Source organism: Erwinia amylovora (genome assembly GCF_017161565.1).
Classification (GTDB): domain Bacteria; phylum Pseudomonadota; class Gammaproteobacteria; order Enterobacterales; family Enterobacteriaceae; genus Erwinia; species Erwinia amylovora.
The window spans coordinates 1,491,755-1,722,440 of sequence record NZ_CP066796.1 but is presented as its reverse complement, the minus strand read 5'-3'; the positions used below and the strand labels follow the sequence as shown (position 1 = coordinate 1,722,440).

Below are 230,686 nucleotides of genomic sequence, written 5' to 3'. Positions count from 1 at the left end.
ACAGCCAAGGCGACGCAGAATATCACTCACCTCTGCGTCTGCAATCACATGCCCGATAAGACGATCCAGCTTTTCACGACGAAGGGTGATGGTGCTGCGCTGCGGTAAGGTGGATTCATCAGTCACGTCAATTACCGGGCCGGCTGCGCCGCCGCAGATATCCAGCAACAGGCGGGTAGCACGTTCGATAGCTTTGAATTGCAGCGCCGGATCAACGCCACGTTCGTAGCGATGAGAGGCATCGGTATGCAGGCCATGCCGGCGTGCGCGTCCGGCAATGGACAGCGGGCTGAAGAACGCGCATTCGAAAAGCACGTTCTGCGTCTGCGGGTTGACGCCAGAGTCTTCACCACCGAATATGCCCGCCATCGCCAGCGCTTTATGTTCATCGGCAATCACCAGCGTATCAACACTCAGTTTGGCTTCGCTACCGTCCAGCAGCTTCAGCGTTTCACCTTCTTCAGCATGGCGCACCACGATACCGCCAGCAATGCGGTCGAGGTCGAAAGCATGCATCGGCTGGCCAAGCTCCAGTAAAACATAGTTGGTGATGTCTACAACCGGATCGATCGAACGAATGCCGCAGCGGCGCAGTTTTTCCTGCATCCACAACGGGGTTTGCGCCTGCACATTAACGCCTTTGACTACCCGTCCAAGGTAACGCGGACAGGCATCAGGCGCATCGACGCGGATTGGAAAAGTGTCCGGCAACGTCGCGACAACCGGTGTAATATCCACTTCATTCAACGGCAGCCTGTTCAGCACCGCGACATCACGAGCAACGCCGATAATCCCCAGGCAGTCTGCACGGTTTGGCGTAACGCTGATCTCAATGGTGTTATCATCCAGCTGAAGATACTGACGAATATCCGTGCCGATTGTCGCGTCCTGCGGCAGCTCAATGATCCCGTCCTGTTCGACGGCAATACCCAGTTCTGAAAACGAGCACAGCATGCCTTCGGACGGCTCGCCGCGCAGTTTGGCGGCTTTGATTTTAAAGTCACCGGGCAGAACGGCACCCACTGTCGCCACGGCTACTTTCAGCCCCTGGCGGCAGTTAGGCGCGCCACAAACGATATCCAACAGGCGATCGCCGCCCACGTTGATTTTAGTCACGCGCAGTTTGTCGGCATTGGGATGCTGAGCGCATTCGACCACGTCACCAACTACCACGCCATGAAAAGCACCGGCAACCGCATCCACGCCATCCACTTCCAGACCGGCCATAGTGATTTGTTCGCAAAGCGCTGCACTGTCAATGGCCGGGCTGACCCATTCACGTAACCAGAGTTCACTGAATTTCATTGATTTACCCGCCCTTATTTAAACTGTTTGAGGAAACGCAGATCGTTTTCGAAGAAAGCACGCAGATCCGTTACGCCATAACGCAGCATGGTCAGACGCTCCATTCCCATACCAAACGCGAAGCCGGAGTAAACTTCCGGGTCAATACCCACATTACGCAGCACATTCGGATGGACCATTCCGCAGCCCAGTACTTCCAGCCATTTGCCGTTTTTACCCATCACATCCACTTCGGCGGAGGGTTCGGTAAACGGGAAGTAGGATGGACGGAAGCGCACCTGCAATTCTTCTTCAAAGAAGTTGTTCAGGAAATCATGCAGAGTGCCTTTAAGATTGGTAAAGCTGATGTGCTTATCAACAATCAGGCCTTCCATCTGGTGGAACATTGGCGTATGGGTTTGATCGTAATCGTTACGATATACGCGGCCGGGGGCGATGACGCGGATCGGGGGTTGCTGATTTTTCATCGTGCGGATCTGTACACCAGAGGTCTGAGTGCGTAGCAGGCGTGTGGCGTCAAACCAGAAAGTATCGTGATCGGCACGCGCCGGATGGTGCCCGGGAATATTTAACGCATCAAAGTTATGGTAGTCATCTTCAATTTCCGGGCCGGTTTCTACTGAGAATCCCAACTCGCCAAAAAAGGTCTCAATACGATCGATGGTTCGGGTTACCGGGTGCAGCCCCCCATTCTCTATCCGGCGTCCGGGTAGCGAAACGTCGATTGTTTCCTGCGCCAAACGCGCATTCATTACCGCAGACTCCAGCGCGTTTTTCTGCGCATTTAGCGCATCCTGTACCTGCTGTTTAGCTTCGTTGATCACCGCACCTGCCGCCGGGCGTTGTTCAGCAGGCAGTTCACGCAAGGTGGTCATCTGGAGCGTGAGATGCCCTTTTTTTCCCAGGTATTCGACGCGAACGTTATCTAACGCGGCGACATCCTGAGCATGGTTGATGGCGGCTAGCGCGCTCGCCACCAGGTCTGCGAGATGTGACATGCTTTCCTCTTCTTCCAGCCACGCGGCCGGTCTGTTTTGTGTCAGGACGTATGGTCGCCCGGTAATCACTGTGTTTCATTGGCGCTAAAACGAAAAAAGCCTCCACGAGGGAGGCTTTCAGCGCGATTTTTCGTTTCTTTTCTAAGCGCAAAGCCCCGGAGATCAGGTGCTAAAGTAAAAAAAGAAACGAAAAAGAGCAGCATTCATGCTTGCATTACCTTGTTGCAGTCTCGTTATCGGCATGGTCTATTGGAAAGCCGGCGGATAAAAATGTCAATCTTTTGCTGAAGTTGCATGAATAAAATCGATAAACATAAAAAAGAGGGGGCCAGGCCCCCTCTTCAATCTGGCTTACGCCAGTGCCGATTTCGCTTTTTCTACCAGAGCAGCGAATACTGCTTTGTCGAATACTGCGATGTCAGCCAGAATCTTACGGTCGATTTCGATCGAAGCCTTTTTCAGACCATTGATGAAACGGCTGTAAGAGATTCCGTTAGTGCGGGCTGCAGCGTTGATACGTGCGATCCACAGCTGACGGAACTGACGCTTACGTTGACGACGGTCACGGTAAGCATACTGACCAGCTTTGATAACAGCCTGGAAAGCAACGCGGTAAACGCGTGAACGCGCACCGTAGTAGCCTTTAGCTTGTTTTAAGATTTTCTTGTGACGTGCGCGAGCAACTACACCACGTTTTACACGAGCCATTTAGCTCTCCTGTTTAATATTCTGTTTTACCCTTCATCGTTCGTAACGAATTCTGTTGGGTACTAAAAAAGGGTTACTTATGCGTACGGCAGGCAGGCGATAACCAGACCCAGATCGCCTTTAGACACCATACCTTTAGGACGCAGGTGGCGTTTACGCTTAGTAGATTTTTTAGTCAGAATATGACGCAGGTTAGCGTGCTTGCGCTTGAAGCCGCCAGAAGCGGTCTTCTTGAAGCGCTTGGCCGCGCCACGTACAGTTTTAATCTTTGGCATTTAAAAAATATCCACTTCGCATTGTTGATAAAATGAACCAGACAGGCGAACCACACCGCGCACCGAAGCACGCGGGGTGATGACTTTAGGGCCTACTGCTTCTTCTTGGGAGCGAGCACCATAATCATCTGACGGCCTTCGATCTTCGTAGGGAAGGATTCGACAACTGCCAGATCGATGTCTTCACACAGATCTTTACGGACGCGGTTAAGCACTTCCATGCCGATCTGCTGGTGCGCCATCTCACGGCCACGGAAACGCAGCGTGATTTTGGCTTTATCGCCATCTTCCAGAAAGCGAATCAGGTTGCGTAGTTTTACCTGATAGTCGCCATCATCGGTACCAGGACGGAATTTGATTTCCTTAACCTGGATAACTTTTTGCTTTTTCTTCTGTTCCTTAGAAGATTTGCTTTTTTCATAAAGGAACTTGCCGTAATCCATAATACGACAAACGGGCGGTTCGGCGTTAGGGCTGATCTCTACAAGATCAACACCTGCTTCTTCAGCTTTTTCTAAAGCTTCATTCAGACTGACAATACCAATCTGTTCGCCATCGACGCCAGTCAGACGAACCTCAGTAGCGCGAATTTCTCTGTTTATGCGATTAGGACGCGCCGGTTGAACTCGTTTTCCGCCTTTAATACTTTATTCCTCCAATTGATGAAGATTGCGACTGCGGATTTCATCCTGCAGCTTCGCGATCGCTTCGTTTACGTCAATGCTGCCTAAGTCTTTACCGCGGCGGGTGCGAACGGCCACTTTGCCAGCTTCCACCTCTTTATCTCCACAGACCAACATATAAGGCACACGACGTAATGTATGCTCGCGGATTTTAAAGCCAATCTTCTCGTTTCTCAAGTCCGCTTTTGCTCGAATGCCCGCATTTTGCAGTTTTCGGGTTAATTCTGCAACATATTCGGACTGACCATCGGTGATATTCATCACCACAACTTGTAGCGGAGCCAGCCAGGTTGGGAAGAAACCGGCATACTCTTCGGTTAATATCCCGATAAAGCGCTCCATGGACCCCAGTATGGCACGGTGAATCATCACCGGCACCTGGCGCTCATTACTTTCACCCACATAGGACGCACTTAAACGGCCCGGCAGTGAGAAGTCCAGCTGTACGGTACCACACTGCCACGCACGGTCGAGACAGTCATGTAGGGTAAATTCAATTTTCGGGCCGTAGAATGCGCCTTCGCCCGGCTGATATTCGAACGGAATGCCATTTTCTTTGAGCGCAGCGGCCAGATCGGTTTCTGATCGATCCCAAAGCTCGTCGCTACCAATGCGCTTCTCCGGGCGCGTGGAAAGCTTCACCACGATCTTTTCAAAGCCGAAGGTGCTGTACATGTCGTACACCATCTTGATACAGCTGTTAACCTCATCGCGCACCTGCTCTTCAGTACAGAAGATATGCGCATCATCCTGGGTGAAGCCACGCACGCGCATCAGTCCGTGTAGGGCACCAGATGGCTCATTGCGATGGCAGCTACCAAATTCAGCCATACGCAGCGGCAGGTCACGATATGATTTTAGACCCTGATTGAAAATCTGCACGTGTCCCGGGCAGTTCATCGGTTTGATGCAATATTCACGGTTCTCTGAAGAGGTGGTAAACATCGCCTCTTTGTAGTTTTCCCAGTGGCCGGTTTTTTCCCACAGCACACGGTCCATCATAAATGGCCCTTTCACTTCCTGGTACTCATACTCTTTCAGCTTGGTGCGTACAAAGACTTCCAGTTCACGGAAAATGGTCCAACCATCATTGTGCCAGAACACCATGCCCGGCGCTTCTTCCTGCATATGATACAGGTCAAGCTGCTTACCGATTTTGCGGTGGTCGCGTTTCGCCGCTTCTTCCAGGCGCAGCAGATAGGCCGCCAGCTGCTTTTTATCGGCCCACGCGGTGCCGTAGATACGCTGCAGCATCTTGTTATTGCTGTCGCCACGCCAGTATGCGCCGGAAATTTTCTGCAATTTGAAATGATGGCAGAATCGCATATTCGGCACATGCGGACCGCGGCACATATCAACGTATTCCTGATGATGATACAGGCCAGGGCGATCGTCATGACTGATGTTTTCATCAAGAATGGTCATTTTGTAGTTTTCACCACGTGCGGCGAAAGCATCGTGTGCTTCCTGCCAGCTGACAGTCTTCTTGATCACGTCATAATTCGTCTCTGCCAGCTGGTGCATGCGTTTTTCCAGCAGTTCGATATCTTCCTGGGTCAGCGTGCGATCGAGATCAACGTCATAATAGAACCCGTTGTCGATAACCGGACCGATAGCCATTTTTGTATCGGGCCACAGTTGTTTGATCGCATGCCCCAGCAGGTGTGCACAGGAGTGACGGATAATTTCCAGACCGACTTCGTCTTTAGCAGTGATAATCGCCACGCTGGCATCTGCCGTGATCGGGTCAACGGCATCAACCAGCTCACCATTGACACGCCCGGCGATACAGGCTTTTGCCAGCCCGGGGCCAATATCCAGGGCAATATCCATCACGCTGACAGCGTGGTCAAACGAGCGCTGACTTCCATCAGGAAGCGTAATTACAGGCATGAAACATCCTTAATTGCAGTGGTAACCCACACGAAAGGCTACATACATCATGAGTTTTTGTTTATACATCAAACAGTGTTACTTGAAACCGACTCACAGTTGCCCGTTTGGTAAGCTGTTTGGTACACATAACCTGACAGTGTGCATTTGCTTAACACTTATCAAGGGGGGCTTATCTTACACTTCAGAGAGGTGAATTGCACGGGTGGGTGTTTCACTGCACCGAAGTAAAATAAGGGCAATATGATGCTTACGGCAGCTGAAATCAGGTCACATAATGATTTCCCCTCTCACTGATTAACAGGTTGCTGGCATAACGTCTGTTGTCACATTGTCGCCCCTCCCCGACAAAATGTAATACATGCTGTCAGGATGGCGTCAAAAGCGGGATATATCACCTCGCTGGCAAGAATAAATCAATCAGCTGTTAAAAATCGCCTGTACGATGTGCATTGCAAATCTTTCTTCAGCATTACCAGAACTGTTTATAGCACTTATTCTCATAAATACGCGCCATCTGTATTGCTTTGGTGACAGGTGGCTTATTTAAAAATGTTACAACTCGCTTTTATAAGACAGCAATGCAGGCTGCTGCTAGCGATAATAAATGGCTACCGGTTTATTTTGACCCCATAAGGAGTAAACGGAAGTCTTCCGTAAGCGGGAAAACACTTTGAACCCCTACTGCCGGGACATTTCTCCAGGAATAAGCTAAAATTAAGGGCCCTGAACAACCTGCTGATAAGGAATACATGTCTACGTTCAGGCGGCGTTAACGGACGTAATTATGGTAAACAGTGAGATAAGTGACCTGTCAGATACCGGTTTAAAAAAGCCAACGCGCAAAGAATAATTGAACTCGAAAATATTGCAGGGTTATTAAATAACAGATATAAACCATTACGTTCTGGCACTGGAGAAATAACTTCTCCCGTTCGGCATCCGGCATCTTAACGTATTGTATCGGAACGGAAAAAATCGAAAACGCAATATACCCCTCAAACAGTTTTGACTGCATTGATATTGACAACGCTACATCGTAACGCATTCGAGGAAGATCCCTGCATAAGGCAAAAAATATCGGCAGCTTTATTTTCAGGCCGGAAATGAGCACGTCAGGTACGACTTAATAGCTTCCTTTAGAGCTCGCCATTAACGCATGAAGCCGGAAGAAATAAAAACGGGCCGAAATGGCCCGTCATGACATTACAGCGCGTAAGAGAGCGTAATGGTGGTTTTGGTATCGGTACGATCTGGTGCTGATTCGGGTGGACTCTGGTTCCAGGTGACGTTGTAAGCCATTTTCAATGCAAAGTGGTCGTTAATACCAACCTGCAAGCCGGTTTCGGAGTTCAACGTGGTATCGTCGCTACCCAATACGGAAATACCCTGAATAAATTTCGTATTGTCGGTCAGCTGCCACTGATAGCTCAGTGCGCCATAGGCCAGTGCTTGTGTTTCATGCCCGCCTTGATGATATTCGTCATAGCGCACACCCGGACCGGCTTCCACTCGCAGCGAGTGTACCGGGCCATTCAGTAGCTGACGGCCGTAACCGGCGGCCAGTATCGAACGACCGTCGTATCCGTTGAAACGATCGCTCAGCCAGCTTGCCTGTCCAAACAGATAATCAGCACTGTTGAGGTTATAGCGAGTACGCGCGCCAACCTGGTAAGTTTCTGATGAACGCTCATCGTTTGAAGAGGTATTGCTGGCGTTACCCCACAAGCTGTAAGCAAAGCTCGGGGTATACCAGGTCAGGTTTGTATTAGCCGTAGCAGATGAACTGGTCGTATTCCCGGACTGAGCCAGGTAACCCGCAGCGGCATTACCTTCAAAATCTTTTTTGGCGGTGGAGGGATCATCCATAACGGTGAAGACATTGGTATCCGCTAAAGCTTGTTGACAAAATGCTCCCCCGGAGAGCAGTAAGACGACAGTGAGTTTGTTAAGCGCTTTCATTAGAATGTGACCCGTACGACGTTTAAAAGGAGTGAGTGTGAAGCGTTTTAAGGGACGATCATTGCTCTTCACGCTAAAAATCGCAACAAATAGTTAATTCGCTTTTATCCATTAGCATCCCGGCCAGGCAGCCCGTTTCACCGGGGATCTTCCCGTAGCGGCGCGCATTATAAGGGGGAAACTGCGAGAAAACACCAGGAAAGCGATGAGAATTACTGCTTTTAATCCGTTATCCCTTACGCGACCTCTGCTCACTGCAAGAAATGTCACGGTGATGCAGCGATTACTTTACCGCGGATAATTTCTGCAAGCCGCACTTTCACCTGATTTTATTCCAACCTGACGTTATCTTGCGGGCCACACCTTATTCAGGCTTACGCGATGCGAGCAGCAACGCAACATCCGCAATGAGCTACGCTAAACAAAGCGTTCACTTGAGGAGGCTGGAGATGAGCAATGATGAAATAAAGCAATATGTGGTGTCATTTCGATACCAGGAGAAAGGATTATCAGACCTGTTGCAACTGGGTAGCATACTGGCGAGCGCCGGGTTCACCACCACCCTGAACGATGCCAGGGGCCAACCGCATGAGTTGGGAAGCAACAGCTTTGGTTTCGTCAGTACCTTGCCTGAAGACAAGGTGCGTCAGCTGGCCAGGGGCTTAGGGGAAAAGGGACTTGGCATTTTACCTGAGGTTGACGTGGAAATTTGGCAGCCGCACACCCCCCCTCTCACCTGAATTTGGATAAAAGTTGAAGCGGTGTGTGCGCTATCGCTAATTTTGGTTATGCTTTAATCATTCAACGTCAAATCACAGATGAATAGGAGTGTCCTGTGTGGTCATCTATCGGTCGTCTGTTGAGTGAGCAACTGGGTTCGTCAGCCATCACCTCCCGCCGTAAGCTGGCTGGCGGTGAAGTCCATCCAACGTGGTATCTGCGCTATGGCGAGCACGACGTGTTCGTAAAATGTAATCATCGGGACATGCTGGATATGTTCACCTGGGAAGCCGATCAGCTCCAGCTGCTGGCCCGCAGCCAGACAGTGCGCATACCAGCGGTGTATGGCGTTGGAAGCGATCGCGATACCAGTTTCTTGCTGCTGGAGTACATACAGCCGCAACCGCTGGATGCACAGGGCGCTTTCAAGTTGGGACAACAGCTGGCGAGGCTGCATCAGTGGAGCGAACAGCCACAGTTTGGCCTCGATTTTGACAACAATATTACCACTTCCGTGCAACCCAACAGCTGGCTGCGGCGCTGGTCGGCATTTTTTGCTGAACAACGCATCGGCTGGCAGTTGCAGCTTGCCGCAGAGAAAGGCATTCAGTACGGAGATATGGAACTGATCATCCAATGTGCTCAGGCTGCGTTGCATACGCATCATCCACAACCTTCGTTACTGCATGGCGATTTGTGGCCGGCAAACTGTGCCGGAAGTGACAGCGGCCCGTGGCTCTTCGATCCTGCCTGCTACTGGGGAGACCGGGAGTGCGATCTGGCGATGCTGCCCTGGTTCCCGTTTTTTCCCGGGCAGGTTTCCGACGGCTATCAGTCAGTCTGGCCCCTGCCTGAAGACTTCCAACAACGTCAGCCGGTCTATCAACTCTATTATCTGTTAAACCGGGCCAATGTCTTTGGCGGCAGCTGGCTGACAGAAGCCCAGCGGGCGGTAGGCTTACTGCTTGAGGTTCAGGAAGGAATAGTGCACCACGCGCGGCCGGCCTGATGCCGACCTGCGCGCGTGGAGTTCTTTAACCGATAAACCCGGCCAGCTTGAGCACAAAAAATCCGGCTACCGCTACCATCGCCGGGAGGATGTATAAAGGAAAAATCTGTAAAAGGAAGGTGTGGCGCGGCACCACTATCTTCTCTTCCAGCTGCGCGCGGGTATGCCCTTCAGCACCCCGTGCTTGTTCGATAATCATCTGGTCTTCAATCCCTTCGCGCAGAAAACGCGCCTGCCGCCACATCCGTGCACCGGAAGCCTGCATCGCCAGCCCGACAAATATCAGCATATAGATCCCCCAGAACATCAAATTACTGCCATTGTTGAAGTCTGGTACCGGCGAGTTCTGCCAGAATGCAGAGAGAAATTGGGTGTTGAAGTGGATCATATTGATCATCACATGAGCAAAATCCTGCATCACTGCGTTAATGCCGCTGCGCTGTTCACGGCTTTTTTCCAGAAAAACCATCAGGGATATCAATGTAGAGATGAGCGCCGGAATAAAGATGATCCAGCCAAGGATCCGTTTACCGATCGCAACCCTGCCAGCCTGTTGATAAGTCATGCCTTCTCCTGTCTATCAGTTAGTGTCTGTCAGTTTACAGTGAGTTTAACAAAAGCGCCTGTCACAATATTTTCACCCCCTTCCTGATACTAAGGCGGCATAATCGGTCTCGCTCCTGCTTTACCGCTGTCTGTGCGGGTAGCGGGTAAAAGAATTGTTTAACCTTGCCGACCGTTCCGCGGTGCTGCTCTCTGCCGAGTCGCTTCCTCACTGAAGCCTCATCCCCAGGTTTCCCCTGATACGGCGAGGCGTTTAGCGGGAGATCCCCTCAGGCGCGTAACGCTTGAGGGCGGGTTTAACGGCATGATCGCCATCAAAACTGCGCGCAGGCGTTCCAATGTGGTAGCTGACAGCGCCCCGGCGGTCGACAGGCGCTGGCTTTTGGCAGCGGTCAAACCGGGCAGCCCGGAACAACTCACGCCTCATCATTTACAGGTCGCCAGCCGAACGGGATGGGCTGGATCGCTAACCAAATGCCATAGCACAAAGATGCAGGATGACTGCGGACGCAAACGGTTAATCAGCCTCACTTCCCAGGCGTGGTAACCCGCCAATTGCGCCGAGTTAATCTCTCAAACTGGCACAGCACGCACACTTTTACCGGCTATTTATCTTTGGTTACAGCGTCACATATTTATTCTACTGTATATATTCCCTATACTGGATGCATTGACAGTTATGTAGCCAGGTGTTCCCATGACGGCCGAAGGCCATCTTATTTTTGCCATTGCCAGCGCGGTATTTGCCAAACGCGCCGAACTGACCCCAATACTGGCCAGCGCTGACTGGTGGCATATTATTCCCGCCACGCTCCTCACCTGTTTATTGCCAGACATTGACCATCCGAAGTCCTTCCTCGGGCAGAGGCTCAGATGGCTTTCCTGGCCTGTCGCGCGGGTTTTCGGCCACAGGGGCTTTACTCACAGCCTGCTGGCCGTGGGCGGCGGTGTTGCCCTGCTCCAGCTGAAATTACCCTCAGACTGGCTGTTCCCGGCAGACGTTTTACAAGGCATGGTGCTGGGCTATCTGAGCCATATTGTTGCAGATATGCTTACCCCTGCCGGCGTTCCCTTGCTGTGGCCCTGCCGCTGGCGCTTTCGCCTGCCGCTACTGAGAAGCCAAAAAGGCAACCAGCTTGAGCGCCTGCTGTGTCTGGTGCTGGTCGGTTGTGCCATCTGGTTGCCACCCGGTATGCCGCCGTTTGGTGCATCAGGGTGGACTACCCGGGCCATCAGCGATGTGCAAAAAGGCTTCACCCAAATCATTGAGCGTTATCAAGCCCCTGAAAAGGGATAAAGCACTAAAAGTTATAAGTTATTCTTTTTGGGTATAAAGCCGCTATCGCGGCAAATGATAATCTTTCCGATTCTTATTTACTTACTATGCGACAGAAATAACTGTCTTCTACCAGATCGCTTTGTGGTCTGTTTCTTTGGAGAGAATGGAAATGAATTTTCCACTAATCGTTAACCTGGTCGCGTTTGTCGCGCTGCTGCTATTGGTAGCGAAAACAGGGTCAGACTGGAGCCTGTCAAAAAAAGTGCTCTTCGGTCTGGCAACCGGGGTGCTGTTTGGCCTGGCCCTGCACACCTTTTATGGCGAAAACAGCCCGGTGATTAAACAGTCAGTCAGCTGGTTTAATCTGGTGGGTAACGGCTATGTGCAATTGTTACAGATGGTGGTGATGCCGCTGGTGTTTGTCTCAATTCTCAGTGCCGTAGCCCGCCTGCATAATGCCTCATCACTGGGCAAGATAAGCCTGCTGACGATTGGCGTGTTGCTGTTCACCACCGCCATTTCCGCCTGCGTTGGGGTATTCGTCACCTGGTTATTCGGCTTGAATGCGGAGGGGCTGGTCCAAGGCGCTCAGGAGAGTGCGCGTATGCTAACGATCCAAAACAACTATGCAGGCAAGGTGGCCGATCTCAGTGCACCACAGCTGCTGCTTTCTTTTGTGCCTAAGAACCCGTTTGCCGACCTGACGGGGGCAAATCCGACGTCGATCATCAGCGTGGTGATTTTTGCTGCCTTCCTGGGTGTTGCTGCGCTGCAGCTGCTTAAGGATGATGCGGAAAAAGGCCGGCGTGTCATCAAAGCGATTGATACGTTGCAGTCCTGGGTAATGAAACTGGTCCGTCTGATCATGACGCTGACGCCTTACGGCGTGCTGGCGCTGATGACTAAAGTGGTCGCCACCTCAAACATCCACGAAATTATCAAGCTGGGCGGCTTTTTACTGGCATCCTACCTGGGCATCGCCATCATGTTTGCCGTACATGCCCTGCTGCTTTCTGGCAACGGCATCAACCCTCTGCGTTTTTTCCGCAAAGTCTGGCCGGTGATCACTTTCGCCTTCACCAGCCGTTCCAGCGCCGCCACCATCCCGTTGAGCGTTGAAGCACAAACCCGCCGGCTGGGCATTCCGGAATCGATTGCCAGCTTCGCCGCCTCATTCGGTGCCACAATAGGGCAAAACGGCTGTGCGGGTCTCTATCCGACCATGCTGGCGGTGATGGTTGCCCCCACCATAGGGATCAACCCGTTTGAGCCGATGTGGATCGCCTCTCTGGTAGCGATTGTCACGCTGAGTTCAGCCGGCGTGGCCGGCGTAGGCGGTGGCGCGACCTTTGCCGCACTGATTGTTCTGCCGGCAATGGGGCTGCCGGTAACGCTGGTGGCGCTGCTTATCTCAATTGAACCCTTGATTGATATGGGCCGCACTGCCCTTAACGTCAATGGATCCATCACTGCGGGTACCCTGACCAGCCAGTGGTTAAGACAAACTGACCAGCAAATTATGAATACCAACGCCGATAACGAGGCTGCCCTCGCCCAACGTTAATTGCCGCACTGCGGGTCAGCCCCCCTGCTGACCCGCTCCTGCCACCAGCTCAATGTGGCAAGTCAACCTGACGCCTCGCCCCTCTTTCGTGCCCTCTTCGCGGTCAGAAAAACCCGCTTCGCTGATAGTGTAAAGAAAACGTTAAGCGCTGTAAGCGTTAGCAACCAGCCACGAGTTGACGCTTGTTTTTTCGCCAATGCAGGCGGATGCTGGATAGGGTAAAAACAGGAGAAATCCTATGAAAAAGGTGATGATTAGCTTTCTTGCCTTAACGCTATTGACCCCGGCACTGTCATCAGCACATCACGTCGACTGGAAGCCCCCCCACGGCTGGCACCAGGGGGGAGGCTGGAAACCGCCGCCGCCCTGGCATCACAATTGGAGACCCGCTGAACCGCGCCGTCTGGTGATACTGCCTGCCGCCGCCGCCGCCGTTATTATCGGTGGGCTGACCTATTATGTGCTTAACGGCAGCTATTATCAGCGACAGTACGACAACAGCTATCGGGTGGTCGATCCGCCGGTAGACAACAGGGGTGGCATGCGGCCGCTTGATTACGATGGTGAACGTTTTTACGTACAGGGAGGGCACTTTTATCGCCGGAATATCAACGGTCAGTATATTGAAGTATCGCGCCCAGCGGGCCTGTAAGAGTCATTTCAAGGCGAAAAAAATGGTCACCGTCGTGACCATTTTTCGTCTTTAGCTGGGATTACTGTTTTGCTTGTGGATCGGTATCGTACTCTTTACAGCTCTGGAAGCCGTAATTCATCACGCGGCCCGTATCAGAATAGCTGACGAAGTAAGTCTGTAGTTTGCCGTCACGTTCACCCAGCACGTAGGTCTGACAGGTGCCGCGGGCATAAACCATGGTAATTTCGGTAGACGCGGGGCCGGCAATATCACGCACCTGCTGACGGGTCATTCCTTTTTTCACATCCTGTACCACCGGCTTTGTGGCATAGCTTTGCGCACGGTCGTAAACCGTACAGCCAGACAGCACGGCAAGCGTTACCGCAGCAGCAATCAATCCCGTTAACTTACGCATTTACTCTTCCTCTGCTCTTATCAGTGTGCTGATAAGTCTGGAATATAAAGTCAGATTTATCAACTTTATGGCGGCAAATTATTATCAGTTTATGCGCGTCCTACTTATAATACAGCGGATCGGAAGGCACGTTCATCTGCACATGGTGCATCGCCAGATCTGTCGCTCTTTTATTAGTGAGGAATCATGACAACCGCACACAGTAAACGCCTTGGTTACGCTGTCACTCTCGGCCTGCTGGCGGCCTTAGGCCCGCTCTGCATCGACCTGTACCTTCCTGCTTTGCCGGAGCTGGCTGGCGACCTCGCCACCACGACCGCAACCGCGCAGCTTAGCCTGACCGCCGGGCTGCTGGGGCTGGGGTTCGGCCAGCTGTTTTTTGGCCCGCTTAGCGATAAATATGGTCGCATCCGTCCCCTGCTCATCTCGCTGTTGCTGTTGCTGGTTGCCTCTGTCGGCTGTGCGCTGGCGCAGGACATCCACCAGCTGCTACTGGCGCGTCTTTTGCAGGGACTGTCTGCTGCCGGTGGTGCGGTGTTATCACGTGCTGTCGCCCGTGATATGTACCACGGCCATGAACTGACCCGCTTCTTCGCCCTGCTGATGCTGGTTAATGGCCTGGCGCCGATTGTCGCACCGGTCATCGGCGGTGGGCTGATGGCATTTCTCAACTGGCGTGGGCTGTTTATAGTGATAGCCCTGATTGCGCTGCTGCTGCTAATCCTGTCACGCGTCAAACTTGATGAAACCCTGCCTGACCAACGGCGCAGCCAGGGCACTGTTTTCTCCGCGTGGGCGGCGCTGGGCCAGGTCGTTACCCAACGTCAATTTATGGGCTTCTGCCTGACGCAAGGGTTTATGATGTCCGGCATGTTTGCCTATATCGGCGCATCACCGTTTGTCCTGCAACAGATTTATCATCTCTCACCCCAGGCTTTCAGCCTTTGCTTTGCCGCTAACGGCGTTGGCCTGATTATTGGCGCGCAAACAGGCGCCCGTCTGGCACCACTGTGGGGTGAGTATCGTATCCTCAAGGGCGGTTTGACGCTGGCGTTTATCTCTTCAGGTAGCCTGTTGCTGGCGGCGATGACTGCCGCAGCGTTACCGCTGGTGCTGGTCGCCCTGTTTTTCAGCATCACCAGCACCGGGGTCATTTCAGTTACGGCCTCTTCGCTGGCGATGCAAAGCCAGGGGCATCGGGCAGGCAGCGCTTCGGCGGTGATTGGCGTGACCATGTTTACCCTGGGTGGCATTAGCGTTCCGCTGACCGGGATGGGGGGGACTTCGTTACTGACAATGAGCGCGACCCTGTTCGGTTGCTATATGCTGGCGATTATGATGTTTAATCTGATGGCGAAAAAAGCGCAAAACGGTTGATTTATCACCATTCTTGCCATGATTGCAGGATTGACTGTTGTGGTTGTGCGCCATGCGCGTTAGCTTTGCATCAAGCAAAACGAAAATGGCGACCGTCTTTCGGCGCTGAATCTGAGGAGAGGTAAATGGCTCTGCAACAGGACATTATTAAGGCGCTGGGCGTTAAACCCACTATTGATGTCGGGGAAGAAATCCGCACCAGCGTTGAATTTCTCAAGTCATATCTGAAACGCTATGCATTTTTAAAGTCTTTAGTGCTGGGGGTGAGCGGCGGGCAGGACTCCACGCTGACGGGTAAACTGTGCCAGATGGCCGTCAGTGAACTGCGCAATGAAACTGGCGACGACAGCTACCAGTTTATTGCCGTCCGTCTTCCTCACGGCGTACAGGCTGATGAACACGATTGCCAGGATGCGATCGCTTTTATACAACCAGACAAGGTTATCACGGTAAATATTAAGGCGGCGGTGCAGGCCAGCGAGCAGGCTTTGCGCGAAGCGGGCATGACGCTGTCTGATTTCATCCGTGGCAATGAGAAAGCGCGCGAACGAATGAAAGCCCAGTACAGCATCGCCGGAATGACGGCGGGCGTGGTGGTCGGCACCGATCATGCAGCCGAAGCCGTCACCGGATTCTTCACCAAATATGGCGATGGTGGCACCGATATCAATCCCATCTTCCGGCTGAACAAAGGCCAGGGCAAGCAGCTGCTGAAAGCGCTCGGCTGCCCGCAACATCTCTGGCTTAAACACCCGACGGCCGATCTGGAGGACGACCGGCCTGGTTTGCAGGATGAAGTGGCACTTGGCGTCACTTATGAGATGATTGACCGCTACCTGCAGGGTGAAAACATTGAACCGGCGGCAGCGAAAATCATTGAAGACTGGTATGTAAAAACCGAGCACAAACGCCGCACGCCGGTGACGGTGTTTGACGACTTCTGGAAAGGATAAACGCCATTCCGGGCGGCGCGACCCACAAAGCGCCGCCCACAAGCAGTCCCGCCGTTGAGGTTGTCGCTGGCTGATTACCAGCAACAAAAGCTCCGCCCGTCAGCCACATACTGCTATACTGTTCGGATAAACAGTAACCGGAGCCAGTAGTGGTCAGAAAACCTCTTGGTCCTCGCGCAGAATTCGACGCCATGACCATTTATCAATATCCCGAACAGCTGCGTCCGTGGCTTGAAGCGCTCCCCAAATTGCCCGGGGTATATGTGTTCCATGGTGACAGTGAAACAATGCCGCTGTATATCGGCAAAAGCGTCAATATTCGCAGCCGGGTGTTATCCCATCTGCGCACTGCCGATGAAGCCCGTATGTTGCGTCAGGCAACCCGTATCAGCTTTATTACTACGGCAGGAGAACTGGGCGCTCTGCTGCTGGAAGCACGGATGATCAAGCTGCAGCAGCCCTTATTCAATAAACGACTGCGCAAAAATCGCCAGCTCTGCGCCTTGCAGATCGCCGCCGGATCCCCTCAGGTGGTGTATGCCAAAGATGTGGATTTCTCCACGACTTCTGGCCTGTACGGCTTGTACGCTAACCGCCGTGCCGCGCTGGAAACCCTGCAAAAAATTGCCGATGAACAACGGCTCTGTTATTACCTGCTGGGTTTGGAAAAAATGCGTTCGGGGAATGCCTGTTTCCGTTTCGCGCTCAATCGTTGTGCCGGGGCATGCTGTGGGACAGAGACCCGTGCAGCGCACCAGCAGCGCTTACTTTCAGCGCTGGAGGCCGTGCGTGTGCGGTGCTGGCCATGGCCTGATGCGGTCGCGGTGCTGGAGCAAAGAGCCGGACAAACCCAGTATCACGTCATCAACAACTGGCTGTATCTCGGTTCGGTCAGCAAACTGGAAGACGCCGCAGCGCTGTGCAGCACCACTCCCGGGTTTGACAGCGATGGCTATAAAATACTGTGTAAACCGATGCTGGCAGGCAAGCTGCCGATCGTGCCGGTGTCAAAAGCTTAACAAGCTGGACGATGGCAACCCACGTATCGGTAGCCTGAAGTATAACGGATGGCAAAACCGCCGGGGAAGCCCACGGCCATTGAGGCAAATGAGCCACATCGGCGGTTTCAGATCGGGTTAACGCCACTCAGTCGTCGGCAGGAGGCATTCTGTCCTCATGCTGCGGCTTTTCTGCCAGACGTTTCTCAAAGTTCTGATTAAACTGTTTTTTCTGCTCGGGAGTCAGCACGTTATACAGTTTATTCTGCGTTTCCAGCATCAACAGCGTGCGCTGCTTGCCGTTGGCAGACATTTGCGTAGCCTGAGCTTCCGCTTTGGCCCGGTCAAAGCTGTCGGCAGCAATAATGCTGTGCAGGTTACGGCGATCTTGCAGAGAAGGACGTTGCATGCCTTTACGCGCGGCTTTCATAATGTTGCGCACTTGCAGTTTCTGCGCATCGCTCAGATTCAGATCTTTGAACATCTCATGCGGGCCTCCGTGACGTGGCGGCTTGTGCATCACAGAATTATCAGCCCCCGCCGGCGGTGGCGTGAGATTATCTGCCGCGGCATGAACGAGATTGGCAGCGCCGAAAGCCAGCGTGGCGGCAACGGCGATAGCGGTTAATTTATGCATGATATCTTCCTTATTTATTCCGTGCTCAGGCGGTTGACCTGTCGTGAAGTCGGAAATAATTTTACGACGCTGAACGTCAACTACTCAAAGCGTGAGTAAAGCCGTGAAAGCATAAAAGACAATTTGCTGGCAATGATGAAGATAATGCGAAGGATCAGGTGAGGAATTGCAAAAAAGTGTGTTCTGACAGGTGTTTATGCAAGAATCGCGCAGAAGTGTAATCTGCCTGAAAGGATAGTGAAAGGAAAAAGATAACCCCTTTACACTTTTCTGCCGGTTTTCTGCGTTCACGGCGAAAAGGGGAATGTGGCGCGTCTGGCCACATTTTTGCATCACAATGCCGTCCTGCACGCCGCTGATGGCGTATTGTCCTCGACCAGCATCAACCCGGCGCGCAGCCCGATGGCCACATCTGGGTTAGGGAATAACACGTACTCCTGCGCCTGCTGCACAAAGAAGCGCTCTTCGCCATCCTCTGCCAACAAAGTTCCCTGAGGGTACAGGGTAAAATTCAGCGCTTCATCACTCAGATGCAGCACGAAACGGTCAGAGCGCCGGATAATCTGCTGTGATACCCGATAACGTCGCGGTGGCCGGACAGCGACAGGCAGTTCCCCACCGCTGATAAGCTGCTTCAGCGCCAGCTGCGCAGCAGCAAATTGACTGAGATCGTTGTGACCAAAAGGCAACGCCCGGCCCAGCTCCAGCGTACAGCTGGCGGCATGAAAATGTCGACAGCTGTAATCACTGAAGGTACCGCCCGGCGCCCGGTGCTGTACCAGCGCCTCAAGACCCGCAGCACTTAACCATGAGATAAATTCGTTGGGCCACGGCGTTGCGCGCTGTGGCAAAACGCCAAAGCGCTGGTGATAAGAACCGCGGATTGCGGTATGCATATCGAGATGCCAGCGCACCTCATCATGGTCGCCAGCCTGCCAGAAATTCTCCATCGCCTGCTCCAGGATCCATGCGCGACGGGCTTCGGGGCAGTCTTCATACTGTTGCCAGCGCCCGCCAAACATGCGGTTCATATCACCATGCACATAGCGTCGGTTGAGCCTGAGAGCGACCGGATTAGCGTATATCACCAGCAGACGGGTTTGCAGTGCCATTTCGCCACGCAGCAGGGCGGTAACCAGCTGCTCAACCATTTCTACCGGTGCGGTTTCGTTGCCGTGTATGGCGCTGGAAACCACCAGCGCCATCGATGCGGTATGATGAGGCGTCAGCTCGAGTATGCCGACATGATGCCAGCGCCAGCTAAGCCGATCGTTACGTCCTTCCGTTTGCACTGGCTGCGCGCCGGACAGAGTCAGTTGAAGAAAATCCCGCATGTATTCCCCTTAGATTGGATCGCCGTTCAGCACCGATAGCCAGAGAAAGCCCTACTGCTGAAAACGGTAAACATGACCTAAGTCTAGCAGCCTGGTGAGTTCATCAAGCGCTGCGCGCACTTCCAGCAGTAATTGTGGGTCTGCCAGATCGGCCTGCGTCAATCGGTCGCGGTAGTGGCGTTCTACCCAGTCGCTTAGCGTCGCAAACAGTCTGTCATTCATCATCACCGCCGGGTTAACCGCCGCCTGCTGCCGTTGATTAAGCACCACGCGCAGCCGCAAACACGCCGGCCCGCCGCCGTTGCACATGCTTTCGCGCAGATCGAAAACCTTGAGCTCATCAACCACTCCTTGCCGGGCGACCAGTTCCGTTAGCCAGCCCCATACACCCGCGTGGCGGCGTGCCTCTTCCGGCAGCACCAGACGCATTTTGCCGTTATCTTTGCTGAGCAGCTGACTGTTAAACAGATAGGTTGCGACCGCATCTTCCACGCTGACGCGCCGTTCGGGAACTTCGATGGCGTTAAAGCCAGGCACTTTCTCCACCAGCTGAGCCATTAGCCGGGGCTGGTCCAGGAACGCCCGCTGGTGACAGAACAGGGTTTGCTGGTTGCTGACGGCAATGACATCGTTATGAAACACGCCGCAATCGATAACGGCCGGGTTTTGCCGGGCATACAGCGTTCGCGTCGGGTCCAGCTGATGGAGCCGGGCGACCGCCTCACTGGCTTCGCGCGTCTGCCGCGCCGGGTAACGAACCGGGCTGACGCCGCCATCCTGCCCACGGCCATAGACAAACAGCTGCACGCCAGGCTCGCCATAGCCGTTACTGAAACGATTATGGTTCGCCGCCCCTTCATCGCCAAATTGAGCCACCTGCGGTAACGCATCATGCACGCTGAAATGGATATCATCACGGAAGATGGCGCGCAGCAGTGCGGCCGTGGTTGATGCTTCCATTGACCGGTGAAATGCGTTGTTCAGGTTGGCAACGGTAAAATGCACCCGCCCGTCAGCACTGTCCACCGAAGGTGAAACCGTGGCCGCGTTAGCCACCCACATCGCCGAAGCCGAGCTGGCGGCGCTGAGCAACTGCGGAGCCTGTTTCGCAGCCTGCGCAAGGAGCCGGGCATCGCCACCGCTGAAGCCAAGCTGGCGCAACACCGCCAGATTGGGCCGCTCGTGGGGCGGAATAACGCCCTGGGCATAACCGAGGTCGGCGAGGGCTTTCATCTTCATTAGCCCCTGCAAGGCTGCCAGCTTCGGGTTAGCAACCCGGTACTGGTTTCGCGCCGAAGCTTCATTGCCAAACGCCAGCCCGGCGTAATGGTGAGTCTGCCCCGGTAAACCGTCAAAATTCACCTCGCGCGCGCTCATTCTGCCTCCTGACGCGCGCTAAAATGCAGCCCCGGCGACAGGCTGGCAGGCAGAATTAAATCTGCTGAAGCCAGCGATGCCATCGGCCATGCGCAGTAGTCAGCAGCGTACCAGGCGCCGGGCCGATGGTTGCCGGAAGCGCCGATACCGCCGAAGGGTGCGGTGCTGGCGGCGCCGGTCAGCGGTTTATTCCAGTTGACGATCCCGGCGCGGGCCTCGATCAGCAGCCGTTCGAATTTCTCACGCTGCGGGGAGATCAGGCCGCACGCCAGCCCGTAGCGGGTTTGATTGGCAAGACGAAGAGCATGGTCAAAATCGTCATAGCGGATCACCTGCAATAACGGTCCGAATACTTCTTCATCCGGTACAGGGCCGGCGTTGGTCACGTCAACAATGCCCGGCTTCAGCAGGGCAGTACCGCGATCTGGCCAGCGCATCAGCAGTAGCACTTCTCCACCGCCATCAACGCGTGCCTGCCACTCTGTATAGATTTTTTTGGCGGCCTGAAGTGAAATCACGCTGCCCATAAACGGCTGCGGCTCATCGTTCCAGCGCCCAACGCGAATATCAGCCGCCACCGCCACCAGCCGCTGAAGGAAAGCATCGCCAGCCGTACCGCGTTTCACCAGCAGACGCCGTGCACAGGTACAGCGCTGCCCGGCGCTGATAAAAGCCGACTGGATGGCAATATGTACTGCTGCATCAATGTCGTGCGGATCTTCGACGATCAGCGGATTATTTCCCCCCATCTCCAGCGCCAGCATTTTCTCAGGTTGCCCGGCCAGCTGGCGGTGCAGCTGATAACCTGTGGCGGCACTGCCGGTGAACAGGATGCCATCTACCTGTTTTTCCTGTGCCAGCGCCTGGCCGGTAGCGCGACCGCCCTGCAGCAGATTCACTACTCCACAGGGTAGTCCGGCAGCAAGCCATAAGCGCATGGTAATTTCTGCCGTTAGCGGCGTCAGTTCACTTGGTTTGAATATCACGCAGTTACCCGCCAGCAGGGCAGGAACAATATGGCCATTGGGCAAATGACCGGGAAAATTATAGGGTCCGAACACCGCCATTACCCCATGCGGTCGATGGCGCAACAGGCTTTCCCCATCTGCCCGTTCTGAGCAGCGGGCATGCCAGGAACGCAGTGAAATCGCCACCTTATTGACCATCGCCTGAACTTCGCTTAACGACTCCCAACGCGGTTTGCCGGTCTCGCGCGAGATGGCTTCGCTCAGTTCTACCCTGTTTTCTTCCAGCAGCGTGGCAAACCTTTCCACTATCGCCTGGCGTTCAACAAACGGGTGCCTCGACCAGGCCGGAAAAGCGCTGCGGGCCGCGTCGCCAGCAGCAGCAATCTGCAAGGTGCCTGCGGCTCTGCCCTGCCACAGCACGTCAGCCGTTACCGGGTCGGTTTTGATAACATCTTCGCCGCTACCGGCTAGCCACTGGCCATTAATACAGTGCGTCATGCTTTTTTCTCCTCACGACAAAGTGCCACCACGCGCAGACTGTCGCCCGGCTGGCTGCAGAAGATTTCCGCCTCGGCGGACGTCACGCGGAGGCTGTCAGCACGGGGATCGGCGGGCAGCAGCATCGCGCGAAAATGCAGGTAATTCTCATTGGCCACCAGGCACAGCGGTAGCGGGTCACGGCGCGAGTCGTCGATTTCCATCTTCAGCAACCGGCTTTTACGGATGGAATGCACCCTGTCGATTTCGCATTCCAGCGTCGGGCCGCCGTCGAAGATATCGATATAATGTTGAAACTGGAAACCCTCCGCCTCCAGCAAAGTACGCGCCGGTGCGGTGTGCGGGTGCACCTGACCAATAACCGCCTGCGCCTCAGGCGAAAGGTAGTCGATATACAGTAGGTGCTTTGGCATCAGCTCGGCGATAAAGGCCTTCTGCCCGGTGCCGCACAGATAGTCAGCATCGCTAAATGACATCGAGAAGAAGCGGCTTCCTACACTATCCCAGAACGGTGATCGCCCGTGTTCATCGATTACCCCACGCATTTCAGCCACCACCCTGTGCATAAAATGTTGAGGGAAACCGGCCATAAACAGAAAGCGCGATTTGGACAGCAGATATCCGTTTTTACCGTCGCGATGATCCGGATCGAGAAACAGCGAACACAGCTCGCTGCTGCCGGTGTGATCGTTACTTAGCGACAGCGTGGGCAGCATGTTGTACACCTTCAATTGTTTGGAGGCGTGGACCTGGCAACCGAGGCGAAAGTTGTACCAGGGATCTGCTAAGCCCACTGCCACCTCGATGGCACAGATGCCCGAAGCCTTATTCGTCTCACTGTCGACCAGCACGAACACATATCCCTGTTTCGCACGCGGAAGCTTACCCTGCCAGGTAAGCAGCGAACGTTCGATACGCGCTGCCAGCGTGTCGCTGTCAGCCGGCAGTGAGGTCAGCCCCCCGCCGGTTTTTCCCGCCAGAAACAGTAGCTGCGCCAAATCATCTCGTGCAACGGGACGGATATACATCATACGCTGGCTCCTTTTGCTACGGCGCGACGGGCGCGTTTGAAACACACCAGCCCTTTTTGCACTTTCCGCTGTGAAATAATGATCGAAGGCGCAAAATGCACGACGTCCGCGCCGGCCATCACTGATATCAGCCCTTCGCGGGCAGCGGCATGGCCGATCAATTTCGTCTTGCCGCCAGAGTTCTGACGCTGCACGCAGCCAATCAGCAATCCCAGCCCACCCATTTCACTGAACATATGCAGGCGCGGATACATCACCTGCAGCGCCACGATAAACCCGCGGTGGCGCCCGCTCACGCCACTGAACGCCTCCGGGCAGTTGACCAGTTCGCTCACTTTACCGCCCACCGCACCAGCCACGGCATTAACGCCATCGTTGGTAACGTGACTGCCAACATTGAGATGTGCTGCCAGCGCTTCAGGGTTTAGCATGGCGGCCAGCGGGAAGCCGCCGCCGGGCGCTTCTGCTGTGGTTGGCACGTCTGGCGTATGGCCGTAGCGCTTACGGGCGTACAGCGAGCCGATAGGTCCCACGCCGCCTGGCGCTTTATCAAACATCAGCAACGCCTCATGCCGGTCGCAAAGTTCGCGCAGCCCGTGCAGAAAAGCAGTTTCGACGAGGCTCTCGCTGCCCTTCCCCTGCACCGGCTCGACGATCGCCGGACGGGTTTGAGGGGTGATCGGCGCCGCCGCCGTGAGATCGTTATTAGCTGCATGAGTAATGCCGACCGGCAGTGGGGCAAAGCGTTTTGAATTGGCGGGCTGCCCGCCGCCAGTCGCGGTGAAAAGGGTGCAGGCGTGAAACGCCTCGATGCCATTTATTCGTTCGGGACCCGGGTAGGGAGCCGCTTTGCAGGTCAGCTTTACGGCCGCCTGACTGACTTCGGCAGCGGCATGACAGAAGCACACGCGGTCGATGAAAGTGGCAGTAATCCGTTGTTTAGCCAGGCGTAGCATGGGTTCAATGGTACAGCCATTGCCGGTATGCCGCAGTTTCTCTGCCAGCTGCCGTCGCGTTTGTTGTCGCCTGAGGTGGGCGAGTACGGAGCCACTACCGGCAATGACATCGGCAAAATCACCAGATGATTTTCCCTGCTGCTGCCATAACCTCGATCCTCCGGCTTTCGCCGGGACGAGATCAGCCGGAGCACAGGTGGGCACAATCCATTGATCGTCGTCTTGACGGGTGACTGATAGTTGCATAATGGCCTCTGCTGTCGCCTTGCTCCGCCCACGGCAGAGGAAACAGAAAGTGTGATGAAGGTTAAAAATGCTGATTCATCACAACTCAACTGTAGATTGCACACTGCATGCCATCCACAGAGAAAATGCATACATCAAACACTGGCAAATAATTTCAACAACTTAGGTCAAACATTTATTCAAGGTTGATGCATAAAAAGTGAATAACAATCGGCAATGCGCGGCTTTACAGCCTTTTTATCAGCACAATTATGCACTGCTAAAATAAATGCCAAATCTGTGATCGCCGCCGGAAATGTATGGCAAGTAATAGTTATCCTATGCACCACAAAGTATCATCTGCACCAGGATGACTCACCAATATGACGCATCATGTCAGTCAACTTCATTGCAAATATGATAATTCCGCTGATCATTATTATCCTGGCAGTTATTTTATGGCTGTAATTTCAGCCAATTCCATATCGACATCAGTCTTTAACAGAAATTTATTTCTCTCGGGCAGAAAAAACTGCACAAGATCTTTTTGCACAAAAACCAGGCTAATTCTGATATATATATAAGCTCAGGTTATCTTCATATAAGATAATAATGTTACTCAGTTGTAACAACATGCTGATTATATTCAGTTTAATATAAAAAATTGCACTCAAATCTCTGCACAATTCTGTTTTCTTCCCGCTTCCTCCTCCCCCGTTATGTGTGCATAAACGGTGCTGAAACTCGGCGAAAATTTGCATGAAATAAATTGTTACAAGTAATGTGTTTTTATGACACACTTATTTATGTCATTTTCAACAGCGCACATTTAGTCAAAAACCTTATAATATACAGACAGGATTGGATAATGATGAAGCGCTGTTCCATTGCATTAGCGTTAACGGCTTTACTGGCGTCTACCAACGTAGTAGCCGCAGAAATTTACAACAAAGACGGAAACAAGCTCGATTTAAATGGCAAGGTCAATGCAGGGCGCGTGTTCTCTGACGATGACAGTAACAATGTGGACGCCTCATACGCCCGCCTGGGTTTCAAAGGTGAAACGGTGCTCGGCGAAGACTTTACCGGTTACGGTCAATGGCAGTACCAGTTTCAGCTGAACAAATCCGAAGGTAGCGATGCGGTGAGTGGTGACAAAACCCGTCTTGGCTTCGCCGGTCTGAAGTACGGTAAATGGGGCTCAATCGACTATGGCCGCAACTACGGTGTGGTCTACGATGTGCTGGCCTGGACCGATATGCTGCCGAAATTCGGCGGCGATGCAGGTAACACGGACGGGTTCCTCGCGGGCCGCGCAACGGGGCTTGCAACCTGGCGCAACAGTAATTTCTTCGGGCTGGTTCACGGCCTGGACGTGGCCTTACAGTATGAAGGCAAGAATGAGCGCACCTCAAGTCAAGATATCGCCGTGCGGCGCTCGAACGGCGATGGCTATGGCGCCTCCGTCAGCTGGACGGCCGATTCAGGCTTTGGCGTGGCCGGTACCTATGCCAATCTCGGCCGTACCACGGCGCAAAATAACGCCAGCTTCGGTAAAGGCGAACGCGCAGAACATTGGGCGGCTGCGGTAAAATATGATGCTAACCAGCTCTATCTGGCAGCCATGTACGGCAATACCCATAACGCAACGCCGATCGCCGGAGGCTTTGCCAATAAAGCGGTGAATTTTGAAGCCGTCGCGCAGTACCAGTTCCTCAATGGCTTACGCCCTTCTCTCGCCTACGTCACCTCGCGCGGGAAAGACATCGAGAACATCGGTGAGGCAGATCTCTATAAATACATTTCTGCAGGCACTTACTACTACTTCAACAAAAACTTCCTGGTCTACGCAGAATACAAATTTAATCTGCTCAAAGACGACAACCCGCTTGGCCTGGCCACGGACGATGTCACCGGCGTTGGCGTGAATTATCAGTTCTGATTGCAGTGCAACCGTCAACGGGCTGGCCGGTTATCTGGCCAGCCTGTGCCGCCCCTCGCAGCAGCACATCAGTTATTTCTTCCCACCGATGTATTGCCCTGTCAGGCTAAAAATTGAAAGGTCCCCCGTCCGCTGACCGTAGCGTCATTGGGGGTGACAGCTTCAGGGTGATCCAGTTAGAGGTAACCCGCTGCTGTTTGCTGTCTTCGATGGTCACCGACAGATGCCAGCTATTACTGGCCCCCTGCTGGCCGTTCCAGGCAGGAATAATGATACTCCAGCCTTGGGTGTCAGTGTTATTGGGCGGCGGTGTCAGACTCAGTGCCTGGGTATCACCCTGCCAGCTGACAGCCTTGATCGCATTACTGTGGGCAATCTGTAATTTCAACTGCAAGGTTTCCCCTGGCTGCAGCCGCCACGGCGGCGTAGCGAGGAACACGGACAGCGTTTTGAGCTGGCGGAACGCCATAACCGGTGAATTATTGCGATTAACGCTATCGTAGCGGCTGCCGCTCAGTGACTGCGCCACCGCCACGTTGTCTGCCGACAGCTGTTGGCTAAGCGCCACGCCGAGGCGGTAATTCATTTTCAGCGCAAACTGGTCCTGCGACTCACCGCCATCACCTTCTTTATGACTGGCCGACAGGGTAAACAACGGCACCGGCGTATAGTTGATGCCAAGCGATACTGCAGCCGGATTGGCTACCGCATTGCCACTGTTAAAGAGATCGACAGCATCGCCCAGATACTGTTCATAGCGTAGCGAGACCCCCAGCTGACGATAAAATGGCAGATAACCACGGGTGGTAATATCATAACCACGCGCCATACGCATCGGTGCGCTATTGCTGTGGTTGCGCCAGCCCGAAAGCGGGTGATAGTAGTTAGCGGAGAAGCGCAAATAATCACCCCAGGCTTCAGCACCCAGCGAACCGCGTTGTCTGTCTGAACCCAGCAGGCTGTCAACAAAGGCGTTATAGCCGACTCGCCAGCTGCCGGCAATCCAACGCTGCCCCAGCCCTGCATTGCCCACTGTGCCATATCCGCCCTGTTCAATACCCAGCTGGCTGAAGGTCAGATACTGGTCGTTATCCTGCCACGGCGTTACCAACTGCGCCGAGGAGCCATCAAAGCTGCCGTCATCAGATAGCATCAGAGAGACGCTGGCGCGACCATAAGGGGATAACAATTGCTCTCCTTCACTGGCTGCACGCTGTTTGGCCTCATCACGAAAGCGATTGAATACCCAAATCCCGGCTTCCTCACGCCATGACCTGTCGCTATCACTGTTCATACTGGCTTCACCAATACTTTTAGCGGCTTGAGCAATTTTTTCTGCCAGCTGGTTGTGATCGTCCATCGTGCCAAGTTCTGGTAATTGCTGCTGCATCTGCGCGAAGCGGGCGGGATCGGCGAAAGGCGCGTCGGGAACCCGCGCCCAATCGGTGAAAGCCAGGCACTGATTCAGCGGTAATCCGCCAACGACCAGCACGGCCGTCAGCGAAAAGGAAAGGGTCAGATAGCGGTAAAATTGGCTCATAACATCGTTGTCAACACTTTTTTTCGACGTAAGAGAGAGTTTCATCACAAAAACAGAGTGATAACTCTAACACAAACTGACAGGCTGTGGCTTCATGGACTGCGGTTCAGAAGAGATGAACTTGCGACACCGCTGAATCCCCGTTAACCCGCCGCCAGCAACGCTTTCAGGTGCTGCGGGCCGGATAACATGTTCACCTCGTCCCCGCAATGGTTCCCATTGCTAAAAGCCTCATGTAGACTAACTTGCAGATTTATCCTTAAGTAAACTTAACAATTTCAGGTGGTTTGCGCTTCACGCTTTATACGCAAGGTAATGCGCCAGAAAAAGCTGAATGCCAACCACACATTGTAGATAGCCAGGGACGGCAGTAAAGGCTTAAAGTCACTTTCAATCATAAATGACTTTTTGCCAACAGGCACACCGTTGAGAAAATAAGACCCTGATGACGTTGCAAGCTCCCGCAAATCCGGTTACGCCGGTCAGCCAGGATAATCTCCTGCTCGCTGCCGCTTTACCGTTGTTAAATGCGATTGTGCAGATCCGCCTGGCGGCCACTCACGACGACCCGTCAGGGTTACGTCACCAGCTGATCGATGAAATACGTCAGTTTGAGGCCCGCTGTAAACGGTCTGAACTGCCGTACGAAATGATTATCGGCGCCCGATATTGCCTGTGTGCAGTGCTGGACGAAGCCGCCGCACAAACTCCGTGGGGTAGCCGCGGAGTCTGGTCTGGCAATGGTTTGCTGATGACTTTTCACAATGAAAGCTGGGGCGGGGACAAAGTTTTCCAGCTGCTGACGCGAATTAGCCAAAAACCTGCCCAGCACCTGTTTTTACTTGAAGTGATTCATTACTGCCTGCTGCTGGGCTACGAAGGTCGCTACCGCAATATGGACAACGGGCGTCTGCAACGTGATGCGGTGCGTAGCCGCCTGGCAAAACTCATCCAAAGCGTGCGTGCGGCGCCTGCTACAGATTTGCTGCAGCCCTGTGAAGATTCCCTTCATTGCGCGCCGTGGCGCCCCCCGTTGCCACTTTTAGCCTGTATCTGTGTCACGGTTTTGATGGGCTGTTCGATCTTTTCCGCGCTGAACTGGCGGCTGGGGCGCGCCGCAGAACCGCTACTGCGGCAAATCTGGCAGACACCACTGCCGCAGCTGCCGGGCAGTAAGCGCGGAGCCGTCCCGCAAATTTCGTTCGACCTGCGTCAGCGCCTGAGCGATCTTATCGCCTCGCACCAGCTGAATGTCACCGAGGGTGACTACGGCAACAGGGTTATCCTGCCGGCCGACAGTCTGTTTTCCCCCCCGGGCACGGAGCTTACTCCGGAAGGTCGTGCGCTGATTGCCCGTGTCGCCAGCGCGATGGAATCACTCAAAGGGACCCTCCTTATTGCTGTTTACACCGACAACCGGCTGCTTCCTTCCACTCAGTTTACTTCAAACTATGAATATTCTGCTGCCCAGGCTCAGGCCATCAGCAACATGATGATGCAGTTGATCGCCCAGCCTTGTATCAATGTGCGTGCCGAGGGGCGCGCCGATAGCCGCGAGCTGTTGCCCAATAGCAGCGCGCACAATCGCGCGCAAAATCGACGCGTTGAAATAACCCTGTTTGCTGCACCTGAAAAAGACGATTGCAGCCACGCCGCGGGGAACAACTGATGCTGAACGCCTTTTATCCATTGCTAACACGCCGCCTCTTATGGGGGCTGATCGGTACCACCACCCTGTCGGCACTGATCTGGCTGGCCGGGCCGCTGCTTTTACTTCCTCATTTCCCCGCGCTCAACGTTGCACTGAGCCGCGGGCTACCAATCGGCCTGGTCTGGTTATCATGGTTTATGTTACAGCTTGTCCCGCAACTTTTTCGCGCCTGGTCTAACAGCAGACTCCTGACGCGGATGCAGCTCGACAAAGGAGTCAGCGCCCAGCTTCAGGCCAGCGAGGAAATGCTGGATAACCGCTTTAACGAAGCCACGCTTTTTCTGAAGAAAATGCAGTTTGCCCGGCGTAAGGGCTTGCTGGCGCGTTTCGGAACACAATATCTTTACCAGCTGCCCTGGTATCTGATTGTTGGCGCGCCTGGGGCCGGGAAGACCACGGCGCTGGTTAACTCCGGGCTGGAATTCCCGCTCGGCGACGTCTTTGGCAAAACGGCACTGCGCGGCGTTGGCGGCACCCGTCACTGCGACTGGTGGTTTACCAGGCAAGGTGTCCTGCTGGATACCGCCGGGCGTTATACCCTGCAAGAAAGCCAGCGCATGCGCGATGCCTGCGAGTGGCAGACATTTATCACTTTGTTGAAGCGTTATCGTCCGCGCCAGCCTATTAACGGCGTCATTATGACCATCAGCGTGGCTGACCTGCTGAGCAATTCCGCTGAAGCGCGCTATGCACAGGCCAGCGCGCTGCGCAGCCGCATGGCTGAATTACACCAGCAGACGGGCATTCACTTTCCGGTCTACGTGATGGTGACCAAAACAGATCTACTTAAAGGCTTTATGCGTTATTTCGCCACGCTGGATAAGAACCAGCGTCAACAGCTGTGGGGATTTGTCTTCCCCTGGCCCGCCAACAGCCAGCGAGGGCATTGTGCGGATGCCGTGTTCAACCGGCAATTTAGCCAGCTTTCATCCGGGCTGATGGCCGACCTTAGCGAAAAAATGGCTCAGGAAGCGGATCTGACCTTACGCGCCGAGTGTTTTCAGTTTCCACAAGAATTTAACGCCCTCAGACCGCTGCTGGCAGAATTCCTCGATATTGTTTTCTCAACGCAACAGGGCGAGATCTCCTGGGCTGCGCGCGGCCTGTTCTTTACCAGCGCCACACAGGAGGGTTTGCCCTTTGACCGGATCATGGGCGAGCTGTCGCGCAGACTGCAACTCCCTCATACCCAGCGACAGCCTATCGCCAGCTGGGACAGCATCAACCGCGATGCACCGATCCCGGCAAACAAGGGACAAAGTTTCTTTATTCACGGCTTGCTCAATGGGGTGATTTTCCCCGAAAGCCGGCTGGCGGGAAGCGATCGTTCATGGGAGCATCGCAACCGCCTCCTGCACCGGGTGGGGTACGCGCTACTGAGCCTTGCGTTGTTGATGGCATCTGCCCTGTGGCTGATCAGCTACGATAATAACCAGCGCTACCTTGACCAGGTTGCCGCCCGTCTGCCCGCGATCACCCAGCAGGCCAGCAGGCTGGGGGACGAAAAAAACGGTGACCTGTTTTCGCTGCTGCCTTTCTTAAATAACCTGGTCAAACTGCCGCAAAGCGATGCCTTTGCCTTCGATGATCCCCCCATCAGTATCTGTGCCGGACTGTATCGTGGCGATCAGATCAGCCGTGCGAGCTGGGGGCTGTATCGGGCTGCACTGCAATCGTTACTGCTGCCGCGGGTGGCACAAACTATCTCTGAGATCCTGCGTAATGACAAAGGGGGAGACGCCCTGTTCAGCAGTAATGCGCTGCGCGCTTACCAGATGCTTTATCAGCCACGTAGCTATGACGGCGAATTTTTACGCGGATGGCTGATGCAGAATTTGCAAAAAAATCTGCCTTCTGACGTCAGCCGCCGCCAGTTGCAACAGCTGAACTGGCATCTGATTCAGTTACTCGACCGGCAAATTCTCGGCTCACCTTACAGACAAGATAATGCACAGATGATGAAAATATTAGCCTCAAATCTCGATAATGCCGGAGGGCTGCCCCTTTCTGACATCTCCGCTGCTGTCGTCACGCATACAACGGTGCAGACTGGCGCTTTGCACCACTAGAAGGTGATTATTATGGCAGCAGCGCATCAGCTGGGATGGTATGGCAAACTTCCAACAGCGGGCGATTTCGTCCAGCAGGGGGGGCAGGAAGACGCGATCCACGGCTGGTCAAGCTGGTTTCAGGCCGGGCTGGTTTACTGGCATCTTGAACACGCCCGCCGCGATGAACCGTTCGGCCTGGCACCGATATGGAATTTTGCCGTGCCGGCCACCCTTGGCGTACAACGCGTACAGATTGGCTGCCTGATGCCCTCGCGCGATCGCGTGGGGCGTATCTGGCCGCTGCTGGCGGTGAAGAGCATCCCGCTGGAAGCGTGGCATCCCTCTCAGCTTGCTATAGCCGGTGACTGGTTTACGGAACTTGGCAGCGCCCTGTTTCAGGCGGTAAGGGAACTGCATAGCGTAGACTGGCTGGATCAGGCGCTGCGCGGCGTGGCTCCTTTGCCCCTGCCGAATAGCGGGCGCTCTGAAATTCTGGACGTGCTTGGCTATCACCCGCTGCCCTGCACGCTAAAATGGCCGGAAGTGGCCCGCCGCTTTAATCCGTTGCAGTACACCAGCTACTGGTGGACGAACCAGCAGGACGGCTACCCGCTGATTACGCACAAGCACAGTGGGATTTTAACTGCCCGACTGTTCGCTCAATTATTTCATCCAGCGGCTGGTTCGCAGCCGGGTCGCCACGGGCTTTATCCACCGATGTTTGACTAGCCTGTTCACCCTACGCACTTCAATGCAGGAAAACGCATGCGACTGACCCTTCTTCAGCACCAGACAGATGTTCCGCTCACGGCCTGTGATTTTGTCCCACCCGGTGGCACGATCGGCCGCAGCCCCGAAAACCACCTGGTGCTGCCCGATGCGGAGCGGAATATTTCGCGGTTGCAGGCACTGATCCATGTGGCGGCGGACGGCGACTGCCGCCTGACCAACCAGGGCAGCGTCACGGTCATTTTCCATAATGGCACACCGCTGGCTCGGGGCGTTCAGGTGAGGCTGGAAAACGGTGACACTATCGATATTGGGCGCTATAAAATGCGCGTCAGCGCTGTGCCACAGGTAACCCGTGGCGCAGCGTTGGGGCTGGACCCGCTTATCCTGTTCGCTGCAAAAGACGACAGCGAGCACGACGCGCCCGACATCCTGCAGCCCGTCGACAGCCCGGAAGCCTCTCTGCAAGAAATGCCCGGCCCGACAGGATCTGAAGAGCGTGCTGCCCGACAGAAGTTGGCAAGGCTTGCTATAGACCCGGTCGTCCACCAGGATGCCGGTGAGCAAAGCGCTCACCACGCGGAAGACCATTGTGAACAGCGCCTGCTGGCCGCACTGCTGGCCGGCATGGGGCTTGACGCCCGGCAGGATAAAATTCCGCTGAACGAAGAACAAATGTACACCACCGGCAGAATGCTTAGCCTGTTTTCACAGGGAACCGTAGCGCTGCTGTCATCGCGTTCGATTCTCAAACGCGGAGTTAAAGCGGATATGACCATGGTGCTGAATGAGGCAAATAACCCCTTCAAAATTTTGCCCTCCGGCAAAACGGTGCTGATGCAAATTTATCAAAGCCAGTTGCCAGGATTTATGGCACCTGAGCGGGCAGTTCGCGATGCGCTGGTTGATTTACAGGCTCACCAGCTGGGAATGATTGCCGGGATCAGAGCTATTATCGCCGCCATGCTGCAATCGTTTAATCCGCAACGGCTTCAGGACAGCGCTCATAAAGACAGCCAGCTGCCGCGTATCGCACTGAGCAGCCGGCGCAAAGCCGCACTCTGGGACTACTTCACGCGCCATTATCAAAATACCAGCGGTGACATTGAAGATGACTTCCATACGCTGTTTGGTGAGGCATTTTTGCAGGCCTATGATATGGAAGTGAGTCAATATAAAGACTCACAAACCCGGACGGAAGAGGGGTAGATATCAACCTGTAGCCAGCCACGGGGCGCAAAGCAGTGCCGGCGGGTATATGGTCGGGGAAGAGACCCGGTGACGGGCAAAAGGGCTTTACGGCGCGGCAAGTGAAACTGATGCGCCCCAGGGATGAGTTTTTTGCTCACCCCTGACGCAACGGTTGCTGTGGGTTACCCGGCCAGTCCGTGGTGACACTGTTGCAGTTCCCGCACTCGCTGGATCAGGTCAGTCAGGCCGTCATCATGCATTCCGCGCTGCTTTAACTCCTGCTCAAGTGAAAACAGGTACTGTGCATTGGTGCCCAGCGGGCCTTGCGCCTGAGCAATCAGCGGCGCGATGGTTTGCGCACAGGAGTCGGCTTCATACAGCGCATGGCGCGGATCCATAACGAACACCAGTGCGCACACCGAGCGGCCGTCGTCCAGTCTGAGGTGGTGCCAGGTTGGCAAATAACATCCGGTGAGCATCTCACGCTTCCACAGCAGTTCCAGTTCTTCATGCAGCTTCTCTTCCGGTAACCGGAATGCCAGCCCGCTGGTTTGCCCGCCCTCTTTCAGCGCCAGCATGCGTCCGGGCTGGTTGGCGGTGCCACGGCCGGCCGTCAGCCGCAGACAGAAAGCCCGATGCCAGCCATGCAGCGTACCCGACGCCACTTCATCCGCAACAAACACCGGGTTCCACATCAGGGAGCCATAGCCGAATATCCACACCGGGCTGCTATCGGGACGTGAGGCCAGCGTTGCCGCAAGTGAAGCAGCACGCTGTTCGACGCTCCATAGCAGTGAATCTTCAATATCACCAAATGCGGTTTTACAGTCTGCTTTTAACAGGAAATCTCTCGTTAACATTGCCACCTCTTTTACCGCTGCACTCTCTCTTGTTTCACATTCCCTGTAGTAAGCTATTTTTAAGCAAAAAATGCTCGTTATTAAAGACCTTATGCATTTCCTTTATGGCAATCAAGTTTGATTGAGATCACAAAAGAAAAAAAGTTATAACCAGCTCCGGCCGCCACCGCAGGAAAATCACCGTCCCCGCTTGCCGGGAGCCCCATCTCATGGCAAAAAAGAGCTTTGATTTTTAGGCTAAACCCGTTTAGCTTGCTGGAAATTATTCATTTCAGGACAAATACGATGAAAAAAAGAATCTGGGTGTTAGGTGATGCGGTGGTGGACTTGCTTCCCGGGCAAGACAACCTTTTGCTGAAATGCCCCGGCGGCGCTCCCGCCAATGTGGCGGTTGGTATCGCCAGGCTGGGGGGAAACAGTGCCTTTATCGGCTGCGTGGGTGACGACCCGTTCGGAGAATTTATGCAGACAACCCTGCAACGTGAAGGTGTCGATATCGGCAAGATGTTCCGCATTGACGGCCAGCGAACTTCAACGGTTCTGGTATCGCTGGATACGGAAGGCGAACGCCACTTCACCTTTATGGTCCGTCCTTCCGCCGATCTCTTTTTGCGCACCGATTGCCTGCCGTCATTTGCCCAAGGTGAAGGTCTGCATCTTTGCTCAATAGCCCTGAGTGCTGAGCCCTCACGCGGCGCGGCGCTGCATGCCATGCACGCCATCAGGCAGGCGGGTGGCTGGGTAAGTTTTGACCCTAATCTGCGTGCGGACCTGTGGCCGGATGCTGACGAAATGGCCCGGTCCGTGGCTCAGGCTTTTGAGCTGGCAGACATCATCAAGTTGTCTGAGGATGAGCTGGTTTTCTTAACCGGCCTTGCAATTCTGGAACAGGGGATCGACCAGTTTACGGCACGTTACCAGCCTGCTTTATTACTGGTCACACGCGGCAGTCAGGGCGTCAGCGTCTGGCAGGCGGGTCGCCTGCAGCACTTTGCCGCTCCGCAAGTTGAAGTAACGGATACTACCGGTGCCGGCGATGCCTTTGTGGCCGGACTGCTGGCGGCACTGGTGCAGGAAACAAATCCGCTGCAACCACAGCGGCTGGATTTCGCCGTGCAGCAGGCGCAGCATAGCGGTGCTGCGGCCACCACCGCGAAAGGGGCTATGACCGCCCTGCCTTACGCTAAAGACCTCGTCCGCTTCAGCCAGTAGCAGACATTCCCCGAGTCATTCCCGCTGCCGTTCAAAAACGTCACGCGTTTCTGAACGGCACGGTGGCTGGCCCGAAGGGCACGAGCGGGTGAAAAGAGGCCGCTGCCCCGTCGGCAACCTGAAGTATTGCCGGGATAATTGCTAACCAGGTCACACTTCCCTGTTTGGGTTAATAAATCTGGTTGAACAGCATAATTCATTTCGCTTACCCTCCTGTCGAACCGGTTTAGCATAAAAATAAAACCATTACCTGGGAAAGCGTTAAATGACCAAACCTTATCTGATTTCTCTGGCTATCGGCGTTGCCCTGGCCACGCCGGCTATCGGCTATGCGGCCCCGACTCTGAGCAGTCTTGAGGCGCGGATGATTGCCATGGAACAACGCCTGCAACAGGCTGAAAATCGCGCTGCTCAGGCTGAAACGCGCGCCAGCGAGGCGGAAAAGCAGGTTGCGCGCCTGGAAAAACAGGCAGCGCAGTCTGACATTCAGCCGGTGGCCGCTGCTCCGGCTGCGGTGAGCGCCACTTCTCCAGCGCCCGTGGCTGCGCTGCCCGCACCGACCATGGCGGCAAGTGAGGGGTTTGAGTTCCATGGCTATGCGCGTTCCGGGCTGATTATGAACGATTCAGCGGCCGGAACGCAGAGCGGGCCGTATCTCACCCCGGCCGGAGAAACCGGAGGTGCCGTGGGCCGTCTGGGCAATGAGAACAATACTTACGTTGAACTCAATCTTGAACACAAGCAGCGCCTGGCCAACGGCGCCACCACCCGCTTCAAAGCCATGCTGGCAGACGGGCAGCGTGACTATAACGACTGGACAGGCAGCACCAGTGAACTGAATATTCGCCAGGCGTTTGTCGAGCTGGGTAGCCTGCCGACCTTCAGCGGCGTATTTGCTGACAGTACCCTGTGGGCCGGTAAACGTTTTGACCGTGATAATTTCGATATTCACTGGCTTGATTCGGATGTGGTGTTCCTTGCCGGAACCGGCGGCGGCATCTATGACCTGCAGTGGCAGAACGGGCTGAAAAGTAACTTCTCACTGTACGGGCGTAACTTTGGCGATGTTGAAGCGATTGACAACACCATCCAGAACTACATCGTCACCAGCAATAACTTTGCCGGCCCGTTGCAGCTGATGGTTAGCGGTTTACGTGCCAAAGACAACGATCTGCGCGTGAATAAGAGCCGTGAAAATCACAACGCCGGCGACAGCGGCCTCCACGCCATGCTGGCATTACACAACGACAGCTTTTGGGGCATGCGGGAAGGCACGGCGAAAACTGCGCTGCTGTATGGCCGTGGCCTTGGCGCCGAAGTTAAAAGCATTGGTGCGGACGGCAATCTGACCCAACAGGCGGAAACCTGGCGGCTGGCGAGTTACGGTGTCACGCCAATTAACAACACGTGGAGCTTTGCTCCGGCAGTGCTGGCGCAAAACAGCAGCGATCGATACGCCGCCGGCGACCGTTACCGCTGGGCAACGCTCAACGCACGCCTGATCCAGGCTATAAACCAGAATTTCGCACTGGCTTACGAGGGAAGCTATCAATACCTTGACCTCGATCCGCAAGGCTACAAAGACCGTCAGGCCGTGTCCGGCAGCTTCTGGAAGCTGACCTTCGCCCCAACCTTTAAAGTTGCGGACATTGGCGACTTCTTTACCCGCCCTGAAATCCGCCTGTTTGCCAGCTGGATGGACTGGAACAGCTCTCTCGATCGCTATGCCAGCGATGATGCTTTTGGCAGCAGCGGCTTCGCTGCCGGTGGCCAATGGAACTTTGGCGTACAGATGGAAACCTGGTTCTGATACCCGCCTGATAACATGAAATGATGGTGAAAAAGTGAATATTGAAAAAACAGCCCGTGAACTGATACCGCTGCTAGGCGGCCGTGAGAATATTGCCAGCGCCGCGCACTGCGCCACACGTCTGCGCCTGGTAATGGCAGACGACGAAAAAGTACAGAAAGAGGCGATAGAAGCGCTGGAAGGGGTCAAAGGCTGCTTCCGAAATGCCGGTCAGATGCAGATCATCTTCGGCAGCGGCATCGTCAATAAAGTCCATGCGGCCTTTGTGCGTGAGGCCGGGATCGGCGAGTCGAGTAAAAGCGAAGTCGCAGATATCGCGACGAAAAAACTCAACCCGCTACAGCGCATTGCACGTGTGTTGTCCAATATTTTCGTCCCGATCATTCCGGCGATTGTCGCTTCCGGTTTGCTGATGGGCCTGCTGGGGATGGTGAAAACCTATGGTTGGGTCGGCTCCGGCAGCGCGCTGTTTATTATGCTGGATATGTGCAGCTCTGCAGCGTTTATCATCTTGCCCGTCCTGATCGGTTTTACCGCCGCGCGTGAGTTCGGCGGTAACCCCTATCTCGGCGCGACGCTGGGCGGGATCCTCACTCACCCCGCACTGACTAACGCCTGGGGCGTTGCCAGCGGTTTCCATACCATGAACTTCTTCGGACTGGAAATTGCGATGATCGGCTATCAGGGCACGGTGTTCCCGGTTCTGCTGGCAGTGTGGTTTATGAGCCACTGCGAGAAGCGCCTGCGGCAGATAATTCCCGATGCGCTGGATATTATCCTGACGCCGTTCCTCACGGTGATTATCTCCGGCTTTGTTGCGCTGCTGATCATCGGCCCGGCGGGGCGCGCTTTCGGTGACGGTCTTTCCCTGGTTCTGAGCACGCTGATCGGCCATGCAGGCTGGCTGGCCGGGCTGCTGTTTGGCGGACTTTATTCGGTTATTGTTATCACCGGCGTGCATCACAGCTTCCACGCGGTTGAAGCCGGGCTGCTGGGTAACCCCTCCATTGGCGTGAATTTCCTGCTGCCGATCTGGTCGATGGCTAACGTGGCACAGGGCGGAGCCTGCCTGGCCGTATGGTTCAAAACCCGCGATGTCAAAGTTCGCAGCATTGTCGTGCCTTCTGGCTTCTCTGCCCTGCTGGGAATTACGGAGGCGGCCATTTTCGGGGTTAACCTGCGCTACATTAAACCGTTTATTGCCGGGTTGGCCGGCGGCGCGTTGGGCGGTGCATGGGTGGTCAGCATGCATGTCAATATGACCGCCGTGGGCCTGACCGCCCTGCCCGGTATGGCGATCGTTCAGGCCAGCTCGCTGGTCAATTATCTCATCGGCATGGTTATCGCTTTTACTACTGCTTTCGTGCTGTCCCTGCTGCTGAAAATCAAGTTTGAGGTTAAAGCATGAGCGAAGCCCATTTGCTGAAACAGGCGCTGCGCGCAGTCCTGAGCGGTCAGCAGCGCGCGGCGCGTGACCACCACCGCCCGATGTGGCACCTTGCCCCTCCTGTCGGGTTACTGAACGATCCTAATGGCTTTATCCATTTCGAACAGCGCTATGTGTTGTGCTACCAGTGGAACCCGCTGGACTGCAAGCACGGCGCCAAGTTCTGGGGACAGTGGAGCTCCTGCGATTTGGTGCACTGGCGGCATGAGCCGCTGGCGTTAGCCCCCTCAGAAAACTATGAAAGCCACGGCTGTTATTCAGGTTGCGCGGTGAATAATCAGGGCGTACTGACGCTCATCTACACCGGTAACGTCAAGTTCGACGACGGCAGCCGCACGGCCTGGCAATGCCTGGCGACACGCGATCAACAGGGCGAATTCCATAAGCTGGGGCCGGTGCTGGCGCTGCCGGAGGGCTATACCGGCCACGTGCGTGACCCCAAAGTGTGGCAGCACGATGGCCAGTGGTATATGGTGCTCGGCGCACAGGATCTGCAGCTACAGGGCAAGGTACTGCTGCTGCGGTCGGCTGACCTGCACCATTGGACACTGCTGGGCGAAATTGCCGGCAGTCAGCTTAACGGCCTGGGCGACTTTGGTTATATGTGGGAATGCCCGGATCTGTTTGAGCTGGACGGCAGTCATGTTCTGGTGGTCTGCCCCCAGGGGCTGGCGAGCGAGGCAAGGCGATACCGCAATACCTTCCAGAGCGGTTATTTTTGCGGCCAGCTTGACCATGACAGCGCCAGCTTCTGTCACGGACAGTTTCAGGAACTGGATCACGGATTTGAGTTTTATGCGCCGCAAACCTGTTTAAGCGATGATGGCAGACGGCTGCTGATTGGCTGGATGGGCATCCCGGATGACGATGAGTTTTATCAGCCCACCAAAGCGCACGGCTGGATGCATACCCTGACCTGCCCGCGCGAGCTGACGCTGTGCGCGGGCCGGATCCACCAGCAGCCGGCGCGCGAACTGCAACAGCTGCGCCAGCAGGAAACCCGGCTTGTTGGCTGTGCCGAAGATCTGCCGGCGCTGGATATTGGCAGCGCTGAGCTGGAACTGTCTGTCGACGGCGTCTGCCATGCCAGGTTTGGCGACAGGCTAACGCTGTGCATAGATCGGCCGGGCATCACGCTGCGCCGGAATAATCTGCGCAGCGGCGACGTGGAAGAGCGCTACTGGATGGGCGAGGTGCGCACGTTGCGCATTCTCTGTGACAGTTCCAGCATTGAGATATTTATTAACGATGGCGAAGGGGTGATGTCGTCACGCTACTTCCCCGCAGCGGAGCCGCGACTGCGTTTTAGCGGCAGCGCGCAGATAGCGCTGCGCTACTGGAGGCTGCAACAATGCGTGATAGAATAAGACTACGATCCATCGCGCCTAATCCACTGTGACTAAAAACAAACGTATTACCATTAACGATATTGCCCGGCTGGCGGGAGTGTCAAAATCCACCGCCAGCCTGGTGCTGAACGGCCGGGGAAAAGAGCTTCGCGTAGCGCAAGGAACTCGCGATCGCGTGCTGGAAATCGCCCGCCAGCAGCACTATCAGCCCAGTATTCACGCCCGCGCGCTCAACTCCAACCGCAGTCATACCCTCGGGCTGGTGGTGCCGGAGATGACCAATCACGGTTTTGCACGGTTTTCACATGAGCTTGAAACGCTGTGCCGCGATGCCGGCTTACAGCTGCTCATCGCCTGTACCGCCGAAAATGCCAGTCAGGAAACTCTGGCGGTAAACAACCTCATCCAGCGTCAGGTTGACGGGCTTATCGTCGCCTCAAGCATGTTAAACGACGCGCAGTATCAGAAAATTAACCAGCAGCTGCCAGTGGTATTGTTTGACCGCCACCTTGGTGATTCATCGCTGCCGCTGGTGATCACCGCCTCCGCGGAGCCAACCGCCATGCTGATACAGGCGGTTATGCGCGAAGGCTATGACGAGATCTATTTTTTCGGCGGACAGCCGCGCATTTCGCCCACGCGCGACCGCCTTGCCGGGTTTCATCTTGGCCTGCAGCGTGCCGGGATCACGGCCAAACCAGAATGGATTATGCACGGACACTATCATGCCAGCTCAGGCTACGAACTGTTTGCGGAACTCTACGCGCAGCTTGGGCGCGTGCCACAGGCGCTGTTTTGTGCCGCCTGCGGGCTGCAGGAAGGCGTGCTGCGCTATCTTAGCCGACATCACCTGCTGAATACCCCGATGCATCTGAGCAGCTTTGACGATCACTACCTGTATGACGCGTTGTCAGTCAGCATTGATACCGTGGAACAGGATGAACGCCTGCTGGCCTGGAACTGCTTTGAGATGGTCACACAGCTGATTGACGAGCAGACGCCACCATCCACCCAGCGTTGGCTGCCGGCGCGCATAAAGTGGCGGCGCGCCACTCCTTTCGGCAATGGCATGTGATGCGGGCAGCCCGCACGCCAGGCAAGCATGCTTTCTGTTGGTCAATTAACGACACAAGCAGGACTTGTTCCGCAGACAGTCTGTTTTCATCACATAATGGCAACAAAACGGGGTTTAAACAGCTTATTAAATTTGGTTACGAACGATAAAGTTCACTATCTTCATTACGATAGAATAAAAACAGCCATATTAATGCCACTGAGACTCTTTTCATCAAACAGTCCATGAAATGACACAAACAGTTCTGACAGCTGAAAAAAAGGTATACTTTCATCACTTGTCTTACATTTTGTCAGACTGTGTCTAACCGACCTGCAGAGTTGCTTCAGGTCACGGGCCATGGATAAGGAGCGTTTGCCGATGAATACACACGACAGCATTAAAACCCGTCATAAAGAGTCTTCCCTGCTTTTACCCATCGCTGCACTGGTTATTTTAGGGTTTTGGGGCAATACATCTTCCATTGCGTTGGTGACAATAATCAATCTGGTTGCGCTGGTGGCAATCCTCAGTAGCGCTTTCAGTGTGGTACGGCACGCCGACGTGCTGGCACATCGTCTTGGCGAGCCTTATGGCTCTTTGATCCTTAGCCTGTCGGTGGTGATTCTGGAGGTCAGCCTGATTTCCGCGCTGATGGCCACCGGTGACGCCGCGCCGGCGCTAATGCGCGATACGCTCTATTCCATCATCATGATCGTGACCTGCGGACTGGTGGGTTTTGCTTTGTTGCTTGGCGGGCGTAAATTTGCCACCCAGTACGTTAACCTGGCCGGCGTTAAGCAGTACCTGATTGCCATCTTTCCGTTAGCCATGATTGTGCTGGTGTTGCCAAATGCGCTGCCGGGCGGCAATCTCACCGTTGCCCAGGCATTGTTGGTTTCAGCCATTTCAGCGGCAATGTACGGGGTATTCCTGTTGATACAGACTAAAACTCACCAGAGTCTGTTTGTCTATGAGCATGAAGATGAAGGGGAAGATCCGCAGCAGGGGAAGCCATCCTCTCATTCCAGTACCTGGCATACTCTGTGGCTTATCGTGCATCTGATTGCGGTGATTGCGGTCACCAAAATGAATGCCATTACCCTGGAATCGCTGTTGACCGGGCTGGATGCTCCGGAACAGTTTACCGGTTTCCTGGTGGCACTGTTGATCCTTTCACCTGAAGGGTTAGGCGCGATCAAAGCGGTGCTGGCCAACCAGGTACAGCGTGCAATGAACCTGTTTTTCGGTTCAGTGCTGGCCACCATTTCACTCACCGTTCCTGCGGTGACAATTATCGCCACCCTGACGGGACAACAGCTGATCTTTGGTCTGGAAGCGCCGCAGATGGTGGTCATGATTTCGGCTCTGCTGCTGTGCCAGATATCATTCTCAACCGGCCGCACCAATGTTCTGAACGGCGCGGCGCATCTGGCGTTGTTTATTGCTTATATGATGACAGTCATGCTTTGATTTACGCCGGGGGACGGCTTACCCTGTCCCCTTTCAGCCAGCGCACCAACGCACCTGCCGCTTTAAGTCTGGCGGGTATAGCCTGAATAATTCGAGCTGCAGGAAGACGGCAAATGTGTGGATGCCGATGCGCTGACACCAGTCAGTGATTCGGGTGAACGCATGCAGCCAACGCACCTGCCGCTTGAAGTTTAGCGGGTGTTATTGTTGGGCCTGCACCTTATACTCCAGCGAATGACCGCTTCCCGTCAGCGTCAGGCTTTGCGCGGTTACCTTAACGGCAGCGCCGTTGATCAGTACCGTACTTAACGTCTGTTCCCACTGATTTAGCAGCGGGTCGCTGCACATCATCCGGGTTGATGCCAGCTGCGGCACCTTCAACTGGCCGCTCTCCAGCTTGCCCTGACCGAAGAAGCGGTTACACATCACACCGCTTACCTTTAACCCGGCGTCAAAACTGATACCCGGCTTGATGCCATCACGCAAGGCCACCGCTTTTCCATCCACAGCGCTTAGCACAAACATCCGGTTTGCCAACAGTGCGCTGTCAGACTGTGCGGCACTGCCGCCACAGCCGCTCACGGCGACGGCGGCCAGCAGTAACAAGCTACTTTTCTTCATCATCATTCCTTACGATACTTTCCATTTTGGCTTAAAACGCATTGTGCCGCAGCAGTAACGGGCCGGTGATTGCCCATGGGCTTCAGATATCAGTGACTGGTATCAAGCTGCGGGAAACTTTTTATCAAATCGTCGATGGCTTTCATCTGCAACAGGAACGGCTCAAGCTTGTCCAGCGGCAGAGCCGACGGGCCGTCGCACTTGGCATTTGCCGGATCCGGATGCGCCTCGATAAACAGCCCCGCAATGCCCACCGCCATCCCGGCGCGAGCCAGTTCGGTCACCTGACCGCGACGGCCGCCGGATGCGGCACCCATCGGATCGCGGCACTGCAACGCATGGGTGACGTCAAAAATAACCGGACTGTTAGCCGATACCTGCTTCATCACGTTGAAGCCCAGCATGTCGACCACCAGGTTGTCGTAGCCAAAATTAGCGCCGCGATCGCACAGAATAACCTTTTCGTTACCCCCTTCAGCGAATTTGTCGACGATATTCCCCATTTGTCCCGGGCTGACAAACTGCGGCTTTTTGACGTTGATCACCGCACCGGTCTTCGCCATCGCTTCAACTAAATCAGTCTGGCGCGCAAGGAACGCGGGCAGCTGGATAACGTCCACCACGTCGGCCACCGTCTGCGCCTGACTTGCTTCGTGGACGTCAGTGATAATTTTCACCCCAAAGGCCTGTTTGATTTCCTGGAAGATTTTCATCCCCTCTTCCAGCCCCGGCCCGCGGTAGGAGTGAATAGAAGAACGGTTGGCTTTATCAAACGAGGCTTTGAACACATAAGGGATGCCCAGTTTCTGGGTAACGGTGACGTAATGTTCACAGATACGCATCGCCAGATCGCGTGATTCCAGCACGTTCATGCCGCCAAACAGCACGAAAGGCAGATCGTTTGCTACTTTGATATCGCCAATGTTAACCACTTTTTGTTTCATCTCTTCGCCTTATTTCTTGGATTCACTTAAGTTAGTGAAGGACAATCTGTTTCTGTTCTATGGAATGAATCTGAATTTTAATCATCTCGCTGATCGGATCTTCCGGGCACTGTTCCACAAAGTAGGTCAGATCGCTGAGCGCGACGTGTGCGCATTCAAGCTGGGCAAAGATGAGTCCGCGATCGCGAATTTCATAGGGATCTTCCGGGTCCATTTGCACCAGCACTTCGCTGGCATGCAGTGCCAACTCCATCTGCTTTTCGTCCATTAGCGCGGACTTAAGGGCATCAAGCATTTTACGTAATACCATCATGGGTTCAGCTTCCTGGAGATCGTCTTCATACAACTCTGCCCCCGGCCCGATATTCCCTTTCAGCCACACTTCCAGCTGGTGTTCATCCAGCGTTTCGCCGTCAAAAGGGTTTATCAGCCACAGATTTTGATCAACCCATTCTGCTCGCAAAATCAGCTGCGTCGGGAAGATCACCGGCAGCAGAGGAAGGTTGAGCTTGCCGGCAATATGCAGAAAAATGATGCCGAGTGACACCGCGGTCCCCTTACGAGTACGCAGTACCTTATCCAGCCACAACGTATCCGAAAGGCGGTAAACCCCACTGGCTCCACCAAACCCCCAGCGGCCCCAAAAAAGTTCAATCAGTTGCTCAAACTGCAAATCCGCAGCCAGTTCAGGGGAGATTTCAGCACGCGCTTCATCCACCAGCGCCGAAAGCTGGTTTCTGGCATATTCCGCCGGGAAGTCGCTGCGAATAGACTGCGATGCAGTAATCATCGCTTCACTCAGTGATGTGGTACTAAAATCGAACTCGACCAGTGACATTATACCCACCCCGGCAGTGTCATTTTAATGGTGGCTAACCTGATAACCGCCAACAAGGCGACCAGTGCCACAACAAACGCCAGCCAACGCACTTTCTGCGCGCGTGGACGGCGTTCCAGGGCGATAAAGCTCAGAACCAGGCAGATGATAACGCCAAACAGTTTTACGGTCAGCCCGCCGGGCTGCGTACTGCACGGGCAGAATTGAGTCACTGTCACCAGCAACCCGCCTGTGATCGGCAGCGTATCATTCAGCTGCGATATAATGCGCCCCCCCTGCCCTGGCAACAGGGTTACATGCGTTTGTAACCCGTCGAAACGCAGTACCAACATCAACAGGGTGATGGCGAAGGTTAGCAGATAAAGATTTTTCTGCGGAATGTACCAGGCGGCCATTTAAAGTTCCTTATTAACGGTTTTTTGCCCGAAGGTGACGCGATCGTTACCGCCGTAATCCTGGCAAGTTTCAATCCGGCAATAGTGGTTGTCACTTAAAATTTGTCGTATCTGTGCACCCTGCTGCCAGCCGTGCTCTAACAGCAGCCACCCGCCATTGGCTAAATATTGCCCGGCCTGAGCGGCGATAATTTTGATATCGGCCAGCCCGCCATCGCCAGCAACCAGCGCGCTGGCGGGTTCGAAGCGCACGTCACCCTGTGACAGGTGCTTATCTGCGGCATCAATATAGGGTGGATTGCTGACAATGACGGCAAACTGCTGTGGCTTAAGCGCCGAGAACCAGTTGCCCGGCATAAAGGTGGCGTTAGCCAGGCCCAGCCTGGCGGCATTGTGCTGTGCCAGCGCAACGGCGGCCGGAATGCGATCAATTCCACTGATCTGGCAGTCCGGGCGTTCACTGGCCAGCGCCAGCGCTATCGCTCCGCTGCCGGTGCCGAGATCCAGTATCGAACAGGCCGCGTCAGGAAGATGCGCCAGCGCCTGCTCCACCAGCACTTCGCTGTCCGGGCGTGGGATGAGCGTATCCGGCGTTACGTTCAACGAAAGCGACCAGAACTCGCGTTCCCCGGTCAGGTAAGCTATCGGCTCGCCGGCCGCGCGCCGCGTGAGAAGCGCATGGAGTTGTTCCAGCGCGGCTGCATCCAGCACGCTGTCATCAAATCCGATCAGCCAGGCGCGGGATTTACCGGTCACTAACTGCAGCAGGATCTCCGCGTCACGTTTCGGACTTTCACTTTCGCTAAGTTGCGCTGTTGCAGCACGCAGCCAGTCACGTATCTGCATTAGTCCTGCCCGGCAAGCGCCGCCAGCTGGTCGGCCTGATATTCCTGCACGATTGGCTCAATGAGCGCATCGAGCTTACCTTCCATGGCCTCATCCAGACGATAAATGGTGAGGTTGATCCGATGGTCGGTCACACGGCCCTGGGGGAAGTTATAAGTACGGTTGCGGTCGGAACGATCGCCGCTGCCAAGCAGATTACGCCGTGTCGACGACTCTTCCTGCTGGCGGCGCGCCATTTCAGCAGCACGAATACGTGAACCGAGCACGCCAAGCGCTTTGGCTTTGTTTTTGTGTTGAGAACGTTCGTCCTGGCACTCGACCACGATCCCGGTTGGCAGGTGGGTAATACGGATAGCCGAGTCGGTGGTGTTTACGTGCTGCCCTCCCGCCCCGGAGGATCGGAAGGTATCTATTTTCAGATCGGACGGATTGATATCCGGCAGCTCCGCTTCCGGCAGCTCAGGCATGACCGCCACGGTGCAGGCCGAAGTGTGGATGCGACCCTGCGATTCCGTTTCCGGTACGCGCTGAACGCGATGCCCGCCGGATTCGAACTTCAGCCGTCCGTAAGCCCCCTCGCCGATCACTTTGGCGATCACCTCTTTGTACCCCCCGTGCTCGCCTTCGTTGGCGCTCATCACTTCGACCTTCCAGCGCCTGGATTCGGCATAACGACTGTACATGCGGAACAGGTCGCCGGCGAAAATCGCCGCTTCGTCACCGCCGGTTCCGGCGCGCACTTCAAGATAGCAGTTACGTTCATCATCGGGATCTTTTGGCAGCAGCAGCACCTGTAGCTGTTGCTCCAGGTCTTCACAGGTGGCGCGCGCTGCCTGTAACTCGTCCTGCGCCATTTCGCGCATTTCAGCATCACCAAGCATCATTTCTGCGGCGGCAATGTCTTCCTGGCACTGCTGCCACTGACGGAAACACTGGCTGACGTCGGTCAATTGGGCATATTCACGCGATAACGCGCGAAAACGTTCCTGATCGGCAATGACGCCCGCATCGCCCAGCATTGCCTCGACCTCTTCGTGGCGCTCCTGCAAGGCTTCCAGTTTGGCAACAATAGAAGGCTTCATTTGTATCATTTTACCTTGTAAAAAGTGGGACCTGAGACGCTAATCCAGCCCAAGGCTGTCGCGTAAAATTTGCAGACGTTCGCCATCGCCATCGCGAGCGGCCTGCTGAAGAGATTTGGTAGGGACGTGGATCAAACGGTTAGTCAGCTTATGAGCCAGTTCACGCAGCACCTGTTCGGCATCCGCCCCCTGCTGCAGTGACTGAATGGCGCGCGCTTCCAGGTCGGCGCGCACCCTGTCCGCCTGTGAACGGTAATCGCGAATGGTTTCAACCGCGCTCTGCGAGCGCAGCCAGCACATAAACTCGCTACTTTCCTGCACCACGATGGTTTCGGCCTGAACCGCTGCGGCCTGGCGCTGTGCCATATTGCTTGCAATAATCGCCTGCAGATCGTCAACGCTGTAAAGATAGGCGTTTGGCAATTTCCCGACTTCCGGTTCCACATCACGCGGCACGGCAATATCAACCAACAGCATGGGCTGATTACGCCGTTTTTTCAGCGCCCGCTCGACCATTCCTTTACCAATTATTGGCAGCGGACTGGCGGTGGAGCTGATAATAATATCGGCTTCAGCGAGGCGCTCGTCGATCTCTGCCAGGCTAATGACTTCAGCGTCAACTTCGTCGGCCAGCAGCTGTGCGCGCGCTGGCGTGCGGTTGGCGATCATCAATTTCTGCACCTTATGTTGGTGCAGATGGCGGGCTGCAAGTTCGATGGTTTCCCCGGCACCAACCAGTAATACACTGACCGTCGCCAGCGATTCGAAGATCTGACGTGCCAGGGTACAGGCGGCAAAAGCCACCGAGACCGCACTGGCACCAATCTCCGTTTCGCTACGCACCCGCTTAGCCACGGAAAACGACTTCTGAAACATGCGCTCCAGCTCGCTGTCCAGCGAATGCCCACGCTGAGAATCGGCAAAGGCTTTTTTTACCTGGCCAAGAATTTGTGGTTCACCCAGCACCAGCGAATCAAGCCCGCTGGCAACGCGCATCAGGTGGCTGACCGCCTCATTGTCATGATGCCAGTAGAGGCTTTGCAGCACCTCGTCAGGACGCAAATGATGATAATCACATAGCCAGGCTATCAGCTGGTCTTGCAGATTTTCATGCTGCTCAACGCTAAGGTACAACTCGGTACGGTTACAGGTAGACAGCACCACGCCGCCCTGCACCTGCGGCTGAGCCAGCAGGCTGTTGAGCGCCTGTTCAAGGGTATCTGGCGTGAACGTCACACGCTCACGCAGGGCCACGGGTGCCGTTTTGTGATTAATTCCGAGAGCCAGTAACGTCATGGTGACAGGTCGGGGAGATCCCACTGTTGATAGGGTTTTGTGAGCCGCATTCTACAAGATGAGCGAGGTCAATAAAAGACATGCTTCGTCTATCCCTGTAACAAGATATACCTTTCTCTGGTTAAATCAGTTCATTTGCTCATTGACGGCGTCAGTTTAGCTGGTTAGCGTGAACGGTTGATGCGGCAAGTATGCCCGAACCGAGTCTGAGGAGCTGACCCTGTTATGTTATCGTCGAATCGCCGCCTGTTGCGGCTTCTTCCCCTCGCCAGCCTGCTGTTGACAGCCTGTGGCCTGCACACACAGCCACAAAAACCGGGACAAAGCCCGACCGCCGTGCAGTGGCGCCAGCATCAGCAGGCGGTACAAAATATTCATCAGTATCAAACCCGCGGGGCTTTTGCCTGGCTTTCCGATCGGCAGAAAGTGTATGCCCGTTTCAACTGGCAGCAAACCGCACCGGATCGCTACCGCCTGTTGCTGACCAATCCGCTGGGCAGCACTGAACTGCAGTTGGACCAGCAGGGTCAGGTAGCTCAGATCGTCGATAACAAAGGTAAACGCTACGTGAGTAACGATGCCGCGCAGATGATTTCCCAATTGACCGGGATGACGATTCCGCTGAATAACCTGCGCCAGTGGATGGTCGGCCTGCCGGGCGATGCCGCTGACTTTACGCTGGATGACCAGTACCGCCTTCGCGAAGTCAACTACAGTGAAGAAGGCCTGCAATGGCACGTCACCTACCAGGCTTATCATAATGAGCAAAACCCGCAGCTGCCTGCCAGTATCGAGCTGCAACAGGGCGACGAGCGCATTAAGCTGAAGATGGATAGCTGGACCTTAAAATGATAACCACTTGGCCTGCGCCGGCAAAACTCAATCTGTTTCTGTACATCACTGACCGTCGTCCGGACGGCTATCATAATCTGCAGACGCTGTTTCAGTTCCTCGATTATGGCGATACCCTGACGATTGAAACTGATCAGAGTGGCGAGCTGCAACTGTTAAGCCCGCTGGTCGGCGTGCCCGACGATGAAAATCTGATTATTCGCGCAGCAAAATTGCTGCGCCAACAGGCACAAATATCCGGCACACTGCCTGCTAACTCCGGTGCAAAGCTCGCGGTGACAAAACGGTTGCCGATGGGCGGCGGTTTGGGCGGCGGCTCTTCCAACGCCGCTACGGTGCTGGTGGCGCTGAATCATCTGTGGCAGACCGGCTTCAGTTTCGCCCAGCTGGCCGACTTTGGCTTGCAGCTGGGCGCCGACGTCCCGGTATTTGTCCACGGCTTTGCCGCATTTGCCGAGGGCGTTGGCGAGCGGCTGACTCCGGTTTCTCCCGCTGAAAAATGGTACCTGGTGATGCACCCGGGCATCAGTATCGCCACTCCGTTAGTCTTTAACGATCCAGCACTGACCAGAAACACGCCACATCGGGAAATCAGCGCCTTATTATCGAGCGAATTCCGCAATGATTGTGAAGCAGTCGTAAGAAATCGTTTTCGCGAGGTTGAACAGCTCGTTTCCTGGCTGCTAGAATACGCGCCGTCACGCCTGACCGGGACGGGTGCTTGTGTGTTTGCAGAATTTGACACCGAGTGCGCGGCTCGTCAGGTGTTTGAGCTGGCTCCGCAAGGGTTGCAGGGGTTTGTAGCGCGGGGCGTTAACGTCTCACCGCTGCACCGCACCCTTACGCAGCAAATGAGTTAATGTGACAGCGTCACACTGATCCTGATGCTGCACAACTGCTCTTAAATAACCCGAGTCATTGGCACGTTAGTAAAGCGGCAAGTGCACTCCCTGATCGGTTGCTTACTGAGTAAGTGACTGAGACGATGATTCGCAGCCAACGCTGCTACGGCGTCAAGGACGTCGGGTAAGACACCCGTATGAAAACGTCAACAGTATTCCGCCCAGTGCTGTTTTCGATATTTCATTCTCTGGACGCAAAGCCTGAGGTTCTTCTCGTGCCTGATATGAAGCTTTTTGCTGGTAACGCCACCCCGGAACTAGCACAACGTATTGCCAACCGCCTTTACACCAGCCTGGGTGACGCCGCCGTCGGTCGTTTCAGCGATGGGGAAGTGAGCGTACAAATTAACGAAAATGTACGCGGTGGTGATATTTTCATCATCCAGTCCACCTGTGCTCCGACCAATGACAACCTGATGGAGCTGGTTGTGATGGTTGATGCACTGCGTCGCGCTTCCGCCGGGCGTATTACGGCAGTGATCCCCTACTTTGGCTATGCACGACAGGATCGCCGCGTGCGTTCCGCCCGTGTTCCTATTACGGCTAAAGTGGTTGCCGACTTCCTTTCCAGCGTTGGCGTTGACCGCGTTCTGACTGTGGATCTGCACGCTGAACAGATTCAGGGCTTCTTTGACGTCCCGGTTGATAACGTATTTGGCAGCCCCATCCTGCTGGAAGATATGCTGCAGATTGGCCTGGAAAATCCGATTGTGGTCTCGCCGGATATCGGCGGTGTGGTTCGTGCGCGAGCGATTGCTAAACTGCTGAACGATACGGATATGGCGATTATCGATAAGCGCCGTCCGCGAGCCAACGTTTCGCAAGTGATGCATATCATCGGCGATGTGGCTGGCCGTGACTGCGTGCTGGTCGACGATATGATCGATACTGGTGGAACCTTATGCAAGGCAGCGGAAGCCCTGAAAGAGCGCGGGGCGAAGCGTGTATTTGCCTACGCCACCCATCCTATCTTCTCGGGTAATGCGGTTGAAAACCTGCGTAACTCGGTGATTGATGAGGTGGTGGTGTGCGATACCATCCCACTGCCGGAGGAGATCAAAGCGTTGCCTAACGTGCGTACGCTGACTCTGTCAGGCATGCTGGCTGAAGCGATTCGTCGTATCAGTAATGAAGAGTCAATTTCTGCGATGTTCGAGCATTAACAGGCCACAAGCCGACTGAAGCCGGTGCCCGCTCCGGCCGTTGTGCATTGGCATCATTTAACTCAGGCCCTGCCGTTTAGCGCCGGGTAGCAAACTCGCTCTTCCAGCCTGTGAGGGACAGGGTCATGCCTGTCCCCTTTTTTTGGCCTGCGTTCAGACGACCCGCTGATTACATTGACCAGCAAGTTCAGAACACACGGCAGGTAATGGCCGATCATGGCAAAACAAACGCCGGGGTCGCGGCATCAGTTCTGCGACAACAGAGGATGCCGCTAACACTTTTTTCCACCGACTCAAGTAAAGTTCACTTCGCCCTATTGGTGATGATGATACCGATCACCAGCGCGACGGCAGCGCGAGTCACCACAGTGACGCACCCAGTAATACCGGTCAGTGATTTTCTCACGGCCGCTTATTCTGGCTCCGGCCAGCCACAGTAAAGCGCCGATAAAGATGCTGAAAATAGCCCCATTAACCATAAACTGCGGCAAGCCAAGCTGTGGAAACTGATTGACCACCGAAAAAACGATGCCGGCGATCATTACCGCCAGTCCCAATATCATCAGACTATTACCCAGCAGATGGGTATGTTGTCGCTTCATTCGACACCTCCAGACATGTTCAGGAAGCAGGTTCCATTGCAAGACAGGGTTAGTCTAAAAAATATCAAGCATTATTGATGAGTCAGCGATCACATTTAACCGGGATGATTTGACGATACTTTACGTTCAGGCCCGGTCTGATGTCAGCACGTAAATAATTTACTCAATATCGCCGTTACTTATCGGCTTAAGCGCAGATCTTTGAGTTCTCTGCGCCGCTTCAGTAAACTAGCCGCTTTCATCCTTACGTTGCAGGAAATAGATAAGTGAGCCGTATTAAACTGATTGTTGGCCTGGCAAATCCCGGCGCTGAATATGCCGCCACGCGCCATAATGCGGGGGCGTGGTATGTTGATTTGCTGGCCGAACGTCATAATCGGTCTTTAAAACCAGAGAGCAAATTCTTCGGCTATACCGCACGCCTGAATATCGGCGGGGAAGATGTGCGCTTGCTGGTACCCACCACCTTCATGAACCTTAGCGGTAAGGCAGTCGCTGCGATGGCGACGTTTTATCGTATTCCTGCTGACGAAATCCTGGTTGCTCATGATGAACTGGACCTGCCGCCTGGCGTGGCGAAATTCAAACAAGGCGGCGGTCATGGCGGTCACAACGGCCTCAAAGATATCATCAGCAAGCTGGGCAACAACGTGAATTTCCATCGCCTGCGCATTGGCATCGGCCATCCGGGTGACCGTAACCAAGTGGTGGGATTCGTGCTGGGTAAACCTCAGGCTGCGGAAAAAGCGTTAATAGATAATGCGGTAGATGAAGCAGCACGTTGTACCGAAGTGTGGCTGAAAGAGGATCGCCTGAAAGCTATGAACCGCCTGCACAGTTATAAAGGGGGCTGAGGTAGCAAACCGGGTTACCTGTGCGACAGCACCAGCCGGGCGATGGTTAACTCCCGTCGCTCTGCGTAGCGATAGCATGTCGCAGATCATCCAGCGCCATCATCGGCATAAAATAGCCCTGCACAGCCCAGATACTGCTGTTATATAGCGTCTGTAACTGCCCGTCATCAGCCACGCCCTCTATGATTACCCGATTAGTGTAACGACGAATATGATTGATCAACACGCTGAACCAGGGTTTACAAACGTTTTCCCTGTAAAACTGGCGTTCAAGCTTTACCGCCTCAAACATATTTGACTGCAGGGCATGCAGGTTGGCAGAGCCTGAGCCCAAATCATCCAGCCAAAGAATGTTTAGCTGTTCCACCAGAGTGCGCAATAGTGGATTATTCATACCATCGTGCAGATTAGGAAAATCTTCCGACAGCTTGAGCCGTATAAACGGCAGATGGCTGAGAATTTGCTGGATAAATGTCGATTCTACTACCGCCCGCGCCTGTTGAAAATCGATCGCCAGGCTGCATAACAAGTGGTGCTGGCGGAAAAAATCCGCCTGTTGCTCAATCAGAAGCAGCTGATTAAGCAACCGATCCTGCGCTGAAATGAGCGGTAACCCCGCTAACGATACGCCAGGGCACGATGCGCCCAGCGGTCGGTAACTAAAATCAACAGCAACAAGTTCGCCGCGCAGAGTATGCACAGGAATACAAAAAAAATCGTTTTTCATGCCATCAGGCCAGTTAAGGGCATCCTGCCGATGGAATAATTTATCTTCATATAACTATATGAATAAAAATCGTCTCCGCCGTGATAAACGACGACTTTCAGATTATCGGCCAGCCTGACAGCAGCTTTATGCTTCAAACATCGTTACTGGCAACTTTATAATCCGGATCGTCTATCTCATGACTGCAGAATGGCCCGGCCTGGCGCAGCAGGCTGATACAATCCGCACTGAGATGACGCAGTCTCAGACTCTTACCGTGTTCCAGATAGCGCGCCGTCAGCTTATCGATAGCCTCCACACCACTGGAATCCATCACGCGGGTACGCGCAAAATCGATCACCACGTTATCCGGATCGTTTTGTGGATTGAATAACTCCTGAAAAGCTGTGGTGGAGCCATAAAACAGCGGTCCTTCCAGCCGGTAAGTCGTCTGTTCCTGCGTCTGTACCTGCTCAACAACGCTGATGCGCGCATGCTGCCAGGCAAAGACCAGCGCTGATATCACTACGCCGCAAATCACCGCCACCGCAAGGTCAGTGAAGATGGTCACCAGCGTCACGGCCACCATAATGACCGCATCCGCTGTTGGCATGCGCTTCAGACGGCGCAGAGAACTCCACTCAAAGGTGTTGATACAGACTACAAACATAATGCCCGCCAGCGCGGCTACGGGTAGCAGCGCGATATATTGCGACAGGCTGACGACAAACAGGATAAGCAGCAGCGCACCAACCAGATTAGAGATGCGCCCTCGTCCCCCGGAGGTAAAGTTAATAATTGACTGGCCGATCATAGCGCAGCCTGCAAAGCTGCCAAAGAAACCACAAATCGTGTTACCGATCCCCTGAGCCACACACTCCTGATTTCCCGCTCCCTTCTTACTACCCATTTCGTCGAGAACCGACAGTGTCAATAATGATTCAATCAGCCCCACAAGGGCGATCACGACCGCATAAGGCAGGACGATTTTTAGCGTCTCCCAGTTAAGGGGGGCCGTTGGCAGATGGAACTGCGGCAACGTACCGGAAATATCGGCCAGGTCGCCCACGCGCTTGGTATCAAGGCCAAAACCAATGGCAATAGCACTAATGGCGATCAATGCAGCCAGTGAACCCGGAATGGCCTTAGTCAGTTTAGGAAACAGCCAGACAACCAGCATCGCCAGCGCAACGAGCGCATACATTACCGGCCCCTGGCCTTTAATCATCGGGAACTGAGCCAGCATAATGACAATTGCCAGCCCGTTGACAAAACCATAAATAGCCGGTTGCGGCACCAGGCGAATAAACTTGCCGAGCCGCAACAAGCCAATGGATAGCTGGATCAATCCGGCCAGTATGGTTGCCAACAACACGTATTGGTAGCCGTGCTGGGTTATCAGGCCAATCAAAACCACAATAATGGAACCTGCCGCACCGGAGATCATTCCGGGTTTACCACCGAAAAAGGCGGTCACCAGCCCAAGAATGAAAGCGGTATGCAGCCCAATAGTCGGCGAAAGACCGGCCAGCAGGGAAAAGGCGGTTGCTTCCGGTATTAGCGCTACGGATACTACTACCCCGGCCAAAACGTCATTTTTAACGTCTTTCGCCCTGAAATTGTTCAGGTTAAACATCATATTTCCAGTCTTAAATTAGCGTGATCGAAAATCTGTGCCGCATTTATTGGACACAGCTGGCTCGTCAGAATGACAAGTACGGCAACAGGCGTTGCTCAGGGAGGAAATATCTCAAGGTGGCGTTAGCAACGAGCAAAGCATCTGCAGAGATTCCAGATTATTTGTAAAGTCTCGTCAGTATGAAAAAATGTGAGCAAGATCTCAAGGGATAAGTTCACAGACGTACGAGAAATCAACGCCATAAAGGCTGAAATTAGGTGTATAATGCGCGGAAACTGTTAAGACAACCGTCTGTTACATCATCCGGGGCGTTAATAACCCCTGATTATCAAGCTATTAAGGTGATTCAAACATGGGATTCAAATGCGGTATTGTGGGCCTGCCAAACGTCGGGAAATCCACCCTGTTCAATGCGTTAACCAAAGCGGGTATTGAAGCTGCCAACTTCCCGTTTTGCACCATTGAGCCTAATACCGGCGTAGTGCCAATGCCTGATTCACGTCTGGACCAGCTGGCGGAGATCGTCAAGCCACAGCGTATTCTGCCAACCACTATGGAATTCGTCGACATCGCCGGACTGGTCAAAGGCGCCTCAAAGGGCGAGGGACTGGGAAACCAGTTTCTGACCAATATCCGGGAAACGGAAGCTATTGGTCACGTAGTACGCTGCTTTGAGAACGATAATATCATCCATGTCAACAATAAAGTTGATCCTGCTGACGATATTGACACCATTAATACCGAACTGGCTCTGTCCGATCTGGATACCTGTGAACGCGCTCTGCAGCGCGTGCAGAAAAAAGCCAAAGGTGGTGATAAGGACGCGAAAGCCGAGCAGGCTGCGCTGGAAAAATGCCTGCCGCATTTGGAAAAAGCCGGCATGCTTCGCGCGCTGGATTTAAGCGACGAAGACAAAGCAGCGATACGTTATCTGAGCTTCCTGACCCTGAAACCCACCATGTATATCGCCAACGTTAACGAAGATGGCTTCGAAAACAATCCTTATCTGGATAAAGTGCGTGAGATTGCGGCCAAAGAGGGTTCCGTGGTGGTGCCGGTATGTGCGGCTGTAGAATCGGACATTGCCGAGCTGGAAGATGGCGATCGCGAAGAGTTTATGGCCGAACTGGGCATTGAAGAACCGGGGCTGAACCGCGTTATCCGCGCCGGTTACAGCCTGTTAAACCTGCAAACCTACTTCACCGCTGGCGTGAAAGAAGTACGCGCCTGGACCATTCCGGTTGGAGCAACGGCTCCACAGGCCGCCGGAAAAATTCACACCGACTTCGAGAAAGGCTTTATCCGCGCCCAGACGATAGCTTTCGATGACTTTATTACCTTTAGAGGGGAACAAGGAGCCAAAGAAGCCGGCAAGATGCGTTCAGAAGGGAAAGACTACATCGTCAAAGACGGTGACGTAATGAACTTCTTGTTTAACGTGTAAAGGTTTTTTGTTATCGGTAAGGCGTCACTGAATGAGTGATCACCATTGAAACAATATACAAAATCCACGCATATGCGTGGATTTTCTTTTAACAGTCTTTTATCAGATTATGTCTGAACACCGCCGTACCTGAATAGGACAATAACTGATAAACGGCACGCTGATGTAGGCCAGAAAACAGGATGTTACAGATTTTAGGACTGGCAAAAAGCGAATAAAGACTTAACCCGGTGAGCTAAATGTTAACGCGAAATGAGAGATAAACAGAACAGGAATAACAGGTAATAGCAAATGATGATCATAGAGGGCTACTAATCTATTGGATATCTCTTACGTTAAGGTCAGAGCTTCAGCTGCCCCCTGTTGACACCAGTTTTGCGATATCTCTAAGAAAAACCTCATAGCTCGCCGCATTATTCATCAGAATATAACTTTTTAACGCACTGTTTGATTTCAAATAATTCGACAAGTCTGCAGGGATATCCTTTCCAAGAGATGAAAAATACTGCTGAAATAAGAAATCCAGATCTTCATTATAAGATTTTATGGCAATATTTCTGTCAAATTCCTTGCTCATATCCTGAGCACTTATAGCCGTTCCATCTGTCTTGTAAGTGAAATACATGTAGTCTTGCGTTACAGCTGCGGCATGAGTGAATTCATGAATGAAGGTATCACTCATATCTTTAGCAGGATAATGTCTGTAACTTTGTTGATGCTCTGGATTGAAGAGATATAATTTTTCAGGGAAAACAGTCACCACTGCCGGAAGAGTATGGTGTTCGAAAGTAGAGACCATATATGGCACCTTACTGATTTCATCGTCGGACAAAAGGGTCTGGATCTCATGGTAACCGCCATCACCTACGGCAAGCTTTTTTCCTTCAGTAGCAGCGAATAGTATATTTTGATAGTTATTTTTAAAGGATTCTCTCATAAAACCTTTAGCTAAAATCACCACCGATCTGTAGCGAGAAATCATCGTGTTAATGACTGCTTTGTCTTTTATTTGCAGAAAACGGGCAAAGTAATCTTCAAGTTGCGAGCGGAAACCTATACCCTTAGTTGTTTTAGCATCCATTTCCTTGATCATATGCAAACTATCATCCAGGCGTCTGCTGGCAGAAACCAGATGTTCCTTAGCAGATAACTTACCCTCTACTAAGAAATCATTTGTAATCCCACTGACAAACTTTAAGCCACGAGATACTTCATAATTATGGTCAGAAAAATATGCTGTCAGCATATTTCTTATTCTGGAGCCTTTACTGTCACTTAATTCAATATCGTCCAGTTTGACCGCTTCGAATCTTGCCCGTAGTCTGGGGATAAGACCGGGATAACTGAATTTATCTAAAGCACCAGCAGACGTTTCAACTGCCATTGACACCCTTCTGGCAAACTCCTCTTCCTCTGTGGCAATATAAAATCTTTCGCTCTCTTCTACTGAGACAAGCCTGCATATCGGGACTTTTTCGGGTGAAAGTTGCTGTATTTTATAAATCTGTAAGGAATTATGGGACAGAAGACGTTTACCTATTTCAATCCATTCTGCAGCAAAATAGTGCTCATCATATTTAAAATAGATTTTTTCCGTGCCAATCTCTCTGTAGGCGCCTGGAAAATAGGCATCTGCCATAAACAGCTTATCAGGATCAGGTTTTGCAGCGCCTCGACCATCTTTAAAAATATTTTTGATCTTATTTGTCATGTAAATAGGCTTGCAAGTACTATCAGCAACTGGTGTACGTTTGTAAATACAATTCCCGTACTGGTCTAATTCATCGACATCCCACGACAACAGCTTCCTGCCTTCAATCACCGCATTATTAAGGAAATACAGTTTTATATCACTGTTTTTTGTTTTCAATAACACGTTGGTAGTATCTGCATTATCGCTAAGCTCGAGCTTATACAATTGATCATTAAGGCGAAAGCCTTCTATTCCACTAGTTAGCGTTGCAATGTTTCCACTATAATCTTTATGCTCAATTTCACCGGTCAGCACAATCCCCTCTTCCTCTATTTTATTTCGCAAAGATTTCGCTATAAATCTGTCGCTGTTAAGTTTAACGAAGAGTTCGCTGCCGACCAGCCTCACCCCCTTGATATAAAAACCCGTAGCAGAATTAGATATGACGTATTTTATATGTCCACTTTTAATAAAATCATCACCCCAAATCGACCTCTCTACAGGATAGTACATCCCTTTTCTCTTGATATACTTTTCGCCATAGTCATCATATGAAAAACCATCAGCAAAAATATTAGTCATAGGTACATTATTCATTTTTAATACATCAGCCGTCTCAAGGAAGGAATCAAATTCATAATCAATTTTTGTACTTTCCTGTTCGAAGAACCACAACACATCTTTTCTGATAACATTGGAATAATGCGTGGCAGATAAAAATGGATAATAAACCTCCTCACCATACACGCGCTCTATTTTTATTTGTACAAATCGACCATTCATGTACAAATAGGTCTTCATGTAACTGTCTATATCTAAACCTGCTACTGTAATAAGACCTTCATTACTGATAATTTCTGTACCTTTGGACAGGTCGACCATGTTATCCCGATACCTTTCAATTAATGCCCTGTTGTAATCAGAATATAACCCGTCAGCACCTTCGGGTAAAAAATTCCAGCCTCTCAACGCCCAATTATAATATACGGGCTTATCATATAAACCGTCACGAATTGTTGGGTAGCCAGACATATTTTCGTATAAATAATGATATTCCCCTTTTAATTTTATCGCCAGCCTTGAGTTTAAAGAAATGAATTTTTGCTCAGAATGGGATATACCGCTTGCGCTTTTATGCAAATTGACAGCTTGCAGGGGAGACAGAGATGATATTGAATGTTTAGCCATAAACAAAATCTGTTGGTTAATCGTATCAATTTTCTGAGAATCAATCGATTTTCCTTCCAGACTGTCAGCAAAGACTTCCAGTGCCGGGCCTATTATCAGCTGAAGTATGGTAACAGGTTTGGAATATGGCAGTAAAGTTAAGATCTGTGTTAATACAGAATCAATTTTTCGGGTTATACCAGCCAAATCCTCACTGTGCCGATCTGAGGGGCATCCCTTTCTGTGCAGATTATAATGATATAGAATCTGTGATTCCTCTGCCATAGTTTTAACCGGAAAGCTCAAGGTACGCCCAAAATGTCGGATTAGATCAGCCCAGGATAAATTATTTCTATTAACAATGCATGAGAAATCATACATCTTTTCTATTTTTACATCACTATTATCTGACAGTCTGGAGATTCCATCTGAATCAATCGCTGTTGGCTGTTGATTGATTCTGGGGGCTACAAAATGTTCGTTCATTCTACCGCGATGAGTATCCGTTTCGGAAGATAATCCAATGGGGTAGGCCTCACGATCTGTTTTATTGGTGATAACCTCATCAATCACTTCAGTGATGATTACCGAATGTAATGTCGTCGCCGCTGTCGGATTGCCGGGTGCTTTTGATGATAGATTGTGCCTTTGATCATTCATATTAGGGAAATGAGGAGGCACAATTTTTACATTCATACCTTCTGGGGGTGGACAAAGGCACAGAGTTTTATTTATTTTTAAAACCATCGGAGAGACAATTTTGTTTTTATTGTTTTTGCGCGAATCAGCGTGTGCTTTTTGACATCTATTTTTAACATCTGCAGTTTTGCACTTAGCTGGTTGTTTATCAGTATAGATATAACGGAAAGCTGTATATTTTATCTGCTTTTTTCGGGGCTGCTTGCCTCCAGTAGCGAATGGACAGGCTACTTCCTTTTTAGTCAAGGATCGTGCAGTCCCTGTATATGTATAACATTTAGCTTTTGCGGGTATATTTCTCTTTCTGATAATTTTATTATTTGTAGTGACCACAGCTTGAGAGTTATAAATGTGCCGTTTGTGATGTGTATTATCGATGACGGTCGCTGGATAAGGATCAGAATGATTCATAACAAAATTATTATTTTTAAAATCACTTACCTCCCTACCGGTCTGACTCTCTGTGAAGTTCTTTTCCCTCTTATATTCAGCTCTGTGCCCTACATATAGCCCAGTTCCCACACCAGCACAGGCGAGTACAGCGGCGGCACCCATAATATATCCCGCTTTATTCTTCAATGATAAGTGTGTTTTATCAAGCTCGCCCTTTGTACACAATGCTTCACGAGTCACATCTGCCTGGTGTAAAAGTTTACCACCTAAAGATAAGACCATTTCTTGTTCATCATCTTCAACCCGCAAAGCATCGTGGTCTACGGTCAGTGGTACATTCCGCCGTGCGCAATGGCAATCTATACCATTCGAACGACTACTTATCGGACATTTAATGCAGGTTTCAGTGCCGTTGTTCCAAACAAAGTAGAGTATTTTTCTCAGTAAGCTACTCATCATGGTGCTTTGATATATACTGGAGGAAGTGGCATTTTCTAAAGTAGGCAGTGACTGTTTCTGACCATCAATATTCCCATTTACGATCGGCATTTTAACCTCTCATTATTACCAGGATTATCTCTATTGGAATAAATTATATTTCATCATTAACCTGAAAAGATAAAATGAGGCGACTTTACCTGTGACGTGAAATCATCCTACAGGTTGTAATTATTTTTAAAAGCGTTATGAATTCTACGTGAGTTTTATGCGCCGGACAGTGATTTAAAATCATACAGTTAAAACGGGTTGAGGAGAAAAAATCATTTATCTTTTAGCAATCAAGATGAATTATATAAAGGGATTTACTTACTTATTTACCCGAAGCATATGCTTTATAATTCAATCGATACAGATTAAATTTTAGAAATGATGATTATGAGGATGACAGGCTGGTTTATAAGTGCGTAACGATACTTTTTGTCAATTTAATGCTATGCGTCAGTACCTTCTATTAATTTTACAATATCTCCTACGGTGAGTTGACTGCTGATCTGTGACTCATCCATAATTATTCCAGCCTGTTCAAGTCGTAAAAACAGATCGATAAGCTCCACAGAATCCATCTTCAGATCTTTAATCAGACTATGCTGAAGAGTAACATGCTGTGGCAAGCTACCATTAATCTGTTGAATCAAATGAGTTACCGTAGAAAACGAACTAACATTCTTCACTAATCATTACTCCTGTTTCTCTGATTTCACTGCATTATATGATGAACTTCATGTCTCAACTCGGTAGATCTGCGAGATTCTTTCTAGAATAAATTTAATCCATAATTAAATTATTTAGTAACTAAAAATTTATTTAGTTAGATTATTCCTCTATTTATTGGAAAGTAGTTATGGTGCATGATAAGGGAATCAATATAAGTAATCTACCATTTTCAGTATCGCTCGATCATTAGTCAACGACGAAATCTGTCAAATTTGTAAATGGTCATCAGGCTGATTGTTATTTGCAGAAAGATTAGAATATGGTGAATGGATGTCTGCAGTCACTGTTATTTTGTTTAAACGCAAATCGACGTTATGAGATTGATTGAAGGTAGCTGTATTATTATGATTCACTACCCCAGGATCGGTTAAAGACTCATCACTGATTTTTACAGCGAGATCTAATGCTGGCAATTCATTTATTTGTTCAGGCAAGTCTGAGCCTACTAGCGGCGATTCATTATTCAGTACAGCACCAGGAATTAGCTTGGAATTGTAATTTTTATTAGAAGCACCATTAGAAAAATAATTTGAGTTTGATGGTTCATTGGTGGAATTTACGCCAGAAGCTATAAAATTAAGTTCTACATGCTTTATGATTTCAGCAGCAACCGGACTCAGGATTGTTTTATTTATACTGTCACTGTCAGTAATAAGAGAAATAAGGTAAAGGGTTAATTCGTTTCTAACATAATATGAATATTCTGTATTTTTTATATATTCAGCAAGCTGCTTAATCCAGTGATTAAAAAGTTGACCAGATCCAGATACATTAATGTCTAGCGGGTTATTGTTGCTTGCTATTGTGTTATCTGATGCCGATTTATTGATTCCAACTGGATGGTTTTGAGACTCAGTATTCAATTCATTTTTTACATCATTCGGATAGAAAGCCATCATTATTTGTACTAAACAGATTCCATTAAAAGCAATGAATATGCTTCGATACTTCCCTTTTTGGCATCTGGATCAGTGAGTGCCGATATATGAGTTTCAGCCATCTGAGTGATAAGATTTTGAGTATTTCTATATTGCTGTGCCTGCACTGAATTTTTATTGAGAAGTGGATGTAATTCATCCCATGCATTTGAAGAAGTTTGTTGTAAAGATAACCAGAAACTGCTCAAGGCAGCTTTTCCATGTGTAGGTAATAGTTTTTTCAGACCTCCATTTATTATCTCGTGATGCGATTGATGACCGGGTACAGCCTTTATATCAGAATTTAAATGAGAAACATCGTGGATGCTCTTGTTTTCGATGAATTTTCTTACCATATTGTCAATACGCCTGACATGAGTATCTAATGTCTTTACATCTTCTCCTTTACGCACTCTATAATGACTATTCCGTCGGGTCATATTATCAAGCAAATTTTGAGCGGTAGAAGGTTCGGTCGGCGACTTAAGAAAAGAGTAAAATACTGCTCGGGAAGGTAAAAAACAGAATAAACCATTTGCTTTGGCAGAAGCAACATCGTCGTACTCTTTATTCAACTTCTTTGAGTCAGATCCCCAGGTTCCAATTCTTTTACCTGTTTGTTTGTTACTTGCTTGCTGTACTAATGATAATTTATTATCGGTTGGAACTACCGATGATAATGATGCCAGCAGGATATCTTCCTCTGGCGATTTATTATCAACCGGGCATAATTGAATCGAGTCAATGTTCAAAGCGGTATCGTTTGAATTTACTGGGCTTAAAGACATATTACCCCCTTATATAATCATTAAACTTCTAATCTAAGAAGCTTCCCTTTTGAAGTTGATGAGATCTTCTCGCCTTGACAAACTCCTTCCGTAGACAACAGGTTCAAAGCAGATTGCAACATGCTTACTGAAAAATGACCACCCTACGAAATTTAATTATTTAGCTTACATTAGCAATAAATAGATATAGCCTGCCTAGCTTGCCAGTGTCCAGCATCGATCGACATACAGAGAGGCTGAGATACATCATATTTCATCCTATTGATTTATAAACTTCTCTTGCACTGTCGCCAAGCGTACTGATAACTCCACTGAGTACTTTGTTCAATTGATCGAATGTGCTGTTAGATTGACTGTATCGCTGAGCGAAGGACTGCATATTACTCTGTAGTGCACTGCCAGCTGCGTTGAATGTTGCCAGCCACGCATGGTAGCTCGCGGTAGGCACTTGATTTCCATCACCTTTTGGTAATGATCCATCAACTGTAGAATATTGACTAAGATTAAACCTAATTTCACCGTCTTTGGAAACATCAAAAGCTGGTGCAATTGTTAGCTTCATGTTTTCCCGCTCTTGGCTAGACATCTTGTCCCAGTGTGCAACTTTTCCGAGGTCAATTCTTGCCGCATAGTCCTTAAATTTATTGTATCCTTTTATCATTACATCTTTGTTAAAAGATATATTATTACCATCTTTACCCGCTGACATGGCATCGGAAGAGGCTTTTTGTACATTCTCATTATAGGACTGGTACAGGTCAGTATATTTTTTCATTAGCGTGGCATAGAATTCAACATAATCTTTTCTGATGCTTGCTATTGCCTTGGCTATTTTACTCCACAATTCAGCATAGCTCGTACCTGGAGTAATTTCATCAGCAGAAAATACTTCACCAGCGATAGCAGGATACCCATCTTTAGCTAATTCCAACGGCAATGAGGGTTCAACTGATGATTTATCATGTAAAATAGATCTTTTTCGTAAATGACTCGATATTCTTTCTATAAAATGAGAGTTAATAGCTGTCAGATTTTTCTGCTCAGCAATAACATCATCTGCATTTTTTTTACTATTTAAAATATTTTCATAGAAATCTTGTAACTCACGCATAAAGCAATTAATTTCTTCAAATTCATGTAAGTTTTCTGAGTACCCTGATTCCAATAGTAGTTGTCTGATTTCTGGTAGCTTATCTTCAAAGCTTTCTCGTGTGAGAATTTCATATAATCGCAGCAATAATTCCTTACTGCTCTCATATACACTATCAACATTATCAATACTCTTCGTCTCAAAGAAAGGAACTGTTCGGCTACTTGAGTAAGTCAGAAAATGGGAGGTCTTAAAAGAAAATTCTTCTGTGGCAGCGGCCGGGGTTTGATTCCCTGGGAAAATGATCTCACCCATAATCTACCTCAATCGATATCAGTTAAAGGACGATGAAATTGAACTCGTTCAATGACTCAAAATTGAATTTAATGGATTTTGCTAACCACTGCATCTAACGCATTATTGCGACTACGGAATATATCGTCCAGCGTCTTATTGAACGTACTTTGGTTATTATCGGCTGCAATGGCGCTTTGCTTAAGGTTATCTGCAGTCTGTGAATTAATCTGCTTATCAGTTTCAGACAGTCCCGCATTGCGCGTTTCACCAGCAGCATTAACACCGTAACCACTGTTTATTATTTGTGAAACTGAATGAGAAGCCTGGTTAAGTGGACCGTTACTTAAGTGATATTTTTGAGCTTTATTCTCTACCTTTCTATGCTTATTATTAAGTTCCTGTATATTAGATTCTAAATTATTCTGGTGCTTATTCATCATAGATATCATTTGAGGATCAGCCTGAGTACCTTCGCTGTTTTTCTTATCAAGGATCTCCTTAAACATTTTTTTGTCATTTTCCAGCGCTTTTTGTTTTTGTTGTGCAGGTAAAAGATTTTTTCTGGTCGATCGACTCATATCATTCATTCCTTTTAAAGCCGCTGTGGTTCCACCAGCCTGCAAAGTGGTACCTGCTGTAGCTGCAATTATCGCCCCTTTAAAATTCTCTTTAGCGGCTTCAATGTGATGAAAACCCATACTTTTGGCAGCATTTACCATAAATTCGACACTTTTGGTCGCCATGAGACTATACACGCTGCGCATGGTATTCATCATGTTGACCATTATTCCAGAAATAACGAGATTGTTATAATCACCGATTAAGTTTTTAAAGAATGGTGAAGTATTTTTTATGCTGTCTAAGCGCTCTGCTGTCTTCAAAGATTCTGTGATTTTCTGGTCAACCTTGACTTCATTTTCATTGTTTTGCGACAAAATCACTGGTCTGTTGAGGGATCGTTGTGAGGTTAATAGCTCGCCTAAAAAAACACTATTTTTTGCCTCCTGCTGGATGTCTGCTGGGGAAACTCTACTTTTTTTCGGTATATTATTTTCGTTATATTCATCAATTTGTGCTGAACATTTGTTCGCCAGAGTGAAGAATTCAGCATCTGAACGATTGATGACATTACACATAATTTTTTTCCTTTTATGATAGAAGTGAAATAAAGTGAAAATCAGGATCATCCGGCTACGTGGTTTAATTTCTTGGTAATATAATTACCAGCCAGCATTTGATTCTCAGCAACGGAACAAATGTTTTCTAAGATCCTGTTTATTGCTTCCATACGGAAGCTGAATGTCTCCTGCGCCTGTTTCATAATGCTTTCCAACAAATCTTGCAGCGCGGAATTTTGCATTAACTGCGCACGCGCCTTTGCAGCTTCAACCATCATGTCAGCTGCGACTATACTTCCCACGGCCTGAACAAGGGTATTTGCCATCGTTCCCCCTGTAACTGCCATTTGGGTATAATTGGATATCTGTGCAATTTTATTATTATCCATATTAAAAAAGCGTCCAGCCCCGTGGAAAAACCTTTTCAATACTTGCATGAACATTTGATCCATTATTTTTTTCAGCATTTTCTCACCTAAGTTATTGCCGATATTCCTGGCCATAGCACCAACAATTTTGCCTACTCCGACTCCTATGAGTACAGTACCTGCAATCATAATCATAGCTGTGGCTATTGCTCCCATGATTTGCCCTGCCGTTTCAGCTACTTTTTTATCAGCGATGAAGAGTGATAATATTGCTGTATAAGCATCAGCATACAGTTTCATCAAGGGTTGTACGATATTTTCCATGATTGGCTGCATGCCATCCTGTATGAAAGAATGGTTATTAAGACGCTGATCAATTTCATCCCCTGCCATTATGGCCAGCATTACCATGCCTAATATCATTGAGGTTCCACCAGTGAATATTGCGGTACCCATACAGACTGTAGTTATTACCCATCCAAGAACCTTGCCTATACAGCCCATGGTTTTCTGTAAATCTTCTGCCTTGCGCAACTGAGCTTCGACTTCCAAAGCTTTGTTTTGAGAATCCCTTGCTGCGGCTTCAGATAACTTCTGTTTGAGCAAAGCAAGGGCTTTAAAGTCTTCTCCGGCATTTTGACTAATTAACTGCGACATCAAGGCGATCAGGAAAGTCAGGCTTTTCGCCTCTATTTTGCTCTCCTGATGGCGGATTTGGATAATGCTATGCTGTCGGTCAGTTAAGGAGCTAATTAAAGAAGTAGCTTGTGCAAGTGTAGCCTTAAGCAGCGTCTGGGCCATCTTTTCAGCCGCGGAGGCAGGGTTAAGTACCTCAATAACATAGTTTTCATGAATCAATGTGACTCTGTTCAGGTCAGACAACACTGCCTTAACTTCTTTGTTGGCCTCAATGAGTTGATTCAGTAAAAGCGGGGATAGAGGCGCTTGAGTTTCAGCCCTAACTTGCAGAGCTTTTAAGTTAGTTTGAGCATCATCCAACTTAGATTGTACATTTAATTTCACCTGATTAAGAGTTTCAGCATGTGCCTGAACTGCTCTTAGAGCATCAGCTTTACCAGCCCAAAGCTGCCCCTGCGCTTCAAGTTCTTCAGCAAGGTGAGAGTAAGCTTTCCCTGCGCCATCCATTGTCGCGTTAAAGACCTGAAGTTTTGACACCATTTTCTCTAATGAACTTTCGCCAGTTAACTGTATGATTTTTCCTATCAACGCTGTCATCTCAGCTGATGTATTAGAATAACTTTCAGCTGCGCTCGTAGTGGCCAGACCAGAATACTCATCATTAGACATAATCTGACTGTATACTGGAACATTCAACTGAGGTATATCCTGCTTTTCAATGGTAAAATTGCTTCCGGCCGAAAGTAATGATCTACCCGTTTTTTGTAAAACTTCAAGCAATTGCTCCGGCTGCAGCGACTTTAATGCTTCTCTGACCTCACCTATTCTGGGGTAGAGTCTGTATTGTGAATTGGCAAACCGATGTAATTGACTTAGCTCCTTTTTAGATTCTTCGTGACTTGATTCTAACCCCGCAGAAAGATGCTTCAAATATTCTGAGTTATCAACAGGTATATTCATTGTTCCTCCTGTTTGTTTTTTTTGTCTTCACAATCACTTTTAGTATCCGCATTGATTTCATCGAGTGCTGACAGATAGGTTTCAGCTTTTTCTTTAAGCTGCAGATCGGTGCACCTGTTCATTACAATAGCAAAACATTTGCGAGCCAAAACCTCTTGACGTAACATTAGATTACACTGACCTGCATAAAACATAGGCCGATAGTCCTCCTTAGACAAAGAATATGACAAAGCATAGAAATCAATTGCTTTGCGGAAGTCCTTTTTCAAATGATAAACTGCTGCGAGGCCCATGGCATATTCGGAATTATAAAAATCATAGATACATAAAAAACGAAAAAGAGATATTGCGTCGTCTAATCTCCCAATATGATAAAATTCATATGCTATTTTATAAATATCATTCATCGTACCATTCGAAACACACTGCACATCTTTAAGGACGGCTCCATTCTGGATCGCTTCAATTAGATTTGCGGAATATTCTTCCAGTTCATCGTCATTTTTCGATGGATCTTGAGAGTTCGAATCTTCCGCCATATTCTCATATTCCATTCTTGACCTCTAACATGATTAGCTAAACACGTATGGAACATTCAATTAAACCGAATGTAGATGGTAGAGAATACATGCTTAATTGTACATCGTGATGCGCTATTCTTAATACAAAAAAAACGCACTGCCATTGTATGATGGCCTTATTGATTCATTGGGTGTTCATCGTTCTTAAGATCGCTCGGAGGTATTCCGTTTTCCATGCCTGTGATCTCTACCTGACGCAGCCAAATAAGAATATCCATAATTGCCATTAAATCATCATCATTGAGTGAAATAAAGCTGTGCTGAACGTATGATTTATAAAGACGTCGTGTCAAAAAAATATTGCGTACGACAGGGATTCCGATTTTCTCAGCATAGACCAACACAGCTCTGGCTTTAAAGTTAGAGGCTCGTAATGCAATGAAAGGTAAAGGGGCTAATTCGGGATTAAAAAAAATTGCCATAGCAATATGAGTTGGATTTACCATAATTACCGACGATTTTCTTACAGCCGCCATCTCTTCCCCGGAAAGCAGTTCCTGATGGGCTCTTCGCCTGGCACTTTTTATTTGTGGGTTTCCGTCACTTTCTTTACGCTCTTGTTTAACCTCATGTTTATCCATTTTTAAATCTTTAACATGTAGAAAATATTCCATGATAAAATCAGCACACAGAACAACTAACGAGTAAGCAATAAATATCGTAACCGCTTTGACGGTCAATGACAGCATACTCACGATCAACTGTGCGATTCCAGCATAGTGAATGACCAGTGCATGTTTTAGATCATTAACGATAAGATTGTAACAAGTGCATGAGAAAACCATCAGATAGCACAGAGATTTTACGAATTCCTTTATAGTTCTCATGCTAAAAATCCTTTTTAAACCTTCTACAGGATTTAAAGCTTTGAAGTTAAGCTTAAGAGCTTGCGTGGCGATAGTAAAGCGGGTTTGACACAACGTGGCTATCATTCCAGAAAGAGTACAAATGCCTATTAAAGGGAATGAAAGCCCTAAAAAAATGTACATCATTTGTAGCATAAAATCATTGATGTTTACTGATGATACATCGATCAGAATATTAGTATAACAGTCAATGAAACGGCTGAAATCCATACCATGCAGTAGAAAGTAGCTACCTGAAATGAGAGTGACTGTTGTAACAAAATCCTTAATTTTTAAAGAATGTCCCTTTTTGGCCGAATCTTTACGTTTTTTTTCCGTCGGTAGTTCTGTCTTTTGTGCCATTATGCAATCAACCTTTATAATCCCGGGAAGAATTCTTCAAATATTTCAATAGAGAAAGTATTCAGTGGCTTTTCCGCTAAAGCATGGAAACCGTAATAAAAGAAAATTATGAAGGTGATGAAGCTTTTTATGGTGAGCGAAAGCGAAAAGGGGTTGAGCTGCGGGCAATAACGAGCAAATACTCCCAATAATATCTCCGCTATCATCATGACTATGATAACTGGTGCAGCCAGCATAATACTGCTCTCAACTACAATAACTAAAACCCTGCCGGCTTCTTGCCAGTGAAACCCTGACCACCTACTACCCGGAGGTAAAAACTGATAACTTTCGGTGAATGCCTCCAGCATTAAGCACATGCCGTTATTAATGAAGAATATTATACCAAATGTAAAATTAAGCAGGCCAGATAATATAGAGTTCTGACCGCCATTCAAGGGGTCAATATTGTCTGCCATCGAAGCTCCTCGTTGGTTATCAAGAATTTCACCAAGCCCAATGACAATCCAAAATGGAAGACACAATACAGTTGCAAGGATTAAACCAACAATAGATTCCTGAACCAGCAGCAAGTACCAGCTTTGCTCAGGTATCACAACGGTTTCAAAGCAGGGCCATAAACCGATTATAGTCAAGGTGATGATTGCATTCTTTATTATTAAATGAGAAAAAATTCGCTCACCTAATATGGGGAGCATATAAAAGACTACAGCCAGCCGCGCATAAGCTATTGCAAAAATCAACAAGTAGTGCTGGAAATTAAAGTAGAGTGAAAGAAACAGCATATTTATACCGTATTAATTCAAAGCCATTGAGAACGCTTGATTAGCAAAATTCAACATCTCAGCAGAAAACCACTCAATTAACATGAAGATACTTGCAAATACTGCCAACATTTTCAAACCAAAAGGTAAAGTTTGCTCCTGTATTTGCATAATTGTTTGAAAAAGACCAACGACGATTCCAACCAGGGTAGCAAATGCAACAGGTACTGCTGTCAGTTTTAATACAACAACTAAAGCAGCATTGCTTATAAATAACGTATTGTTCATGATGTCATAAGTTCAGCATATTGTGCAATAAGCCCTTTAGTCAGCAAGCTCCAACCATCCATTGCAACAAAAAGGATTAGTTTTATGGGAATCGAAATTGTCACCGGACTCATCATCATCATGCCTAATGCAAGTAAAATACTAGATACAACCATATCAATCACGACAAATGGGATATAAATATAAAAGGCAATCCTGAAGGCACTCTGAATTTCACTTAGTGCGTAAGCAGGCATCAGGGTCATCAGTGGCAATCTAGTCAATTCATGTTCAAAGGTATTGGCTACATTATCATCATTATTCCTCTGTTGAACCTTATTAAAGAAATGAATCAGATCATGGTCAGAATAATGCACAAGATATTCACGATAACCGTCCAAACCATCATTTACAAACTGTGAAAAAGCGCTGCTTTGATTAAAATCAATATGTCTCGTTTCGACGTCATCAATAATACGCTGGCATACAGGCATCATTATAAATGCAGTTAAAATAAGCGAAATACCATTCAGAGTAAGGTTAGAAGGTACTTGCTGTATACCTAAGGCATTTCGCATCATCACTAATACGATTGAAAATTTGATGAAACAAGTACCACCTGCGATAATGAATGGGAGCAGAGTGAAAAATGAGAGCACCGCAATTAAAGAAATATCATTATTAAGCATTGTAGATATCCATATCATCTACAGAGACTGTATTAACCTGCTTGATCTCTACAGCCAGATTACCGTTATCGAGTGCCACCAATTCACCTCGAGCAAAGAACTTTCGGTTCAAATAGATCTTTACACGCTGCTCCGCACAATCATTTAGAGGAAATAACGTCCCCGGCTCTATTGTGTCCAGTTCTGCCAAAGTGACTGACTTACTATCGAGCACAAATTCAATTTCAATTGGGAGATCTGACCATCTGTTTAGCGTTTCATCCTCATCACGGCATTCATCATATCCATCTGTGAACTTTTCAAGCACAGCTACCTCCTTATTATCATTAAGACTCAAATGATATAGTTTAATTTTTCCTATCCGTAGTGATGCTGATTGATGTTGTATTAACAACAAGTCTCCTACAGCCATATCAACAATCAATAATATGGGTAACTGACTACGTCCCAAGTGTATATCTATTATAAAAGTTATGCAGTATTGCTTAAGATGCCAGCTGCGAAGAGTAGAATTTTCGTCCTCCGTCCAGTTCAGGCACAGTAGCGGGCAAGGTTTAGCTGGTAAACAGAGTATTTTCTTTGGTAATGAGGTGTGCGCTAATTCAATTTTTTCAACATTCCACTCTTTTGCCTTTAATATAAATGAAAGATTCAGACTCTTTAACCACCGGATCAGGTAGCTTAATGGGACCTGATGCCACGGGATGCCAGGCAGCGGGTGAGCCATTTCCTGCAACCAATCATCGACATTGATTAATATTTCATTTTGTACCTCAAAATCATTCTTTAGAAGAAGTTGCAAATAACGACCTTCCGAACTCAAATCAATCACTTCACTACCAACATGTTTATTTTTTAGTAATTCAAGTGCTCTTTGGCCCCGATTTACCTGACGTAAATGTCGACGTAGACTCATTCTTTCTCTTCTTCATCCTGATGATGTTGACGTTCATCTTTATCCTGTTGTTGCAGAAGGAGGTCTGACATGCGGTGCATTGAACGATCCATATTTCTGAATAGTGCATCGGCCACCCGTGTGTCAGATGGTAATAAAATAATTTTACCGTCGCGATTTAAATCAGCAGGAATTAAAACTTTCACCGTATGATCGCCTGTCCAGCGCTGGAACTGATAAACCAGGTCAACATCCCGTTTATCAGCGCGAGTCTCGCTCATACTCCCAGCGTTTTTAGCGCACAACATAGGCTGTTGCATCCTTGACCGGCGCATGTTTTCGCCACGCGATGTATTATCTTCTCCAAACGAAACCGGATCTCCTTGAGCAGTTGGAACTAAAATAGGGTTCTCATGCAGGCTGAACTCTTCATTTTCAGCCAGTCCAGCCACTTGCCTGGAAAGCTTTGTTATGCTGACAGAGTTCCTTTCATCCGTTGCTGAAACAATCCTATTAGATTGATCACAGCTCTCCTTATCTTTTGAATCTTTACCCGTAAGTTGCTGAGATATAATATTTTTATCACTTAATTTACTGTAGTAACCATGCTTATCGACACAAAGTTTCAAAACGCAAAACTTTTCTTTATCACTAAGGGATGAATATATTTTTTCCGTTATATGATGATCATTTTTTAATTCCCCACCACGCGCTATTCGGGCGGCAGAAGATTGCTGGGTGTTTAGCTGTAAAATGTAGGCTTCACCAGCTTCGTCTGATTCATTCTTTTTTCTTAGCATTTTTTCGAAATATTTATCTTGGGATGATTCATCACTCTCAATGGAACGTTCTGTAGTTATATCAGAGTTTACTCTTATCATAGCAAATTAACTCCAGTTCATCATCTTCAGTATGGTTATCACTACGCATACGATAGTCAGTGTATTGCCTGTATATATTACAAGAGATTTTATGGTGCTTTTTCTCCAGAAAACATTTTTCAGATTGATAATTCTGGAGTGCTTGCTCTTGCCTCATTTTTTCATCATCAAGCTGATTTAACTTAATGATATAAAGTTGTTGGCGCGATAGTAAAACTCCTTGCCTCCTGATGTTTCTGTATATTTCAGATCTATTGAGCACGCCTGAAGGAATAAATCTATTAAGTTGCTGCTTTAATAAATTATACTCACGAATCTGCTCATTAATGAGTAAATTAAGTTGACTTAAATGACTTTTAATTTTAACAATTTTCAAGTCAATAATTGATCTTCTGTATTTGAGCAGAATAATTAATTGACGACCACTATGCCAGGCATCCATATAATTCATCCAGACAGGTCGATATTGCGATTTTCTCTGTCACGTCTTGTTTTAAAAATGCTTCCATTTGTATGCTCTTATCAATTGCAATATCGTTTTTTTCGTTTTCACCCCGGCGATATTCCCCTAAATCGATAAATAATTGCATCTCACTTTGTCGCTGCAATAAATCTCGGAAACTGTTTGCCATTTGCTGCTGATGACAATTTGTAACTTGTGAAAAAACTCGACTGAGGCTGTTAAGAACATTAATTGCCGGATAATGCCCTTTAGCGGCGAGTTTACGGCTCAGGTATATATGCCCATCCAATATCGATCGTACTTCATCACCGATTATATCTGGCTCTTCTTCATTTTCAATTAGCACAGTATAGAATGCTGTGATCGTACCGGTGATGAAACAACCAGGCCGCTCGAGCAGCTTTGGTAATGCCTCAAATACCGATGCTGGATAGCCACGGCGCGCTGGCATTTCTCCCATACTCAGGGCAACATCACGTAACGCACGTGCATAACGGGTAATTGAGTCAATAAAAAGTAGTACATTTTTGCCCATATCACTGAAATACTCGGCAATGCTTGATGCGATTTGTGCGGCGTTAGTACGTTCTACTGAAGAGCGATCTGAGGTCGCATAAACTAATATCACTCGTGAACGTCGCGAAGAATGTCGCATAGATTCAACAAACTCAGTAACTTCTCGTCCTCGTTCACCAATAAGGCCTATAACATATATATCCGCTTGTGAATGCTCGATGAGCATATTCATCAGCGATGTTTTACCACAGCCTGCTGTCGCAAAAATTCCGACTCGTTGGCCCTGTCCACATGTTAGTAACCCATCAATGGCACGAATCCCAGTTAGCAATGGTTCAGTTATCGTTTTACGCAAGCTAAAATCACGCGCCGCCCCGCAGGCCATGATACTCTTTGTACCCGTTAAAGGAGTAACTGGCACATCATCCAGACGCCCTCTGATTATCCCGGTAGCATCAATTATTGCACCTGAAATTCCTTGATGCACATCAACGCGCAAAGGTTTACCTGTTGCTAACAATACGTTTTCACGTGAAAACCCCTGGCTATCGGTTAAGAGGCTTAAGAATGTATGTTCTTTATTGAATCCGGTTACCTGGGCTAGCCCTAAGACTTGACTTTCAACTAATGATTTTTGAATTTCACAAATTTCTCCAATCTTTGTGTCTGGAAGGTATGCTTCTATCACATTTCCCTGGATACGTAGTGGATGAGCAAGACGCACTAACATCTGTGTTAACATAGTTACCCTTATGCTATTAAGCCAAAACACTACGATAGTTCAGCATGATAGTGAGGTAATGATCTAACACGGTCAGGAATTCATTAGCAGACACTAAATGCTTCTCAATGACTTGTGCTCGTAGTTCAAGCTGTCCATCTACAGGGTATAAGCAAGGCTGCCCTGTAATGAAGAATTCTTCATGGTAATCAAACATTAATGGTAAAAGATTGATACTGCAGTAAGCAAGTGAAGGAATACTATATTCGCCGAGCTTTGCCCAAAGCCATACCTCATCATCTATACTTTTTATATTAATAGCAGGGATGTCATCCTTCATATTCAAAGAAATCGTTGAGTGGTTACTTAAATCATCACTGATAAATTCAGACATGCCAGCTTCTTTAAGCATAGTTGAAATTAGTTGTGCAACATCATATTTCATTTACACCCTCACTATAATTTTCCAACGAACCAATGACGTCAACTTCTACGCCGGCAGAGACCTCACCAAAAGAGAGTACATCTAATTCAGGATAAGTCCCTTCAATAATTGTTTTAGCGAAACGTCTTATATCCATAGATACCATTAGAATAACATCCCTCGCATTCACCCTATTGTTTTTAAGGCAAACCCCCAGGGATTTTATAATATCCTCTATTTCATTAGGTGGTAGATTGATAAATGTGCCACCTGATGTCTGGCGGATCCCATCGCGGATGATATTTTCCATATCATGTGACATTACCACAGTTCTGATACGTCCGTGTGCGGAGAATCTGTTGGAAATATAGCGTGCTAAGACACCACGCACATGTTCAACCAACATAATAGGATCTTTTTCCTTGGGAGCCCATTGCACTAAAGCTTCCAAAATCAACCGCATATTTCTGATTGAGATACGCTCCTTAAGTAACCGTTGAAATACCTCAGTAATTCGCTGAACCGTGTTGTTGCGATAGCACTCTTTCAGCAAGTCAGGATATTTCTTTTCAAGATCGTCAAGTAACATCTTAGCTTCCTGAATACCAAAAAATTCAGAAATATCGTGAACAAGTAAAGAAGATATGCAAGAATAGGATTCATCAATTGCATTTCTAGAATAAAAACCAAGTTTAAAAGCAGCTCCATGTCTATGTTCAGGTATCCAATAGGCATGACCCTGAGAGGTACTTATCACCCTTACGTTGTCGTCTATCAACTTCAACTCATCTCCTCTGAAAAGAATTTTGTGCATTTCAGGGAAAAAATCATAGCTCGCAACTTTTATTTCATTAATAGCGACAGTCAACTTTCCCTGTTCAGCATGCTGGTCATAATTCATAATTAAATCAGGTAGACGAACACCGTACTCTATGAAGAAATGACGTTTTAGTAAAGAGGGGAAGTTATTTTTAGTAATATATCTTTCATAACCACTCCATGCACTGACAATAAGCGGCACAGTCTCAGGGATGTATTCCCCATCTATTACTACAGGCTTATTTTTGACTGTGGACTGTTCTGTAATCCCTGCCTCATCTGGACTTAGAGTGTTATTTTTATTGTATTTACCCTTGTAAAAAACACCTATTAAAATGATAGCTAACAAGAGAAAAACAACTAAAGGAAATCCTGGCAATAAGCCCAATGTCACGGCAAGGATTGCTGTTATTACTAATGTAGACTTATTGAGAAAAAGATCCTGTAGTATCTTAGCACCCAGATTTGAATTTTCGTTGTTATTAACACGAGTTACAATTAGCCCCCCGCTAATTGAGATGAGCAAAGCAGGGATCTGCGCCACTAAAGCCTCACCAATAGTCAATAATGCATATATGGATAGCGCATGTGATATATTCATACCTTTCTGTACTACTCCAATAGCAAGCCCTCCAAGCAGGTTAACCAAAATAATAATTATTCCAGCAATAGCATCGCCTTTAATAAACTTCATTGCGCCATCGAGAGCACCATAAAGCTGGCTTTCAGCTTCAAGGTCACTACGACGCTGCCTGACTCCCTCTTCATCGATCACTCCCGCCTTAAGGTCAGCATCGATACTCATTTGCTTACCCGGCATGGCATCTAAAGAAAAGCGAGCTGCAACCTCTGCAATTCGCTCAGATCCTTTTGTGATAACGATAAATTGCACCACTGTGACGATGAAGAAGATAACCATCCCTACAACCAGACTATCGGCAATAACGAACTGGCCAAAGCTGGCAATGATTTCACCGGCATCCGCATCCGTCAGAACCAAACGGCTAGTACTGATAGAGATAGCCAGACGGAATATGGTACTGATCATAATCATCGATGGGAAAGTCGAAAAATCCAGAATTCTACTGATATAAAAAGACCCGATGAAAATCAATAAGGCCATTATTAAATTAAGAGCGATAAAAAAGTCAACTAAATAAGTTGGCAGTGGAATAATCAACATCACTACGACCATAATCATCATCAACAAGACGATAAGTTCAGGACGTGTTCGCAATTGAAAAATGATATTGTTTAGCATAAACACCAGTAATTTACATTAAGATGACTCAATTTATATTTTACTGAGGGTATCTTTCATAGATAATTAAATTTCGCTCTTTTCTGTGTAGTGAGTCCAACAACGTTGAGAGAAATGTAATTGTTGCTGCATGATAGCCTAGGTTTGCATAAAGAAAATCAGGAGTATTATTATAAACGTTTATAAATATCTGAACCACTGTCGCCTGCCTGTTGACAGGCATTTCTGACATAAAATCATTTTTAAAGTTATTAAAAGCCTGAGCTAATTCATCGACATTAATCAATCCAGTTATATATAGATTTAATATATACTCATCAATAATTATTTCTTTATTGAATTCCGTCATGCTGCTAAAAGAAAAATTCCGAAAATAGATCGTTAACTTCAGATCAAGCGTTCGAAGTATACGTACATCTGAATGTCTTGTAGATAGCGGTCCAAATTCATGTAAATGGATTCCCGGTACACTGGCTTTCATATCAGCGATGAGCGCAGTACGTATGAATAACATCACCCGTTTGCGATAATTAAAACCAAACTCATGAATCCAGTCTTGATAAAGATAGGTTGCAGGCACTTCAAGTTCAAGAAAACGAAGATAACAATTACGCAGGTCTTTTGCAGTTATTTTACAATCCTTGTTAATTTTGCTAAATTGTTTGGCTATGCCCCCTACGTTTGCTGATGATTGAATTTTTTTTCGATCGCCAAAAGCATTCAAATCAACAAGTGCTTCCTTTACCTTTCTCTTCTGAGCATCAGATAATTTTCGGCTCAGAAGCATCTCACGTAACGCTTGTAACAAATCCCATTCATTCGGAAATAACTGACGTGCATAATTAAGAATAGAAGTTTGGTCTTGGAATTTTGAGATCTGTTTAATCAAAATGAAAATTTTTTCATCGGCATTTTCTTCAAGAATAGCTGTAACAGTGTCATTGTCAGAACTGTCGTTCTTTCGCCCAATCTTGCTGGTCCTTCCAAGACTACTCAATGAGTCTGCTAATTCCTCAGCGATATTACTCAATTTCTCATTATGATCTACCAATTCTGAACTCGAAGATGACTTTTTAGATATGTTTAAATCGCTTTTATTGTCATCCAGGATGTTATTAAGCGCACCTGCCAGTGGTAAACGCTGGATTTCCATAACTTCTTCCTCATTTTTGATTCATAACTTCTCTCAACATAGATACCGTTGATCTCAGCCTTATATCTTTACCTTCAGAATTTATGCCAATAACCGGATTCTCGTTCTGACGTCCTTGCCATGTTTCTCCGTTATCTAATAACCGCGGATGAATGAGAAACAAGCGAACCATTTTAGTTTGGCTTTTGTAGCTATAATCAAATAACTTTCCTAAATAAGGAATATCTCGTAATAAAGGAATGCCTATATCATGGTATTCATCTTGATTACGACTATATCCTCCCACCAATAAGCTATATCCCAAAGGAACACGTGCTTCAGTGCTAATTTGCGTGTTACTGATTACCGGCAGGCTGTCGATATGAGCAGAATCTCCACTGGCATCACGTGGTGCGGTACCATCATGTATATCAAGGATCATCTCGATTTCATGCTGACGTTCTGCCAGACGCGGCAGTACGCTTATCATAGTTCCATAGGTTATTTTCTCTAATGAAGAATTTCGTTCTCCTACCAGCCTTGCGTAAAAGCTACTATTGTTATCGAAAAGAGCGGGTACATTCTCCTGAGTCAGAATTTCAGGACGTGAAATAACCTGTGCAGACCCTGATTTAACCAATGCAGATACATTTGCAAGGAAGTTGATACTACTTTCTGGCGTCAACGAACTGGTGCCGAATATGACACCAGTACTACTTATTTTGGTAGATCCACTCCACTGCACACCCAATTCGTTAATATCTTCTTTCGAAATATCTATGATCCATAATGAGAGTTGAATTTGACGTTTAGCAATATCAATAGCTCGAATCAAATCCTCTACAAAACTGACCTGGCGCTCAGTCCCCATTACAAGCAAACTATTGGTATCTGAATAAGCAACTATGTTGACAGAATCACTACTTACTCTGGCTGACTCGCTATTATCAGCCACCACTTCTTCGCCCGGTAAATCATTTATATACGACTTAAAGTGACCTCTCCTGTTCATTGTAACTGGTTGATTCGCATCGTGCACTTCGTCCTCTACACTTATTTTAGCACCTCCTAAAGCCGAGAAATTTCTACTGCTATTGAGTAACTTATTTAATACAGATGCAACTCCAGGTATGGTAAGTGGCAAATCTCGTTGTGTGTAGTTCCGATCGTTAACGAAGGAGTTATTAAGTTTTATGACACGCACGGTCACTTTACCAGTTCCAGGCCTTGAATAAGACGAATCAATATATTTTGCAGCTGCCTTGACCAGCTCTACGTAAACTGGTGGACCCGAAACATAGAATGAACCAGATTGTCCATCTGAACGTAACGGGAAACGCACGTCATACAATTCTGATGATTTTAAATAAGCAACCAACCGGTCGAAGGTAGCATATGAAAGACGTATTACAATGTTTTTCATCTCATTCGAGTCATAGACATATATCGAACTACCATCGTCGTACCATATAAGTCCTGTACGCGTAGCCAAATTAGCTAAGAGTTTCATGGGATCGTTGAGGTCAAAATTTCCTGTAACACGCTTTTTAGCAGCTTCACTACTTACAATGACAGGCTTATGCATTTCTCCTGCAATAACATTCAAAACTTGTTGGACACTATTATCACTGGCAACATATATATTATCTGCCTCAAAAGCAGTTTCTTTTTTTCTATCTTTATCGCTGCGCACATCTCTTTCGTTCAGAAATTCTGCTGACGTATGGGTGCTAAAAAAAGTGAAAAAACAACTATAATCAATTTATAGGAAAGTTTTTTGACTAAACATTCATTCATAAAAAAACCCTTTTAAGTCCTTAAATTCTCGTGGTCGAATACCGAAAATAGACTTAATCTCACTTGAGAAATGCGAGGAAGATGCATATCCATTATTCCCCGCAATGGTTGCTATTGAATTATCCTTCTCTATCAGCTGTAAAGCACTGTGAGAAGCTCTCCAAATTCGTAACTGTTTTTTTGGCCCACGAGAGAATGTATTATGACAAAGCTTCCTAAAATAAGACTCTGAAACGCCATAACTCTTGCTAGCGTTATAAAGCCTGTCAGCACTGCTATCTTTATCTTCTTTCAATAACTGAGACAGCAGGAAGTGAGATATCCAATAATTTTCAATCCTTCTGATGAAATTCAAAAAATTTTCTATCCCATAATCAACAGGCCTCAATCTTCTACTGATAAGCAGTGCCATCAAGCACTTGCCGCTATAATGCACTTTAGAAATATAAAACCGATCACTTTGAATTATCAAAGACTCATCATAGTAATCTCCAGTTTTGGGGTGAATAAGCCGACAGGGGTTTGAATGATAATCTAAAAATGAAATGAGTATCGCAACCTGCGGCATGGAGAGCTGTTCAAAAAACCAGTCTCCGGTAACCTCTATTTCTAATGTATCAACAGATGCCAGTACGCTGGATTGGTTTATTCTTATCTCTCCATCGATTCCGTTGTTGTTTGCCGATAAAGCTAAAAAGGATGCCGCATTCAAAGGTTTTGCGAAAATCAGTGAGTTATTCAATTTAATGACATCATTTGCCGTATGGTTTACAGTAGAAGTCGATCTATTACCACCACTTTTCAGGAGAAATCGTTTACTCCCTCTACACTGAACAGCTTTTGAATAAAAAGTTCCCATAGCGCCTCATATGTTTCACTTCTGAGATATAAACGATGATCAACATATTAAAATGTATATCAGATTGAATATGCCGGTCAACTCGATTTCTAAAAATTAACCTTTTTATAAAATATATTTATTTTTTTTCAAAATAATATCAAAGAGAATATTTGCGTTTGCCTAAATGAATCGTTAATATACAGACGCATTATTAAAAGGCATATATTAAATTTGGCACTGCAAAACTTTATCTGGTGATTGACGATAAATATATCGACTCTGAAATCAATTTTTTCAACCTTCATGAAGGTCAATTGTAGAACTTTTCATTACCTCTATTATGCTAATGGCAGATTTTTATGATCAGTAATATGAATGATACAAGTACGACTAAATCAGCTTACTGTAATAATACACACTTTACTTTGAAGATCCTTTTCGGCCCGATGTTTGGCTGCGAGTTGCAGCTTACCAACGAAGATTACTTTATTATTATTGATCCGCAATCTGCATTGGACTCTGCTGATTCAGTGCACTATGCTTCTAGTACTCTGTATATACCTTGTGATTTGCCTTCACCTAATATTTTATTATCGCTATCAAAGGTCTATCAGGACGATGCAACCATATGTGTTGATGTGACAATTAACCGTCTAAACCACAATTACCAATCTGTACTCCATGAAAATGAGATTTTTTGTGATGAACATATCCGGTTTGCTTTCAAACGTAATGAGGAATTATGGCATGAAAAAATAAAAAATTATAGTTTCAACCAAGCTCTGCAAACCCGTTCTGAGCATAATAAATCACTCTCACCAAAAAACACTAACTCCAGGGTCATCTCATCGGTATTGGCCCTACTTGTAGTTTTAGTAGTCATCTCTACTGGTTATTTCTACAAAGTAGATGAATACGAACATCATGTATCCACTCTGAATGAAACACTTTCAGACGCTTCCTTCCCTTACGACATTGTTAAAGACAGGGATAATAGATTTATATACATATTAGTTTCTAACCTGTATGATCTGGAATGGCTTAAAGAAGCTCTTTTTAAACTTAAGGAAAAAACCAGTGTAGTTCCTGTATGGATCTCACAACAAAAAAAAGTCGTCGTTTCTCAATTGCTGCAGGTCGGCTATCCGGTATTACAGCTTGCATACAATACCCCTCTACAACCTGTCATTACTGTATCTCGCCAATTAACTTCAAATGAAGAAGAGTCCTTGAAAATAGCAGTATTAAAAAATATTCCTTTCGCAACAGAAGTGGTAATAACTATTAAATCTAAAGAGCAACTATTGTCTGAGGCTCGCAATGGTTTGGACAGACTGAACATACATTATCGCCAAATCAATACAAACACTGGTTATAGTTTAATTGTTCGCGATGCGCTTAGCGACGTAATAATCAGTGCTCTGAGACATTTCATTCAGGAATTCGAATTAAAATGGGGGAATAGTATCGTCAATTTTTCAATCAATCTCGAAGAAAACTGGCTTGTTAATAAGTCTTACATTGATTCAACTGACGGTTACCTTTTTTTGAATCCACAACACTGGTACTTTCCAATCAATTCAGGAGAAATAAAAAGTGACAGATCCTATCCAAGATAAAGGCACACCAAGTTCAGAAAAGGGGCATTTTTTAAATAACATTTCTGAGGCGTTCGAGGATGGGGCAAAAAATATGATGCTTGCCCTCAACGTTGCTCAAGCTAACCTTGAACTTAACCCTTCCGATCCTTCAGTACTGGCTAGTTATCAAGCAAGCTGCAAGAATATACTTTATTCCGGAACGCTCAAACCAGCACCATAAAAGCTTATAAAGATATTGCTGCCGCAATAATACAGAATTTTCGTTAACCTTTACACGGGGTTATCCCGCAAATTACACTGAGGATATATATGAGCTATCATCCTGTAAATTTATCTTCGTTAATACGATTAGCACCCGACACACTAAATAGTGAAGCTGAGAATACGATCATTTCGCATAACCAAACGTTCAACGACCTCGTATCCAGCACCTTCAAGGATTTCAGTGAAAAAAATATTCATTATAAAAGCATGATTAATACCTTAAGTGAATCGCCACAATTGACTGGTAACCCTGAGTATCTCGCAAGGCTGCAAAACTATGTTGGCGAATACACTAATTATATTTCACTCGTCACCACTCTTGCACGTAAAGGGATCAGCGCTATCGAAACTTTGGAAAAATCGCAATAATGGTGAGGAAACTCGTACATATTTTTTTTGTTATCATATCAGCTGGATTATTATCTGCTTGTAATAACCAAAAGTTATTAGAAAATCTAACTCAGGAGCAAGCTAACCAAGTACTGGCTATTTTACTGCAGCATAATATCTCTGCTCAAAAAAGTGGTGCTGCAAAAGAGGGCTATGCTATAAACATTAGTCAACAAGAAAACACAGTAGCTCTTTCGATTATTAACCAATATCAGCTTCCATGGTCAGCTGATATCGAGATTGGCCAGGCGTTTCCTGAAAGTGCTCTTGTTGCCTCACCAAATGCTGAACAGACAAGAGTCCTTTCTTTACTAGAACAAAGATTGGGTCAGTCATTGAGGGTGATCAATCAAGTAGTTAATGCACGCGTACATATCAGCTATCCCGGTTTCAGAAGTGATAAGGGGAACAAAACTGCAGTCAACCATGTAGGTGTACTCATCTCTTATAAAGGCGATATAGATGATAACCTTTTCATTTCTCAGATCAAATCATTTATAAAGAATAGTCTTAATGATGTGCGTTACGAAAATATTTCAGTAGTTCTGTTCGATGCCCCTGTCATCCAGTATTCTTCACCGATAAAGGCTTCGAGTTCGCGATTATGGTTATGGTTTATACTTGTGATCATTTGCACTATTACAGCCATAGGCTTACTCGTTTTTTTTATGAAAAGGTCCGCAAGCCCTCTCAATAACAATAATATTGAGCTGATAAAAGCGAATGATAATAAGGAGTCATCAGGTGATGTTCCTTAAAGAGGAAAAACTGCTAGATATTTTGTATCGTCCAGCTGATTATACCCATCCTACTTATCTGACCGGCCATTTACAGGAGTATACATGCCGAGATGAACTTTTAAATTTTTGGCTAATTTCTCACTATCAACTCGAGGATTTGCCTGCACATTGGCAAGCTGACGACAAGGTATTGTTACTTGTCCTGACGCATTGGGAGCACATGCCTTCTGCTGCTCACCTTGTAGGAGGTTATCTATTACGCGCTCAACTGCTCAGTCAATGTGCAGTATTAATGGCAGATTCAAGGTTACTTGCATTTATTTCTCTGCCATTGTTCCATCATATTCCATCACCCATACTGCTCCGAAGTATTGATACAACAGCCTTGGGGGTTGCTTTCATCCTCAGTCAGATTCACCCACTGCCCTTTGCGCTCAAGAAGCGCCTGCTATTGAGTTTTCCTGCTGATATTAAGCTGCCTCAGCTCGATATAGTTAGAACTCCTGAACATTTCAATCTTTTAAAGACGGCAATCAACTATGCGATTCATTTCGAGTAAAGAATTACCTCATGATATCTACGGAAAAATCTTAATAAAATCCACTATGGTTACACGCTATCGTAATATGGCAAGTGCGCTCGAACGTACGCTTTTTCACTGTAATAAAATTCGTATTGAGAGTGAAGCTCATCTCAATGAGACACGCGAAAATTTTGAAAAAGAGGGCTTTTCGTTGGGCTTGCAGCTTTTTTTTTCACAATTAATTACCATGCTTGACGACTACGAGCAACAGCAGTCCGCTCGTATGAAATTATTTGAAGAATCTGTTATGGATGCCGTCCGAAACTCATTTGATGACACAGTTATTGTAGAAAGAATTATTTACCACATTAAAAAAAACTGCTGCCAACAAAACATAAAAACAATAATCTTACCTCGTACGGTTCAACTACCTGAAAATATTGAAATGCCTCATTATCAATACACTGATGACCAACATATCACAGTTCAGAGTGATAAAGAGTCTATACGTTTCCAGAACGCTCCGTTATGCCGGCAATGGTTAGTCCATGCGAAAAATAAGACGATTAACGTTAATCAAGATATTAGCAAACTAATACCTGACGTTTTCATCGCTATTGGTCTGAAACTTATTAAACTGGGTGAGAAGAATAAGGAAGTATTACTATCTGCCACATCATCGGAGATAAAAAATGATATCACCTGATGCTCTCAATCTCAGATCGCCAAGTCTTGATGAAATATTTGACGACAACCTGTCAATTTTTGAGCAGCTATACTGGCTGAAACTATAAAGGCCAACCCACAAAGTGAATCGGGTGAATTACTTAACAGCTTAAGAGAACGTTCCCTTGATAAGGCCATATCAATAAAGTGATTGAAAGAGGTGTTTTACAACATGAATATGATTTTTTGGGAGAATAGCGATCTTTATGATTACCAAATAAAGATGATCGATAAATTTGTTCATCAGCTTGTGTGTAGAGACATACTAATACATATGATGCTTTACAAGATGCTTACTCCTGATGATGAAGTAAGTGATTTCTTATAGAACATATACCTTAACCCATAACTGCAGCTCAGTATGCTATCCCGGCAGCTGCCGGGAAATGAATTTTAGTTATGAATATAAACCACCCTTAATCTCATTAGTACAAGTTATATAATCAATTTTGACAGGCATTTTATAATCTGTTGCGTTCACTGGTTATTTATTAAAGGCGATTTGATTCAAAATCAACTGTCTGCAACCTTTTTTAAACATATTGTACATCCGCCTTTCATATCATCTGGTCAACTTCTTCATACAATCTCTACCAGAGATGCTCATTAATCACAATTCCTGAACGATAAGATCTGCTTACTGAATTGTCTATATGTTTTACTCAGACTAGCTTTTCATTTAATTGGCATTTTTAATCCGCTCCGATTTTTAGGGAGCCACTTTGCGCAACAAACATTAGTAAAAGCATCCCTGCCAGGATTACTGTTATGATAAAAAAAAATGCCTTCCTTAATCTGAAGTTCTCTGTTGATGTTTTCTTTTTCTTTAGAGAACAGGATTTATCCATATTCAGTGTGGAAAATTCACTTTTTTTAATGTTGCCAGAGGACATTCTGAAAATTAGTTCTTTCTCATTCAGCCGGCCTTGCGATGTCATATGTTGCGATTGACTGGTCTTATCAGGTTCTTCATCGGAGGGTTGCGCAGTAAACTGATATCCCAACTTAGGAATGGTAACAATAATATTCTTATTAATATCATCTAAACTTAATCTTAGCGAGCGAATAACCTGTGCAATACTCTGCGAAGTTACATACCCCCCACCCCATGCTCCAGCTAAAAAGTCTTTTTGCGATACAGGTTCTGGATATTTCGCACATAAAAGAATAAGAACATCGGCCTGTTTTTTCCGCAGTTGAATTGTTTTTTCTCTATTTTTCAGCGTCCTTGTCCTTGGGTTAAAGGTGAAATCAAGGAAGTAGATTTTCGAGTCATCCATATTTTTTCCCATTTTGCGACCTGTCGTGTATACCCTTTATGAGCCAGTTCGATTCCATGATTAACTGATTATGACCTTCAATTTATTACAACTAAACCAACCTCCACTCTGGGCTCTGCCTTTTTTCCTACTGTTGCAATTTTTTAGCGTAATAAAGAGATAAAATACATAAGTTAATCTCTGACATGTCTTTTAACTTTGGCCTGACCCCTAACAATCTGTCCATTCTATTTCCGCAGGAGTGTTTCGGATAGACGTATAAAACCTTCTTGACATCACGAACCTTTTCCATCTTATCAAACCGAAATTCCGCCTCAGGGAATTAACTTGCAGATATTATCAAACCTTGAAAAATCATGCTATAACTCAAGCTGTGACCTACGAACGCAATGCCTTCTTATGAATATTCATTTTCACTAGATAAATCTATTTCTAAGTGATCTATGTAAAATGCAATACTGAACTGTGCAAATAATATGTTTTTATCAACTTGTCATCCCGTGTATATGATAGAGAAAGTTAGTCATACAGTAATTTTCTGTTTCCGCCTGCTTCTATTTCTACCGACTTTTTAACATTGAATACCAGTTACGGAACACGCTTTATATTATCTTTTTTTCACCTCTACGCTCAAGGCTAGCAACTGACTTAGATCACGCTAAGAGATAGCATCTCCGCTACTTACCATTATCGTCTATTATGTTTTAAATGATCCAATCATCAGCATAAAGGCTGTCATTGGAATAATTTAAACGCCCTATGACAAATCTCAGGATAAGGATGTAAATCTTTAATTGATTCACCTTCACACTGTTCATTACATAATGCAGTCCCGCCTTAAATCTCTATAAATATAATCTGCCAAAAATGATTATATATCCGTATTTTTCCTATTTCATCAGCTTAGTTGTCAATCTTTATATCATTATAACAATTAACGTGCGTTTAAAACTGCGCAGTGTTGTATTCTGCACTTATGATGACAAATCCCCGCCCCACATCGCGGCGATCATGACTGGTGATCCACTGAGCAGCACCTGCCCCTGGGCCTCAAGTCGTTTTATATTCTTAATGTGTAATTGGCCCAAATGAAAAATAGCTATTTCGCTTATATTACGATGAATTTTCTCTAAGCATTATGACCTCACTTCGAAAACTGGCTAAGATAATGGCTGTTTTACTGACGTTCTTCCATGCTAGATTTGGAGTTAACCTATTGAAAATCATATAATAGCACTTTATGTAAAAGATCCAACCGTTGAAAAAAGACAATTGCTGTACAAAAGCGCTTCCGTTGTATAACTTCATCACTTAACCATTTGCACATTATTTGCACATTACGACTAAGGGATATTTTATGTGTCGGAACGGTTCCAATCCTATCATTGAAAACGATATCAGCCGTTACTTTAGTGAGGTGATCATGCCTTCTCAGCAAGAAACCCTTGGCCAGATAGTGGTTGAAATTTTGCGTTCAGGACGTAACTTAAACCGCAAAGCGATTTGTTCAAAACTGTTGACACGGCTTGAACTGGCCTCCGGACCTGAGCAGGAGCGTCACTATCAGCAATTGATCGGCATGTTGTTTGGTAGGGGTGACTGAATATTCAGGCACTGCATAGATTTTAAACGTGTCACGTTGCTTGTTAAGCTATAACACAGTCCGCCCATCTGAACGGAATACATGATTGCCAATATTTGCTGACTTTCTGTTTCCGCTATGGAAGCCTTTGTGGACGTTCTATGCGTGTCTGCATTATTGATTCAGGGAAGTTGGTATGTACAAAAGCCCGGAAGAAAAATTATCAGATAACATGATGGGCGAGGCCGTATTGGCTCTGCTCAGGCAAGATATTGCCATCAATAATTCCTCTTTGATGATGACGCTGCAATCTATGCTTGCTGTTGAAACAGATTCGCTAAAGCAAGTCGCTTTGAAGAGGGCAATAGAAGAAGTTTGTCTTAATCAATGTGCCACGCCTGCAACTAATGCACTCACAATGATTGGGCGAGCCGACACCTTTGCGCTTTTCTCTGATGGCAGCCCTGTTGTTGGTACGAAAAAACACTGAGCGGGGTAAGTTAACACCTTGTGCCCCATTTAAATGCGCATTTCGTCTGTCAGAACGGGTGACTATTCAGACAGCAGATGTCGTGCATGTACCAGATTTCTTTTGTACGTACGATCATGTAGATAAACTCCCAAGTGAAACTAATCATGCCGGCATCAGCTCAGGCAAACTGGTTCGAAAGAGGGCCTTTTGGCAACTGAGGACCTTTCGTCAGCTCCCGGAAGTTGCCCCGGATCTACGCTTTGGATCCTTGCCCTGAACTGCATCTTATTTGATCAATATTTAGCCGGCAGACATCATCCCGTTGCTGTAAGTTTTGTAGATCCCTTTAACTCTCTTACTGTTCAGTCTGGTACAGAAATAATGATCGGATTCGTTACGGGATATAGCCCTACCAGAATGAAGCGCGCATGACCTTTATTCGGCCACCAGCAGGACAGCCCGAGGTGGTGGCCCTGAAAAGTTGTTTATTTGACCGCGGCGTAATAACTGAAAGTGATTGTTGCGTGATGGTTATAATCCCAATTCACCTCGTCACCTTGGTGAATATTTGAAATCATATTGATTATGTACGGCTGCATCGTGAAAAATCTCACCTGCAAAATGCATTTTACAGGATCTCGTCTATAATTACGGCGGATGACGCTTTCTTACCCTAAAGGAAATTTTGATGATAGTTAAGATGTTTAAAACTGCATTCATTGCCGTGTTTTCACTAGTTTGTGTTGCTGGTTGTTCATCTAATCAAACCATCAGAACCACTGACGGCAGGGTCATTGTGACTGATGGTAAACCACAAATTGATAGTGATACCGGTCTGGTATCATATAAAGATGCCCAGACGGGTAAGTCAGAACAGATTAATCGCGAATTGATTAAGAATATGAGTGAACTTAGCAACTGATAAAACGGAGTCCATATGAATAAAGTAATTGCATTGCCTCTAGCTGCCCTACTGTGTGTTGCCGCGCTTAGCGGGTGCACCCGCTCCAGCTATGCTATCCATACCAGCGATGGCAGAACTATCATCAGCGATGGCAAACCACACGAAGATAACAAAACAGGTCTCATTGCCTACACGGATGCAAATGGCATCAAGCAGCAAATCAGTAAAGGTGATGTTAAGGAAATGAGCGAACTTCCAAAATAACTGATGAAAAGCCCTTTTTGGGCTTTTCTGCCTAAGACTGACAGGTTGGTTGTATCCAGCACATGGCAAAATTTACCTGACATGTTGAAAATGCGACTTATCCATAGGCATCGTCTTGACAGTGCAGTTAGCTGACTGGGCAGCCTCCCACTTCGTTCTGTACACTGACCTGGCCCCACCTACTTTCGTGGCTGATGCCAGCGAGAAATTCTACAAGTACCACTGTTTTTAAAATTTTACTTTGCTTAAGATCGTAATTTAATGATTTATCATGCCCGTATATCTTGCCTGCCCCATTGCGCGCTACAGGAGTCAATATTGAAACGGCTCAGCCGCCCCTGCGTTTCGGAGCATCAATGAACTACCCGAAGTCATCGAATTGCTCAGGTAATCGCCCGATGAAACTCAGTACTTCTGTCAGCCTGCTGGTTAGCGCTGTCATCATCACCGTGCTGTTAATTGCCCATCTGTTCTATTTTGTTCAGATAAGTCGCATGACCCAGCACAGCGTCAAAGATAAAGCTCTGGCGGTTGCACGCACGCTGGCTGTTTCTCCTGATATCCAGCGTGGCCTGCTGCAGGCTCCTGACAACGGAATAATCCAGACGATAACCCGTGCGACACAACGTAGTAACAGCCTCCTTTTTGTGGTGGTCACCAATATGGCTGGTATTCGCTACTCTCACCCCATTAACAACTTAGTTAAGCAGCATTTTATTGGCAATGACCTCAGCCCTGCCTTGAAGGGACGCGAAAATATAGCGATTAACAGTGGCAAGCTGGGCTTTGCACTTCGGGTTTTCACCCCAATATTTGACAGCCATCAGCGACAAATTGGCGTGGTTGCTATTGGGATCTCTCTGGATGAAGTGGTGCATCAAATCAACCACAGCCGCTGGAACATTTTCTTCAGCGCCGTGTTTGGTATATTGGTTGGTGCAATGGGTACTTACCTGTTGGTCAGGGCAGCCAAACGCATTATGCTTGGGCTGGAACCTCATGAAATATCTACCCTTTTTGAACAGCATCAGGCAATGCTGCAATCAATGAAAGAGGGTGTGATTGCAGTCGATGAACGAAGACAAACATCGCTGATTAACCGTTCTGCACGCCAGTTGTTGCGCAAAACGGGTCTCCTTCAGGCGCTCGAATGTGACAGCCCTGAGGTTGTCGCGGCTTCCGGTCCGCTGATTGACAATCTGCATGGCGTGATGAGAAGCGGAATTGCGCGGCGCGATGAAGAGATCAATTTCAATGGCCGGATACTGCTGTGTAATACTATGCCGGTGCGCAATAATCAGGCAATCATTGGAGCCATTTGTACCTTTAGAGATAAGACCGAAATAAGCCAGCTGCTTCAGCGCCTTGATGGCATGGTCAATTATATCGACGCACTGCGTGAACGTTCCCATGAGTTTATGAATAAGCTACATGTCATTCTCGGTCTGGTGCATATGAAGCGCTACGACAGGCTGGAAAATTACATTCTCAAGACCGCGCATAATTATCATACTGAGATCGGATCGTTTTTAGGCAAAATCAAGTCACCTGTTATCGCTGGTTTTCTTTTGAGCAAAATTAACCGCGCCGACGAAACCGGTAATCGTCTGAAAATTGATGAGGATTGCCAGCTACCTGATAACGGGAGCGAGCAGCAGGTTACGGTATTGATTACCGTGCTCGGTAATCTGATCGAAAATGCTCTGGAAGCCGCGGGCGAAAATGGTGATGGCGAAATTAGCGTACTGCTACACTATCATAATGGCTGGCTCAGTTGTGAGGTCAGCGATGACGGCCCGGGCATCGCGGCAGCGCGTCTGAAAGACCTGTTTACCAAAGGCTATTCCTCAAAGGGCGATAATCGTGGCGTCGGGCTTTTTCTGACTAAACAACAAACCGAAAGCGTGGGTGGAAAAATTATTGTAGAGTCCGAACCCGGTGTTTATACGCAATTTTTTGTACAACTGCCCTGGGATGGAGAGCTCAAAAAAGCATGATCAATGTTTTAATCGTCGATGATGATGCGATGGTGGCAGAACTTAACCGGTGCTATGTTGCACAGCTTCCGGGCTTTTCCTGCTGTGCTGTAGCATCGACATTGCAGCAGGCAAGAGAACTACTACAAAACAATGAATTAGCTATCGATCTGATCCTGCTTGATATCTACCTGCAACAGGATAACGGGCTGGATTTGTTGCCCACATTGCGCAAAGCTAAACTGCCAGTCGAGGTGATCGTCATATCATCCGCCGCCGACGCTACCACCATCAGGCAATCTCTGCACTATGGCGTGGTGGACTATTTGATCAAACCGTTTCAATTCTCCCGCTTTGAAGAAGCGTTGACAGGCTGGCAACAGAAAAAAAAGCTTATTGACTCTCACCCGTTCTACCAACAGGCCGATGTCGACCAGCTGATCCACGGTAATCATCCGACGATGGATGATGCGAAAAGGCTCCCTAAGGGTTTAACCTCGCTAACGTTACGTACTCTGTGCCTGTGGATCGATGCTCATCCGACCGATGAGTTCTCCACCGATGATCTGGCCGCCGCCGTCAATATCTCTCGCGTCTCCTGCCGCAAATATCTCATCTGGCTTGCGCAGATCAATATCCTGTTCACCAGCATTCATTACGGAGCCACCGGCCGGCCGGTATATCGCTACCGTCTTCAGGCAGAACGCAGCATTCTGCTTAAGCGGTTCTGCCAGTGAGCTGATAGCTGTCGTCCAGCAGGTTAAAAGCAAAATAACGCTGTGATGAGCAAATAATTTGTCTGTTCCGGGTGACGAAAATAGCTTCAATTGACGGATTTCGTCTAAGTGTTTCCAGGCCCTTTCGCACGCCTTGCCCGTACATTAAGGTGGTCCAGATATCGCCGTCGATCGCGTTGTCACAAATTACGGTAACGCTCAGCAATTCGTTATCCAGTGGGTAGCCAGTCTGCGGGTCGAGAATATGGTGGTAGCAACGCCCGTCGCGCATGAAATAACGTTCATAGATACCGGAAGTAACCACCGATTTATCAGTAACGTTGATGATTCCCAGCGGCGTGTCCTCGGCAGCGAACGGCTGCTTAAGCCCTATTCTCCAGGCTTGCCTTACGCTATTCCCCAAAGCCAGCACGTTACCACCAAGATTAATAAGCGCATCCCTAACTCCCCGCTGTAGCAGGTAGTCACGCACCACATCTGCGATATAGCCTTTAGCAATTGCCCCCAGATCGATCTCCATGCCCTGGCGTTGCAGATATACAGATGCTGTCGCATCGTCAAGGTCAACCTGACGTGGATCGATCAGTGTCAGTAAAGCGTGCAATTCAGTGGCTGGCGGCACGCTTTCGCCGTTAAATCCAATCTTCCAGCGTTTTACCAACGGCCCGATAGTGAAGTTGAAACGGCTGTCTGGCAACATGCTGGCCTCTTTAGCTCGTTTGATCACCTCGTAAAGCACCCGGCTGACGGCAACAGCATGCTTACCGGCTGCACGATTGATGCTCATAACTTCAGAGTGAGGACGGTTAACGGTAAAGATTGCCTCCTGTTGTTTAATCAAGCGAAACACATTGCCCGCCAGCGTCTGATTGAATTCAAACAGCTTTAGCAGGATCGGAGATCCCATCAGCACAGTGGAATAGCGGTAAACGCCGGTTTCTGAAAACATAGCAGCACCTGGAATAGAGTGAGCATTACAGGGCAATCCCCATTTGGGTCGCCCCTCAGCCGGGAAATCTGTTTAACGCAACGCCCATGCTGCAGCATTACGGCCGGCAAGAATACCAAAGATGATGATGTCTGCTACCGCGTTACCGCCGATACGATTCGCACCGTGGATACCACCAACCACCTCACCTGCCGCCCACGCTCCCTTAATCGGCTGTTTATGCGTATCCAGTACCGCAGTATCGCTATCGATGGTTACCCCGCCCATGGTGTGATGCACCCCGGGAGCAATGCGGATCGCAAAAAAGGGGCCTTGACGGAGTGGATGGCGCAGCGCAGTCTGACGTCCAAAGTCATCATCACGTTGCTGGCCGACAAACCGATTATAACGTGCCAACGTGCTTTGCAGCGTTTCCTGATCCATATTCAGCTTAACAGCGAGTTCATACGCAGTTGGCGCACTTACCACAAAGCCTTTAGCGATATATTCATCGGCAGCCTGATTGTTTTGGCGTACCTGGTCATCAAATATAATCCATGCGCTCTTTTCGGGCAGGGCAATAATTTGCGCAGAGACTTTATCGCGAGTTTCCATTTCATTGAGAAAACGCTGGCCTGCCTGGCTCACCAGTATTGCTCCGCCCCCGCGAATAGATTCAGAAACCAGGTAAGAGGTTGTTTGTTCCACCGTCGGGTGGATCTGTATCTCACCCATATCGACAGTGGCCGCACCAATGTGCTGTAACATAGCAATACCGCTACCGGTTGCGCCTTTATGATTGGTCGTCACGAAGCCATCCAGCTCCGGGCGATAATTTGCTACCATCTCCCGGTTAGCACTAAATCCGCCGGTGGCAACAATCACGCTTTTCGCATAAAAAATGCGGCTGTCGTTGTACTCATCAACCACTTTTACTCCGGTGACCCTGCCATCCTCAAACAGGATCTCATCGACTGATGTCTCCAGCAGCACCTCGATATTGCGTTGGTTGATGTACTTCACTAAACCGCTGATCAAAAAACTGCCCACGGCGGAACGATCGGCCGGACGGTGGGTACGGTCGATGCTCATGCCGCCAGTAATGGTGATGTCATTCAGTTCGATATCATGACGGGCCAGCCACTCAATGGCTTCTGGTGCCAGATCAACCAAATGGCGCAGCAGCTGCTGATTGTTTTTAGATTTTCCCCCTTTCAGCGTTTCATCAAAAAACAGCGCTTTGCTGTCCTGAATGCCCTTCTGCTTCTGATAACGGGTTTCTGCGGCATTCATGCCGACGGAAGCCTTGATGGTGTTACCGCCGATGGTGGGCATTTTCTCGACCACCAGCACTTTTGCCCCTTCTTCAGATGCCTGAATCGCCGCCGCCAGACCGCCGCCGCCGCTGCCCACCACCACCACATCGTAGTGTTGTGGCGCCTGCGGGTTACCGCCTTCTTCTATAACATGTTCTTTGCTGGAGGTGGTCAAAGCACGGGAAACCGCCTTTTTAAGCGCTTCACTCTGCGTGGTTGCCCCGGTTATAGCATCAACATAAGGACTGTTTGCCACCAGCATACGCGATCGCAGACTTTCAAAAGTGGTAGTGAAATCCACGTCCAGCTCAGCGTCCGGTATCAGTGAAATATCAGTAATACGATCGGTATCCAGCGTGACGTTGATGTGCAGTTTTAACGCCTCGGCTTCGACTTTTTCCTGATAAACCCCGGCTTTGTATTTACGGCCGCCACTGCTGACATCGCGGATCATTGCGTCAACCAGTGAGAAGCGCCACAGCGGCTCCGGTATGTTCAGCGCTTCACGCTGATTACTGTCCATAAACAGTTCCAGATGGTGGTGATTAATAATGCGGTCGGCCCAATCCGGGTAGGCGATACAGGCTTTACCTACCGCCACCAGATCATAACCGTGCTGCAACGCACATTCCGCATCGGCTTTGTTCACCACCCCTCCGACACCGATCACCGGGATCTGCGCCAGCCGCTGTGAACGCATGGTCAGATATTTGCTAATTAACGGTGTCGTATCGTTGGTATCAATAATGGAGGGCCGCAGCAGCTGCCCCACGGAAAAATGCACGTAATCAAGACCTTGCTCAGCCAGTTTTTCCAGCAGATACATCGTGTCGTTGAAGCGAATACCCGGTACCTCTAGCTCTTCCGGCGAGAAGCGATAGCCGATGATAAATGAGGGATCGGCAAATCGTTTCGCCATTTTGTGGCTGATATTCAGCACCTCTATAGCAAAACGGGCCCGGTTCTCGCGGCTTCCTCCCCACTTGTCACGGCGCTGGTTGGAATGTGGTGAGTAGAATTGCTGAATCAAATAGGTGTTGGCTCCGTGGATTTCTACTCCATCAAAGCCGGCCTTGATCGCCCGGTTCACCGCATCTCCGAACCTGGTCACCATCACCTCAACTTCTTCAGCACTTAACGCCAGTGGTGTGGTCGCGCCGGCGCGCGCGGCGGCAATCGCACTCGGGGCTACCGGGGTTTTACCGCCAATCAGTTCTGGCTCAACCATGCGGCCACCGTGATAGATCTGCACAATTGCTTTCGAACCGGCCAGTTTAATGGCACCAGCAATTTTAGCCAGCCCTGGAATTTTGCTGTCACTGTCGATAGCAATCGCCCCGGGGAAAGCCGGGCCTTTCGCATCGATAAAGCAGCATTCCACGATGACGGTACCGATACTGCCAGCACGGACGCGATAGTACTCAACCAGTTCACTGGTCACGGATCCATCATAAAATCCGCTGCAGCTAGTCATAGGGGCCATCAGCAGGCGGTTTTTTAACACGGCCCCGTTCGGCAGAGTTAGCGGATTAAGGACAGGGGTAAGTTTATTCATACAACATGAACTCCAAAATTAAAAAGACTCGAATTTTGTAGTGGGAAGGTTAATTAAATTAGCGTTCCCATTTCATGCTGACAATATAACAACCTGACCGATTAGATTTCCAGTAAATTCAGTTTTAAAAGATCGCTGCCAGCCTGATGAGTTAACTGCAAAGAAATTCGGCATTTTATTTTACAAATGTGCATTTAACCCCCACCTGACTAACATTTTATTTACATAAAATATCCGTTTAAATTCAATATGATAAATCAGATTTGGCGCATTGCCTAATCAACTCCATCTACTATTGAACAAAAGAGAGCTATTATGACAGGCAGTCAATTATGTTTCTCTTTAACTCTTTAAAAATGATAAAGGAAGCCTGAGGTTTATTGATCTGCATCAATAAATTTATTTGCACAACCTTCACTATACTTATATCCAACGAGCAAATACCCCAACTTTAATCGGAAGAGAAAATTTATTCAGACGCCACGATTAAACTGCCCGGCAAATTAAAATTTATAAACAAAGCTTCCATCACTGCCGTGCGCTCAACAATTTCTTAATAACTTGCAGACAAATACAATGAAAAAACCCTCCATTATCAGTGAAACTGCCAAGGCTCCTCCTGCTTCTGTCCGGCGTACAAAACGGCCGATCGTGCTATTTATCCCGGTGCTGGTTGCGGTATTGCTGCTGCTGGCTCCGGTTCCACACGGGCTGGAACCTTATGCATGGCGCTTTTTCGCTATCTTCGTCGGGGTGATCGTCGGCCTGATTTTTGAACCATTGCCGGGGGCAGTTATCGGCCTGACCGGCGTGGTGGTCATCGCCCTGTTCAGCCAATGGCTATTGTTCAGCCCGGCAGAACTTGCCAACCCCTCTTTCAGAACCGCCAGCCAGGCTTTTAAATGGGCAGTCAGTGGCTTCGGTAACTCTACGGTCTGGCTGATCTTCGGCGCATTTATGTTTGCCGCCGGCTATGACAAAACGCAGTTTGGTCGCCGCCTGGCGTTGATTTTGGTAAAATATCTCGGTCGGCGCAGTTTAACGCTGGGCTATGCCATCACCTTCGCCGACCTGCTGTTGGCACCGTTTACGCCGTCCAACACCGCTCGCAGCGGCGGTACTCTCTATCCGGTTATTGCTAACCTGCCGCCGCTCTACGGTTCAAAACCCGGCGATCCCAGTGCGCGCAAAATTGGCTCCTACCTGATGTGGGTAGCAATCGCTGCAACCTGTATCACCAGCTCAATGTTCCTTTCAGCACTGGCCCCTAATCTGCTTGCCGTGGCATTGGTAAAAAGCGTGGTCGGCTTCGATATCTCATGGGGCATGTGGTTTATTGCCTTCCTGCCGCCTGGCCTGCTGTTACTGCTTACCATGCCGCTACTGGCATACTGGTTCTATCCGCCAGAAGTCAAGTTGAATGACGATGTGCCGCGCTGGGCGGCGAGCGAACTGGAAAAGCTGGGCCGGCTCACCCGCAATGAGATCCTGCTACTGGTGTTCGTGGTTTCTGCCTTGCTGATGTGGATTTTTGCTACTGCATGGATTGAACCCGCAATGGCTGCCCTGGTGGTGATGGTACTGATGCTGTGGACCGGCGTACTGAACTGGAACGACATCACCAGTAATAAACCGGCCTGGAATACCTTTGTCTGGTTCGCTACCCTGGTAGCACTGGCGGATGGTCTGGCTCGGGTCGGATTTATTGCCTGGCTGGGCGGTGAGGGTGGCCGGTTGCTGCACGGCTATAACCCGCAAGTCTCCGCGGTGGTGTTGCTGGTATCCTTTTTCCTGCTGCACTATCTGTTTGCCAGTACCACCGCGCATACCACTGCGCTGTTACCTGCAATGCTCACCATTGCCGCTTCAATACCGGGCATTAATATGCCGGTATTTTGCCTGATGATGTGCACCTCGCTGGGCATCATGGGGATTATCACGCCGTACGGTACGGGGCCAAGCCCGATTTACTATGGCAGCGGGTACCTGCCTGTAAAAGACTACTGGCGCCAGGGAACGATCTTCGGAGCCATCTTCCTCTGCCTGCTCATGCTGATTGGCTATCCGTGGATGGTGATGATGTTCTGATGCGTAACTGAACGACAGCAGGCACATCGGATATGCAGATGTTGCCATATTGTTATACCATTCTGCACCAGCCTGCCGGCCTGACGCGCCCGACAGGATAATGCAGCACGATATCGCCCTGAATTTTGCCCAACCTCCGCATCAGAGAAGGAAGGCAGCAGATCATTAAGTGAGAGCAAAATGTCGAATAAACCGTTCCATTATCAGCCGCCCTTTCCGCTCGCCAAAGACGAAACCGAATACTACCTGCTGACCCGCGAACATGTATCGGTCAGCACATTCGACGGTCAGGAGATAGTCAAAGTCGCACCAGAGGCACTGACATTACTGGCCCAACAGGCATTTCATGACGCCTCATTTATGCTGCGCCCTGCCCACCAGCGCCAGGTTGCAGCCATACTGGCTGACCCACAGGCCAGTGAGAACGACAAATATGTAGCATTGCAGTTTCTGCGCAACTCTGAGATCGCGGCCAAGGGCATTTTGCCCACCTGCCAGGATACCGGTACGGCGATTATAATGGGAAAGAAAGGTCAATGCGTTTGGACCGGCGGTGGCGATGAGGCCGCTCTGGCTAAGGGCGTTTACAATACTTACACCGAAGATAATCTGCGCTATTCGCAGAATGCCCCATTAGATATGTACAAAGAGGTCAATACCGGCACTAACCTTCCTGCGCAAATTGACCTTTATAGCGTTGATGGTGATGAATACAAGTTTCTTTGCATGGCCAAAGGCGGCGGTTCCGCCAATAAAACCAGTCTATACCAGGAGACCAAAGCGCTGCTCACCCCCGCGAAGCTGAAAGCCTTTCTGATCGAGAAAATGCGCAGCCTCGGTACCGCAGCCTGCCCGCCGTATCATATCGCTTTTGTGATTGGCGGCACCTCTGCCGACAGCACGCTGAAAACGGTGAAACTGGCGTCCACCCACTATTATGATGAGCTGCCCACCGAAGGCAACGAGCACGGTCAGGCATTCCGTGATATCGAGCTGGAGCAGGAACTGCTGCTTGCCGCCCGGCAGCTTGGGCTGGGCGCGCAGTTCGGCGGCAAATACTTTGCCCATGATATCCGCGTGGTGCGCCTGCCGCGGCATGGCGCGTCCTGCCCGCTGGCGATGGCGGTTTCCTGCTCGGCCGACCGTAACATCAAAGCGAAAATAAATCGTGACGGCATCTGGATTGAGAAGCTGGAGCATAATCCCGGCCGCTACATCCCTGCCGAGCTGCGCCAGCAGGGCGAAGGCGACGTGGTGCGGGTTGACCTCAACCGTCCAATGACTGAGATCCTTGCCCAGCTTTCTGAATACCCGGTCTCAACCCGCCTGTCGCTTAGCGGCACCATTATCGTTGGTCGCGACATTGCTCACGCGAAGCTGAAAGAGCGGATTGACAAGGGCGAAGGGCTGCCACAGTACATCAAAGACCATCCGGTGTACTACGCCGGCCCGGCAAAAACCCCTGAGGGTTACGCGTCAGGATCTCTCGGCCCGACAACAGCAGGCCGAATGGACTCTTACGTTGACCAGCTACAGGCGAATGGCGGCAGCATGATCATGCTGGCAAAAGGCAATCGCAGTCAGCAGGTTACGGATGCCTGCCTGAAGCACGGCGGTTTCTACCTGGGCAGTATCGGCGGCCCGGCTGCCGTGCTGGCGCAGCAAAGCATTAAGAGCCTGGAGTGCGTGGCGTATCCCGAACTGGGAATGGAAGCCATATGGAAGATTGAAGTTGACAACTTCCCGGCCTTTATTCTGGTCGATGATAAAGGCAATGATTTCTTCCAGCGCATCCAGCAGACCTCGTGCGGTAAGTGCGTGAAGTAACCTTTACTGCTTTTATTTCCCCGGGTGCAGGCATCATGCTGCATCCTTGAAATAAGCAGAGCAGCAGGCCCGGAACCAGAATGGCCAGCCATGGTGAGATGGCTGGCCTTAATGACCGCTTCAGCTCCTTCCAGCTTTGCGATCTGCAGGCCAATATTGTGATCGCTGCCAGCTATTGACTTGCGCCTTTCTGATTTAGCCTCAGGTCAACCTTAATGGCCGGGAGGGATGTCAACCCGTCGGGCACGGACAACGCTACCGCTACGACAAGCTGTTTGCCTCGTCACAGAGGAACAGGACCTTTCCGATTAAGATGCTCGATTGGGCCAACGCTTGATCACCTTCAGGATAATGAATTGGTGTAAAACATGGATATCCCTGTCCATACTGGCACCGCGGATGGCGAGTTTTCAGGCATTTGCTTCATCAGACGGCTTCGGCTGCTTATGAGGTACAACCGGCTGTTATCCTATCAGCCCGCCGGTGCTGGACATCACTAACGACACCCGGGACAACCTGTGACGCCTCGCCAGCAAGAAAAAACAGCTCGACCTGCACACGATGCTGGTGAGGGATTTAACCGAACAACGTTACGCCGACTGGTTGCAGGATAAAGATTTAATTCGCTTTGTTGCTCACCCCTTGGTGGCACCAGCCTTTGACGATGTACAGCTGAACCACTTTGACTGGTCAGGAGCACAGGCAGCAACGGGCTATCGCTGCCCGCGACTTGAGGAGGTTGTCACCCGTCTGAGCCAAAAAGATGGCGACAGCCACGCGTTAAACTGCCCTGGCGAGTTCTTCCGCACCACATCGGTGAGGGTAAGCCTGTGGGCAGAAACCGGGGGCAACGGTGCGCTGGACAGCGTGGTGAAGGACGACCGCCCGCGCGGGCAACCCGATCGTCAGCATTATTACCGGCAGATCATTGTTAATAATAAAGCTGAAACCGCAGATCAAAGCTACGCGTTATACCGTGCCGTCATGTGTTATGCCCCGTCAGGATATCATGCCTGCGGCGGCAATGAAGTCAGCATAGCGCAGCGACAACGCTGGTTCAGTCAGTTGAAAAATGATTATCCAGGCAGTATATGGGCAAAAAAACTCAAATATTATTGGTGATCTGCCTTACTGGCGCACCGTACTGCTCACCGGCGCGCGCTTCAGCAGGTCAATGCCGGGGATTATCAGGCATTCTGGCTTTGGTCCGGAGTAAAACCCGGGGCAGAGATGCGTGCTGCCCGCACCGTTTATCTGCATCAGGGAGACGGGGTGCCCCGCCGGGGGCAAATAAAGTTCGAACCCCTTGGGTTGCCGGTTAGCCACTTAAATTTTCCGCAAATCTGGTTAACCGTACGTATCAACACGCTGGACATAGCCGATGAGATGTTGATGCGTATCATACGCCTGATGCAGCGCTGGCGACTGGGCGGAAATCATGTCATCGGCCTGCAAATCGATTTCGATGCCGCTACCTGGCGGCTCGAAGGCTACGGGCAATTTTTACAGCGGTTGAGAAACTTGATGCCTGCTGAATATGCGCTGGGGGTAACCGGCCTGCCGGACTGGGCTAAAACCGGTCATCTTGCCACGCTGAATGCCCTGCCGATCGTGAGCTGGTTGTGACCCGGGACGGCATACGGTGCCGAATTACGCCGATGACTTTCCAGCGCTGGCCAGACTGCGCATTCCCTTTCGACTGGGCGTTGTGCAGCACGGCCTGTGGCGGCAGCAGGACGAACAGCGTCTGGTCGCCTCCCCCTGGTATCGCGGCGTTGTCGCCTTTATGCTTCATTCTCGTCAACAGCCATTTCACGCCTTAAAAAATCGGGATCACGCGCGGTGAGGCGCTTACGCCTCTGGCAAGAAATGACTTTTTATGCAAAAAAAACAGATAATCAGTCATTATTTATTTACCCCGCGACCTAAATCTCGCATAATCTGATGCACTGTTTTTAATTACTCAAGGCTTAAACCGTAATGAGTCAGAAATATCGCGTGTTTATCGACGGCCAGGCAGGCACGACCGGATTGCAGATCCAGAAACGATTAGCCCGTCACCCTCAGATTGAAATGCTACAGATTGATGAAGCACAGCGCAAAGATGCCGCCGCCCGTCAGGCGCTGATGAAACAGGCTGATGTCAGTATCCTTTGCCTGCCGGATGCCGCGGCGCGGGAAGCGGTAGCGCTGGCCGACGAGGTGGGTGCACGCGTGCTGGATGCCAGTTCCGCTCACCGGGTGGATGCCGGCTGGGTATACGGCCTGCCAGAGCTTGCTCCTGAACAACGTGATAAAATCAGCGGCGCCAGCCATGTATCTAACCCGGGCTGTTATGCTACGGGGGCTATTGCCCTGCTGGCGCCACTGATTCGAAATGGTCTGTTGAAGCCAGACTGCCAGCTGGCAATCAACGCGATTTCCGGTTACAGCGGCGGCGGCAAGCAGATGATCGAGCGGTATTGCCAGGCGGGCACCGGTTATGCTGCTTACGGTCTGGACTTTGATCATAAACATATTAAAGAGATTAAGGCGTGGAGCGGTCTGAGTAGCCGGCCCATTTTACAACCTGCGGTCGGTGACTACGCACAGGGCATGCTGGTGTTCATCCCTTTAAATGGCATTGACAGCGAGCCGTTACAGCAGGCGCTGGCAGACTATTACGCCGGCCAACTGTTTATTAAGGTCAATCCCCTGAACGCCATGGATGAGCACAGCGCGCCCTATCTGCTGCCGGAAGCGCTGAATAATACCAATCAATTAGAGCTGTTCGTCTTCAGCCACCCACAGCAGCGTCAGTGCATTTTAGCATCACGGCTGGATAACCTGGGTAAAGGGGCTTCGGGTGCCGCCGTGCAGAACCTGAACCTGATGCTCGGTCTGGCAGAAGAGACCTGCGTTAACCTCTGAAGGGTTATGCGGGGGCCCTGGTCGTCCCCGCCGGCCTGTCGTCTTATTACCCCGCCGCGCTACTCCTGCGCCAATGAGCAACAGCGACTGACAACGCTGAAAAAGTGTCTCTGAAGTCAAATCACTCGTCCGGGCCGCCATTTCAGCCTGAGTCACCCTACTAAAGGTCGCAAAATCCCTCCCTGATTCACACTTTGTCGTTCCCACGACGTCCGATTGCCACAGATGGTTTAAGGTTCTGTATATGCTTAATAACATTCAAAACCGACATATAAATGGAGAGTACCCGATGAGAATACCTTCCAGGCATCAATTGCATATTCCCCTTTTTGCCCCTCTGCTGCTGGCTGGCGCATTAGTGGCCAGCTGTGCCGTCCAGGCGCAAGAAGGTCAGCAGCTTTTCAATAATCACCTTCAGCCGCCCGATGTACGGCTGGGGCCACTGTTTGCTGCGGTGCAGGCGGCAAACCTCTATCCCGACCAGAAAACCTTTGCCGATGCCGTCCCCAATAACGATCCAACATTAATTCTTAGCGACTGGCAGATGCAGAAAATGCAGCAGAATTTCGATCTTAAGCATTTCATAGCCGCCAATTTTACCCTGCCCGTCACTGGTGAAACTTATGTTTCACCGCCTGGCCAAAGCCTGCGTGCTCATATTAATGCCCTGTGGCCGATACTCACACGCTCATCACAGGCGAAAAATCAGTGGGATTCACTACTGCCCTTGCCTAATCCCTATGTGGTACCCGGCGGCCGTTTTCGCGAGGTTTATTACTGGGATAGCTATTTCACTATGCTGGGGCTGGCGGAAAGTGGTCACTGGGATCGGGTGCAGGATATGGTGGATAACTTCGCCTATCAGTTGGATCAATATGGACATATTCCTAACGGGAACCGCAATTACTATCTTAGCCGTTCGCAGCCGCCTTTCTTCAGCATGATGGTTGATCTACTGGCGCGGCACGGCGGTGACAAAATATACAGCCATTATCTGCCGCAGTTGGAAAAAGAGTATCACTATTGGATGGCTGGCACAGACAGCAAACAGCTGCAGGCCGGTAGCGCGATCCAGCGCGTAGTGAAGTTACCCGACGGCACGTTGCTGAATCGCTACTGGGATGAGCGCGAGGTGCCGCGCACGGAATCATGGATGGACGACATCACCACTGCACAGAAAGTGACAGGCCACGATAAAGCACAGCTGTACCGTGATTTGCGCGCCGGAGCAGCGTCCGGTTGGGATTTCAGTTCGCGCTGGCTCGATAAACCGGACGATCTCGCGACCATTCGCACCACGAAAATTCTGCCGGTCGATCTCAATGCGCTCATTTACCACCTGGAAATCACTCTTGCACGCGCCAGCAAAATAGCCAATAACCCTGCTGCAAGCCAACATTATCAGCAGCAGGCCGAACGGCGAAAAACCGCTATCGGCCGCTATCTGTGGGATGAAAAACAGGGCTGGTACGCCGATTACGACTGGCAGAGAGCCAGGGTGCGCCCACAGCTGACCGCCGCCGCATTATTCCCGCTGTATGTGCAGGCAGCGACTGACGAACGGGCACGCCAAACCGCCAACGCCGTCGACAAGCACCTGCTGAAAGAAGGTGGGCTGGTCACCACCATGGTAAAAACCGACCAACAGTGGGATGCGCCTAATGGCTGGGCGCCATTGCAATGGGTTGCCGTCGAGGGGTTGAACCAATACGGTCAACAGCAGCTGGCGAAAGACATTGCCCTGCGTTTCCTGAACAGCGTACAGGCAACCTATGATAATGAGCACAAGCTGGTAGAAAAATACGTGGTTGAGGGCAAAGCGCGAGCCGACGGTGGAGAGTATCCGCTGCAGGATGGATTTGGCTGGACTAACGCGGTGGCGCTGAAACTGATGGATCTCTACTGCCCACAAGGCGTGGCCTGTAACAATGCAGGCGATCTTAACGGCGGCAAAACAAATCAGTAATCGCGGTTTGCCCCCGCAATAAGGGAAGATGACCAAAAAAAGGGAGGCTTAAGCCTCCCTCTAATTCATGCAGCAGCTCGAAATCAGCTACGCACTTTGCGATAAATCCACAGCACCACGATGGCACCAATTATCGCGACCACGAAACTGCCGAAGTTAAAACCGTCTACCCGGCCAAAACCAAAGAATGTACTGATCCAGCCACCAACGACCGCACCAATCACTCCCAGAATCACAGTGATAAACAGCCCGCCGCCATCTTTACCTGGCATAATCCACTTGGCAATAATACCTGCGATCAAACCAAAGATGATCCACGAAAGAATACCCATTAAAAACTCCTTAAGATTTACTGATTAAACTCGTCACCCTACAGGACGCAGTAAGTATAGGCGATGTTTCTAACTCTGTGATTTAAATCTAAAGTATCTTACTAATTCGGCAAATTTGCTGTAAAGCCATTACCAGCTAAGCCGACAGGCGTTACTGAACCATAGTGAGGACTTCGACAGGAGCGGACGTGGAGCAGGGCGATTAAGGGCAGTATTTAAAACAGGGGACGCTGGCAGTGCTGCGAGATCGGCTACGTAATCAGACGCCAATACGAGTTTCACATCAGCCCGGTCAGTTTATTACCCGACTGCTGTATACAGATATATCCGGTATGGTCATCAATTTGAGCAGGCATGACGATGATAATCAGTTGGCAAAAGAGGCGTATCGCCTTCACATCATTACTGAAACCAGTGGGGCGTGGACCGGATTGTTTACCGACTCATTAGCGATGAGTGTATATGAGGGGTTGCCAGCTTCACAAGCACATTACCCGACCCGCTTTGGATGATTCATTTTTCCGCGTCAGTGCGCCTGCCAACCCGGTCTTTTACAGCTATATGGCGTGGCCGGATGGATCTGGTGAGGGGCGCCTGCGTTTGCAGCATATCGCTATCGGCGGCATCGCGGCGCTTTCTGACGGCACCGTTCCCGACTCATTGAAATGCGGTGACAGCATCAAAACCTTCGCCTTGAGATGGGCGAATAGGGTCGTTTCGTGGTTGATGTACGGCTGATATCCATTTACAACCACAGCGAAGTCGGGGGTAAATGTGAAACTATCGTCACCTCGCGGCTGAGTCTGCGTTTTATTTATCTCAATGCCGTACAGGAGCGTGAATGACAGCAGGTCATATTCTCAATGAAACGGCTGGCCAAGGATAAAGCCAACCGTTAAGAGTAAAGGTTAGATAGTACGGTAGACGGTAGTCACTTTCCACAAATAGCGCGGGGCCTGAGCTGCCGGATGTTTTGTCTGCACGTGCTGGTAAAAATCTTCAGGACTCATGGCATTAATCATTGCAATCGCCTCGTCACGATCGCTTGCGAAGGTGCGCAGAAGCGCACCTGCTCCATTAGCATAAGACACAATGGTCGCATAGCGCAGCGTTTCAGGGTCGCGTATGCCAGCCAACTGCTGCTGCTGCAAAATACGCAGATAGGCGGTGCCAATATTAATATTCTTGACCGGATCTCGCAGTTCGGCGTTTGTTGGCTCACCTCCCCGACCTTGTGCACGATAAACTTCGCGACCTGCCGTTGAAGCTTTAATCTGCATCAATCCAATAGCATTCGATTTACTGACTACCGTCGGATTGCCCCCCGATTCAACCGTGATAATTGCCTCGACAAGTTTTTGTTCCACTCCGTTTCGCTGCGCTGCCTGTTCCGTCACCATTGACCAGGATGACGCTACCGTTGCCGGAGACGCCTGAGTTAATGCCTTATTGGGCTTAAGACCGCTGCTATTTTCATGCTTACCGGCACAGCCTGCCAACATGACTGTTGCGACAAGTGCCGCGATTCCCACGCTTTTACTCACGCTGTTTTATCCTCTTTGTCTTGGCTTAGCATCTATCATACGGTGAACCCGCCCTCAGAAAATTACCATTAATCTTAATTTATGCTTTGGCAGGATGACTTCTCTGCTTCGATTCGTCATCATCGACCGCAATTGGACAGCACTGAGCGGTAAACACTCCACCGCGGTGATAAAAATCGTTTCAGGGAGCATTATGCACATCACGCCACGCACTATTCATCTGGTTGCCCCTTCCGGCTACTGCCAAAATCAGTCAGCTGCGGCACGCGGTATCGCCCGCCTGCAGGCTCTTGGCCACAGGGTTGAAAATAGCGGCATCATTACCCGACGCGATCGGCGCTTCGCCGGTAATGATAACCAGCGCCTGCAGGATATCAACGAGCTGGCGCAGCTGGATACGCTGCCGGATATTGTGCTGGCGGTGCGCGGCGGCTACGGTGCCAGTCGTCTGTTATCGAATATCGACTATGCCGCGCTACGCCAGCGCCTGCATGCTGCACCGTTGGCTATTTGTGGCCACAGTGACTTCACCGCCATTCAGCTGGCCCTGCTGGCACAAAGTGGCTTGCAAAGCTTTAGTGCGCCGATGCTGGCTGGTAATTTTGGCGCTGAAGTTGTGTCTGAATTTACCATTAACCATTTCTGGCAGGCGCTGACAACGCCTGAAATAACGCTTGAATGGGCAACTTCTCCGCAGCAACTTCAGGTCAGTGGCATCGTGTGGGGAGGTAACCTGGCAATGATTGCAGCGCTGATTGGTACTCCCTGGATGCCCGATATCCAACAGGGCATTTTGGTGATTGAGGATGTCAACGAATCCCCTTTCCGCATTGAACGTATGCTGCTTCAGCTGCACCATAGCGGCATTCTGGCCCGTCAGCGTGCCATCGTTACCGGCAGCTTTAGCGGAAAAACCTCGCCCGCATACGACAGCGGCTACGATTTCCACAGTGTCTGGAACCTGATTCGCGATCTGACCGGTCTACCCGTGGTAAACGGGCTGGCATTTGGACACGATGCCGACACCGTCACGCTGCCAGTTGGCGCGCACGGTTTGCTGAGGGTTCATGAAACATCCGCTACCCTGCAGCTATCAGCATATCCTGTGCTGCGCCCGTTGCCAGGAGATCGGGCATGAAGCAGTTATATGAAGATCTGTGGATTTCCACTCCTGAGGTTACCCTCAATAAACATGAGCCAGATCTAATGATGCACGGTTTCTTATTGCAGCATTTACGCGGCAACATACTGATATCGCGCGTGGAGAATCCAGAAGATCACGATTTTATTGCCGAACGCGGCGGCATTATCCGCCATTACCTGACTCACTGGCATGAAGCAGGACCGGCAACGCATCAACTACAGTGTCGCTTTAACAGTGCTTTATACTGTCATGTACGCGCGATTGGCCATGTCAGCCGCTATGCCGAAGCAGATGCTACGTTTAATAGCGCTGAAGTCCACTGTGGTAGTTTTCATGTAGTGCCAACGCCAGGACATACCCCCGGCAGCTCCAGCTATCTTTACGCTTCACCCTACGGCAAGACCTATTTGTTCGTCGGTGACACCGTCACGCTTTCACACCAGCGCTGGGTAACAGTACGCGCCGCGGAAAGTAACACGCGTGCACTGCGTCAGACGCTGAAATTTTATCGCGCACTCCGTCCGGACGTTGTCCTGATGAGCACCACGGTGGGGCGCCAGGGCTGGCACGAAGTCGATTTGCGCCAGTGGCTGGCACTGCTTGACGATGCAGAAAATAACCCGATTGATCTGTGCCTTATCTCGGCATCTAACGACGGGGGCTAAGTTAAATCCGGCCATCACCCCACCCGCATTAATTGACATTGGGCTTTTTAACCTTCACCCGGCAATACATGTTTCATATTTCCCCATCAAAATTCAAGTTATGGCAGCCGGCACGGCCTGTGAGCGTTTTCCAAAGTGCGCTTGATTGCCCCTGTTACTAGCCAGCAGTAGAATTACAACGTTACGGCTCTGCACTGTATGAAATTTTAAAAAAAAATTTATTGAACCTGGCAGCATATGCCTGTATTTTTATACAGTAAAAATAAGGAGCAAAAATGTTCGTTGAATTGATCTATGACAAACGCAACGTGGCCGGACTGCCTAATGCTGAACAGCTAATTCTTAACGAGTTGGAAAAACGGGTTCAGCGCGTATTCCCGGATGCGCAGGTCAAAGTAAAACCCATGCAGGCTAATGGTGTTAAAACCGATGCCAGCAAAAGTGATAAATCCACCCTGCTGCGTATTATAGAAGAGATGTTTGAAGAAACCGATCAGTGGCTGGTGATGGCAGAGTTTTAATTTTGCAGGCGCGGGGGCTTTCAACATGGATCGGCATGAGTGAACATGCTGCGCTAACATGTAAGAGCTAGCTGCCACTTATAGCCATTGTTTTCATAACGATGGTTTGTAAATTGATTAGCGTGACGGCACCGTGCCACTCCCGGCAACTTTTGGACAAAAATAGTTAACTTGCCGGGCGAAAGTTCTCTGTGAATGGTTGTGCAGATATTCACGCATCAAATTTGGCTCGCTCTTAAGCCCGCCGGGTTAACTGAGATTGACTCCACGACTTACATCCCCTGGCCCATCATGACGACGGCGATAATTGGTGGCGGTATCTGCCCTTCTATATGGCCAGCAGGAGCGATTTTTTTCGCCTCATCAAGCCATTTTGAATCATATTCACCTGCCACCGTTTCTGCCAGAATGCTCTTCTGGTTTGCTCTCTTTATGCTATTCAACGGATCCATGCATCGTTACTATACACTCCGCTTTCATAGCGAAGGCCGCCAATTGTTTATTGCCGCTTCATCCTTAAATGCTGCGTGAATAGGTGGCAATTTGGGTTACCCCTGTTAAATAACCAGGCGATCCTTACCAGTAGATTGGAAAAAATTTCGGCTGCAATCATACAAATTTTAGCCATTTTATTTTTTTTCCGCATCTAACGGCAATGAGCCACTTTGAGTGTTGGGCTTGCGGGTAGTTTATCTATCGTCGGGGCCGAAGTACGGCAAAAACCAGCGCCACGTTTCCTTTAGCCCGATGTACCGCCGCACAAAGGATGAGGTTGATTATCACAACGGCCCAATGCGTGTGTCTGTAACTATCAAACAGAAAACGAAAGGGTACCGAAGCATAGGCCAGAATAATCAGATAGGCCAGCCACGATGCCCAGCAGTGGTGTTTACCGCCGGGTTTACAGAAAAACATTAAGCGAAGTACAATTGCCGTACACAGCATGACATTAAAAATAACCATTAAATCACTTATTACCATGAGGGCCTCCTTTTAATCGGGTAAACCAGGTTGCTGGATCCTGCTGGCTGAAAAAAGTCAGCGTTTTGATGGCCAATGCCGAAAGTATTACGGCGCCCAACCCGTCAAGCGACTGGTCGCTGTACCCAAGTATTTGCTCAAGCTTCGTACCGACCAGCCCGGCACCATAGACGCCAACTATCCACGACACCAGAAAGTAGGCGGCACGCCTGATGACCTTCATATATGCCGCAGTGGCAACATAAAAGACCGCTCCGGCGAAAGCGCCAAAAAAAATACAATAGTCAGCGCTGCCTGTATCCCCAACAGCACTGACGACAGCCGTCATCAGACTACCCTGACTTGATGTAAGAATTGATGTAGACATACTGCCCCCTTTACTCTTCCAGAAAACTTATTCCGGGATAAAAAAACCCCGGCTTATGCCAGGGCTGGTAGCGATAATCATTTCCATGTGAAACCGCCATTTTGCTAACATTACATCGCAATTTGCGTACGCGTGAGCCTGGCAAAAAAATTTTTTTCAATCGGTGCTCATCAGCAGATTTGTATGTTTATTTGCGTTAAGATTTTATATTGCACTAACTTGCAGCGTTAAGAGTGACGAGTATTTGCTTTAAGCTTGATTCAAAGGTGGATTAGCCTGAATAAATATATTCTTTAAGGTTCATATTCGACATTATCCACGCTGGAAGTTATTGCATTTTATTGTATGATTGGCTTTTGTTTTTTAAGAAAAAAATTCAATGTTAAAAAAATTAACTTGTTTTCTGTCAGGATGGAAACACGGCACGGCAGATGATTATAATTTATGCTATAACCTGTATGGGGGCAGCTTCATGACCCATCCTGATGTGCTTTCTTTTTTAGAAAATCGTCTGGATTTCAGGTCAACCTACTTTGTTAAACGTGACAAAAACGAAAAACTCTTAGGGGGACTCTGCACATGGAATAAACGCAATTTTGCCGCAACGGATAAGGATGCTCAAAGAGCTGGCATTGATTTCTATCCATTTAATAAGGATGAAATCATATTACCTTTATGTCCTGATTTAAAAACATCTTTACCTTTCAAAACCAAGATCCTGTCCTGCATAAACTGCGGTAACACCAGAAATGCAACCCTAAATTATAACAGTCAACGTTCCATCTGTCTGGCTAAGGGCTGTGGTGAAGGGGGTTATTCATCGTCAACAAAAAGCAGTCGGCGCAGAGAGCTAAAGCGATTTCTGAATGCAGGAGGAGAGTTTGTCGAACAATCACATTTTTCACCTGAACAACTCACCTTAATCTACTGCGATCTGTTTGAAAAACGATGGGGACGTAAACCGGGTAACAAGTCAGAAATGATTGATATGATCAGTTCTTTGCGAGAAATGTTCTTCGGATATGTATTGTTATTTGATGGAAAACCCTGTGCATTTCAACTGATTACTAAAGCAGAAAGCCCAAAATGGATATGTTTTGATTATGTCAATGGTGGATTTGACCGTTTACATGATTCATTCTGTCCGGGAACCATTGTTACCTGGCTAAATGTTAATTCAGCATATGATTTAAGCTCATCGATGGGTAAGACAATGCGCTATTCTTTTGGCAAGCCAACAGCAGGCTACAAGGAAAGATGGTGCTATCGCTCTCCGCTGGGCCGTGTAGTTGCGGCATAAGTCGTATACTATGCCGGGTATCCCCCGGCTTCAATGCTCAGATAGTGATGTTTTAAGAAAATGCTCACTCAGCATGCTCTCTTCTAATCATGAGTGCTATATTTAATCTAAATTTAAGATACTTTTAATATTGGAGTCTGACTTGAAATTGATGCGCAAAATTCATATTTTCAAAAATGTCGCCAGATCAAAAGGTAAAAACTTTGCCATAAAATTAGCACGTCTGAGCATGACAAAATTTTTCCACAAAACAAAGTTGAGGGCATCCGATCGCGTTGCCCTATTCTTGATGCCGACAAAAGGTATTGGCGACGGAATAATTTTTACAGGCTTATTCAAGGCAATGAATGACTCTGGTTATAAGGTGTATGTTTTATCCAGAAAGGACAATTCCTTCTTCTACAGTAAAAACACAGATATTTCAGGAGTTATTGATTATGATCTTAACAGCGGAGTGACCCGACAGGATATTGTGGATCAGGTCGGATTTAATGATTTTGACATCCTAATTGAAATGTATGGAGACACTGCGCCTGTTGTTCATCGCGTCAATGCAATGGCTGCCATCAATGCCAGGCACAGATTGGGCTTCAACGGTGATGGGATATTACGCGCATGCATGGATCATGTTTTAGAGTATTCTGAACTTGACAAACACCTTAGCCATCGTGGTACATATTTGATGCAATACTTATCCATTAATGGAAACTTACCCGGCTACCAGATACATCTTAGTGAAATTGACAGACAGCTCGCTTCCGGGCTTTTAAACAAGTTTGAAAAAACTTCATAATTGCATTTAACCCATTTGCTTCCAGTGTGCGCCGGAGCCTGTCTGATATACAGATTAGGTTGGTAATTAATACTCTCGCCGAATTTGAAGATGTTGTGACAATTGTAATTGGTGAAAAACAAAAAATCCAGGCGCTTAATATCCTGGAAAACGACAGGTTAATCATTAACAGAATTGAATCATTCCATGGCGCCTGCGCGATCATCGAATTATCTGATATGGTAGTGACATCAGAAACATCTTTTGTTCATGTTTCTAACGCATTCCGCAAAAGAATGCTTTGCCTCTACGGAAGTGAGCATATGGAAGAGTTCGATAATAATATTAATTTCGGCCCCAATTACGCCGGGGCCACGCAAATATTTCACCCGAATAGAGATGCCGTGGCGGATATTGATCCACAAATAATTATCAGCACTTTGAGATCAATGGTTGCGGAATTAAAGCAATAAACGTGCATGGCATCTACCGGTATCGTATAAGCCAGCACTGAATGGTGATGATAAGGCGCATCAAATCTACGTTAAAGCCTATAGCGTCCGCGTCATAAGTCTGAAATGATAGTGCATGCAGTGGTTACCCCTGTATGCATTCCGGGATCATATTAGCCGCCCCCAACCAGGCCATACATTACGGCAGATTATGGCAATTCAATATTTACCCGCGAAAATTACTTTTTTGCCACATGCCAGTTAATATGAAATATTAAACTACTAAGAAAATCTACTTTATTAGCGTGAGTCAGCTCCCGGTCCCGGGAAAATATTGTTTTCCTTTAATCTGTTCAACCTTCCAGCAAACGCCATAATGACAACGTTCAACAGGCCAGAGACCTGAGTGGTATAAACCAGCTATTCGGTAACGCGCCGACTTTCCATAAGCATCGCCCCCTGTCTGAACGTCTGTACCGGGGACAGCGGCTGGATACGCATAAAGCTACCAGGCCATAAATCACAAAAAATGACGGACAAATATAATGAGGATCGCGGGAAAGAGTGGGTGGTTATTGCCGTTAAATCCCGACTTTTTATTTTCAGTTTTGGGGAAGGGTTTTGCAGAAGTTTTGAGGAAAGATTAGGAGATCTAAAAGCCAACATAAATTTAACATTATATGTTGGCTGTTTGTTACAAAAACCAGGTTACATATGCGTAATCATCGCATCGCCAAACTCTGACGATTTCAACAGCTTAGCGCCGTCCATCAGTCGTTCAAAGTCATAGGTCACGGTTTTCGCGGCAATCGCGCCTTCCATGCCTTTAACGATCAGGTCGGCCGCTTCGAACCAGCCCATATGACGCAGCATCATCTCTGCCGACAGGATCACTGAACCAGGGTTCACCTTATCCTGGCCGGCATATTTAGGTGCAGTACCGTGGGTAGCTTCGAACAGTGCACATTCGTCACCGATATTCGCTCCCGGTGCAATACCGATCCCACCAACCTGAGCTGCCAGCGCATCAGAAATGTAGTCACCGTTAAGGTTCATACAGGCAATAACATCATACTCGGCCGGGCGCAGCAGGATCTGCTGAAGGAAAGCGTCTGCGATTACGTCTTTGATCACAATTTCTTTACCGGTGTTCGGGTTGCTAATTGTCAGCCATGGGCCACCATCAATTGGCTCGCCGCCGAACTCATCTTTGGCCAACTGGTAACCCCAGTCTTTGAAAGCGCCTTCGGTGAACTTCATGATGTTGCCTTTATGGACCAGGGTGACCGAGTCACGGTCATTATCGATTGCGTATTCGATAGCAGCGCGAACCAGACGCTTGGTGCCAGCTTCCGAGCAAGGCTTAACGCCAATGCCGCACTGCTCAGGGAAACGTATCTTCTTCACGCCCATTTCGTCGCGCAGGAACTTGATCACTTTATCCGCTTCAGGCGTACCCGCTTTCCATTCGATACCGGCATAGATGTCTTCGGCATTCTCGCGGAAAATCACCATATCGGTATCTTGCGGACGTTTTACCGGGCTTGGCGTGCCGGTGTAATAGCGTACTGGACGCAGGCAGATATAGAGATCCAGCTGCTGGCGCAGTGCAACATTGAGGGATCGAATACCGCCGCCTACCGGGGTGGTCAGTGGACCTTTAATGGCAACGCGGTATTCTTTAATCAGGTCGAGGGTTTCTTCTGGCAGCCAGACATCCTGGCCATAAAGCGCTACCGACTTCTCACCGGTGTAGATTTCCATCCAGGAAATTTTACGCTCACCGCCATAAGCTTTTTGCACGGCGGCGTCAACGACTTTGATCATCACCGGAGACACATCAACGCCAATGCCATCACCTTCGATAAACGGGATGATTGGATTATCAGGTACGTTGAGTTTTCCCTGGTCCAGGGTGATTTTCTGACCTTCCGCCGGAACAACTACTTTGCTTTCCATTAACCTCTCCTTCGAGCGCTTTTTTTTGTTAATGACTTGTAAGATGCGCGTCAATACTACTTGAATATTGCCTTTACGCCAATCATCTCGGGTTTGCGGTATAATGCGCTTATTGTTCCTGAGTGCAAAGACTATGCGAAAAACTTCCTTTACTCATCATCACTCTAAGCGCAATCGCCCCCGCTCCGCCGCTAAGTTTGCGGAAAAAGGTCCCCGCTGCGTGGTGCTGTTTAACAAACCGTTTGATGTGTTACCACAATTCAGCGATGAAGCCGGTCGTCGCACACTAAAAGATTACATCCCGCACCCGGGTATTTACGCTGCAGGCAGGCTCGACCGCGATAGTGAAGGGTTGATGGTATTAACCAATGACGGTGCGCTGCAGGCGCAGCTCACCCAGCCGGGTAAACGTACCGGAAAAGTCTATTTTGTGCAGGTTGAAGGCTGTCCGCAGGAAAGCGATCTGCTGCCGCTGCGCGATGGGGTAAATCTGAAAGATGGTCCTACCCTGCCCGCAGTGGTAGAAAGGGTGGCTGCCCCCGGCTGGTTGTGGGATCGTCAGCCACCGATCCGTGAACGCAAAGCTATCCCAACCTGCTGGCTGAAAATAACCCTTTACGAAGGACGTAACCGCCAGGTCAGGCGCATGACGGCCCATATCGGTTATCCCACTTTACGCCTGATTCGTTTTTCCATGGGTAATCTGGGGCTACGGGCGCTGGCACCTGGAGAATGGCGGGATATCAGTCATGAGATCTGACGCTTAACCGGCGCTATGCCACGCGTATTCACCTTATGGAGAGCATTATGTTTAAACCGCATGTCACCGTTGCTACCGTTGTACAGGCTGAAGGACAGTTTCTGGTTGTAGAAGAACGGGTACGCGGGCGAATAACGTGGAATCAGCCTGCTGGCCATCTGGAGCCAGATGAAACCCTGCTGCAGGCGGCAGTGCGTGAGTTATCGGAAGAGACCGGTATTGACGCGGTGCCCCAGGCATTTTTACGTCTGCATCAGTGGATAGCTCCCGATAATACTCCCTTTCTGCGTTTCTTGTTCGCCCTTGATCTGCCAAAGATGGTTGAAACCTGGCCACAAGATCGCGATATTGACCGCTGCTGGTGGCTATCAGAACAAGATATTGTATCGTCAAAAAAACTACGCTCGCCGCTGGTGGCAGAAAGCCTGCATATTTATCAGAAGGGAGTGCGCTACCCGCTGGACATTCTTAGCGCCTTCCAGTGGCCGTTTAGCGAGAGTGCGCACGCCGCCGGCGCATGGTAGAATGCGTCCGCAATTTTATCAGAGTCGCCTTTAACGACTCCTGGTACCCCGAATGTTTTAGCTAATGGCTAAATGAGGACGGGTAGAAACTTTAAAGTCAGGTACAAGATGTCTAACAGCCAGAAAAAAGTGATCGTCGGCATGTCCGGCGGCGTGGACTCCTCCGTTTCAGCCTGGTTGCTGCAGCAACAGGGCTTTCAGGTTGAAGGCCTGTTTATGAAGAACTGGGAGGAGGAAGATGGTGAAGAGTATTGCACCGCAGCAGAAGACCTGGCCGATGCGCAAGCCGTCTGCGACAAACTTGGTATATATCTTCATACGATCAACTTTGCCGCCGAGTATTGGGATAACGTCTTCGAGCACTTCCTGGCGGAGTACAAAGCCGGGCGTACACCCAATCCCGACATTCTTTGTAATAAAGAGATCAAGTTCAAAGCCTTTCTGGAGTACGCCGCGGAAGACTTGGGCGCAGATTACATCGCCACTGGTCACTACGTGCGCCGACAGGATGTAGACGGCAAAAGCCGTCTGCTACGCGGTCTGGACGGCAATAAAGACCAAAGTTACTTTCTGTATACCCTCAGTCATCAACAAATCGCGCAAAGCCTGTTTCCGGTTGGAGAACTGGCTAAACCTGAAGTGCGCCGCATTGCGGAGCAGCTGGAGCTGGTTACTGCGAAGAAAAAAGATTCAACCGGTATCTGCTTTATCGGTGAGCGCAAATTCACCGAGTTTCTTGCACGCTATTTACCGGCACAGCCTGGAGCGATTATCTCCGTTGATGGAGTTAATGTTGGGCAACATCAGGGCCTGATGTACCACACCCTTGGTCAGCGCAAAGGGCTGGGTATCGGTGGCAGAAAAGAGGCTAATGAAGATCCCTGGTATGTGGTTGATAAGGATGTGACCAATAACCTGCTGGTGGTGGCGCAAGGGCACGATCACCCCCGCCTGATGTCGCAAGGTCTGACTGCCCAACAGCTGCACTGGGTCGACAGAAATGTGTTATCCGCCCCGTTGCGCTGTGCGGTTAAAACCCGCTATCGCCAGGAGGATATTCCCTGCACGGTTATCCCCCTTGACGCTGAACGCATTGAGGTGCGTTTTGATTATCCGGTCGCGGCCGTTACGCCGGGGCAGTCCGCGGTCTTTTATCTCGATGAAGTCTGCCTTGGTGGCGGCATCATTGAACAACGTCTGCCGTTAATTAACGCCTGACATAACCAGCCAGGAGTCAGTCACCGTGGCGAAAAACTATTATGATATTACTCTGGCGCTGGCTGGGATCTGTCAATCAGCCCATTTGGTGCAGCAACTGGCTCACTACGGGCAGTGCCCGCCAGAAGCGCTGAAGACTTCACTCAATAGCTTGCTGGACCTCAATCCGCCTTCTACGCTGGCTGTTTTCGGCAATCAGGAAGCGAACCTGCAGTTTGGCCTGGAAAGCCTGGTCGCGGTGCTCAATAGCAGCAGCCGCCAGGGGCTGGGGGCTGAGCTGACTCGCTATACCCTGAGCATTATGGTGTTGGAGCGCAAGCTCAACGCCAGTAAAACGGCACTGAGCGATCTCTCAAGCCGCATTGAACAGCTCGATCGTCAGCTGGCGCATTATGATCTGGAATCCGATACCCTGCTTGGTGCAATGGCCGGAATTTATGTCGATGTAATCAGTCCACTCGGCCCGCGTATTCAGGTTACCGGCTCCGCGGCAATCCTGCAAAATAGCCATATACAGAATAAAGTTCGTGCAACACTGCTGGCGGGCATCCGTGCGGCGGTGTTATGGCAGCAGGTCGGCGGTGGCCGCCTGCAGCTGATGCTTTCACGTAACCGTTTAGTTAAAGAGGCGAAAGCGATACTCGCTCGCCTGAGCGGGAACCCAACCTGATTTTTAATCGATCCAGGAGCAGCTACAATGGAATTATCTTCTCTGACCGCCGTTTCACCTGTAGATGGCCGCTACGGCGACAAGGTCAGCCCACTGCGTGCTATTTTTAGCGAGTATGGCCTGCTTAAATACCGCGTCGAGGTCGAAATTCGCTGGCTACAAAAACTGGCCGCTTGCGATGAGATCCAGGAAGTTCCGGCATTTGACGCCAACGCAAACGCTTTCCTTGATAACGTTATTGTTACTTTTAGCGAAGAAGATGCAGCCCGCATCAAAACCATCGAGCGCACTACCAATCACGATGTTAAAGCGGTGGAATACTTTCTGAAAGAGAAAGTCGCCTCGGTCCCTGCCCTGCATGCCGTTTCTGAGTTTATTCACTTTGCCTGTACCTCGGAAGATATCAATAACCTGTCGCATGCGCTGATGCTGGAAACCGCACGCCGCGAAGTCATTGTGCCCTACTGGAAGAAAATCATTGGCGCAGTGAAAGACCTGGCGGCGCAGTACCGTGACATCCCACTGCTTTCCCGCACGCACGGCCAGCCGGCAACGCCGTCTACCCTGGGTAAAGAAATGGCTAACGTCGCTTACCGTTTCGAACGTCAGTTAAGCCAGCTGGAGCGCATCGAGATCCTGGGTAAAATCAACGGTGCAGTGGGAAATTATAACGCGCATATCGCCGCTTACCCGGAAGTTGACTGGCACCAGTTAAGTGAAGAGTTCGTCACCTCACTGGGCGTGACCTGGAATCCGTACACCACGCAGATCGAACCACACGATTATATTGCCGAACTGTTTGACTGCCTGGCGCGTTTTAACACTATCCTGATTGACTTCGATCGAGATATTTGGAGCTATATCGCACTAAATCATTTCAGACAGAGGACGATTGCCGGTGAAATCGGTTCTTCGACCATGCCACATAAGGTTAATCCGATTGACTTCGAAAACTCTGAAGGGAATCTTGGTCTGGCAAACGCAGTGATGCAACATCTGGCAAGCAAGCTGCCCGTTTCGCGCTGGCAGCGTGACTTAACCGACTCAACCGTGCTGCGCAACCTCGGAGTGGGTGTGGGTTACGCGCTGATTGCCTACCAGGCAACGTTAAAAGGCGTGGCCAAACTGGAGGTGAATCGCGACCGTCTTCTGGAAGAGCTGGATAACAACTGGGAAGTTCTGGCCGAACCAATCCAGACGGTGATGCGTCGTTACGGGATTGAGAAACCTTATGAGAAGCTGAAAGAGCTGACTCGTGGCAAGCGCGTTGATGCGCAAGGCATGAAGGACTTTATCGACAGTCTGGCACTGCCGGAAGAAGAAAAAACGCGTTTGAAGCAAATGACGCCGGCAAACTACCTCGGCCGTGCCGTTCAGATGGTTGACGATTTGCCATAGGCCGTACTGGGGGCTGGCGCGAGTCGGCCCATGTTAAGCTGCGGTTTATTTGCTCTCCGCTATACTTCTTTTCAATCTATGCTGCTGATATCTGGTGGCCTGTAATTTCTTAAGGATTAGGCTATGCGTGTGTTAGTTGTGGAAGATAATCCACTGCTGCGTCATCATTTGGCGGTGCAGCTGCGTGAGATGGGTCACCAGGTCGATGCCGCTGAAGATGCGAAAGAGGCTGACTACTTCCTGAACGAACACACCCCGGACATTACGCTGGTCGATCTTGGTCTGCCAGATGAAGACGGAATGGCGCTGATCCGCCGCTGGCGTACTCAGGAAGTGCGTCAGCCAATTCTGGTCTTAACCGCTCGTGACGGTTGGCAAGCCAAAGTTGAAGCGCTGGAAGCCGGTGCCGATGACTACGTCACAAAACCATTTCATATTGAAGAGGTAGTTGCGCGTTTGCAGGCGCTGATGCGACGCAACTGCGGTCTGGCCTCACAAATTATTACGCTACAGCCTTTTCAGGTTGACCTCTCGCGCCGTGAATTAACCATCAACGACCGCCAGATCAAACTCACTGCTTTTGAATACACCATTATTGAAACCTTGATCCGTAATGCTGGCAAAGTCGTCAGCAAGGATTCGCTAATGCTGCAACTCTATCCCGATGCTGAACTGCGCGAAAGCCATACCATCGATGTATTGATGGGGCGTCTGCGCAAAAAGATTCAGGCAGAACATGCACAGGAAGTGATCACTACGGTGCGCGGTCAGGGTTACCGCTTCGATCTCTGAAGGTATGTGTAATTCACGTTTTCGCCGTATAAAACCCTTTTCGTTACGCATCCGTTTCCTCCTTGCCACCGCCGCCGTTGTGTTGACTATGTCTCTCTCCTACGGCATGGTTGCCGTGGTCGGTTATGTGGTGAGTTTCGATAAAAACACCTACCGCGTGCTGCGCAGTGAAAGCAATCTGTTTTTCACCCTGGCTAAATGGCAGGATGAGAAGCTCACCATCGTGCAACCCGAGCGCATGACGCTTAATTTCCCAGCGCTGGTATTTATTTATGACGATAGCGGTAAACTGCTCTGGCAACAGCGGGATGTGCCGAATATCCGCGCAAAAATTCAGCGTGAATGGCTTAAAAAGTCTGATTTTTACGAAATTGACACCAGCAATCACACCAGCCGTGAAGTGCTGGGCAATGACCGTGATGCGCAGAAAAAGCTGACCGACTATGATGATGACGGCAATGACACTTTTACTCACTCGGTAGCGGTCAATCGTTATGACGCAACGCTTACTCTGCCAAAGCTCACCATCGTGGTCGTCGACTCCATTCCTCAGGAGTTGCAACATTCCGATGTCGTATGGTCATGGTTCAGCTACGTGCTGCTGGTCAATCTGCTGTTGATAATTCCCCTGTTGTGGCTTGCCGCGCACTGGAGCCTGCGCCCGATCGGTACGCTGGCTGCACAGGTACGCGAGCTGGAGGGCGGTAGCCGTGAAACGCTTGACCCGTCACCTCCGCAAGAACTGAAGGGACTGGTACGCAATTTGAACCTGCTGCTGGATAACGAGCGCCAGCGCTACACCCGCTACCGAACCACTTTGAGTGATTTGGCTCACAGCCTGAAAACGCCACTGGCGGTACTGCAAAGCACGCTTCGTTCATTACGCGGTGGGCGTAACCTTTCCATACAACAAGCTGAACCGATAATGCTGGAGCAAATTAGCCGTATTTCGCAACAGATAGGATATTATTTGCATCGCGCCAGCATGCAGGCCGATCACCATGCCCTGAAGCGCGACCTGCACTCGGTACCCGCCCTACTCGACAGCCTGATTTCGGCGCTGAATAAGGTTTATCAGCGTAAAGGCGTGGTTTTAACGCTGGATATTTCCCCGGAAGTGATCTTCATTGGTGAGCAAAATGATTTTATGGAAGTCATGGGCAACGTTCTGGATAACGCCTGTAAATACTGCCTGGAGTTTGTCGAGGTTAGCGTCCAGCAATCTGAAAACACCTTGCGCATCATCGTTGAAGATGACGGTCCCGGTATCCCGGAAAACAAGCGAGACCTGATATTTATCCGCGGCCAGCGCGCCGATACCATGCGCCCGGGTCAAGGTCTTGGGCTGTCGCTGGCACGGGATATCCTGGAGCAGTACGCCGGGGAGATCAGCGCCAGCACCAGCACGCTTGGCGGCGCACGAATGGAAGTCATTTTTCAGCGCCAGTAAGCTTCCCGGCACGCCATACCCGTTATAATTGGGTGAGCAGGAAGACAGCAAGCGCGTTACAAAGGGTGGCGAAACCCTTGACGAGCCGGGTAAGAAGTGAAGCCAACGTACCCGGATCTTGAAGAATGACGGGCATTGTACCCAGCAACCGCCGCTCACTGTTATAATCAATCCACTTTGGCGTTTCAGGAAACCATCATGGAATATCAGCTTGATCTCAACTGGCCCGACTTTATTAAACGCTACTGGCAGAAACGCCCGGTGGTGCTTAAACGCGGCTTTAAACACTTTGTCGATCCCATTTCTCCTGATGAACTGGCTGGACTGGCGATGGAAAACGAAGTGGACAGTCGCCTGGTCAGCCACCAGGATGGAAAATGGCAGGTCGGACACGGACCGTTTGAGAGCTATGATCATCTTGGAGAAAATAACTGGTCGCTGCTGGTACAGGCGGTTAATCACTGGCATGAGCCTTCTGCCGCGCTGATGAATCCGTTCCGCGCCATTCCGGACTGGCGCGTGGACGACCTGATGATCTCCTTTTCGGTTCCCGGCGGCGGCGTGGGGCCTCACTTTGATCAGTATGATGTGTTTATCATTCAGGGCACCGGTCGCCGTCGCTGGCGAGTAGGTGAAAAACTTGAGATGAAACAGCACTGTCCACATCCGGATCTGCTACAGGTTGAGCCTTTTGATGCCATTATCGACGAAGAGATGGAACCAGGCGACATTCTCTATATTCCGCCAGGCTTCCCTCATGAAGGCTATTCGCTGGAAAACGCCATCAACTATTCGGTGGGCTTCCGTGCGCCAAGCGGGCGCGAATTAATCAGTGGTTTTGCCGACTATGTGCTGGCACGCGAACTGGGTAGCCATCGTTTCAGCGATCCAGACGTGCAAATGCGTGAAAATAATGCAGAGATCCTCCCCGCCGAGCTGGACGGCATCCGCAGTATGATGCTGGATGTCATTAATCAGCCGCAGCATTTCAACCAGTGGTTTGGCGAGTTTATTTCGCAATCGCGACACGAGCTGGATGTCGCTCCGCCTGAGCCCCCATATCTGCCGGATGAAGTTTATGATGCGTTACAGCAAGGTAGTCAACTTTCACGTCTGGGCGGGCTGCGTGTGGTATCTGTCGGTGAGACGATATTTATCAACGGGGAAAGTGTGGAATCGCCCCATCGCTCTGCTCTGACGTTACTGGCTAACCAGCTGACGCTGGGTCAGGAACAACTGGGTGATGCACTTGAAGACCCCTCGTTCCTTGCACAGCTGACGGCGCTGGTGAACAACGGCTACTGGTATTTTACCGACGATGAATAAACGCCATCATCACCGGCGGCCATTGCCGGTGGTCACCCGGCCGCGATCGCCCTCCCCGCCAGCGCCATAATCCGTTGCCCGTTCTGAGGTCACTACCGCGATGCGGGCAATAAGCTATCTCAGAACAGGTCGCTGCGGCCGAAACGTCATTACCGACGCGGGTAATGAATGATATTGTGAAAACAGAGTAACTTTTCACCCGGATTGCAATAGCTGTGCGCTTGGTCCGCGTGAAAACGCAGCGCCTCGCCTTCTTTAAGCCGCTGTCGGCGGCCATCAACCGCTATCTCCAGCTGCCCGGCGATGACGATTGCATGCTCAACCACGCCCTGCTCATGCGCGCTGGATTCGCTAAGCGCTCCCGGCGCCATCTCGACGACCAGCATTTCAAAGCCTGTCTCTGCGTCGTAGGGGAATAACGGCACAATCTGCATACCGTGATTCGGCTGACGATATCCCTGTAACAGACGTTGACTGCGCGTGGCGCCATGATCGGCGATGTCCGCAGCGATAAATGCGGAAAATGGCAGATTAAAACCGCTGGCGATCTTCCACAGCGTTGCGATGGTCGGACTTGACTCCGCGCGTTCAATTTGCCCGAGCATGGCCTTACTCACCCCGGTAATCTGCGCCGCCTGAGCCAGGCTCCAGCCGCGCGTAGCACGCTGCGCCTTCAGGGTTTGCGCCAGATGATGTTGCAGCCTGTCCACGATAATTTCTCCACTCTGTTTGTAAAGAGTATAACCCCTTGTACGTTATAACGCACAATGCTACGTTGTGCGTTATAACGTACAGGAAATCATTTAAGGAACCGACTATGCGTTCATCCCAGGCTCTGAGCCGCCCCACTTTACCAGCGCTTGTCGCCGGGTTCGTTGCCGTGCTGGTTAGCTATACCAGCTCTGCAGCAATCATCTTTCAGGCGGCAGAAGCGGCTGGCGCCAGCGCCGGACAGATCGGGGGATGGATAACCGTACTCGGGCTGGCAATGGGCGTAACGACACTGGCGCTGTCACTGTGGTATCGCACGCCAGTACTCACCGCCTGGTCAACGCCCGGTGCTGCGCTACTGGTCACCAGTTTGCCGGGCACGCCGCTTAATGAAGCGATTGGTGTATTCGTCTTCGCCTCCGCCCTGATCCTGATTTGCGGGATAACCGGCATTTTTTCCCGCCTGATGGACGCTATCCCACAGGCCATTACCAGCGCGATGCTGGCCGGCATTCTGCTGCATTTCGGCATTAATGCTTTCGCTGCGCTGCAGGTTAACGTTGCCCTGAGCGGCACCATGTGTCTGGTTTGGCTGCTGTCACGCCGCTGGTCGCCGCGCTATGCCATCGTGTTGACGTTGCTGGCCGGCTTAATGGTGGCTGCCATGCAGGGCAATATTCATGTCAACCACACGCAAAATTTCGCCATGCCACAGTTTGTTGCACCGCACTTCAGCCTGTCCTCGTTGATGGGTATTGGCATCCCGTTTTTCGTGGTCACCATGGCATCCCAAAACGCGCCGGGGATTGCCGCGCTGAAGGCCCATGGCTATGCGCTACCGGTATCACCGCTTATTGCCTGGACCGGGCTGACTGCCCTGCTGCTGGCACCGTTCGGCGTGTTTAGCGTCTGTATCGCAGCAATCACCGCAGCCATTTGTATGGGGGAAGATGTGCACAGAGATCCCCAACGCCGATATTGGGCGGCAGCGGCGGCCGGGGTCTTTTATCTGCTGGCGGGAATATTTGGTGGTGCCATTGTCGAACTTTTTAATGCACTGCCGCTGGGGCTGATTCACACCATCGCCGGCCTGGCGCTGCTGGGCACGCTTTCCGCCAGCCTGCAACGCGCGCTGGGCGATGAAAAGCAGCGTGATGCCGCGGCAATCGCTTTTCTGATCACCGCCTCGGGCGTTACCCTGCTGGGGGTCGCTTCAGCATTTTGGGGATTGGTCGGCGGAGTGCTCGCCCACCAGGTCCTGAACCTGACCAGGCGCTAAAGCGGGTTGGCCGTCGTTCTGCGCGATCGGCCGGGCAATCATCTTCAGCACATTGTGAACCCACTGAGGCACGACCTGACTCGCCAGCCCGTAATGCTTTTGTTCAAACTCGCTACCCAGCTGGCTCGGTTCGAGATTAAGCTCGATGGTGTGCGCCCCCTGCAAACGGGCCTCGTGCACAAAGCCGGCAGCCGGGTAGACGTGGCCAGAGGTGCCGATGGCGACGAAATAATCCGCTTCAGCGATCGCCTGGCCTATTTCGTCCATTTGCAAAGGCATTTCGCCAAACCATACGATATGCGGACGCAGTACTGACGGGAACTGGCAGCAGTGGCAGCGATCGTCGGGTTTAACATCTTCTTTCCAGGGCACGGTCTGACCACTGTTGGTACAGCGTACCTTCAGTATTTCGCCATGCATATGGATAATATTGTGGTTGCCGGCCCGCTCATGCAGGTTATCGATATTCTGGGTTACCAGCAGAAAATGGTCGCCCAGCGCCGCTTCCAGTTCCGCCAGCGCCAGATGCGCGGCATTCGGCTGAACTTGCGGCTGTTGGAGCTGACGACGGCGCTGATTATAAAAGTCCTGAACCCGCTGCGGGTTCAGGGCGAACCCTTCCGGCGTGGCAACATCTTCGACCTTGTGGTCTTCCCATAATCCGTCTGCGGCGCGAAAGGTCTTTATCCCTGACTCGGCAGAGATGCCCGCTCCGGTGAGCACGACAACCCGCGGCAGCCGGTCGCGGGCAATCTCAATATTGCGGTCGCGTTCAAAAATGCGCTGACGAAAACGCTGGTGTACCTGGCGTCGGGTCTTCTTGTAACGTGCCAGCCTGAGGCGGCGACGGGGTGTGCGCATCATTAAATCCTCTAAACATTCGGGTGCAGGAATGCGGCACCGCGCATTCCTCCTGCGTCTCCATAACGCGCCTTAGCAAAGCGCGGTGGCCGGGCAGTTGGTATCATATGCGACCTCACCCGTTCTGCAAGGCCGTCATACAGCGCATCAAAGTTGGACAAACCGCCGCCCGGAACCACCCGGTGCGGGTCCGGCAGCGTCAACATATTGCCTGAACATACGGCTGGCAGCTGGCAATAACGTTCGGTGTGTGCCAGCGCGTCAGCCTCGCCTTCATCATAACGACCGATAATCTCCGGTGCACTCTGTGCCTGCTGATAAAATGCTGCCACAGCCAGCAAAATCCGCTTCCTGAGAGATAGCCCTCAATACAGCCCTGCTGCCCGCAGCCACAGGGCAACAGAGGAAACTCACGGCCAGCCACCTGAAGCGCATCTGCTGCCGGGCGCATATGGCCAGCTTCGCCGAACCTGTGATCACGCCCGGTAATCGCTTCACGTCGACTATAAGCCCTCTGCCAACGCCGGTGCCGGGAATATCGCCAATACCAGCGGATAGTCGAGGAATTCCTCATTCCAGGCTTCGGACAGGGCAAAACCGTTGGCTTCAGCACTTCCCGCCCAAGACGCTCGCTAAGATCGGCCTGTCGCGTGCGCCCGCGCACCGCCGGAATATTAGCGCTAAACAGCGTACCGTCATCCGCTATCCCCAGCCCCGGCATACCAATACCACGCTAAACTGTGCGCCACAAAAGGCATCAGCCTGCTGCGTCAGGCTTTACAGTAGGGCCAGCAGCTGTGCATAGTCATCTTTAGGGGTGGTAACCCGCTGCTGACAGATAAACCGCCGCTGAGCGTTACATACGCCAGGCGCAAATTTTCTGCCGCAACATCACACCCTTACTGCATCATGCCCCCGTGCTCACTGGCCGCTAAGCACCCTGGCCGGGTCGATACGGCTGGCGCGGCGAGCCGGGTACCAGCTGGCTATCAGGCTGAGCACCAGCGACGTCACCAGTACGGCAGCAACATCACGCCAGTGCAGTTCAGAGGGCAGAAAATCAATAAAATAGATATCGCCGGAGAGGAACTGGTAGCCGGTTACCGCTTCAATAGCGTGCATGATTGGCGTCAGATTAACGGCAGCCAGCACCCCAACCATAACGCCACTTACGCTGCCCAACAGTCCTGCCAGCAGCCCGTACCAGACAAAAATGGCGCGAATAAGGCCATCTTTAGCACCCAAAGTGCGCAGTACCGCAATATCGCCGCTCTTGTCTTTCACCGCCATCACCAGCGTGGAAACAATATTGAAGCAGGCGACACCGATCACCAGCACCATTGCCAGATACATAATCGTGCGGATCATCTGTATGTCGCGGTACATATATCCGTAGGTGCTAATCCAGCTACGAATGTAAACGTAGGAACGCGTCACTTCCCCTGCCTGGCGCACCACGGCAGCCGCGTCAAACGGATTGTTCGTTTTGATGGCGATACCCGTAACATTTTCCCCCATACCCAGCAGTTGTTGTGCATCATCGAGCGGTACCAGGGCCAGGCTGTGATCGAGCATGCCGCTGAGTTTAAGCACACCGGCTACCTGCAAACGCACGCGCTTAGGCTGCAGCAGTTTGTGGCCAGCATCGCTGTTGGGGATCATTACGGTCAGCCAGTCGCCCTGTTTTAGCTTCAGGCTGCCGGCCACCCCTTGTCCCAGTATGATCTGCTGCTTACCCGGCGCGAAATTTTGCCAGGCATGCCCCTGCACGTAAGATGGCAACGCGCTCAGACGGCTTTCCCGCTGTGGATCGATCCCTTTTACCTGAACCGCCTGAAGCTTGCTGCCGCTTTCAATCAGCCCGGTAAAATTGATATAGGGTGCCGCCGCCGCCACCCCGGGGACCTGTGCAATCTTTGGTAACATCGCCTGCCAGCCGGTGAACGGCTGGTTAACGGGTTCGATTTCACCATGCGGAACCACCGCCAGAATGCGGTGATTGAGTTCACGTTCAAAGCCGTTCATTGCGCTAAGACCAATGATTAATACGGCAACGCCCAGCGCAATACCCAGAGTTGAGATCGCCGAGATCAGCGAGACCATGCCACCGCGCCGCCGGCCCCGGCTGAAGCGCAAACCAAGCAATAATGAAAGAGGTCCCGCCATCAGAAGCTACCTGCCAGTATCATCGGTTCACTGAGCTGACCGTCACGCATCTCCCTCTGACGCGGCAGACGTTTGGCCAGATGCAGATCGTGGGTGACCACCAGAAAAGCGGTGCCCTGCCGCTGGTTCAATTCATTTAACAGATCGAAGATGGCATCAGCGTTGCGTGCATCAAGATTGCCGGTCGGCTCATCGGCCAGCACCAGGCGCGGATTATTGACCAGCGCACGCGCAATCGCCACGCGCTGGCGCTCGCCACCGGAGAGTTCGGACGGGCGATGTGCCGCACGATGCTCAAGACCAACCGCTTTTAGCATTTGTGCCGCCCGTTCCTGTGCCTGCTCCCTGGCGGTTTTGGCGATCAGCAGCGGCATAGCCACATTTTCCAGCGCGCTGAAATCTGGCAGCAGATGGTGAAACTGGTAGATGAAGCCCAACTCCCGGTTGCGCAATGCGGCTTTCGCCGCAGAGGACATCGCATTGAGTGAGTTACCGTCGAACAGCACATCGCCGGAGCTTGGTGTGTCCAGGCCGCCCAGCAGATGCATCAGAGTACTCTTACCTGAGCCGGAACTGCCAACAATGGCCATCATTTCACCTGGCTGTACGTCGAAACTCACATTGCGCAAAACTTCGGTCTGCACGCTACCTTCCTGATAGCGCTTGCACAGGTTGTCGCACTGCAACAGGATCTTGTTACTCATAACGTAAAGCCTCTGCGGGTTGAACGGCGGCCGCGCGCCAGGATGGGTATAACGTTGACAGCAGTGCCACGATGATAGCGGTAACGGTGATCGTTGCAACCTGTGTCAGAGAAATCTCAACAGGCAATGCGCCTTCTTCAAGGAAGGTACCAATCACCGGCATTAAATTATCGAGCTGGCTGGCCAGCAGCACGCCCAGCAGTGCGCCAAGCAGCGAACCGACGACGCCGGACGTTGCCCCCTGCACCATAAATAGCGCGACAATCTGCCGACGCGTCAGCCCCTGGGTTTGCAGAATAGCCACTTCCCCCTGCTTCTCCATGATCAGCAGCCCCAGTGAGGTCACAATATTGAAAGCAGCCACGGCAACGATCAGGCTGAGCAGCAGCCCCATCATATTTTTTTCCATTTTAACCGCCTGGAACAGTTCGCCTTTACGCTCACGCCAGTCTTTCCACACCAGCGATTCAGGTAAGGCTTGCTGGCTGGTGCTGTCGACCTGCAACGGTTTATCCAGCCACAGACGCCAGCCGGTAATATTACCTGCCGGGTAGCGCATCAGGCGAGAGGCATCCTGCTGGTTAACCAGAACCTGATAACCGTCGACATCGCTGTTAGCGGAGAAAGTTCCGATCACGGTAAACAGGCGCTGGCTTGGGATGCGCCCCATCGGCGTAAACTGGCTGGCTGAGGGCACCATCATGCGCACCTGTTCACCCGTCTTCAGCCCGAGCTGGCCTGCCAACTGCTCGCCGACAATCACATTATACTGGCCGGACCGCAGCTGCTGCTGCTTCACGTTAATCAAAAACGGTGTCAGCGGATCGGCTTCATCAGGATCGATCCCCAGCATGACGCCAACGCCAACGCTGCCAGCACTCTGCATTACCACTTCACCGGTAGTCAGCGGCGTGATGCGACTCACTCCGGACAGATGCAGGCTGTCGGCCGGCGTCTGCCGGGGGTTAATGGAACCTGAATCGCTGGTCACCAATGCCTGAGGCATCAACCCAAGCGTATTTTTTTCCAGTTGGTGTTCCAGCCCATTCATCACCGACAACACGGTGACCAGTGCCATCACGCCCAGCGTAATACCGATGGCCGAAAGCCAGGAGACAAACCGCCCGAAGCGGTCTGAGCCACGCCCGCGCATGTAGCGCAAGCCAATAAATAAGGCGACAGGTTGATACATGGCATCCGTCTTTTGTGTATGGCAATGAACAATTGCAGGGGATAATAAAGGTTAGCGCCACTTTATGGAACCACTAAGCCACTGACTCTGCGCATTGTTTCGTCAACGAATGAAAAATTCCCTTATAATTTCCAAATATCACCTGCCTGGCGCCGCCCTGCCGCCCGGTTAAGCATATTCACCCTACAACCATGCCCGCGTGGCGGAGAAAATGTCCGTGTAAAAGTACAGTTTCCTTAATGAGGTTAATCTGGAAATAAGACAATCTGACCCCTTGTCCGTTTTTTTTATTCGCTTGATACCTTTTAATGCGCTATACGTTGCAATGCAATACGTCACGGCCCCGCAACATAACAGATGAGAATCGGTAACCTTAATAGTGACTTAATGACACATGTTTTTGTGAACGCCCAAATAAGATCCTGGCCATTAAGTAAAATGTCGATAAATTGCCTGCAACCGGGCGTCACGCATCCTTTGAACCTGTAAGTTCATGCTATTTAACTTATCTCGTTATGTGTCAAAGCCCGCAGCCAGCCGTAACCCGGCCGGCTGGTGAGCGATTCATTTTTACCGTCCTGAGCCTGAAAGATGCCAAACAATACTTATCTCCTTAGTCGGGCCACCCTGTTATTTACCCTTGCCATGCTGCTGTCGAGTATTGGCCTCGAGTCACGTCATTTTGCCTCGCAGTCACTATTCTGGCCCTGTAATGCCGTGCTTCTGGGATTGCTGGTTCGCTTTCCGTCACTGGACAAATTGAGCCACCTGCTGGTGCTCTATTTGGGCATGTTGTTCGCCGAACTCTGCTTTGGCGACGACATAAAGGTAGCCATTGGGTTGAATGCCGCCAACATTGTGTTTATTGCCACCGCGCGCTGGGTGCTGCTTACCACGCATTTCAGGCGCACTTTTACCCGTCGTTTACAGGCTTTGTTGCACCTGTTTCCGGCATCACTGCTCGGAGCGGCGGCGTGTGCTGTGGTTGGAGCCGTCGTTAGCCAGCGCTACTTTGAAGAGGATCTGTTTAAAGCCTGGTCCTCGTGGTTTTCCGAACAGATGTCGACCTCAATTTTGCTGTTGCCGCTGATGATCAGCCTGCCGCGCCGTCAGCAACTGCCGCAGATTGCCGCAGCGCTGCGAGACAGCAGCTTTTTGCCACTGCTGACGCTGGTCATGACGATCGTCAGCGCGATTTGGCTGGGTGGGGGTGGCAGTTTGCTATTCCCCCTGCCGGCATTATTGTGGTGCGCCATCAGCTATCCGCTCTTTGTCACCTGTTTTCTGACCATGCTGACCGGGATTAGCGAAATTATATTGGTGGCCGGCAACGTATTGAATATTCAGGGTAAGGGTGATCTGTTTCGCATAGACAGCTTGTCCTCTGCACGCCTCGGCGTGGCGGCCATGCTGATCGGCCCGCTGATTGTCAGCCTGAGTACGCTTTCAAATAAAAAGCTGGTGGCACGCATTACCCGGCGTGCTGATTATGACTTTTTAACCGGCGCGCTGACACGCAGCGGTCTTTCCGCAAAACTGGATTCGCTGGTTGGCGGGCGCAACCGGCAACAGGGATTTGTCGGCGCAGCGTTAGTGATCGATATCGACCGCTTTAAGGATATCAATGACACATGGGGCCATGCTGCGGGAGACTACGTACTGGCTAAAACCGCTGAGTGTTTGCGCGATGGATTATCACCTTCGACGCTGATTTGTCGTATGGGTGGGGAAGAGTTTTTGATTTTGATCCAAGGGATCACACAGGCTCGCTCGTCACTGTTAGCCAATCGTCTGCGTCAAAGCGTTGAAAACAATGAGATTACTTTTAATGGTAACGATTTGAGTGTGACGGTCAGTATTGGCATCAGCTCACTTAACATTAGCAACGTGAATAGCCTCGACGAGTCGATTAAACGCGCCGACGAACAGCTCTATATTGCTAAAAGCTGCGGGCGTAACCAGGTACGACCCGAATTTATGTTGTAATGATGCCAACCCGCTCACCGCGGGTTGGCATTGCAGAGCAACAACTGTCCCTCATTTTGCTCAAGCCCGGGGAATGGAAGATAACGCGGTCGATCCTGGTTTAACCCCTTTAATAATAGGCAATTTTGCGTTCGATTCCGTTCAGGTTGACCATCATATAGCCGCTGGGTGTCAGATCGGTTGGTGTGCTTGCCGTAGCGGTAGCAATGGTCAGTATCCCTTTCTCGTTCGCCCCTACTCCCGCCAGTCCGTTATGCAAGCTCATACGCGCTGCCGGAGATACCGTGCCTATGCTGGAGAGGTCGGCAACTTCGCCCAGATCGGAAGTAAATAACGAACATACCCCGGACTCAAAGCGCGTTGGCCCGGTCGACGTCAGATTAAACAGGGTATCGCCACTGTTAGCTTTCAGTTTCACCCAAATCTCCGATGTGGTGGTACCAATGCGGTTGAACTTAATGTCGAGCACCGCCGGTAAGCCGTAATGGCGGATGTCGGCGTAGATCGCCTTAGCACAGCGATAGATAGCAAGATAGCTGGTGCCTGAAGACATCGCCGTGACCGGATTACCGGCGACCCCGCTAATCTCCTCATTGGTGAGTTTGCCAGTCATCTCAACAACCCACTGCTGATTCTCTTTCGGCATAAAAACTTTGCCCAACTTATACCACTTATCGCTGGCAGAATTATTGGTAATCCGGTAGCCACTGTGCCATCCCACACGCAGAGTTCCGGTCATCTGCGTGCCGAAGCTTTCATCCCGGCGCCAGCCGGTTTCAAAACCGGACAGCCAGCGTTCGGAGGTGTTGTTCAGGCTAATCGATCCACCCGAATGTAGATTGAGCTGCCGCATTTGCACGCGAGCATTGTCCAGAATCAATGGGTTGGCACAGTCTTCCAGGCTCAGTGTTTCAATCAACCATTGACCATTGTTCAGGTCACCAGGGAAGCGGGTATGTTTAATCCAGACATTACGCAGTATGCCCTGGGTCACACGCGGCATCATCAAGGTCGCATCGCCGTAACCGTACTGGAAGTTAGCGTTTGACAGTTCTATCGCCGTTGAGTGATCCCATTCACCGTTCGCGCTGTTGGACCAGCCGACCTCGATTACCCGGCCGTAGGTATTGTTGGTATAGATCTGGTCAAGCCGGGTGTCGAACGTATCCAGTAGTTTAAAGACCGTACCGCCGTTGTTTTGTACACGAAAACAGGTTACCTGAACGTCTTCGCCCGCGACGATAGTGTTCTCAAAAAAGGGTTGTTGATTGCTGCACATTTCAGCAGAGATCGCCCTCTGATTAGCGTTGATGTCTGCATTCGCCCGGCCGTCCCAACTAATTCCCTCGATAACGCTACGCCGCGCCTGCACCCTGAACACGGGCGTGGCTGACATGTCAGAGATAATCGTTGTACAGGGTGTCAGACCCTGTGAACTATCGTCACCATAAAGATAAAACAGGCGCAATTCATGGGCGGACAGGTCGATGGGGTGGATTAAGAAATTACCGGCAGGAAATCGCACCCCCATTTTTTCACCCATGTCGTCGGCGCTTTTTGACCAGCTCAACATCAGTTTGACGGCCTTGCTGTCATCAGTGACGCCATCACCTTTGCCGCCAAAGTGGCAGATATTCAGCTTTTCTGTACCGTTATTGACGCGTCTCCAGTAAAAACCATCACCCACGGCTAAAGTGCCTCCATCATCTTCAGGTAACACTGGAGAGCGGTTCCCGACAAAATGACCTCCGCCTTGAGCGCTGTGGCCCTCATCGTGATAACGGGTTAATAGCGCAATTTCACCAGATTCAGTCGGCTCGGTGGTACGTAATTTAGCGAAAGAGTTAACTTCGATCATCATAACCTCCAGGACAGTGCGCACCCGCGCAGTGCCATATTCAAGATAAATTAAATGGTTAGGTTAATTCAGCTTTTATTAATGGTGCGATATTTTTATGTCATGCACTGCCGGGCCGGGGACGCATATACATAGGCAATTCCAGCCATGTTAGAAGCGCAACTGTGAATATCAGCACAAACATCACCAACATGTATATACCACTTAAGACAACCCGTATGTGTTTAAATACAGGATCTCTCCGCGTGCTATTTTGCCGGCTAACTTCAACATGCAAGCCAATACCTTTTCTTACCGCCCGGTGGCAAAATCTACCAACGAAATAATAAGAATCTGCACCTGACTGTCAGAATAAATCGATGTTAATAGCCTATAACGGAAATTGCGTACGCATTCACAGAGAAGAAAATATAATTGTTCAATCGCCAGGTGACCGTCCAAATCAGATATGTTAATACTCAGAGATTTTCGCATTCCAGCTCACATTCAAGAGCAGTTAATACTCCACAGACAAATCCCTCCGCCGTCTGTAATTTCTTACGGATAGTGCCGTCCGCGCAGCGGCGTCTGCGGGCAATTGAACGTAGTGAAATCTGATAAAGATAATGGGCGACCAGAATATCATGTTGCTCTTTCGACGCCATCGCCAACCGACTAATACAGCCATCCAGGATGATGCCATCATCATCACTGCATAGCAGCCTGTTGCCGCCATGATGAGTGATCAATCCTCTGAATCCGGACGCAACTGAGGCATACCCCAGCCGACGCTCGCCATACGAAGCCCAAGCCCCCCAACGCTGAAGTAATGCTTTGATATTTCGCATAGTGCTCCTGGCTTGATTACTGACGCAGCCTCATCATGGCTGCCATGCCCCACCAGCTATACAGATTGATACAGATGCCTGCAGCAGGGCTGACCCAACTGGCGGCCTTGCGCTATAGATCACAGGCAGTTGACTCGCGGTTAAGCATCAACGTTGTCAGGCTGCAATCTGTGCGGTATGAAAATTCGCGAAAGGGACAGGTTGCATCATCTTTGGCACAATCTTTGTGCTTAAATTATCCCGTCCACAATCGCCGCTTTTCTGAACGCAATGACATCCAGCCCGCATCACGGGCACCTGAAACTTCCTTCCCTAAGCACGCTTGTTAATTTTTCCTGTATAACACCGTGCAATAGCTAAATCTATAGCAAGTCGCGTTTATAGCAAAAAGTATCAACTTTTTTATAGCAGCGAGTGATTTATTTAAATCATGAGCGATGAATTCATTTTTTATCATTTTGTTATAGGCTTGTAGCGACAGCGCATTGATAACAGGGAGCGCGCAGGCTCTGTTACTCACCCACTAATATTTCACACAACATCGATCTTGCGAGATTGTTCTGTCAGCACGGTTTTTAGCAAACCCTGACACAGCGATCGGTTATATTAATTAATAGCGGCCTAAGTTGTGAAAAGATGATGATTTAAATTACCTATAAACGAAAAAATTTCATCATTCTGTTACTTCAGGAGTTAGCAGGCGGAAAAAGTTTCAGTTAAATCTGACCGGCGATATGTAAAGAGTCGTCATAGTTCCATGCGCCGTTAAATTGCGCTTAGGCTGGCATCGACGCGGCGAGTAAAGAGCGAATACTGGCGGACTGGTGTTACACTTTCGGACGAAAAATCGCAGACGATGCCGGCAGTCAGAAATCTGACATTATCGATTTGTTGTACCTTATTGAATGTTTTTTAAGGGTGGCAGTAAGGCAGAGTAAGAAACAACAGCCGCATCCGGCGGACTGTCGGGTTAAAAAATATTGTCACCGTCATCACTTTTCAGGGATTCGATAAACTTGCGCTGTGAGGAAGTTAGCCGCCAGCCCTCCAGATCGGGTGCGGGAGATGTTTTATCCTGTCCGGCAACAGTGGGCGCGGATGAATGGCCGTCATTCGGATTGTCAGCAGGTTTGACTTTTTTATCCATAAACTCTGTAACCGAACTTCAGTCATAAAGAGAGTGCTACCCGCGACGGCACATTCGCCGTTTTCCTATCTGGACGCTTCTCTCACTGAATGCGTTCCAGTCTCCCTGTGTAAGTTGACAAGGTCCATTCTAGGATTTTTCCGCATATTTATAAGTTAATTGTTCTAATACTTATCAGGCCAAAGATAATCTGCAGGGTGCAAAAGCCTGATTCTGAATAAATCAGCTTAGCGAGGCTGCTGGGTTGGCTTGCAGCGACCCTTTCATGGCTTAACCCCTGCCTCTTCCAGCACTTGGCAAATTACCGCAGAAAGTTGCTTGATCTCGAATTTAGCCACATAGCCATTTGCACCAACCTTACGAACATGATCTTCGTTGGCACTGCCAGAGAGTGAGGAGTGAATGACTACCGGGACCTCTCTCAGATACGGATCGCTTTTGATGTTTCGCGTCAGGGTAAATCCGTCCATTTCCGGCATTTCAAGATCGGTTAATACCAGTCCAATTTTCTGCTGGATGGGTATTCCCTCTGCGTGGGCTTCCTGGCGCATTTGTTTAATTTTGTTCCACGCTTCCAGACCGGTATTATGCATTATGGCCGGGATCCCCATTACTTTCAGGCCCTGTTCAATCATTTGACGCGCCAGTCTGGAGTCTTCTGCCACAATCGCTACCGCACCAGGCGGGAATGAGAACTCCTTGATTTCGATATCACCCTCTTTGACTTCACGTACCGAAGGAATGATATCATGCAGGATCTGCTCAACATCCAGTACTAACGCCATATTATTTTGATCATTAAGGCTGGCGATGCTGGTAATGTTTTTCGTATTGACTCCGGAGTCAGCGGCATGCACCTGATTCCAGTCCAGTCTGACGATGTCATCTACCGACTCAACGGCAAATGCCTGGGTGCTGCGCGCGTATTCAGTCACCAGCAACAAATTTAGCCCCGTAGAGGGAGTACAGCCGGCTACGGCGGGCAGATCGATGACCGGGATCAGCTGGCCACGAATATTAGCCATGCCAAGTAAGGGCGATTTCATCCCCGCAGCGCGGGTGATAGTGGTCATCGGCACGATTTCGCGCAGTTTAAACACGTTAATACCGAATAATTCAGGTTGTTCGCCCTGACAGGCAGACCCCAGACGGAATAACAAGAGTTCAAATTTATTTGATAATGCGAGATTCGCTCTCTCATCAATCTCTTTCTGAAAGTTATCCATGTCTACCTCAAGGCAATATTGATTATTGTTAAATAACGGGTCAAAACGCCTTCCGGCATCCTACCTAGTGTTATCGGCAATAATACAAAAACATACAGGACAAATTTTGCAGGATTTGTAAATCAGTAAAGGGCACGACCAAGGGAAAGTGATGCATGGCTACCGTTAGCCGACGCACGTTCGGACGCCATTAGCCTTCAGGGCGATAGTAAGCTCCAGCTGAAACACAGGTAAAGGGGGGATCGCACAGCGGGTCTTAAATGTTGTCAGGACACCATGATCCTGTGTTGCAAGGCTATCCGGAAACAGTGTCGTGTCGTTCAGGAGGTGCCTGCTGGCGTTGACATTGCGTCTGCCTGAAGAAAAGTCGCTATGGGGTGAAATCGTGCTTATCCCTTTTTTGGATATAACACTACATGCTGTGATATGAATAAATGAATTTTAAATTTTTTTGAGTTTCCCTGGTGTTGACATTGCATCTACCGCAGCGGATGTGGCCAACAGGCATCCCAACCTACCGCTGACATCACACCGCAGCTGACCAAATAAACGCCAGCAGATAGCACCAGTAAAATGACAAATAATTCAATATAATTAATCACTTTTGTCTTTAGCACAGGCAATTCCTCCTTTTTTGCACGGTTAATAACATACTGAAAAGTTAGAGTGTTACTGGTAAACATGCAACCCGAAATCAAGAAAAATCCTATTTAAATTATTAATATTGGTTACAGGAAGTGCCTCCGTTAATCGTGCCGGGCGACAGCCGCTGTGCTATCTCTTTCTGACATAACGGAAAGACAACCAGCACGGAGCGGATGTCGTAATTTGATCAATGCAGACATCAGTAAAACTTCAGTGAGTCTATAACCAGCTGTGACTCAAACTTCCCGTTTGCGTCCAGACATCGCGTTTTGTAGTAAGAATGTACAGATGCGAACGACCACGTTAAAGAGGCTTAAATCGGAGGGGGCAAAGCGACAGAGAATATCAGAAAGAGAGGTGATCTTAACGGCAAGCGCCGGGTCAGCTGCGTCATGCAAGGTAAAACGGCTGGCTGTCAGTGAAGGATTGGTTGGTGCCGCTCTCCCGGTGAACTGGCCCGGGCACAGCCGGTAACCGTTCTGACGCTCAGGCCGCATTCTATGCCTGTGGGATAAACATGAAGGTTAATGCCTCTGCGATGACACAAAGAGGCATAACAGTAAAAAGATGTTTATCCGTTTTAAGTCAGACCTGCATGTTCATGATGTCGCTATAAGCACTGACCAGTTTGTTACGCACCTGAATGCCCATCTGCATAGAAACGCTGGATTTTTGCAGGTCCACCATCACATCATTAAGTGAAATCCCCTCTTTACCGAGTTCGAACTGCTGCGCCCGATCGCGGGCGGCGCTCTGCGTTTCACTTATCTTGTTCAATGCCGCTTTCAGCTCTGCGCCAAAATCAGCCGATGATGCGTTATCTGTTTTGCTGCCGCTGGCCTGCAGAGCCGCTGTCTGCATGGCCTGCATCACACTCTCAATACCCTGAATAGCCATGATTACTCCTGCATGAATGCCGATTTTAAGGTTAGTGGCGACAAACTTAGCACAGTGTCAATAAGACAAAGCCGCTAAATAGAGGCAAAAGTCACAGCTTATCCAGCCATCGAATTTCAGGTTTAAGAAAATAATGGCAGTCCATTCAGGTGGAAATTGTTTAAGTCAGCGCATCAGGGAGTCAGTTTTGTTACGACACTACACGCAGCAGTCCGGTCAACTGTCAGACAGGAACGAGTCATGAATGCAACTGTCACGCAGGATAATCCCGCGAAGAAAGGGCTAAATGACCTGTTCGCCCGCCTACGCGCTAATCCCCGGGTTCCTCTAATTGTCGCTGCGGCCGCCGTTGTCGCGGTTGTCATCGCCATGGTTCTGTGGGCGAAACAGCCAGATTATCGCGTACTTTTTAGTAACCTCAGCAATGAGGATGGTGGCACTATCGTCACCCAACTGACGCAAATGAACGTGCCTTACAAGTTTGACGATCGGGGCGGCGCGCTTTTGGTTCCGGCGGCACAGGTACATGAACTGCGTTTGCGGCTGGCCTCACAGGGGCTGCCTAAAGGTGGTGCTGTCGGCTTTGAACTGTTGGACAAAGAAAAGTTTGGCATCAGCCAGTTCAGCGAGCAGGTGAACTACCAGCGTGCGCTGGAAGGCGAGCTGGCACGTACTATCAGCACACTCGGTCCGGTCAAGGACGCCCGCGTGCATCTTGCCATGCCAAAACCAACGCTTTTTGTTCGTGAGCAAAAATCACCCTCCGCCTCTGTTACCCTCGCCCTGCAGCCAGGACGTGCGCTGGATGAAGGTCAAATCAATGCCGTTGTGCACATGGTTTCCAGCAGCGTTGCCGGGATGCCTCCGGGCAACGTGACCGTAGTTGACCAGTCAGGACGCCTGTTAACACAGAACGATCCAGGCGGCCGCGACCTTAATGATACTCAACTGAAGTACGCTAACGACGTTGAAACACGCTATCAGCAGCGAATCGAAGCCATACTTGGCCCGATTTTGGGTAACGGTAATGTGCACGCACAGGTCACGGCACAGATTGACTTCAACAAGCGTGAGAAGACCGACGAACAGTACTCACCGAATACCAATCCCGATCGGCAGGCTATTCGCTCGCGCCAGACCAGCAACAGTGAACAGCTTGGTGGCCCGTCTGCGGGCGGCGTACCGGGTGCCTTGTCTAATCAGCCTGCACCGGCTAATGCTGCTCCGGTCACCACTGCTAACCCTAATGCGAACAACGCCAATGCAGCTAATGCAGCCAATGCCAACAATGGCCAGCCGGCAAACAACGCAGCCAGCGGGGCGCAAAAAACGGTACCGTCCAGTACCCGCAGTGATAACACCACCAATTACGAAGTCAACCGCACCATCCTTCACACAAAAATGAACGTTGGCGAAGTTCAGCGTCTGTCCGTAGCGGTAGTCGTGAACTTTCGCACGGATGCCGCCGGTAAGCCCATCGCGTTAAAAGATTCACAGATTAAACAGATTGAAAACCTGACTCGTGAAGCGATGGGATTCTCAGAGCAACGCGGCGACAGCCTGAATGTTGTCAATTCCCAGTTTACGGACAACAGCGATCTCGCAGCTGAACTGCCATTCTGGAAACAGCCGGCGTTTATCGATCAACTGTTTAATGCCGGTCGCTGGTTACTGGTGCTGATTGTCGCCTTTATCCTTTACCGCAAACTGGTTAGCCCTCAGCTACGGCGCAAGGCAGAACAGCAGAAAGCGGCGGAAGAGGCGGCTGGCAACGCGTTGCGTAGCAGTACCCAGGACGAAGGGGTCGCAGTCTCACTGTCTAAGGATGAACTCAATCAGGAACGTAAGTCACAGCACCGCATGAGTGCTGAAGTGTTGAGCCAGCGAATTCGCGAAATGTCAGAAAATGACCCGCGCGTGGTGGCTCTGGTTATTCGCCAGTGGATGAAGGACGAACTATGAGTCTCACCGGTACAGAAAAAAGCGCCATCATGATGATGACGATTGGTGAAGACCGCGCGGCTGAAGTGTTCAAACACCTCGATGCCCGCGAGGTTCAGCACCTCAGCTCCGCAATCTCGAATATGCGTCAGGTGTCCCATAAACAGCTGACGGAGGTGCTGCGCGAGTTCGAGACCGACGCCGAACAGTTTGCCGCGCTTAGCCTGAACTCCAGTGATTACCTGCGTTCAGTATTGGTTAAGGCGCTCGGCGAAGAGCGTGCATCGACGTTGCTGGAAGATATTCTTGAAACGCGCGAAACCACCACCGGCATGGATACGCTCAACTTTATGGAGCCACAGTCGGCGGCCGATCTGATCCGCGACGAACATCCGCAGATCATCGCCACCATTCTGGTGCACCTGAAGCGTGGCCAGGCCGCCGATATTCTGGCGCAGTTCGACGAGCGCCTGCGTCACGATGTCATGCTGCGTATTGCCACTTTTGGTGGCGTACAGCCAGCCGCTCTGGCTGAACTGACGGAAGTGCTCAACGGCCTGCTGGATGGTCAAAACCTGAAACGGGCGAAGATGGGCGGTGTTCGCACCGCAGCAGAGATCATCAACCTGATGAAATCCCAGCAGGAAGAAGCGGTTATCGAGGCCGTACGCGAATTCGATGGAGAGCTGGCACAAAAAATCATCGACGAGATGTTCCTGTTCGAAAACCTCGTCGAAGTGGACGATCGCAGTATCCAGCGCCTGTTGCAGGAAGTGGAGTCCGAATCGCTGCTGGTGGCTCTGAAGGGTTCCGAACAGCCGCTGCGCGAGAAGTTCCTCAGCAATATGTCGCAGCGCGCTGCCGATATCCTGCGCGACGATCTGGCCAACCGCGGCCCGATGCGCATGTCTGCGGTGGAAAACGAACAGAAAGCGATTCTGTTAATCGTTCGTCGCCTGGCAGAATCTGGCGAGATGGTGATTGGCGGTGGCGAGGAAACTTATGTCTGATAATGCTTCCCTGCCGTGGCAGCCCTGGCAGCCAAATGACCTGGCGCAACCTGCACCACTGCCGGTCAAAGAGCCTGAGTTGCCTGAGTTAAGCGAAGAGCCGACCGAACAGCCACAGCTGCAAATGGAAGAATGGCAGAGTCAGATGCGTATCGAAGCCCAGGGACAGGGCTATGCGGAAGGCCAGCAGCGCGGTTTCTCCGAAGGTCAGAAGACCGGTTATGAAGCCGGTTTCCAGCAGGGAATGGCGGATGCTCAACAGCAACAGGCTCCGCTACAGGCGCGTATGCAGCAGCTGGTATCCGAATTTCATCACACGCTGGAAGGGTTGGACAGCGTGATCGCTTCGCGTTTGATGCAGCTGGCGCTGGAAGCGGCACGACAGGTTATTGGCCAGGCACCCCACGTTGACGGTACCGCCCTGCTACGTCAGATTCAGGAAATGTTGCAAAAGGAACCCATGTTAAGCGGCAAACCCACGCTGCGCGTCCATCCTGATGATTTACCCCGGGTTGAATCCACACTCGGCGCGACGCTTAGCCTGCACGGCTGGCGTCTGCTGGGTGACAGCACACTCCATCCCGGCGGCTGCAAGGTTAGCGCGGAAGATGGCGACCTTGATGCCAGCATCGCTACCCGCTGGCATGAATTGTGCCGTCTGGCAGCGCCGGGAGAACTGTAATGATGACTCGCCTTTCACGCTGGCTGGGCGCACTCGACACCCTTGAGCAACGTATTGGTCAGCTGCCTGAAGTGCGGCGTTACGGCCGCCTTATCCGGGCTACCGGGCTGGTACTTGAAGCTACCGGGCTGCAGCTTCCTCTCGGTGCAACCTGCGTGATCGAACGCCAGGATAATCTGGGCATCGGCGAGGTGGAAAGCGAAGTCGTTGGTTTCAATGGCCAGAAGCTGCTGCTGATGCCGCTTGAAGAGGTGGAAGGCATTGTTCCCGGCGCGCGCGTCTATGCCCGCGTATCCGGCGACAGTCAGCATAGCGCTAAACAGCTCATGCTTGGTCCTGAACTGCTTGGCCGCGTACTGGATGGCAGCGGTCGCCCTCTTGATGGTTTGCCGGCACCGGAAACCGGCTATCGCGCCCCGCTGATCACCCCGCCATTTAACCCTTTGCAGCGCACGCCAATCACCGAGGTGCTCGACACCGGCGTACGCGCAATCAACGCACTGCTCACCGTTGGGCGCGGCCAGCGCATGGGCCTGTTTGCCGGTTCCGGGGTAGGTAAAAGTGTGCTGCTGGGCATGATGGCACGCTACACGCAAGCCGATGTCATCGTCGTTGGGCTGATCGGTGAACGCGGACGCGAAGTTAAAGACTTTATCGAAAATATTCTGGGTAGCGAAGGCCGCGCACGCGCGGTAGTCATTGCCGCACCTGCGGACGTTTCTCCCCTGCTGCGTATGCAGGGAGCCTCCTACGCCACGCGCATCGCAGAGGATTTTCGCGACCGTGGTCAACATGTGTTGTTGATCATGGATTCGCTAACGCGTTATGCCATGGCGCAACGTGAAATCGCACTGGCCATCGGCGAGCCGCCGGCCACCAAAGGCTATCCACCTTCTGTATTCGCCAAACTGCCAGCGCTGGTGGAACGTGCCGGCAACGGTATCGACGGCGGCGGATCGATCACCGCCTTTTATACCGTGTTGACCGAAGGTGACGACCAGCAGGACCCGATTGCCGACTCGGCGCGCGCCATCCTTGATGGTCATATTGTGCTCTCGCGTCGGCTGGCCGAATCCGGTCACTATCCGGCGATTGATATTGAAGCATCGATCAGCCGTGTAATGGCGCACCTGATCGACGAAACGCACTATGCGCGGGTACGCCAGTTCAAACAGCTGCTGTCAAGCTACCAGCGCAATCGCGATTTGGTCAGCGTTGGTGCTTACGCGGCGGGTACCGATCCCACGCTGGATAAAGCGATCAAACTTTACCCTGAACTGGAAGCGTTTCTGCAACAGGGCATGTTTGAACGCAGTACCTTTGATGACGCCAGCCTGCACCTGCAGGCTATCTTTGGTTAAGTTCCTGACCTGTTAACGGAGGACCTGTGACTAAACCTGCTTCAGCCATCGACACGCTGCGTTCGCTGGCACACAAAGACGTTGAAAAAGCCGCCATTCAGTTAGGCGATGCGCGTCGTGCGCAAAAACAGGCTGATGAGCAGCTGAACATGCTGCTCAATTATCAGGACGAGTATCGCAAAAGCTTGAATAACACCCTGAGTCAGGGCATTGCCAGCACCCGCTGGTACAACTATCACCAGTTTATTCATACGCTGGAAAAGGCCATTGAACAGCACCGGACACAGTTGAAAAGCTGGAATACCCGGGTGGAAAACGCGCTGGGTCTGTGGCGCGACAAACAGCAACGCCTGCACGCCTATGAAACGCTGCAAGCGCGGGCGCTCGCCACCGCACTGTTACAAGAAAACCGTCTCGATCAGAAACGGATGGATGAATTTGCCCAACGGGCATCATTGAGGAAAGGCGAATGATCACCTTACCAACCGCTGTCACCAGTACCACCACCCCGGGCACCAGCATCCTGAGCAGCGAAAGCTCACTGGACAGTCGCTCCGGGGATGACGCGTTGTCAGATACGAAGAATATGCCTAGTGGCTTTGTCAAGCTATTGGGTGACCGACTCTTATCTCTGGGCCATCCGCGTGTCACCAGCGGCCGCGCCGGTGACACCGCTGACGCCACTTCGCCGGGGGGCAAAAGCGCGCTGAACGAACTGCTGGCCAGACTGGATGCCCCTGAAACCTTGAGCGCGCTGCTGCAACCGGCGATGGGCGATAGCGGTAAAAAAGACCATGCGGTCAGTGATGAGCAGCCTGTACCGCTGGCTGCCCTGAGCCAAAGTGAGGTTCAGGCGTTGTATGCCATGTTGCCAAACAGCGTGCCGCCGCCCGCCAGCGCAGCAGCCGGTCGTCAAGTGCCGGAGGCAGCAGCCGATAGCGGCGATAAGCCGTTAACCCTGAGTGCGTTAATCACCGCCTTTGGCAAAACCAGCGCTGAAAAAGGGGATCCCGGCGGTAGCGCATCGGCTAAAGACAGTGACGGCATGCCGTTGGCTAAATCGATGGAAAAACCAGACGGCGAGAGCAAAACCTCCCCCGCCCCGACATTGCAGAGTGGCAACCCGGCTTTTCAGCAGATGATCAATAGCGCCAGCAAGGATGCAGATAAACAAGATCCAACTCCCGCCCAGAACGCGGTGCTAACGCACAGTGGGCTGACCTCCGCCGCCACAGCATTGACGCCAGCCACCGCTTCGTCGGTCAGCGCGCCGTCAACACCGCTACTCAACGCCCAGCTGGGTAGCCCTGAATGGCAGCAGGCGCTGGGACAGCAGATCCTGATGTTCAGCCGCAACGGGCTACAAACCGCCGAATTACGCCTGCATCCACAGGACCTGGGCAGCATCCAGATCAGCCTGAAGCTGGACAACGATCAGGCCCAGCTCAGTTTGGTTTCTAATCTTAGTCAGGTCAGAGATGCGCTGGAAGCCGCCATTCCTCAATTACGCGCCTCACTGGCTGAAAGCGGCATTAACCTCGGGCAAAGCGACGTCAGCAGTGACGCTTTCCAGCAGGGAAAATCCTTTCACGGCCAGCAGGAACAGCAGCGCAATCGTCATGAAACGCCATTTAGCCTCGCCAACGACAATGACGGTGATGCCACGCCAATGGCCGTTCCAGCCAGCTTGCAGGCCCGCGCAAGCGGGACAAATGCGGTAGATATATTCGCCTGACGGCCACAAACGCACAAGCTGATAGCAAAACTCGCGTCTTTTCTGCCAATTGTTTACAGCAAGACGCGGGATAATTTGCTCATTACGGCGTGAGGCGGCGAATGGCATCGCTTCAGCAAATAATTACAGGAAGTCTCAGCAACATGACCAATAGCGCGAAAGCCAAGAGCGGCAAACCTAAGCTCCTGATACTGATTTTAGTCATTTTGGCTTTGATCGCTTGCGGGGCTGCGGGTTACATCGTCTTCCAAAAAATGAAGGCGCCAACCGATCCCGCAGCGGCAGCCAAACTGTTGCCCCCCCCCATGCCGGTGTTTTATGCGCTGGACACTTTCACCGTTAACCTGATCAATCCAGACAACGATCCCGATCGCGTGCTGTATGTCGGTTTCACCCTGCGCCTGCCGGACGAAGAGACGCGCCTTCGTATCAGTGACTACCTTCCGGAGGTCCGCAGCCGCCTGCTGCTGCTGCTTTCTCGTCAGACAGCGGCATCTTTAGGCAACGAGCAGGGCAAGCAGCAGCTGGTCACTCAGATTAAGCAGGTACTGGCACCTCCGCTGGTGCAGGGACAACCACAGCAAGTCGTGACTGATGTCCTCTTCACGGCCTTTATCCTGCGGTGATAAAAAAATATGGGTGATAGCATTCTTTCTCAGGCAGAAATCGACGCACTACTCAATGGCGACAGCGACAGTGCAGCAGAAGATAAGGCCAGCAAAACCGATGGCGATAGCCATATCCGGCCCTATGATCCCAACACGCAGCGCCGCGTGGTACGCGAGCGTTTGCAGGCGCTGGAGATCATCAACGAACGCTTTGCACGCTCTTATCGCATGGCGCTGTTTAACCTGCTGCGCCGCAGCCCGGATATCACCGTTGGGGCGATCAAGATCCAGCCGTACCACGAGTTTGCCCGTAATTTGCCGGTGCCAACTAACCTTAATCTGATCCATCTGAAGCCGCTGCGCGGTACGGCGCTGGTGGTATTTTCGCCAAGCCTGGTGTTTATTGCCGTAGATAACTTGTTCGGGGGTGATGGTCGTTTCCCGACAAAAGTTGAAGGACGCGAATTTACGCACACCGAGCAGCGGGTTATTCGCCGTATGTTGAAGCTGGCGCTTGAAGGCTACAGCGAAGCCTGGAAACCTATTTACCCGCTGGACGTTGAGTATGTGCGTTCCGAAATGCAGGTCAAGTTCACCAATATCACCACCTCACCTAATGACATCGTGGTCACCACGCCGTTCCACGTCGAGATCGGTAACCTGACCGGTGAGTTTAATATCTGCATCCCGTTCAGCATGATCGAGCCTCTGCGCGAAACGCTGGTGAACCCGCCGCTGGAGAACTCTCTGACTGAAGATGAGAACTGGCGTGACACGCTGGTCAAACAGGTTCAGCACTCTGAGCTTGAGCTGGTAGCAAATTTTGCCGATGTGTCGATGAGAATTTCACGTTTGCTGGCGTTAAAACCCGGCGACGTACTACCGATTGAAAAACCGGACCGCATTATCGCTCATGTCGATGGCGTTCCGGTGTTAACCAGCCAGTACGGCACGCTCAATAAGCAGTACGCACTGCGCGTGGAACACCTGATCAACCCGATTTTGAATTCGATGAATGAGGAACAGCCCGATGAGTGAGAGCAATAATCCGTCCGATGATGACATCTCTGCGGACGACATGTGGGCTGATGCCATGAACGAACAGGCTAAATCCCCGTCAGGCGACGGCGTATTTAAATCGCTGGACGGTGGCGAGCATGCTGCCGGGCTACAGGATATCGACATGATTATGGATATCCCGGTTAAACTGACCGTGGAGTTAGGCCGCACCAAAATGACCATCAAAGAGCTGCTGCGCCTGTCGCAAGGCTCAGTAGTGGCGCTTGACGGATTAGCCGGTGAGCCGCTGGATATTCTGATCAACGGTTATCTGATTGCCCAGGGTGAGGTGGTGGTGGTGGCCGACAAGTATGGCGTGCGCATTACCGATATCATTACCCCAACCGAACGCATGCGTCGCCTGAGCCGCTAAATGAATAGCAGCCAGCAGCAGTCTGTCAGCCCACAGCCAGCAATATCTACCGGCTCCATGCTGACCCAGGTCAGTGGGGTACTGACGGCCATCATTATTCTGATCTTAGCGATTGCCTGGCTGGCTAAGCGCTTCGGTTTTAGCGCAAGGCGCAACGGTAGCCAGCAGCTGAATATCAGCGCCAGCTGCCAGCTTGGTCAGCGCGAACGCGTAGTGATTGTTGACGTTGACGATGCGCGACTGGTGCTGGGCGTCACTGCCCATCAGGTAACGCATCTGCACACGCTGCCGCCAAAGCCGCTGGAGGATGTCCCGGAACACACGATAGCACCGGCAGATTTCCGTCAGGTTCTGCAATCGCTGCGCAAAAACTACGGCAAAAAACCATGAAACGCCTGATCCCTCTGCTATTACCTGCCCTGTTCATGCTGGCACCTAATGTTTATGCCCAGCTGCCGGGGCTTATCAGCCAGCCAACGGCGAACGGCGGGCAAAGCTGGTCGCTGCCGGTGCAAACGCTGGTATTTATCACCTCGCTCACCTTCCTGCCGGCGATCCTGCTGCTGATGACCAGCTTTACGCGTATCATCATTGTTTTTGGCCTGCTGCGTAACGCCCTTGGCACCCCTTCGGCTCCGCCGAATCAGGTGCTGCTCGGTCTGTCACTGTTTCTGACCTTTTTTATTATGGGGCCGGTGTTCGACAAAATTTATACCGATGCCTACCAGCCGTTCAGTGAAGACAAAATCAGCATGCAGGAAGCCATTGATAAGGGCGCGCAACCGCTGCGCGAGTTTATGCTGCGCCAGACGCGTGAAGCTGACCTCGCTCTGTTCGCCCGGCTGGCCAATACGCCGCCAATTGCAGGTCCTGAGGCCGTTCCCATGCGCATTCTGCTGCCTGCTTATGTGACCAGTGAGCTGAAAACCGCCTTCCAGATAGGCTTCACGGTGTTCATTCCGTTTCTGATTATTGACCTGGTGGTAGCCAGCGTATTAATGGCGCTTGGCATGATGATGGTTCCTCCGGCGACCATCGCGCTGCCCTTCAAACTGATGCTCTTTGTCCTTGTCGACGGCTGGCAGCTGCTGGTTAGTTCGCTGGCACAAAGCTTTTATTCCTGATGCGGATGCACAACTATGACACCTGAATCGGTAATGGTTATCGGGCACGATGCCATGCAGGTTGCGCTGGCTCTGGCTGCCCCGCTGCTGCTTGCAGCCCTGGTCAGCGGGTTGTTGATCAGCCTGTTACAGGCGGCTACGCAGATTAACGAACAGACGCTCTCCTTTATTCCCAAGATCCTCGCGGTAGTAACGACGATGGTCGTCGCCGGTCCGTGGATGTTGAACCTGGTGCTCGACTATATGCGTAACCTGTTTAATAACTTGCCTTATATGATCGGATAATGATTTTATTTGACAGCAATCAGCTCATTTTCTGGATAAGCCAGTTATTTTGGCCGCTGGCGCGCGTGCTGGCACTGATCATGACCGCGCCGTTGCTCAGCGAGAAATCAATTAGCCGTAAGGTGAAAATCGGCCTGGGCGTAATGATTACCTGGGTGCTGATCCCATCTCTGCCGCCCACTAACGTGACCCTTTTTTCCGTTGGCGGTTTCTGGTTACTCATTCAGCAGATCCTGATAGGCGTTGCCATCGGCTTCACCATGCAGTTTGCTTTCGCCGCCGTGCGCACCGCAGGGGAAGTGATTGGTTTGCAGATGGGACTGTCATTTGCCACCTTTTTCGATCCGGGCAGCCGTCTTAATATGCCGGTGTTGGCACGATTTCTCGATATGCTAGCCATGTTGCTGTTTTTGTCCTTCAACGGTCATTTATGGCTTATTTCGATGGTGGCGGAGAGCTTTCAGACGCTTCCTATTGGTGGCGAGCCGCTAAACGGCAATGCTTTTATGGCGCTAACTGAATCTGCCAATTTAATTTTCCTTAATGGTATGAGGCTGGCGTTACCGCTAATCACTTTGTTACTCACCCTGAACCTGGCGCTGGGTTTATTAAACCGTGTTTCACCACAGTTATCAGTTTTCGCCATTGGTTTTCCCGTCACATTATCAGTAGGTATGATCTTTATCATCCTGATGATGCCGCTGCTGGCTCCTTTCTGTGAACACTTATTCAGCGAAATCTTCGATCTGCTGGCCACGCTACTCAGCAATCTATCCAGTAGATAATCTTCACTATAGTCAACTGCAATTATAGCTAATCTTAAGAAAAATGAATGCGTCTCTACAAGATCCGCACCACTTTTCACCTGCGCAACCTAAGGAAAATCTGATAATCAAGCTACAGCGCTGAAAATCATTCTTATTAAATGTCTGTTAGCGTATTTTATTATCTCAAATCGTTGATTTGTTGCGTATGAGCTTATGTTCAAAAGATACACAACCTCATATTTTTACTGGACTGTTTGCCTGATGTGCTTCAGCTTTATAAAGCTAATTTTCCTGCAGAGTTTATGTTTCTCACAGGATTATCTTTTAAGAACATGGCTAAATTTAAGAATAGTCCTATCATTGTTTATTGAATTTTACGCGATAGTGTTGATGAAGATGGATAACTGCATAAAATTCCGTGTTAAGTCAGATAGTTACGTATTTTGACTGCTAAATTACACAAACAGGTGTTACGGCGTTTCTTGCCATATCAAATCTCAAACTGTCAGTTGGCAAAAAGCGCATTGTTCACCTCGCTGATGATGACAGCGTTTTGCTAACCTTGGGTAATTATTACCAGCATGAAAACGGAATTTTTGCTCGTAGCGCAAATGCGTAATTCATCGTTGAATTTAACCTATAACAAATTGGTGAGGGTCGCTGTTATGCCGACGATTATTATGGATTCATGCAATTATACACGGCTGGGTTTAACTGAATATATGACTGTCAAGGGAGTTAAAAAGAAAAATATATCCCTGATCAATGATATTGCACAGTTACAGAATAAATGCCAGCAGCTGAAACCCGGCGTCGTGCTTATTAACGAAGACTGCTTTATCCATGAATCTGACGCCAGTGAGCGCATCAGGAAAATTATTCTTCAGCATCCTGATACACTATTTTTCATCTTTATGGCCATCTCTAATATTCACTTTGAAGAATACCTGTATGTGCGTAACAACCTGATTATTACCTCAAAAGCGATCAAAATTTCTACGCTGGACTCCCTGCTCAACGGCTATTTTCAGAAGAAATTAAACCTGTCTGTGCGTCATGGCACACATTCAGAAGTCCATCCGTTGACGCTTAGCCAGACCGAGTCAAACATGCTGAAAATGTGGATGTCTGGCCATGATACCATTCAAATATCAGACAAAATGCAAATCAAAGCCAAAACGGTTTCTTCGCATAAAGGCAATATCAAACGCAAGATCAAAACCCATAACAAGCAGGTTATCTATCACGTTGTCCGCCTGACCGATAATGTGACCAGCGGCATTTATGTTAACGAAAGATAGGATCCCCGCCATGGCTGGCGAGCGCCGGTTTTAATGTTCACCGAGCGTCCGCTTTCTGAAATGAACGACCGAAGTAGTGAAGGTAAGCATACGGTCGCGGAGCAGCGCTAAATAATTAGCGCTGTCCACGGTCTTAAGCGGTGGCTAAACCGGCAGCCATCGGTAAAATTGCCACCCTCTGGCCTACCGTTCGTGCCGCCCGGCCCCGTGACATATTTAGCGATAGGTGCTTATTCACCCGGTCGCCCCACGGGCAGTGCTGCACCGCCCGAACAGGATGATGATTGCTGCCACGGCATGCCAGTTCTTAACGGCGAGCAATAACCCACACGGCATGTACGATGCCAGGAATATAACCACACAGCGTAAGCAGGATATTAAGCCAGAAAGCCCCTGCAAATCCGACCTGCATAAACACACCCAGCGGCGGTAACAGAATCGCAATAATAATACGTAATAAGTCCATAAAAGCTCCGTTATTTGATTTTTCTTTCGGGATTATCCGAACTGGTATTATAGCAACTGAAACACGACTTACCATCTGAGTTGCTGAAATAACAGGATTTTGCTAAGAATCATCTGTTACGGAATGACTTATCTGACTTCAAATGCGCAATTCGTAAGCAGTACGATCCACAATGGCGTGTTTATCGCTTCTGAAAAAACGTATAACCCTGCCGGGCAGCCGGGCCTCAGAGAGGATCAGGGATATTTCTCTCTGGTAAGTTCGAAATGCGGGCCGTCTTTTAATGTTTTCCAGTCACCTCCCCAAACCAGCGGGATCTCTGACTGTGCCGACGCTTTTTTCATTGCTTTGGCGATTAAAACGAACGCATCCCAATCCTGCCAGGGGATGCTGTGATTAACCCAGGGGGCAAGGTCAACCGCGTGTCCCGTCAGATGGCGGCTGTTAAGAGTCTGGCTTTTGCCGCTGCTAACCAGCTGGCGCTGCCTGGCCATATTGCGCATGCCTTCGATCACCCGGAAATCAATTTGTGACAGACGAAGCGCCAGGCGCACCACTTTAACCAGGTCGCTATGCACACCGCGTAAATTCTGCTCGCTAATATGGCTGAAATGATAACTATCCATGATTTCTCCTTGATAAATAAAGACAGGGTTAACCGATTTGCCGCCTGAAGCCGATGTCCGCCCTGAGGCTGAATGAGTCAGCGGCAAATCCCGGCTTATGCATCGGAAATGTGTTGGAAGGTAACTTTTTTTTTGCACGCAGGAGCAATAAATTCCCTTGCGTATTAAACAGAAAACCGCTTTGTTTCTGATAATTGGGAGGTAACGAGCCGGTAGTTTTTGCCAGCAGAAATAAGCTTCCTTACCGCTCCTTTTTCAGCGCGGGCAGAGGGTCAAACCGCGCCAGGCTGTCAGATTTATGACTGACGATTGCATGAGATTTCACCCCGCCGGACCAGCACCGTTTAGCAGACAGGGGTGGCTCTGCTGCTTGTGTATCAAGTCCTGGTGGTGTGACCGCGTCGCGCATAAAGTGGGCTATGATTAATGATTATGCTGCAATTTTCCTGTGGCCCCCATTACGAGGTATCGCCCATGCCCACATTGCAGGACCCTTTAATTATTGTCACCGACCTTGACGGCTCCTTGCTCGATCATCACACCTATAGCTGGCAGCCGGCCGAAACCTGGCTGAAACGCTTACGGGCGCATCAGATACCGCTGGTCATCTGCTCCAGCAAAACTGCCGCAGAAATCGTTCCTCTTCAGCAAAAACTGGGCATCAGCGATGAACCCTTTATCGCCGAGAACGGGGCAGTCATTCAGTGGAAAAGTGCCGATTCCGCCACCGCAATTAAGGAATATGGCGAGATTGACTATGCCATGCTGTGCCGAAGGCTTCTGCTGTTGAAACAAGAGTTTGGCTTCAAATTCACAGGATTTTCCGACGTAAGTCAGCAACAGGTTGCCGACTGGACGGGGCTGACGCCACACAATGCGGCCCTTGCCAAGACCCGTGAGGCCTCCGAGAGCATTATCTGGCGCGACAGCACGGAAAAGTTCGCGCTCTTTCAGCAGCAGCTGGCAACACAGGGGCTGACGCTGGTAGAAGGCGGTCGCTTCTGGCACGTCATGCGAAGCGGTTGCGGTAAGGCCGAAGCGCTGCATTTGCTGCTGCAAAACAGGGGGCAAGAGTCTCGCCCGATCACTATCGGGCTTGGCGACGGTCCCAATGATGCCGCCATGCTCGACGCCGTCGACTATGCAGTGGTGATTAAAGGCTATAGTAAGCACCCCATCGTCTTGCAACGCCATGATAAAAATCATGTTTATCATACCGCGCACTTTGGCCCCCAAGGCTGGAGCGACGGGCTGGATCATTTTATCACTCACTAAGTTGAGATGTCCTTATCAGGGGAAGACGATGAGCGATTTCTATCAGAACGGCATTATCACTAATTTTCATAATCTGACCGGACGCTCAGTAGAAGCGTTAGAGAAAGAACTGGTCCGTTTCTCACGTAAGCGCAAGATGGGGTTAATCTTGCCCTCGTTGTTTTCAGAACTGGAAGGCCCTGCACTTAGCCAGATCGTAGATGAGCTGGCAAAAGTGCCTTACCTGGCGGAAATTGTTATCGGACTCGATCGTGCCGACCGCGAGCAGTTTCTGCATGCGCGCGAGTTTTTTTCGCGCCTGCCACAACGTCATCGTATTTTGTGGAATGATGGTCCGCGCCTGAAAGCGCTGGATGCCGAGCTTGATAAGGAAGGATTGTCACCGACGCAGCCGGGCAAAGGGCGTAACGTCTGGTTTTGCACCGGTTATACCCTCGCCTCAGACAAATCGAACTGCGTGGCCCTGCATGACTGCGATATTGTTACCTATGAACGTGGCATGCTGGCGCGCCTGCTTTATCCGCTGGCTAATCCGGGATTCCAATATGAATTCTGTAAAGGCTTCTATGCACGCGTGGCGGACAATAAACTGAACGGACGCGTAGGACGACTGCTGGTCGGGCCACTGCTGCGTTCATTACAGCAGGTTTACGGCCGCTCCGACTATCTTGAATACTTATCCAGCTTCCGCTACCCGCTGTCCGGGGAGTTTGCCATGCGCACCCACGTCCTCAACGGGATTAAAATCCCTGGCGACTGGGGGCTGGAGATCGGCGTGCTGTCAGAGATATACCGTAATTACACCACAAGACAAAGTTGTCAGGTGGAAATTGCCGACAACTACGACCACAAGCATCAGCCGCTGGCGGAAGAAGACGGCACCGGCGGGTTATTGCGCATGAGCAACGATATTGTGCAGTCACTGCTGCGCAAGATGGCAACCATGGGGGTTAATATCACCAGCGACTCTTTCCGCGTTCTCAAGGCTACCTATTATCGTAATGCCCTGGATATGATGGAGATTTACAACCATGAAGCCACAATGAACGGGTTGGAATTCGACCAACATACCGAAGAAGCGGCGGTCGAAATGTTCACTCAGGCGATTTTGGATGCCGGGCAGTCTTTTATCGAGCGACCCAATGAAAAGCCGTTCATTCCAAGCTGGAGCCGGGTGCAGTCAGCTTTCCCTGATATCCTGCAACGCGTCTATCAGGCGGTGGAAGATGATAACAGCGGGGACGTCTGACGCACGAATGCTTCAGGCCATGCGTTAAAGGCAATACCCTCGTGCTGTCGCTTGAACAGAACAGCCCGTTTTCAACAATGAAACGTTAAGACAGGTCGCAACCGACAACTCGCGGCAAAATACGGGTATACTTTGGTGAGCCGAATCGGGCCCCCCGGCATGCCGGGGTCAACGATCCCCTTTTGTTAAGAGACCGTTTAACTGAATATGCCAGAACTCTACCGATATGACCTGCCGTCCAGAGCAGGTGACCAGCGCCAGCTGGGGCAACTGATCGGCGCAGCCTGCGCCGTTGAATGTGCCGAAATAGCAGAACGACATCACGGCCCGGTGATGCTTATTGCCCAGGATATGCAAAATGCTCTGCGCCTTCAGGATGAAATCCAACAGTTCACCGACCAGCCGGTGATGGCGCTGGCGGACTGGGAAACCCTGCCCTTCGACAGTTTCTCGCCCCATCAGGAGATCATTTCCTCCCGGCTTTCCACCCTCTATCAGCTTCCGACGCTGGCAAGCGGCATATTGATCCTGCCGGTGAATACGCTGATGCAGCGCGTCTGCCCGCACAATTTCCTGCATGGTCACGCGCTGATGATGCAGAAGGGGCAAAAACTGTCGCGTGATAAACTGCGTTCCCAGCTGGAACAGGCTGGCTACCGCAGCGTGGACCAGGTGATGGCGCACGGCGAGTTTGCCACCCGTGGCGCATTGCTGGATCTCTATCCGATGGGCAGCGAACGCCCCTACCGCATCGACTTTTTTGATGATGAAATCGATAGCCTGCGCCTGTTCGACGTCGACAGCCAGCGCACTCAGGAAGAGGTGGCGGCAATCAACCTGTTGCCGGCCCACGAATTCCCGACTGATAAAAACGCCATTGAGCTGTTCCGCAGCCAGTGGCGTGAACACTTCGACGTCCGGCGTGAGGCCGAGCATATCTATCAGCAGGTGAGCAAAGGCACGCTGCCTGCCGGGATTGAATACTGGCAGCCGCTGTTTTTTGAACAGCCGTTACAGCCATTGTTCCGCTATCTGCCCGCCAACACCCTGCTGGTGATTTCAGGCGATTTGGAATCCAGCGCCGGGCGTTTCTGGCATGACGTTAACGCCCGCTATGAAAACCGCCGTGTCGACCCGATGCGCCCGTTATTACCCCCCACTTCCCTGTGGTTACGCAGCGATGAACTGTTTAGTGAGCTGAAGCAGTGGCCGCGCATCCAGCTGAAAACCGATCTGTTGGCCGCGAAAAGCGGCAATACTAATCTCGATTATCACGCGTTGCCGGATTTGGCGGTACAGGCCCAGGCCAAAACCCCGCTGGATGCGCTGCGCCGCTTTCTGGAATCCTTCAATGGCCCGGTGGTGTTTTCGGTGGAAAGCGAAGGCCGCCGCGAAGCCTTGCAGGAGCTGCTGGCACGCATCAAGCTGAAGCCAGCCGCCATCCACTCGCTGTTGCAGGCGCGGGAACCGGGTCATTACCTGTTAATCGGTGCCAGCGAGCATGGTTTTATTGACGGATTACGCAACCGTGCGCTGATTTGTGAAAGCGATCTGTTAGGTGAGCGCGTCAGCCGTCGTCGTCAGGACAGTCGCCGCACCATCAATCCGGACGTATTAATTCGTAATCTGGCCGAGCTGCATCCCGGCCAGCCGGTGGTACATCTGGAACATGGCGTCGGGCGCTATATCGGCATGACCACGCTGGAAACCGGCGGCATAAAGGCAGAATACCTGATGCTGGCCTATGCCGGGGATGCCAAACTGTACGTCCCGGTATCGTCACTCCATTTGATCAGCCGCTATGCCGGGGGCGCGGAAGAGAACGCCCCGTTGCACAAGCTGGGCAGCGACGCCTGGTCGCGCGCCCGCCAGAAGGCGGCGGAGAAAGTGCGCGATGTGGCCGCAGAGCTGCTGGATATCTACGCGCAGCGTGCGGCGAAAACGGGCTTTGCATTTAAACATGATAAACAGCAGTACCAGCTGTTTTGTGAAAGTTTTCCGTTTGAAACCACCGTCGACCAGGCACAGGCGATCAATGCCGTGCTGAGCGATATGTGCCAGCCGCTGGCAATGGATCGTCTGGTATGCGGTGACGTTGGCTTTGGTAAAACCGAAGTCGCCATGCGCGCCGCCTTTCTGGCGGTAGAAAACCACAAGCAGGTGGCGGTGCTGGTGCCCACTACCCTGCTGGCACAGCAGCACTACGACAACTTCCGCGATCGCTTTGCCAACTGGCCGGTGCGTATTGAGATGATGTCACGCTTCCGAACGGCTAAAGAGCAGGCACAGGTGCTGGCAGACGCACAGGAAGGAAAAGTTGATATTCTCATCGGCACCCATAAGCTGTTGCAGAATGACATCAAATTGCGCGATCTCGGCCTGCTGATTGTCGATGAAGAGCACCGCTTTGGCGTGCGGCATAAAGAGCGCATTAAGGCGATGCGCGCGGACGTCGATATTCTTACCCTGACCGCTACGCCGATCCCACGTACCCTGAATATGGCGATGAGCGGGATGCGCGATTTGTCGATCATCGCTACGCCTCCGGCGCGCCGGCTGGCGGTAAAAACCTTCGTACGCGAATATGATGATTTGGCAGTGCGCGAAGCCATTCTGCGTGAGGTACTGCGCGGCGGCCAGGTTTACTATCTGTATAACGATGTCGAAAATATTGAGAAGGCGACCCAAAGGCTGTCCGAACTGGTGCCGGAAGCCAGGGTGGCTCTTGGACACGGTCAGATGCGCGAGCGCGAGCTGGAACGGGTGATGAATGATTTCCACCACCAGCGCTTTAACGTGCTGGTGTGTACTACTATTATCGAAACCGGTATTGATATTCCAACCGCAAACACCATCATTATTGAGCGCGCCGACCGCTTCGGCCTGGCACAGCTGCACCAGCTGCGTGGCCGCGTCGGACGTTCTCACCATCAGGCTTATGCCTGGCTGCTGACGCCACATCCTAAAGCGATGACCACCGATGCGCATAAACGTCTTGAGGCCATCGCCTCGCTGGAGGATCTGGGGGCTGGGTTTGCTCTCGCTACGCACGATCTGGAGATCCGTGGCGCCGGAGAATTGCTGGGTGAGGGTCAGAGCGGCCAGATGGAAACCATCGGCTTCTCACTGTATATGGAGCTGTTGGAAAACGCCGTCGATGCGCTGAAAGAAGGGCGTGAACCTTCGCTCGAAGATTTGACCAATAGTCAGACCGATATTGAGCTGCGTATGCCGTCGCTGCTGCCGGATGATTATGTCCCCGACGTCAATACCCGCCTGTCGTTTTATAAGCGTATTGCCAGCGCCTCGCAGAGCCGCGAGCTGGATGCCCTTAAGGTGGAGCTGATTGACCGTTTCGGCCTGTTGCCGGATGCAGCCCGCAATCTGCTGGATATCGCCGCGCTGCGTCTGGCGGCGAAAAAGCTCGGCGTACGCCGTGTAGAAGCCAGCGAGAAAGGCGGGTTTGTCGAATTTGCCGAGAAAAACAACGTTGATCCCGCGTGGTTGATCGGCCTTTTACAGCGGGAACCGCAACACTGGCGCCTTGATGGACCAACCCGCATCAGGTTTATGCGTGACCTGACAGAACGCAAAGTGCGCATGAAATGGGTCAGTGAGTTTATTGAAATGATGGTTGAACACGCCAGCGCTTAAGCGGCTGAAGATGGGGGCCGGAGCGGGATTGCGGCCCCCGGGGGCATATCAGCCATGACAAATTTGGACATACTTCGCTACTTATCGATAAAAAAAGGGGCCGTGGTGGCCCCTTCAGCAATGATGCGAAATCAAGCTTTATTGCCCAACATCAGCTGACCATTGCCGTCCAGCGGTATTCGCGTACCGGGATCGTTATCCATGCGGATCTTGCCCTGCTGGTCACCGATCTTATAGGTAACGTCATATCCCTGGATTTTTTCCTGTTTGTCATACACGGTTTTACACCGCTGCTGGGTGGTGGTGTAGGTATCTCTTTCTTGCAAAGCTCCCTGCGCCTGGTTGCCACCGTAGCCACCCGCCAGTGCGCCTGCTACCGTGGCCACATCACGACCACGCCCGCCACCAAACTGGTGCCCCAGTACACCACCTGCAACCGCTCCCAGAACTGAGCCAGCGATACGATTTTCATCCTGTACCGGGCGACGATGAGTCAGCGTGACGTTATGGCACTCCTGACGTGGATTCTTCAGCGTCTGTTTAATCTCAGTAGCCGAAAGCACCTGCGCATACTGTGGTGTGCTGTGGAACACATTCATACTGGCAACGGCAGCGACGCCTAAAGCTGCCGCTACGCCAATGCCTACACCCGCTAACATAGATTTATTCACAGGAAAACCTCCCGACAAAGTGACCGCGCATTCTCGCCCTATGCCATCCTGTGGCAGCTACGGCATACTCGGCGTGCGCGAAGCGCCGTGGTAATTAAGCGAATTTTGCGCTGTGTAAGCGTAGGTGACTATCAGAATTTTGGAAGAAAAACGCTTCACGGCCATAAGTAAAAGCTTTTAAGAGTGTTCTTATCTGTAGGCCAGACAGGGCCAGACATAAGAACGGCTTATCACAGCACGAAAAAAAGTTGCGCGGATAAGCCGTTCAGGGATCATTTAATTGCCAGACAGGCGATTAAACATCAATGCAGCTTAAGACGTGGGCGGATCACCCGGTTAATACTGCCGACCAGCATCATCAACCCGGTTTTGAAATAGCCATGCAGGGCAACCTGGTGCATGCGATACAGTGAGATATAAACCAGACGCGCAATGCGCCCTTCCACCATCATTGAACCGCGCATCAGGTTACCCATCAGGCTACCCACGGTGCTGAAGCGTGAGAGCGAGACCAGAGATCCGTGATCTTTGTAAACATACTGACTTTGCGGCTGGCCATTGATATCTGCCAGAATGTTAGACAGCACGCGGGACGCCATCTGATGAGCAGACTGCGCACGCGGTGGAACAAATCCGCCAGAAGGCAGCGCACAGGAAGCGCAATCACCAATGGCATAAATGTTGGCGTCGCGGGTGGTTTGCAACGTTGGTTGCACTACCAGCTGATTGATCCGGTTGGTTTCCAGTCCGCCGAGGTCTTTTACAAAGTCGGGTGCCTTGATACCGGCCGCCCACACCATCAGGTCAGCCTGAATGAATTCACCAGACTTGGTATGCAGGCCACCTTTTTCAGCGCTGGTGACCATCGTTCGCGTCAGTACACGCACGCCAATTTTGCGCAGTTCATTGTGTGCCGCACTGGAAATACGCGGCGGTAATGCAGGAAGAATACGCTCACCAGCTTCGACCAGCGTCACGTTCAGCGCCTGTTTGTCCAGCCCTTTATAGCCGTAGCTGTGCAGCTGTTTAACCGCATTATGCAGTTCGGCAGACAGTTCAACTCCGGTTGCTCCCGCGCCCACGATGGCAATATTAACCTTTTCCTGCTTACCTTCACTGGCGGAGAATTTCAAAAACAGGTTGAGCATTTCATTGTGGAAACGACGTGCCTGATGCGGGTTATCAAGGAAGATACAGTTGTCCTTTACTCCCGGCGTACCGAAGTCGTTGGACGTACTGCCCAGCGCCATCACCAGAGTGTCATATTCCAGTTCTCGTTGAGGAACCAGAACATCGCCCTGTCCGTCAAGGATTTCTGCCAGCTGCAATCGGTTATTCTCGCGGTCCAGATCGGTCAGCGTGCCAAGCTGGAAATTGAACCCGTGCTTGTGGGCATGTGCCAGATAGCTCAGACCATCGATGCCTTCATCAAGTGAGCCGGTAGCCACCTCGTGCAGTAACGGTTTCCACAAATGGCTATGGTTACGGTCCACCAGTGTGATCTGCGCTTTCTTTTTACGTCCCAGCTTGTGGCCAAGCTGAGTAGCCAGTTCCAGGCCTCCGGCACCCCCGCCGACGATAACAATTTTCTTCATAGGTGTTGTCAAACGACCCTCTTAAAAGTGAACCAATCGTTAATGAAAGGTTAATAAAATAACCTTAATTAACATAGGGTTGGCGATATCAATTCGCGAGCTGGGGTCAGGATAACACGGGGGAATTCATCTGTTCCATGAAAATTGATGCTGGTCAATTTTTACCGTTTAACCGGAAAATTTCAGCGGGGTAAGCTCTTGTTAAATCAGTTGTAGTCCTCTTTGCTTTGATGGCAGCCTGCGGCGACATTTTCCCAGACATTAATGTGCCCGTCGCCCTTAATCAGGAATGTTACCCGCCGCACCGACCCCTTGCCGGCCGGAATGTCGGTTAATGTCGCCGCTGCTGGCGCTAAAGGAATTGCTTATCTGCCTGTACAAGGCCGGAGCGGCAATAAGCCGTTTCTGAGGGCATATCCCGCCAGCATAGTCTGGCGACGGCATTTCACCCTAGCCCCGGCCGCCAGTATTGAACCGCCAGCGGAGGCCATGTTAGCGCACACGGAATCAACCCCCGACGTTTTCAGGGCAGATGCTGCGGGATAACCTCTGAAATACTAGTATATAAAGAAATCACCCTTCATATATATTTGCGCGTTCCTTTGAGTATAAACTTCAAGTTCCTCTCCACTGCCAGAAAAACCAAAAATGGATATTCCTGCAAAGTGTTTAATCCTGACCTGGTTTTTAGCGCTATATTGTTTAGCTGCTACCGTGCCTTCTATACCACAGGCACATGCCAGACAACAACCGCCGGAAACCGCGATGGATTGATGAATTTCCTTCGGCGTTAAATAAATCATCGATATATCACAGTTTTCATTTCCCTGACTAATAATGGCGACCTTAGGCAGAGTTATCGAGTTTGCAATATCACTCTCCGTCATTAAGGAGCCGTCGCTATTCTTCAGCCGCATCATTATTCCGGCCTTAATCCTGATAGAATTGACCCTTTCAAGGAGATGATCCATCGCGGCCAGTTTCTGTTTTCCTTCATCTCCGTTAATTCCCAGTGAATCGGCATGGATAATAACCATCGGCATGACCGCATCAATACATGTCACGGCCACATCATCTATCACATCAGTTTTCTTCCCGGTTGGGAATAAGCTTCCGGTGACAGCGCCGGCCGGATCTTTGAATGACATGTCAACCTTGGGGTATTCGTTTTCAATTCCTGGCAGCCGGCAGGTATCCAGTCCCCCATTCTGGCGGTAAATTTTACAATAAATATCTTTTCGGGTATTGGTATTGCGGATATGAATGGTTCCGTTTACGACTAACTGGTCGACAATGCCCATATCTTCAAGCACCAGCGGGATCGACGATGTCATATTGCCGCAGTTAACTCTCCACGAGATGGTCGGGCTGGTTGATTCCAGTTGTAAGAAGGTACTGGTCACAACCTTTTGTTCTTTATCAATATCGATAATGAAGGCTTTATTGCTGGTGCTTTTACCTTTACCGATCCCTTCTGTTTGAAAGGGATCGGGCTTTTGGCTTTCCATCCTCGGCGCCCCAAAGATACGTCTCATGACTTTATTTATCTCTTCTTTTTCTTCAGGCAAATTCTCTTTGAGAATGACAACACCCGATGAAGTTCCGCCACGGACGTAATATAGAGGTATTTTTTTCATCTTTTCCATTTGGACAATTCTTATTTACAATTCTTGTACGGGATCCAGGTCTGCGCCAGAAAACGGGATACACTTTTTTCACAAGTTTATTTGTGAGAGGTAAGGAAAAATCTTCCTTATTAAGATTATTCTAATTTATAAGTTATCGGGTTTTCTGATTTCGGCCACAGGGAGGTTGCAGGTATTCACGTTCGACAAATTTCACATGAATCCTGCATGATATGTGTTGTGAAAAACGGTTTAGTTCCACACGCTTATTAAGGAGAATAAATACGGGTGAGAGCAGGCAGCCGCCTTTCTTCGCGACCGCCTGCCAGTCATGCTGGCAGGGATAAATCAGCAGGTCGGCACAACCTGCGGCTGCGTTTTGCCAATCCGCTGTACCGACTGAAGAACGTGAGACGCCAGAAGTTAGCTGCCCGCATCCGCTTTATGGGCCAGCCAGCGATCCTGTAGCCGGGCCAGCGCGGCGCTGGTTTCCTTCCAGCGCGGTGAGTCGATAAGCTGCTGGCGGGTAACTTTCCCCCGGTGGAACAGCCGGGCAGCCCTTGCAGACGCCATCGCTGGCAGGTTATCCAGCACGCTTACCGCGCCAGGCCTGTTGTTGCACACCAGGATCATATCGCATCCGGCTTCCAGCGCGGACCGGGCGCGTTCGGGGTAGCTGCCCATAATCGCTGCGCCTTCCATTGACAGATCGTCGGAGAAAATCACGCCATCATAGCCCAGCTCCTGACGCAGCACGCTTTTTAACCAGTGCGGGGAGCCGCTGGCAGGACGCGGGTCCACCTGCGTATAGATAACGTGGGCGGGCATAATGGCATCCAGCGCCTGTTCCGCTATCAGCTGCTGAAAAATCGGCATATCTTGCTGGCGGATCTCCGCTTCGCTGCGCGTGTCACGCGGCGTCTCTTTGTGCGAATCGGCACTGACGGCACCATGCCCGGGGAAATGCTTGCCGGTCGTTTTCATGCCGGCGTCACGCATTCCGCGAATAAAGCAGCGGGCCATTTGCAACGCTACGGCCGGATCTTGATGGAAGGAGCGCTCGCCGATAGCAGCGCTGCCGTGACCAATGTCCAGTACCGGAGCAAAGCTGATATCAATATCCATGGCGATCATCTCTGACGCCATCAGCCAGCCGGCCTGCTGTGCCAGTTTTTCAGCCTCAGGCGACGGGTTAAGCGCCGCAAACGCCTGCATTGCAGGCAGCCGGGAAAATCCCTGACGAAAGCGCTGCACGCGGCCGCCTTCCTGATCCACCGCCACCAGCAGACGATGACGCGATGCGCTGCGGATCTGGCGCACCAGCTCGCGCAGCTGCACCGGATCGTGATAGTTGCGGCTGAACAGGATCAGTCCACCCGTCAGCGGATGCTGTAAAATTTCACGCTCTTCCGCATCCAGCTCGCAACCGAGCACGTCTAACATTACCGGTCCCACAATTCACCTCTTAGCCTGTTACCCGCTGCCAGCCTGCTGCCGCCAGCGTATGAAAATGTTGTTCGCCGCTTTGTTGCCAGCGCAGTTCGTACCAGCTGGTTGCCAGCAGCTCCAGCCACGGCCGCCAGCGCGCCACCTGCTGATGCAGCCGCTGTTCATTGATATGCTGCAGCCGACTGTAAGCGGCTATCAGCCGCTGCCGATGTGCATTATCCAACGCGTTTGCGCTAATTATCGCCGCCAGCTCCAGCGCCACATCCCCATCACCGGCGTATTCCCAGTCAATCAGCCTGAGCCTGTCACCGTCAGCCAGCAGATTAGCACCGTGGATATCCATGTGCAGCACGGCAAGACGTAACGGCCGTGGTTCCCGCAAACGCTGGCAGCGCTGTAATGCGCGCAGCCAGTGGGAATTGCGTCGCCGTACATCGCTCCGCTGCCAGTAACTTAGCAACAGCGGCAGCAGCTGCAACCGATAGCCGGTTAACGGCATGCGGTGCAGTTTAACCACTTCGTCAACCGCATCCTCCATCCTGGCGTCCAGCTGCATCGGCGTGAGCGGCTCCCCGGGCTGCCAGCCCAGTAACAGCCAGTGGCGGTTGCGTCCGTAGACGCGCGGCGCACGATCGCTGCCGGCCAGCTTGCGCAACAGCCGGTATTCACGCTGTCGGTCAACCCCGGGCATCATCACGCGAGGCGCCACTCTCCGGGCCACCAGATCGCTGCCTGGCAGTGATACTTTGACGCTGAAGCCGCTCAACCCGTTGAGAGGTATAAAAGAAGCGCCAGCAGATGCCGCCGGAAAATGTTGCGCCAGCAAATGCTGCAGCGCGGGATCAGTGCACGACTGCACCGCTGCCCGACCAGATGATTTCCCCAGTCTGCACCAGCATCAGCTGCAATTGCAGAGACGGCGACTTAATATCCCCTTCGGCATTGCTGTACAGCACATACTGCGCCCCAACATAGCGCGCAAGCCCGATGGCTTTACTGCGCGAAACCAGACTGTCGTCTGCCGACAGCCCCAGGGTTTGCCTGGCAGCCGCCAGCTGCTGCGGGGTGACAAGGCTAAACTGGCCGTTGTTCTCCAGCGAATTTAGCAGGGCGGCGGTCGCTTTGGCGCTTTGCAAACTGCCGTTGGTGCTGTTTTTAACGTTATCGACCAGCAGCACATTACCCGCATTGATACCGTCCGCTTTCAGCATCTGCCCCACCAGTGGAGATACGGTTGCTGACCAGTTGAGAGGCTGCATTTTTGGCGGCGGCGGCACATTCTGCCCCGGTTCCGCTTTGGGTGGCTGCGGGACATTAACCGGCGGCGTGACAGGTTCCACCGGGGCAGCTGGCTGGGGCTGTTGTTGCTGATTGATACATCCGCTCAGAACCAGTGCCAATAGCAGCACGCCTGAGCGCCTTATTCTTATCCAGCTCATTGGATAACTCCTTACAAATACAAGTAGAGACGAACTTTGCTCGCCGTAAGATTACCGGTTTGAGATGAAATTTCGGCTTTACCCCGTGCGGGCACCACAACAGTATGCGGCTGCTCAAAAGGCAAAATTTCCAGTCCCTTATCATCATACCAGTAGAAGCGGTAACTGACCTGAACCGGTTTTTCCTGCTGGTTAGACAGCACCGTTGACGCACGTTGCTGCCCTTTCGTCTCTTCAATCCGGGGTGCAGTAGTGGTGATCCCGGCCGACAACACTGCTGACTCCATGACCAAAGGCTGTGAGGTATCGATGGTAGTGCGATCGCTACTGCACCCGCTTAATACCGTCAGCAGCGTGATGGCAACGAAACTTGACCGCATAGAATGATTTCCGTGTTGGTGGACGTTCAGGATGTCAGCATAGGACCTAATGGGCGGCCGCCGACGAGGTGCAGGTGAATATGGTAAACCTCCTGCCCGCCGTGCTGATTACAGTTCATGATCAGGCGGTAGCCATCCTGAGCAATACCCTGATCCCTGGCAATTTTCGCCGCCACGGTAATCATCCTGCCCAGCGCGGCTTCATGGCCTGCGACCACGTCGTTTGAGGTCGGGATTAACAGATTGGGGACGATGAGAATATGTGTCGGAGCCTGTGGGGCGATATCGCGGAATGCGGTGACCAGTTCATCCTGATATACAATGTCAGCCGGAACTTCACGACGGATGATTTTGCTAAAAATAGTTTCTTCAGCCATGCCTGCTATCCTTCAGCTGTGAATTAAGTCCACGCAGTATGAGCGAGAAATTCGTGTTGTTTCAACCTGCAAGTGATTTTTCTTTCATCTTTATCGCCGCTTGGCCGTGGATCCCACCCCGTTATCGGCAGCAGGCACGCTGTTCTGCTGCCGTCCGCGCTGCTTCACACCCGCAAGCAGCCAAAAAAAAGGGGAGCTTCCGCTCCCCCGTGGGTTAACCTTGCGCAGCGCTTTAATGGTTGCGGATATAATCATCCATATCAGTTTTCAGGTTATCGGATTTAGTACCGAAGATAGCCTGAACGCCGGAACCAGCAACCACAACGCCGGCAGCGCCGAGCTGCTTAAGACCCGCCTGGTCCACTTTCGCCACGTCTGCCACGCTGACGCGCAAACGTGTGATACAGGCATCCAGGTTGGTGATGTTGTCCTTGCCGCCAAATGCGACGACCAGGCTGGCAGCCATGTCACTGGCTGAACCGACCGCCTGCTCGTTAGTCGACTCTTCACGGCCGGGGGTTTTCAGATTCAGTTTAGCGATCAGTACACGGAAAATGGTGTAGTAAACCACCCCGTAGATGATACCCACTAGCGGGAACAGCCAGATTTTGCTGCTGTTACCGCTCAGAACCACAAAGTCGATCAAACCGTGGGAAAAGCTGGTTCCGTCGCGCATGCCCAGCAGAATGCAAATTGGGAACGCGAGGCCTGCCAGAATAGCGTGAATGGCGTACAGGATCGGTGCCACGAACATAAAGGAGAATTCAATCGGTTCGGTGATACCGGTCAGAAATGAGGTCAGCGCAGCGGAGATCATGATACCGCCGACTTTGGCGCGGTTCTCAGGTTTTGCCGAATGCCAGATGGCAATCGCCGCAGCCGGCAAACCGTACATTTTGAACAGGAAGCCGCCTGACAGTTTACCGGCGGTAGGGTCACCAGCCATATAGCGAGGAATATCGCCGTGGAAGACCTGGCCTGCTGCATTGGTGTACTCACCAATCTGCATCTGGAAAGGCACGTTCCAGATGTGATGCAGGCCGAATGGCACCAGTGAACGTTCCACCAGGCCATAGATGCCGAATGCCACGACCGGGTTTTGATACGCCGCCCATTGAGAGAACGTTTGGATCGCCGTACCCACCGGAGGCCAGATAAAGGAGAGGACGACACCAAGGAAAATTGCCGTCATACCCGAGATAATTGGTACGAAACGTTTACCCGCAAAAAAGCCCAGATATTCAGGCAGTGTGATGCGATAGAAACGGTTAAACATATAGGCAGCGATGGAACCGGCAATAATGCCACCCAGAACGCCGGTGTCCGCCAGATGCTTAGCGGCAATTTCTGCTGCCGGCATGTGCAGTACCAGCGGTGCAACTACCGCCATGGTTTTAACCATAATCCCGTATGCCACGACCGCTGCCAACGCCGAAACACCATCATTATTGGTGAAGCCCAGCGCCACCCCGATAGCAAAAATCAGTGGCATATTGGTAAATACCGAGCCACCGGCTTCCGCCATCACTTGCGATACTACCGCAGGCAGCCAGCTAAAGTTGGCAGAACCAACGCCCAGCAAAATACCCGCAATCGGCAGTACCGATACGGGTAACATCAGCGATTTACCGACCTTCTGCAGGTTTGCAAATGCATTTTTGAACATAGTGTAAAGCTCCTGAGTATGAGTGCTTTTTACGCGCGATGATCGATCACTGCGCGTGACAAAGGGGGAGGATCCTTTGCATGTGGAGCGCTTTGCGCTCTCGGTATTTATTACGAAGAGTAAAATAAATCTGAAAAAATTTGTTTGATGGCTATCACGTTTCATCGAACGCGCGCTGTTTATCTGCTACTAAATAGTTATAAGTGCGCGTTTTCACGCAATAAAAAGCACAGCGCCACGTTTCAGCGCCGCACTTTACGACTTTTATCTGGTAAATTCGAGAAATAAAATTACGCTCGGTGGTCAGTCCATCAGGCGCGACATCGGCACATGGAATAGACGCGAGAAGTTCTCCGTCGTCGCCTGTGCCATCTGTGCTATGGTCACTCCCTTTACCACTGCCATATATTCAGCGACATCACGAGTATAGGCTGGCTGGTTCTCCTTACCCCGATGGGGGACAGGAGCCAGATACGGCGAGTCGGTCTCCACCAGCATACGATCGAGCGGCACATAGCGCGCAGCTTCCCGGATTTGTTCAGCATTGCGGAAAGTCGCTATGCCGGAAAACGAGATATAAAAGCCCATATCGAGTAGCTTTTCAGCGGTCTGGCGATCTTCGGTAAAGCAGTGCAGCACGCCGCTACAGCTCTCTGCCTGTTCTTCTCTCAGGATCGCCAGCGTGTCATCACGCGCTTCACGCGTGTGGACAATCACCGGTTTATTCAGTTCGCGCCCGATGCGGATATGCTCGCGGAATGATGCCTGCTGGCGCGCCATGGTTTCTTTCTGATAGAAGTAGTCCAGCCCGGTTTCTCCCATCGCCACCACCCGTGGGTCAGCGGCCAGCTGGCGCAGCTCGGAAAAGTCATACCCCTCTTCCTGATTGAGCGGATGCACCCCGCATGAGTAAGCCACATTCGGCCGCTCGCCAATCAGTTCGACCATCGCCTTATAACCCGGCAGGGTTGTGGCGACCGCCAGCATAAATTTCACATCACGCGCCGCCGCTTTCGCCAGCACGTCAGACACATCCCGATGCAGGGTTTCATAATTCAAACCATCGAGATGACAGTGGGAATCTACTAAAAACATTCTGTTTACTCTTTAAATGTGGAATCGACCAATAGCGGTTTAACCCTGGTTTCCCAGGCTAGCAGCTGTTCCGTTAGCAACAGTTCGCGGTTAACTGACGCCACCGTCAACAGCCGGTCGCGACAGACCATCCACTGGTGCAGGCTGGCATCAAGCACGCTGGCCGGTAACAGGCTGGCGAGGCGGATAACCACCGCCTGCTGATCAATATTGCTGATAAACAGCCCCCCACCCTGCTGCCATTTCACTGCATCAACCAGCAGGGAACACAGCCAGGCAATACGCCGTGCCACATCATCATGATTTAACACTGGCAGTAAGCTCAGCAGATCGTCGTACAGCGCAGCAGGAAGCGCCTGACACACCTGCAGGCGCTGCTGCCAGTGTTTATCATCCAGAAAAGCCAGTGCCGCTGCGGGCGCCCCGGCCGACAGCCGCAGCGCGGCGCGACGCTCATCAATGCCTGCAACACAGTGTTTCTGTAGCCATTGCAAGCCTTGCCGCTCTTCCGGCGGCGCCAGATGCCATAACAGGCAGCGGCTGCGCAGCGTAGGCAGCAGGCGAGAGGGTTGACGACTGCTCAGTAAAAACCAGGTATTTTTCGGCGGCTCTTCGAGGGTTTTCAACAGCGCATTAGCGGCCGCTTCAGTAAGCTGCTGCGCATCCGGCAGCCAGACTACTTTTGCACCTCCCTGCTGTGCATGATGGTAAAGCTTATCCGTTACGCCGCGCACCGCATCGATACCCAGGGCGTTTTTGCCCTTATCGGCTTCCAACCGATACCAGTCAGGGTGATTACCGGCCAGCATCAGCTGACAGGCATGACACTTACCGCAGCTTTTCAGCCCCTGCGGCTGGCGGCACATCAGCCAGCGCCCGATGCCCCAGATTAACGCGTCGTCCCCCATGCCGGGCAGAGCCTGAATCAGCAGTGCATGATGGCCGCGCTGCGCCAGGTGCTGCGCGATAATCTGCCGATAACTGTGGTTGAGCCACGGGTACCAGTTCATTTCTGTTCCTGTAACCACTGGTTCAGCGTCTGTTGCAGGGCAGCGGTCACTTGTGCCAGCGGCTGTGTGGCATCCACGGTTTTGATACGGCTGTCGGCCGACGCCAGGGCGAGGTAACGGTCACGCGTTCGGGTGAAGAAGTTGAGCGACTCCTGTTCGATGCGGTCCAGTTCTCCACGCGCACGCGCACGTTGCAAGCCCAGCTCCGGGGTTACATCAAGGTATAACGTCAGGTGCGGGGCAAAATCACCCAGTACCGCCTGTTTAAGGCAGCTCATCAGCTCGCTGCTCATGCCACGCCCCCCGCCCTGATAAGCCTGGGAAGAAAGGTCGTGCCGATCCCCTATCACCCATGCCCCACGCGCCAGCGCCGGTTTGATCACATTTTCCACCAGCTGGACGCGTGCGGCATACAGCATCAGTAGCTCCGCCCGATCCGTTACCCGTTCACCCACCATCCCCTGCTTAATCAAGTCGCGCAGTTTTTCCGCCAGCGGCGTACCGCCTGGCTCGCGGGTAAAGACAATATCGTTTATGCCGTGGCGTTGTAGCACGCCGACCACCGCATCACGCGCTGTGGTCTTCCCTGCCCCTTCCAGGCCTTCGATAACAATAAACTTACCGTTCATTCTTTTCCTTCTGCGCAAGGCGATATAGCTGTACAGCTTTATGGTGACTGGCGAGGTTAGTGGTAAAAGTATGCCCGCCTTTACCATCGGCGACAAAATAGAGAAAGTCAGTCTGCTCCGGGTGCGCAGCCGCTTGCAGCGAAGCTCCGGACGGCATGGCAATTGGCGCTGGTGGCAAGCCACCGATCACATAGGTATTGAAAGCCGACGGCGTTTCCAGATTTTTGCGCGTCAGTGTGCCCTGGTAGCTGTCACCCATGCCGTAAATGACCGTCGGGTCAGTTTGCAGGCGCATTCCCAGCCGTAATCGATTGATAAACACCGAGGCCACCTTGCCACGTTCGGCACTTATCGCCGTCTCTTTCTCTATGATCGATGCCATTGTCAGCATATCATTTTTGTCTTTGTACGGCAGATTAGCCGCTTTCCCCTGCCATTGATCATCAACCTGCTTTTTCATACGCGCGAAAGCGCGTTTCAGCAGCGCCACGTCGGTTGTGTTGGCCGTATAAAGATAAGTATCAGGATAAAACCAGCCTTCCCCTCCCTGCTGTTCACCACTGAGTTTCAGCGCGGCAGCCACGGTCGCCAGTTTGTCATCCGCCAGAGTATGGCTAAGGTAAGGTGCGCTGCGAAGCTGGCTAAGCCACTCCTGCATACGGGTACCTTCAACAAAGCGCAGTGGAAACTGGGCTTCTTTACCGCTGGCCAGCAATTTCAGCATCTCACGCACATGCATTTGTGGCGTAAAGCGGTAGGTTCCGGCCTTAAATCTGGCCAGTTCAGGCTCCAGCTTGAGCAATATACCGAACCACGGGGTACTGCTGATAATGTGCTGCGACTCCAGCCCGGCCTCCAGCGCCACACGACCTGCACCGGCGGGAAGCGTGAAGATAGTTTCACCATCAATCGTTAAAGGAGAATCGGCAAACTGCCGTGTTTGCCAGTAGCCATACGCGATAATCAGCACCGCTGCCGCCAGCAGCGTCAGCACGAACTTTTTGCATTTAGTCATCATTTTCCACGTCATTCACCATCGGATTGAGCAGGTTAAACAGCTGTCGCGAAGCATAATGCCAGCGTTCGGCCTGATAAACCGGCAGAAGCGGCATCAGTGCGTTAGTTATCAGCACTTCTTCTGCCGCTGCCAGTGCATCAACACCGGCACGTACTTCGCTCAGGGTAAAACCAAGTTGTACGACCAGCTTTATCACCCGCTGGCGCTGAATACCGTTCACTCCACTGCTGCTTAAATCAGGGGTAAACACCTGCTGCCCCACGCGCCAGAATAAATTAGCCGCACAGCATTCCACCAGCACAGCGTCACTGTCAAGCACCAGCGCCTCATCGGCACCGGTGTGTTCAAGCTCCGTGCGGATCAAGACTTGCTCAAGGCGGTTAAGGTGTTTGATGCCGGCCAGCTGGGGGTTTTTACCCAGCCGAATCGAACTCAAGGCCAGCCGGGCGCCCTGCTGGCGCAGCTGGTGATAATGTGCAGGGTAAGCAGAAAGTGAGATGATACGTGCGGGCTGCTGACACCCCTCGGCGCTGTAGCCACGCCCACCGCTGCCACGGGTGAGAATGGCTTTCAACACGCCATCATTGCAGCTGGCTGCGGCCTGCACCATCTCCGTTCCCAGCGCCATCCAGTCCACTCCGCTAATCATCAGTCGCTCACAACCCTGCTGTAAACGTTGCAGATGCGCCGCCAGCCGCTGGACGCGGCCTTGCTGCACGCGCGCAGTTGTGAAGCAGCCATCACCGAACTGGACAGCACGATCGCCGGCTTCAATAGTGTTCCGCGCTTCACCGTTTACCCACATCATGCTCACTCTCCGTTATCGTTTTCCCGGTTAGCTTATCCGTATGGCTCAACACAATCATCTGATTGTGGATTAAAATTAAACGTCTGCTTGCTGAATAGCGGATCAGTCAGGTATATCCCGCTCTGCACTAAAAAAAAGGCCCGCAGCGCGGGCCTTATAAACAGGCTGGAATAACTCAGATTTTACGGAAGATCAAGGAACCGTTAGTTCCGCCGAAACCAAATGAGTTACAAAGTACGTACTCCATGCCCTTTGTCTGGCGCGCCGTGTGCGGGACGAAGTCCAGGTCACAACCTTCATCCGGGTTATCCAGATTGATGGTCGGTGGAACCACCTGGTCGCGCAGCGCCAGGATGCTGAAGATGGACTCTACCGCGCCCGCTGCCCCTAACAGGTGGCCGGTCATGGATTTGGTTGAACTGACCATGACGCTGCGTGCACTGGCACCAAATACGGATTTTACCGCCTGGGCTTCGGCTTTATCCCCGGCTGGCGTAGAAGTACCGTGCGCATTGATATAGCCAATTTGCTCTGCTGAGAGATGCGCGTCTTTCAGTGCATTAACCACTGCCAGCGCCGCGCCAGCACCGTTTTCCGGTGGAGACGTCATATGGTAAGCATCGCTGCTCATACCAAAACCGACAATTTCGGCATAGATTTTCGCACCGCGCTTTTTCGCATGCTCGTACTCTTCCAGCACGATAACGCCAGCGCCATCGCCCAGTACAAAACCGTCACGGTCCTTATCCCATGGGCGGCTTGCCGCCTGCGGGTTGTCGTTACGGGTAGAAAGCGCACGAGCCGCGCCAAAACCGGCAACGCCAAGCGGCGTACTGGCTTTCTCGGCACCACCTGCCAGCATCACATCCGCATCGTTACAGGCGATAAGGCGCGCCGCAAGACCAATATTGTGTACGCCAGAGGTACAGGCCGTTGAGATAGAAATACTGGGACCTTGCATGCCAAACATGATGGTCAGGTGACCGGCAACCATATTAACGATGGTGGAAGGAACGAAGAACGGGCTGATTTTGCGCGGACCACCGTTAACTAAAGCGCTGTGGTTTTCTTCGATCAAGCCAAGGCCGCCAATACCGGAACCAATAGCGGCACCAATACGACCGGCATTCTCTTCGGTAATTTCCAGACCGGAATCCTGCATGGCCTGAATGCCAGCGACAACTCCATATTGAATGAAGGCATCCATCTTGCGCTGATCTTTACGCGAGATGAAGTCATCACAATTAAAATCCTTTACTAAGCCAGCAAAACGCGTTGCGTAGGCACTAGTATCAAAATGGTCGATCGGGCTGATGCCACTCTGACCGGCAACAAGAGCATTCCAGGTAGACTCTACGGTATTGCCGACAGGAGACAACATGCCAAGACCAGTCACAACTACACGACGCTTAGACACGTTCGTCCTCCAGGGAGGGAAATATTGACACTCTGTGGGATGTTCAGATAAAACTCAGGCGGTCGAATGACCGCCTGGAGATGCTCACTTACGCCTGGTGACCATTGATGTAATCAATAGCAGCCTGAACGGTAGTGATTTTCTCAGCTTCTTCGTCTGGAATCTCGGTATCAAACTCTTCTTCCAGAGCCATTACCAGCTCAACGGTATCAAGAGAATCAGCGCCCAGATCTTCCACAAAAGAGGCAGTATTAACAACTTCTTCCTGCTTAACGCCCAGCTGCTCGCCAATGATTTTCTTAACGCGTTCTTCGATAGTGCTCATACTATTAAATTTCCTATCAAAACTCGCTTTCGCGATGGTTTTCGTAGTGTATAAAATGGTGAAAAAGATGCAACTAAATCTCGGCTGGTCAAACCACGATTTTACGCTATTTTGCGGCTTTTGCCCCAAACAACGCAAATTATTTCGTGATTTTTAAACCATATACATTCCGCCATTGACGTGCAGCGTTTCACCAGTGATGTAGGCTGCTTCGTCAGAGGCTAAAAATGCAACGGCATTGGCGATTTCCTGCGCGCCGCCAAGACGACCCGCCGGCACTTCCGCCAGAATGCCCGCGCGCTGTTCTTCGCTTAGCGCGCGCGTCATGTCGGTTTCAATAAAACCAGGTGCCACGACGTTAACGGTGATGCCACGAGACGCAATTTCACGCGCCAGTGACTTGCTAAAGCCAATCAAACCCGCTTTTGCTGCCGCGTAGTTTGCCTGCCCCGCATTACCCATTGTTCCAACTACGGAGCCAATGGTAATAATTCGACCCGCACGTTTTTTCATCATTGCTCGCATTACCGATTTTGACAAACGGAATACGGAAGTCAGATTAGTGTCCAAAATGTCCTGCCACTCATCATCCTTCATGCGCATCAGAAGATTATCACGCGTGATGCCTGCATTATTGACTAAAATATCCACTTCGCCAAACTCGGCACGAATATTTTCCAACACGTTGGTAATAGAAGTTGCGTCGGTCACATTCAGCAACAACCCTTTACCGCTATCGCCCAGATAGCTGCTGATGGCATCGGCACCACTTTGGCTGGTCGCCGTTCCCACCACTTTAGCACCGCGTGCCGCCAGGGTTTCTGCGATAGCACGGCCAATGCCGCGACTTGCACCGGTAACCAGCGCGATTTTTCCTTCGAAGCTCATTTTATCTCTCCGTGTTACTGTTCAAGCGCTGCTGACAGGCTGGCCTGGTCGTTAACCGGCGCCGCCGTCAGCGTGTCAACAATACGCTTAGTCAATCCGGTCAGCACTTTGCCGGGACCGGCTTCCAACAGGGAGATGACACCCTGCCGGGCAATAAATTCTACGCTTTCCGTCCAGCGTACCGGACTATAAAGCTGACGGACCAGTGCGCTGCGGATTGCTTCTGGCGCGGTTTCAATCTTCACATCTACGTTGTTAACTACCGGGAAGACTGGCGCATTAAATGTCAGCTGTTGCAGAGCGACCGCCAGTTTGTCCGCTGCGGGTTTCATCAGCGCACAGTGAGAAGGCACGCTGACTGGCAGCGGTAACGCACGTTTGGCACCCGCAGCCTTACAGGCCGTACCCGCTCGTTCAACGGCTTCTTTATGACCGGCAATCACTACCTGGCCTGGCGAGTTGAAATTCACCGGCGACACCACCTGCCCTTGTGCGGATTCTTCACAGGCTTTAGCAATTGACGCATCATCCAGACCGATAATAGCCTGCATCGCGCCGGTGCCTGCAGGAACCGCTTCCTGCATCAGTTTGCCGCGCAGCTCGACCAGTTTTACGGCATCCGCAAATGCTATGACGCCTGCACAAACCAAGGCACTGTACTCACCAAGGCTATGCCCTGCAAGTATTGCAGGCGCTTTTCCGCCTTTTTCCTGCCAAACACGGAAAATGGCAACAGAGGCAGCCAGCAAGGCAGGCTGAGTTTGCCAGGTTTTGTTCAATTCTTCAGCAGGGCCTTGCTGCACCAGCTGCCAGAGGTCGTAACCCAATGCATCGGAGGCTTCACGAAAGGTTTTCTCTACCAGAGGATTTGCCGCAGCCAGATCGGCCAGCATGCCTGTTGCTTGTGAACCCTGTCCCGGGAATACCATTGCAAATTGCGTCATTGTTATTTCCTGTTAATCGCCATTACTTTTTGATCAAAAGCGAACCAACGCCGAACCCCAGGTAAACCCGCCACCAAAAGCTTCCAGCAGAACCAGCTGTCCACGCTGAATACGACCATCGCGAACCGCTTCGTCCAGCGCCGAAGGAACAGAAGCCGCAGACGTATTGCCATGGCGGTCAAGCGTCACCACGACTTTGTCCATATCCATGCCCAGCTTGCGGGCAGTGGCGCTGATAATGCGCAGATTTGCCTGATGCGGCACCAGCCAGTCGATAGCGGTGCGATCAAGATTATTTGCCTGCAGGGTTTCTTCGACGATATGCGCCAGCTCGGTCACAGCAACTTTGAATACTTCATTGCCGGCCATGGTGACATAAGACGGGTTTTCCTGGCGTTGGCGATCCTGATTAGTCAGCGTTAACAGCTGGCCGTAACGCCCATCGGCGTGCAGGTGGGTAGAGATTATGCCCTGATCTTCGCTGGCTCCCAGCACCACGGCACCGGCTCCATCACCGAACAAAATAAGGGTGCCGCGATCGTCAGGATCCAGCATGCGCGCCAACACGTCGGCACCAATCACCAGCGCATTTTTTACCGCACCATTTTTGATGTACTGATCGGCCACGCTCAACGCGTAGGTAAAGCCCGCACAGGCTGCCGCAAGATCGAATGAAGCCGCATCTTCAATTTCCAGCATCTGCTGGATCATGCAGGCTGAACTGGGGAAAGCGTGACTGGAAGAGGTGGTGGCAACGACGATCAGCCCAATATCGTTTTTATCAATGCCGGACATTTCCAACGCACGTATGGCTGCCTGGAAACCCATGGTTGCCACGGTTTCGTTCGGGCCGGCGATGCGACGTTCATGGATACCGGTACGAGTGACAATCCACTCGTCTGACGTGTCCACCATTTTTTCCAGATCGGCGTTAGTCCGCACCTGCTCGGGCAAATAGCTGCCCGTACCGATAATCTTCGTATACATGTACGCTCAGTCACTCTTAGGTAATACAGCTTGAAGGCGCGCAGCAATCCGCTCGGGAACTTGCCGCCGCGCCGCCTGCTCTGCCTGTTGGATCGCCACGGTAAATGCGCGTTGATTAGCTCCACCATGACTTTTGATTACGGTGCCGCGTAATCTTAACAGACAAGCGCCATTGTACTGGTCGGGGTTGAGGTGGCCGAATTTCCTGGCCAGACGCTTCTGCAAGACGCGCCCCAATAATCTCAACCACCAGTCCCTTTTTTTACCTTCGCCCTGTGAATTCATCAGCGAAAGGAACATTCTTACCACGCCTTCCATCGTTTTCAGCGTGACGTTGCCAACAAACCCGTCACAGACCAGCACGTCCGCCTTACCGGTAAGAAGCTCGTTGCCTTCGAGGTAGCCAATGAAGTTAACGTCCGCTGAAGCGCGCAGTACGGCCGCAGCATCACGAATGGACGTCAACCCTTTGCTCTCTTCCTGACCAATATTGATCAAAGCAACCCGGGGCCGGTTTATGGCCAATATTTCTTCGGCCACCACGGCACCCATTACGGCAAACTGCACCAGCATGGCGCTGTCCGAATCGACATTAGCGCCTAAATCCAACACCACGGTTTTACCCTGCTGCTGGTGCGGTAAAACGGTCATCAGCGCCGGGCGATCGATGCCGTCCAGCGGTTTTAATAATAATTTTGCCAGCCCCATCAGCGCACCGGTATTACCCGCGCTGATGCAGGCCTGCGCCCGCCCTTGTTCCACCTGCTCCAGCGCCACGCGCATGGAAGAACCACGACTGGCGCGGATCGCTTGAGAAGGCCTGGCATCACTGGCAATAACCGATTCGGCAGCAATAATTTGCAGGCGCGCCCGTAAGGCTGAATCCGCTGTGGCAAGTAATGACGTGATGATGTCGGGATCGCCGACCAGAAGAAGATGCAATTGCGGATCAGAAGCCAGTGCCTGCAGTGATGCAGGCACCGTCACGCGGGGACCGAAGTCCCCGCCCATGGCATCTATCGCCAGGGTCAGGCGTTTCAAAGTCGCGCCGCGAGCTGCGGAATTACTTTACGATGACCTTGCGACCGCGGTAGTAACCATCCGCAGTGATGTGGTGACGCAGATGAGTTTCGCCAGAAACTTTATCTACGGAAAGTGCTGCAGTGGTCAGAGAATCGTGTGAACGACGCATGCCACGCTTGGAACGGGTTGGTTTATTCTGTTGTACGGCCATGGACCTTACTCCTATTACTTACGCTTTAAACTGGCTAATACGGCAAATGGATTTGGCTTTTCCGCCTCTGCAGGCAGCTTACCAAAGACCATGTCCGCCTCGGACACTTCACAGTGTTCAGAATCATGCACCGGAACGACAGGCAGGGCGAGGATGATTTCATCTTCTACCATTGCCAGCAGATCGGTTTCGCCAAACTCGTTGACGTTGATCGGCTCGTACGCTTCCGGCAGTGCTTCGGCCTGCTCGTCAGTGACGACCGGGCTGAAACAGTACGATACGTGGACATGTTGCGGAAAATTCTTGTTGCAGCGTTGACAGCACAGCGTCACAGAAACTTCGGCCGTACCTTTCAGTACTGCCAGACGCTGATTGTCAATAGCGAACGACATGACACATTCTACATCACTGTCCACACTCACTACCGATTCGGCAATCCGCTCAACCTGTTCAGGGGTATAAACACCCTGGTAGTCCAGGCGTTTCTGAGCGGTACGAACCGTATCGAGAGTCAGGGGTAATTTTACCTTTTGCATAGGGCGCGCATATTAACTTTGTAACGACATAGAGTCAAAGAAAAAGGCCGCATCACGACATCTTTCACCCATGATTCGCATCCAGTGCGGCGCATAGTTTAAGATGCCTGATAACGATTGGCCATAAATTGTGGAAAAAAATTATGCGGCAACTGGTATTAGCCTCTACATCACCCTATCGCAAAACATTATTAAGCAAGCTGCAGCTGCCTTTTATAAGCGCAGCACCCGAAACAGACGAAACTCCGCGGACGAATGAGCCGGCAACCGAACTGGTCACGCGCCTGGCCGTTGCTAAAGCGCGGGCGCTGGCCCCCCTTTTCCCCGACCATCTGATTATTGGTGCCGATCAGGTATGCGTTCTCAACGGCAAAATTTGCGGTAAACCACACAGTGAAGCTAATGCCCTTGCGCAGCTGCGCGCCGCCAGTGGGCAAAGCGTGGTGTTTTACACCGGCCTGGCCCTGTTTGACAGCCGTGACGCTACTCTGCAGCAATTGTGCGAACCCTTCAGCGTCCATTTCCGCACGTTAAGCGAGGGTGAAATTGCAAGCTACGTGCGTAAAGAGCAACCGCTGGACTGCGCGGGCAGTTTTAAAAGTGAGGGGCTGGGAATTACGCTGTTTGACCGCTTATCAGGCCGCGACCCGAATACGCTGGTCGGGCTGCCGCTGATTGCGCTGGCAGAGATGTTAAGGAAAGCCGGGCTTAACCCGCTGGCTGGCTAATAGCCCGCCATCAGGATGCCGCCGTCGCACACAGGCAGTCAGCCGATGATGGCGGTTTTTCGCAACACCGCCAGGCAACGCTTCAGCTGTTCATCAAGCGGCGCTTCCACGCGCATTATCTCCCCGGTATTTGGGTGGGTGAAGCGCAGTGCTGCAGCGTGTAAAAACAGGCGTTTAAGGCCAGTGCCGCTGAGCTGCTGGTCAAACCCGGCCTCGCCGTAGCGGTCGTCAAACGCGATCGGATGCCCGGCATGCAGCGTGTGCACGCGGATCTGGTGCGTACGCCCGGTTACCGGGCTGGCTTTCACCAATGTGGCAATGGCGTAGCGCTCTTCCACTTTAAACAGCGTTTCAGACGGCTTGCCTTCACTGCTGACCTTTACCACCCGCTCGCCGCTTTGCAGGATGTTTTTCAGCAGCGGCGCACGCACCGCTTTCACATGAGACGGCCACTGGCCGCGTACCAAAGCCAGATAGTCTTTCTGCATCCCCTTCTCGCGCAGTTGCTCATGAAGGGAGCGCAATGCGGAACGCTTTTTCGCGACCAGCAAAATGCCCGAGGTATCACGGTCCAGACGGTGCACCAGTTCAAGAAAACGCGCCTCAGGGCGGAGGGCGCGCAGTCCTTCAATCACCCCAAAGCTCAGGCCGCTACCGCCGTGCACCGCCGTACCGGAAGGCTTATTCATCACCAGAAGATAATCATCTTCATAGATGATGGCGGCTTCAAGCGCGGCGACTTTAGCCAGTTTGGGTGAAACGTTTTCCTCTTCACGCTCCGCCACACGCACCGGCGGGATACGTATTTCGTCCCCGGCCTCCAGTTTATATTCTGGTTTAATGCGCTTTTTGTTTACCCGCACTTCGCCCTTGCGCAAAATGCGATAAATCATACTTTTCGGCACCCCTTTCAACTGGGTGCGTAAAAAGTTATCGATACGCTGCCCCGCCTCATCAGCGGTGATGGCAATAAAATGTACGGCTGGAGTATTGGTTTTCATGGTCGGCGATTCTAAATAGTGCGCTGTGATAGCGCCACCTCTTTTTATGTGCTTAACTGACTGAGACGGTTATCACTGCCGGGTTATGAACGGTTTTTAGACAATTTGCAGAAAAGCACTGCAATCTCTTCTGAAAACTGCAAGAAACTTGGTCACGCGGATAAAGTCACCTTGCGATCACCTGCTTAGCAATGAAATAATGTTTACGTTTTTTGACGCTAAAACTTGTGAATGCAGGGTAATAAATAGCGTAAACCCAGGACCTTCGTCGTGCTGCAGAATGGCAGGCGAAATCGACAGGGTGTAATAAGCAATTTTGCCGGATAGCCCACACGCGCAGCAATGGCGTAAGACGTAGTGAGCAATCAGGCATTTAGCGGGCTGCGGGTTGCAGCCTGGACGATAAAGCGGGATTGGTTCACCTGGTCATTCACTGGCGGCCCCCTTCAAAGCGCTGTTTTTCCATATGTAAAACAGGCTACCGAGTATTTGCGCCCCTTGAGCTGGCGACAACCGGGAGGTTGACGGCTTTGCGATAAGACACGGGGTCATCGGTTCCTCACGTCCAGCGTTACTTTGCCCGTAGCTTTGTCAATAATGTAAGAATAATGAGTAAGTTACGATGAAAAGAATGCTGATAAACGCCACTCAGCAAGAAGAGTTGCGTGTTGCCCTTGTCGATGGACAGCGCCTGTACGATCTGGACATTGAAAGTCCGGGGCACGAACAGAAAAAAGCCAATATCTATAAGGGCAAGATCACCCGTATTGAACCCAGTCTTGAAGCCGCATTTGTTGATTATGGCGCCGAAAGGCACGGCTTTCTGCCTCTGAAAGAAATTTCCCGCGAATACTTCCCTTCTCATTACAACGCTCATGGCCGTCCCAATATCAAGGATGTGCTGCGTGAAGGTCAGGAAGTGATTGTTCAGATAGATAAAGAAGAGCGCGGCAATAAAGGTGCAGCTCTGACCACTTTTATCAGTCTGGCGGGAAGTTATCTGGTATTGATGCCGAATAACCCGCGTGCTGGCGGTATCTCGCGCCGCATTGAAGGTGATGACCGTACCGAACTGAAAGAAGCGCTCTCCTCGCTTGAACTACCCGACGGCATGGGCCTGATTGTGCGCACCGCCGGCGTGGGCAAATCTGCCGAAGCCCTGCAGTGGGATTTAGGTTTCCGCATCAAGCACTGGGAAGCCATTAAGAAAGCCGCTGACAGCCGCCCGGCTCCGTTTCTGATCCATCAGGAAAGCAACGTCATTGTACGGGCTTTTCGTGACTATCTGCGCCAGGACATTGGCGAAATCCTGATTGATAACCCGAAGGTGCTTGAGCTGGCGCGCCAGCATATCGCCGCCTTGGGACGCCCGGATTTCAGCAGCAAAATCAAGCTTTACACCGGTGAAATTCCCCTGTTCAGCCATTACCAGATCGAGTCGCAGATTGAATCCGCTTTCCAGCGTGAAGTGCGCCTGCCTTCAGGCGGTTCGATTGTCATTGACACCACCGAAGCGCTGACCGCTATTGATATCAACTCTGCCCGCGCCACTCGCGGCGGCGATATCGAAGAGACGGCATTTAATACTAACCTTGAAGCTGCCGACGAGATTGCCCGCCAGCTGCGCCTGCGTGACCTCGGTGGTCTGATCGTCATAGACTTTATTGATATGACCCCGGTTCGCCATCAGCGTGCGGTTGAAAATCGCCTGCGGGAAGCGGTACGTCAGGATCGTGCACGCATCCAGATCAGCCATATTTCCCGTTTCGGCCTGCTGGAGATGTCGCGTCAGCGTCTCAGTCCGTCACTGGGTGAGTCCAGCCATCACGTATGCCCGCGCTGTAGCGGCACCGGCACGATCCGTGACAATGAATCGCTGGCGCTCTCTATTCTGCGTCTGATTGAAGAAGAAGCGCTGAAAGAGAATACCAAAGAAGTCCACGCCATCGTGCCGGTACAGGTGGCCTCCTACCTGCTGAACGAAAAGCGTGAGGCGGTAAGCGCCATTGAGAAACGCCAGGGCGGCGTACGCGCTATTATCGTCCCTAACGATAATATGCAGACTCCGCACTATTCGGTACTGCGCGTGCGCAGTGGTGAAGAAACTCAGACGTTGAGCTATCACCTGCCGAAACTGCATGAAGCTGAAATGGCGCTGCCTTCTGAAGAAGAACACGCCGAGCGCAAAAGCCCGGAGCAGCCTGCCCTCGCCGCTTTTGTGATGCCAGATGCACCACCGGCACCGCATGAAGTCGCGGTTGTACCCGCCGTGACAAAAGCCGCGGTCAAAACCCCGGCCCCTGCTTCTCCAGCCCAGCCAGGCCTGGTTAGCCGCATCGTCAGCGGCTTGAAGAAACTGTTTGCTGCGCCAGAGAAGCCAGCGCAACAGCCACCGCAGCCGGCAGTTGAAGAGAAAAGCGCTGAAGCCTCCGCACCGCGCGGCGAGCGTCGTAACAATCGCCGTCAAAATAACCGTCGTGATCGTAACGGCGATCGCAACGAGCGTAATGACCGCAACGAGCGTAATGACCGCAACGATCGCAGCGCAGAGCGTAACGAACGCGCACCGCGTGAGCGCAGTAACGAAAACCGCGAAGGTCGTGACGACCGCCGTAATAACAATCGTCGCAATGCGCAGCAAACCGATGCGCGCAGTGAACGTATGGTGCCGGACGAGTTCGAGCGCAGCGAAACCACTCCGCCACGCCAGCCGCGTCAGGATCGCCAGCGTCGCCGTTCTGGTCAAAATCAGGAAGAAAAACGTCCTCTGGTGCAGGAAGAAAAAATCCCTGAGCCGGTAGTCGAAAACGTGCCCGCTCCTGAGGTTGAAGAGCAGAGCGTAGAGGTGATGCCGCGCCGTAAACAGCGCCAGCTTAACCAGAAAGTGCGTATTGAAACCGCTGAACAGACTGCAGCCCGCTCGTTCGCGCCCGATGAGAGCGAACCTGCTGTTCCTGCCGTTGGCGAGTCCGTAGTGGAAACGGAAGATCATGACGATCGCGATGGTAACAATATGCCTCGTCGCTCTCGCCGATCGCCGCGCCACCTGCGGGTTAGCGGTCAGCGCCGACGTCGCTACCGTGACGAGCGCTATCCTACACAGTCACCTATGCCGCTGGCTCACGCCGCCGCATCGCCGGAATCGGCGTCAGGTAAAGTGTGGATTTCCTACCCGGTAGCCCAGGTTAGCGACCATGAAACCCATGAAGAGCATCCCCATTCTGTGGTGCCTGCCTACGGCCATGCTGATAAAGCCCAGCCGGAAGCGGTGGACACGGCGGCAACCGTTGCAATGCACGCCAGCGTGACGGAAAGCATTGCAGCTCCGGCGGTGGAAGCAGCTCCGGCGGTGGAATCAGCTCCGGCGGTGAAAGCTGCCCCGGCGGTGGAAGCTGCCCCGGCGGTGGAAGCTGCTCCGGCGGTGAAAGCTGCCCCGGCGGTGAAAGCAGCTCCGGCGGTGGAAGCAGCTCCGGCGGTGGAAGCTGCTCCGGCGGTGAAAGCTGCCCCGGCGGTGGAAGCTGCTCCGGCGGTGAAAGCTGCTCCGGCGGTGGAATCAGCTTCGGCGATGGAACAGGCCGAAGCTGTAGAGATTGTCGAAGCAGCGTCAGTTCATCAGCCTGAAATTACCCCGGTAGCGGCCGAAGATAGCGCAGCTATTGATGCTCCGGTCAATCAGCAGCCTGCGGTGATTTCCGCTGCGGATGAAGCGGTAGCGGCAAAAACGGCGGCCGAAGCCGTCCCGGCTGAACCAGTGAAGCCCGAACCTGCAGAAGCGGTGTCTGTTAATGCGGTGGATGTGTCCGTACAGCAGGCTGCAGCCACCACCCGCGTAGCCCCCGTGGAACCTGGCACAGAGGTTAAGCAGCAGGTTGTCGCGGTGCAGAACTCGCCCGAGGCAGCGGCAGAACAGCATTCAGCAGCAGAAGAACCCCACGCACCGCTTCCGGCGCGCGATGAACCGGTCGATTCTGCCCCGCTGCAGGCGGGTCTTTATAAGCATCATGCTACCGCTCCGATGACCAAAGCGCCGGCCCCGGCTTATCAACCCGAGCCTGAGCGTCACAGCGATTGGGTACGTCCGGCCTTCAACTTCGAAGGTAAGGGAGCGGCTGGCGCTCATACAGCCAGTCATCTGGCTACGGCTCCGGCAACCCGCCCGTAACAGGCTGAAACCGCGCAGTTTAAGCCCCGTCCTTCTGGCCGGGGCTTTTTTTATGCCCCCGTTTTGCTTTGGCCATCTCTGCTGCCCGCCGCATTGTGGCGCTGCGCTGTCGTCACCCGCATAAGGCCACTGTGCTTTACGCTACGCCGGCAACTCTGAGGTCCGCGAAGACGGCTTCAGGCTGTACGCCACGGAAACGGGTGCAAAAAAAACCCGCTGACGGCAGAGAGCTGCCGGGAGCGGGCAAAATAAACGGCCAGGTTGTGGCACGTTTATAACGTCGTAAACGGTTTACGAATTGAGACTAAACAGTGACAGCTTCGACATCTGCTGGAATACGGTATAAGAAGCCTTTAAAGCGGTTTGCTGCATGGTATAGCGGGAGATCGCCTCCGTGGTATCGGCGCCCACCAGTGTACTCATCTGGTTTTTCAAACTCAGGGTGGTGTCGTCCCCTTTTGAATCAAGGTTGGACAATTCCTGCAGGTTAGTCCCGATTTCGGAGCGCACGCTCGACACGTTGTTCAGCACATTACGTAAACCGCGGTTAACCTTAGCCATATTTTCACCTTCGGCATCAGCCGTGGCCTTGTCCGCGCCGGTCAGCGACACCTTGAGCGATTTGATCGCCGTATTGAGGATAGTGAAGATATTGCTTTCCCCCGCCGCGCCGTCTGGTTCCTTTACCGCATCGCTGGTCAGCGAGTCAAAGACCTGCTTACCGGTATGGTTAGTCACCAGCGTTCGGCTGGCATCCACTTTTTGCGTGATCGGGATCGTTCCGCCGATATAGGTAATTTGGCCTCCGGCATCGCTGGTAAACGGGGCTTTATCACTTTGATAACCGGCAAACGTGTAGCGGCCGTTGCCGTCAGTGCTGTTGGCCAGGTTTAGCAGCTGGCCGCGAATACCTTCCAACTGCGTGGCAAAAGACGCGCGGTCCTCATCGGACAGCGTTCCGGTGGATGCGGCCACAACGGTCGTCTGGGCGCTGATCACCACATCCGCCACCTGTTTTAGCGTGGTCTCTTCTGTCGACTGGTTTTGCGTAGCGAAAACACGCGCGGTTTCATACTGCGATGTTTCTGACTGCGCCTGCGAAAGCACCACGGCCTGAGCCGCAGCCACCGGGTCATCCGATGGCTTGTTGACGCGATTGCCGGTAGCCAGTTCATTGCCCGCTTTTAGCCAGCTGCTATTGGCCGTCTGGATGCCCTGTATCTGCTGGTCGTATATCATGCCGGTACTGAGTCGCATGGTAGATCCTTGTTCAATAATTAGCTGACCGCTGTAAGCAGCGACTGGAATAGCGTGGAAGCCGTCTGCAATACCTGGGCATTCGCCATGTAGTACTGCTGATAGCGCGCCAGGTTAGAATACTCTTCGTCAAGGTTGACGCCGGATACCGACTGTTGCTGACTGGTCAGCTGTTTGACCACCGCTGACTGAGTGGTGTTACTGGCCTCGAGCGAGCTGGTTTTGTTACCGACGTCGGCCACCAGACTGGCATAAGCCTGCGTCAGGGTACTTTTGCCGTTAATCAAATCCTGGGTTTGTAACCCCAGCAGCGACTTGACGTTCTCATTATTGCTCTCGCCGCCTGTCGGGCTGGACGCGGCCAGCTTTGCGGCATCGGTGATATTAACGCTCATCCCTGAGATCACGCTGCTGACCGGCTTAATAATATAACTGTCATTATTTTGCGCGGTGCCGGTGGCGCCAACGGTGACCGTCAGCCCGTCAAATTTTAAGGTGCCGTCCGTGCTGGTGTCCACGTCCGTGACCTTGCTGTTATCCGCCAGTCGAACCAGGTTCCAGCTACCGTTCTCCAGGGTCATTTTGTAGTTGGATGCTTTGACATCCCCTGTTTTACTGGCGTCATATGCTACTGACAGGCTGGCATTGCCTTTGTTCAGGCTGTTGGACGTTGCCGATGGGCTGCCAAGCTTAAAGAAGGCTTCACCTTTATCGCCTTCGCTGTCAACCCCGGCCTGATGCTGGGTATTAAAGTTGCTGCCCAACGCCAGCGCCAGCTGGCCAATCTGATTACGCACGCCGTCCAGATCGTTGCGAAATGCCAGTAATCCCCCGAGTGAACCGCTGGTAAACTGAGATTCTGCTATTTCAGTCTTTGCCCCGGTGACGGAGTCAACGCTGGCAATCGTGGTACGGGCCGGATCGGCGCTGGAAGGGACGGCAGCGAGCTGCTCAAAGCGGTCACCCTGAACCAGAGAAATGCCGTTGCCGATGCTGATACTGTAGCTGCCGCCATCCTGCTGGCTGACGTTAACGCCCACCAGCTTGTTCAGCTCGCTGACCAGCAGATCGCGCTTATCCAGCAGATTGTTCGGTTCACTGCCGGCACCCGCGCCTTTCAGCTTGGCGATCTGCTGGTTAATATTGGCAATCTGTTCGGCGTAATTATTGACCTGCCCGACCGTAGACTTGATCGAGGTATTCAGGCCGCTGTCAAGGTTGGCCAGATAGGTATCGCTCACTTTGAACTGATTAACCAGCCCTTCGGCTTTACCCAGTACCGCCTGGCGGGATGAGGAGTCGCTGGCGTTGCTGGCAAGGGTTTGCAGCGATTTAAAGAAGTCCTGAATATTGGTCGACAGGTTATTGGTCGTACCGGACATCATATCGTCAATGTTTGACATCTGGCCTGCCTGAGTGCTGAGAGCGCTCGACTGAGTACTGGCGGCCAAAAGTTGCTTATTGATGAACTGGTCATATTCGCGATAAACGCTGGAGACGGCCGCACCATTACCATAGTAATTGCCACCGCTAAGGGTACTGGCGCTCTGATTCAGCACCGTGGTCTGGCGTGAATAACCGGTAACGGCATAGTTGGTGATGTTGTTACTGGTGGTGTTGAGCGCAGCCGATGAAGCGCTCAAGCCGCTCATCGCGGTATTAATTAAGTTTGACATGTCGGGTCCTTGTTAACCGGCAACTGCAGCGCCAGCATTGACGATTCGTTTGCCGGTAAAGGGTTAACTCAGATCCGGCCTGGAGAAGTTATCGGTAAAGTTGCGGTAAACTTGAACGGTTTCAGCAAAAATTTTAAAACAAATCACCCAAATCCTGGCTGTAAGCTTTAACCACTTTTTCGCCCATGTTTTTGAACTGCTGGATCATTCCAACCAGCTTTTGCGCGTAGTTCGGGTCGGTAGCGTAACCCGCAGCCTGCAGGGCCTTTGCTCCCTGCTCCGGCGAGGAGGCGCTGGTCACCGCCGCATAGCGCGGATTGTTACTCAGTAACTTCACGTAATCGTTCAACGCTTCGAAATAAGAGTCGTAGACGCGGAACGTTTGCTTCACCTTCTTCGCTGCACCGCCCTCATATTCCGTGGTCATCACATCGGTGGTTTTACCCTGCCAGCTGCCCGTCGCTTTGATCGCAAACAGGTTGAAGCTCGGTTTACCGTCACGCGTGAGGATCTGCCGCTGGCCCCAGCCGGATTCCAGCGCCGCCTGAGCGAGGATCAAATGGTGCGGGATGCCGCTCTGTTCACTGGCCGCCTGGGCCGGCTGCATCAGCCTGGCGATAAAGTCGCCGTTGTCACCGGACAGCGGCATCTCGTTACCCAAGAAGCGCGGCACCGCTTTACGTACCATCTGCTCCATCTCTGAGGGCGGAAGCGTGTTGATAAAGCGCTTATCCAGCGGCATCGGCACCGTGCCGGCTTGCTCATCCGGCGCCTGCGGCATTTCCATCTGTTTGACGATCAGGTCGGCCAGGCCTAAACCTTTTGCCCCGATCTGCTGGCCAATCTGCTGATCGTACATCGATGTGTAAAGCCGCGTCTGTTCGGTACTTAGCAGGCCATCCTGCGGCAGCGCCTGGCGCATACTTTTCATCATCATCTGCACAAACATCCCCTCTACCTGTTTAGCCACTTCACGCGCATGCGCTTTGGGGTCGCTGGAGGCTAAACGTTTCAGGTCGTTGAGCGAGCGGCTGTCATAGGCCGCGCTCGTCAGAGACTGGCTGTGGTCACTCATCAGATAATTTCCAGTTTGGCATGCAGACAGCCGGCGCTCTGCATCGCCTGTAAGATAGACATCAGGTCAATAGGTTTGGCGCCCAGCGCGTTCATGGCGCGCACCACGCTGTTCAGATTGGCGCTGGCATTAACGGTTTGCAGCGCGCCGCCGCTTTGGCGCATATCTATCTGCGTTTGCGGCGTCACCACCGTCTGCCCGCCGCCAAACGGCGTATTGGGCTGGTTGACGTTCTGGGTCTGATTGACCGTTACCGACAGGCTGCCCTGCGCAATAGCACATTGTGTCAGCATCACTTCGCGGTTCATCACTACCGATCCGGTACGCGAGTTGATAATCACTTTGGCATCCTGAACCGGTGCGGAAACGTCGATATTCTGAATATCGGCCAGCAGACGCACCTGCGAGGTATTGTTGGCGCTGGTGCGGATCTGGACGGTGCGGCCGTCTACCGCCTGCGCCATACCGTAGCCGCCACGGCTGTTAATCGCATCGCTGATGCGTTGGGCCATACCAAAATCTTCCTGGTTAAGAAAGAGACTGACCACATTGCTGGTGCCGAAGTTATTTGGCAGTTCGCGCTCGATGGTGGCACCGCCGGTAATACGTCCGCCGTTAACCTGGTTAACCTGCACGGCGTTGCCGCCGGCGGCGGCGCTGGCACCACCAATCAAAATGTTGCCCTGTGCCAGCGCATAGACCTGATTATCCACCCCTTTCAACGGGGTCATTAATAAGGTACCGCCGCGCAGACTCTTGGCATTACCCAGCGAGGAAACCACCACATCCACCACCTGCCCCTGGCGACCAAAGGCCGGCAGTTTCGCCGTGACCATCACCGCCGCCACGTTTTTCAGCTGCATATTGGTGCCGGCCGGCACGGTGATGCCCAACTGCGACAGCATGTTGCTCAAACTCTGCGTGGTGAACGGAGTCTGGGTGGTCTGGTCACCGGTGCCGTCCAGCCCTACGACCAGGCCGTAGCCGATCAGGGAGTTTTCACGTACGCCACCTACGGTGGTCAGATCGCGAATACGATCGGCGTGGGCCAGGGCGCTCAATGCCAGCGTTAGCAGCAGGGCAGTTCGAATCAGTACATTACGCATTGGAGCCTCTTACATCGGTGATATGTTCAGGAAGAACCGCTGCAGCCAGCCCATGGTTTGTGCTTCGTTGATATAGCCGTTCCCGACGTATTCAATACGCGCATCTGCCACCTGGCTTGAAACAACGCTGTTACTGGCGCTAATCGTGCGTGGGTTAACAACGCCAGAGAAGCGAATAAACTCAGTTCCCTGATTAATTTCAATCTGCTTTTCACCGACCACGTTCAGGTTGCCGTTAGGCAGCACTTGATTGACGGTGACGGTGATCGTGCCGGTGAAGGTATTTTTGGCGGTCGCGCCACCTTTGCCTTCAAAATCATTTTTACCGCTTCCGCCAAGGTTGGCTTTATCGCCACCGAGCAGGCCCACCAGCGCACGCGGCGTAGCGGTCAGGCCGAATTCGGCGCTGCCGTCGCGCCCGGCATTAGCAGAAGAGCTCTTGCTGGCGCTGACATTTTCCTGCAGCGTGATGGTTAATGTGTCGCCAATATTGCGCGGACGCCGATCCTCAAACAGCGGCTGGTAGCCATAGTTCATCGGCATCACCCCCTGAAAAATGGAGCCGTTGACCATGGCGGGTGAAGCAGGCAGCGGCTGAGCCGTTGTCGAACCTTCAACCAGTGGCTTGCGGGGAACTAACGCACAACCGTTGAGCGTCAGCAGCAAGGTGGCGACTAACCAACGTCCAGACAATGAGATCTGCCGTGCCATGAAAATAAGCCTTTCATTAGGTAAATATGTATCATCGGGCCGGGTGAAGATGCCCGGCGCCCGTGACGGGTAACCCGTCTGTTGCCAGATTAAATCTGCGTCAGCTTGGCCAGCATCTGGTCGGATGTACTGATAGCCTTACTGTTAATTTCATAGGCGCGTTGAGTCTGGATCATGCTTACCAACTCTTCCGCTACGTTAACGTTGGAGGTTTCCACATAGCCCTGATACAGCGTACCGGCCCCGTTATTGCCGGGGTTACTTTCATTGGGCACGCCGGAAGCTTGCGTTTCCTGGTACAGGTTTTCCCCCATGCTCGACAGCCCGGCATCGTTCATAAAGGTGCTGAGCGTCAGCTGGCCGACCTGTACCGGATTGGCCTGGCCCTGTTGCGTTACACTGACCACGCCGTCACGGCTCACGGTCATGCTCAGGGAGTTAGCCGGGATAACAATGGCCGGCTGCACCGGAAAACCGGCGTTAGTCACCAGCTGGCCGTTTTGATCGGTCTGGAAAGAGCCATCGCGGGTATAGGCAGTGGTGCCGTCCGGCATCTGCACCGAAAAGAAGCCCTGGCCATTGATGGCTACGTCTTTTGATGAGTCGGTCTGCGACAGGTTGCCCTGGTTATGCAGCCGCTCTGTGGCAACGGGCCGCGTACCGGTACCGATCTGCAAGCCCGAAGGCAGCGTGGTTTGTTCGGATGACTGCGCCCCCGGCTGCCGCATCGTCTGGTACATCAGATCTTCAAATACCGCACGCTGGCGCTTGAAGCCGTTGGTACTGACGTTGGCCAGGTTGTTGGCGATAACGTCCATATTTGTCTGCTGGGCGTCAAGGCCCGTCTTGGCAATCCATAGAGAACGGATCATGCTTTACTCCTCCGATCAGCCGATTGACAGCAGCTGGTTGGCTTTTTGTTCGTTTTCGTCGACGCTGGAAATGACTTTCATCTGCATTTCGAAGCGGCGGGCATTGGCGATCATATCGACCATGGTTTGCGTGGCTTTGACGTTACTGCCTTCCAATACGCCGGGCATCACTTTCATCGTCGGGTCAAGCGGCAGCGTGGCACCGCGCTGCGCCTGAGCGCTGGCAGAAACGCGAAACATACCGTCATCACCGCGCGTCAGTTCGTTACCCACGGCTTTGACCAGTTTCAGTTTGCCCAGCTGGACAGTGGCGTTCGGCGCATCGCCGGGATTTAGCGCGGTTATTGAGCCGTCAGCAGCGATGGTGATCTGCGCGCCTTGCGGAATAGCAATTGGCCCGCCATCGCCCATCACCGCATTGCCCTGTACGCTAAGCTGCCCGGTCGGACTGACCTGCATATTGCCGTTGCGGGTGTAGGCCTCGCTGCCGTCTGCGGTCTGCACCGCCAGCCAGCCGTCACCCTGCATTGCCACGTCCAGCGCACGTTCGGTGTAATCCAGCGCCCCCTGGCTCATATCCGCCCCTGGCGTGGAGGCGGTCACCAGCGTACGGGTTGGCAACGAAAGCCCCTCAACCGGCACCGCGCGGGCGGCGTTAAGCTGTGCACGAAAGCCGGGCGTCGAGGCATTGGCCAGGTTGCTGGCCGTTACCGCCTGCTGATCGAGGGTCTGACTGGCCGCCCCCATGGCGGTATATATCGCGTGATCCATAAGACGATCCTGTTAAACGAATTAACGCAAGTTGACCAGCGTGTTCAGGATCTGATCCTGTGTTTTGATGGTCTGAGCGTTGGACTGATAGTTACGTTGTGCAACGATCATATTGACCAGTTCTTTGCTCAGATCGACATTGGATGACTCCAGCGCGCCGGCGGTCAGCGTGCCGAGGTTGCCGGTACCGGCGATGCCGCTCAACGCCTGGCCCGAAGCTGCGGTCGATGACCACACGTTATCGCCTTCTGACTTAAGACCTTCCGGGTTGGCAAAATTGGACAGCACGATTTGACCAAGCAGCTGGGTCTGCTCATTGGAGTAGGTTCCGACCAGCGTACCGTCATCGTTGATCTGATAACTGGTCAGTTCGCCAGGCTTATAGCCGTCCTGCGTCGGGTTGCCGAAGGTGCTTTTACCGTTGTTTTGCTGCTGGCTACCGGTCAGGTTGACATTCAGCGTGGTTGGCCCGTTGGAACCGTTCAGCTGGCCCATGGTGAAGCTCACCTGTCCATTATTTGGCGTGACAAGTTGACCATTGGCGTTAAACACCAGGTTGGTATCAGCGCCGGCGGTACCCGTAGAGGCATCCACCGGATGGACCGTCCAGTTGTTATCGGCAGTTTTAACGAAATAGAGGTTAACGGTGTGCGCGTTGCCCAGCGAGTCGAAGGTAGTCATCGAGGACTTGGCGTTGTAAGTTGTTGTATCGTTTATATTTAAATTAGCGTAATTCTTAACCGCATCCGTGGAGTTGAGGTTGGCGGTTATCGCGGCGGTGGTGGTGGCTTTCGCCGTCATCGCCGTAGCTGGCACGCTAAGCGCCACCGGATTCGCCCCGGTCTGCACGGCTGGCGGGGTTCCGGTTGCCGGGTAACCGGTCAAATGCAGGCCCTGCATGTTAACGATGTTGCGATTCTGGTCGAGGGTAAACTGGCCGTTACGGCTGTAGAAAACCCCGCCGTTGGCATCGGCCATACGAAAGAAGCCCGCTGAACTGATAGCAACATCAAGCCCGCGGCTGGTATTGGTCGTGGTACCGTCGTTAAAGTCCTGCACAACCGATGCGACTTTTGTCCCCAGGCCGACTTTAGAACCGGCAAACATGTCGGCAAAAGCTACGGTGCTGGATTTAAAGCCTGCCGTGGCGGAGTTGGAAATGTTGTTACCGATAACGTCGAGATTGCTGGATGCGGCGTTTAAACCGCTTACCGCTTGTGAAAAGCCCATGTAGTCACTCCTGAAAGATAAATTAGTGGATTAAATGATCTGACGAACTTTTTCCAGGGTGGTGGTCCCCATGGTGCCCAGGTCCAGCACTGCCCCGCCAGAGTTGCTGCTTACGCCGCTGACAAGGGCGTAGCTGAGCGGCTGCGCTACCAGCTGTCCGCTGCCGTTGCTGGCGCTGATGGCAACGGTGTATTTACCATCGGCAGCGGTGGTGCCGTCGCTGGCCTTACCGTTCCACTGGAAGGTATGTACGCCGGCGGTTTGCGCCCCGAGGTCGATGGTTTCCACCACTTTGCCGCTGGCATCGGTGATCGTCGCAGTGGTGCTGGTGCTGGCCTGCGCCAGCTCTACGCCAAACGGCGTGGTGGTACTGCTGCCTGCTAAAATCTGTGTACCGTTCACCATCACACCATGACCGATGAGCGTGGAAGCCTGTAACGACTGACCGCTGGTGATCTGGCCGGAAATGGAACCCAGCGTGGTATTCAGCTTCTCAACGCCGCTCAGGGTGTTGATTTGTGCCAGCTGTGTCGTCAGCTGCGCGTTATCCATCGGGTTAGTGGGATCCTGATTTTTCAGCTGGGTCACCAGCAACGTCAGAAAGTTATTCTGGAGATCCGCCGCTGACGAGTCAGAAGAGGAGGAAGACGACTTCAGCGTGGTGGCCGCCTGTTTTTCATTTACACCTACGGCAATACTCATCGGAAAGTTCCCTATTGACCCATCGTTAAGGTTTTCATCATCATCTGTTTCACGGTGTTTAACACCTCAACGTTGGCCTGATAACTGCGCGAGGCCGACATGCTGTTCACCGTTTCTGCGACCACATCCACGTTCGGCATTTTGATGTAACCCCTGGCATCGGCCATCGGATTACCTGGCTCATACACCAGTTTTGCCGGAGTCGGATCGTCTATCACCTCTGCCACTCTCACGCCACCGGTCGGAGACCCGGGCGCGGCGTTGGTTTGGAACACCACCTGCTTCGCCACGTAAGGCTGGCCATCCGGCCCGGTAGCGCTGTCAGCATTGGCCAGATTACTGGCGCTGACGTTAAGACGCTGCGACTGTGCCGCCATCGCCGATCCGGCGATATCGAAAATACTGGTAAGTGCCATTATTTATTGCCCCTGTAGGGCCGACATCATGCCCTTGATTTGACTACTGATGAGGGTCAAATCCGTTTGATATCTCAGGCTGTTGTCGGCGAATTCTGTACGTTCCCGATCCATATCTACCGTGTTGCCGTCTAATGAAGGCTGATCGGGGATGCGATACATCAGATCCATCGAAGGAGGCCGTTGCGTTTCTGCAGGAATATGGCGTGCCGACGTCACCGCCAACGACATTGCGGAACCCTGCGCGCGCCCGTGTTCAACCGCTTTAGTTAACTGGCTGGCGAAATCGATATCACGTGCCTGATAACCCGGCGTGTCGGCATTAGCGATGTTGGATGCCAGGATTTCCTGCCGTTGTGCACGCAGATTCAGGGCTTCGGTGTTAAACCTCAGTGCTGCGTCCAGTTTGTCGAGCATGCGTCCTCCGCAAGTTAAAATTCAGAGCTGACAGCATAATCTTCGCGTGAAAAGCCTATCGCTCGAATAGCGCTAAAAACCGTTGCTAATTTGCGCCTTGACCCGGCGCGCATACGGTTAGAATTGGTGCCATGATGATTAACAGGTATTGGTGATGGCTAGATATGCCCTGCTGCTGGCTGCCCTGCTCTCTCTGCTTAGCGCCACGGCCAGCGCCGGTGATTTAACCGCGCAGCTGAGTCAGTTTTTTAAAAGCCGCTATCAACAAAACGGCGCGAGTACCGATAACCTCAAGGTGGTGGTAAAAACGGCAAAAAGCATGTGGCCAGCCTGTGACAACCCGCAATTCCTGCTGCCGGCTAACAGCCGCATGTGGGGCTATATCAGCGTGGCGGCCAACTGTGAGCAAAACCGGCGCTATATTCAGGTTCAGCTGCAGGTGACGGGTAGCTATCTGGTCGCCAACCGCCAGCTGTCACAGGGAGAGGCGATCAGCGCCAGCGATGTGCGCATTGAGCACGGACGGCTGGACGCCCTGCCTGCCCGTACGCTGTTAAATAGCGATGACGCCACGGGGGCTATCGTCCTACGCGCTATCATGCCGGGCCAGCCAGTTACGATGATGATGATGCGCCAGCCGTGGCGCGTGAAGGCAGGTCAGGCGGTTACTGTTTACGCCAGCGGTGAGGGTTTTACCATCCACAGTGAAGGTAAAGCGATGAATAATGCCGCCGCTATGCAGTCGGTGAGAGTACGAATGAATTCAGGACAAATCGTAACCGGTAAGATCGATGCTGATGGGAATATTCTGATATCGCTATAAAACGCTAAAGAACGTGCCAGTTCTGCCGATAGTGGAATTAGCACTCATAATATAATCAGAATAACGAACAGCAGGCATAGCGAATGCCTGAATCAGAGGAACCCAAAATGAGCATCGACAGAACTCAGCCCATGAAACCGGCCAGCAGCGTTCAACAGCGTGAAACCCAGGACACGGCCCCTCTAAAAGCGCGTTCGGCCGAGAGCAAACCCTCTGTCGCCAGCGGCACCCAGGTGCTGTTAAGCGGTGCACAGTCCCAGTTATCGAAAGCCAGTTCACAGGACGTCAACACCGTTCGCGTGGAAGAGCTTAAAACCGCCATTCGCAATGGTGAACTGAAGATGGACAGCGGTAAAATTGCCGATGCCCTGATCCAGCAAGCCAAAGAAACATTGCAAGGTCATTAACATCATGGAAAAGCTGCAGAATGCGCTCGATAAGGTGCTGGAAGTGCTTTCTTCGCTGGCTGGGGTCATGAATACCGAGCAAGAACAGCTTGCGGCGGGCCAGATCAATAGCAGCTTATTACAGCGCATTACCGAAGATAAAAGTTCGCTGCTGGCAACGCTAAGCTTCCTCGACCAGATGCGCCGGGATGCGGAAAAGAACGCCGGACTGTACGAGCCTTACAGCCGCCATCCTGAATTGATGCAGCGCTGGACGGCAATTCAGGCCACCACCTTGAAGCTGCGCGATACCAACACGCACAACGGGATGCTGCTCAATCATCAAATCAACCATAACGAGCAGGCGTTGCAGGTACTGAAACCGTATCACTCGCAAAAATTTTATGGCCCGGATGGCCAGGCGATAAGCTCCAGATCGGTTAGCCGTAAAGCCTGATTCTAAGCCGATCTGTTGTATCACTTCACCCCGCTGCCGGCAGCGGGGTTTTTCCGTTCAGATTTGCCCACGGCGGGCAAAGTCGCGCGGGCGGAAGCCTGATAAGCCCAGCACGGCAAAATAGACGCCGCCGCCGACGGCGCACACCGCAGCCAGTCGCAGCAGCCGCGACAGCATATTTCCGTTCGCCCAGTCCGGCATCAGATAAAGCATGCCCACCAGCGCGGCGGCCATCGCCAGCACGGCAACCAGCAGCCGCAGCATGAAGCTCAACCAGCCCGGCTGCGGCTGGAAGATGTCCTGCTTGCGCAGCTGCCAGTACAGCAGCGCGGCGTTAAGACAGGCTGCCAGCCCGATGGATAACGACAGCCCGGCGTGTTTCAGCGGGCCAATAAACGCCAGGTTCATCACCTGGGTGGCCAGCAGCGTAAACATGGCGATTTTCACCGGAGTTATGATGTCCTGGCGCGAATAGAAGCCCGGTGCCAGCACCTTCACTACGATCAGCCCCATCAAACCGACCGAATAGGCCACCAGCGCACGTTGGGTCATCGCCGCGTCAAAGGCGGAGAACTTGCCGTACTGAAACAGGGCAACGGTGAGCGGCTTAGCCAGGATCCCCAGCGCCACCGCGCTTGGCAGCGCCAGCAGGAAGCAGAGACGCAGCCCCCAGTCCATCAGACGCGAATACTCAATCTGGTTACCGCTGGCAAAACTTTTTGCCAGCGACGGCAGCAGGATGGTGCCGAGCGCCACCCCCAGCACCCCGGAAGGAAACTCCATCAGCCGATCGGCATAATACATCCAGGATACCGAGCCGGATACCAGAAAAGAGGCGAAAATCGTATTGATGATCAGGGAGATCTGACTAACCGAAACGCCAAGAATGGCTGGCCCCATCTGACGCATTACGCGCCACACGCCGGCATCACGCAGATTCAGGCGCGGCAGCACCAGCAGGCCAATCTTCTTCAAATGCGGCAGCTGATAGCCCAGCTGCAGCACGCCACCCGCCACCACCGCCCAGGCAAGCGCCATCACCGGTGGATGGAAATGCGGTGCGGCAAACAGCGCGAAGCCGATCATGCTGATATTCAGCAACGTTGGCGCGAACGCCGGCACGGAAAAACGGTTCCAGGTGTTGAGGATGGCTCCTGCCAGTGATGCTAATGAAATCAGCAGGATGTAGGGAAACGTCACGCGCAGCAGCGCCGAGGTCAGCGCAAACTTGTCTGCGGTATCGGTAAAGCCGGGCGCGGTGAGGGTGATCACCCAGGGCGCGGCGAGCATCCCCAGCACCGTGACAATCGCCAGTATCAGCGTCAGCAGCCCGGAAACATAGGCGACAAAGACTTTCGTCGCTTCTTCTCCCTGCTTGCTTTTGTATTCGGCGAGGATCGGTACAAATGCCTGGGAGAAAGCGCCTTCAGCAAAGATACGTCGCAGCAGGTTGGGCAGTTTGAAGGCCACGAAAAAGGCATCGGTCGCCATGCCGGCACCAAATACGCGCGCCACAATCGCGTCGCGGGCAAAGCCCAGCACGCGCGAAAACAGGGTCATGGAGCTGACCGCTGCCAGTGATTTAAGCAGGTTCATGTGTTTCCTGATTCTGATATCCGGGATTTCCGGCTTGCGGCAATCTCTGGCCAGTTTCGCCCGGCCAGCTCAAGGTGGGGATAGTCTACTGATATGGAACGAAATAACCACTGTCGATTGATACACCTTTTGCCCGGGGGGGTGTATGCAAGCCTCTGTTAGCGTGGGTTAACCCCTCACGGACAACGGTAAGTCGTGCTTCCGTTACGCCCGTCATCACTGAGTAGCTTCACTGCCGAAGCCTCGTCGGGAAAGCCATTTTGTGAGGTAACCCACTCTCAGGGGATGACCTCGCCGTAGGGAAGCGCCCGATCGGGAAAAGTGACGATATGGCATACCGGCTCACAACGCAGTGACGGTGGCGAAATCTACTCTCACAAGGCAATGCTCGTACAGACAGGTTCAAGCCCATACCCAGATCCGTTTATGGATCGACCACGATCATCCTGAGATCGTCATCCGTTGACGCTGGATGAATGCAGAGAAACGTGCCCTGCAAAAGGCAGCTTCCAATAATACCGGCCAGCAATGCGCTCATTACGCCTCCGCGTTGTTCAGCAGCCGGGTAATCTGCCGATACCGCACCGCCACCCGCTGCTCCGGTTGCGTCACGCACCCTTGCGGCTCGCCGGCGTTATCTGCTGCGCTGCGTATGCGTTGCTCAACCGGCGTTTGCGCCCCATGCTTTAACAGTGTGGTGTTACGCCCGGCGCCGCTCCGGCGTCCATTCATTACAGGTCAACGCCGTCAGAACATGATCCTGCCAGCGCCCGTCAATCAGTAAATAATTTTTGGCATACCCCTCCTTTTCAAAACCGAGGCGAGCCAGTAGCGCTCCGCTGCGCTGATTATGTGGCATATAGTTGGCCATGATACGGTGCATCCGCTGCTGGCGCTGCATATAGCGAATGGCGCTTTGCAGCGCTTCAAACATCATTCCCTGGCCCTGCCATTTCTCACCCAACGAATAGCCGAGATAGCAGGCGTGAAACGAGCCGCGCACGATATTGCTAAAATTTGCCACGCCGCGCACTTCATTTTCCTGTGGATCCATCACGGCGAAATAGCACGCGTTACCCTGCTTGTGCATATCACCGATCAACGCCAGACGCGCCTGCCATCCCGACGGATAACAGTGGCTGTCGTCACGCAGCGGTTCCCAGGGCTTTAGAAAAGCACGATTTTCGGCGTAGTAGTCAGCCATCCGCCAGTCATCACGCTCATTTATCAAACGCACCACCAGGCGATCGGTAGTCAACCGCACTTTTGGCGCATGGGTAAGATAGCCAAACATTTTTTCTCCTGAAATTGGTAACGGGTATCAATGTTATGCGCTGGAACTGACCGGCGTTTATCTGCGCATCATTCCGCCTGTATCACTATAAACGCCATGCCGTTGAAGGGTGAAATGCGCAGCGGTAATATTGCACGAAAAGCAGCTTGATATGGCAAAACGCGCCATCGCTTCGCCCCGTCGTTTGCCCTTTTGCCCGTAGGCCTCCATACTTATCAATGATATTAAGACGATTAATCAGCAACATCCCCTTGCAAACGTAAGGGTAAAAGGAGAGCACGTTGAAACTCTATATCTATGAACATTGCCCATTTTGCGTTAAAGCTCGTATGATTTTTGGCCTGAAAAATATTCCGGTGGAGCTGGTGGTGATGTTGAATGACGATGAAGCCACGCCTCAGCGCATGATTGGTCAGAAAATGGCACCCATTTTAATGAAAGACGACGGCAGCTGTATGGCGGAAAGCCTTGATATCGTTGATTACGTTGATGCCCTGGACCACCAGCCGCTGCTGACCGGCGGTCGCAACGCGGCGATTGCCGACTGGCTGCGCCACATCGGTGGTTATGTCAACAAACTGTTGATCCCCCGCGTGGCAGAAGCGCCATTTGCCGAGTTCGCCACTCCACAAGCCCGTGGCTATTTCAAAGACAAAAAGCAGGCGGTTTACGGTGATTTTGCCGAACTGAAGGAACATTCACCCGGTTTGATCAAAAACGTCAACGATGACCTGCGCAAACTCGACAAGCTGATCGTACAACCCAATGCGGTTAACGGTGAACTTTCGCCTGACGATATTCACCTGTTCCCACTGCTGCGTTCGCTGTCGCTGGTTGCCGGGATTGACTATCCTTCACGGGTGGCCGATTACCGCGATAACATGGCAAAACAGACGCAAATCAACCTGCTTTCCTCTGTTGCTTCCTGACCTCCACGGGCCGTCTCCCGGCGGCCCCGCTCTTCCCCTCTCTGCGATCCGGCATTGTCCTGGTGACGAATGCCTGGCGGTGGTGCATGCTATGGGCTTGTGCCGTCAGGATTGAGCGGTGAAATGAAACAGAGGAATACCGTGAAGAAAACAATTTTTTCCACCAGCGCTTTATTGTTAGCGTTAGTGGTCAGCGGTTGTAATCAGATTGCCCAATACAGCATCAGTGAACAGGAAATTAACCAGGCGCTGGCAAAGCATCATCGCTATGAGAAAAATATCGGCGTTGCCGGGCTGGCAGAGGCGCATATCACCCTGCACAATCTGCACAGCCAGATTGGTCGCGAAGAGCCTGACCGGGTAACCTTGACCGGCAAGGCTGACGTCAGCATCAGCTCACTTTTCGGCCCGCAGCAGGCTGAAATGAACCTGACCATGAAAGCCCAACCGGTATTCAATCAGCAGGAAGGCGCTATCTATCTGAAGGATATGGAACTGACCGATATTCAGGTACAGCCCGTAAAAATGCAGGGCGTGCTGAAAACCCTGACGCCCTACCTGAATCAATCGCTGAAAAGTTACTTTAACCAGAAGCCCGCCTGGGTGCTGAGCAGCGACCGCAGTAAAGCCGAGTCGCTGGCAAAACGCTTTGCCAAAGGACTGGAAGTTAAGCCGGGTGAATTAGTCATTCCGTTTACCGAGTGAACATCGCCGGGTCCGGCTTGACCCGCGCATAAATTTGATGCAATGCCGGCGCTTTATCCCTATTCTTAGACCCCGGCTGAAACCTGCTTACCCTTAATGCCGGAGCACATGATATGACCGATCACCCCCAGCAACTGACTATACGCCGCCCTGACGACTGGCATATCCATCTGCGTGACGGAGAAATGCTGGCGGCGGTAGTCCCGTTTACCAGTGAGATTTGCGGCCGCGCCATTGTGATGCCCAATCTGCTACCGCCAGTCAGCAGTGTCGCCGCCGCCCGCGCCTACCGCGAACGGATCCTCACAGCCGTGCCTGCCGCCCACGCTTTCACCCCGCTGATGACCTGTTACCTGACCGATGGTCTGAACCCGAATGAAATTGAAACCGGCTTTGCAGAAGGCGTGTTTACCGCGGCCAAACTCTATCCGGCGCACGCCACCACTAACTCTGCCCACGGCGTCACCCGCATTGCTTCAATTACTGCGGTACTGGACCGGATGCAGAAAATCGGCATGCCGCTGTTAATTCACGGTGAAGTGACCGACGCGCAAATTGACATTTTTGACCGTGAAGCACGTTTTATTGAAACCGTGCTGCACCCGCTGCGTAAGCAATTCCCACAGCTGAAGGTCGTTTGCGAGCATATTACCACCAGGGAAGCGGCGGCTTACGTGCTGGAAGGGAATTCATACCTTGCGGCCACCATTACGCCACAGCATTTGATGTTTAACCGTAATCATATGCTGGTTGGCGGTATTCGCCCGCATCTCTATTGCCTGCCGATCCTCAAACGGAATGTTCACCAGCAGGCGCTGCGTGATGCCGTTGCCAGCGGTCATCCACGCTTCTTCCTCGGTACCGACTCCGCGCCGCATAGCCGGGATCGTAAGGAAGCCAGCTGCGGCTGCGCTGGCGTATTTAACGCTCCGTCGATGCTGGCCGCCTACGCCACGGTATTTGAAGAAATTGGTGCACTGGGGCATTTCTCTGCCTTTTGCTCTGAAAACGGCCCGCGCTTCTACGGGCTGCCGCTCAATGAAGGTGAGGTGACGCTGCTGCGTCAGCCGTGGACGGTGCCGGCAAGCATTGCGGTGGGTAGTGATGGCCATAGCGTGGTGCCGTTCCTTGCCGGTGAAACGCTGAACTGGCGGGTGAGCGCTTAACCGTTTGACGTGGTAATAGTGATTGCCACCGCAGCAATAACTGTATATATTTACAGTTATTAAACCGGAGGCTGTCATGCGTATTGAAGTCACTGTAGCAAAAACCACTGCCCTGCCTGCCGGCGCTATCGATGCGCTGACGCAGGAGCTAACCAAACGTATTGATAAACATTTCCCCGATGGCAGTAATACCATTTCGGTACGTTACGCCAGCGCCAATAACCTGACGGTAATGGGGGGAGGAAAAGAAGCAAAGGACCAGATTACCGATATTTTACAGGAAACCTGGGAGAGTGCAGACGACTGGTTTACGGCAGATTAAAGGTTAACCTGTTAAAAATTGTGTCATTTTTGCCGGGAACGCCTTCCGGCTTTTTTATGTCATTTTGTTACTAAAACCCTACCGTTGACCCGGCAGAAATAAATTGTTGACGGGTTCTGAAGGTTATCCGGCAGACTTGACGAATCCTGTCAATGATTCAGCAACGGCAGTGACACTGAAATAATTGCGGTTCAATCAGGACAAGCAGCCCGGTTTGCCTGACTGGATCGCCCTTACCCACTGATTCCCAACGGTAACGGGTGAAACCGCATCGCTGGTTTATCAGTTTAATCTGATAGTAATACCTGTTGTAATGACGTTATTTGTCATTAGGGGATGATCGCTTCCCTGCTGATGTTTTATTTGCGCCAAATGCAGCCGATCAATGCCGCGCCAGACGTTAAACCCTGCGCGCTAATAGAACTGCTGTTATAATCAGTTGGCTCCAGGAAAAAAAAGCCGCATTGAACCTCGATAATAATCACTTCGTTGTCATCATTCACGAGTAATAAGGGGGTTATAATGGACAGTAACAAAGATGTCATCCAGACACATCCCCTCATCGGGTGGGATATCAGTACCGTAGACAGTTATGATGCCATGATGATCCGTTTGCATTCGCTGTCTTCTGACCAACAGCAGGCTGATGAAGCCGAAGTGGGCCAGACTTACTGGCTGACTACCGATGTTGCCAGGCAATTTATCTCTATTCTCGAAGCTGGCATTGCCAAAATAGAAGCGACCGGCTACCTGGATCGCGACTACAAGAAGCATTAATCAACCGATCCGCTTTCTCCAGGGCACCTGATTAAGGTGCCTTTTTCATGCCCGTAATAATTTGGTATTCTGCCTGAATTGCAGGCATAACTAAGGCTGATATCGATGGTTTACGATTTAATTGTGGCAGGCAGCGGCTCCGTGGGCGCCGCTGCCGGATGGTATGCCACTCAGGCAGGGCTGAAAGTGCTGATGACCGACGCACACCATCCGCCGCACCGTGAAGGCAGCCATCTTGGTGAAAGCCGACTCATACGCTACGCGTACGGCGAGGGCGCTCGCTATGTGCCGATGCTGCTGCGCGCCCGGCAGCTTTGGCTCCAGCTGGAACAGGAGAGCGGTGAACGCGTCATGCAGTGCAGCGGCGTGCTCAACCTTGCGCCGCACGACTCAGAATTTATTCACAATGTGATAAGCACTGCGGAGCAATTCCATCTGGAGGTGCAAACCCTTAATGAAGCCGGGATCATGCAGCGCTGGCCGCAGTTTGCAGTACCAGAAGGCTACACCGGCGTGTTTGAACCCACCGCCGGCTATCTGAAGGCAGAAATCGCGGTAAAAAGCTGGATCCGTCTGGCACAAGAGGCTGGCTGCGCACAGCTGTTTAACTGCCCGGTAACCCGCATCGAAACACAGAACGGCCTGCAGACCGTGACCACGGCAGACGGCGTTTATCAGGCGCGCAAGCTATTGCTTAGCACCGGTAGCTGGGTGAAAACGCTTTGCCCGCGGCTACCCATCGCCCCGATGCGCAAAGTGTTTGCCTGGCACCAGGCGGACGGCCGCTACAGTGAAAACAATAAATTCCCGGCATTTGCCGTGCAGATGCCGGACGGCAACCACTATTACGGATTCCCCGCCGATAACAACGCCATCAAGATGGGCAAGCATCAGGGCGGCCAGCCGATTGATTCGCCCGCCGAACGTAAACCCTTCGGCCGCGTGGCGTCCGATGGCAGCGAACTGTTTACTTTTATGCGCCAGTTTCTGCCGGGCGTGGGAGTTTGTCTGCGGGGCGAGTCCTGCACCTACGATAACTCACCGGATGGTGATTTTATTATCGATACCTTACCGGATGAACCTGACCGCATGGTGATCAGCGGGTTGAGCGGCCACGGTTTTAAATTCGCCAGCGTGCTGGGGGAGATAGCAGCGCAGTTTGCCCAGGGGAAACAAAGCGAATTTGATTTAACGCCGTTTTCGCTGTCGCGCTTTGGGCCCGATGCCTGACCTGCTGCAGGCACAATAGCTCATTTTCTGAGCCATTGTGCCTCGAAGGTCATATCCAGTCAGCCGCCAAAGCCGCTTTCTTACGGCACCTGTGCAGCTTGTTCAGCAGCCGATGCGCTGGTGCACGGCTGCCAACCGATGGGGTTGCCCCATGCAGCGGTTTACGCGCCGTTTACCCCGGGTGAAAACGGTGATAACCCCGGCGCCCATCGGATAATTCGCTGGCATATAAGCAGCCTTATCGCTTTCGTCGCCGTGAATAATTGCGAACGAGGGTTGAGTTAAGCGCTGGCGCAGCTAACTGACGAGTGATCAAAGGGAACTTTTGTTACGGTGGTTATTTACCTATATCAATGCAGGCAAGACAGCGCAACTGTAGAAGTTATCCACAGTATTCACCGAAAACATGGCCTGCCACGCTATTTAAGCGTGAAAAATCATCGCTGGCGAAGTTTTCGCGCCACGAGCGCGGCCACATTGCTGAAAAGCATAAATTTTCATAACGATATCCGATTCATTACGTTGACAAATCAGCGCTGAAAACTGACATTCGTGAGTTAAGTATGCAAAAAATCAGAAAATGATAATACCCCTTGCACCGTGCACTCCCCCATACCGGTAAACACTGAGCAGCATTAAAGGCTGAACTACTTTCTGATTTTCTGCTCAAAAGACATCAAATTGTTCAAAATATTTCAAGGTGACAATAAATACCCAAAGCTGCAGATTTATTTGTTGATTTTGCAGTAAGTAATAGTCAGTCTTATTTAAAATTATGACAGGCGGGTAACAGGATGCAGTGGAAAAATAGCGTTTCACGTTATGGCGCACTCAGTATCAGTCTGCACTGGCTGGTAGCGCTGGCGGTATATGCCATGTTTGCTCTTGGGCTGTGGATGGTCACTCAGGGTTATTATGATGAGTGGTATCACAAAGCGCCCGAGCTGCACAAAAGTATCGGCATGGTGCTGTTCGCTGTCATGCTGCTGCGCGTGATATGGCGTTTCCTTTCTCCCCCGCCCAAACCGCTTGCCAGTTACAGTCCGCTGGTGCGTCACAGCGCGATTGCAGCCCATCTGCTGCTGTACGGGCTGCTGTTCGCCATTATGATTAGCGGATACCTGATCTCTACGGCAGAGGGCAAACCGGTGGATGTATTTGGCGTACTGCCGGTGCCCGCCCTGTTTAGCGGGATGGGCGAACAGGCCGACCTGGCCGGCGATGTCCATCTCTGGCTGGCATGGAGCGTGGTGATCCTTTCCGCGCTGCACGGGCTGGCCGCCCTCAAGCACCATTTTATCGATCGCGACATCACGTTGAAAAGGATGCTGGGAACCCGCATCGACTAACCTCTCGTAAGGAGAAAGTAATGCCGAAGAAAACGATTCTGGGCCTGACAACCGCCGCGCTATTTATGACGGCAGCAACCGCCAGCGCAGCCGAGTATAAAATTGATAAGGAAGGACAGCATGCCTTTGTCCAGTTCCGTATCAAGCATCTCGGTTATAGCTGGCTGTACGGCAGCTTTAAGGATTTCGATGGTGGGTTTACGTTTGATGAAGCTGACACCGCGAAAGATAAGGTAAACGTCACGATTAACACCGCCAGCGTGGACACCAACCACGCGGAACGTGATAAGCATCTGCGCAGCGCCGAGTTCCTCAACGCCGCCAAATTCCCACAGGCGACCTATGTTTCAACCGGCGTGCTGAAGGAGGGGGACGGGTTAACCGTTAACGGTAATCTGACGCTGAACGGCGTGACTAAACCGGTGAAACTTGCGGCGAAACTGATTGGCGAGGGCAAAGACCCGTGGGGTGGCTACCGCGCTGGCTTTGAGGCAAAAGGCACGATTGCGCTGAAAGAGTTTAACATCAAAACGGATTTAGGCCCGGCTTCGCAGGAAGTGGACCTGATTATTTCACTTGAAGGGGTGCGGCAGTAAAGGCCAGCCGTGGATCGTCTCGCCGGGAAACAGCCCGGCGAGATAGCGCGTTACTCTTCCGCAGAAGGAATATGCATCGTTGTACTCAGCAGGCCACGCGATTTGTTGAAAACTTTGTTCCCATTCTCACGTCCCGCCCGTCGGGCGCGCTGCTCTTCTGGCGGTAATGCCAGTTCCTCCATGCACAGCGGGCTACAGCAGTGTTTGAACTTCGTAGCACAGGCCGGGCACTGAATAAACAGCAGATGGCAGCCGTCATTCAGACAGTTAACGTGGTTGTCACAGCGTTCACCGCACTGATGACAATGTGCAATCACGTCGTCGGAAATACGCTCGCCCATCCGCTCGTCAAAAACAAAGTTCTTACCTTTAAAGCGCACCGGCAAGCCCTGCTCGCGAGCACGGCGGGCATATTCAATAATGCCGCCTTCGATATGGTAAACATGGTCAAATCCGTTGTGACGCATCCAGGCGCTGGCTTTTTCACAGCGGATGCCGCCGGTGCAGTACATAACGATTTTTTTATCTTTATCCTGCTGCAACATATCAACCGCCATCGGCAGCTGATCGCGGAAGGTGTCGGCGGGGATTTCCAGCGCATTGTCAAAATGCCCCACTTCATATTCATAGTGGTTACGCATGTCGACAAAAACCGCTTCGGGATCGTCAAGCATGGCATTCACTTCAGCCGCTTTCAGGTAGGCGCCTACATTGCTGGCATCGAAGCTCTCATCGGTGATCCCGTCCGCAACAATACGCTCGCGCACTTTCAAACGCAGTACCCAGAAGGACTTACCATCATCATCCAGCGCAATGTTCATACGCAGATTGTCCAGCGCCGGATGAAAACCATACAGGCGGCTTTTCATCTGCTGGTAATGGCTTGCCGGTACGCTGATCTGGGCGTTAATCCCTTCTGCCGCCACATAAACACGGCCAAAAACATTCAGCCGCGTAAGCTCAATATAGAGGGCATCCCGAAAGGCGCGCGGATCTTCGATAGTGAAATATTTATAGAAAGAAACCGTGGTGCGCGGCTCAGTTTCCGCAAGCATGCGCGCCTTAAGCTCTTCATTGGAAACAAGGTTATGTAACACTGGCATGGTGTACTTTCCTGAATTCAAATAGGGTAAATTTTTTTGCGCGGCTATAATACATCAGTTAACGTGCCCTGTCCTCAGTATGTCTATATCGCGGATGCAGTTTTATCAGCAGATAAATTTAACTTTCTCATTTAGAATGGCACAATAGGTCATAAAAAAACTTGTTTGAGCTTCACAATAGCCCTCTTTTTGACGATCTGGAAACTCATGACTCAGCTTCCCCAATTTAGTCGTGCTTTGCTGCATCCCCGTTATTGGCTTACCTGGTTGGGTATGGCCGTGCTCTGGCTACTGGTTTTACTGCCTTACCCGGTGCTTCATTGTATCGGCTGCGGATTGGGCAGACTCTCCATGCGCTTCCTTAACCGCCGGGTTGAAGTTGCGCGGCGCAATCTTGAACTGTGCTTTCCACAGATGCCCGCTGCCGAGCGTGAAGCGCTGGTAAAGCGTAACTTTGAGTCGCTTGGCATGGGGCTGATTGAAACCGGCATGGCCTGGTTCTGGCCGGACTGGCGCATTACAAAATGGTTCCGGGTCAGTGGGTTAGAACATATCAGTAAAGCCGCTGCCGACCAGAAAGGGGTGCTGCTTATCGGCATGCATTTTCTCACCCTGGAGCTGGGAGCGCGTATTTTCGGCATTCATAATCCGGGTATTGGCGTATACCGCCCGAATGATAATGCGCTGATCGACTGGTTGCAGACATGGGGACGTATGCGCTCCAATAAGAGCATGCTGGACCGCAAAGATCTCAAAGGGATGATCCGCGCATTGAAAAATGGCGATATTATCTGGTACGCACCGGACCACGATTACGGGCCAAAAAGCAGCGTGTTTGTCCCCTTTTTCGCCGTTGACCAGGCGGCATCGACCAAAGGTAGCTACCTGCTTATCCGCAGCGGAAACCCGGCGGTGATCCCATTCGTGCCACGCCGGATGCCCGACGGTAAAGGCTACGAAATGGTGATTTTGCCTGAAGAGAAGAGCATTCCGCTGGACGATGAAGCTGCCACGGCGGCACGCATGAACCGTATTGTTGAACATGGCGTACTGATGGCTCCCGATCAGTACATGTGGCTGCACCGCCGCTTCAAAACCCGTCCTGAGGGCCAGCCAGCCCTGTACTAGTTTGCTTAAGGCCGGTTCTCCGGCCTGCCTCAGGCTAAGCCCGCCCTGCTCTTGTTTACTATGCAACACCATCGCGATAAACACCCTGTGGCTTCAAACAGATATTTTTGTTGCCACCCCCTTGCAACTTCACGTTTAGCGACAACAATTACCCTTAAGTTATTCACATCACGGAGATGACGATGAACCTTTATGCCACGCTGGAAGAAGCCATTGATGCAGCACGCGAGGAGTATCTGGCTGCCAACCCGGAACAGGAAGAGGATGAAGCTTCAGTAGGCCAGTTCAACCTGCAAAAATACGTCATGCAGGATGGTGACATCATGTGGCAGGCCGAATTCCTCACCGACGAGGGTGAAGAAGGTGAATGCATGGCGCTAAGCAGCGGTGAAGCCGCGCAGTCGATATTCGATGGCGACTTCGATGAGGTTGAGCTGCGTCGGGAGTGGCTGCCGGAGAACACCCTGCATGAGTGGGATGACGGCGAATTCCAGCTGGAACCCCCGGGTGATACCGAAGAGGGCAAGGCGGCAGCTGAAGAGTGGGAAGACGATAACAGCGAGTCTGATAACCTGCTCTGAACCGCCTGGCGAATTATTCGTATGGCCCGTGGTGCGCATCCGCCGGCAGCAACAGCGTATCAACAACCAGCGATAGCGGCAGATCAATGATAGCGATGAAACGCCACGGCCTGTCGCGCACATCCCACTGCACGCCGGGGTAATATTGATTGCCGTGCCCCTGTCCGGGCACGGTTCTACTGATGATGCTGCCACAGCCGCTCAGTATCAGGATGCTAAACCCGGCTACCACTGCGCGTATAATCTTCGTCACTGCTTATTCCCCGGATTTTCCGACATTAAAAAACGCTATTTTAGCGTCTGCAGGTTAATGTGCCATCAGCGCGAGCGTAAATAAATAAGTAAACAAAAAGCCGGGACGTTTGTCCCGGCTTTCGTAGGCTGTGGTAACGGATCCCGACGGTGCTACCTGGCGTTGTTCAGCGCCAGCGGATTCAGTTTCAGCGTATGGTAATAATCTGCCCAGTCATGGTACTTGTCGGCGTTCTGCCACAGTCGATAATGCATGCGCGACAGCGTGACCGGGTCGCTAAGCAGCGCCAGGCGACTGTCGCGGTCAAGCTTCGCTGGCGATCCGCTTAACGCCTGCTCTACGCGCCTGTCGCGAGCAAAATCAAGGATATCACTGTGCAGGTGGCGCGACGTTGCCATCGCGCTTGCCAGCGCATTGAACGACGGATGGAATACGGCATGCATAAAGCCATCTTCCAACGCGCGCTCGCGGTTAAGCTCCACGTAGCGATCGGTGTCCAGCAGCTCTTGCGGCGGCTCGTACTCTTCCGGGATCAGGAACAGCTTGCCGCGTTTAGATGCCTGGCCGAGACTGCGGCGACTGGACAAAACCGAAACAAACGGTGACAGAATCAGCGAAAAGACGATCGGTGACAGCCACCACAGAAAGTTAAGATCCAGCCAGCCCATGCCACCAGCCCAGACCAGGCCGAGCAACATTTGCGAACCGTGGCGCTTAAATGCTTCGCCCCACGGCGTGGCATCATCATCACGCTGCGGTGAGTTCCATACCACTTCCCAACCGAGGAATGCACTAACCACAAAGACGGTATGGAACAACATACGTACCGGTGCCAGCAGCACTGAGAACAGCATCTCCAGGAACAGAGAAGTCAGCACGCGCAGCGCGCCACCATAGGGTTTCGACCCTTTGCACCAAACCAGTATGATGCTCAACAGTTTCGGCAGGAACAGCAGAACCAGCGTGGTGGAGAACAGCGCAATGGCCAGCTCAGGCCGCCACTGCGGCCACACCGGAAACAGCTGGCGCGGTTGCAGGAAGTACTGCGGCTCTGTCAACGTGTGCACCACCTGCAAAGCGGTAGATAACGCCAGGAACATAAACCACAGCGGCGCAGACAGGTAGGACATCACGCCGGTCAGAAAGACCGCACGGTGAACCGGGTGCATACCTTTCACCAGGAACAGACGGAAGTTCATCAGGTTACCGTGGCACCAGCGGCGGTCACGCTTCAGTTCATCCAGCAGGTTTGGCGGCAGCTCCTCATAGGAGCCAGGCAAATCGTAGGCGATCCACACGCCCCAGCCCGCACGGCGCATCAGCGCAGCTTCGACAAAATCGTGCGAGAGGATGGAACCGGCAAAGGAACCCTCACCCGGCAGCGGCGCCAGCGCGCAATGCTCTATAAACGGCTTGACGCGAATGATGGCGTTGTGGCCCCAGTAATGCGACTCACCCAGCTGCCAGAAATGCAGGCCGGCGGTAAACAATGGTCCGTAGACACGGGTAGCAAACTGCTGACAGCGTGCGTACAGCGTGTCCATACCCGATGCTTTCGGCGATGACTGGATGATACCCGCATGCGGATTGGCTTCCATCATGCGTACCAGGCCATTCAGGCAATCGCCGCTCATTACGCTGTCCGCATCCAGAACCACCATGTAACTGTACTGGCTGCCCCAGCGGCGGCAGAAGTCATCAATATTACCGGATTTACGCTTAACGCGGCGGCGGCGGCGGCGATAGAAAATGCGCCCTTCCCCACCCACATCACGCACCAGTTCCATCCAGGCCTTTTGCTCGGCCATGGCGATATCCGGGTTGTAGCTGTCACTGAGAATATACACGTCATAATTTGCCTGTTCGCCGGTGCGAACCACCGATTCCCAGGTGGCACGCAAGCCAGCGAACACGCGCTCTACGTCTTCGTTACAGATTGGCATGATGAGCGCCGTGCGATGCTCCGGGTTAATCGGTTCATCTCCGCTGGTCAGGTAAGAGATGCTGTATTTGTCCTTACCGATCAGCAGCTGCAGGAAGCCCATCAGCGCCGTCCAGAACCCGGCAGACACCCAGCAAAACAGCACGGCGAACAGGAACAGGATCCCAGTCTGCAACACGTAGGGCAGAATTTGCAGTAGCGACTGCTGCCAGTTTTGGTTGATCATCTCCATCGGGTCGATGAGCGCCCAGCCCTGGTAAGGCAGGATGGTCTTCATGTACCAGGTCGCCACTACCGTCTGGAAGAGAGTCAGGAACAGTAAGATATAGCGACGAATGGAGCCAACGTGGCGCCATTTATCCTCCGTCTTTTGCTCTTCTTTGCTGGCGTAGCGCGGGGTACTTTTATGGCCGCGTAAGGCGTCCCATGCACGAGCCACCGGGTTAGTACGCCACTCTTCCGGGTACATCGAGGAGCGGGTGTGCTTCGGCATCGCTTTCAGCGTGGTACGTTTCAGCGCATCCTGGTCAAACCGATCGCCCTTGTCGATCGATTCAGGCCAGCTCATTTCGATACGTGCTTTGACCGACTGCTGCGGCGCATCATCGGCGCGTGTCTGGGTCGCCGCACTTTCAGCCAATTGATGATGCAGCTGGCTGAAGGTCTCTTCCGGGTTCACCGGCAGCGCGTCACGCAGCGCCCCTTTTCTTTCAGGGGACAGAGGCAGCGTATCAATGTATTCAGCGGGTATTACGGTAGACTTATTCATTGGCAGGCAACTGATTGCTCCAGGTTTCCGTCAGCGTTTTGTCACCGTTAACCAGTGCAGCACGCATTTCCGTAGGTTGTTTGGCATCTTTAATACGAATGCGCAGCACCAGACGCCAGCCTTTGGTTACCGGGTTATAGCGGACGCTGTTTTCCACCAGTTCACCGTTATTACCAATGCTAACCTGTGGTGTCACCGGGGTATTTTCAGGCAGTTTGCTCATCTCCGGGCCAACGAAATCGACGACAAAGGCAACGGTGCCGTCCGGCTGACGTACCAGGTTAGACTGCTTCACATCCCCGGTTGAACGCAGCGTATTTTTCACAAATGCGGTTTCCGGTGAATGCAGCTGGCTCTCGTCACGGGTGAAGTGCAGACGATAGGCAAACTTCATCTCTTTACCCGGCTCAGGAAGACTTTCCGGGGACCAGAATGCCACGATATTGTCGTTGGTTTCGTCCGCTGTGGGGATTTCAACCAGCTCAATGCGCCCTTTACCCCAATCGCCCTGCGGTTCTATCCAGCCGCTGGGGCGCAAGTCGTAACGGTCATCCAGATCCTGATAGTTAGCGAAATCGCGACCGCGTTGCAACAGACCGAAACCGCGTGGGTTCTCTACGGTGAAGGTACTGACCGCCAGATGTTTTGGATTATTCAGCGGGCGCCAGATCCACTCTCCGTTACCGGCATGAATCGACAGGCCATTCGAATCATGCAGCGCCGGCCGGAAGTTGATCTGCGGGGAAGGCTGATTAGCGCCGAACAGGAACATGCTGGTTAACGGCGCAACGCCCAGTTTTCCAACGTTATCGCGCAGATACACTTTAGACTGCACGTCAATAGTGCTTTCCTGACCGGGGGTAATCAGGAAGCGATAAGCCCCGGTCGCGCGCGGTGAGTCGAGCAGCGCATAGATGACCAGATGGTTATCCTGCGGTTTCGGACGCTCAATCCAGAACTGTTTGAAGCGCGGGAATTCTTCACCAGAAGGCAGCGCGGTATCAATTGCCAGGCCACGGGCGGAAAGTCCGTAAACCTGTCCGGCACCAATTACGCGGAAGTAGCTGGCGCCAAGAAAACTGGTGATTTCATCTTTTTTGTCTTTGTTGTTCAACGGGTATAGCACCTTGAAACCCGCAAAACCAAGGTTTTTCAGCGTGTCCGCATCGTGTTTGAGGTTACCGAAATTGAAATACTCCGGAGAGTATTTGATTTCACGCACGCTGCTGGCGGTCACTTCATTCAGCCGTACCGGCGTATCGAAGTACATGCCCTGATGGTAAAATTCAAGTTTGAAAGGGGTCTTCAGCTTGCTCCAGTAAGCTTTATCATGATTGAACTGGATCTGCTGGTAATCAGCGTATTTCATTTCTCGCAGCTGTGAAGGCAGATTGCTTTTGGGTGCTTCAAAGCCCTTACCCGCTAAATCTTTCGCCTGTTTTGCCACATCATCAATGTTGAAAGCCCAACTGCTGTTGGCATACATTGAAAGCAAAACGGCGGCGCCAACCCAGCGCAATTTCAATAGTTTTGGTTTATTGTTCATTTTAATTCGCACATCCCCCCCCATTTCGGGTGCTTAAAACAATTAATTCATCTTAAAGGATAATCCAGCATTCCGACAGCCTGAGCGCGTTTTTGTTCCGATATTCTGATCTGCTAAGCTTACGATTCTCAAGCGTTTAACCGAAACAGATTCGGCTGATAGTATACGCTTATTCTTACGTTTAAAGTAAGCAGTAAGCTTTAGGCTGTTCAAGGATTATCCGACAGTATAACGCGTTGAATAATGGATATTTATGACTAAAAAAACACAGCAGAGAGAACACTTCCTCGATTCGATTCGCGCCTGGTTGATGCTATTAGGCGTGCCTTTCCACGTTTCGCTGATTTATTCCACACAAAGCTGGTCGGTCAACAGCAGCTCGCCGTCTGAGTGGCTGACGTTGCTGAATGAATTCATTCATGCTTTTCGCATGCAGGTATTTTTTGTGATTTCTGGCTATTTCTCCTACATGCTTTTTCTGCGTTACCGCCCTTCTCAATGGCTGAAGGTGCGCGTGAAGCGGGTTGGCATCCCGCTGCTGGCGGCGATACCGCTGGTCACTCTGCCACAATTCTTTTTGCTCAAAGAGTGGACAAACAAGATCGGTGACTGGGCCAGCATGACGCTATACCAGCGCTATAATGCGCTGGTGTGGGACCTGATCTCCCATCTTTGGTTCCTGTTAGTGCTGGTGCTGCTGACCCTTGCCGGTTTTTGGATTTTTTCTGTGCTGCGCGACAGCAAACCTGAAAAATCAGATTATTCCGAAGTCGGCTGGGGCCAACTTACCCTCTGGATGCTGCTTTGCGGCCTGGCATGGGCCATTTTCCGCCGTGCGATGTTTATCTTCGCCCCATCGGTCCTGGGCGATGCGCTGTTCAGTATCGCGGTGATGCAGACACTGTTTTACCTGCCGTTCTTTATGCTGGGGGCAATGGCGTGGAAATATCCGGCGATCAAAGCGCTGTTTGTTCATCCGGTATCATGGACCTTTGTCGGTTCCGCGCTGGCATTCGCTGCTTATGTCGCCAATCAGACGTGGAGTCATGGCGGTGGCTGGCTGTATGAAATCGATGGGGTGGTTTCGATGCTGATGGGGTTGTGGATGATCAACGTGGTGTTTTCATTCGGCCATCGCCTGCTGAACTCCCACTCACCGCGCGTAAAATATCTGGTCAATGCCTCGCTGTTTATTTATCTGGTGCACCACCCGTTAACCATTCTCTACGGCATTCTTTTTGTCAACGAGATAGGCAACAACACCGTGGGATTCTTTGCCGGTCTGGTGTTTGTTTTTGGTATCGCTTTTCTGCTGTATGAAATCCATCTGCGTATTCCGCTGCTGCGTTACCTGTTCTCCGGGAAAGCGCAGCGTTAATCGGCCATCCGGGCGTCTGCTCAAAGTGATAAGCCCCACGAAAGTGGGGCCATAAGTCCGTCAGGCAGCAGTTAAACAGCAGCCGTAAAGATTGCTGTGCAAATCTGTTCTGAGATGGGTAAACCAGCAAGTTCTCAGGGCTTGATCATCGGTGATTATTGCCGACACAAAAGAGTGATCCGGTGCAAGTTGCTCCGTTCATTAAAGCGCACAGGGCATGCGCTTTGCCAGCAGCGGATCACAATAGCCATTCGATCGGCAGACGCCATACCAGGCGCACTAACAGTCGCTGCAGCAGTCTGGTACGCGGCTCGTGCTTGTGCACGACCTCGTTTTGCGGGTCATCGGGATATTCTACCCAGTTGATACGCCCCCACTTATCCAGCCGCAGCGTCCATGCTCTGTCAGGAATACTGGCCATAAAACGCTGATGAATTTGCGTCGCCAGGCATTCGCTCTCGATCACCAGCCCCATCTCGGTATTCAGCATTGCCGAACGCGGGTCAAAATTAAACGAGCCGATAAAAAGCTGCTGATTATCCACGCTAAAGGTTTTGGCATGCAGACTGGCACCCGAGTTACCGGTTAAACCACGGTCGTGCGGGGCCTGACTCATCCCATCGTGCGGCTTTAATTCATACAGCGCAATGCCGTGACGCAGCAGTTTTTTCCGCCATTTGGCATAGCCGGCGTGAACCACCGAAACGTCATTGGCCGCCAGCGAGTTGGTCAGCACGGCGATTTTCACCCCGTTACGCACCAGCGACAGCAGCTGCGCCACTCCGGCGCGTGTCGGGACAAAATAGGCAGAGATAATATCAAACTGACGTTGTGGTTTGCCGATTGCTGACAGCATACGCTGCGGCAGAAGCGTACTGGTTCTGGCACGCCCCAGCCCTTTACGGGGATCGTCACTTAGCAGGCGGGTCCTGGCCCAGATAAACGGCAGCGAACGGTTTTCCAGCTGGCTGACGAATGGCGTCTCATCGATCCGGCGCAAGTAGCCCTGCACCTGGGGCGTGTTGCGCCAGCTTTGCGGCAGCGAGACGACAGAAGGTTCCCCCGCATCCTTGTCTACCACCCTGTTAAGTGGCGCAACGGCCTTACTCTGCCAGTAGCGGTCAAAATCCTGGGCCACTTCGTCCACCGCCGGCCCGACAGCCAGCACATCGAGATCGGTAAACAGAGGTTCTTCACCGGCAGCAAAGTATTCATCACCGATATTGCGACCGCCAACAATGGTTGCGGTATTATCGACGGTAAAACTTTTATTGTGCATGCGGCGGTTAAGGCGGGCAAAATCCGTGATATAGCCAATCGCCCGCAAGGTACGAAATGAGAAAGGATTGAATAAGCGCACGGCAATATTGGGATGACGGTTTAGCTCACTCAGGGTGTCATCCAGCCCACGAGTATTGTTGTCATCCAGCAGCAGCCGTACCTTCACCCCGCGCTGTGCTGCGTCCAGCACGGCGCTGAACAGTAATCGTCCTGACATGTCGTTTTGCCAGATGTAATACTGAATATCCAGTGACCGTTCAGCCATTGCAATCAACAGGTAACGGGCGGCAAAAGCATCAAGCCCCTCTGCCAGCGGAAAAATCCCGCTGTGTTCCGGGTGTTGCTGCGCCAGCGGAATAACGGCCTGCGCCAGCCGTGGGCGCACAGCCGCCGCCGGAGGCCCGGCATCGGGCGACTGTTGTAATTCGGTCATCGACGATCCTTGAATTGCTTTACGATTATCCGGTCATACAACGCCGGCAGCTTAAGATTATGCCCAGTTAATCAAACACCATCTGGCGTCGGCGGCGCGCATATCCACCCCGCCAGCATTTTATATCGCCATTGTGAGTGGTAACGCTTTCAGGTTTAGCAACAAGCGCTGCGGATCCCTGCTAAGCGATTCGCATCTGTGACCGGGCATCATGATACCCACAGGGTAATAACAAGGACAAAAGCGATCAGCGTGAAGGAGGTGATGGCAAAAACCATAATAGTAAAAGGCGCGTCTTCTAACGGTACCCGCTCTTTTTTGTCTGGCTGATTTTCAGAACTGTTTTTCATGTTCAACCACGGCATACCAGCAAAACATTCCTGTAAAGGGGCCGGTAAAAAAATGAAAGACGTCCGTTTCATAAGGTTAATAAGAAATCTTCATGCCAGCTTCATCGGGTTCAATCAGCATGAGTCTCTGTCGGTTAGTCATTATTGATGCCTGTAAGTAATGAAGGATAGCACAAAGCCCAAATTGGTAAGCGTAACAAATTGATTTCAGGACGTTACCAAAAGCATAAAATTCGCCGCCACAGGGTATTGTTAAGATAAATTCTGCCATTGATGCAAGATCAGCAGGCAAAGTTAATATTAATATTAATTAAATATTGATTACTGGCTGCAATCGAATTTTCAGCCAACAGGTGAAGAAAGCCGCTTTCTTGCTGTGCCGATGTGGCCGGGCCGCGCCAGATATTGAATAAAACCTGACTTAATCCGGGCAACAGGCCACGGCGCATTCTCGTTGCGGAACTCTCAATCTGCGCCATCAGTTTCTTGCATGGAAGATACGCCAGGTATTTATGGCAGCAAAAGCAAAGTTCTTTCATGGATCATTTCGTTGCCCATCCACGCCTCCGGCGCCTTGCAGGTAGCCACAATCCCGGCCTTAGCCGCGCTGTAGTTCACCTGCCCACGGTTGCGGGATCCTCCCGGGGTTTAATTTGCACCGGGTTTGAGGCCGACAGATCAGGGCTGCCAGCCCCCGCCAAGGGCACGGTAAAGATCGATCTGCGCCAGCAGCAGGTTGTTTTTCGCCCGCACTACGCTGAGCTGGGTAGTGAACAGCGTTCGCTGGGCGTCCAGCTCATCAAGGTAAGATGCGTAGCCGTTCTGATAGCGTTTTCTGGCAATACGCAGCGCCTCCTGAGCCACCTGCTGCTGGATCAGCAATTCATCCTGCTGCTGCTGGTAGCGGGTGATGGCATCAAGGTCATTGTTCACTTCACTGAACGCAGCGCGCACCACTTTTTCATAGTTGTACAACGCCTGATTGCGTGTTGCCATCGACACATCAACCTGCGCCGTCAGCGCTTCACGATTAAGCAGTGGGGCAAGTATGCTGCCGCCAACGCTCCACAACCGGAAGGGATTATCAATTAGCTGATGCAGTACCGAGCTTTGCAACGTGCCGCTTGCGGTCAGGTTCAGCGACGGCAGCAGGCTGGCGCGCGCGGATTGCAGCGACGCATCCGCCGCCAAAAGCTGACGTTCGGCCTGAACGATATCTGGCCGGCGCTGAAGCAGGCGGGACGGCATCACGGTTGGCATGGTCTGCGCCACAGGATGCTCAAACTGATGCTGACGCGCGATCTGCCGTGGGTTCATGCCCACCAGAATACTCAGAGCATTCTCCTGTTCCGCTATCTGATGCTGCAACAGTGGGATCTGCGCCTTCGCCGTCTGATATTCGGACTGCGACTGGAGCCACTCCAGCCTGGAGCTATAACCCGTCTCAAACTGACGTTGCGCCAGCTTCAGCGAATCGTTGCGCGATGCCAGCGTGGCTTCGGTCACGCGCAGCTGTTCATCCAGTGAAGCCAGCGTCATGTAGCCTGAGGCCACCGAACTGGCGATGGTCAACCCGGCGGCGGCGGCGGCGGCCTGCTGCGCGGCCAGAGTCGCTTTGGCCGCATCAATGCTGCTGCTGCGCTCGCCCCATAAGTCGACGTTATAGTTGGCCTGCAACAACCCCTGAACAACCGAATATGGATACGGTTGACCGGTCACCGCCGAGATTGCCCGCGCACGGCTGCCAGCCATGCCTGCATCCAGCGTCGGGAAGTTATCCCCTTCTGCGCCACGCAGTTGAGCACGATACTGATCGACTCGCGAGCGGGCAATCAGGATGTCCGGGTTATGGCGCAGCGCCTGCTCCACCAGCTGATTCAGCACAGGATCGTGAAAGGCGTGCCACCAGCCGGCCTCGACGGCCGCGCCCGGCCCCACCTGATTACGCCACTGCGTGGGGATCGGCAACGACGATGGCGCACGCTCCACGTGAGTAGCACAACCCGTCAGTGCAGCCGCCAGCGTTATCACTCTGAGCGCCTTGGCTGCGAGCCTCATTTGTTCTCTCCATCCTGCGCGCCTGCAGTATTGATAGTGACTTCCACCGACATGCCAGGGCGCAGATGGGCAGCGTTATCACTGGTGATCTTAATGCGCACCGGGATGCGTTGGGCGATTTTGACGAAGTTACCGGTAGCGTTATCCGGCGAAATGGCGCTGAATTCTGAGCCAGCGGCGGGTGAAATATACTCCACTTCCCCGTTAAAACTTTCGCCATCCAGCGCATCAACGGTAAAAATCACCGGCAAGCCGGGGCGGATGCGCGCCATTTGCGTCTCTTTCATATTGGCAATCAGCCACATTTGCTGCGGAACCAGCGAAGTCAGGCGGGTGCCGGCCGTCACATATGCGCCCTGGCGCACCGCAATCTGGCCCAGCTGCCCGTCGCGTGGTGCAATAATCCGGGTGTTATCAAGATCGATCTGTGCCAGCTCCAGCGCCGCCCGGGCATTGGCGACATCCGCTTCCAGCGAGGCGCGGTTGACGATGGTGGTTTGCAGATCCTGGCGCGACACTTCTAACGTCGCCTGCGCCTGCTGTACGCCCGCCAGCATCTGGCTGTTGCTGGCGCGTGAGGCATCACGCTCACGCACGGATATTGAGCCATCGGCGACCAGATCCTCAACGCGTTTCAAATCCAGCCCGCCCTTCACCGCCTGTGCTTTTGCATTTTGCAACGCGGCTTGGTTACGCTCGATCACCGCTTCGGCACTGCGCCGCTGTTGTTGATTATTGGCCAGCGCGGCTTTTTTCATATTCAGCTGTGCGCCGGACTGGTGCACGCGTTGGCGATAAATGCGGTCATCTATGGTCATTAACAGATCGCCGCGATGCACCGGCTGAAAATCCAGCACTTCCACCGCAGTGATGTAACCACTGACCTGTGGGCTGATAAAGGTCACCTGACCACGTACGTAGGCGTTTTCGGTTGACTGATTGTGGCTGGTGAACGGCGGCAGCTGCCAGGCATAGAGGATCACCAGTACACCAACCAGCGCGAAGCCGGATCCCAGTGCTATGGAGATGATCCGCAGCTTATTATTTCGCTGACGTTCAGCGAGTTGCTGTTCCTGTTGACTCATTATTTCTCCATGTTCATGTGTTGCATGGCCCGCTGTTCCGATTCCGCTTCGCGTTTGGCCTGCTGCCAGTTGAGGTAGCGCAGTCGCGACAAGCGCCACAGCACCCACAATAAAGTGACTCCCGCCAGCGCGGCAGTCAAAATATACACGTCGTTATAGCCCAGTACGTTTGCCTGAAGCGTCGCCACCGTTTGTAGCTGCGTGGTGCTTTGTGCACTGAGCAGGATATTATCGCCTGTCTGGCTGGCAAACAGATTGTTGTAATGCATCAGACGGTTGGTGACGTTCGGATCGAGCAACGATAGCCTGTCGCCCAACATGCTGGAGTGATACTTTTCGCGCCATGTCTGAAAAGTGCCGAGCAGGGCCGAACCCATCAGCCCGCCCAGGCTCTGGCTCATGCCGAACAACACCACAAAGCTGACCAGGTTTTTCGGCTGGGTAACCACGCTGCTGATGCCCAGCAGCAAGGCCGGAGCGATAAAGAATGAGGAGCTAAAACCTAGCAGGAACTGGCTGAAGTACATATTGTTGGCCCGGGTCAACGGGCTGGACTGAGCATCCATCAGTGAGGCCACCATCACGATAACCAGCGACAGCATAATTGGCCAGCTGAGATGTTTGGGGTTAATCGTCAACGCACTGCAGATAATCCCCGCAGCAACACCTGCAAGAATAGCCAGCGCCAGGCCCTGCATCTGGTCGTTCTGCATCCCAATCTGTTGCAGGTAACCAATTGCGCCGGTATTTTGCTCTGCAAGCATCATGCGCAGCAGGATCATTACGATACCCAGGCGGAATATTGCTCCGCTACCCAGCCAGCGCGTATTAATTAACGGGTTGCTGCGATTGTGTTCTACCAATACCGCTGCCGTCACCAACACCAGCCCCAGCGCCAGGCAAATACCCAGCCACGGCGTGCTGGTCCACCACTCAATACGCCCCAGCGACAACACGCCACAGAACAGCGCCATGCCAGGTGCCATCAAAAAGAAGGTGAGGAAGTCTTTTTTCTCAAATACTTTGCTGCGTTCACCGGGGGGCAGCTTGATAATCAGCACCGCGCCCAACGTCATCAACGCCAGCCCCAGCTCAAACAGATACAGGCCCCGCCACTGTTCCAGCTGTAACAGTTCGGTGGAAAACAGGCGCGCCAGCGGGATTGCCAGCTGGGAAGCTCCTAAACCTATCGCCAGCGCCTTTAGTCGATGTCTGGCCGGCCACGCCTGCACCTGATAATAGATGCCAAGCGAACTGAGCGCAGCTCCCACCATACCGTGAGCCGCGCGGACAATAATTGCTGAACTGAGATCGTTAACCAGCAGATGGAAAAATGCCACCAGCACATAGAGCACCAGAAAAGCTTCGGTGAAAATGCGCAGACCGTACTGCTGGCGAAATTTAACCAACAGCAGGTTAATTGAGATATTGCCCATCACATATACGGCCGGAAGCCAGGCAATTTCATTGTTGTAAGCCGCAAAAACGCCCTGCAAATTGGTGAGATTAGCGGTCACCAGCGCATTGCTGAGCGCGCCGGTGATGCAAATCAGCAGGCCAATAATGCCAAAGGCAATGCGCTTGTGGGCCGGATGCTGCGGTGTGGAAGGTGAACCGGGCAACAGGGGTTTTTCGCCGGGTGCCCATTCACGCTGCGCATAAGGGTTTTGTTGCTTACCCGACACGTTATTTCGCCTCGGTGGCCGTCAACAGTTGCTGCAAAACACGTTGTGTGGTTGCCAGCTCATCAGGATTGAGGCCAGATAGCAGTTCATTACGCAACACATCGGCTTCCGTTTTTAAACGCTCGTTCAACAGCTGCCCTTTCGGCGTCACGTGCAGCAACCGTTTACGGCGGTCCTCTGCCGGCTGAACGCGCTCTACCAGCTGCTGTTTGACCAGGCGGTCGATCAACGGTACCACGCTGGCATCTTCAAGCCCCAGCGCCTGCGCCAGCTCTTTCTGATTCATCGGCTGCTGCTGAACGGCAATGGTCGCCACCGCCATCCAGCTGCTCATACTAAGTCCATTATCCTTCATCCGGCGATCTATCGCCTGACGCCAGGCATTGGCAGTGAGGTGCAGCAGCCGCGAGAAGTTGAGTTCATGAGAGTTCAAATTATGTGATGCCTGATTATTATGGGTCTATCTAAGTTCACCAGGCCATGTTAAACCTGCCCGGACAAACTATGGAAACGAGTCTGCCCTGAGTTTAGATAATAGTTAACTAATCTGCCAGGGAGTTCCCCAGGCAGATCAGGTCAGATTGGGCAACGATCGTCCGCTTTAACTGCAAGCGGACTCACCCTATGCCATGAGGGGTAGATTTATTTGTTTTTCAACCATGCCTCACAATGATTGAAACAGATGGCGAAACCCTGTTCTATTTTTTCAGCGATAGTTGCTTCAGTCGTAGGAACAGACATCACTTCGGATGACTTTTTTGCTTGCTGTCTGGGTTGTGAATGGCCCGGATTACTCATTTTCAGGTTGGACATGCCGGGACTGCTACTGGCGGCGGGTTGCCTCTGGCAACGTTTGGTCACTGAGGAGAGGGTTGGCAACAGTAAGGCTGTGCTGCTTTTCGCTGAACAGCTCTTGGCACGACTTATCAAACTATACAGCGCTAACTTGTGTATGCCTTTTTCCATTGCAACCTCATCACAGATTTGTTTTTCCGTTTTCCCATTCAAATTCGCTTGCCCAGCCACCCTTTCTGCCACTATAGCAGCAAGTTCCCTCCTTTCCTTGAGCCCCTTCAAGTCTTTGATCGTCTTTAAAAACTTTGAGTACTTTGAGCCAGCTTTATAATAACTAGCTGATCCTTTAACCCAATTCCAGATTGTCGAATAAGGAATGTCATATTTTCTTGCCAGTCCTGTAACAGACTCGGTTAACGACTCATCTTTGATCCGAATGACAAAATCTTTGGTATATCGTCGATTACAACCTGTTTGATGATGAAGTTCTCCACCCGTTGTTTCATGCCGGGCCGGAAGATATGAGGATAAAGAGACTTTATGTGGTGATAAGGGATCCAGGTGCAACCTATTCTGCTGTCGCAAGGTTATCGGGACTGAACAGGCATTTTTTTTGGTAAGGTCCACAACAGTATCTTGAGCAGAATTGACACTTTTTATCTTTTTCACCACGTTAAGAAGCGGGACCTTAAACGTGTGGTTATGGTGCCCGCCATGATATATTCCTGGCACATCGCTTTTATTGTCTATCCTGGTCATACAAACTCCGGATTACTATCAATGATAACCGGAAGATATAATGTGTAATATCAAGAGCTGTATATCAAAAAACACTTATTTACCTTTAGTCTGTAATGGGTATTGCAGCATTTAAAATTTATCGGAAATCATCGATTTTCAGGACTGCCCCATCCCGACAGAAGCGCTGCTAATCGTCACTGCCCTGCTGGCTGCCTTAATCTGCGTGCATGATAACCTTCTTTGTGGATTTACCTCGCCACACAGCCATCATCCGTGTTCAGGTAACAGAACTGGCGTCATTAATCAGCCCACCGCGGTACTCGTGAAGAGATTGATAACCATTGTCAGGGACAGAAAATGGCTGAAGGATCGCCGCCCCAGGGCGTAAGAGGTGAAGCGGATTAGCAAATCACAGGCACAAAAAAACCGCCCTCACAGGCGGTTACAACATTGCTTTAACTTCTTGTTTTTATTCTTGCTTCTGAAGATGGTGCCCGGGGCGGGACTTGAACCCGCACAGCCATAAGCCGAGGGATTTTAAATCCCTTGTGTCTACCGATTTCACCACCCGGGCCAGGGTGTAAAGTGGAGGCGCGTCCCGGAGTCGAACCGAGGTAGACGGATTTGCAATCCGTAGCATGGCCACTCTGCCAACGCGCCTTAAGTCTTGCTTTCACAAAATACTGCTTCTTGTAAAACCTGATGGGACCGAGAAGATAAACCGGGCAAATCTGGAGCGGGAAACGAGACTCGAACTCGCGACCCCGACCTTGGCAAGGTCGTGCTCTACCAACTGAGCTATTCCCGCCTGGCCCGTTCCGCTTGATGCTTCGCTAGCAGAACTTGCTGATTTGCTTTATCTTCTGGCAGATATTGCTGCCCTTCGATGCGCTGCATTCTACTGACTTGGTGAAATGAGTCAATCAAATTATCCTCACAATGCATCCGTTTGCTGCTTTTTAAATCGCTTCGATCAGTGTTCGAACAGATCGCCGCGTGCAGCGTTCAAATATTGAAACATTGACCAGAATGTCAGCACCGCGGCAATATACAGCGCCACCACCCCTCCCCCTTCGACAATACTGTTCGGACGCCACAGCAACGCGAATAGCGCCAGCATCTGCGCCGTGGTTTTCACTTTACCAATCCACGATACCGCCACGCTGCTGCGCTTACCGATTTCTGCCATCCACTCGCGTAATGCAGAGATAATGATCTCGCGGGCAATCATGGTTGCTGCTGGCAAAGTGATCCACCAGGAGTGAAAATGTTCGGCGACCAATACCAGCGCCATTGCCACCATCACTTTGTCGGCTACCGGATCAAGAAAGGCGCCAAATCGAGTCGTCTGTTTCCAGCGGCGGGCAAGAAAGCCATCTAACCAGTCGGTGATTGCGGCAAAAATGAAAATTAACGCGCAAACTAGCGGAGCCCATTGAAATGGCAGATAGAAAGCCAGCACAAAGAATGGGATTAATACTACGCGAAACAAGGTGAGCAAGGTCGGAATATTAAGTGGCATAGTTATGCTAACTGTCTGGGCAAAGTCCAATTAGACCCTATGTTCCTATATTGCTAAAGGTGTTGCAATGCTTAGTGTTTCAGCGCATGAAAGATTTTCTCGGCCAGCGCGTGTGAAATCCCCGGTACGCCGGCAATCTCCTCCATCGAGGCATTGATGAGCGGCTGCAGGCCGCCCATATATTTTAGTAGCATTTGGCGGCGCTTTGGCCCAATACCTTCGATAGTCTCCAAAGCGCTGGTATTTTTCACTTTGGCGCGCTTGTTACGGTGCCCCGTGATGGCATGATTGTGGGAATCATCCCGGATATGCTGTATGACATGCAACGCCGGGGAATCCGGCGGCAGAGAAAAGCCTTCCCCCTCCGGCTCCAGAAAAAGCGTTTCAAGTCCGGCTTTACGATCGCTGCCTTTTGCCACACCCAGCAACAGCGGATGTGATTTGTCCCAGACGACATCAAGTTGCGCAAAGACCTCTTTGGCCTGTGCCAGCTGCCCCTTTCCGCCATCAATGACGATCACATCCGGGATTTTACTCTGTTCAATAGCTTTACTGTAACGACGACGCAGTACCTGATCCATCGCGGCATAATCATCGCCAGGCGTGATACCGCTGATATTGTAGCGGCGATATTCACTGCGTACCGGCCCATTCGCGTCAAAAACCACGCACGAAGCAACGGTTTGTTCACCCATCGTATGACTGATATCAAAACACTCCATACGGCGGATGGCCGGCAATTTCAGCGTTTGCGCCAGCTCTGCCAAACGCTGGTGGATTGTTGAGTGCTGCGCCAGGCGGGAGATCAAAGCGGTAGCCGCGTTGGTGCGCGCCAGCTTCAGGTAACGAGCACGGTCGCCGCGCGGCTTGCTCTGAATAGTGACTCGCCGCCCTGCCAGCTCCGACAGGGAGGCCGCAAGCAACTCTTTTTCCGGTAACGTGAAGTCAATCAGGATATCAGCAGGCAGGGTTCGAGCCTCGCTACCCTGCAGATAAAACTGGCCAACAAAGGTTTGCACGACCTCGGACAGCTCGGTGCCGCCAGGTACTTTGGGAAAATAGCTGCGGCTGCCAAGCACCTTTCCCTGACGGATAAACAGCACATGCAGACAGGCCATACCGGAATCGTAAGAGACGCCGATGACATCCATATCATCACCCTGATTGGAAACAAACTGTTTTTCCGTAACCCGGCGTACTGCCTGGATTTGATCGCGCAGACGTCCAGCCTCTTCGAAGCGCAAGTCGCGGCTAGCCTGTTCCATTCTCATTACCAGCTGGTTGAGCACCTGGTCGTCCTTGCCGGCGAGAAATAAGCGAACGTAGTCGATCTGACGGGCATATTCATCTTCAGTGACCAGTCCTGCAACACATGGCCCGAGACAGCGTCCAATCTGATACTGCAAGCAAGGTCGCGAGCGATTACGGTAAACACTGTTTTCGCACTGGCGAACCGGGAAAATTTTTTGCAATAGCGACAGGGTTTCACGTACCGCATAGCCATTGGGGAAAGGGCCGAAGTATTCGCCTTTGGCATGTTTAGCACCGCGATGGCTGGCAAGACGTGGATGATGGTCGGCGCTGAGAAAAATATAGGGATAGGACTTATCGTCGCGCAACAGCACGTTATAACGAGGCTGATAGAGCTTAATATAATTGTGTTCCAGCAGCAGCGCTTCGGTTTCCGTGTGGGTTACCGTCACGTCTATCTGCTCGATCAATCCCACCAGCGCTTCGGTCTTACGGCTGGCGAGGTTGCCACGAAAATAGCTGGCAAGCCGTTTTTTAAGATCTTTCGCTTTACCAACATAGATTACCGTTCCCCCCGCATCGTACATTCGATAGACGCCCGGTTGGCTGGTGACCGTTTTAAGGAAAGATTTTGAATCAAACACATTACTCACTACTGATTAATGACTCCGCACTGAACAGACCATGTCGAATGGCCAGATGCGTCAACTCTACGTCACCGCTGATGCTGAGTTTGCTGAACATGCGGTAGCGATAGCTGTTGACGGTTTTAGGGCTCAAATTAAGCTGTTCGGAAATTTCCGTCACCTTCTGGCCTTTGGTAATCATCAGCATAATCTGCAATTCACGTTCCGACAAACAGCAAAACGGAGATTCTGACTTTTGCGGCTCAAGCTGGCTCAACGCCATCTGCTGAGCGATATCAGAAGCAATGTAGCGCTGGCCTGAATGAACCGAACGGATTGCGCTGACCACTTCCTGCGGTGCAGCACCTTTGCTCAGATACCCGGAAGCTCCCGCCTGCATCACTTTAGCGGGTAGCGGGTTTTCAGTATGGATGGTCAACATGATGATTTTACAATCTGGCGCGTAACGAATAATTTTTCGTGTCGCTTCAAGACCACCAATACCCGGCATATTCATGTCCATCAGTACCACATCAGTACGGTGGGTGCGGCACCACTTGACTGCATCTTCGCCACAGTTAGCTTCACCGACCACTTGAATACCTTTGATATCTTCCAGGATGCGTCGAATACCTGCGCGCACCAGCTCATGGTCATCAACAAGAAAAACGCTAATCAAACGAAGCTCCCTAAATAGCTAAGGCAGGTAACTATTGTGACAGTGGCAGGTCGGTTATCTTACTCCTTTTTCCCTGCTGTTAGAACAGAAATAACGTAGCAGTCGGAACAACTGCAAATAACGGGTAATATTAAATCGATCGGGAATAAGGCCACCAGCCAGCAGATTAACATTTTAACGATAAGTTTTAATATTGAGAAGTTACATATAATTGATGAGGGATTTCTTCAAATAAACTATATATAACAATGCATTAAATTGCAGCAAGCTTATTATACTTAGCTGATGGTTTTGTCTATCGCCCATTATGCTGCCATAACAGGCTTCATCTCAACCTATTTTCTGCCTGAAAAGCGTGAACTCAGACGTACAGCATTCAACTTATACTTTGATTCCTTGGCGCTACTATATGATATACTTTCAGCAACTTTAGTGGCTGCCACAGGCGTTGGCGACACGGTTTTATGACTAACGGGAGAGATTATGAGTCAGATTGACTTTTCAACCAGCGAAGAAGCCCAGGAGTTGGCTAATGAAGTGACCTGCATGAAAGCGCTGGTCACGCTGATGCTTAAAGCAATGGGTCAGGCGGATGCCGGTAAAGTTATCATTAAAATGGAACGCTGCATCGCTGATTTAGAAGACCCGCAGCAGGCAAAAGTCTTCAGTAATACCGTCAATCAAATCAAACAAGCCTTTCGCAAGTAAAAACCATCAGCATTCTGCTGCTGGCAGAGAGAAATTGCCCATTGCTTTTTCAACGGTTTTATCACACTTTAAAGTTTTAGCTGGTTGAACAGAGCAATGGGATTACTTTTCAAAGCAGTTTTAGGGGCGGCAGTAGTGGTGTTGATAGCCATTCTGTCGAAAACGCGTCACTACTACCTTGCCGGGTTGATACCGCTTTTCCCTACCTTCGCCCTGCTGGCGCATTTCATTGTTGCCAGTGAGCGCGGAACTGAAGCGCTGCGTACCACCATCATTTTCGGTATGTGGGCAATACTGCCTTATTTTTTTATCTGCTGTCACTTTGGTACTTTTCTACACTGATGCGGCTGCCAGCAGCGCTGCTGGCAGCGGTTTCATGTTGGGGGTTAGCAGCATGGGTTCTGGTGGTGCTGTGGTCAAAATGGTAGGCGTTTAATCTTTATGGCGTCCACGCAGCCCAAAATTGGCGGAGACGCCGAATGTGGGTAGCACCTCTTCAGGACTGAAGCGCCGAGCGCCACAGAATTTTGCCGCAAGAAAGGGCTGGTTAACCGGTATTTTTATCGCAAACGGATTATCTTCGGACTGAACAACCTCCGGCATCAGAGATTGATAATTGATTTGATGTTGGTCAAACATCTTTTCCAGCATCGGCGTTGCAGCACTATACAGAAAATGTATTCCTGATTGTTCAGCCAGCTGTGTCGCATGCCACAGAATATTTAACGGCAATTCAGCATCAATTTCCAGCCGGGCAGACAAGCGCGACATTTCCCAAACGGTGTCATTTTCAGCCGTACCAGGTGTAACCCCTGCTTTCAAGCCGCTGCTGCCGGCCAACAGGCGGGCATAACCACAAATGCCATACTGCGCAGTCCAGGCGATCAGACAGATTACATCTGAACAATCGTAACGATCGTACTCCTGCCCGGGTGAGCTCAGACGTGATGGAATAGCCCATCCTTCGCTTTTGACAAACACGTTGTAGCGATAACTCCCTAACTCTGCCAGTAAAGAGGATGGCATATCCCTGAGCTTGGTCTGAATGATTTTCATTTTGATCCCCGGTCGCATTCCCTTGGGAGCGCCTTTCCTGACGGTTTGAGCAGCTGTATGACTTTGGGCGCAGGTTAGACAACCACCTTGCAATAGGAAACTACCAAAATTGGTAGTTATGACATTTTCAGATTAAACCGATTGCTGCTGCATAGGAGGCAATTTGAGTTTTGTTAGGCGCATTAAACCTTTTCTGCATCTTTTTCTGGTGGAAGTTAACGGTGTTTTGCGAGATAGAGAGGATCAATGATATTTCAGCCGATGTTTTTCCCTCGGCGGTCCATTTGAGTATTTCTAATTCTCGTTCGCTGAAATCCAGTTTAGTCGTCGCCATGGAAATATCATTAATATTAATCAGGGCAGCCATCGATAATTCCAATACATACTGTATTTTAAGCTCCGTCTCCGTCGTTAACTTTATGAGTTTTTGCGAGTTTGCTGTTGACATCGATAAGATACCCACGGATCTATTGCTGGCCATTACAGAGCAAGAAAGGCCATGAAAAATACCGTAATTTCTGGCATGTTCAAAAACGCATAAACCAGCGCTTATTGTTTTATCGTCCCAAAGCCATATTTTTCCTGGCGAGCTGCACATTTCCAGCACGGGATCAAGCTGATAGAAACCTTCTCGCCAATAATGATCAAGCCAGTCTTGTGGATAATTACTATAGAGAAAGGTCTTCGGCCGGGTAAATGGCACAGGATGCCGAATAAAAAGTGAGTAAAAATCGAGTTCCAGTGCTCTCAACTGTTGCTCAATTAGCCGTGTAATGTGATCAATGCCACTGCCTTTTTCATAGGCTGATTTGATATCTGCTCGCCAAATGAAATAGTTTTCAGATGTCATCAATGCCTCAGAGGAGGAAGGCCGACACCTTCATCCAAATTATTGTTATGTAGACCGAAAGTAGCAAAAAGAACTCAATCGAGCCTTCTTATCACCAGAATTAAGCTTCAGGAACCGGGCCATGTCACATGATTGGTTGATACCAGGCGGAAAATGCGCTGATAAACGAATAACGTCAGTAATTATTTTTGTCCTGCACCGTACGACCTGTGCACGCCCGGTAAGCATAGGATTTTTACTATAAACATTCAATAATTTTGA

At 51.3% G+C, this 230,686-nt stretch carries 218 protein-coding genes, 3 tRNA genes, 3 pseudogenes and 1 other annotated feature (1 of these 225 only partly in view); of the genes and pseudogenes, 96 read left to right on the top strand and 128 right to left on the bottom strand.

Features of this window, described 5'->3' with window-relative positions; translation table 11 throughout:
* The 8 genes from pheT to JGC47_RS07995 form a co-directional block, all read right to left on the bottom strand.
* Positions 1-1,305, bottom strand: partial view of a phenylalanine--tRNA ligase subunit beta gene (pheT, locus tag JGC47_RS08030; protein ID WP_004157377.1) — the 5' portion only. 1,083 nt of this gene lie to the left of the window's left edge; the window shows 1,305 of its 2,388 coding nt (coding positions 1-1,305); the start codon lies at positions 1,303-1,305; the stop codon falls past the left edge of the window.
* Between the two features lie 14 nt (positions 1,306-1,319).
* Positions 1,320-2,303, bottom strand: coding sequence for a phenylalanine--tRNA ligase subunit alpha (gene pheS / locus JGC47_RS08025; RefSeq protein WP_004157376.1), 984 nt, complete (start codon positions 2,301-2,303; stop codon positions 1,320-1,322).
* Between the two features lie 89 nt (positions 2,304-2,392).
* Positions 2,393-2,515 (bottom strand) — a sequence feature (Phe leader region).
* The gene (gene pheM, locus JGC47_RS08020; protein ID WP_152525475.1) at positions 2,466-2,510 is read right to left on the bottom strand and encodes a pheST operon leader peptide PheM; all 45 of its coding nucleotides are present in this window, start codon (positions 2,508-2,510) and stop codon (positions 2,466-2,468) included. (Overlaps the previous feature by 45 nt.)
* A gap of 139 nt (positions 2,516-2,654) precedes the next feature.
* Positions 2,655-3,011 carry a 50S ribosomal protein L20 gene (gene rplT / locus JGC47_RS08015; RefSeq protein ID WP_004157375.1) on the bottom strand — a complete coding sequence of 119 codons (357 nt, stop codon included), beginning with the start codon at positions 3,009-3,011 and terminating at the stop codon, positions 2,655-2,657.
* A gap of 77 nt (positions 3,012-3,088) precedes the next feature.
* The gene (rpmI, locus tag JGC47_RS08010) at positions 3,089-3,286 is read right to left on the bottom strand and encodes a 50S ribosomal protein L35 (protein WP_004157374.1); all 198 of its coding nucleotides are present in this window, start codon (positions 3,284-3,286) and stop codon (positions 3,089-3,091) included.
* Positions 3,287-3,378: 92 nt separating this feature from the next.
* Positions 3,379-3,930: a translation initiation factor IF-3 gene (gene infC / locus JGC47_RS08005; protein ID WP_013036016.1), complete on the bottom strand. Its 552-nt coding sequence runs from the start codon at positions 3,928-3,930 to the stop codon at positions 3,379-3,381.
* 3 nt (positions 3,931-3,933) lie between these two features.
* Positions 3,934-5,862 carry a threonine--tRNA ligase gene (gene thrS, locus JGC47_RS08000; protein WP_004157371.1) on the bottom strand — a complete coding sequence of 643 codons (1,929 nt, stop codon included), beginning with the start codon at positions 5,860-5,862 and terminating at the stop codon, positions 3,934-3,936.
* Between the two features lie 1,206 nt (positions 5,863-7,068).
* Complete coding sequence (locus JGC47_RS07995) at positions 7,069-7,824, bottom strand: DUF481 domain-containing protein (protein ID WP_004157369.1); 756 nt, start codon at positions 7,822-7,824, stop codon at positions 7,069-7,071.
* A 449-nt stretch (positions 7,825-8,273) separates the two neighbouring features.
* Between JGC47_RS07995 and ghoS the strand changes: the two genes are divergently transcribed.
* Together ghoS and JGC47_RS07985 are read left to right on the top strand one after the other, a co-directional pair.
* Positions 8,274-8,564, top strand: a complete 291-nt coding sequence (gene ghoS / locus JGC47_RS07990) for a type V toxin-antitoxin system endoribonuclease antitoxin GhoS (protein WP_004157368.1) — start codon at positions 8,274-8,276, stop codon at positions 8,562-8,564.
* 95 nt (positions 8,565-8,659) lie between these two features.
* The gene (locus JGC47_RS07985; RefSeq protein WP_004157367.1) at positions 8,660-9,553 is read left to right on the top strand and encodes a fructosamine kinase family protein; all 894 of its coding nucleotides are present in this window, start codon (positions 8,660-8,662) and stop codon (positions 9,551-9,553) included.
* 25 nt (positions 9,554-9,578) lie between these two features.
* Here the strand turns inward: JGC47_RS07985 and JGC47_RS07980 are convergent, their stop codons facing one another.
* A complete protein-coding gene (locus tag JGC47_RS07980) occupies positions 9,579-10,118 on the bottom strand; it encodes a YniB family protein (RefSeq protein WP_004157366.1) in 540 nt (179 codons plus the stop codon).
* A 696-nt stretch (positions 10,119-10,814) separates the two neighbouring features.
* Here JGC47_RS07980 and JGC47_RS07975 point away from each other — a divergent pair.
* From JGC47_RS07975 to JGC47_RS07965, 3 genes are all read left to right on the top strand, one after another.
* The gene (locus tag JGC47_RS07975; RefSeq protein ID WP_004157363.1) at positions 10,815-11,414 is read left to right on the top strand and encodes a metal-dependent hydrolase; all 600 of its coding nucleotides are present in this window, start codon (positions 10,815-10,817) and stop codon (positions 11,412-11,414) included.
* Positions 11,415-11,565: 151 nt separating this feature from the next.
* Positions 11,566-12,960: an L-cystine transporter gene (locus JGC47_RS07970; protein WP_004157362.1), complete on the top strand. Its 1,395-nt coding sequence runs from the start codon at positions 11,566-11,568 to the stop codon at positions 12,958-12,960.
* A 238-nt stretch (positions 12,961-13,198) separates the two neighbouring features.
* Positions 13,199-13,612, top strand: coding sequence for a DUF6515 family protein (locus JGC47_RS07965; protein ID WP_004157361.1), 414 nt, complete (start codon positions 13,199-13,201; stop codon positions 13,610-13,612).
* Between the two features lie 61 nt (positions 13,613-13,673).
* Here the strand turns inward: JGC47_RS07965 and osmE are convergent, their stop codons facing one another.
* Entirely contained in the window at positions 13,674-14,009 is a 336-nt protein-coding gene (osmE, locus tag JGC47_RS07960; RefSeq protein ID WP_004157360.1) for an osmotically-inducible lipoprotein OsmE, read from the bottom strand.
* Between the two features lie 186 nt (positions 14,010-14,195).
* Between osmE and JGC47_RS07955 the strand changes: the two genes are divergently transcribed.
* The 3 genes from JGC47_RS07955 to cho all read left to right on the top strand — a co-directional run bounded on the left by JGC47_RS07955 (position 14,196) and on the right by cho (position 17,358).
* Positions 14,196-15,386: a Bcr/CflA family efflux MFS transporter gene (locus JGC47_RS07955; protein ID WP_004157359.1), complete on the top strand. Its 1,191-nt coding sequence runs from the start codon at positions 14,196-14,198 to the stop codon at positions 15,384-15,386.
* A 125-nt stretch (positions 15,387-15,511) separates the two neighbouring features.
* Positions 15,512-16,339, top strand: a complete 828-nt coding sequence (gene nadE / locus JGC47_RS07950) for an ammonia-dependent NAD(+) synthetase (RefSeq protein WP_004157356.1) — start codon at positions 15,512-15,514, stop codon at positions 16,337-16,339.
* A 149-nt stretch (positions 16,340-16,488) separates the two neighbouring features.
* A complete protein-coding gene (cho, locus tag JGC47_RS07945) occupies positions 16,489-17,358 on the top strand; it encodes an excinuclease Cho (protein WP_004157355.1) in 870 nt (289 codons plus the stop codon).
* Positions 17,359-17,485: 127 nt separating this feature from the next.
* Here the strand turns inward: cho and spy are convergent, their stop codons facing one another.
* The 6 genes from spy to JGC47_RS07915 form a co-directional block, all read right to left on the bottom strand.
* The gene (gene spy / locus JGC47_RS07940; RefSeq protein WP_004157350.1) at positions 17,486-17,974 is read right to left on the bottom strand and encodes an ATP-independent periplasmic protein-refolding chaperone Spy; all 489 of its coding nucleotides are present in this window, start codon (positions 17,972-17,974) and stop codon (positions 17,486-17,488) included.
* Positions 17,975-18,306: 332 nt separating this feature from the next.
* Positions 18,307-19,308, bottom strand: coding sequence for a succinylglutamate desuccinylase (gene astE, locus JGC47_RS07935; protein WP_004157347.1), 1,002 nt, complete (start codon positions 19,306-19,308; stop codon positions 18,307-18,309).
* Positions 19,309-19,359: 51 nt separating this feature from the next.
* Positions 19,360-20,685, bottom strand: a complete 1,326-nt coding sequence (gene astB, locus JGC47_RS07930; protein WP_004157344.1) for an N-succinylarginine dihydrolase — start codon at positions 20,683-20,685, stop codon at positions 19,360-19,362.
* Positions 20,682-22,151, bottom strand: a complete 1,470-nt coding sequence (gene astD / locus JGC47_RS07925; protein WP_004157343.1) for a succinylglutamate-semialdehyde dehydrogenase — start codon at positions 22,149-22,151, stop codon at positions 20,682-20,684. The genes astB and astD overlap by 4 nt, the downstream gene beginning before the upstream one ends.
* The gene (astA, locus tag JGC47_RS07920) at positions 22,148-23,182 is read right to left on the bottom strand and encodes an arginine N-succinyltransferase (RefSeq protein WP_004157340.1); all 1,035 of its coding nucleotides are present in this window, start codon (positions 23,180-23,182) and stop codon (positions 22,148-22,150) included. The genes astD and astA overlap by 4 nt, the downstream gene beginning before the upstream one ends.
* Positions 23,179-24,384 (bottom strand): aminotransferase class III-fold pyridoxal phosphate-dependent enzyme, encoded by a 1,206-nt coding sequence (locus tag JGC47_RS07915; protein ID WP_004157339.1) that lies wholly within the window; start codon positions 24,382-24,384, stop codon positions 23,179-23,181. Before JGC47_RS07915 ends, astA begins: the two co-directional genes overlap by 4 nt.
* Before the next feature lie 847 nt (positions 24,385-25,231).
* Here JGC47_RS07915 and JGC47_RS07910 point away from each other — a divergent pair.
* Positions 25,232-26,305 (top strand): porin OmpC, encoded by a 1,074-nt coding sequence (locus tag JGC47_RS07910; protein ID WP_004157337.1) that lies wholly within the window; start codon positions 25,232-25,234, stop codon positions 26,303-26,305.
* Positions 26,306-26,411: 106 nt separating this feature from the next.
* Here JGC47_RS07910 and JGC47_RS07905 read toward each other — a convergent pair whose 3' ends face one another.
* A complete protein-coding gene (locus JGC47_RS07905) occupies positions 26,412-27,890 on the bottom strand; it encodes a YchO/YchP family invasin (protein WP_004157336.1) in 1,479 nt (492 codons plus the stop codon).
* A 400-nt stretch (positions 27,891-28,290) separates the two neighbouring features.
* On the opposite strand from JGC47_RS07905, the gene icmH reads away from it, so the two are divergent.
* From icmH to tagH, 4 genes are read left to right on the top strand one after another with little or no spacing between them, the layout of a single operon-like run.
* Positions 28,291-29,514: a type IVB secretion system protein IcmH/DotU gene (icmH, locus tag JGC47_RS07895; protein WP_004157332.1), complete on the top strand. Its 1,224-nt coding sequence runs from the start codon at positions 28,291-28,293 to the stop codon at positions 29,512-29,514.
* Positions 29,514-31,625, top strand: a complete 2,112-nt coding sequence (gene tssM, locus JGC47_RS07890; protein WP_004157330.1) for a type VI secretion system membrane subunit TssM — start codon at positions 29,514-29,516, stop codon at positions 31,623-31,625. The genes icmH and tssM overlap by 1 nt, the downstream gene beginning before the upstream one ends.
* A gap of 12 nt (positions 31,626-31,637) precedes the next feature.
* Complete coding sequence (gene tagF / locus JGC47_RS07885; protein ID WP_004157329.1) at positions 31,638-32,336, top strand: type VI secretion system-associated protein TagF; 699 nt, start codon at positions 31,638-31,640, stop codon at positions 32,334-32,336.
* A 36-nt stretch (positions 32,337-32,372) separates the two neighbouring features.
* Positions 32,373-33,545, top strand: a complete 1,173-nt coding sequence (gene tagH / locus JGC47_RS07880) for a type VI secretion system-associated FHA domain protein TagH (RefSeq protein WP_004157327.1) — start codon at positions 32,373-32,375, stop codon at positions 33,543-33,545.
* Between the two features lie 164 nt (positions 33,546-33,709).
* Here tagH and JGC47_RS07875 read toward each other — a convergent pair whose 3' ends face one another.
* Complete coding sequence (locus tag JGC47_RS07875; protein WP_004157326.1) at positions 33,710-34,387, bottom strand: gamma-glutamylcyclotransferase; 678 nt, start codon at positions 34,385-34,387, stop codon at positions 33,710-33,712.
* A 285-nt stretch (positions 34,388-34,672) separates the two neighbouring features.
* On the opposite strand from JGC47_RS07875, the gene JGC47_RS07870 reads away from it, so the two are divergent.
* The 6 genes from JGC47_RS07870 (at position 34,673) to chaA (ending at position 42,732) form a co-directional block, all read left to right on the top strand.
* Positions 34,673-35,599: an aminoimidazole riboside kinase gene (locus JGC47_RS07870; RefSeq protein ID WP_004157324.1), complete on the top strand. Its 927-nt coding sequence runs from the start codon at positions 34,673-34,675 to the stop codon at positions 35,597-35,599.
* A 265-nt stretch (positions 35,600-35,864) separates the two neighbouring features.
* On the top strand, positions 35,865-37,409 hold the full coding sequence (locus JGC47_RS07865; protein ID WP_004157323.1) for a carbohydrate porin: 1,545 nt from the start codon (positions 35,865-35,867) through the stop codon (positions 37,407-37,409).
* 34 nt (positions 37,410-37,443) lie between these two features.
* Positions 37,444-38,817 (top strand): sucrose-specific PTS transporter subunit IIBC, encoded by a 1,374-nt coding sequence (locus JGC47_RS07860; protein ID WP_004157322.1) that lies wholly within the window; start codon positions 37,444-37,446, stop codon positions 38,815-38,817.
* Positions 38,814-40,223, top strand: a complete 1,410-nt coding sequence (locus JGC47_RS07855) for a sucrose-6-phosphate hydrolase (RefSeq protein WP_004157321.1) — start codon at positions 38,814-38,816, stop codon at positions 40,221-40,223. The genes JGC47_RS07860 and JGC47_RS07855 overlap by 4 nt, the downstream gene beginning before the upstream one ends.
* A gap of 28 nt (positions 40,224-40,251) precedes the next feature.
* The gene (locus tag JGC47_RS07850) at positions 40,252-41,280 is read left to right on the top strand and encodes a LacI family DNA-binding transcriptional regulator (RefSeq protein WP_004157320.1); all 1,029 of its coding nucleotides are present in this window, start codon (positions 40,252-40,254) and stop codon (positions 41,278-41,280) included.
* 360 nt (positions 41,281-41,640) lie between these two features.
* Positions 41,641-42,732: a sodium-potassium/proton antiporter ChaA gene (gene chaA / locus JGC47_RS07845; RefSeq protein WP_004157319.1), complete on the top strand. Its 1,092-nt coding sequence runs from the start codon at positions 41,641-41,643 to the stop codon at positions 42,730-42,732.
* A gap of 201 nt (positions 42,733-42,933) precedes the next feature.
* Here the strand turns inward: chaA and JGC47_RS07840 are convergent, their stop codons facing one another.
* From JGC47_RS07840 to hemA, 7 genes are all read right to left on the bottom strand, one after another.
* Positions 42,934-43,353 (bottom strand): META domain-containing protein, encoded by a 420-nt coding sequence (locus tag JGC47_RS07840; protein ID WP_004157318.1) that lies wholly within the window; start codon positions 43,351-43,353, stop codon positions 42,934-42,936.
* Positions 43,354-43,442: 89 nt separating this feature from the next.
* Positions 43,443-44,297, bottom strand: coding sequence for a 3-deoxy-8-phosphooctulonate synthase (gene kdsA, locus JGC47_RS07835; protein WP_004157315.1), 855 nt, complete (start codon positions 44,295-44,297; stop codon positions 43,443-43,445).
* Positions 44,298-44,328: 31 nt separating this feature from the next.
* The gene (gene sirB1 / locus JGC47_RS07830; RefSeq protein WP_004157314.1) at positions 44,329-45,135 is read right to left on the bottom strand and encodes an invasion regulator SirB1; all 807 of its coding nucleotides are present in this window, start codon (positions 45,133-45,135) and stop codon (positions 44,329-44,331) included.
* Positions 45,135-45,530: a SirB2 family protein gene (locus tag JGC47_RS07825; RefSeq protein ID WP_004157313.1), complete on the bottom strand. Its 396-nt coding sequence runs from the start codon at positions 45,528-45,530 to the stop codon at positions 45,135-45,137. Before JGC47_RS07825 ends, sirB1 begins: the two co-directional genes overlap by 1 nt.
* Positions 45,531-46,376, bottom strand: a complete 846-nt coding sequence (prmC, locus tag JGC47_RS07820) for a peptide chain release factor N(5)-glutamine methyltransferase (RefSeq protein WP_004157312.1) — start codon at positions 46,374-46,376, stop codon at positions 45,531-45,533.
* Entirely contained in the window at positions 46,376-47,458 is a 1,083-nt protein-coding gene (prfA, locus tag JGC47_RS07815) for a peptide chain release factor 1 (RefSeq protein ID WP_004157311.1), read from the bottom strand. The genes prmC and prfA overlap by 1 nt, the downstream gene beginning before the upstream one ends.
* Before the next feature lie 39 nt (positions 47,459-47,497).
* Positions 47,498-48,754 carry a glutamyl-tRNA reductase gene (gene hemA, locus JGC47_RS07810; protein ID WP_004162229.1) on the bottom strand — a complete coding sequence of 419 codons (1,257 nt, stop codon included), beginning with the start codon at positions 48,752-48,754 and terminating at the stop codon, positions 47,498-47,500.
* A 225-nt stretch (positions 48,755-48,979) separates the two neighbouring features.
* On the opposite strand from hemA, the gene lolB reads away from it, so the two are divergent.
* The 3 genes from lolB to prs all read left to right on the top strand — a co-directional run bounded on the left by lolB (position 48,980) and on the right by prs (position 51,671).
* Positions 48,980-49,606 carry a lipoprotein insertase outer membrane protein LolB gene (lolB, locus tag JGC47_RS07805; protein ID WP_004157308.1) on the top strand — a complete coding sequence of 209 codons (627 nt, stop codon included), beginning with the start codon at positions 48,980-48,982 and terminating at the stop codon, positions 49,604-49,606.
* Complete coding sequence (gene ispE / locus JGC47_RS07800; RefSeq protein WP_004157306.1) at positions 49,603-50,466, top strand: 4-(cytidine 5'-diphospho)-2-C-methyl-D-erythritol kinase; 864 nt, start codon at positions 49,603-49,605, stop codon at positions 50,464-50,466. The genes lolB and ispE overlap by 4 nt, the downstream gene beginning before the upstream one ends.
* A 257-nt stretch (positions 50,467-50,723) precedes the next feature.
* Positions 50,724-51,671: a ribose-phosphate diphosphokinase gene (gene prs, locus JGC47_RS07795; RefSeq protein WP_013201847.1), complete on the top strand. Its 948-nt coding sequence runs from the start codon at positions 50,724-50,726 to the stop codon at positions 51,669-51,671.
* A gap of 314 nt (positions 51,672-51,985) precedes the next feature.
* On the opposite strand, the gene ychH is transcribed toward prs, so the two are convergent.
* Positions 51,986-52,273, bottom strand: a complete 288-nt coding sequence (gene ychH, locus JGC47_RS07790; protein WP_004157303.1) for a stress-induced protein YchH — start codon at positions 52,271-52,273, stop codon at positions 51,986-51,988.
* Positions 52,274-52,539: 266 nt separating this feature from the next.
* On the opposite strand from ychH, the gene pth reads away from it, so the two are divergent.
* Positions 52,540-53,127, top strand: coding sequence for an aminoacyl-tRNA hydrolase (gene pth, locus JGC47_RS07785; RefSeq protein WP_004157302.1), 588 nt, complete (start codon positions 52,540-52,542; stop codon positions 53,125-53,127).
* 46 nt (positions 53,128-53,173) lie between these two features.
* Here pth and JGC47_RS07780 read toward each other — a convergent pair whose 3' ends face one another.
* Both JGC47_RS07780 and JGC47_RS07775 read right to left on the bottom strand, forming a co-directional pair.
* Positions 53,174-53,854 (bottom strand): EAL domain-containing protein, encoded by a 681-nt coding sequence (locus JGC47_RS07780; RefSeq protein WP_004157300.1) that lies wholly within the window; start codon positions 53,852-53,854, stop codon positions 53,174-53,176.
* Positions 53,855-53,987: 133 nt separating this feature from the next.
* Positions 53,988-55,469: a SulP family inorganic anion transporter gene (locus JGC47_RS07775; protein WP_024015232.1), complete on the bottom strand. Its 1,482-nt coding sequence runs from the start codon at positions 55,467-55,469 to the stop codon at positions 53,988-53,990.
* A gap of 355 nt (positions 55,470-55,824) precedes the next feature.
* Between JGC47_RS07775 and ychF the strand changes: the two genes are divergently transcribed.
* Positions 55,825-56,916 (top strand): redox-regulated ATPase YchF, encoded by a 1,092-nt coding sequence (ychF, locus tag JGC47_RS07770; RefSeq protein ID WP_004157297.1) that lies wholly within the window; start codon positions 55,825-55,827, stop codon positions 56,914-56,916.
* A 349-nt stretch (positions 56,917-57,265) separates the two neighbouring features.
* Here the strand turns inward: ychF and JGC47_RS07765 are convergent, their stop codons facing one another.
* The 21 genes from JGC47_RS07765 to JGC47_RS07670 form a co-directional block, all read right to left on the bottom strand.
* Positions 57,266-61,417 carry a hypothetical protein gene (locus JGC47_RS07765; protein ID WP_013036009.1) on the bottom strand — a complete coding sequence of 1,384 codons (4,152 nt, stop codon included), beginning with the start codon at positions 61,415-61,417 and terminating at the stop codon, positions 57,266-57,268.
* 383 nt (positions 61,418-61,800) lie between these two features.
* Complete coding sequence (locus JGC47_RS07760) at positions 61,801-62,040, bottom strand: acyl carrier protein (RefSeq protein WP_004157295.1); 240 nt, start codon at positions 62,038-62,040, stop codon at positions 61,801-61,803.
* Between the two features lie 249 nt (positions 62,041-62,289).
* Positions 62,290-62,982 carry a hypothetical protein gene (locus tag JGC47_RS17615; RefSeq protein ID WP_240156686.1) on the bottom strand — a complete coding sequence of 231 codons (693 nt, stop codon included), beginning with the start codon at positions 62,980-62,982 and terminating at the stop codon, positions 62,290-62,292.
* Positions 62,983-62,990: 8 nt separating this feature from the next.
* Positions 62,991-63,788, bottom strand: a complete 798-nt coding sequence (locus tag JGC47_RS17610) for a hypothetical protein (RefSeq protein ID WP_241097899.1) — start codon at positions 63,786-63,788, stop codon at positions 62,991-62,993.
* Positions 63,789-64,041: 253 nt separating this feature from the next.
* Positions 64,042-65,193: an IpaD/SipD/SspD family type III secretion system needle tip protein gene (locus JGC47_RS07750; RefSeq protein WP_004157293.1), complete on the bottom strand. Its 1,152-nt coding sequence runs from the start codon at positions 65,191-65,193 to the stop codon at positions 64,042-64,044.
* Between the two features lie 68 nt (positions 65,194-65,261).
* Positions 65,262-66,311, bottom strand: a complete 1,050-nt coding sequence (locus JGC47_RS07745; protein WP_004165414.1) for a DUF1120 domain-containing protein — start codon at positions 66,309-66,311, stop codon at positions 65,262-65,264.
* A gap of 47 nt (positions 66,312-66,358) precedes the next feature.
* Positions 66,359-68,260: a type III secretion system translocon subunit SseC family protein gene (sctE, locus tag JGC47_RS07740; RefSeq protein ID WP_004162114.1), complete on the bottom strand. Its 1,902-nt coding sequence runs from the start codon at positions 68,258-68,260 to the stop codon at positions 66,359-66,361.
* Entirely contained in the window at positions 68,257-68,814 is a 558-nt protein-coding gene (locus JGC47_RS07735; RefSeq protein WP_004157289.1) for a SycD/LcrH family type III secretion system chaperone, read from the bottom strand. The genes sctE and JGC47_RS07735 overlap by 4 nt, the downstream gene beginning before the upstream one ends.
* 143 nt (positions 68,815-68,957) lie before the next feature.
* On the bottom strand, positions 68,958-70,049 hold the full coding sequence (locus JGC47_RS07730) for an EscU/YscU/HrcU family type III secretion system export apparatus switch protein (protein WP_004165412.1): 1,092 nt from the start codon (positions 70,047-70,049) through the stop codon (positions 68,958-68,960).
* Between the two features lie 14 nt (positions 70,050-70,063).
* On the bottom strand, positions 70,064-70,834 hold the full coding sequence (gene sctT / locus JGC47_RS07725; RefSeq protein ID WP_004157287.1) for a type III secretion system export apparatus subunit SctT: 771 nt from the start codon (positions 70,832-70,834) through the stop codon (positions 70,064-70,066).
* Between the two features lie 12 nt (positions 70,835-70,846).
* Positions 70,847-71,101 (bottom strand): type III secretion system export apparatus subunit SctS, encoded by a 255-nt coding sequence (gene sctS, locus JGC47_RS07720; RefSeq protein ID WP_004157286.1) that lies wholly within the window; start codon positions 71,099-71,101, stop codon positions 70,847-70,849.
* Positions 71,098-71,769: an EscR/YscR/HrcR family type III secretion system export apparatus protein gene (locus JGC47_RS07715; protein WP_013036007.1), complete on the bottom strand. Its 672-nt coding sequence runs from the start codon at positions 71,767-71,769 to the stop codon at positions 71,098-71,100. The genes sctS and JGC47_RS07715 overlap by 4 nt, the downstream gene beginning before the upstream one ends.
* Complete coding sequence (locus JGC47_RS07710; protein ID WP_004157284.1) at positions 71,762-72,685, bottom strand: FliM/FliN family flagellar motor switch protein; 924 nt, start codon at positions 72,683-72,685, stop codon at positions 71,762-71,764. The genes JGC47_RS07715 and JGC47_RS07710 overlap by 8 nt, the downstream gene beginning before the upstream one ends.
* Positions 72,682-73,545, bottom strand: a complete 864-nt coding sequence (locus tag JGC47_RS07705; RefSeq protein WP_004157283.1) for a SpaN/EivJ family type III secretion system needle length determinant — start codon at positions 73,543-73,545, stop codon at positions 72,682-72,684. The genes JGC47_RS07710 and JGC47_RS07705 overlap by 4 nt, the downstream gene beginning before the upstream one ends.
* Complete coding sequence (locus JGC47_RS07700; RefSeq protein WP_004157282.1) at positions 73,526-73,996, bottom strand: hypothetical protein; 471 nt, start codon at positions 73,994-73,996, stop codon at positions 73,526-73,528. The genes JGC47_RS07705 and JGC47_RS07700 overlap by 20 nt, the downstream gene beginning before the upstream one ends.
* Positions 73,971-75,266 (bottom strand): type III secretion system ATPase SctN, encoded by a 1,296-nt coding sequence (gene sctN, locus JGC47_RS07695; RefSeq protein WP_004157280.1) that lies wholly within the window; start codon positions 75,264-75,266, stop codon positions 73,971-73,973. Before sctN ends, JGC47_RS07700 begins: the two co-directional genes overlap by 26 nt.
* 16 nt (positions 75,267-75,282) lie before the next feature.
* Positions 75,283-75,690 (bottom strand): InvB/SpaK family type III secretion system chaperone, encoded by a 408-nt coding sequence (locus JGC47_RS07690; RefSeq protein ID WP_004157278.1) that lies wholly within the window; start codon positions 75,688-75,690, stop codon positions 75,283-75,285.
* Positions 75,680-77,749 carry an EscV/YscV/HrcV family type III secretion system export apparatus protein gene (locus JGC47_RS07685; RefSeq protein WP_004162107.1) on the bottom strand — a complete coding sequence of 690 codons (2,070 nt, stop codon included), beginning with the start codon at positions 77,747-77,749 and terminating at the stop codon, positions 75,680-75,682. Before JGC47_RS07685 ends, JGC47_RS07690 begins: the two co-directional genes overlap by 11 nt.
* Before the next feature lie 40 nt (positions 77,750-77,789).
* Positions 77,790-78,902, bottom strand: coding sequence for an HrpJ domain-containing protein (locus JGC47_RS07680; RefSeq protein WP_004157276.1), 1,113 nt, complete (start codon positions 78,900-78,902; stop codon positions 77,790-77,792).
* A 10-nt stretch (positions 78,903-78,912) separates the two neighbouring features.
* Entirely contained in the window at positions 78,913-80,574 is a 1,662-nt protein-coding gene (gene sctC, locus JGC47_RS07675; RefSeq protein WP_422111182.1) for a type III secretion system outer membrane ring subunit SctC, read from the bottom strand.
* Between the two features lie 96 nt (positions 80,575-80,670).
* On the bottom strand, positions 80,671-81,537 hold the full coding sequence (locus JGC47_RS07670) for a helix-turn-helix domain-containing protein (RefSeq protein ID WP_004157273.1): 867 nt from the start codon (positions 81,535-81,537) through the stop codon (positions 80,671-80,673).
* A gap of 341 nt (positions 81,538-81,878) precedes the next feature.
* Here JGC47_RS07670 and JGC47_RS07665 point away from each other — a divergent pair, with 341 nt between their 5' ends.
* From JGC47_RS07665 to JGC47_RS07640, 6 genes and pseudogenes are all read left to right on the top strand, one after another.
* Positions 81,879-83,138, top strand: a complete 1,260-nt coding sequence (locus tag JGC47_RS07665) for a PrgH/EprH family type III secretion apparatus protein (RefSeq protein ID WP_004157272.1) — start codon at positions 81,879-81,881, stop codon at positions 83,136-83,138.
* Positions 83,116-83,387, top strand: a pseudogene (sctF, locus tag JGC47_RS07660) (type III secretion system needle filament subunit SctF). Before JGC47_RS07665 ends, sctF begins: the two are co-directional and overlap by 23 nt.
* A gap of 42 nt (positions 83,388-83,429) precedes the next feature.
* Positions 83,430-83,753, top strand: coding sequence for a type III secretion system inner rod subunit SctI (sctI, locus tag JGC47_RS07655; RefSeq protein ID WP_004157270.1), 324 nt, complete (start codon positions 83,430-83,432; stop codon positions 83,751-83,753).
* A complete protein-coding gene (gene sctJ / locus JGC47_RS07650; protein ID WP_013034867.1) occupies positions 83,753-84,532 on the top strand; it encodes a type III secretion system inner membrane ring lipoprotein SctJ in 780 nt (259 codons plus the stop codon). Before sctI ends, sctJ begins: the two co-directional genes overlap by 1 nt.
* Entirely contained in the window at positions 84,522-85,073 is a 552-nt protein-coding gene (locus JGC47_RS07645; protein ID WP_004157269.1) for an oxidoreductase, read from the top strand. Before sctJ ends, JGC47_RS07645 begins: the two co-directional genes overlap by 11 nt.
* Positions 85,074-85,119: 46 nt before the next feature.
* On the top strand, positions 85,120-85,743 hold the full coding sequence (locus JGC47_RS07640; RefSeq protein WP_225868844.1) for a hypothetical protein: 624 nt from the start codon (positions 85,120-85,122) through the stop codon (positions 85,741-85,743).
* 712 nt (positions 85,744-86,455) lie between these two features.
* On the opposite strand, the gene JGC47_RS07635 is transcribed toward JGC47_RS07640, so the two are convergent.
* Entirely contained in the window at positions 86,456-87,043 is a 588-nt protein-coding gene (locus JGC47_RS07635; RefSeq protein WP_004157266.1) for a winged helix-turn-helix domain-containing protein, read from the bottom strand.
* A 1,357-nt stretch (positions 87,044-88,400) separates the two neighbouring features.
* On the opposite strand from JGC47_RS07635, the gene ycgZ reads away from it, so the two are divergent.
* From ycgZ to dcuR, 6 genes are all read left to right on the top strand, one after another.
* On the top strand, positions 88,401-88,646 hold the full coding sequence (gene ycgZ / locus JGC47_RS07630; RefSeq protein WP_004157265.1) for a regulatory protein YcgZ: 246 nt from the start codon (positions 88,401-88,403) through the stop codon (positions 88,644-88,646).
* Positions 88,647-88,821: 175 nt separating this feature from the next.
* Entirely contained in the window at positions 88,822-89,115 is a 294-nt protein-coding gene (locus tag JGC47_RS07625) for a hypothetical protein (RefSeq protein WP_004157264.1), read from the top strand.
* A 670-nt stretch (positions 89,116-89,785) separates the two neighbouring features.
* Positions 89,786-90,019 (top strand): YgdI/YgdR family lipoprotein, encoded by a 234-nt coding sequence (locus tag JGC47_RS07620; RefSeq protein ID WP_004157263.1) that lies wholly within the window; start codon positions 89,786-89,788, stop codon positions 90,017-90,019.
* A gap of 15 nt (positions 90,020-90,034) precedes the next feature.
* Positions 90,035-90,265 (top strand): YgdI/YgdR family lipoprotein, encoded by a 231-nt coding sequence (locus JGC47_RS07615; protein ID WP_004157262.1) that lies wholly within the window; start codon positions 90,035-90,037, stop codon positions 90,263-90,265.
* A 356-nt stretch (positions 90,266-90,621) separates the two neighbouring features.
* Positions 90,622-92,262 carry a sensor histidine kinase gene (locus JGC47_RS07610; RefSeq protein ID WP_004157261.1) on the top strand — a complete coding sequence of 547 codons (1,641 nt, stop codon included), beginning with the start codon at positions 90,622-90,624 and terminating at the stop codon, positions 92,260-92,262.
* Positions 92,259-92,978, top strand: coding sequence for a two-component system response regulator DcuR (dcuR, locus tag JGC47_RS07605; protein ID WP_004157260.1), 720 nt, complete (start codon positions 92,259-92,261; stop codon positions 92,976-92,978). Before JGC47_RS07610 ends, dcuR begins: the two co-directional genes overlap by 4 nt.
* Here the strand turns inward: dcuR and JGC47_RS07600 are convergent.
* Entirely contained in the window at positions 92,959-93,927 is a 969-nt protein-coding gene (locus JGC47_RS07600; RefSeq protein ID WP_004157259.1) for an FAD:protein FMN transferase, read from the bottom strand. The genes dcuR and JGC47_RS07600 overlap by 20 nt on opposite strands.
* Positions 93,928-93,999: 72 nt before the next feature.
* Entirely contained in the window at positions 94,000-96,777 is a 2,778-nt protein-coding gene (locus tag JGC47_RS07595; RefSeq protein WP_004157256.1) for a flavocytochrome c, read from the bottom strand.
* Between the two features lie 576 nt (positions 96,778-97,353).
* Between JGC47_RS07595 and JGC47_RS07590 the strand changes: the two genes are divergently transcribed.
* The 7 genes from JGC47_RS07590 to treA all read left to right on the top strand — a co-directional run bounded on the left by JGC47_RS07590 (position 97,354) and on the right by treA (position 105,568).
* Positions 97,354-98,865, top strand: a complete 1,512-nt coding sequence (locus JGC47_RS07590; protein ID WP_004157251.1) for an anion permease — start codon at positions 97,354-97,356, stop codon at positions 98,863-98,865.
* A gap of 180 nt (positions 98,866-99,045) precedes the next feature.
* Entirely contained in the window at positions 99,046-100,692 is a 1,647-nt protein-coding gene (fumA, locus tag JGC47_RS07585) for a class I fumarate hydratase FumA (RefSeq protein ID WP_004157243.1), read from the top strand.
* Between the two features lie 567 nt (positions 100,693-101,259).
* A complete protein-coding gene (locus JGC47_RS07580) occupies positions 101,260-101,814 on the top strand; it encodes a hypothetical protein (protein WP_223386078.1) in 555 nt (184 codons plus the stop codon).
* A 108-nt stretch (positions 101,815-101,922) separates the two neighbouring features.
* Positions 101,923-102,318: a DUF3142 domain-containing protein gene (locus JGC47_RS17605; protein ID WP_004157240.1), complete on the top strand. Its 396-nt coding sequence runs from the start codon at positions 101,923-101,925 to the stop codon at positions 102,316-102,318.
* A 16-nt stretch (positions 102,319-102,334) separates the two neighbouring features.
* Entirely contained in the window at positions 102,335-102,538 is a 204-nt protein-coding gene (locus JGC47_RS17600; RefSeq protein ID WP_004157235.1) for a hypothetical protein, read from the top strand.
* A gap of 134 nt (positions 102,539-102,672) precedes the next feature.
* Complete coding sequence (gene argC, locus JGC47_RS07570) at positions 102,673-103,602, top strand: N-acetyl-gamma-glutamyl-phosphate reductase (RefSeq protein ID WP_004157233.1); 930 nt, start codon at positions 102,673-102,675, stop codon at positions 103,600-103,602.
* A gap of 289 nt (positions 103,603-103,891) precedes the next feature.
* On the top strand, positions 103,892-105,568 hold the full coding sequence (gene treA / locus JGC47_RS07565) for an alpha,alpha-trehalase TreA (protein WP_004157232.1): 1,677 nt from the start codon (positions 103,892-103,894) through the stop codon (positions 105,566-105,568).
* Positions 105,569-105,651: 83 nt separating this feature from the next.
* On the opposite strand, the gene JGC47_RS07560 is transcribed toward treA, so the two are convergent.
* Positions 105,652-105,900: a GlsB/YeaQ/YmgE family stress response membrane protein gene (locus tag JGC47_RS07560; RefSeq protein ID WP_004157230.1), complete on the bottom strand. Its 249-nt coding sequence runs from the start codon at positions 105,898-105,900 to the stop codon at positions 105,652-105,654.
* A 236-nt stretch (positions 105,901-106,136) separates the two neighbouring features.
* On the opposite strand from JGC47_RS07560, the gene JGC47_RS07555 reads away from it, so the two are divergent.
* Both JGC47_RS07555 and JGC47_RS07550 read left to right on the top strand, forming a co-directional pair.
* Positions 106,137-106,412, top strand: coding sequence for a flagellar regulator YcgR PilZN domain-containing protein (locus JGC47_RS07555; RefSeq protein WP_004157228.1), 276 nt, complete (start codon positions 106,137-106,139; stop codon positions 106,410-106,412).
* Complete coding sequence (locus tag JGC47_RS07550) at positions 106,405-106,638, top strand: hypothetical protein (RefSeq protein WP_223412683.1); 234 nt, start codon at positions 106,405-106,407, stop codon at positions 106,636-106,638. Before JGC47_RS07555 ends, JGC47_RS07550 begins: the two co-directional genes overlap by 8 nt.
* Positions 106,639-106,808: 170 nt before the next feature.
* Here the strand turns inward: JGC47_RS07550 and emtA are convergent, their stop codons facing one another.
* A complete protein-coding gene (gene emtA / locus JGC47_RS07545) occupies positions 106,809-107,444 on the bottom strand; it encodes a membrane-bound lytic murein transglycosylase EmtA (protein WP_004157223.1) in 636 nt (211 codons plus the stop codon).
* A 193-nt stretch (positions 107,445-107,637) separates the two neighbouring features.
* Between emtA and ldcA the strand changes: the two genes are divergently transcribed.
* The 3 genes from ldcA to JGC47_RS07530 all read left to right on the top strand — a co-directional run bounded on the left by ldcA (position 107,638) and on the right by JGC47_RS07530 (position 109,774).
* Entirely contained in the window at positions 107,638-108,582 is a 945-nt protein-coding gene (ldcA, locus tag JGC47_RS07540) for a muramoyltetrapeptide carboxypeptidase (RefSeq protein ID WP_004164200.1), read from the top strand.
* Positions 108,579-109,253: an MBL fold metallo-hydrolase gene (locus tag JGC47_RS07535; protein WP_004157221.1), complete on the top strand. Its 675-nt coding sequence runs from the start codon at positions 108,579-108,581 to the stop codon at positions 109,251-109,253. Before ldcA ends, JGC47_RS07535 begins: the two co-directional genes overlap by 4 nt.
* A gap of 275 nt (positions 109,254-109,528) precedes the next feature.
* The gene (locus tag JGC47_RS07530; RefSeq protein ID WP_004157220.1) at positions 109,529-109,774 is read left to right on the top strand and encodes a DinI-like family protein; all 246 of its coding nucleotides are present in this window, start codon (positions 109,529-109,531) and stop codon (positions 109,772-109,774) included.
* Positions 109,775-110,046: 272 nt separating this feature from the next.
* On the opposite strand, the gene JGC47_RS07525 is transcribed toward JGC47_RS07530, so the two are convergent.
* From JGC47_RS07525 to JGC47_RS07515, 3 genes are all read right to left on the bottom strand, one after another.
* Positions 110,047-110,226 (bottom strand): hypothetical protein, encoded by a 180-nt coding sequence (locus tag JGC47_RS07525; RefSeq protein ID WP_004157218.1) that lies wholly within the window; start codon positions 110,224-110,226, stop codon positions 110,047-110,049.
* 241 nt (positions 110,227-110,467) lie between these two features.
* On the bottom strand, positions 110,468-110,755 hold the full coding sequence (locus JGC47_RS07520; RefSeq protein WP_004157217.1) for a phage holin family protein: 288 nt from the start codon (positions 110,753-110,755) through the stop codon (positions 110,468-110,470).
* Complete coding sequence (locus tag JGC47_RS07515) at positions 110,742-111,122, bottom strand: putative holin (protein ID WP_004157215.1); 381 nt, start codon at positions 111,120-111,122, stop codon at positions 110,742-110,744. The genes JGC47_RS07520 and JGC47_RS07515 overlap by 14 nt, the downstream gene beginning before the upstream one ends.
* 379 nt (positions 111,123-111,501) lie before the next feature.
* On the opposite strand from JGC47_RS07515, the gene JGC47_RS07510 reads away from it, so the two are divergent.
* From JGC47_RS07510 to JGC47_RS07500, 3 genes are all read left to right on the top strand, one after another.
* Positions 111,502-112,422, top strand: a complete 921-nt coding sequence (locus tag JGC47_RS07510) for a GNAT family protein (protein ID WP_004157207.1) — start codon at positions 111,502-111,504, stop codon at positions 112,420-112,422.
* 142 nt (positions 112,423-112,564) lie between these two features.
* Positions 112,565-113,215 carry a hypothetical protein gene (locus JGC47_RS07505; protein WP_162010770.1) on the top strand — a complete coding sequence of 217 codons (651 nt, stop codon included), beginning with the start codon at positions 112,565-112,567 and terminating at the stop codon, positions 113,213-113,215.
* Between the two features lie 95 nt (positions 113,216-113,310).
* The gene (locus JGC47_RS07500; protein WP_004157205.1) at positions 113,311-113,667 is read left to right on the top strand and encodes a glycosyltransferase family 9 protein; all 357 of its coding nucleotides are present in this window, start codon (positions 113,311-113,313) and stop codon (positions 113,665-113,667) included.
* Between the two features lie 687 nt (positions 113,668-114,354).
* Here JGC47_RS07500 and icd read toward each other — a convergent pair.
* Positions 114,355-115,605, bottom strand: a complete 1,251-nt coding sequence (gene icd / locus JGC47_RS07495; RefSeq protein ID WP_004157204.1) for an NADP-dependent isocitrate dehydrogenase — start codon at positions 115,603-115,605, stop codon at positions 114,355-114,357.
* Between the two features lie 103 nt (positions 115,606-115,708).
* Here icd and rluE point away from each other — a divergent pair, with 103 nt between their 5' ends.
* The 8 genes from rluE (at position 115,709) to JGC47_RS07455 (ending at position 123,743) form a co-directional block, all read left to right on the top strand.
* A complete protein-coding gene (rluE, locus tag JGC47_RS07490; RefSeq protein WP_004157203.1) occupies positions 115,709-116,365 on the top strand; it encodes a 23S rRNA pseudouridine(2457) synthase RluE in 657 nt (218 codons plus the stop codon).
* 47 nt (positions 116,366-116,412) lie between these two features.
* Positions 116,413-116,889 (top strand): NUDIX domain-containing protein, encoded by a 477-nt coding sequence (locus tag JGC47_RS07485; protein ID WP_004157202.1) that lies wholly within the window; start codon positions 116,413-116,415, stop codon positions 116,887-116,889.
* A gap of 108 nt (positions 116,890-116,997) precedes the next feature.
* Entirely contained in the window at positions 116,998-118,107 is a 1,110-nt protein-coding gene (gene mnmA, locus JGC47_RS07480; RefSeq protein WP_004157201.1) for a tRNA 2-thiouridine(34) synthase MnmA, read from the top strand.
* A 25-nt stretch (positions 118,108-118,132) separates the two neighbouring features.
* On the top strand, positions 118,133-118,777 hold the full coding sequence (gene hflD, locus JGC47_RS07475; protein WP_004157200.1) for a high frequency lysogenization protein HflD: 645 nt from the start codon (positions 118,133-118,135) through the stop codon (positions 118,775-118,777).
* Between the two features lie 27 nt (positions 118,778-118,804).
* On the top strand, positions 118,805-120,175 hold the full coding sequence (gene purB / locus JGC47_RS07470; protein WP_004164196.1) for an adenylosuccinate lyase: 1,371 nt from the start codon (positions 118,805-118,807) through the stop codon (positions 120,173-120,175).
* A gap of 123 nt (positions 120,176-120,298) precedes the next feature.
* Positions 120,299-120,967 carry a two-component system response regulator PhoP gene (gene phoP / locus JGC47_RS07465; RefSeq protein WP_004157198.1) on the top strand — a complete coding sequence of 223 codons (669 nt, stop codon included), beginning with the start codon at positions 120,299-120,301 and terminating at the stop codon, positions 120,965-120,967.
* A gap of 4 nt (positions 120,968-120,971) precedes the next feature.
* A complete protein-coding gene (gene phoQ, locus JGC47_RS07460; protein ID WP_004157196.1) occupies positions 120,972-122,417 on the top strand; it encodes a two-component system sensor histidine kinase PhoQ in 1,446 nt (481 codons plus the stop codon).
* A 198-nt stretch (positions 122,418-122,615) separates the two neighbouring features.
* The gene (locus tag JGC47_RS07455) at positions 122,616-123,743 is read left to right on the top strand and encodes a ribosomal protein uL16 3-hydroxylase (protein WP_004157195.1); all 1,128 of its coding nucleotides are present in this window, start codon (positions 122,616-122,618) and stop codon (positions 123,741-123,743) included.
* Between the two features lie 149 nt (positions 123,744-123,892).
* On the opposite strand, the gene JGC47_RS07450 is transcribed toward JGC47_RS07455, so the two are convergent.
* The gene (locus JGC47_RS07450; protein WP_004157194.1) at positions 123,893-124,453 is read right to left on the bottom strand and encodes a helix-turn-helix domain-containing protein; all 561 of its coding nucleotides are present in this window, start codon (positions 124,451-124,453) and stop codon (positions 123,893-123,895) included.
* A gap of 107 nt (positions 124,454-124,560) precedes the next feature.
* On the opposite strand from JGC47_RS07450, the gene JGC47_RS07445 reads away from it, so the two are divergent.
* Positions 124,561-125,733, top strand: coding sequence for a benzoate/H(+) symporter BenE family transporter (locus tag JGC47_RS07445; RefSeq protein WP_004157193.1), 1,173 nt, complete (start codon positions 124,561-124,563; stop codon positions 125,731-125,733).
* Here JGC47_RS07445 and cobB read toward each other — a convergent pair.
* The 5 genes and pseudogenes from cobB to lolC all read right to left on the bottom strand — a co-directional run bounded on the left by cobB (position 125,668) and on the right by lolC (position 130,656).
* On the bottom strand, positions 125,668-126,597 hold the full coding sequence (cobB, locus tag JGC47_RS07440; protein ID WP_004157192.1) for a Sir2 family NAD+-dependent deacetylase: 930 nt from the start codon (positions 126,595-126,597) through the stop codon (positions 125,668-125,670). The two genes, JGC47_RS07445 and cobB, sit on opposite strands and share 66 nt — an antisense overlap.
* An 8-nt stretch (positions 126,598-126,605) precedes the next feature.
* Positions 126,606-127,479: pseudogene (locus JGC47_RS17590) on the bottom strand (ROK family protein); the annotation flags it as partial.
* Positions 127,480-127,515: 36 nt separating this feature from the next.
* The gene (gene lolE, locus JGC47_RS07430; protein ID WP_004157190.1) at positions 127,516-128,760 is read right to left on the bottom strand and encodes a lipoprotein-releasing ABC transporter permease subunit LolE; all 1,245 of its coding nucleotides are present in this window, start codon (positions 128,758-128,760) and stop codon (positions 127,516-127,518) included.
* Positions 128,760-129,464 (bottom strand): lipoprotein-releasing ABC transporter ATP-binding protein LolD, encoded by a 705-nt coding sequence (lolD, locus tag JGC47_RS07425; protein ID WP_004157189.1) that lies wholly within the window; start codon positions 129,462-129,464, stop codon positions 128,760-128,762. The genes lolE and lolD overlap by 1 nt, the downstream gene beginning before the upstream one ends.
* Entirely contained in the window at positions 129,457-130,656 is a 1,200-nt protein-coding gene (lolC, locus tag JGC47_RS07420) for a lipoprotein-releasing ABC transporter permease subunit LolC (protein WP_004157188.1), read from the bottom strand. The genes lolD and lolC overlap by 8 nt, the downstream gene beginning before the upstream one ends.
* A gap of 591 nt (positions 130,657-131,247) precedes the next feature.
* Here lolC and JGC47_RS07415 point away from each other — a divergent pair.
* A complete protein-coding gene (locus JGC47_RS07415; RefSeq protein ID WP_004157187.1) occupies positions 131,248-132,642 on the top strand; it encodes a GGDEF domain-containing protein in 1,395 nt (464 codons plus the stop codon).
* A gap of 109 nt (positions 132,643-132,751) precedes the next feature.
* On the opposite strand, the gene JGC47_RS07410 is transcribed toward JGC47_RS07415, so the two are convergent.
* From JGC47_RS07410 to fliE, 5 genes are all read right to left on the bottom strand, one after another.
* The gene (locus JGC47_RS07410; RefSeq protein WP_004157186.1) at positions 132,752-134,500 is read right to left on the bottom strand and encodes a hypothetical protein; all 1,749 of its coding nucleotides are present in this window, start codon (positions 134,498-134,500) and stop codon (positions 132,752-132,754) included.
* Positions 134,501-134,958: 458 nt separating this feature from the next.
* Entirely contained in the window at positions 134,959-135,327 is a 369-nt protein-coding gene (locus JGC47_RS07405) for an antiterminator Q family protein (protein ID WP_004157185.1), read from the bottom strand.
* A 970-nt stretch (positions 135,328-136,297) separates the two neighbouring features.
* Positions 136,298-136,474, bottom strand: coding sequence for a hypothetical protein (locus JGC47_RS07400; RefSeq protein WP_004157183.1), 177 nt, complete (start codon positions 136,472-136,474; stop codon positions 136,298-136,300).
* Between the two features lie 263 nt (positions 136,475-136,737).
* On the bottom strand, positions 136,738-137,700 hold the full coding sequence (locus JGC47_RS07395; protein ID WP_004157182.1) for a chemotaxis protein: 963 nt from the start codon (positions 137,698-137,700) through the stop codon (positions 136,738-136,740).
* Positions 137,701-138,930: 1,230 nt separating this feature from the next.
* Positions 138,931-139,242, bottom strand: coding sequence for a flagellar hook-basal body complex protein FliE (fliE, locus tag JGC47_RS07390; RefSeq protein WP_004157179.1), 312 nt, complete (start codon positions 139,240-139,242; stop codon positions 138,931-138,933).
* A 240-nt stretch (positions 139,243-139,482) separates the two neighbouring features.
* Between fliE and fliF the strand changes: the two genes are divergently transcribed.
* From fliF to rcsA, 14 genes are all read left to right on the top strand, one after another.
* Positions 139,483-141,204, top strand: coding sequence for a flagellar basal-body MS-ring/collar protein FliF (fliF, locus tag JGC47_RS07385; protein ID WP_004157178.1), 1,722 nt, complete (start codon positions 139,483-139,485; stop codon positions 141,202-141,204).
* On the top strand, positions 141,201-142,193 hold the full coding sequence (fliG, locus tag JGC47_RS07380) for a flagellar motor switch protein FliG (protein ID WP_004157177.1): 993 nt from the start codon (positions 141,201-141,203) through the stop codon (positions 142,191-142,193). The genes fliF and fliG overlap by 4 nt, the downstream gene beginning before the upstream one ends.
* Complete coding sequence (fliH, locus tag JGC47_RS07375; protein ID WP_004157176.1) at positions 142,186-142,875, top strand: flagellar assembly protein FliH; 690 nt, start codon at positions 142,186-142,188, stop codon at positions 142,873-142,875. The genes fliG and fliH overlap by 8 nt, the downstream gene beginning before the upstream one ends.
* A complete protein-coding gene (gene fliI / locus JGC47_RS07370; RefSeq protein WP_004157174.1) occupies positions 142,875-144,236 on the top strand; it encodes a flagellar protein export ATPase FliI in 1,362 nt (453 codons plus the stop codon). Before fliH ends, fliI begins: the two co-directional genes overlap by 1 nt.
* 26 nt (positions 144,237-144,262) lie before the next feature.
* Complete coding sequence (gene fliJ, locus JGC47_RS07365; protein ID WP_004157169.1) at positions 144,263-144,709, top strand: flagellar export protein FliJ; 447 nt, start codon at positions 144,263-144,265, stop codon at positions 144,707-144,709.
* Entirely contained in the window at positions 144,706-145,971 is a 1,266-nt protein-coding gene (locus JGC47_RS07360; RefSeq protein WP_004157166.1) for a flagellar hook-length control protein FliK, read from the top strand. The genes fliJ and JGC47_RS07360 overlap by 4 nt, the downstream gene beginning before the upstream one ends.
* Positions 145,972-146,114: 143 nt before the next feature.
* Positions 146,115-146,597, top strand: coding sequence for a flagellar basal body-associated protein FliL (gene fliL / locus JGC47_RS07355; protein ID WP_013034864.1), 483 nt, complete (start codon positions 146,115-146,117; stop codon positions 146,595-146,597).
* 9 nt (positions 146,598-146,606) lie between these two features.
* Positions 146,607-147,617: a flagellar motor switch protein FliM gene (gene fliM / locus JGC47_RS07350; RefSeq protein WP_004157164.1), complete on the top strand. Its 1,011-nt coding sequence runs from the start codon at positions 146,607-146,609 to the stop codon at positions 147,615-147,617.
* On the top strand, positions 147,610-148,011 hold the full coding sequence (gene fliN / locus JGC47_RS07345) for a flagellar motor switch protein FliN (RefSeq protein ID WP_004157163.1): 402 nt from the start codon (positions 147,610-147,612) through the stop codon (positions 148,009-148,011). The genes fliM and fliN overlap by 8 nt, the downstream gene beginning before the upstream one ends.
* Complete coding sequence (gene fliO / locus JGC47_RS07340; protein WP_004157162.1) at positions 148,012-148,401, top strand: flagellar biosynthetic protein FliO; 390 nt, start codon at positions 148,012-148,014, stop codon at positions 148,399-148,401.
* Positions 148,398-149,135, top strand: a complete 738-nt coding sequence (gene fliP / locus JGC47_RS07335) for a flagellar type III secretion system pore protein FliP (protein ID WP_004157161.1) — start codon at positions 148,398-148,400, stop codon at positions 149,133-149,135. Before fliO ends, fliP begins: the two co-directional genes overlap by 4 nt.
* A 15-nt stretch (positions 149,136-149,150) precedes the next feature.
* Positions 149,151-149,420, top strand: coding sequence for a flagellar biosynthesis protein FliQ (fliQ, locus tag JGC47_RS07330; RefSeq protein WP_004157159.1), 270 nt, complete (start codon positions 149,151-149,153; stop codon positions 149,418-149,420).
* Positions 149,420-150,205 (top strand): flagellar biosynthetic protein FliR, encoded by a 786-nt coding sequence (gene fliR, locus JGC47_RS07325; protein WP_004157158.1) that lies wholly within the window; start codon positions 149,420-149,422, stop codon positions 150,203-150,205. The genes fliQ and fliR overlap by 1 nt, the downstream gene beginning before the upstream one ends.
* Positions 150,206-150,852: 647 nt before the next feature.
* On the top strand, positions 150,853-151,488 hold the full coding sequence (gene rcsA / locus JGC47_RS07320; protein ID WP_004157157.1) for a transcriptional regulator RcsA: 636 nt from the start codon (positions 150,853-150,855) through the stop codon (positions 151,486-151,488).
* Between the two features lie 307 nt (positions 151,489-151,795).
* On the opposite strand, the gene JGC47_RS07315 is transcribed toward rcsA, so the two are convergent.
* The gene (locus JGC47_RS07315) at positions 151,796-151,954 is read right to left on the bottom strand and encodes a YqaE/Pmp3 family membrane protein (protein ID WP_004157155.1); all 159 of its coding nucleotides are present in this window, start codon (positions 151,952-151,954) and stop codon (positions 151,796-151,798) included.
* 236 nt (positions 151,955-152,190) lie between these two features.
* On the bottom strand, positions 152,191-152,580 hold the full coding sequence (locus JGC47_RS07310) for a M15 family metallopeptidase (RefSeq protein WP_004157153.1): 390 nt from the start codon (positions 152,578-152,580) through the stop codon (positions 152,191-152,193).
* A gap of 474 nt (positions 152,581-153,054) precedes the next feature.
* Here JGC47_RS07310 and JGC47_RS07305 point away from each other — a divergent pair, with 474 nt between their 5' ends.
* From JGC47_RS07305 to mfd, 3 genes are all read left to right on the top strand, one after another.
* Positions 153,055-153,855 (top strand): mannosyl-3-phosphoglycerate phosphatase-related protein, encoded by an 801-nt coding sequence (locus JGC47_RS07305; protein WP_004157152.1) that lies wholly within the window; start codon positions 153,055-153,057, stop codon positions 153,853-153,855.
* A gap of 28 nt (positions 153,856-153,883) precedes the next feature.
* Positions 153,884-155,104 (top strand): glycosyltransferase family protein, encoded by a 1,221-nt coding sequence (locus JGC47_RS07300; protein ID WP_004157151.1) that lies wholly within the window; start codon positions 153,884-153,886, stop codon positions 155,102-155,104.
* A 207-nt stretch (positions 155,105-155,311) separates the two neighbouring features.
* On the top strand, positions 155,312-158,758 hold the full coding sequence (gene mfd, locus JGC47_RS07295) for a transcription-repair coupling factor (RefSeq protein ID WP_004157149.1): 3,447 nt from the start codon (positions 155,312-155,314) through the stop codon (positions 158,756-158,758).
* Between the two features lie 131 nt (positions 158,759-158,889).
* Here the strand turns inward: mfd and JGC47_RS07290 are convergent, their stop codons facing one another.
* The 22 genes from JGC47_RS07290 to yceD form a co-directional block, all read right to left on the bottom strand.
* Positions 158,890-159,429, bottom strand: coding sequence for a glycine zipper 2TM domain-containing protein (locus tag JGC47_RS07290; RefSeq protein WP_004157148.1), 540 nt, complete (start codon positions 159,427-159,429; stop codon positions 158,890-158,892).
* 302 nt (positions 159,430-159,731) lie between these two features.
* Positions 159,732-161,036 (bottom strand): NAD(P)/FAD-dependent oxidoreductase, encoded by a 1,305-nt coding sequence (locus tag JGC47_RS07285; RefSeq protein WP_004157147.1) that lies wholly within the window; start codon positions 161,034-161,036, stop codon positions 159,732-159,734.
* Between the two features lie 545 nt (positions 161,037-161,581).
* Positions 161,582-162,670, bottom strand: a complete 1,089-nt coding sequence (locus tag JGC47_RS07280; protein ID WP_004162055.1) for a PrpF domain-containing protein — start codon at positions 162,668-162,670, stop codon at positions 161,582-161,584.
* Positions 162,671-163,072: 402 nt separating this feature from the next.
* Positions 163,073-164,092: a beta-N-acetylhexosaminidase gene (gene nagZ, locus JGC47_RS07275; RefSeq protein WP_004157142.1), complete on the bottom strand. Its 1,020-nt coding sequence runs from the start codon at positions 164,090-164,092 to the stop codon at positions 163,073-163,075.
* Positions 164,093-164,114: 22 nt separating this feature from the next.
* On the bottom strand, positions 164,115-164,957 hold the full coding sequence (gene thiK / locus JGC47_RS07270) for a thiamine kinase (RefSeq protein ID WP_004157141.1): 843 nt from the start codon (positions 164,955-164,957) through the stop codon (positions 164,115-164,117).
* A complete protein-coding gene (lpoB, locus tag JGC47_RS07265) occupies positions 164,941-165,537 on the bottom strand; it encodes a penicillin-binding protein activator LpoB (protein WP_004157139.1) in 597 nt (198 codons plus the stop codon). The genes thiK and lpoB overlap by 17 nt, the downstream gene beginning before the upstream one ends.
* A gap of 11 nt (positions 165,538-165,548) precedes the next feature.
* Complete coding sequence (locus JGC47_RS07260) at positions 165,549-165,917, bottom strand: YcfL family putative periplasmic lipoprotein (protein WP_004157138.1); 369 nt, start codon at positions 165,915-165,917, stop codon at positions 165,549-165,551.
* Positions 165,918-165,943: 26 nt separating this feature from the next.
* Positions 165,944-166,294 carry a purine nucleoside phosphoramidase gene (gene hinT / locus JGC47_RS07255; protein WP_004157136.1) on the bottom strand — a complete coding sequence of 117 codons (351 nt, stop codon included), beginning with the start codon at positions 166,292-166,294 and terminating at the stop codon, positions 165,944-165,946.
* Between the two features lie 232 nt (positions 166,295-166,526).
* Positions 166,527-167,960: a PTS glucose transporter subunit IIBC gene (ptsG, locus tag JGC47_RS07250; protein WP_004157132.1), complete on the bottom strand. Its 1,434-nt coding sequence runs from the start codon at positions 167,958-167,960 to the stop codon at positions 166,527-166,529.
* A 303-nt stretch (positions 167,961-168,263) separates the two neighbouring features.
* Positions 168,264-169,055, bottom strand: coding sequence for a metal-dependent hydrolase (locus JGC47_RS07245; protein WP_004157131.1), 792 nt, complete (start codon positions 169,053-169,055; stop codon positions 168,264-168,266).
* A 5-nt stretch (positions 169,056-169,060) separates the two neighbouring features.
* Complete coding sequence (gene holB, locus JGC47_RS07240) at positions 169,061-170,065, bottom strand: DNA polymerase III subunit delta' (protein ID WP_004157129.1); 1,005 nt, start codon at positions 170,063-170,065, stop codon at positions 169,061-169,063.
* The gene (tmk, locus tag JGC47_RS07235) at positions 170,062-170,694 is read right to left on the bottom strand and encodes a dTMP kinase (RefSeq protein ID WP_004157127.1); all 633 of its coding nucleotides are present in this window, start codon (positions 170,692-170,694) and stop codon (positions 170,062-170,064) included. Before tmk ends, holB begins: the two co-directional genes overlap by 4 nt.
* Complete coding sequence (gene mltG / locus JGC47_RS07230) at positions 170,684-171,709, bottom strand: endolytic transglycosylase MltG (RefSeq protein ID WP_013035988.1); 1,026 nt, start codon at positions 171,707-171,709, stop codon at positions 170,684-170,686. Before mltG ends, tmk begins: the two co-directional genes overlap by 11 nt.
* On the bottom strand, positions 171,702-172,520 hold the full coding sequence (gene pabC / locus JGC47_RS07225) for an aminodeoxychorismate lyase (protein ID WP_004157123.1): 819 nt from the start codon (positions 172,518-172,520) through the stop codon (positions 171,702-171,704). The genes mltG and pabC overlap by 8 nt, the downstream gene beginning before the upstream one ends.
* A 175-nt stretch (positions 172,521-172,695) precedes the next feature.
* The gene (gene fabF, locus JGC47_RS07220; protein WP_004157118.1) at positions 172,696-173,937 is read right to left on the bottom strand and encodes a beta-ketoacyl-ACP synthase II; all 1,242 of its coding nucleotides are present in this window, start codon (positions 173,935-173,937) and stop codon (positions 172,696-172,698) included.
* An 88-nt stretch (positions 173,938-174,025) separates the two neighbouring features.
* Positions 174,026-174,262: an acyl carrier protein gene (gene acpP / locus JGC47_RS07215; protein ID WP_004157115.1), complete on the bottom strand. Its 237-nt coding sequence runs from the start codon at positions 174,260-174,262 to the stop codon at positions 174,026-174,028.
* A gap of 153 nt (positions 174,263-174,415) precedes the next feature.
* Entirely contained in the window at positions 174,416-175,150 is a 735-nt protein-coding gene (fabG, locus tag JGC47_RS07210; protein ID WP_004157108.1) for a 3-oxoacyl-ACP reductase FabG, read from the bottom strand.
* 14 nt (positions 175,151-175,164) lie between these two features.
* Positions 175,165-176,094 carry an ACP S-malonyltransferase gene (gene fabD / locus JGC47_RS07205; RefSeq protein ID WP_004157107.1) on the bottom strand — a complete coding sequence of 310 codons (930 nt, stop codon included), beginning with the start codon at positions 176,092-176,094 and terminating at the stop codon, positions 175,165-175,167.
* Between the two features lie 33 nt (positions 176,095-176,127).
* Positions 176,128-177,081: a beta-ketoacyl-ACP synthase III gene (locus JGC47_RS07200; RefSeq protein WP_004157106.1), complete on the bottom strand. Its 954-nt coding sequence runs from the start codon at positions 177,079-177,081 to the stop codon at positions 176,128-176,130.
* Positions 177,082-177,087: 6 nt separating this feature from the next.
* Positions 177,088-178,122 (bottom strand): phosphate acyltransferase PlsX, encoded by a 1,035-nt coding sequence (gene plsX, locus JGC47_RS07195; RefSeq protein WP_004157104.1) that lies wholly within the window; start codon positions 178,120-178,122, stop codon positions 177,088-177,090.
* Between the two features lie 22 nt (positions 178,123-178,144).
* Complete coding sequence (rpmF, locus tag JGC47_RS07190) at positions 178,145-178,315, bottom strand: 50S ribosomal protein L32 (RefSeq protein ID WP_004157101.1); 171 nt, start codon at positions 178,313-178,315, stop codon at positions 178,145-178,147.
* Between the two features lie 14 nt (positions 178,316-178,329).
* A complete protein-coding gene (yceD, locus tag JGC47_RS07185) occupies positions 178,330-178,851 on the bottom strand; it encodes a 23S rRNA accumulation protein YceD (RefSeq protein WP_004157099.1) in 522 nt (173 codons plus the stop codon).
* A 143-nt stretch (positions 178,852-178,994) separates the two neighbouring features.
* On the opposite strand from yceD, the gene JGC47_RS07180 reads away from it, so the two are divergent.
* Positions 178,995-179,579: a Maf family protein gene (locus JGC47_RS07180; protein ID WP_004157096.1), complete on the top strand. Its 585-nt coding sequence runs from the start codon at positions 178,995-178,997 to the stop codon at positions 179,577-179,579.
* Positions 179,580-179,617: 38 nt separating this feature from the next.
* On the opposite strand, the gene rluC is transcribed toward JGC47_RS07180, so the two are convergent.
* Positions 179,618-180,580, bottom strand: a complete 963-nt coding sequence (gene rluC / locus JGC47_RS07175) for a 23S rRNA pseudouridine(955/2504/2580) synthase RluC (RefSeq protein ID WP_004157095.1) — start codon at positions 180,578-180,580, stop codon at positions 179,618-179,620.
* A gap of 622 nt (positions 180,581-181,202) precedes the next feature.
* Between rluC and rne the strand changes: the two genes are divergently transcribed.
* Positions 181,203-184,742 (top strand): ribonuclease E, encoded by a 3,540-nt coding sequence (gene rne / locus JGC47_RS07170; RefSeq protein ID WP_004157094.1) that lies wholly within the window; start codon positions 181,203-181,205, stop codon positions 184,740-184,742.
* 291 nt (positions 184,743-185,033) lie between these two features.
* On the opposite strand, the gene flgL is transcribed toward rne, so the two are convergent.
* From flgL to flgB, 11 genes are all read right to left on the bottom strand, one after another.
* Positions 185,034-185,999, bottom strand: coding sequence for a flagellar hook-associated protein FlgL (gene flgL / locus JGC47_RS07165; protein ID WP_004157078.1), 966 nt, complete (start codon positions 185,997-185,999; stop codon positions 185,034-185,036).
* A gap of 20 nt (positions 186,000-186,019) precedes the next feature.
* On the bottom strand, positions 186,020-187,675 hold the full coding sequence (gene flgK, locus JGC47_RS07160) for a flagellar hook-associated protein FlgK (protein ID WP_004157077.1): 1,656 nt from the start codon (positions 187,673-187,675) through the stop codon (positions 186,020-186,022).
* A 133-nt stretch (positions 187,676-187,808) separates the two neighbouring features.
* The gene (gene flgJ / locus JGC47_RS07155; RefSeq protein ID WP_004157075.1) at positions 187,809-188,750 is read right to left on the bottom strand and encodes a flagellar assembly peptidoglycan hydrolase FlgJ; all 942 of its coding nucleotides are present in this window, start codon (positions 188,748-188,750) and stop codon (positions 187,809-187,811) included.
* Complete coding sequence (locus JGC47_RS07150) at positions 188,750-189,856, bottom strand: flagellar basal body P-ring protein FlgI (RefSeq protein WP_004157074.1); 1,107 nt, start codon at positions 189,854-189,856, stop codon at positions 188,750-188,752. Before JGC47_RS07150 ends, flgJ begins: the two co-directional genes overlap by 1 nt.
* Positions 189,857-189,865: 9 nt before the next feature.
* Positions 189,866-190,567 carry a flagellar basal body L-ring protein FlgH gene (locus JGC47_RS07145; RefSeq protein ID WP_004157073.1) on the bottom strand — a complete coding sequence of 234 codons (702 nt, stop codon included), beginning with the start codon at positions 190,565-190,567 and terminating at the stop codon, positions 189,866-189,868.
* Between the two features lie 89 nt (positions 190,568-190,656).
* A complete protein-coding gene (gene flgG, locus JGC47_RS07140) occupies positions 190,657-191,439 on the bottom strand; it encodes a flagellar basal-body rod protein FlgG (protein ID WP_004157072.1) in 783 nt (260 codons plus the stop codon).
* 15 nt (positions 191,440-191,454) lie between these two features.
* Positions 191,455-192,210, bottom strand: a complete 756-nt coding sequence (locus tag JGC47_RS07135) for a flagellar basal body rod protein FlgF (RefSeq protein WP_004157071.1) — start codon at positions 192,208-192,210, stop codon at positions 191,455-191,457.
* A gap of 21 nt (positions 192,211-192,231) precedes the next feature.
* The gene (gene flgE, locus JGC47_RS07130; protein WP_004157070.1) at positions 192,232-193,440 is read right to left on the bottom strand and encodes a flagellar hook protein FlgE; all 1,209 of its coding nucleotides are present in this window, start codon (positions 193,438-193,440) and stop codon (positions 192,232-192,234) included.
* A gap of 30 nt (positions 193,441-193,470) precedes the next feature.
* Positions 193,471-194,142: a flagellar hook assembly protein FlgD gene (flgD, locus tag JGC47_RS07125; RefSeq protein ID WP_004157068.1), complete on the bottom strand. Its 672-nt coding sequence runs from the start codon at positions 194,140-194,142 to the stop codon at positions 193,471-193,473.
* A gap of 11 nt (positions 194,143-194,153) precedes the next feature.
* On the bottom strand, positions 194,154-194,558 hold the full coding sequence (flgC, locus tag JGC47_RS07120) for a flagellar basal body rod protein FlgC (protein ID WP_004157067.1): 405 nt from the start codon (positions 194,556-194,558) through the stop codon (positions 194,154-194,156).
* A gap of 3 nt (positions 194,559-194,561) precedes the next feature.
* Positions 194,562-194,975, bottom strand: coding sequence for a flagellar basal body rod protein FlgB (gene flgB / locus JGC47_RS07115; RefSeq protein WP_004157066.1), 414 nt, complete (start codon positions 194,973-194,975; stop codon positions 194,562-194,564).
* 154 nt (positions 194,976-195,129) lie between these two features.
* Between flgB and flgA the strand changes: the two genes are divergently transcribed.
* The 3 genes from flgA to flgN all read left to right on the top strand — a co-directional run bounded on the left by flgA (position 195,130) and on the right by flgN (position 196,641).
* A complete protein-coding gene (gene flgA / locus JGC47_RS07110) occupies positions 195,130-195,798 on the top strand; it encodes a flagellar basal body P-ring formation chaperone FlgA (protein ID WP_004157065.1) in 669 nt (222 codons plus the stop codon).
* A gap of 107 nt (positions 195,799-195,905) precedes the next feature.
* Positions 195,906-196,205, top strand: coding sequence for a flagellar biosynthesis anti-sigma factor FlgM (flgM, locus tag JGC47_RS07105; protein ID WP_004157064.1), 300 nt, complete (start codon positions 195,906-195,908; stop codon positions 196,203-196,205).
* Between the two features lie 4 nt (positions 196,206-196,209).
* Positions 196,210-196,641 carry a flagellar export chaperone FlgN gene (gene flgN / locus JGC47_RS07100; RefSeq protein ID WP_004157063.1) on the top strand — a complete coding sequence of 144 codons (432 nt, stop codon included), beginning with the start codon at positions 196,210-196,212 and terminating at the stop codon, positions 196,639-196,641.
* Positions 196,642-196,698: 57 nt separating this feature from the next.
* On the opposite strand, the gene murJ is transcribed toward flgN, so the two are convergent.
* The 3 genes from murJ to rimJ form a co-directional block, all read right to left on the bottom strand.
* Positions 196,699-198,237 carry a murein biosynthesis integral membrane protein MurJ gene (gene murJ / locus JGC47_RS07095; protein ID WP_004157062.1) on the bottom strand — a complete coding sequence of 513 codons (1,539 nt, stop codon included), beginning with the start codon at positions 198,235-198,237 and terminating at the stop codon, positions 196,699-196,701.
* A gap of 537 nt (positions 198,238-198,774) precedes the next feature.
* Positions 198,775-198,969: a hypothetical protein gene (locus JGC47_RS07090; protein ID WP_004157060.1), complete on the bottom strand. Its 195-nt coding sequence runs from the start codon at positions 198,967-198,969 to the stop codon at positions 198,775-198,777.
* A complete protein-coding gene (gene rimJ / locus JGC47_RS07085; RefSeq protein WP_004157059.1) occupies positions 198,938-199,531 on the bottom strand; it encodes a ribosomal protein S5-alanine N-acetyltransferase in 594 nt (197 codons plus the stop codon). Before rimJ ends, JGC47_RS07090 begins: the two co-directional genes overlap by 32 nt.
* Before the next feature lie 281 nt (positions 199,532-199,812).
* Here rimJ and grxB point away from each other — a divergent pair, with 281 nt between their 5' ends.
* The 8 genes from grxB to JGC47_RS07045 all read left to right on the top strand — a co-directional run bounded on the left by grxB (position 199,813) and on the right by JGC47_RS07045 (position 206,605).
* Positions 199,813-200,460, top strand: a complete 648-nt coding sequence (gene grxB, locus JGC47_RS07080) for a glutaredoxin 2 (protein WP_004157058.1) — start codon at positions 199,813-199,815, stop codon at positions 200,458-200,460.
* 141 nt (positions 200,461-200,601) lie between these two features.
* Positions 200,602-201,165: a lipoprotein gene (locus tag JGC47_RS07075; RefSeq protein ID WP_013035987.1), complete on the top strand. Its 564-nt coding sequence runs from the start codon at positions 200,602-200,604 to the stop codon at positions 201,163-201,165.
* 113 nt (positions 201,166-201,278) lie between these two features.
* Complete coding sequence (pyrC, locus tag JGC47_RS07070) at positions 201,279-202,331, top strand: dihydroorotase (protein ID WP_004157056.1); 1,053 nt, start codon at positions 201,279-201,281, stop codon at positions 202,329-202,331.
* Between the two features lie 76 nt (positions 202,332-202,407).
* Complete coding sequence (gene dinI, locus JGC47_RS07065) at positions 202,408-202,653, top strand: DNA damage-inducible protein I (RefSeq protein ID WP_004157055.1); 246 nt, start codon at positions 202,408-202,410, stop codon at positions 202,651-202,653.
* Positions 202,654-203,175: 522 nt separating this feature from the next.
* Positions 203,176-203,430: a biofilm formation regulator BssS gene (bssS, locus tag JGC47_RS07060; RefSeq protein WP_004157053.1), complete on the top strand. Its 255-nt coding sequence runs from the start codon at positions 203,176-203,178 to the stop codon at positions 203,428-203,430.
* A 105-nt stretch (positions 203,431-203,535) separates the two neighbouring features.
* The gene (gene solA / locus JGC47_RS07055) at positions 203,536-204,660 is read left to right on the top strand and encodes an N-methyl-L-tryptophan oxidase (protein ID WP_004157052.1); all 1,125 of its coding nucleotides are present in this window, start codon (positions 203,536-203,538) and stop codon (positions 204,658-204,660) included.
* Positions 204,661-205,454: 794 nt separating this feature from the next.
* On the top strand, positions 205,455-206,009 hold the full coding sequence (locus JGC47_RS07050) for a cytochrome b (RefSeq protein WP_004157049.1): 555 nt from the start codon (positions 205,455-205,457) through the stop codon (positions 206,007-206,009).
* Positions 206,010-206,029: 20 nt separating this feature from the next.
* Complete coding sequence (locus JGC47_RS07045) at positions 206,030-206,605, top strand: YceI family protein (protein WP_004157048.1); 576 nt, start codon at positions 206,030-206,032, stop codon at positions 206,603-206,605.
* A 50-nt stretch (positions 206,606-206,655) separates the two neighbouring features.
* Here JGC47_RS07045 and trhO read toward each other — a convergent pair whose 3' ends face one another.
* The gene (trhO, locus tag JGC47_RS07040) at positions 206,656-207,708 is read right to left on the bottom strand and encodes an oxygen-dependent tRNA uridine(34) hydroxylase TrhO (RefSeq protein WP_004157047.1); all 1,053 of its coding nucleotides are present in this window, start codon (positions 207,706-207,708) and stop codon (positions 206,656-206,658) included.
* A 207-nt stretch (positions 207,709-207,915) separates the two neighbouring features.
* On the opposite strand from trhO, the gene JGC47_RS07035 reads away from it, so the two are divergent.
* Positions 207,916-208,836: a Kdo(2)-lipid IV(A) acyltransferase gene (locus JGC47_RS07035; protein WP_004157046.1), complete on the top strand. Its 921-nt coding sequence runs from the start codon at positions 207,916-207,918 to the stop codon at positions 208,834-208,836.
* A 182-nt stretch (positions 208,837-209,018) separates the two neighbouring features.
* Positions 209,019-209,417, top strand: a complete 399-nt coding sequence (locus tag JGC47_RS07030; RefSeq protein WP_004157045.1) for a MysB family protein — start codon at positions 209,019-209,021, stop codon at positions 209,415-209,417.
* A 13-nt stretch (positions 209,418-209,430) separates the two neighbouring features.
* On the opposite strand, the gene JGC47_RS07025 is transcribed toward JGC47_RS07030, so the two are convergent.
* From JGC47_RS07025 to JGC47_RS07015, 3 genes are all read right to left on the bottom strand, one after another.
* On the bottom strand, positions 209,431-209,658 hold the full coding sequence (locus tag JGC47_RS07025) for a YceK/YidQ family lipoprotein (protein ID WP_033477577.1): 228 nt from the start codon (positions 209,656-209,658) through the stop codon (positions 209,431-209,433).
* 164 nt (positions 209,659-209,822) lie between these two features.
* Positions 209,823-212,381, bottom strand: coding sequence for a glucans biosynthesis glucosyltransferase MdoH (mdoH, locus tag JGC47_RS07020; protein ID WP_004157043.1), 2,559 nt, complete (start codon positions 212,379-212,381; stop codon positions 209,823-209,825).
* Positions 212,374-213,927 (bottom strand): glucan biosynthesis protein G, encoded by a 1,554-nt coding sequence (locus JGC47_RS07015; RefSeq protein ID WP_033477576.1) that lies wholly within the window; start codon positions 213,925-213,927, stop codon positions 212,374-212,376. Before JGC47_RS07015 ends, mdoH begins: the two co-directional genes overlap by 8 nt.
* Positions 213,928-214,180: 253 nt before the next feature.
* On the opposite strand from JGC47_RS07015, the gene mdoC reads away from it, so the two are divergent.
* Positions 214,181-215,305: a glucans biosynthesis protein MdoC gene (mdoC, locus tag JGC47_RS07010; protein WP_004157041.1), complete on the top strand. Its 1,125-nt coding sequence runs from the start codon at positions 214,181-214,183 to the stop codon at positions 215,303-215,305.
* A gap of 238 nt (positions 215,306-215,543) precedes the next feature.
* Here the strand turns inward: mdoC and JGC47_RS07005 are convergent, their stop codons facing one another.
* The 14 genes from JGC47_RS07005 to uvrY all read right to left on the bottom strand — a co-directional run bounded on the left by JGC47_RS07005 (position 215,544) and on the right by uvrY (position 227,811).
* Positions 215,544-217,019 carry a phospholipase D family protein gene (locus JGC47_RS07005; protein ID WP_004157040.1) on the bottom strand — a complete coding sequence of 492 codons (1,476 nt, stop codon included), beginning with the start codon at positions 217,017-217,019 and terminating at the stop codon, positions 215,544-215,546.
* A 209-nt stretch (positions 217,020-217,228) separates the two neighbouring features.
* On the bottom strand, positions 217,229-217,384 hold the full coding sequence (locus JGC47_RS07000) for a hypothetical protein (protein ID WP_004169437.1): 156 nt from the start codon (positions 217,382-217,384) through the stop codon (positions 217,229-217,231).
* A gap of 266 nt (positions 217,385-217,650) precedes the next feature.
* Positions 217,651-217,848 carry a hypothetical protein gene (locus JGC47_RS06995; RefSeq protein WP_168394756.1) on the bottom strand — a complete coding sequence of 66 codons (198 nt, stop codon included), beginning with the start codon at positions 217,846-217,848 and terminating at the stop codon, positions 217,651-217,653.
* Between the two features lie 199 nt (positions 217,849-218,047).
* A complete protein-coding gene (locus JGC47_RS06990) occupies positions 218,048-219,427 on the bottom strand; it encodes an efflux transporter outer membrane subunit (protein ID WP_004157034.1) in 1,380 nt (459 codons plus the stop codon).
* Positions 219,424-220,512 (bottom strand): HlyD family secretion protein, encoded by a 1,089-nt coding sequence (locus JGC47_RS06985; protein WP_013035981.1) that lies wholly within the window; start codon positions 220,510-220,512, stop codon positions 219,424-219,426. Before JGC47_RS06985 ends, JGC47_RS06990 begins: the two co-directional genes overlap by 4 nt.
* The gene (locus JGC47_RS06980; protein ID WP_004157033.1) at positions 220,512-222,197 is read right to left on the bottom strand and encodes an MFS transporter; all 1,686 of its coding nucleotides are present in this window, start codon (positions 222,195-222,197) and stop codon (positions 220,512-220,514) included. Before JGC47_RS06980 ends, JGC47_RS06985 begins: the two co-directional genes overlap by 1 nt.
* Before the next feature lies 1 nt (position 222,198).
* Positions 222,199-222,630, bottom strand: a complete 432-nt coding sequence (locus JGC47_RS06975; protein WP_004157031.1) for a MarR family winged helix-turn-helix transcriptional regulator — start codon at positions 222,628-222,630, stop codon at positions 222,199-222,201.
* A gap of 209 nt (positions 222,631-222,839) precedes the next feature.
* A complete protein-coding gene (locus JGC47_RS06970) occupies positions 222,840-223,751 on the bottom strand; it encodes a helix-turn-helix domain-containing protein (RefSeq protein WP_004157030.1) in 912 nt (303 codons plus the stop codon).
* A 470-nt stretch (positions 223,752-224,221) separates the two neighbouring features.
* A tRNA-Leu gene (locus JGC47_RS06965) sits at positions 224,222-224,307 on the bottom strand.
* Between the two features lie 12 nt (positions 224,308-224,319).
* A tRNA-Cys gene (locus JGC47_RS06960) sits at positions 224,320-224,393 on the bottom strand.
* Between the two features lie 72 nt (positions 224,394-224,465).
* A tRNA-Gly gene (locus tag JGC47_RS06955) sits at positions 224,466-224,541 on the bottom strand.
* Positions 224,542-224,706: 165 nt separating this feature from the next.
* Positions 224,707-225,255 (bottom strand): CDP-diacylglycerol--glycerol-3-phosphate 3-phosphatidyltransferase, encoded by a 549-nt coding sequence (pgsA, locus tag JGC47_RS06950; protein WP_004157029.1) that lies wholly within the window; start codon positions 225,253-225,255, stop codon positions 224,707-224,709.
* Between the two features lie 71 nt (positions 225,256-225,326).
* The gene (uvrC, locus tag JGC47_RS06945; RefSeq protein ID WP_033477570.1) at positions 225,327-227,159 is read right to left on the bottom strand and encodes an excinuclease ABC subunit UvrC; all 1,833 of its coding nucleotides are present in this window, start codon (positions 227,157-227,159) and stop codon (positions 225,327-225,329) included.
* The gene (gene uvrY / locus JGC47_RS06940; protein ID WP_004157026.1) at positions 227,152-227,811 is read right to left on the bottom strand and encodes a UvrY/SirA/GacA family response regulator transcription factor; all 660 of its coding nucleotides are present in this window, start codon (positions 227,809-227,811) and stop codon (positions 227,152-227,154) included. Before uvrY ends, uvrC begins: the two co-directional genes overlap by 8 nt.
* Before the next feature lie 483 nt (positions 227,812-228,294).
* Here uvrY and JGC47_RS06935 point away from each other — a divergent pair, with 483 nt between their 5' ends.
* A complete protein-coding gene (locus tag JGC47_RS06935; protein WP_004157024.1) occupies positions 228,295-228,519 on the top strand; it encodes a DUF2594 family protein in 225 nt (74 codons plus the stop codon).
* 96 nt (positions 228,520-228,615) lie between these two features.
* A pseudogene (locus JGC47_RS06930) lies at positions 228,616-228,947 on the top strand (GlpM family protein).
* Between the two features lie 4 nt (positions 228,948-228,951).
* Here the strand turns inward: JGC47_RS06930 and JGC47_RS06925 are convergent.
* Positions 228,952-229,575 (bottom strand): hypothetical protein, encoded by a 624-nt coding sequence (locus tag JGC47_RS06925; RefSeq protein ID WP_004157021.1) that lies wholly within the window; start codon positions 229,573-229,575, stop codon positions 228,952-228,954.
* A gap of 127 nt (positions 229,576-229,702) precedes the next feature.
* The gene (locus JGC47_RS06920; protein ID WP_004157020.1) at positions 229,703-230,425 is read right to left on the bottom strand and encodes an autoinducer binding domain-containing protein; all 723 of its coding nucleotides are present in this window, start codon (positions 230,423-230,425) and stop codon (positions 229,703-229,705) included.
* Positions 230,426-230,686: the final 261 nt, after the last annotated feature.

What these genes read in the sequence shown, in the direction of transcription:
- pheS (WP_004157376.1), bottom strand. Translation starts at nt 2,303, where the DNA reads ATGTCACATCTCGCAGACCTGGTGGCGAGCGCGCTAGCCGCCATCAAC.
- rplT (WP_004157375.1), bottom strand. Translation starts at nt 3,011, where the DNA reads ATGGCTCGTGTAAAACGTGGTGTAGTTGCTCGCGCACGTCACAAGAAA.
- rpmI (WP_004157374.1), bottom strand. Translation starts at nt 3,286, where the DNA reads ATGCCAAAGATTAAAACTGTACGTGGCGCGGCCAAGCGCTTCAAGAAG.
- thrS (WP_004157371.1), bottom strand. Translation starts at nt 5,862, where the DNA reads ATGCCTGTAATTACGCTTCCTGATGGAAGTCAGCGCTCGTTTGACCAC.
- JGC47_RS07995 (WP_004157369.1), bottom strand. Translation starts at nt 7,824, where the DNA reads ATGAAAGCGCTTAACAAACTCACTGTCGTCTTACTGCTCTCCGGGGGA.
- ghoS (WP_004157368.1), top strand. Translation starts at nt 8,274, where the DNA reads ATGAGCAATGATGAAATAAAGCAATATGTGGTGTCATTTCGATACCAG.
- JGC47_RS07980 (WP_004157366.1), bottom strand. Translation starts at nt 10,118, where the DNA reads ATGACTTATCAACAGGCTGGCAGGGTTGCGATCGGTAAACGGATCCTT.
- JGC47_RS07975 (WP_004157363.1), top strand. Translation starts at nt 10,815, where the DNA reads ATGACGGCCGAAGGCCATCTTATTTTTGCCATTGCCAGCGCGGTATTT.
- JGC47_RS07970 (WP_004157362.1), top strand. Translation starts at nt 11,566, where the DNA reads ATGAATTTTCCACTAATCGTTAACCTGGTCGCGTTTGTCGCGCTGCTG.
- JGC47_RS07965 (WP_004157361.1), top strand. Translation starts at nt 13,199, where the DNA reads ATGAAAAAGGTGATGATTAGCTTTCTTGCCTTAACGCTATTGACCCCG.
- osmE (WP_004157360.1), bottom strand. Translation starts at nt 14,009, where the DNA reads ATGCGTAAGTTAACGGGATTGATTGCTGCTGCGGTAACGCTTGCCGTG.
- JGC47_RS07955 (WP_004157359.1), top strand. Translation starts at nt 14,196, where the DNA reads ATGACAACCGCACACAGTAAACGCCTTGGTTACGCTGTCACTCTCGGC.
- nadE (WP_004157356.1), top strand. Translation starts at nt 15,512, where the DNA reads ATGGCTCTGCAACAGGACATTATTAAGGCGCTGGGCGTTAAACCCACT.
- spy (WP_004157350.1), bottom strand. Translation starts at nt 17,974, where the DNA reads ATGCATAAATTAACCGCTATCGCCGTTGCCGCCACGCTGGCTTTCGGC.
- astE (WP_004157347.1), bottom strand. Translation starts at nt 19,308, where the DNA reads ATGCGGGATTTTCTTCAACTGACTCTGTCCGGCGCGCAGCCAGTGCAA.
- astB (WP_004157344.1), bottom strand. Translation starts at nt 20,685, where the DNA reads ATGAGCGCGCGCGAGGTGAATTTTGACGGTTTACCGGGGCAGACTCAC.
- astD (WP_004157343.1), bottom strand. Translation starts at nt 22,151, where the DNA reads ATGACGCACTGTATTAATGGCCAGTGGCTAGCCGGTAGCGGCGAAGAT.
- astA (WP_004157340.1), bottom strand. Translation starts at nt 23,182, where the DNA reads ATGATGTATATCCGTCCCGTTGCACGAGATGATTTGGCGCAGCTACTG.
- JGC47_RS07915 (WP_004157339.1), bottom strand. Translation starts at nt 24,384, where the DNA reads ATGCAACTATCAGTCACCCGTCAAGACGACGATCAATGGATTGTGCCC.
- JGC47_RS07910 (WP_004157337.1), top strand. Translation starts at nt 25,232, where the DNA reads ATGATGAAGCGCTGTTCCATTGCATTAGCGTTAACGGCTTTACTGGCG.
- JGC47_RS07905 (WP_004157336.1), bottom strand. Translation starts at nt 27,890, where the DNA reads ATGAAACTCTCTCTTACGTCGAAAAAAAGTGTTGACAACGATGTTATG.
- icmH (WP_004157332.1), top strand. Translation starts at nt 28,291, where the DNA reads ATGACGTTGCAAGCTCCCGCAAATCCGGTTACGCCGGTCAGCCAGGAT.
- tssM (WP_004157330.1), top strand. Translation starts at nt 29,514, where the DNA reads ATGCTGAACGCCTTTTATCCATTGCTAACACGCCGCCTCTTATGGGGG.
- tagF (WP_004157329.1), top strand. Translation starts at nt 31,638, where the DNA reads ATGGCAGCAGCGCATCAGCTGGGATGGTATGGCAAACTTCCAACAGCG.
- tagH (WP_004157327.1), top strand. Translation starts at nt 32,373, where the DNA reads ATGCGACTGACCCTTCTTCAGCACCAGACAGATGTTCCGCTCACGGCC.
- JGC47_RS07875 (WP_004157326.1), bottom strand. Translation starts at nt 34,387, where the DNA reads ATGTTAACGAGAGATTTCCTGTTAAAAGCAGACTGTAAAACCGCATTT.
- JGC47_RS07870 (WP_004157324.1), top strand. Translation starts at nt 34,673, where the DNA reads ATGAAAAAAAGAATCTGGGTGTTAGGTGATGCGGTGGTGGACTTGCTT.
- JGC47_RS07865 (WP_004157323.1), top strand. Translation starts at nt 35,865, where the DNA reads ATGACCAAACCTTATCTGATTTCTCTGGCTATCGGCGTTGCCCTGGCC.
- JGC47_RS07855 (WP_004157321.1), top strand. Translation starts at nt 38,814, where the DNA reads ATGAGCGAAGCCCATTTGCTGAAACAGGCGCTGCGCGCAGTCCTGAGC.
- chaA (WP_004157319.1), top strand. Translation starts at nt 41,641, where the DNA reads ATGAATACACACGACAGCATTAAAACCCGTCATAAAGAGTCTTCCCTG.
- JGC47_RS07840 (WP_004157318.1), bottom strand. Translation starts at nt 43,353, where the DNA reads ATGAAGAAAAGTAGCTTGTTACTGCTGGCCGCCGTCGCCGTGAGCGGC.
- kdsA (WP_004157315.1), bottom strand. Translation starts at nt 44,297, where the DNA reads ATGAAACAAAAAGTGGTTAACATTGGCGATATCAAAGTAGCAAACGAT.
- sirB1 (WP_004157314.1), bottom strand. Translation starts at nt 45,135, where the DNA reads ATGTCACTGGTCGAGTTCGATTTTAGTACCACATCACTGAGTGAAGCG.
- JGC47_RS07825 (WP_004157313.1), bottom strand. Translation starts at nt 45,530, where the DNA reads ATGGCCGCCTGGTACATTCCGCAGAAAAATCTTTATCTGCTAACCTTC.
- prmC (WP_004157312.1), bottom strand. Translation starts at nt 46,376, where the DNA reads ATGCAGATACGTGACTGGCTGCGTGCTGCAACAGCGCAACTTAGCGAA.
- prfA (WP_004157311.1), bottom strand. Translation starts at nt 47,458, where the DNA reads ATGAAGCCTTCTATTGTTGCCAAACTGGAAGCCTTGCAGGAGCGCCAC.
- hemA (WP_004162229.1), bottom strand. Translation starts at nt 48,754, where the DNA reads ATGACGTTACTGGCTCTCGGAATTAATCACAAAACGGCACCCGTGGCC.
- lolB (WP_004157308.1), top strand. Translation starts at nt 48,980, where the DNA reads ATGTTATCGTCGAATCGCCGCCTGTTGCGGCTTCTTCCCCTCGCCAGC.
- ispE (WP_004157306.1), top strand. Translation starts at nt 49,603, where the DNA reads ATGATAACCACTTGGCCTGCGCCGGCAAAACTCAATCTGTTTCTGTAC.
- ychH (WP_004157303.1), bottom strand. Translation starts at nt 52,273, where the DNA reads ATGAAGCGACAACATACCCATCTGCTGGGTAATAGTCTGATGATATTG.
- JGC47_RS07780 (WP_004157300.1), bottom strand. Translation starts at nt 53,854, where the DNA reads ATGAAAAACGATTTTTTTTGTATTCCTGTGCATACTCTGCGCGGCGAA.
- JGC47_RS07775 (WP_024015232.1), bottom strand. Translation starts at nt 55,469, where the DNA reads ATGTTTAACCTGAACAATTTCAGGGCGAAAGACGTTAAAAATGACGTT.
- ychF (WP_004157297.1), top strand. Translation starts at nt 55,825, where the DNA reads ATGGGATTCAAATGCGGTATTGTGGGCCTGCCAAACGTCGGGAAATCC.
- JGC47_RS07765 (WP_013036009.1), bottom strand. Translation starts at nt 61,417, where the DNA reads ATGCCGATCGTAAATGGGAATATTGATGGTCAGAAACAGTCACTGCCT.
- JGC47_RS17615 (WP_240156686.1), bottom strand. Translation starts at nt 62,982, where the DNA reads ATGATGGCTTTCTATCCGAATGATGTAAAAAATGAATTGAATACTGAG.
- JGC47_RS17610 (WP_241097899.1), bottom strand. Translation starts at nt 63,788, where the DNA reads ATGTCTTTAAGCCCAGTAAATTCAAACGATACCGCTTTGAACATTGAC.
- JGC47_RS07750 (WP_004157293.1), bottom strand. Translation starts at nt 65,193, where the DNA reads ATGGGTGAGATCATTTTCCCAGGGAATCAAACCCCGGCCGCTGCCACA.
- JGC47_RS07745 (WP_004165414.1), bottom strand. Translation starts at nt 66,311, where the DNA reads ATGTGTAATGTCATCAATCGTTCAGATGCTGAATTCTTCACTCTGGCG.
- sctE (WP_004162114.1), bottom strand. Translation starts at nt 68,260, where the DNA reads ATGAATATACCTGTTGATAACTCAGAATATTTGAAGCATCTTTCTGCG.
- JGC47_RS07735 (WP_004157289.1), bottom strand. Translation starts at nt 68,814, where the DNA reads ATGGAATATGAGAATATGGCGGAAGATTCGAACTCTCAAGATCCATCG.
- JGC47_RS07730 (WP_004165412.1), bottom strand. Translation starts at nt 70,049, where the DNA reads ATGGCACAAAAGACAGAACTACCGACGGAAAAAAAACGTAAAGATTCG.
- sctT (WP_004157287.1), bottom strand. Translation starts at nt 70,834, where the DNA reads ATGCTGTTTCTTTCACTCTACTTTAATTTCCAGCACTACTTGTTGATT.
- sctS (WP_004157286.1), bottom strand. Translation starts at nt 71,101, where the DNA reads ATGAACAATACGTTATTTATAAGCAATGCTGCTTTAGTTGTTGTATTA.
- JGC47_RS07715 (WP_013036007.1), bottom strand. Translation starts at nt 71,769, where the DNA reads ATGCTTAATAATGATATTTCTTTAATTGCGGTGCTCTCATTTTTCACT.
- JGC47_RS07710 (WP_004157284.1), bottom strand. Translation starts at nt 72,685, where the DNA reads ATGAGTCTACGTCGACATTTACGTCAGGTAAATCGGGGCCAAAGAGCA.
- JGC47_RS07705 (WP_004157283.1), bottom strand. Translation starts at nt 73,545, where the DNA reads ATGATAAGAGTAAACTCTGATATAACTACAGAACGTTCCATTGAGAGT.
- JGC47_RS07700 (WP_004157282.1), bottom strand. Translation starts at nt 73,996, where the DNA reads ATGAATTATATGGATGCCTGGCATAGTGGTCGTCAATTAATTATTCTG.
- sctN (WP_004157280.1), bottom strand. Translation starts at nt 75,266, where the DNA reads ATGTTAACACAGATGTTAGTGCGTCTTGCTCATCCACTACGTATCCAG.
- JGC47_RS07690 (WP_004157278.1), bottom strand. Translation starts at nt 75,690, where the DNA reads ATGAAATATGATGTTGCACAACTAATTTCAACTATGCTTAAAGAAGCT.
- JGC47_RS07685 (WP_004162107.1), bottom strand. Translation starts at nt 77,749, where the DNA reads ATGCTAAACAATATCATTTTTCAATTGCGAACACGTCCTGAACTTATC.
- JGC47_RS07680 (WP_004157276.1), bottom strand. Translation starts at nt 78,902, where the DNA reads ATGGAAATCCAGCGTTTACCACTGGCAGGTGCGCTTAATAACATCCTG.
- JGC47_RS07670 (WP_004157273.1), bottom strand. Translation starts at nt 81,537, where the DNA reads ATGGGAACTTTTTATTCAAAAGCTGTTCAGTGTAGAGGGAGTAAACGA.
- JGC47_RS07665 (WP_004157272.1), top strand. Translation starts at nt 81,879, where the DNA reads ATGATCAGTAATATGAATGATACAAGTACGACTAAATCAGCTTACTGT.
- sctI (WP_004157270.1), top strand. Translation starts at nt 83,430, where the DNA reads ATGAGCTATCATCCTGTAAATTTATCTTCGTTAATACGATTAGCACCC.
- sctJ (WP_013034867.1), top strand. Translation starts at nt 83,753, where the DNA reads ATGGTGAGGAAACTCGTACATATTTTTTTTGTTATCATATCAGCTGGA.
- JGC47_RS07645 (WP_004157269.1), top strand. Translation starts at nt 84,522, where the DNA reads ATGTTCCTTAAAGAGGAAAAACTGCTAGATATTTTGTATCGTCCAGCT.
- JGC47_RS07640 (WP_225868844.1), top strand. Translation starts at nt 85,120, where the DNA reads ATGGTTACACGCTATCGTAATATGGCAAGTGCGCTCGAACGTACGCTT.
- JGC47_RS07635 (WP_004157266.1), bottom strand. Translation starts at nt 87,043, where the DNA reads ATGGATGACTCGAAAATCTACTTCCTTGATTTCACCTTTAACCCAAGG.
- ycgZ (WP_004157265.1), top strand. Translation starts at nt 88,401, where the DNA reads ATGTGTCGGAACGGTTCCAATCCTATCATTGAAAACGATATCAGCCGT.
- JGC47_RS07625 (WP_004157264.1), top strand. Translation starts at nt 88,822, where the DNA reads ATGTACAAAAGCCCGGAAGAAAAATTATCAGATAACATGATGGGCGAG.
- JGC47_RS07620 (WP_004157263.1), top strand. Translation starts at nt 89,786, where the DNA reads ATGATAGTTAAGATGTTTAAAACTGCATTCATTGCCGTGTTTTCACTA.
- JGC47_RS07615 (WP_004157262.1), top strand. Translation starts at nt 90,035, where the DNA reads ATGAATAAAGTAATTGCATTGCCTCTAGCTGCCCTACTGTGTGTTGCC.
- JGC47_RS07610 (WP_004157261.1), top strand. Translation starts at nt 90,622, where the DNA reads ATGAACTACCCGAAGTCATCGAATTGCTCAGGTAATCGCCCGATGAAA.
- dcuR (WP_004157260.1), top strand. Translation starts at nt 92,259, where the DNA reads ATGATCAATGTTTTAATCGTCGATGATGATGCGATGGTGGCAGAACTT.
- JGC47_RS07600 (WP_004157259.1), bottom strand. Translation starts at nt 93,927, where the DNA reads ATGTTTTCAGAAACCGGCGTTTACCGCTATTCCACTGTGCTGATGGGA.
- JGC47_RS07595 (WP_004157256.1), bottom strand. Translation starts at nt 96,777, where the DNA reads ATGAATAAACTTACCCCTGTCCTTAATCCGCTAACTCTGCCGAACGGG.
- JGC47_RS07590 (WP_004157251.1), top strand. Translation starts at nt 97,354, where the DNA reads ATGAAAAAACCCTCCATTATCAGTGAAACTGCCAAGGCTCCTCCTGCT.
- fumA (WP_004157243.1), top strand. Translation starts at nt 99,046, where the DNA reads ATGTCGAATAAACCGTTCCATTATCAGCCGCCCTTTCCGCTCGCCAAA.
- JGC47_RS17605 (WP_004157240.1), top strand. Translation starts at nt 101,923, where the DNA reads ATGCGTGCTGCCCGCACCGTTTATCTGCATCAGGGAGACGGGGTGCCC.
- argC (WP_004157233.1), top strand. Translation starts at nt 102,673, where the DNA reads ATGAGTCAGAAATATCGCGTGTTTATCGACGGCCAGGCAGGCACGACC.
- treA (WP_004157232.1), top strand. Translation starts at nt 103,892, where the DNA reads ATGAGAATACCTTCCAGGCATCAATTGCATATTCCCCTTTTTGCCCCT.
- JGC47_RS07560 (WP_004157230.1), bottom strand. Translation starts at nt 105,900, where the DNA reads ATGGGTATTCTTTCGTGGATCATCTTTGGTTTGATCGCAGGTATTATT.
- ldcA (WP_004164200.1), top strand. Translation starts at nt 107,638, where the DNA reads ATGCACATCACGCCACGCACTATTCATCTGGTTGCCCCTTCCGGCTAC.
- JGC47_RS07535 (WP_004157221.1), top strand. Translation starts at nt 108,579, where the DNA reads ATGAAGCAGTTATATGAAGATCTGTGGATTTCCACTCCTGAGGTTACC.
- JGC47_RS07530 (WP_004157220.1), top strand. Translation starts at nt 109,529, where the DNA reads ATGTTCGTTGAATTGATCTATGACAAACGCAACGTGGCCGGACTGCCT.
- JGC47_RS07525 (WP_004157218.1), bottom strand. Translation starts at nt 110,226, where the DNA reads ATGGATCCGTTGAATAGCATAAAGAGAGCAAACCAGAAGAGCATTCTG.
- JGC47_RS07520 (WP_004157217.1), bottom strand. Translation starts at nt 110,755, where the DNA reads ATGGTAATAAGTGATTTAATGGTTATTTTTAATGTCATGCTGTGTACG.
- JGC47_RS07515 (WP_004157215.1), bottom strand. Translation starts at nt 111,122, where the DNA reads ATGTCTACATCAATTCTTACATCAAGTCAGGGTAGTCTGATGACGGCT.
- JGC47_RS07510 (WP_004157207.1), top strand. Translation starts at nt 111,502, where the DNA reads ATGTTAAAAAAATTAACTTGTTTTCTGTCAGGATGGAAACACGGCACG.
- icd (WP_004157204.1), bottom strand. Translation starts at nt 115,605, where the DNA reads ATGGAAAGCAAAGTAGTTGTTCCGGCGGAAGGTCAGAAAATCACCCTG.
- rluE (WP_004157203.1), top strand. Translation starts at nt 115,709, where the DNA reads ATGCGCTTATTGTTCCTGAGTGCAAAGACTATGCGAAAAACTTCCTTT.
- JGC47_RS07485 (WP_004157202.1), top strand. Translation starts at nt 116,413, where the DNA reads ATGTTTAAACCGCATGTCACCGTTGCTACCGTTGTACAGGCTGAAGGA.
- mnmA (WP_004157201.1), top strand. Translation starts at nt 116,998, where the DNA reads ATGTCTAACAGCCAGAAAAAAGTGATCGTCGGCATGTCCGGCGGCGTG.
- purB (WP_004164196.1), top strand. Translation starts at nt 118,805, where the DNA reads ATGGAATTATCTTCTCTGACCGCCGTTTCACCTGTAGATGGCCGCTAC.
- phoP (WP_004157198.1), top strand. Translation starts at nt 120,299, where the DNA reads ATGCGTGTGTTAGTTGTGGAAGATAATCCACTGCTGCGTCATCATTTG.
- phoQ (WP_004157196.1), top strand. Translation starts at nt 120,972, where the DNA reads ATGTGTAATTCACGTTTTCGCCGTATAAAACCCTTTTCGTTACGCATC.
- JGC47_RS07455 (WP_004157195.1), top strand. Translation starts at nt 122,616, where the DNA reads ATGGAATATCAGCTTGATCTCAACTGGCCCGACTTTATTAAACGCTAC.
- JGC47_RS07445 (WP_004157193.1), top strand. Translation starts at nt 124,561, where the DNA reads ATGCGTTCATCCCAGGCTCTGAGCCGCCCCACTTTACCAGCGCTTGTC.
- cobB (WP_004157192.1), bottom strand. Translation starts at nt 126,597, where the DNA reads ATGATGCGCACACCCCGTCGCCGCCTCAGGCTGGCACGTTACAAGAAG.
- lolE (WP_004157190.1), bottom strand. Translation starts at nt 128,760, where the DNA reads ATGGCGGGACCTCTTTCATTATTGCTTGGTTTGCGCTTCAGCCGGGGC.
- lolD (WP_004157189.1), bottom strand. Translation starts at nt 129,464, where the DNA reads ATGAGTAACAAGATCCTGTTGCAGTGCGACAACCTGTGCAAGCGCTAT.
- lolC (WP_004157188.1), bottom strand. Translation starts at nt 130,656, where the DNA reads ATGTATCAACCTGTCGCCTTATTTATTGGCTTGCGCTACATGCGCGGG.
- JGC47_RS07415 (WP_004157187.1), top strand. Translation starts at nt 131,248, where the DNA reads ATGCCAAACAATACTTATCTCCTTAGTCGGGCCACCCTGTTATTTACC.
- JGC47_RS07410 (WP_004157186.1), bottom strand. Translation starts at nt 134,500, where the DNA reads ATGATCGAAGTTAACTCTTTCGCTAAATTACGTACCACCGAGCCGACT.
- JGC47_RS07405 (WP_004157185.1), bottom strand. Translation starts at nt 135,327, where the DNA reads ATGCGAAATATCAAAGCATTACTTCAGCGTTGGGGGGCTTGGGCTTCG.
- JGC47_RS07400 (WP_004157183.1), bottom strand. Translation starts at nt 136,474, where the DNA reads ATGGATAAAAAAGTCAAACCTGCTGACAATCCGAATGACGGCCATTCA.
- JGC47_RS07395 (WP_004157182.1), bottom strand. Translation starts at nt 137,700, where the DNA reads ATGGATAACTTTCAGAAAGAGATTGATGAGAGAGCGAATCTCGCATTA.
- fliE (WP_004157179.1), bottom strand. Translation starts at nt 139,242, where the DNA reads ATGGCTATTCAGGGTATTGAGAGTGTGATGCAGGCCATGCAGACAGCG.
- fliF (WP_004157178.1), top strand. Translation starts at nt 139,483, where the DNA reads ATGAATGCAACTGTCACGCAGGATAATCCCGCGAAGAAAGGGCTAAAT.
- fliG (WP_004157177.1), top strand. Translation starts at nt 141,201, where the DNA reads ATGAGTCTCACCGGTACAGAAAAAAGCGCCATCATGATGATGACGATT.
- fliH (WP_004157176.1), top strand. Translation starts at nt 142,186, where the DNA reads ATGTCTGATAATGCTTCCCTGCCGTGGCAGCCCTGGCAGCCAAATGAC.
- fliI (WP_004157174.1), top strand. Translation starts at nt 142,875, where the DNA reads ATGATGACTCGCCTTTCACGCTGGCTGGGCGCACTCGACACCCTTGAG.
- JGC47_RS07360 (WP_004157166.1), top strand. Translation starts at nt 144,706, where the DNA reads ATGATCACCTTACCAACCGCTGTCACCAGTACCACCACCCCGGGCACC.
- fliL (WP_013034864.1), top strand. Translation starts at nt 146,115, where the DNA reads ATGACCAATAGCGCGAAAGCCAAGAGCGGCAAACCTAAGCTCCTGATA.
- fliM (WP_004157164.1), top strand. Translation starts at nt 146,607, where the DNA reads ATGGGTGATAGCATTCTTTCTCAGGCAGAAATCGACGCACTACTCAAT.
- fliN (WP_004157163.1), top strand. Translation starts at nt 147,610, where the DNA reads ATGAGTGAGAGCAATAATCCGTCCGATGATGACATCTCTGCGGACGAC.
- fliO (WP_004157162.1), top strand. Translation starts at nt 148,012, where the DNA reads ATGAATAGCAGCCAGCAGCAGTCTGTCAGCCCACAGCCAGCAATATCT.
- fliP (WP_004157161.1), top strand. Translation starts at nt 148,398, where the DNA reads ATGAAACGCCTGATCCCTCTGCTATTACCTGCCCTGTTCATGCTGGCA.
- fliQ (WP_004157159.1), top strand. Translation starts at nt 149,151, where the DNA reads ATGACACCTGAATCGGTAATGGTTATCGGGCACGATGCCATGCAGGTT.
- fliR (WP_004157158.1), top strand. Translation starts at nt 149,420, where the DNA reads ATGATTTTATTTGACAGCAATCAGCTCATTTTCTGGATAAGCCAGTTA.
- rcsA (WP_004157157.1), top strand. Translation starts at nt 150,853, where the DNA reads ATGCCGACGATTATTATGGATTCATGCAATTATACACGGCTGGGTTTA.
- JGC47_RS07315 (WP_004157155.1), bottom strand. Translation starts at nt 151,954, where the DNA reads ATGGACTTATTACGTATTATTATTGCGATTCTGTTACCGCCGCTGGGT.
- JGC47_RS07310 (WP_004157153.1), bottom strand. Translation starts at nt 152,580, where the DNA reads ATGGATAGTTATCATTTCAGCCATATTAGCGAGCAGAATTTACGCGGT.
- JGC47_RS07305 (WP_004157152.1), top strand. Translation starts at nt 153,055, where the DNA reads ATGCCCACATTGCAGGACCCTTTAATTATTGTCACCGACCTTGACGGC.
- JGC47_RS07300 (WP_004157151.1), top strand. Translation starts at nt 153,884, where the DNA reads ATGAGCGATTTCTATCAGAACGGCATTATCACTAATTTTCATAATCTG.
- mfd (WP_004157149.1), top strand. Translation starts at nt 155,312, where the DNA reads ATGCCAGAACTCTACCGATATGACCTGCCGTCCAGAGCAGGTGACCAG.
- JGC47_RS07280 (WP_004162055.1), bottom strand. Translation starts at nt 162,670, where the DNA reads ATGGAAAAGATGAAAAAAATACCTCTATATTACGTCCGTGGCGGAACT.
- nagZ (WP_004157142.1), bottom strand. Translation starts at nt 164,092, where the DNA reads ATGTTAGACGTGCTCGGTTGCGAGCTGGATGCGGAAGAGCGTGAAATT.
- lpoB (WP_004157139.1), bottom strand. Translation starts at nt 165,537, where the DNA reads ATGAGCTGGATAAGAATAAGGCGCTCAGGCGTGCTGCTATTGGCACTG.
- JGC47_RS07260 (WP_004157138.1), bottom strand. Translation starts at nt 165,917, where the DNA reads ATGCGGTCAAGTTTCGTTGCCATCACGCTGCTGACGGTATTAAGCGGG.
- hinT (WP_004157136.1), bottom strand. Translation starts at nt 166,294, where the DNA reads ATGGCTGAAGAAACTATTTTTAGCAAAATCATCCGTCGTGAAGTTCCG.
- ptsG (WP_004157132.1), bottom strand. Translation starts at nt 167,960, where the DNA reads ATGTTCAAAAATGCATTTGCAAACCTGCAGAAGGTCGGTAAATCGCTG.
- JGC47_RS07245 (WP_004157131.1), bottom strand. Translation starts at nt 169,055, where the DNA reads ATGTTTTTAGTAGATTCCCACTGTCATCTCGATGGTTTGAATTATGAA.
- holB (WP_004157129.1), bottom strand. Translation starts at nt 170,065, where the DNA reads ATGAACTGGTACCCGTGGCTCAACCACAGTTATCGGCAGATTATCGCG.
- tmk (WP_004157127.1), bottom strand. Translation starts at nt 170,694, where the DNA reads ATGAACGGTAAGTTTATTGTTATCGAAGGCCTGGAAGGGGCAGGGAAG.
- mltG (WP_013035988.1), bottom strand. Translation starts at nt 171,709, where the DNA reads ATGACTAAATGCAAAAAGTTCGTGCTGACGCTGCTGGCGGCAGCGGTG.
- pabC (WP_004157123.1), bottom strand. Translation starts at nt 172,520, where the DNA reads ATGATGTGGGTAAACGGTGAAGCGCGGAACACTATTGAAGCCGGCGAT.
- acpP (WP_004157115.1), bottom strand. Translation starts at nt 174,262, where the DNA reads ATGAGCACTATCGAAGAACGCGTTAAGAAAATCATTGGCGAGCAGCTG.
- fabG (WP_004157108.1), bottom strand. Translation starts at nt 175,150, where the DNA reads ATGAGCTTCGAAGGAAAAATCGCGCTGGTTACCGGTGCAAGTCGCGGC.
- fabD (WP_004157107.1), bottom strand. Translation starts at nt 176,094, where the DNA reads ATGACGCAATTTGCAATGGTATTCCCGGGACAGGGTTCACAAGCAACA.
- JGC47_RS07200 (WP_004157106.1), bottom strand. Translation starts at nt 177,081, where the DNA reads ATGTATACGAAGATTATCGGTACGGGCAGCTATTTGCCCGAGCAGGTG.
- rpmF (WP_004157101.1), bottom strand. Translation starts at nt 178,315, where the DNA reads ATGGCCGTACAACAGAATAAACCAACCCGTTCCAAGCGTGGCATGCGT.
- yceD (WP_004157099.1), bottom strand. Translation starts at nt 178,851, where the DNA reads ATGCAAAAGGTAAAATTACCCCTGACTCTCGATACGGTTCGTACCGCT.
- JGC47_RS07180 (WP_004157096.1), top strand. Translation starts at nt 178,995, where the DNA reads ATGCGGCAACTGGTATTAGCCTCTACATCACCCTATCGCAAAACATTA.
- rluC (WP_004157095.1), bottom strand. Translation starts at nt 180,580, where the DNA reads ATGAAAACCAATACTCCAGCCGTACATTTTATTGCCATCACCGCTGAT.
- rne (WP_004157094.1), top strand. Translation starts at nt 181,203, where the DNA reads ATGAAAAGAATGCTGATAAACGCCACTCAGCAAGAAGAGTTGCGTGTT.
- flgL (WP_004157078.1), bottom strand. Translation starts at nt 185,999, where the DNA reads ATGCGACTCAGTACCGGCATGATATACGACCAGCAGATACAGGGCATC.
- flgK (WP_004157077.1), bottom strand. Translation starts at nt 187,675, where the DNA reads ATGTCAAACTTAATTAATACCGCGATGAGCGGCTTGAGCGCTTCATCG.
- flgJ (WP_004157075.1), bottom strand. Translation starts at nt 188,750, where the DNA reads ATGAGTGACCACAGCCAGTCTCTGACGAGCGCGGCCTATGACAGCCGC.
- JGC47_RS07150 (WP_004157074.1), bottom strand. Translation starts at nt 189,856, where the DNA reads ATGCGTAATGTACTGATTCGAACTGCCCTGCTGCTAACGCTGGCATTG.
- JGC47_RS07145 (WP_004157073.1), bottom strand. Translation starts at nt 190,567, where the DNA reads ATGGCACGGCAGATCTCATTGTCTGGACGTTGGTTAGTCGCCACCTTG.
- flgG (WP_004157072.1), bottom strand. Translation starts at nt 191,439, where the DNA reads ATGATCCGTTCTCTATGGATTGCCAAGACGGGCCTTGACGCCCAGCAG.
- JGC47_RS07135 (WP_004157071.1), bottom strand. Translation starts at nt 192,210, where the DNA reads ATGGATCACGCGATATATACCGCCATGGGGGCGGCCAGTCAGACCCTC.
- flgE (WP_004157070.1), bottom strand. Translation starts at nt 193,440, where the DNA reads ATGGGCTTTTCACAAGCGGTAAGCGGTTTAAACGCCGCATCCAGCAAT.
- flgD (WP_004157068.1), bottom strand. Translation starts at nt 194,142, where the DNA reads ATGAGTATTGCCGTAGGTGTAAATGAAAAACAGGCGGCCACCACGCTG.
- flgC (WP_004157067.1), bottom strand. Translation starts at nt 194,558, where the DNA reads ATGGCACTTACCAGTATTTTCGATATCGCCGGATCGGCGATGGCGGCA.
- flgB (WP_004157066.1), bottom strand. Translation starts at nt 194,975, where the DNA reads ATGCTCGACAAACTGGACGCAGCACTGAGGTTTAACACCGAAGCCCTG.
- flgA (WP_004157065.1), top strand. Translation starts at nt 195,130, where the DNA reads ATGGCTAGATATGCCCTGCTGCTGGCTGCCCTGCTCTCTCTGCTTAGC.
- flgM (WP_004157064.1), top strand. Translation starts at nt 195,906, where the DNA reads ATGAGCATCGACAGAACTCAGCCCATGAAACCGGCCAGCAGCGTTCAA.
- flgN (WP_004157063.1), top strand. Translation starts at nt 196,210, where the DNA reads ATGGAAAAGCTGCAGAATGCGCTCGATAAGGTGCTGGAAGTGCTTTCT.
- murJ (WP_004157062.1), bottom strand. Translation starts at nt 198,237, where the DNA reads ATGAACCTGCTTAAATCACTGGCAGCGGTCAGCTCCATGACCCTGTTT.
- JGC47_RS07090 (WP_004157060.1), bottom strand. Translation starts at nt 198,969, where the DNA reads ATGAATGGACGCCGGAGCGGCGCCGGGCGTAACACCACACTGTTAAAG.
- rimJ (WP_004157059.1), bottom strand. Translation starts at nt 199,531, where the DNA reads ATGTTTGGCTATCTTACCCATGCGCCAAAAGTGCGGTTGACTACCGAT.
- pyrC (WP_004157056.1), top strand. Translation starts at nt 201,279, where the DNA reads ATGACCGATCACCCCCAGCAACTGACTATACGCCGCCCTGACGACTGG.
- dinI (WP_004157055.1), top strand. Translation starts at nt 202,408, where the DNA reads ATGCGTATTGAAGTCACTGTAGCAAAAACCACTGCCCTGCCTGCCGGC.
- bssS (WP_004157053.1), top strand. Translation starts at nt 203,176, where the DNA reads ATGGACAGTAACAAAGATGTCATCCAGACACATCCCCTCATCGGGTGG.
- solA (WP_004157052.1), top strand. Translation starts at nt 203,536, where the DNA reads ATGGTTTACGATTTAATTGTGGCAGGCAGCGGCTCCGTGGGCGCCGCT.
- JGC47_RS07050 (WP_004157049.1), top strand. Translation starts at nt 205,455, where the DNA reads ATGCAGTGGAAAAATAGCGTTTCACGTTATGGCGCACTCAGTATCAGT.
- JGC47_RS07045 (WP_004157048.1), top strand. Translation starts at nt 206,030, where the DNA reads ATGCCGAAGAAAACGATTCTGGGCCTGACAACCGCCGCGCTATTTATG.
- trhO (WP_004157047.1), bottom strand. Translation starts at nt 207,708, where the DNA reads ATGCCAGTGTTACATAACCTTGTTTCCAATGAAGAGCTTAAGGCGCGC.
- JGC47_RS07035 (WP_004157046.1), top strand. Translation starts at nt 207,916, where the DNA reads ATGACTCAGCTTCCCCAATTTAGTCGTGCTTTGCTGCATCCCCGTTAT.
- JGC47_RS07030 (WP_004157045.1), top strand. Translation starts at nt 209,019, where the DNA reads ATGAACCTTTATGCCACGCTGGAAGAAGCCATTGATGCAGCACGCGAG.
- mdoH (WP_004157043.1), bottom strand. Translation starts at nt 212,381, where the DNA reads ATGAATAAGTCTACCGTAATACCCGCTGAATACATTGATACGCTGCCT.
- JGC47_RS07015 (WP_033477576.1), bottom strand. Translation starts at nt 213,927, where the DNA reads ATGAACAATAAACCAAAACTATTGAAATTGCGCTGGGTTGGCGCCGCC.
- mdoC (WP_004157041.1), top strand. Translation starts at nt 214,181, where the DNA reads ATGACTAAAAAAACACAGCAGAGAGAACACTTCCTCGATTCGATTCGC.
- JGC47_RS07005 (WP_004157040.1), bottom strand. Translation starts at nt 217,019, where the DNA reads ATGACCGAATTACAACAGTCGCCCGATGCCGGGCCTCCGGCGGCGGCT.
- JGC47_RS07000 (WP_004169437.1), bottom strand. Translation starts at nt 217,384, where the DNA reads ATGCCGTGGTTGAACATGAAAAACAGTTCTGAAAATCAGCCAGACAAA.
- JGC47_RS06995 (WP_168394756.1), bottom strand. Translation starts at nt 217,848, where the DNA reads ATGGCGCAGATTGAGAGTTCCGCAACGAGAATGCGCCGTGGCCTGTTG.
- JGC47_RS06990 (WP_004157034.1), bottom strand. Translation starts at nt 219,427, where the DNA reads ATGAGGCTCGCAGCCAAGGCGCTCAGAGTGATAACGCTGGCGGCTGCA.
- JGC47_RS06985 (WP_013035981.1), bottom strand. Translation starts at nt 220,512, where the DNA reads ATGAGTCAACAGGAACAGCAACTCGCTGAACGTCAGCGAAATAATAAG.
- JGC47_RS06970 (WP_004157030.1), bottom strand. Translation starts at nt 223,751, where the DNA reads ATGACCAGGATAGACAATAAAAGCGATGTGCCAGGAATATATCATGGC.
- pgsA (WP_004157029.1), bottom strand. Translation starts at nt 225,255, where the DNA reads ATGCCACTTAATATTCCGACCTTGCTCACCTTGTTTCGCGTAGTATTA.
- JGC47_RS06935 (WP_004157024.1), top strand. Translation starts at nt 228,295, where the DNA reads ATGAGTCAGATTGACTTTTCAACCAGCGAAGAAGCCCAGGAGTTGGCT.
- JGC47_RS06925 (WP_004157021.1), bottom strand. Translation starts at nt 229,575, where the DNA reads ATGAAAATCATTCAGACCAAGCTCAGGGATATGCCATCCTCTTTACTG.
- JGC47_RS06920 (WP_004157020.1), bottom strand. Translation starts at nt 230,425, where the DNA reads ATGACATCTGAAAACTATTTCATTTGGCGAGCAGATATCAAATCAGCC.